Annotated in this window: 196 protein-coding genes, 3 tRNA genes, 1 other RNA gene and 2 pseudogenes; 70 read left to right on the plus strand and 132 right to left on the minus strand. The window is 65.0% G+C overall.

Annotated features, from left to right (window positions below):
- Positions 1–200: pseudogene (locus tag D9V29_RS01290) on the plus strand (3,4-dihydroxyphenylacetate 2,3-dioxygenase); the annotation flags it as partial.
- A gap of 199 nt (positions 201–399) precedes the next feature.
- Here D9V29_RS01290 and D9V29_RS01295 read toward each other — a convergent pair.
- From D9V29_RS01295 to D9V29_RS01305, 3 genes are all read right to left on the minus strand, one after another.
- Positions 400–1,002, minus strand: a complete 603-nt coding sequence (locus D9V29_RS01295) for an isochorismatase family protein (protein WP_121671527.1) — start codon at positions 1,000–1,002, stop codon at positions 400–402.
- Positions 1,003–1,134: 132 nt separating this feature from the next.
- Positions 1,135–2,643, minus strand: coding sequence for a D-alanyl-D-alanine carboxypeptidase/D-alanyl-D-alanine endopeptidase (gene dacB / locus D9V29_RS01300; RefSeq protein ID WP_229790388.1), 1,509 nt, complete (start codon positions 2,641–2,643; stop codon positions 1,135–1,137).
- Positions 2,644–2,686: 43 nt separating this feature from the next.
- Positions 2,687–3,673, minus strand: coding sequence for a Gfo/Idh/MocA family protein (locus tag D9V29_RS01305; RefSeq protein WP_121671528.1), 987 nt, complete (start codon positions 3,671–3,673; stop codon positions 2,687–2,689).
- Positions 3,674–3,712: 39 nt separating this feature from the next.
- On the opposite strand from D9V29_RS01305, the gene D9V29_RS01310 reads away from it, so the two are divergent.
- Entirely contained in the window at positions 3,713–4,243 is a 531-nt protein-coding gene (locus D9V29_RS01310; protein ID WP_121671529.1) for a GNAT family N-acetyltransferase, read from the plus strand.
- Here the strand turns inward: D9V29_RS01310 and D9V29_RS01315 are convergent.
- The 7 genes from D9V29_RS01315 to topA form a co-directional block, all read right to left on the minus strand.
- Positions 4,240–4,683, minus strand: coding sequence for a hypothetical protein (locus D9V29_RS01315; RefSeq protein WP_121671530.1), 444 nt, complete (start codon positions 4,681–4,683; stop codon positions 4,240–4,242). The genes D9V29_RS01310 and D9V29_RS01315 overlap by 4 nt on opposite strands.
- Positions 4,684–4,726: 43 nt before the next feature.
- Complete coding sequence (locus D9V29_RS01320) at positions 4,727–5,434, minus strand: SGNH/GDSL hydrolase family protein (RefSeq protein WP_121671531.1); 708 nt, start codon at positions 5,432–5,434, stop codon at positions 4,727–4,729.
- A 143-nt stretch (positions 5,435–5,577) separates the two neighbouring features.
- Positions 5,578–5,653 (minus strand) — tRNA-Thr (locus tag D9V29_RS01325).
- Positions 5,654–5,722: 69 nt separating this feature from the next.
- Positions 5,723–7,279, minus strand: coding sequence for an alpha/beta hydrolase (locus tag D9V29_RS01330; RefSeq protein ID WP_229790387.1), 1,557 nt, complete (start codon positions 7,277–7,279; stop codon positions 5,723–5,725).
- A 42-nt stretch (positions 7,280–7,321) separates the two neighbouring features.
- A complete protein-coding gene (locus tag D9V29_RS01335) occupies positions 7,322–8,464 on the minus strand; it encodes a DNA polymerase III subunit delta' (RefSeq protein WP_121671533.1) in 1,143 nt (380 codons plus the stop codon).
- A gap of 40 nt (positions 8,465–8,504) precedes the next feature.
- Positions 8,505–9,134: a dTMP kinase gene (gene tmk / locus D9V29_RS01340; RefSeq protein ID WP_121671534.1), complete on the minus strand. Its 630-nt coding sequence runs from the start codon at positions 9,132–9,134 to the stop codon at positions 8,505–8,507.
- The gene (gene topA, locus D9V29_RS01345; RefSeq protein WP_121671535.1) at positions 9,134–11,998 is read right to left on the minus strand and encodes a type I DNA topoisomerase; all 2,865 of its coding nucleotides are present in this window, start codon (positions 11,996–11,998) and stop codon (positions 9,134–9,136) included. Before topA ends, tmk begins: the two co-directional genes overlap by 1 nt.
- A gap of 121 nt (positions 11,999–12,119) precedes the next feature.
- On the opposite strand from topA, the gene D9V29_RS01350 reads away from it, so the two are divergent.
- Entirely contained in the window at positions 12,120–12,353 is a 234-nt protein-coding gene (locus D9V29_RS01350) for a hypothetical protein (RefSeq protein ID WP_121671536.1), read from the plus strand.
- A gap of 130 nt (positions 12,354–12,483) precedes the next feature.
- Here the strand turns inward: D9V29_RS01350 and D9V29_RS01355 are convergent, their stop codons facing one another.
- The 5 genes from D9V29_RS01355 to D9V29_RS01375 form a co-directional block, all read right to left on the minus strand.
- Positions 12,484–12,870, minus strand: coding sequence for an Rv3654c family TadE-like protein (locus D9V29_RS01355; protein ID WP_121671537.1), 387 nt, complete (start codon positions 12,868–12,870; stop codon positions 12,484–12,486).
- Positions 12,871–12,879: 9 nt separating this feature from the next.
- Positions 12,880–13,284, minus strand: coding sequence for a TadE family type IV pilus minor pilin (locus tag D9V29_RS01360; RefSeq protein ID WP_121671538.1), 405 nt, complete (start codon positions 13,282–13,284; stop codon positions 12,880–12,882).
- A 2-nt stretch (positions 13,285–13,286) separates the two neighbouring features.
- Positions 13,287–13,484, minus strand: a complete 198-nt coding sequence (locus D9V29_RS01365) for a DUF4244 domain-containing protein (RefSeq protein WP_121671539.1) — start codon at positions 13,482–13,484, stop codon at positions 13,287–13,289.
- Positions 13,485–13,610: 126 nt separating this feature from the next.
- Positions 13,611–14,762 carry a type II secretion system F family protein gene (locus D9V29_RS01370; protein ID WP_121671540.1) on the minus strand — a complete coding sequence of 384 codons (1,152 nt, stop codon included), beginning with the start codon at positions 14,760–14,762 and terminating at the stop codon, positions 13,611–13,613.
- Complete coding sequence (locus tag D9V29_RS01375; RefSeq protein WP_444543322.1) at positions 14,762–15,715, minus strand: TadA family conjugal transfer-associated ATPase; 954 nt, start codon at positions 15,713–15,715, stop codon at positions 14,762–14,764. Before D9V29_RS01375 ends, D9V29_RS01370 begins: the two co-directional genes overlap by 1 nt.
- Before the next feature lie 641 nt (positions 15,716–16,356).
- Here D9V29_RS01375 and acs point away from each other — a divergent pair.
- Positions 16,357–18,330 (plus strand): acetate--CoA ligase, encoded by a 1,974-nt coding sequence (acs, locus tag D9V29_RS01380; protein ID WP_121671541.1) that lies wholly within the window; start codon positions 16,357–16,359, stop codon positions 18,328–18,330.
- A gap of 104 nt (positions 18,331–18,434) precedes the next feature.
- Here acs and D9V29_RS01385 read toward each other — a convergent pair whose 3' ends face one another.
- From D9V29_RS01385 to sp36, 4 genes are all read right to left on the minus strand, one after another.
- Entirely contained in the window at positions 18,435–19,271 is an 837-nt protein-coding gene (locus tag D9V29_RS01385) for an endonuclease domain-containing protein (protein WP_183084871.1), read from the minus strand.
- Positions 19,272–19,518: 247 nt separating this feature from the next.
- Complete coding sequence (locus tag D9V29_RS01390; protein ID WP_121671543.1) at positions 19,519–20,136, minus strand: TetR/AcrR family transcriptional regulator; 618 nt, start codon at positions 20,134–20,136, stop codon at positions 19,519–19,521.
- A 377-nt stretch (positions 20,137–20,513) separates the two neighbouring features.
- The gene (locus D9V29_RS01395) at positions 20,514–20,975 is read right to left on the minus strand and encodes a RidA family protein (protein WP_121671544.1); all 462 of its coding nucleotides are present in this window, start codon (positions 20,973–20,975) and stop codon (positions 20,514–20,516) included.
- The gene (gene sp36 / locus D9V29_RS01400; RefSeq protein WP_121671545.1) at positions 20,975–21,133 is read right to left on the minus strand and encodes a Sp36 family protein; all 159 of its coding nucleotides are present in this window, start codon (positions 21,131–21,133) and stop codon (positions 20,975–20,977) included. The genes D9V29_RS01395 and sp36 overlap by 1 nt, the downstream gene beginning before the upstream one ends.
- 62 nt (positions 21,134–21,195) lie before the next feature.
- Between sp36 and D9V29_RS01405 the strand changes: the two genes are divergently transcribed.
- A complete protein-coding gene (locus D9V29_RS01405) occupies positions 21,196–23,763 on the plus strand; it encodes a transglycosylase domain-containing protein (RefSeq protein WP_121671546.1) in 2,568 nt (855 codons plus the stop codon).
- On the plus strand, positions 23,763–24,743 hold the full coding sequence (locus D9V29_RS01410) for a metallophosphoesterase (protein WP_121671694.1): 981 nt from the start codon (positions 23,763–23,765) through the stop codon (positions 24,741–24,743). Before D9V29_RS01405 ends, D9V29_RS01410 begins: the two co-directional genes overlap by 1 nt.
- A gap of 171 nt (positions 24,744–24,914) precedes the next feature.
- Here the strand turns inward: D9V29_RS01410 and D9V29_RS01415 are convergent.
- From D9V29_RS01415 to D9V29_RS01435, 5 genes are all read right to left on the minus strand, one after another.
- Positions 24,915–24,988: transfer RNA gene (locus D9V29_RS01415), tRNA-Pro, on the minus strand.
- 59 nt (positions 24,989–25,047) lie between these two features.
- Positions 25,048–26,346 carry a UDP-glucose dehydrogenase family protein gene (locus tag D9V29_RS01420; RefSeq protein WP_121671547.1) on the minus strand — a complete coding sequence of 433 codons (1,299 nt, stop codon included), beginning with the start codon at positions 26,344–26,346 and terminating at the stop codon, positions 25,048–25,050.
- A gap of 47 nt (positions 26,347–26,393) precedes the next feature.
- Positions 26,394–28,031, minus strand: a complete 1,638-nt coding sequence (locus tag D9V29_RS01425; protein ID WP_121671548.1) for a glycosyltransferase family 39 protein — start codon at positions 28,029–28,031, stop codon at positions 26,394–26,396.
- Positions 28,028–28,798, minus strand: a complete 771-nt coding sequence (locus D9V29_RS01430) for a glycosyltransferase family 2 protein (RefSeq protein WP_183084872.1) — start codon at positions 28,796–28,798, stop codon at positions 28,028–28,030. Before D9V29_RS01430 ends, D9V29_RS01425 begins: the two co-directional genes overlap by 4 nt.
- A gap of 62 nt (positions 28,799–28,860) precedes the next feature.
- On the minus strand, positions 28,861–29,574 hold the full coding sequence (locus D9V29_RS01435) for a GntR family transcriptional regulator (RefSeq protein ID WP_121671550.1): 714 nt from the start codon (positions 29,572–29,574) through the stop codon (positions 28,861–28,863).
- A gap of 141 nt (positions 29,575–29,715) precedes the next feature.
- Between D9V29_RS01435 and D9V29_RS01440 the strand changes: the two genes are divergently transcribed.
- From D9V29_RS01440 to D9V29_RS01470, 7 genes are all read left to right on the plus strand, one after another.
- Positions 29,716–31,044 carry an ABC transporter substrate-binding protein gene (locus tag D9V29_RS01440; RefSeq protein WP_183084873.1) on the plus strand — a complete coding sequence of 443 codons (1,329 nt, stop codon included), beginning with the start codon at positions 29,716–29,718 and terminating at the stop codon, positions 31,042–31,044.
- A 149-nt stretch (positions 31,045–31,193) separates the two neighbouring features.
- Positions 31,194–32,063 (plus strand): carbohydrate ABC transporter permease, encoded by an 870-nt coding sequence (locus D9V29_RS01445; RefSeq protein WP_121671551.1) that lies wholly within the window; start codon positions 31,194–31,196, stop codon positions 32,061–32,063.
- Position 32,064: 1 nt separating this feature from the next.
- Positions 32,065–32,958, plus strand: coding sequence for a carbohydrate ABC transporter permease (locus D9V29_RS01450; protein ID WP_121671552.1), 894 nt, complete (start codon positions 32,065–32,067; stop codon positions 32,956–32,958).
- Positions 32,959–33,046: 88 nt separating this feature from the next.
- Positions 33,047–34,006 carry a glycoside hydrolase family protein gene (locus D9V29_RS01455; RefSeq protein WP_121671553.1) on the plus strand — a complete coding sequence of 320 codons (960 nt, stop codon included), beginning with the start codon at positions 33,047–33,049 and terminating at the stop codon, positions 34,004–34,006.
- A 34-nt stretch (positions 34,007–34,040) separates the two neighbouring features.
- A complete protein-coding gene (locus D9V29_RS01460) occupies positions 34,041–34,946 on the plus strand; it encodes an endonuclease/exonuclease/phosphatase family protein (protein WP_121671554.1) in 906 nt (301 codons plus the stop codon).
- A gap of 133 nt (positions 34,947–35,079) precedes the next feature.
- Positions 35,080–35,544, plus strand: coding sequence for a GtrA family protein (locus D9V29_RS01465; protein WP_121671555.1), 465 nt, complete (start codon positions 35,080–35,082; stop codon positions 35,542–35,544).
- Between the two features lie 135 nt (positions 35,545–35,679).
- Positions 35,680–35,949, plus strand: a complete 270-nt coding sequence (locus D9V29_RS01470; RefSeq protein ID WP_229790386.1) for a hypothetical protein — start codon at positions 35,680–35,682, stop codon at positions 35,947–35,949.
- A gap of 60 nt (positions 35,950–36,009) precedes the next feature.
- Here D9V29_RS01470 and D9V29_RS01475 read toward each other — a convergent pair whose 3' ends face one another.
- On the minus strand, positions 36,010–36,768 hold the full coding sequence (locus D9V29_RS01475; protein WP_183084874.1) for an EAL domain-containing protein: 759 nt from the start codon (positions 36,766–36,768) through the stop codon (positions 36,010–36,012).
- Between the two features lie 373 nt (positions 36,769–37,141).
- On the opposite strand from D9V29_RS01475, the gene D9V29_RS01480 reads away from it, so the two are divergent.
- The 3 genes from D9V29_RS01480 to D9V29_RS01490 all read left to right on the plus strand — a co-directional run bounded on the left by D9V29_RS01480 (position 37,142) and on the right by D9V29_RS01490 (position 39,833).
- Positions 37,142–37,954, plus strand: coding sequence for an alpha/beta fold hydrolase (locus tag D9V29_RS01480; RefSeq protein WP_229790385.1), 813 nt, complete (start codon positions 37,142–37,144; stop codon positions 37,952–37,954).
- Positions 37,938–39,383, plus strand: coding sequence for a sensor domain-containing protein (locus tag D9V29_RS01485; RefSeq protein WP_121671557.1), 1,446 nt, complete (start codon positions 37,938–37,940; stop codon positions 39,381–39,383). Before D9V29_RS01480 ends, D9V29_RS01485 begins: the two co-directional genes overlap by 17 nt.
- Positions 39,384–39,494: 111 nt before the next feature.
- A complete protein-coding gene (locus tag D9V29_RS01490; RefSeq protein WP_121671558.1) occupies positions 39,495–39,833 on the plus strand; it encodes a DUF7882 family protein in 339 nt (112 codons plus the stop codon).
- Positions 39,834–39,902: 69 nt separating this feature from the next.
- Here the strand turns inward: D9V29_RS01490 and D9V29_RS01495 are convergent, their stop codons facing one another.
- Together D9V29_RS01495 and D9V29_RS01500 are read right to left on the minus strand one after the other, a co-directional pair.
- Positions 39,903–40,904 (minus strand): cation transporter, encoded by a 1,002-nt coding sequence (locus tag D9V29_RS01495; RefSeq protein WP_121671559.1) that lies wholly within the window; start codon positions 40,902–40,904, stop codon positions 39,903–39,905.
- Positions 40,901–41,386, minus strand: a complete 486-nt coding sequence (locus tag D9V29_RS01500) for a transporter substrate-binding domain-containing protein (RefSeq protein ID WP_308428556.1) — start codon at positions 41,384–41,386, stop codon at positions 40,901–40,903. Before D9V29_RS01500 ends, D9V29_RS01495 begins: the two co-directional genes overlap by 4 nt.
- A 140-nt stretch (positions 41,387–41,526) precedes the next feature.
- On the opposite strand from D9V29_RS01500, the gene D9V29_RS01505 reads away from it, so the two are divergent.
- The 3 genes from D9V29_RS01505 (at position 41,527) to D9V29_RS01515 (ending at position 43,874) form a co-directional block, all read left to right on the plus strand.
- Positions 41,527–42,636, plus strand: a complete 1,110-nt coding sequence (locus tag D9V29_RS01505) for an iron-containing redox enzyme family protein (protein ID WP_229790384.1) — start codon at positions 41,527–41,529, stop codon at positions 42,634–42,636.
- A gap of 14 nt (positions 42,637–42,650) precedes the next feature.
- Positions 42,651–42,860, plus strand: a complete 210-nt coding sequence (locus D9V29_RS01510) for a CDGSH iron-sulfur domain-containing protein (protein ID WP_121671698.1) — start codon at positions 42,651–42,653, stop codon at positions 42,858–42,860.
- A gap of 117 nt (positions 42,861–42,977) precedes the next feature.
- Positions 42,978–43,874 (plus strand): EamA family transporter, encoded by an 897-nt coding sequence (locus tag D9V29_RS01515; RefSeq protein ID WP_229790383.1) that lies wholly within the window; start codon positions 42,978–42,980, stop codon positions 43,872–43,874.
- A 356-nt stretch (positions 43,875–44,230) separates the two neighbouring features.
- Here D9V29_RS01515 and D9V29_RS01520 read toward each other — a convergent pair whose 3' ends face one another.
- Complete coding sequence (locus tag D9V29_RS01520; RefSeq protein WP_121671699.1) at positions 44,231–46,381, minus strand: heavy metal translocating P-type ATPase; 2,151 nt, start codon at positions 46,379–46,381, stop codon at positions 44,231–44,233.
- A gap of 94 nt (positions 46,382–46,475) precedes the next feature.
- Between D9V29_RS01520 and D9V29_RS01525 the strand changes: the two genes are divergently transcribed.
- Genes D9V29_RS01525 through D9V29_RS01535 form a run of 3 tightly spaced genes read left to right on the plus strand, consistent with a single transcriptional unit; the run spans position 46,476 to position 47,691 of the window.
- On the plus strand, positions 46,476–46,757 hold the full coding sequence (locus D9V29_RS01525; protein WP_121671562.1) for a metal-sensitive transcriptional regulator: 282 nt from the start codon (positions 46,476–46,478) through the stop codon (positions 46,755–46,757).
- A 40-nt stretch (positions 46,758–46,797) separates the two neighbouring features.
- Positions 46,798–47,193 carry a heavy-metal-associated domain-containing protein gene (locus tag D9V29_RS01530; protein WP_121671563.1) on the plus strand — a complete coding sequence of 132 codons (396 nt, stop codon included), beginning with the start codon at positions 46,798–46,800 and terminating at the stop codon, positions 47,191–47,193.
- 15 nt (positions 47,194–47,208) lie between these two features.
- The gene (locus D9V29_RS01535) at positions 47,209–47,691 is read left to right on the plus strand and encodes a heavy-metal-associated domain-containing protein (RefSeq protein ID WP_121671564.1); all 483 of its coding nucleotides are present in this window, start codon (positions 47,209–47,211) and stop codon (positions 47,689–47,691) included.
- Between the two features lie 147 nt (positions 47,692–47,838).
- Here D9V29_RS01535 and D9V29_RS01540 read toward each other — a convergent pair whose 3' ends face one another.
- The 3 genes from D9V29_RS01540 to D9V29_RS01545 all read right to left on the minus strand — a co-directional run bounded on the left by D9V29_RS01540 (position 47,839) and on the right by D9V29_RS01545 (position 49,711).
- Positions 47,839–48,048 (minus strand): YozE family protein, encoded by a 210-nt coding sequence (locus D9V29_RS01540; protein ID WP_121671565.1) that lies wholly within the window; start codon positions 48,046–48,048, stop codon positions 47,839–47,841.
- A gap of 2 nt (positions 48,049–48,050) precedes the next feature.
- Entirely contained in the window at positions 48,051–48,227 is a 177-nt protein-coding gene (locus tag D9V29_RS14840) for a hypothetical protein (RefSeq protein WP_183084875.1), read from the minus strand.
- A gap of 230 nt (positions 48,228–48,457) precedes the next feature.
- On the minus strand, positions 48,458–49,711 hold the full coding sequence (locus D9V29_RS01545; protein ID WP_121671566.1) for a four-carbon acid sugar kinase family protein: 1,254 nt from the start codon (positions 49,709–49,711) through the stop codon (positions 48,458–48,460).
- A gap of 72 nt (positions 49,712–49,783) precedes the next feature.
- On the opposite strand from D9V29_RS01545, the gene D9V29_RS01550 reads away from it, so the two are divergent.
- Positions 49,784–50,101, plus strand: a complete 318-nt coding sequence (locus D9V29_RS01550; RefSeq protein WP_121671700.1) for a putative quinol monooxygenase — start codon at positions 49,784–49,786, stop codon at positions 50,099–50,101.
- A gap of 244 nt (positions 50,102–50,345) precedes the next feature.
- Here the strand turns inward: D9V29_RS01550 and D9V29_RS01555 are convergent, their stop codons facing one another.
- Genes D9V29_RS01555 through D9V29_RS01565 form a run of 3 tightly spaced genes read right to left on the minus strand, consistent with a single transcriptional unit; the run spans position 50,346 to position 52,291 of the window.
- On the minus strand, positions 50,346–51,008 hold the full coding sequence (locus D9V29_RS01555; protein WP_147436202.1) for a hypothetical protein: 663 nt from the start codon (positions 51,006–51,008) through the stop codon (positions 50,346–50,348).
- Positions 51,009–51,032: 24 nt separating this feature from the next.
- Positions 51,033–52,049 (minus strand): NAD-dependent epimerase/dehydratase family protein, encoded by a 1,017-nt coding sequence (locus tag D9V29_RS01560; protein ID WP_121671568.1) that lies wholly within the window; start codon positions 52,047–52,049, stop codon positions 51,033–51,035.
- 8 nt (positions 52,050–52,057) lie between these two features.
- Positions 52,058–52,291, minus strand: a complete 234-nt coding sequence (locus D9V29_RS01565; RefSeq protein WP_121671569.1) for a hypothetical protein — start codon at positions 52,289–52,291, stop codon at positions 52,058–52,060.
- Positions 52,292–52,572: 281 nt separating this feature from the next.
- On the opposite strand from D9V29_RS01565, the gene D9V29_RS01570 reads away from it, so the two are divergent.
- The 5 genes from D9V29_RS01570 to D9V29_RS01590 all read left to right on the plus strand — a co-directional run bounded on the left by D9V29_RS01570 (position 52,573) and on the right by D9V29_RS01590 (position 55,815).
- Positions 52,573–53,283: a GAF and ANTAR domain-containing protein gene (locus D9V29_RS01570; RefSeq protein WP_121671570.1), complete on the plus strand. Its 711-nt coding sequence runs from the start codon at positions 52,573–52,575 to the stop codon at positions 53,281–53,283.
- Entirely contained in the window at positions 53,280–54,002 is a 723-nt protein-coding gene (locus D9V29_RS01575) for a GAF and ANTAR domain-containing protein (protein ID WP_121671571.1), read from the plus strand. Before D9V29_RS01570 ends, D9V29_RS01575 begins: the two co-directional genes overlap by 4 nt.
- A 123-nt stretch (positions 54,003–54,125) precedes the next feature.
- Positions 54,126–54,482 (plus strand): hypothetical protein, encoded by a 357-nt coding sequence (locus tag D9V29_RS01580; protein WP_121671572.1) that lies wholly within the window; start codon positions 54,126–54,128, stop codon positions 54,480–54,482.
- 182 nt (positions 54,483–54,664) lie between these two features.
- Positions 54,665–55,030 carry a hypothetical protein gene (locus D9V29_RS01585; protein ID WP_121671573.1) on the plus strand — a complete coding sequence of 122 codons (366 nt, stop codon included), beginning with the start codon at positions 54,665–54,667 and terminating at the stop codon, positions 55,028–55,030.
- Between the two features lie 14 nt (positions 55,031–55,044).
- Positions 55,045–55,815 (plus strand): HAD-IIB family hydrolase, encoded by a 771-nt coding sequence (locus D9V29_RS01590; RefSeq protein WP_121671574.1) that lies wholly within the window; start codon positions 55,045–55,047, stop codon positions 55,813–55,815.
- A gap of 3 nt (positions 55,816–55,818) precedes the next feature.
- On the opposite strand, the gene D9V29_RS01595 is transcribed toward D9V29_RS01590, so the two are convergent.
- Entirely contained in the window at positions 55,819–57,135 is a 1,317-nt protein-coding gene (locus D9V29_RS01595; protein WP_121671575.1) for an ROK family transcriptional regulator, read from the minus strand.
- Positions 57,136–57,143: 8 nt separating this feature from the next.
- Between D9V29_RS01595 and D9V29_RS01600 the strand changes: the two genes are divergently transcribed.
- From D9V29_RS01600 to D9V29_RS01635, 8 genes are all read left to right on the plus strand, one after another.
- Entirely contained in the window at positions 57,144–58,181 is a 1,038-nt protein-coding gene (locus D9V29_RS01600) for a substrate-binding domain-containing protein (protein ID WP_220699907.1), read from the plus strand.
- A gap of 106 nt (positions 58,182–58,287) precedes the next feature.
- The gene (locus tag D9V29_RS01605) at positions 58,288–59,271 is read left to right on the plus strand and encodes an ABC transporter permease (RefSeq protein WP_121671702.1); all 984 of its coding nucleotides are present in this window, start codon (positions 58,288–58,290) and stop codon (positions 59,269–59,271) included.
- The gene (locus D9V29_RS01610; protein WP_121671576.1) at positions 59,268–60,020 is read left to right on the plus strand and encodes an ATP-binding cassette domain-containing protein; all 753 of its coding nucleotides are present in this window, start codon (positions 59,268–59,270) and stop codon (positions 60,018–60,020) included. The genes D9V29_RS01605 and D9V29_RS01610 overlap by 4 nt, the downstream gene beginning before the upstream one ends.
- Positions 60,020–60,952: a sugar phosphate isomerase/epimerase family protein gene (locus D9V29_RS01615; RefSeq protein ID WP_220699908.1), complete on the plus strand. Its 933-nt coding sequence runs from the start codon at positions 60,020–60,022 to the stop codon at positions 60,950–60,952. Before D9V29_RS01610 ends, D9V29_RS01615 begins: the two co-directional genes overlap by 1 nt.
- A gap of 8 nt (positions 60,953–60,960) precedes the next feature.
- Positions 60,961–61,833 carry a sugar phosphate isomerase/epimerase family protein gene (locus tag D9V29_RS01620; protein ID WP_121671577.1) on the plus strand — a complete coding sequence of 291 codons (873 nt, stop codon included), beginning with the start codon at positions 60,961–60,963 and terminating at the stop codon, positions 61,831–61,833.
- The gene (locus D9V29_RS01625; protein WP_121671578.1) at positions 61,820–62,494 is read left to right on the plus strand and encodes a nucleoside/nucleotide kinase family protein; all 675 of its coding nucleotides are present in this window, start codon (positions 61,820–61,822) and stop codon (positions 62,492–62,494) included. The genes D9V29_RS01620 and D9V29_RS01625 overlap by 14 nt, the downstream gene beginning before the upstream one ends.
- Positions 62,495–62,644: 150 nt before the next feature.
- A complete protein-coding gene (locus D9V29_RS01630; protein ID WP_121671579.1) occupies positions 62,645–63,070 on the plus strand; it encodes a YciI family protein in 426 nt (141 codons plus the stop codon).
- Between the two features lie 44 nt (positions 63,071–63,114).
- Positions 63,115–64,347 carry an RNA polymerase sigma factor gene (locus tag D9V29_RS01635; RefSeq protein ID WP_121671704.1) on the plus strand — a complete coding sequence of 411 codons (1,233 nt, stop codon included), beginning with the start codon at positions 63,115–63,117 and terminating at the stop codon, positions 64,345–64,347.
- Positions 64,348–64,433: 86 nt separating this feature from the next.
- Here the strand turns inward: D9V29_RS01635 and D9V29_RS01640 are convergent, their stop codons facing one another.
- From D9V29_RS01640 to D9V29_RS01665, 6 genes are all read right to left on the minus strand, one after another.
- Positions 64,434–65,147 (minus strand): LrgB family protein, encoded by a 714-nt coding sequence (locus D9V29_RS01640; protein ID WP_229790418.1) that lies wholly within the window; start codon positions 65,145–65,147, stop codon positions 64,434–64,436.
- Positions 65,148–65,152: 5 nt separating this feature from the next.
- On the minus strand, positions 65,153–65,623 hold the full coding sequence (locus D9V29_RS01645) for a CidA/LrgA family protein (RefSeq protein ID WP_121671581.1): 471 nt from the start codon (positions 65,621–65,623) through the stop codon (positions 65,153–65,155).
- Positions 65,624–65,642: 19 nt separating this feature from the next.
- Positions 65,643–67,154 (minus strand): arabinosylfuranosidase ArfA, encoded by a 1,512-nt coding sequence (gene arfA, locus D9V29_RS01650; RefSeq protein ID WP_121671582.1) that lies wholly within the window; start codon positions 67,152–67,154, stop codon positions 65,643–65,645.
- A gap of 47 nt (positions 67,155–67,201) precedes the next feature.
- Positions 67,202–68,125: a carbohydrate ABC transporter permease gene (locus tag D9V29_RS01655; RefSeq protein WP_121671583.1), complete on the minus strand. Its 924-nt coding sequence runs from the start codon at positions 68,123–68,125 to the stop codon at positions 67,202–67,204.
- 2 nt (positions 68,126–68,127) lie between these two features.
- Positions 68,128–69,081, minus strand: a complete 954-nt coding sequence (locus D9V29_RS01660; protein ID WP_121671584.1) for a carbohydrate ABC transporter permease — start codon at positions 69,079–69,081, stop codon at positions 68,128–68,130.
- Between the two features lie 61 nt (positions 69,082–69,142).
- A complete protein-coding gene (locus tag D9V29_RS01665) occupies positions 69,143–70,498 on the minus strand; it encodes an ABC transporter substrate-binding protein (protein ID WP_183084876.1) in 1,356 nt (451 codons plus the stop codon).
- Positions 70,499–70,617: 119 nt separating this feature from the next.
- On the opposite strand from D9V29_RS01665, the gene D9V29_RS01670 reads away from it, so the two are divergent.
- The gene (locus tag D9V29_RS01670; protein ID WP_183084877.1) at positions 70,618–71,277 is read left to right on the plus strand and encodes a GntR family transcriptional regulator; all 660 of its coding nucleotides are present in this window, start codon (positions 70,618–70,620) and stop codon (positions 71,275–71,277) included.
- A 76-nt stretch (positions 71,278–71,353) separates the two neighbouring features.
- On the opposite strand, the gene D9V29_RS01675 is transcribed toward D9V29_RS01670, so the two are convergent.
- Both D9V29_RS01675 and D9V29_RS01680 read right to left on the minus strand, forming a co-directional pair.
- Positions 71,354–72,748 (minus strand): HNH endonuclease, encoded by a 1,395-nt coding sequence (locus tag D9V29_RS01675; protein ID WP_121671587.1) that lies wholly within the window; start codon positions 72,746–72,748, stop codon positions 71,354–71,356.
- Between the two features lie 162 nt (positions 72,749–72,910).
- On the minus strand, positions 72,911–73,654 hold the full coding sequence (locus D9V29_RS01680; protein ID WP_121671588.1) for a Crp/Fnr family transcriptional regulator: 744 nt from the start codon (positions 73,652–73,654) through the stop codon (positions 72,911–72,913).
- 122 nt (positions 73,655–73,776) lie between these two features.
- Here D9V29_RS01680 and D9V29_RS01685 point away from each other — a divergent pair, with 122 nt between their 5' ends.
- From D9V29_RS01685 to D9V29_RS01700, 4 genes are all read left to right on the plus strand, one after another.
- Positions 73,777–73,992: a heavy-metal-associated domain-containing protein gene (locus tag D9V29_RS01685; protein WP_121671589.1), complete on the plus strand. Its 216-nt coding sequence runs from the start codon at positions 73,777–73,779 to the stop codon at positions 73,990–73,992.
- 40 nt (positions 73,993–74,032) lie between these two features.
- Positions 74,033–74,434 (plus strand): cupin domain-containing protein, encoded by a 402-nt coding sequence (locus D9V29_RS01690; RefSeq protein WP_220699909.1) that lies wholly within the window; start codon positions 74,033–74,035, stop codon positions 74,432–74,434.
- A 32-nt stretch (positions 74,435–74,466) separates the two neighbouring features.
- Positions 74,467–76,398 carry a heavy metal translocating P-type ATPase gene (locus D9V29_RS01695; RefSeq protein WP_220699910.1) on the plus strand — a complete coding sequence of 644 codons (1,932 nt, stop codon included), beginning with the start codon at positions 74,467–74,469 and terminating at the stop codon, positions 76,396–76,398.
- Between the two features lie 252 nt (positions 76,399–76,650).
- Positions 76,651–78,828, plus strand: coding sequence for a metallophosphoesterase family protein (locus D9V29_RS01700; protein WP_121671590.1), 2,178 nt, complete (start codon positions 76,651–76,653; stop codon positions 78,826–78,828).
- Positions 78,829–78,931: 103 nt separating this feature from the next.
- On the opposite strand, the gene D9V29_RS01705 is transcribed toward D9V29_RS01700, so the two are convergent.
- The 7 genes and pseudogenes from D9V29_RS01705 to galE form a co-directional block, all read right to left on the minus strand.
- Positions 78,932–79,642: a spermidine synthase gene (locus D9V29_RS01705; RefSeq protein WP_121671591.1), complete on the minus strand. Its 711-nt coding sequence runs from the start codon at positions 79,640–79,642 to the stop codon at positions 78,932–78,934.
- Positions 79,643–79,747: 105 nt separating this feature from the next.
- Positions 79,748–80,740, minus strand: a complete 993-nt coding sequence (locus tag D9V29_RS01710) for an LCP family protein (RefSeq protein ID WP_121671592.1) — start codon at positions 80,738–80,740, stop codon at positions 79,748–79,750.
- A gap of 128 nt (positions 80,741–80,868) precedes the next feature.
- Positions 80,869–81,750 carry an LCP family protein gene (locus D9V29_RS01715; RefSeq protein ID WP_183084878.1) on the minus strand — a complete coding sequence of 294 codons (882 nt, stop codon included), beginning with the start codon at positions 81,748–81,750 and terminating at the stop codon, positions 80,869–80,871.
- Between the two features lie 265 nt (positions 81,751–82,015).
- The gene (locus D9V29_RS01720; protein ID WP_121671594.1) at positions 82,016–83,740 is read right to left on the minus strand and encodes a DUF4012 domain-containing protein; all 1,725 of its coding nucleotides are present in this window, start codon (positions 83,738–83,740) and stop codon (positions 82,016–82,018) included.
- A 138-nt stretch (positions 83,741–83,878) separates the two neighbouring features.
- Complete coding sequence (locus D9V29_RS01725; protein ID WP_147436206.1) at positions 83,879–85,273, minus strand: glycoside hydrolase family protein; 1,395 nt, start codon at positions 85,271–85,273, stop codon at positions 83,879–83,881.
- Positions 85,274–85,503: 230 nt separating this feature from the next.
- Positions 85,504–86,600 (minus strand): annotated as a pseudogene (locus tag D9V29_RS01730) (acyltransferase family protein).
- 120 nt (positions 86,601–86,720) lie between these two features.
- Positions 86,721–87,743 carry a UDP-glucose 4-epimerase GalE gene (gene galE / locus D9V29_RS01740; protein WP_121671598.1) on the minus strand — a complete coding sequence of 341 codons (1,023 nt, stop codon included), beginning with the start codon at positions 87,741–87,743 and terminating at the stop codon, positions 86,721–86,723.
- Positions 87,744–87,986: 243 nt separating this feature from the next.
- Between galE and D9V29_RS01745 the strand changes: the two genes are divergently transcribed.
- Entirely contained in the window at positions 87,987–89,150 is a 1,164-nt protein-coding gene (locus tag D9V29_RS01745; protein WP_147436207.1) for an MATE family efflux transporter, read from the plus strand.
- A 45-nt stretch (positions 89,151–89,195) separates the two neighbouring features.
- Positions 89,196–90,413 (plus strand): polysaccharide pyruvyl transferase family protein, encoded by a 1,218-nt coding sequence (locus D9V29_RS01750; RefSeq protein WP_183084880.1) that lies wholly within the window; start codon positions 89,196–89,198, stop codon positions 90,411–90,413.
- Here D9V29_RS01750 and D9V29_RS01755 read toward each other — a convergent pair.
- The 9 genes from D9V29_RS01755 to D9V29_RS01795 all read right to left on the minus strand — a co-directional run bounded on the left by D9V29_RS01755 (position 90,403) and on the right by D9V29_RS01795 (position 101,312).
- Positions 90,403–91,530: a glycosyltransferase family 4 protein gene (locus tag D9V29_RS01755; RefSeq protein WP_259462880.1), complete on the minus strand. Its 1,128-nt coding sequence runs from the start codon at positions 91,528–91,530 to the stop codon at positions 90,403–90,405. The two genes, D9V29_RS01750 and D9V29_RS01755, sit on opposite strands and share 11 nt — an antisense overlap.
- A gap of 8 nt (positions 91,531–91,538) precedes the next feature.
- Positions 91,539–92,885: a hypothetical protein gene (locus tag D9V29_RS14845; RefSeq protein WP_183084882.1), complete on the minus strand. Its 1,347-nt coding sequence runs from the start codon at positions 92,883–92,885 to the stop codon at positions 91,539–91,541.
- Positions 92,882–94,039, minus strand: a complete 1,158-nt coding sequence (locus D9V29_RS01760) for a glycosyltransferase family 4 protein (RefSeq protein WP_121671602.1) — start codon at positions 94,037–94,039, stop codon at positions 92,882–92,884. The genes D9V29_RS14845 and D9V29_RS01760 overlap by 4 nt, the downstream gene beginning before the upstream one ends.
- Positions 94,036–94,665, minus strand: a complete 630-nt coding sequence (locus tag D9V29_RS01765; RefSeq protein ID WP_229790381.1) for an acetyltransferase — start codon at positions 94,663–94,665, stop codon at positions 94,036–94,038. Before D9V29_RS01765 ends, D9V29_RS01760 begins: the two co-directional genes overlap by 4 nt.
- Positions 94,666–94,673: 8 nt before the next feature.
- Positions 94,674–95,315 carry a sugar transferase gene (locus tag D9V29_RS01770; protein WP_308428555.1) on the minus strand — a complete coding sequence of 214 codons (642 nt, stop codon included), beginning with the start codon at positions 95,313–95,315 and terminating at the stop codon, positions 94,674–94,676.
- Positions 95,312–96,430 (minus strand): DegT/DnrJ/EryC1/StrS family aminotransferase, encoded by a 1,119-nt coding sequence (locus tag D9V29_RS01775; RefSeq protein WP_121671604.1) that lies wholly within the window; start codon positions 96,428–96,430, stop codon positions 95,312–95,314. Before D9V29_RS01775 ends, D9V29_RS01770 begins: the two co-directional genes overlap by 4 nt.
- Positions 96,431–96,444: 14 nt before the next feature.
- Complete coding sequence (locus D9V29_RS01780; protein ID WP_121671605.1) at positions 96,445–98,295, minus strand: nucleoside-diphosphate sugar epimerase/dehydratase; 1,851 nt, start codon at positions 98,293–98,295, stop codon at positions 96,445–96,447.
- Between the two features lie 948 nt (positions 98,296–99,243).
- Positions 99,244–99,846, minus strand: a complete 603-nt coding sequence (locus tag D9V29_RS01790) for an arsenate reductase/protein-tyrosine-phosphatase family protein (protein ID WP_259462878.1) — start codon at positions 99,844–99,846, stop codon at positions 99,244–99,246.
- 2 nt (positions 99,847–99,848) lie between these two features.
- A complete protein-coding gene (locus D9V29_RS01795; protein WP_121671608.1) occupies positions 99,849–101,312 on the minus strand; it encodes a tyrosine-protein kinase domain-containing protein in 1,464 nt (487 codons plus the stop codon).
- Between the two features lie 411 nt (positions 101,313–101,723).
- Between D9V29_RS01795 and D9V29_RS01800 the strand changes: the two genes are divergently transcribed.
- Positions 101,724–102,014, plus strand: coding sequence for a cell wall-binding repeat-containing protein (locus D9V29_RS01800; RefSeq protein WP_121671609.1), 291 nt, complete (start codon positions 101,724–101,726; stop codon positions 102,012–102,014).
- Positions 102,015–102,052: 38 nt separating this feature from the next.
- Here D9V29_RS01800 and D9V29_RS01805 read toward each other — a convergent pair whose 3' ends face one another.
- Complete coding sequence (locus D9V29_RS01805) at positions 102,053–103,387, minus strand: hypothetical protein (protein ID WP_121671610.1); 1,335 nt, start codon at positions 103,385–103,387, stop codon at positions 102,053–102,055.
- 184 nt (positions 103,388–103,571) lie between these two features.
- On the opposite strand from D9V29_RS01805, the gene D9V29_RS15075 reads away from it, so the two are divergent.
- From D9V29_RS15075 to D9V29_RS01825, 5 genes are all read left to right on the plus strand, one after another.
- Entirely contained in the window at positions 103,572–103,700 is a 129-nt protein-coding gene (locus tag D9V29_RS15075) for a hypothetical protein (RefSeq protein ID WP_259462879.1), read from the plus strand.
- Positions 103,701–103,755: 55 nt separating this feature from the next.
- Positions 103,756–104,181, plus strand: coding sequence for a hypothetical protein (locus D9V29_RS14850; RefSeq protein ID WP_183084890.1), 426 nt, complete (start codon positions 103,756–103,758; stop codon positions 104,179–104,181).
- Positions 104,182–104,286: 105 nt separating this feature from the next.
- The gene (locus tag D9V29_RS01815) at positions 104,287–105,258 is read left to right on the plus strand and encodes a GGDEF domain-containing protein (RefSeq protein WP_183084883.1); all 972 of its coding nucleotides are present in this window, start codon (positions 104,287–104,289) and stop codon (positions 105,256–105,258) included.
- On the plus strand, positions 105,251–105,910 hold the full coding sequence (locus tag D9V29_RS01820) for a cyclodeaminase/cyclohydrolase family protein (RefSeq protein WP_121671612.1): 660 nt from the start codon (positions 105,251–105,253) through the stop codon (positions 105,908–105,910). The genes D9V29_RS01815 and D9V29_RS01820 overlap by 8 nt, the downstream gene beginning before the upstream one ends.
- Before the next feature lie 368 nt (positions 105,911–106,278).
- Complete coding sequence (locus D9V29_RS01825; RefSeq protein WP_229790380.1) at positions 106,279–107,700, plus strand: MFS transporter; 1,422 nt, start codon at positions 106,279–106,281, stop codon at positions 107,698–107,700.
- A gap of 174 nt (positions 107,701–107,874) precedes the next feature.
- Here D9V29_RS01825 and D9V29_RS01830 read toward each other — a convergent pair whose 3' ends face one another.
- The 8 genes from D9V29_RS01830 to D9V29_RS01865 all read right to left on the minus strand — a co-directional run bounded on the left by D9V29_RS01830 (position 107,875) and on the right by D9V29_RS01865 (position 114,652).
- Positions 107,875–108,252, minus strand: a complete 378-nt coding sequence (locus D9V29_RS01830; RefSeq protein WP_121671614.1) for a hypothetical protein — start codon at positions 108,250–108,252, stop codon at positions 107,875–107,877.
- A gap of 143 nt (positions 108,253–108,395) precedes the next feature.
- The gene (locus tag D9V29_RS01835; protein WP_121671615.1) at positions 108,396–108,965 is read right to left on the minus strand and encodes a histidine phosphatase family protein; all 570 of its coding nucleotides are present in this window, start codon (positions 108,963–108,965) and stop codon (positions 108,396–108,398) included.
- A gap of 50 nt (positions 108,966–109,015) precedes the next feature.
- A complete protein-coding gene (locus tag D9V29_RS01840) occupies positions 109,016–110,002 on the minus strand; it encodes a diacylglycerol/lipid kinase family protein (protein WP_121671616.1) in 987 nt (328 codons plus the stop codon).
- 147 nt (positions 110,003–110,149) lie between these two features.
- The gene (locus D9V29_RS01845) at positions 110,150–110,704 is read right to left on the minus strand and encodes a hypothetical protein (RefSeq protein ID WP_121671617.1); all 555 of its coding nucleotides are present in this window, start codon (positions 110,702–110,704) and stop codon (positions 110,150–110,152) included.
- Positions 110,705–110,809: 105 nt separating this feature from the next.
- On the minus strand, positions 110,810–111,424 hold the full coding sequence (locus tag D9V29_RS01850) for a thymidine kinase (protein ID WP_121671618.1): 615 nt from the start codon (positions 111,422–111,424) through the stop codon (positions 110,810–110,812).
- Positions 111,425–111,443: 19 nt separating this feature from the next.
- Positions 111,444–112,697: a glycosyltransferase family 4 protein gene (locus tag D9V29_RS01855; RefSeq protein WP_121671619.1), complete on the minus strand. Its 1,254-nt coding sequence runs from the start codon at positions 112,695–112,697 to the stop codon at positions 111,444–111,446.
- A 197-nt stretch (positions 112,698–112,894) separates the two neighbouring features.
- The gene (locus D9V29_RS01860) at positions 112,895–114,373 is read right to left on the minus strand and encodes a malate:quinone oxidoreductase (protein ID WP_121671620.1); all 1,479 of its coding nucleotides are present in this window, start codon (positions 114,371–114,373) and stop codon (positions 112,895–112,897) included.
- 48 nt (positions 114,374–114,421) lie between these two features.
- Complete coding sequence (locus tag D9V29_RS01865; protein ID WP_183084884.1) at positions 114,422–114,652, minus strand: hypothetical protein; 231 nt, start codon at positions 114,650–114,652, stop codon at positions 114,422–114,424.
- Between D9V29_RS01865 and D9V29_RS01870 the strand changes: the two genes are divergently transcribed.
- A complete protein-coding gene (locus D9V29_RS01870) occupies positions 114,651–115,502 on the plus strand; it encodes an endonuclease domain-containing protein (protein WP_183084885.1) in 852 nt (283 codons plus the stop codon). The two genes, D9V29_RS01865 and D9V29_RS01870, sit on opposite strands and share 2 nt — an antisense overlap.
- Positions 115,503–115,646: 144 nt before the next feature.
- Here D9V29_RS01870 and D9V29_RS01875 read toward each other — a convergent pair whose 3' ends face one another.
- From D9V29_RS01875 to D9V29_RS01900, 6 genes are all read right to left on the minus strand, one after another.
- Positions 115,647–116,834 (minus strand): GGDEF domain-containing protein, encoded by a 1,188-nt coding sequence (locus tag D9V29_RS01875; protein ID WP_121671623.1) that lies wholly within the window; start codon positions 116,832–116,834, stop codon positions 115,647–115,649.
- On the minus strand, positions 116,831–118,480 hold the full coding sequence (locus tag D9V29_RS01880) for a sensor histidine kinase (protein WP_121671624.1): 1,650 nt from the start codon (positions 118,478–118,480) through the stop codon (positions 116,831–116,833). Before D9V29_RS01880 ends, D9V29_RS01875 begins: the two co-directional genes overlap by 4 nt.
- Positions 118,481–118,526: 46 nt before the next feature.
- On the minus strand, positions 118,527–119,585 hold the full coding sequence (locus tag D9V29_RS01885) for an aspartate-semialdehyde dehydrogenase (RefSeq protein ID WP_121671625.1): 1,059 nt from the start codon (positions 119,583–119,585) through the stop codon (positions 118,527–118,529).
- A gap of 135 nt (positions 119,586–119,720) precedes the next feature.
- Entirely contained in the window at positions 119,721–120,989 is a 1,269-nt protein-coding gene (locus D9V29_RS01890; RefSeq protein ID WP_121671626.1) for an aspartate kinase, read from the minus strand.
- Positions 120,990–121,233: 244 nt separating this feature from the next.
- Positions 121,234–121,833 carry a recombination mediator RecR gene (gene recR / locus D9V29_RS01895; RefSeq protein ID WP_121671627.1) on the minus strand — a complete coding sequence of 200 codons (600 nt, stop codon included), beginning with the start codon at positions 121,831–121,833 and terminating at the stop codon, positions 121,234–121,236.
- A gap of 6 nt (positions 121,834–121,839) precedes the next feature.
- Positions 121,840–124,560 carry a DNA polymerase III subunit gamma and tau gene (locus D9V29_RS01900; RefSeq protein ID WP_121671628.1) on the minus strand — a complete coding sequence of 907 codons (2,721 nt, stop codon included), beginning with the start codon at positions 124,558–124,560 and terminating at the stop codon, positions 121,840–121,842.
- Positions 124,561–124,791: 231 nt separating this feature from the next.
- Here D9V29_RS01900 and D9V29_RS01905 point away from each other — a divergent pair, with 231 nt between their 5' ends.
- From D9V29_RS01905 to D9V29_RS01925, 5 genes are all read left to right on the plus strand, one after another.
- The gene (locus tag D9V29_RS01905) at positions 124,792–125,664 is read left to right on the plus strand and encodes an endonuclease domain-containing protein (RefSeq protein WP_121671629.1); all 873 of its coding nucleotides are present in this window, start codon (positions 124,792–124,794) and stop codon (positions 125,662–125,664) included.
- A 142-nt stretch (positions 125,665–125,806) separates the two neighbouring features.
- Positions 125,807–126,928: an ABC transporter substrate-binding protein gene (locus D9V29_RS01910; RefSeq protein ID WP_121671630.1), complete on the plus strand. Its 1,122-nt coding sequence runs from the start codon at positions 125,807–125,809 to the stop codon at positions 126,926–126,928.
- A 79-nt stretch (positions 126,929–127,007) separates the two neighbouring features.
- Entirely contained in the window at positions 127,008–127,844 is an 837-nt protein-coding gene (locus D9V29_RS01915; RefSeq protein ID WP_121671631.1) for an ABC transporter permease, read from the plus strand.
- Complete coding sequence (locus D9V29_RS01920) at positions 127,832–128,653, plus strand: ABC transporter permease (RefSeq protein ID WP_373294782.1); 822 nt, start codon at positions 127,832–127,834, stop codon at positions 128,651–128,653. Before D9V29_RS01915 ends, D9V29_RS01920 begins: the two co-directional genes overlap by 13 nt.
- On the plus strand, positions 128,650–129,726 hold the full coding sequence (locus D9V29_RS01925; protein ID WP_121671632.1) for an ABC transporter ATP-binding protein: 1,077 nt from the start codon (positions 128,650–128,652) through the stop codon (positions 129,724–129,726). Before D9V29_RS01920 ends, D9V29_RS01925 begins: the two co-directional genes overlap by 4 nt.
- A 91-nt stretch (positions 129,727–129,817) precedes the next feature.
- On the opposite strand, the gene D9V29_RS01930 is transcribed toward D9V29_RS01925, so the two are convergent.
- The 8 genes from D9V29_RS01930 to ffs all read right to left on the minus strand — a co-directional run bounded on the left by D9V29_RS01930 (position 129,818) and on the right by ffs (position 143,439).
- Positions 129,818–131,065, minus strand: a complete 1,248-nt coding sequence (locus tag D9V29_RS01930) for an MFS transporter (RefSeq protein WP_121671633.1) — start codon at positions 131,063–131,065, stop codon at positions 129,818–129,820.
- Positions 131,062–131,706 carry a winged helix-turn-helix domain-containing protein gene (locus tag D9V29_RS01935; RefSeq protein WP_121671634.1) on the minus strand — a complete coding sequence of 215 codons (645 nt, stop codon included), beginning with the start codon at positions 131,704–131,706 and terminating at the stop codon, positions 131,062–131,064. Before D9V29_RS01935 ends, D9V29_RS01930 begins: the two co-directional genes overlap by 4 nt.
- Positions 131,707–131,776: 70 nt before the next feature.
- Positions 131,777–133,417, minus strand: coding sequence for a sensor histidine kinase (locus D9V29_RS01940; RefSeq protein ID WP_121671635.1), 1,641 nt, complete (start codon positions 133,415–133,417; stop codon positions 131,777–131,779).
- Entirely contained in the window at positions 133,414–134,634 is a 1,221-nt protein-coding gene (locus D9V29_RS01945) for an acetate/propionate family kinase (protein WP_121671636.1), read from the minus strand. Before D9V29_RS01945 ends, D9V29_RS01940 begins: the two co-directional genes overlap by 4 nt.
- Positions 134,631–136,745 carry a phosphate acetyltransferase gene (gene pta / locus D9V29_RS01950; RefSeq protein WP_121671637.1) on the minus strand — a complete coding sequence of 705 codons (2,115 nt, stop codon included), beginning with the start codon at positions 136,743–136,745 and terminating at the stop codon, positions 134,631–134,633. Before pta ends, D9V29_RS01945 begins: the two co-directional genes overlap by 4 nt.
- A 58-nt stretch (positions 136,746–136,803) precedes the next feature.
- A complete protein-coding gene (locus D9V29_RS01955; protein ID WP_121671638.1) occupies positions 136,804–139,257 on the minus strand; it encodes a phosphoketolase family protein in 2,454 nt (817 codons plus the stop codon).
- 136 nt (positions 139,258–139,393) lie between these two features.
- Positions 139,394–142,987 carry an endo-1,4-beta-xylanase gene (locus tag D9V29_RS01960; protein WP_183084886.1) on the minus strand — a complete coding sequence of 1,198 codons (3,594 nt, stop codon included), beginning with the start codon at positions 142,985–142,987 and terminating at the stop codon, positions 139,394–139,396.
- Positions 142,988–143,342: 355 nt separating this feature from the next.
- Positions 143,343–143,439, minus strand: an RNA gene (gene ffs / locus D9V29_RS01965) — signal recognition particle sRNA small type.
- Positions 143,440–143,558: 119 nt separating this feature from the next.
- On the opposite strand from ffs, the gene D9V29_RS01970 reads away from it, so the two are divergent.
- A tRNA-Ser gene (locus tag D9V29_RS01970) sits at positions 143,559–143,646 on the plus strand.
- Between the two features lie 441 nt (positions 143,647–144,087).
- Positions 144,088–144,633, plus strand: coding sequence for a hypothetical protein (locus D9V29_RS01975; RefSeq protein WP_121671640.1), 546 nt, complete (start codon positions 144,088–144,090; stop codon positions 144,631–144,633).
- Here the strand turns inward: D9V29_RS01975 and D9V29_RS01980 are convergent.
- Complete coding sequence (locus D9V29_RS01980) at positions 144,630–145,214, minus strand: GNAT family N-acetyltransferase (protein ID WP_121671641.1); 585 nt, start codon at positions 145,212–145,214, stop codon at positions 144,630–144,632. The genes D9V29_RS01975 and D9V29_RS01980 overlap by 4 nt on opposite strands.
- A gap of 112 nt (positions 145,215–145,326) precedes the next feature.
- Between D9V29_RS01980 and D9V29_RS15195 the strand changes: the two genes are divergently transcribed.
- Both D9V29_RS15195 and D9V29_RS01985 read left to right on the plus strand, forming a co-directional pair.
- Positions 145,327–145,539 carry an aminoglycoside phosphotransferase family protein gene (locus tag D9V29_RS15195; RefSeq protein ID WP_220699912.1) on the plus strand — a complete coding sequence of 71 codons (213 nt, stop codon included), beginning with the start codon at positions 145,327–145,329 and terminating at the stop codon, positions 145,537–145,539.
- Complete coding sequence (locus D9V29_RS01985; protein WP_220699913.1) at positions 145,523–146,134, plus strand: aminoglycoside phosphotransferase family protein; 612 nt, start codon at positions 145,523–145,525, stop codon at positions 146,132–146,134. The genes D9V29_RS15195 and D9V29_RS01985 overlap by 17 nt, the downstream gene beginning before the upstream one ends.
- A gap of 125 nt (positions 146,135–146,259) precedes the next feature.
- Here D9V29_RS01985 and D9V29_RS01990 read toward each other — a convergent pair whose 3' ends face one another.
- The 8 genes from D9V29_RS01990 to D9V29_RS02025 form a co-directional block, all read right to left on the minus strand.
- On the minus strand, positions 146,260–148,152 hold the full coding sequence (locus tag D9V29_RS01990) for a helicase HerA-like domain-containing protein (RefSeq protein WP_229790414.1): 1,893 nt from the start codon (positions 148,150–148,152) through the stop codon (positions 146,260–146,262).
- A gap of 1,042 nt (positions 148,153–149,194) precedes the next feature.
- A complete protein-coding gene (locus D9V29_RS01995; RefSeq protein WP_121671642.1) occupies positions 149,195–150,457 on the minus strand; it encodes a D-arabinono-1,4-lactone oxidase in 1,263 nt (420 codons plus the stop codon).
- An 87-nt stretch (positions 150,458–150,544) separates the two neighbouring features.
- Positions 150,545–152,419, minus strand: coding sequence for a glycoside hydrolase family 127 protein (locus D9V29_RS02000; protein ID WP_121671643.1), 1,875 nt, complete (start codon positions 152,417–152,419; stop codon positions 150,545–150,547).
- Positions 152,420–152,636: 217 nt separating this feature from the next.
- Positions 152,637–153,746, minus strand: a complete 1,110-nt coding sequence (gene menC, locus D9V29_RS02005; protein WP_121671644.1) for an o-succinylbenzoate synthase — start codon at positions 153,744–153,746, stop codon at positions 152,637–152,639.
- Positions 153,747–153,756: 10 nt separating this feature from the next.
- Positions 153,757–154,572 carry a hypothetical protein gene (locus D9V29_RS02010; protein WP_121671645.1) on the minus strand — a complete coding sequence of 272 codons (816 nt, stop codon included), beginning with the start codon at positions 154,570–154,572 and terminating at the stop codon, positions 153,757–153,759.
- 42 nt (positions 154,573–154,614) lie between these two features.
- The gene (locus tag D9V29_RS02015; protein WP_121671646.1) at positions 154,615–155,646 is read right to left on the minus strand and encodes an aldo/keto reductase; all 1,032 of its coding nucleotides are present in this window, start codon (positions 155,644–155,646) and stop codon (positions 154,615–154,617) included.
- A 66-nt stretch (positions 155,647–155,712) separates the two neighbouring features.
- A complete protein-coding gene (locus D9V29_RS02020) occupies positions 155,713–156,495 on the minus strand; it encodes a GNAT family N-acetyltransferase (protein WP_121671647.1) in 783 nt (260 codons plus the stop codon).
- A complete protein-coding gene (locus D9V29_RS02025; RefSeq protein WP_121671648.1) occupies positions 156,492–157,187 on the minus strand; it encodes a phosphatase PAP2 family protein in 696 nt (231 codons plus the stop codon). Before D9V29_RS02025 ends, D9V29_RS02020 begins: the two co-directional genes overlap by 4 nt.
- Before the next feature lie 194 nt (positions 157,188–157,381).
- Between D9V29_RS02025 and D9V29_RS02030 the strand changes: the two genes are divergently transcribed.
- Positions 157,382–158,209 carry a DUF2382 domain-containing protein gene (locus tag D9V29_RS02030; protein WP_121671649.1) on the plus strand — a complete coding sequence of 276 codons (828 nt, stop codon included), beginning with the start codon at positions 157,382–157,384 and terminating at the stop codon, positions 158,207–158,209.
- A gap of 88 nt (positions 158,210–158,297) precedes the next feature.
- Here D9V29_RS02030 and D9V29_RS02035 read toward each other — a convergent pair whose 3' ends face one another.
- The 12 genes from D9V29_RS02035 to D9V29_RS02090 all read right to left on the minus strand — a co-directional run bounded on the left by D9V29_RS02035 (position 158,298) and on the right by D9V29_RS02090 (position 173,047).
- Positions 158,298–159,335, minus strand: a complete 1,038-nt coding sequence (locus D9V29_RS02035; protein ID WP_121671650.1) for an arabinan endo-1,5-alpha-L-arabinosidase — start codon at positions 159,333–159,335, stop codon at positions 158,298–158,300.
- A gap of 9 nt (positions 159,336–159,344) precedes the next feature.
- A complete protein-coding gene (gene arfA / locus D9V29_RS02040) occupies positions 159,345–160,850 on the minus strand; it encodes an arabinosylfuranosidase ArfA (protein ID WP_121671651.1) in 1,506 nt (501 codons plus the stop codon).
- Positions 160,847–161,578 carry a YesL family protein gene (locus tag D9V29_RS02045; protein ID WP_183084887.1) on the minus strand — a complete coding sequence of 244 codons (732 nt, stop codon included), beginning with the start codon at positions 161,576–161,578 and terminating at the stop codon, positions 160,847–160,849. The genes arfA (D9V29_RS02040) and D9V29_RS02045 overlap by 4 nt, the downstream gene beginning before the upstream one ends.
- Positions 161,571–162,911: an arabinan endo-1,5-alpha-L-arabinosidase gene (locus tag D9V29_RS02050; RefSeq protein WP_121671653.1), complete on the minus strand. Its 1,341-nt coding sequence runs from the start codon at positions 162,909–162,911 to the stop codon at positions 161,571–161,573. Before D9V29_RS02050 ends, D9V29_RS02045 begins: the two co-directional genes overlap by 8 nt.
- 2 nt (positions 162,912–162,913) lie before the next feature.
- A complete protein-coding gene (locus tag D9V29_RS02055; RefSeq protein ID WP_308428554.1) occupies positions 162,914–163,882 on the minus strand; it encodes a carbohydrate ABC transporter permease in 969 nt (322 codons plus the stop codon).
- Between the two features lie 11 nt (positions 163,883–163,893).
- Positions 163,894–164,802, minus strand: coding sequence for a carbohydrate ABC transporter permease (locus D9V29_RS02060; RefSeq protein WP_121671654.1), 909 nt, complete (start codon positions 164,800–164,802; stop codon positions 163,894–163,896).
- 91 nt (positions 164,803–164,893) lie between these two features.
- A complete protein-coding gene (locus tag D9V29_RS02065) occupies positions 164,894–166,210 on the minus strand; it encodes an ABC transporter substrate-binding protein (protein WP_308428553.1) in 1,317 nt (438 codons plus the stop codon).
- 289 nt (positions 166,211–166,499) lie between these two features.
- Positions 166,500–167,507: a LacI family DNA-binding transcriptional regulator gene (locus D9V29_RS02070; RefSeq protein ID WP_121671656.1), complete on the minus strand. Its 1,008-nt coding sequence runs from the start codon at positions 167,505–167,507 to the stop codon at positions 166,500–166,502.
- A gap of 150 nt (positions 167,508–167,657) precedes the next feature.
- The gene (locus D9V29_RS02075) at positions 167,658–167,849 is read right to left on the minus strand and encodes a YbdD/YjiX family protein (RefSeq protein WP_121671657.1); all 192 of its coding nucleotides are present in this window, start codon (positions 167,847–167,849) and stop codon (positions 167,658–167,660) included.
- On the minus strand, positions 167,846–170,140 hold the full coding sequence (locus D9V29_RS02080; protein ID WP_121671658.1) for a carbon starvation CstA family protein: 2,295 nt from the start codon (positions 170,138–170,140) through the stop codon (positions 167,846–167,848). The genes D9V29_RS02075 and D9V29_RS02080 overlap by 4 nt, the downstream gene beginning before the upstream one ends.
- A gap of 180 nt (positions 170,141–170,320) precedes the next feature.
- Positions 170,321–171,550 carry a multidrug effflux MFS transporter gene (locus tag D9V29_RS02085; RefSeq protein ID WP_121671659.1) on the minus strand — a complete coding sequence of 410 codons (1,230 nt, stop codon included), beginning with the start codon at positions 171,548–171,550 and terminating at the stop codon, positions 170,321–170,323.
- Positions 171,551–171,856: 306 nt separating this feature from the next.
- The gene (locus tag D9V29_RS02090; protein ID WP_121671660.1) at positions 171,857–173,047 is read right to left on the minus strand and encodes an ROK family transcriptional regulator; all 1,191 of its coding nucleotides are present in this window, start codon (positions 173,045–173,047) and stop codon (positions 171,857–171,859) included.
- Between the two features lie 187 nt (positions 173,048–173,234).
- Here D9V29_RS02090 and D9V29_RS02095 point away from each other — a divergent pair, with 187 nt between their 5' ends.
- From D9V29_RS02095 to xylB, 4 genes are all read left to right on the plus strand, one after another.
- Complete coding sequence (locus D9V29_RS02095) at positions 173,235–174,191, plus strand: acetylxylan esterase (RefSeq protein ID WP_308428552.1); 957 nt, start codon at positions 173,235–173,237, stop codon at positions 174,189–174,191.
- A complete protein-coding gene (locus D9V29_RS02100) occupies positions 174,188–175,720 on the plus strand; it encodes a glycoside hydrolase family 43 protein (RefSeq protein ID WP_121671662.1) in 1,533 nt (510 codons plus the stop codon). Before D9V29_RS02095 ends, D9V29_RS02100 begins: the two co-directional genes overlap by 4 nt.
- 193 nt (positions 175,721–175,913) lie before the next feature.
- The gene (gene xylA / locus D9V29_RS02105; protein ID WP_121671711.1) at positions 175,914–177,104 is read left to right on the plus strand and encodes a xylose isomerase; all 1,191 of its coding nucleotides are present in this window, start codon (positions 175,914–175,916) and stop codon (positions 177,102–177,104) included.
- Between the two features lie 92 nt (positions 177,105–177,196).
- Positions 177,197–178,594 carry a xylulokinase gene (xylB, locus tag D9V29_RS02110; protein ID WP_121671663.1) on the plus strand — a complete coding sequence of 466 codons (1,398 nt, stop codon included), beginning with the start codon at positions 177,197–177,199 and terminating at the stop codon, positions 178,592–178,594.
- Between the two features lie 306 nt (positions 178,595–178,900).
- Here xylB and D9V29_RS02115 read toward each other — a convergent pair whose 3' ends face one another.
- Genes D9V29_RS02115 through D9V29_RS02135 form a run of 5 tightly spaced genes read right to left on the minus strand, consistent with a single transcriptional unit; the run spans position 178,901 to position 183,987 of the window.
- Positions 178,901–179,794: a carbohydrate ABC transporter permease gene (locus D9V29_RS02115; protein ID WP_373294793.1), complete on the minus strand. Its 894-nt coding sequence runs from the start codon at positions 179,792–179,794 to the stop codon at positions 178,901–178,903.
- A gap of 14 nt (positions 179,795–179,808) precedes the next feature.
- Complete coding sequence (locus D9V29_RS02120) at positions 179,809–180,825, minus strand: carbohydrate ABC transporter permease (protein ID WP_121671665.1); 1,017 nt, start codon at positions 180,823–180,825, stop codon at positions 179,809–179,811.
- Positions 180,822–182,228: an N-acetylglucosamine/diacetylchitobiose ABC transporter substrate-binding protein gene (gene ngcE / locus D9V29_RS02125; RefSeq protein WP_121671712.1), complete on the minus strand. Its 1,407-nt coding sequence runs from the start codon at positions 182,226–182,228 to the stop codon at positions 180,822–180,824. Before ngcE ends, D9V29_RS02120 begins: the two co-directional genes overlap by 4 nt.
- A gap of 42 nt (positions 182,229–182,270) precedes the next feature.
- The gene (locus D9V29_RS02130; RefSeq protein ID WP_121671666.1) at positions 182,271–183,026 is read right to left on the minus strand and encodes a sugar isomerase domain-containing protein; all 756 of its coding nucleotides are present in this window, start codon (positions 183,024–183,026) and stop codon (positions 182,271–182,273) included.
- A complete protein-coding gene (locus D9V29_RS02135) occupies positions 183,019–183,987 on the minus strand; it encodes a MurR/RpiR family transcriptional regulator (protein ID WP_229790379.1) in 969 nt (322 codons plus the stop codon). Before D9V29_RS02135 ends, D9V29_RS02130 begins: the two co-directional genes overlap by 8 nt.
- 123 nt (positions 183,988–184,110) lie before the next feature.
- Here D9V29_RS02135 and D9V29_RS15080 point away from each other — a divergent pair, with 123 nt between their 5' ends.
- Positions 184,111–185,094 carry an N-acetylglucosamine kinase gene (locus tag D9V29_RS15080; protein WP_121671667.1) on the plus strand — a complete coding sequence of 328 codons (984 nt, stop codon included), beginning with the start codon at positions 184,111–184,113 and terminating at the stop codon, positions 185,092–185,094.
- A gap of 13 nt (positions 185,095–185,107) precedes the next feature.
- On the plus strand, positions 185,108–185,872 hold the full coding sequence (locus tag D9V29_RS02145) for a sugar phosphate isomerase/epimerase family protein (RefSeq protein ID WP_229790378.1): 765 nt from the start codon (positions 185,108–185,110) through the stop codon (positions 185,870–185,872).
- Positions 185,873–185,977: 105 nt separating this feature from the next.
- On the opposite strand, the gene D9V29_RS02150 is transcribed toward D9V29_RS02145, so the two are convergent.
- The 17 genes from D9V29_RS02150 to D9V29_RS02230 form a co-directional block, all read right to left on the minus strand.
- Positions 185,978–187,066 (minus strand): glycerate kinase, encoded by a 1,089-nt coding sequence (locus D9V29_RS02150; protein WP_121671669.1) that lies wholly within the window; start codon positions 187,064–187,066, stop codon positions 185,978–185,980.
- A gap of 92 nt (positions 187,067–187,158) precedes the next feature.
- Complete coding sequence (locus tag D9V29_RS02155) at positions 187,159–188,184, minus strand: LacI family DNA-binding transcriptional regulator (RefSeq protein ID WP_229790377.1); 1,026 nt, start codon at positions 188,182–188,184, stop codon at positions 187,159–187,161.
- A 102-nt stretch (positions 188,185–188,286) separates the two neighbouring features.
- The gene (yjfF, locus tag D9V29_RS02160) at positions 188,287–189,306 is read right to left on the minus strand and encodes a galactofuranose ABC transporter, permease protein YjfF (protein ID WP_121671670.1); all 1,020 of its coding nucleotides are present in this window, start codon (positions 189,304–189,306) and stop codon (positions 188,287–188,289) included.
- Entirely contained in the window at positions 189,303–190,334 is a 1,032-nt protein-coding gene (locus D9V29_RS02165; RefSeq protein ID WP_220699914.1) for an ABC transporter permease, read from the minus strand. The genes yjfF and D9V29_RS02165 overlap by 4 nt, the downstream gene beginning before the upstream one ends.
- Entirely contained in the window at positions 190,331–191,866 is a 1,536-nt protein-coding gene (locus D9V29_RS02170; RefSeq protein WP_121671672.1) for a sugar ABC transporter ATP-binding protein, read from the minus strand. The genes D9V29_RS02165 and D9V29_RS02170 overlap by 4 nt, the downstream gene beginning before the upstream one ends.
- 108 nt (positions 191,867–191,974) lie before the next feature.
- A complete protein-coding gene (locus D9V29_RS02175) occupies positions 191,975–192,967 on the minus strand; it encodes an ABC transporter substrate-binding protein (protein WP_229790376.1) in 993 nt (330 codons plus the stop codon).
- Positions 192,968–193,187: 220 nt separating this feature from the next.
- Positions 193,188–194,705: an L-arabinose isomerase gene (araA, locus tag D9V29_RS02180; RefSeq protein WP_121671673.1), complete on the minus strand. Its 1,518-nt coding sequence runs from the start codon at positions 194,703–194,705 to the stop codon at positions 193,188–193,190.
- Entirely contained in the window at positions 194,698–195,432 is a 735-nt protein-coding gene (locus D9V29_RS02185; RefSeq protein WP_121671674.1) for an L-ribulose-5-phosphate 4-epimerase, read from the minus strand. The genes araA and D9V29_RS02185 overlap by 8 nt, the downstream gene beginning before the upstream one ends.
- A 36-nt stretch (positions 195,433–195,468) precedes the next feature.
- On the minus strand, positions 195,469–196,782 hold the full coding sequence (locus D9V29_RS02190; RefSeq protein ID WP_147436209.1) for a sugar ABC transporter ATP-binding protein: 1,314 nt from the start codon (positions 196,780–196,782) through the stop codon (positions 195,469–195,471).
- Between the two features lie 67 nt (positions 196,783–196,849).
- Positions 196,850–198,091 carry a multiple monosaccharide ABC transporter permease gene (mmsB, locus tag D9V29_RS02195; RefSeq protein WP_121671676.1) on the minus strand — a complete coding sequence of 414 codons (1,242 nt, stop codon included), beginning with the start codon at positions 198,089–198,091 and terminating at the stop codon, positions 196,850–196,852.
- A 31-nt stretch (positions 198,092–198,122) separates the two neighbouring features.
- Entirely contained in the window at positions 198,123–199,652 is a 1,530-nt protein-coding gene (gene mmsA, locus D9V29_RS02200; protein ID WP_121671677.1) for a multiple monosaccharide ABC transporter ATP-binding protein, read from the minus strand.
- A 103-nt stretch (positions 199,653–199,755) separates the two neighbouring features.
- The gene (gene chvE, locus D9V29_RS02205; protein WP_121671716.1) at positions 199,756–200,844 is read right to left on the minus strand and encodes a multiple monosaccharide ABC transporter substrate-binding protein; all 1,089 of its coding nucleotides are present in this window, start codon (positions 200,842–200,844) and stop codon (positions 199,756–199,758) included.
- A gap of 346 nt (positions 200,845–201,190) precedes the next feature.
- A complete protein-coding gene (locus D9V29_RS02210; RefSeq protein ID WP_121671678.1) occupies positions 201,191–202,210 on the minus strand; it encodes a LacI family DNA-binding transcriptional regulator in 1,020 nt (339 codons plus the stop codon).
- A 138-nt stretch (positions 202,211–202,348) separates the two neighbouring features.
- Positions 202,349–203,797 (minus strand): MFS transporter, encoded by a 1,449-nt coding sequence (locus D9V29_RS02215; RefSeq protein WP_121671679.1) that lies wholly within the window; start codon positions 203,795–203,797, stop codon positions 202,349–202,351.
- A gap of 119 nt (positions 203,798–203,916) precedes the next feature.
- A complete protein-coding gene (locus tag D9V29_RS02220; RefSeq protein WP_121671680.1) occupies positions 203,917–204,783 on the minus strand; it encodes an SDR family oxidoreductase in 867 nt (288 codons plus the stop codon).
- A 76-nt stretch (positions 204,784–204,859) separates the two neighbouring features.
- Positions 204,860–206,065: a cystathionine gamma-synthase gene (locus D9V29_RS02225; protein WP_121671681.1), complete on the minus strand. Its 1,206-nt coding sequence runs from the start codon at positions 206,063–206,065 to the stop codon at positions 204,860–204,862.
- A gap of 31 nt (positions 206,066–206,096) precedes the next feature.
- Entirely contained in the window at positions 206,097–207,464 is a 1,368-nt protein-coding gene (locus tag D9V29_RS02230) for a cystathionine beta-synthase (protein ID WP_121671717.1), read from the minus strand.
- A gap of 296 nt (positions 207,465–207,760) precedes the next feature.
- On the opposite strand from D9V29_RS02230, the gene D9V29_RS02235 reads away from it, so the two are divergent.
- From D9V29_RS02235 to D9V29_RS02245, 3 genes are all read left to right on the plus strand, one after another.
- On the plus strand, positions 207,761–208,456 hold the full coding sequence (locus tag D9V29_RS02235) for a thioredoxin-like domain-containing protein (protein ID WP_121671682.1): 696 nt from the start codon (positions 207,761–207,763) through the stop codon (positions 208,454–208,456).
- Position 208,457: 1 nt separating this feature from the next.
- On the plus strand, positions 208,458–209,171 hold the full coding sequence (locus tag D9V29_RS02240) for a DUF305 domain-containing protein (RefSeq protein WP_220699915.1): 714 nt from the start codon (positions 208,458–208,460) through the stop codon (positions 209,169–209,171).
- Between the two features lie 398 nt (positions 209,172–209,569).
- The gene (locus D9V29_RS02245; RefSeq protein ID WP_183084889.1) at positions 209,570–210,400 is read left to right on the plus strand and encodes an endonuclease domain-containing protein; all 831 of its coding nucleotides are present in this window, start codon (positions 209,570–209,572) and stop codon (positions 210,398–210,400) included.
- A gap of 46 nt (positions 210,401–210,446) precedes the next feature.
- Here the strand turns inward: D9V29_RS02245 and D9V29_RS02250 are convergent, their stop codons facing one another.
- The 4 genes from D9V29_RS02250 to D9V29_RS02265 form a co-directional block, all read right to left on the minus strand.
- Positions 210,447–212,324, minus strand: a complete 1,878-nt coding sequence (locus tag D9V29_RS02250; RefSeq protein WP_121671684.1) for an ABC transporter ATP-binding protein — start codon at positions 212,322–212,324, stop codon at positions 210,447–210,449.
- 73 nt (positions 212,325–212,397) lie between these two features.
- Positions 212,398–213,390, minus strand: a complete 993-nt coding sequence (locus tag D9V29_RS02255; protein ID WP_121671685.1) for a carbohydrate ABC transporter permease — start codon at positions 213,388–213,390, stop codon at positions 212,398–212,400.
- A complete protein-coding gene (locus D9V29_RS02260) occupies positions 213,387–214,358 on the minus strand; it encodes a carbohydrate ABC transporter permease (RefSeq protein WP_121671686.1) in 972 nt (323 codons plus the stop codon). The genes D9V29_RS02255 and D9V29_RS02260 overlap by 4 nt, the downstream gene beginning before the upstream one ends.
- An 81-nt stretch (positions 214,359–214,439) precedes the next feature.
- The gene (locus tag D9V29_RS02265; protein WP_121671687.1) at positions 214,440–215,789 is read right to left on the minus strand and encodes an ABC transporter substrate-binding protein; all 1,350 of its coding nucleotides are present in this window, start codon (positions 215,787–215,789) and stop codon (positions 214,440–214,442) included.
- Between the two features lie 322 nt (positions 215,790–216,111).
- Between D9V29_RS02265 and D9V29_RS02270 the strand changes: the two genes are divergently transcribed.
- Positions 216,112–217,137, plus strand: a complete 1,026-nt coding sequence (locus D9V29_RS02270; RefSeq protein ID WP_121671688.1) for a LacI family DNA-binding transcriptional regulator — start codon at positions 216,112–216,114, stop codon at positions 217,135–217,137.
- Positions 217,138–217,239: 102 nt separating this feature from the next.
- On the opposite strand, the gene rplL is transcribed toward D9V29_RS02270, so the two are convergent.
- The 3 genes from rplL to D9V29_RS02285 form a co-directional block, all read right to left on the minus strand.
- Positions 217,240–217,623, minus strand: a complete 384-nt coding sequence (rplL, locus tag D9V29_RS02275) for a 50S ribosomal protein L7/L12 (RefSeq protein ID WP_121671689.1) — start codon at positions 217,621–217,623, stop codon at positions 217,240–217,242.
- Between the two features lie 53 nt (positions 217,624–217,676).
- Positions 217,677–218,192: a 50S ribosomal protein L10 gene (gene rplJ, locus D9V29_RS02280; RefSeq protein ID WP_121671690.1), complete on the minus strand. Its 516-nt coding sequence runs from the start codon at positions 218,190–218,192 to the stop codon at positions 217,677–217,679.
- A 266-nt stretch (positions 218,193–218,458) separates the two neighbouring features.
- A complete protein-coding gene (locus D9V29_RS02285) occupies positions 218,459–219,121 on the minus strand; it encodes an HAD family hydrolase (RefSeq protein ID WP_121671691.1) in 663 nt (220 codons plus the stop codon).
- Positions 219,122–219,276 lie beyond the last annotated feature (155 nt).

Raw genomic sequence — 219,276 nt, forward strand, 5'->3', positions numbered from 1 at the left:
GCCGTGACTGGTGGGGCAATCCCGTTGTTCCGAGCTGGTACACCGAGGCGTCGCTCGTTCTCGACCTCGACGGCAACCCGCAGCCGCTCGTCGAGCGCGAGGAGCCGAGCGAGATGGCGGTCACCGTCGGCGCCGACGGATTCTCCTACACTCGCGAGGGTGACGTCGACAAGGGATTCAAGCTCGGCGACACGCTGTAGCCCGCGACGCGGCATCCCCTCTGTGCTTTCGGGCCGAGCGGATGCCGCTTCGTCGTTTGCGGGGATCGATCGGTCCCACAGGGCGACCCACAATGCCCACGAACCGCCGTTTCGGACCGATCAACTGCCAGCGACACTGAGTGGCGACTCTACGACGAGGCGGACGGTGGAAGCATCCACCGTCAGCGAGCGCGTCGGCTCAGTCCGCGTCGCTCCCGACGAGCACAGCACCCGCGTGACCCATCTCGGCGAGTGCCGCGTCACTGGTTTCGCGCGCGACACCGGCGATGAGGTCCGTGAAGACGCGGACGTGCCTGCCGTGTTCGACGGCATCCAGAACGGATGCCCGCACACAGTAGTCGGTGGCGATCCCGGCAACGTCGACCTCGGTCACGCCGTGCGACTCGAGCACATCGGTGATCGTGGCGCCATCAGACGCTCCGCCGTCGACGAGGCCGTCGAAGATCGAGTACGCCGGTTCGCCCTGCCCCTTCTTCACGTGGAGCGTGATGTGTGACTGGTCGAGGGCTGGGTGGTAGTCGGCTCCCGGTGTCCCGGCGACACAGTGCACGGGCCAGGTGTCGAGGAAGTCGGGCTCTTCGCCGATGCGGGCGAAGTGTCCGCCGTTGTCGCCGTCCGGACTGTGCCAGTCGCGCGAGGCGATCACGAGGCTGTAGCTGTCTGCTGCCCGCTCGAGGTAGGAGGTGAGGTGGGTGGCGACGGCGGTTCCTCCGTCGACGCCGAGCGCGCCCCCCTCGGTGAAGTCGTTCTGCACGTCGATGATGAACAGTGCCCTGGTCATGATGCCTCCCGGTGTCGTGATCGCCTTTCAGGCTACCGTCGCCCCGCACGCTCAACAGGCGGATTCTGCCGCGGGTCACGCCCAACAGGTGGAATCGCCGCGTTTCGCCAGCCAGCACCTGTTGAACGCGCGTCAGTTGTTCGACAGGTTGCCGCCACACCGGTAGAACGCTGTGGTCAGGGTGTCGATCGCCGTGCGGGCGCTGGCGCCGACATTCCCGGTGGCGAAGATCGCGAAGATCAGCGTGGAGCCATCGGCGGCGTCGATCATCCCGGTCAGCGTGTATGCCGACGAGATCGAACCGGACTTGGCGCGCACGTGCCCACGCGCGACGGCGTTGTCTCCGAAGAACCGGTTCGAATAGTTGAGCGTGCCGGATTCGCCGGCGACGGGCAGCCCGTCGCGAAGGATGCCGAGGTTCCCCTCCCGCGCGTGAATCTTCACGAACAACGCCGTGAGGTACGACGGGGCGACGGCGTTGTTGCGGCTCATGCCCGAACCGTCCGCGATCCGCAGGGCGGAGGTATCGATCCCGTACACCCGAAGCGCCTCCGGAATCGCTGTCGCGAGCGCGTCGATCGTGTTTCCCGCGCCGAGGGCGATCGCCACGTGCCGAGCCACCATCTCGGCCAGCGAGTTGTCCGACGGAATGAGGAACTGCGGGATCAGGGTCGACAACGGCTGCGATGAGACGGATGCCAGCTCGGCGGCTCCCGGCGGCGCGGTTCCCTGTTCGACAGAGACTCCGCCGAAGTACTGCGCGAACGCTGCTCCTGCCCGCCCGACCGGGTCGTCGCCGCGTTGGGAGAGGAACACCCGTGGGTCCGCGCGGTCAGCGTCCACCTGCAGCGCGGTGATGTGGGAGAGCCATCCGGTTCCGCGTTCTGTGGGCGGCCAGGTGTCTCCCCAGGTCTTCCCGCCGAAGTAGCTGGAGTCGAGGACGATACGGGTGATCGGCGTGCCGGGGAACCGGGACTCCCACTCGGCTTTTGCCTTGCCGGCGAGGTCGTCGAGGTGTGCTGCGCCGGTGTAGACCGGCTCCTGCCCGGAAGGCAGGCGGGTCAGGGTGAGGTCTCCCCCGCCGACGAGCACGATGGTGCCGGGCTCGGCACCGGCGACGACGCGTGTTGTCGCCCGGAAGTCGGGTCCGAGCACGTTCAGCGCGGCGGCGGCCGTGAGGACCTTCATCGAGCTGGCGGTCTGCGACGCCGTCGCCGGGTCGCGTTCGAACAGCAACTGGCCGTCGGCGGTGAGGACCTGGGCCTGGAGTTTTCCAAACCGACCGTCGTCGAGCAGCCAGGCGACGGAGCAGGTCCGGAGGGGCGACGCCGTCTGCTCGACCGTCGACACCGGGCGGGGCGGCGGTGTGGTCTCGGTCGGCGTCGGTGTCGGGGTGGCGGTCGGTGTCGCCGCAACCGGCGACGGCGCTGTCGCGGCTCCGAGGGCGACGGCGCCGCTTCCGAGCACAGCGAAGGCAGCAACGGATGCCGTGACCAGCCACGCAAAGCGGTGACGGCTCAGGGAGGCGCCGATGCCCCCGCGCCGATGAGCGGTCGAGCGACGAACGGGCGCGCTCGTCGTGGCATCCGCTCCCCCCTCGGGAGGATGACGGGCGTCGTCGCCGGGCAACACGGTGGGCACTCGAGAATCGTACCGGGAACGCCTCACAGCGTCCCCGGGGAATTCACTCACCGGGGTAGACGAGGCCGATCTGTGCGCGGATGTCGTCGAGAGTCGCGAGGATCGACACGGTCTCGGCGTGGGGCAGCAGCGCGGATTCGAGTTCGCCGGTCGCGACGAGCCGTTCGAGCTCGAGCGCCTGGAACTGCATGCCACGACCGACAACAGTCGACGTGAAGGTCTCGAGAACCTCGTCGTCGTTGTTGTACACGGTGAAGGAAGTCGGCGTGTACCAGACGGCGTCGATGTCGATGCGGCCGTCGGCACCGAGAATGCTCGCGACGTTCGGCCCGTGGGCGTTGCTCGCCGAGAACGTGGTGGCGACGCGGTCGTCACCATAGGTGAAGATCGTGGCGACGCTGGCGTCTGCCCCGGTCTCACGGAACGTGGCGGATGCCGTCACCTGCGCGGGAGTACCGAACACGGCGCTCGCGAAAGAGATGGGGTAGATGCCCAGGTCGAGGAGGGCGCCGCCGCCGAGTTCGAGCGCGTTGAGACGGTGCGACGGGTCGGACGGGAGGTGCTGGGTGTGGTCGGCCACGATCGAGCGGAGCTCGCCCAGGGTGCCTTCGGCGAGGATCTCGCGGATCCGGGCCATGTGGGGCAGGAAGCGGGTCCACATCGCTTCGAGCACGACGAGTCCGAGCTCGCGTGCGCGGGCAGTGACGGCCTCGGCCTCGCGCGCGTTGAGGGTGAACGGCTTCTCGACGAGCACGTGCTTGCCCGCCTCGAGCGCGAGCAACGCCTGCGCGGCGTGGAACGGATGCGGCGTGGCGATGTAGATCGCATCGACCTCGGGGTCGGCGACGAGGTCCTCGTAGCTGGAGTGCACGTTCGGAACGCCGAACTTCTCAGCGAAGGCGGCGGCCGTCTCCGCGCGGCGGGATCCGACCGCCTGCAGGGTGAGTCCGTTGAGGACGAGGTCGTTGGCGAATGCCTGGGCGATACCGCCCGGCCCGAGGATGCCCCAGCGGAGCCCAGTTGTAGTCACCGGTTTAGACTACTGGCGACGACAGCAGGGAGGCGACATATGACGGGACCTCAGCATGTCATCCTGACGCCCATCGGAACCGCGGGTTTGCGCGCGCTCGTCTCCGGGAACCTCGCCGAAGCATCACGGATCACCGGTTTCGATCTTCCCGAGGAGTACCTGACGGCGTCCTGGTTGTGGCAGTTGCGGTTGGAGCAACTCGAGGAGAGGCCGGCCGATGAACCGTGGGTCGCGTGGATTGCCGCCCGCGCCGACGATCGCAGGGTGATCGGGCGGTCGGGTTTCCACGGCGCCCCCAACGCCGACGGCATGGTCGAGCTCAGCTACGCGGTGTCGCCCGAGTTCCGTCGGCAGGGCTTCGCGACGGCGATCCTCGGAGAAATCGTGGAGCGGGCGAGGCGGCATCCGGACATCCGCGTCCTTCGGGCGACGATCAGCCCCGACAATCCCGCCTCGCTTGCGACCCTGATGAAATTTCCGTTCCGGCACGTGGGTGAGCAGATGGATGAGATCGACGGTCTCGAGCTGATCTACGAACTGCCTGTCGACGAGACCCGGCCGGGCGGCTAGCGTCCCGCCCCGACGAGCTGGCGGGCAGGCATCCGGCGATCGGGAACACGATGCCCAGGATTCTGCGCTGCCGGAGGGCGTGCAGCCCGCTGCGGCACCTGGTGGGTGGGCACGTTCGGTTGCGGGCGAGCGGATGCCGGCGGCGGCTTCGGTTTCGTCAGGGGCTGCGGCTGGCGGGCAGTTCCCCCGCCGGTCATGAGGAACTGCGGCGGCAACGACCGCTCGAACAGTCCGTAGACGTTCTGCACGGCTTCTTCGGCCGAGCCCCAATAGCCGACGAGTTCGCGTTTCGCCGGATCCGCATTCCACGTCACGGCACGGAAATACAGTTCCCGTTCGGCGCCGAGCCTGAGCCGCCTCACTATTGCGATGGGCTCCTTGGCGGCCGAATGCGTGACGACCCATTCCACCGGGGTGGTGACGTTCGACAGGTCGGGCATGACTCGAACGCTACGTGCAGCGGCCGACATTCCGATCGGGCGGTCAGTCGGCGAGCGCCTCTTCGATTCGGGCCGCGATGGCGGCGTGGCCCTCATCGTTGACGTGAGCGGCGTCGGGGAGGATCATCGCGGCGGTGAAGATGGGCGGGTCGATCAGGCTGATGTGGCTGCCGCCGACCGATTCGGCCGCTTCCTTCACCAGTGCGTCGAACGTGGTGGAGGTGGGACCAGCTGCTCTCGCCGCTGGAATCGAGGGCCCGACGGCGATGATTCGCGCATCGGGGAGCCCTTCGCGCAGCGAATCGTAGGTTGCTTCGATGGCCGCACGCGTGGCATCCGGGTCCTCGGTGAATGCCGTGAAGTCGTTCTGACCGCCGGCGACGACGACGACGTCCGGCCGGTTCTTGACCGCCTCGGCCACCATCTCCTGATAGTTGGGGCAATACTCCTTGCCGCAGCCGTTCAGGCCGCTCGTGGCCAGGTAACCGGTGCCGCCGCGGCCGAGATTGACGGCCTTCCAGCCCTCGCCGGACGCGACGAGGCTCGCCCACGCGAGCGTCGGTATCGAGGCGCCGTATCCCGAGGTGTAGGAGTCGCCGATGAATACCGCGATCGGCTGGGTGGCTTTGGTCGGTGCCGGCGCGGACACAGCCGGGCTGGCGCAGCCCGACAGCCCCAGGCCAGCGGTCACGGCCAAAACGACGAGCCCTCGTCGGAGTCGAGGTGCCCGGGTCGCACGGCTCGAATTCATGAGTGCCTCCAGACTGCTTGGAAGCCTAACCCGAGAATTGCTCGTGTTCTCGCCCCAGTTCGAGGGCGAGCGGCTGCCATCCAGGCCGAGCCGTGCTGAAAAATCTCGTCAACCACAAAACCCCCTCCGGGGAGGGGGTTGAATGGAGCCGCCTGTGGGAATCGAACCCACGACCTTTTCATTACGAGTGAAACGCTCTGCCGACTGAGCTAAGGCGGCGAGTGACATCACGGAACCCGAGGGTTTCTGCGACGCACAGCTATCGATCTTACCCGGTGTTTGGACCGGTTATGAACACTTCGGATCTGAGCTCGGCACGATTCCGTCGATCAGGAAGTCGTCGACGACCGAATTGATGCAGTCGCTTCCCTTGTTGTACGCCGTGTGGCCCTCGCCCTCATAGCTGACGAGAACACCACTCTCGAGCTGCGCCGCGAGCGACTCCGCCCACTCATACGGCGTCGCCGGGTCATTCGTGGTTCCGATCACGAGGATCGGAGCGGCACCCTCTGCGGTGATTTCTTTCCGCTCCGCGCCGTCTGGGTACGGCCAGTTCGCGCACCCGATGTCGCCGTAACCGAAGTACGGTCCGATCACGGGTGCCGCCTCGGCGAGCTGGGCTGCCTCCGCCGCCATCCGCGCGGGGTCGGCGTCGTAGGTGTAGTCGCGGCAGTTGTAGGCCGAGAACGCTTCGCTCGAGTTGTCGGCGTAGCTGCCGTCCTCGTTGCGGCCGTTGTAGGCATCCGCGAACGAGAACGCGTATTCAGCTGACCCGTTCATGACCGAGGCGAGCATCTCACTGAGCAGCGGCCAGCCCTGCTCGGGCGAGTAGAGCGGATAAATGATGGCGGTGAGCAACGAGTTCGAGCCGAGCATACGGCCGTCGGTGTTCCGGATCGGGGTCTGGTCGACGGATGCCATCAGCGCGCCGATCACGGAGAGCGCCTCTTCCGTCGTGCCGCTGAACGGGCAGTCGCGTGAACCGATGCAGTTGTCGAGGTAAGCGGCGAGCGCGCTCTCGAAGCCCTTCGCCTGGGTCTCGTTGACCTCGTAGATGCCCGATGAGGGGTCGATCGCACCATCGAGAACGAGCCGCCCGGCCTTGTCCGGGTAGAGCTCGGCGTAGGTCGCACCGAGGAAGGTGCCATACGAGTAACCGAGATAGTTGAGCTTCTCGTCACCGAGCAGTGCACGCAGCAGGTCGAGGTCACGAGCGGCGTTCACCGTGGTCACGAACTCCAGCGGGTCCCCGGTGTTCGCAGCGCACGCGTCGCCGAACTCCTGCGCGCTCGCGGCGACCTCGGCGAGCCAGGCGTCACTCCCCCGCTCCGCCTCCGCGATGCCGTAGAGGTACTCGTCCATCTCCTCCGGTTCCAGGCAGGACACCGGAGTCGACCTGCCCACTCCCCGCGGGTCGAATCCGACGACGTCGTAGCTGGCCTGCAGCCGTTCGTCCGTGGCGAAGTCGACGGAATCGGCGACGAAGTCGAACCCGGAGCCGCCGGGGCCGCCGGGGTTGAGGAGCAGGGAACCGATTGCGGTTCCCGTGGCGGGCTGCCGCACGAGAGCGAGTTCGATCTCACCGTCTTCCGGGTTCTCCCAGTCCATCGGTGCGGCGGCCGTGGTGCACTGCAGGTCGTCGTTGCACTTCTCCCAGACCAGCTGCTGCTCATAGAACGGCCGAAGATTCGCGGCGACGTTCTCCTTGGTCGGCACCGACGTCGCGACCGGCTGCTCGGGGAAGAACGCGGTGACGCAACCGCTCAGGGTGAGCGCGAGGGTTGCCCCCAGTGCGATGAGCGCCATCCGGGTGCGGCGGCGGGTGGCCGGGATCGGTCGAGTCACGGATGGGTCTCCAATAGGGAATCGGAACACGGGGGAACGCGTCTAGCGAATCGCGGTGACGAGCATGGCTTCGAGTGCCAGCGCGGGAGCGACGTTGCCCTCGATCCGCTGGCGTGCCTCCTGGATGGCATCCATCGTCGCCATGGTCTCGGCCGGGGTGGATGCCTCGCCGGCCGCGGTGAGGGCGTCGGAGAGTTCTCGGTTGATGATCGTCTCCGAGCGGCCGAGCTGCAGCATGATGATGTCGCGGTAGAGCGAGAGCAGATCGACGAGGATCCGGTCGATGCCGTCGCGCAGGCTCCGGGTGGCGCGGCGTTTCTGGTCGTCTTCGAGCGACCGGATCTGCGAGCGCAGGGCCGGCGGCAACGTCTGCCCTGGTTCGACGCCGAGCGAGCGCAGGGCGTGCTCGCGTTCCTCCGCATCGCGCTGTTCGGTGTATGCCTTCGCGTCGTCGCCCGCGATCGCGAGCATTCGCGCGGCGGCGAGCACGGCGTCGGACACGGAGCGGATGCCGAGTGCTGCGGTCAGCGTTTCGTCGCGCCTGGCGCGCGCGCCGGCATCCGTCGCCAGCCGGTGGGCCATGCCGACGTGAGATTGCGCCTGGCGCGCGGCTCGTTCGGCCAGTTCGGCGTCGACGCCGTCACGGCGGACGATGAGGTCGGCAACCTCGGCGACGTCCGGCACCCGCAGCCGGATCGCTCGCACCCGCGAGCGGATCGTCGGGATGAGGTCGGCATCGCTGGGCGCGCAGAGCACCCAGACGGTGCGTTCCGGCGGCTCTTCGAGCGCCTTGAGTAACACGTTCGAGGTCCGCTCGGCCATGCGGTCGGCGTCTTCGATCACCATGACGCGGTAGCGGCCGACGGCGGGCGAGAACTGTGAACTGCGCACGAGTTCACGCACCTCATCGATCTTGATGATGACGTTGGGGGTCGCGAGCACGGTGAGGTCCGGGTGGGTGCGCGCGTCGACCTGAGCGGCGGTGACGGGGTCGCCGTCCGGGTCGCGGCTGAGCAGAGCGGCCGCGAACGCATAGGCGAGGTTCGACCGACCGGAACCGGGCGGGCCCGTGATCAGCCAGGCGTGGGTCATGGCACCGTGGGCGTCTCCCCCGCGGTCGGCGGCGGCGTCGCGAAGCAGTGAGACAGCGTCTGCCTGCCCGATGACGTCATCCCAGGTGGCCATGGCCTCCAGCCTACCGGCAGCCCCCGACACGGCGACGCGCTCAGAGAAGGGTGGTGACCCGGGAACGGATGCTGTCGGCGAGCGATTCGATGGCATCCGTCGCGTCGAGCACGAGGAAGCGTTGCGGTTCACTGGCAGCGAGTTCGAGATAGACCTGCCGTACGCGGCGGTGGAATGTCGACGCTTCGTTCTCGAGCCGGTCGAACCGGGTGCGCGCCGAGTCGAGGCGCAGCCGGGCGGCGTCCTCGTCGAGGTCGAGCAGCACGGTCAGGTCGGGCATGAGTCCCCCGGTCGCCCACGTGGACAGGTCCCGCACCTCGTCCATGCCGAGGTCGCGGCCTGCGCCCTGGTAGGCGATCGAGGAGTCGATGTAGCGGTCCTGGATCACCACATCACCGCGTTCGAGCGCCGGGCGTACCTTCGTCGCGATGTGGTGGGCACGATCGGCCGCGTAGAGAAGGGCCTCAGCGCGCGGCGCGATGTCGCCGCGGTGGTGCAGGACGATTTCGCGAATCTCCACGCCGACGTCGGTTCCGCCGGGTTCACGGGTGCGCACGACCTCGCGGCCCCGGCTGCGAAGCCAGGACTCGAGCTCGGCAGCCTGGGTGGACTTGCCCGAGCCGTCACCACCCTCAAGGGTGATGAACAGCCCGGGATACGCCTCGCCCACTACTCCGCCGGCTTCGCGACCGGCTTCTTCGCCGCGGGCTTCTTGGCCGTTGCCGTCGAGACGCCGGTTTTCGCCGATGCGGCGGTCTTTTTCGCAGCAGCCGCCGTCGGCTTCTTCGCTGCGGGCTTCTTGACCGCGGCTTTCTTGGCGGGAGCTTTCTTGGCCGGTGCCTTCTTGCGCGGAGCAGCCGGTCCCTTGGCACGCTTGTCGGCGAGCAGCTGAACCGCGCGGTCGAAGTCGACCTCCTCGACCGACTCGGCCTTGGGGATCGTCGCGTTGGTCACGCCGTCGGTGACGTACGGGCCGAAGCGGCCGTCCTTCAGCTTGATCGGCTTGCCGCTGACCGGGTCTGCCTCGAATTCCTTGAGCGCACTCGACGCTCGACGGTTGCCGTACTTCGGCTGGGCGAAGATCTCGAGCGCGCCAGGCAGCTCGATCTCGAAGATCTGGTCTTCGTTCTCGAGGGAGCGGGAGTCAGTGCCCTTCTTCAGGTACGGACCGAACCGACCGTTCTGTGCGGTGATCTCCTCACCCGATTCGGGATCGGCACCGACCACGCGGGGCAGCGACAGCAGCTTGAGCGCCGTGTCGAGGTCGATCGAGTCGAGCGACATCGACTTGAAGAGGGATGCCGTCCGCGGCTTGACCGCGGCGGCTTTCTTCTTCGCCGGCGCCTTCTTCTTCGGCGCATCCGTCACTTCGCCTGTGGCGAGGTCGACCGCGGGTTCTTCGGCAACCTCCGGCTCGAGCTCGGTCACGTAGGGGCCGAACCGGCCGTCCTTCGCAACGATCTCCTTGCCGTTCTCCGGGTTCACGCCGATGACACGGTCGGTGAGCACGGGGGCGTCGATGAGTTCCTGCGCTTTCGCGAGCGTGAGCTCGTCTGGAGCGAGATCCTCGGGAATGTTGATCCGGCGGGGAACGGCAGGTTCGCCGTCCGCCTGAGCCGGCGCCGTGGCATCCGTCACTTCGAGATACGGGCCGTATTTGCCGATCCGGATCGTCACCGTGTCGCTGAGACGCAGGGAGTTGATCTCGCGCGCATCGATCTCACCGAGGTTGTCGACGACGGTGCGGAGCCCGCGGTGGTCGTCGCCGCCGTAATAGAAGGACTTGAGCCACGCGGTACGGTCCTGCTCTCCACCGGCGATGCGGTCGAGGTCGAGTTCCATCTCGGCGGTGAAGTCGTACTGGACCAGGTCGTTGAAGTGTTCCTCGAGCAACCGGACGACGCTGAAAGCGATCCAGGACGGAATGAGCGCCTGGCCGCGCGCGGTGACGTATCCGCGGTCGGTGATCGTCGCGATGGTCTGCGCGTAGGTGGACGGTCGACCGATACCCAGCTCTTCGAGCGTCTTGACGAGGCTCGCCTCCGTGTAGCGCGGGGGCGGCGAGGTCTCGTGACCCTTGGCGTCGACGTCGGTGAGGATAAGCGACTGGCCCTCGGTCAGCGGAGGAAGCTTCGCCTCACGTGCAGCGTTGTCTGCAGCGTTGCGCTCTTCGTCCTGACCTTCTTCATAGGCGTGGAGGAACCCGCGGAAGGTGATGACGGTTCCGGATGCCGTCAGCTCAGCACGCTTGCCGGCCGCGTCCGCTTCGATGGTCACCGTTGCTGTCGACCCCTTGGCGTCGGCCATCTGGCTGGCGACGGTGCGCTTCCAGATCAGCTCGTACAGCTTGAAGTCCTGGCCGCGGAGGCTTCCGGACAGCGAGGACGGAGTGCGGAACGTGTCGCCGGACGGGCGGATCGCCTCGTGGGCTTCCTGTGCGCTCTTGTTCTTGCCGGCGTACAGGCGAGGCTTGTCCGGGATCGTTTCCGCGCCGTACAGGGCGGTCGCCTGGTCGCGGGCAGCCTTGATCGCCTGGCTCGAGAGCGAAGGCGAGTCGGTACGCATATAGGTGATGTAGCCGTTTTCGTACAATGACTGGGCGACGCTCATTGTCTGCCGTGCCGAGAAGCGCAGCTTGCGTGCGGCCTCCTGCTGCAGGGTCGACGTGGTGAACGGCGCGGCCGGGCGGCGCGAGTATGGCTTCGACTCGACCTTGGACACGACGACGGATGCTCCGGGTGCGGCAAGAGCGGCGGCGATCGTCTGCGCGGACTGCTCGTCGAGCGGCACGGCCTTGCTGGTGAGCTTGCCGGTGTCGTCGAAGTCACGGCCGGTGGCGACGCGTTCGCCGTCGAGACGGACGAGGCGGGCTTCGAAGTGGGTGGAGTCGGCGTCGGGAGCAGCCTGGGCGGTGAGCCCCCAGTATTCTGCGGCGGTGAAAGCGAGTCGTTCGCGTTCGCGTTCGACGATGAGGCGGGTGGCGGCGGACTGGACGCGACCGGCCGAGAGACTTGGGCCGACTTTCCGCCACAGAACGGGCGAGATCTCGTACCCATATATACGGTCGAGGATTCGTCGGGTTTCCTGGGCGTCGACGAGGGCGACGTCGAGGTCGCGGGTGTTGTCTTTGGCAGCGAGAATTGCGTCTTTGGTGATCTCGTGGAAGACCATCCGCTTGACGGGAACCTTGGGCTGGAGAACCTGGAGCAGGTGCCACGCGATGGCTTCACCTTCGCGGTCCTCATCAGTTGCGAGGAGGAGTTCGTCGGCGTTCTTCAGCGCGCGCTTGAGTTCCGCGACGGTTTTCTTCTTGTTGTCGGAGACCACGTAGTAGGGCTCGAAGTCGTTTTCGACGTCGACGGCGAACTTACCGAACGCGCCCTTCTTGAGTTCAGCCGGGAGGTTCTTGGGTTCGGCGAGGTCACGGATGTGTCCTACGGAACTGAGTACCTCATAGCCGTCGCCGAGATACCCGGCGATCGACTTCATTTTGGTCGGCGACTCTACGATGACCAATGTTTTTGTGCCTGGCACCCGACTCCTTTCGTCGTGCACACCATACACACCATTTACGCGTGTCCACCTAATCGCCGAACCCTCGTCACATCAGCGCGGCCCTCTTGATAAGACCGGGGGAAAGAGCAGAATGGGGGCTATGAGTACATCAACGGCACGGACCTACACGGCAAAGCTCACCGATGGGCCGCTCGAGGGCAAGACCCTGTCGGCTGACTTTCTGGAGTCGGGCGACCCGCGCCCCACCGTTGACATTGCTGGCCAGGGCAAGACCTATGTCTATGCGCGGACATCCGGCCAGGAGTTCGAGTCCGAGGACTCGGACCGCCCGAGCGCCGTCAACTACCGGTACCTGACCACGAACTTCGACTGAGCGTCGGCCCGGCGACACGGGGCTGGCTCGCTCGTCCAGGACAGCGGATGCCACACCGCTGCACGCATGTGCAATTCCGCCGCCGACGGTGATCGCCCCGGTGGTCCTGCACGTGAGGCGACGCTGAGGGTCACTCCGGTGGTCCTGCGCGCGAGGCGACGCTGACGGTCACTCCGAGCACCCGTCGCGTCGCCGTGATCGTCACCTCCAGTCCGTCGACCGTGCACTCCCCCAGCTCGGCCCCGTTGAGCCGAGCCGCCTCGGCCGCGTTCGCGCAGGGATAGCCGGCAACGAGTCCGGAAGCGGTGTCGGCCGCGGCAAGAGCCGCCGCATCCGCTGCGTTCGCTGTCAACTGTCGCGTGGTGAGGGCGGCATTGAGCGGGAGCGCGAGCCCCGTGAGCAGCAGCACAGCGGTGACGAGGGCGACGGCGAGCACCGACCCGGAACCCTGATCTGAAGCGAATGGCTCGCGAGAGTCGCGTCTTCCCACTGACGACCCCGGTGGATGCCGCGGCATGCGCCGCTCCTAGATCCCGCCGGCGAGGGCGCATCCGGACGCGCTCACTCGCACGCCGGCGATCGCCGCCGGACCGAACCCGGCCGGCGCGCTCACACGGACGCATACGAACTCGCCCTTCGTTGACGTACTGATCGTCGCGGCCGAAACGATCCGGTGTACCCGCGCTGCCGCCACTCCGGGAGGATCGCCGCGCGCGAGGGTCCTGGCCGCGTCGGCAGCGGCATCCGTCAGGCGAACCTGTTGAGAGGCGACCTGGATCGCGCCGAGGCAGCAACCGAGCACGAGAACGACAACGGGGATCGCCACAGCGAATTCCGCCGCGGCGCTGCCGCGTTCCCGGTTCTTCACCCCGGAGGGTGTCCGGCGGCGACCTGCCCGAACGGAGCCGCCGCCGGACGTGTGAAGGCGCATGGTCAGCCGTTGACCGTAAGCGCCCGGCGAACGAGGTCGGTCAGGATGCCGCGGACCTCGTCGGATCGCATGATGACGACGAGCAGGCCGGCGAAACCGACCGCCGCCATGGTGGCGATCGCGTATTCGGCCGTCGCCGCACCGCTTTCGTCGGCAAGGCCGCTCCGTACTCGCTGTAGTTGTTCTCGTAATCGCGCCATGTCGGGTGTTCTCCTTATTACTGATGGGTATTGCTGATGGTTGGGTGCTGAGTGTGTGGCGCGAGGACTTCCATCGTCGCCGCGCTGTCGGGCACGATTCGAGAACCGACAGGTTCTGTGGGTTTCTCATCCGATTCCCCGGACGGTGGAGGAGAGGACGCTCAACATCAACGGGGCGACGCCGACGAGCAGGAAAGCCGGAAGGACGCAGATCCCGAGCGGGAGCATGAGCCGGGTGGCCAGCGCTGCGGCCGCGAGTTGCGCCGCCGAGCGCGCATCGCGGCGAGCCTGGTCAGCTTCGCTGCGGAGCAGATCCGCTGCAGGCACCCCGGCGGCGCGCGACAGGGCCAATACCCCTGCGACGGCTGCTGATTCATCGCGAGCATCCGGCGTTCGGGTATCTGCCGTCTCGCTCGGCCGAAACGCGGCGAGCGCTGAGTCGACCACGGCGAGCGCACGGTCGACGGATGCCCCCGACGACATCGCGATCGCGGTGAGGTCGATGGCAAGGCCGGGTGCTGTCGACCGGGGTGTCGACCGTCTCACCAGGGCGGCGGACCATCGCCAAGCGGCGAGCATGAGCAGCATTGCCCCGGTCAGGCAGACGAGGCCGGGAACGGTGCCGACGAGCGTACCGAGCGTGTCGAAGCCGAGCAGGAGGCCGAATAGCAGCCCGACGACGGGCAGGATCATCACCAGCCGGGAGGTGGAGCGCGGTCCAGCCAGCGCTGCTTCGATGTCTCGCTGGGCCTGGCCCAGCGATCGCTGCGAACGTGCGAGCTCATGCAGGCAGGCGGCCAGCGGTGCACCGGTCTCGATGGCCACAGACCACGCCGCGGCAACGGAGAGCCAGGCATCCGCTGCCGGGCCGGGATGCGTCGAACGTCCGAAGCGGGAGGATCCGCGTCCCAGCACCGTGGTCGCGATCGTGCGCGCAACATCGTCGCCGGTCTCAGCCGCCGCGGCCGCTGCGCCGAGCACCGCCCCGACGTGGGCCGGGTCGCGATCCCGCCGCTCGGTGCGAGCGCGATGGAGAACCGGGCGCGAGGGGCGAGTCCGGCGTCGCCCCCGCTTCGCTTCGTCCACACCGACGGCACCGGGCTCAGCGGAGTGAGGAGGAGAACCGTCCGGGGTCGCGCCGGCGGATCCCGCCGCCAGGTACCCCCACGCAGCCGATGGCGCAACTCCGGCAGCGAGAAGCACGGCGAGCCGCTCCGTCACCGCGGCGACGCGCTCGATCGGCGGCGAGTGATCGGGAGAGCGCGCTCGTCGGGTCATCACGCGGGGCCCTCGGCGAGAATCGTCAGCCTCCCGCTCGGGTCGAGACCGAACCGCCCCACCTGGGCCAGCCGCCGGATGCCTCCCTCGCGCTCCAGGTGCAACACGAGGCCGATGGCGCTCACCGTCTGCCGGGCGACGGCATCCGCGGTCATGCCCGCGAGCGCGCCGAGCGCCTCGACGCGCGCCGGAACGTCGCGAAGAGAGTTCGCGTGCAGGGTTCCTGCACCGCCGTCATGCCCGGTGTTCAGGGCGGCGAGCAACTCGCGCACTTCGGCTCCTCGGCACTCACCGACGACGAGCCGGTCAGGCCGCATCCGCAGGGCCTCGCGCAGCAACCGTTCGAGCCCGATGGCCCCCGCGCCCTCCAGATTCGCCTGCCGGGACTCGAGTGACACGAAATGCGGATGCCGCACACCGAGTTCGGCGACGTCCTCGATCGCGACGATCCGCTCGCCGGGTGGCGCCTCAGCGAGCAGCGCGCCGAGAAGTGTGGTCTTGCCTGAGCCTCCTGCTCCGGTCACGAGAAGGTTTGTGCGGTCCCGCACGGCTGCACGGAGGCGATCGAGCACCACAACGGGGTCTGAACCGAACATGTCCGCGACAGCCAGGTCGGCGAGCCCGAACCTCTGCACCTGCGGAACCCGGATGCTGAGCAGCGTCCCGCACACGGACACCGGCGGCAGTACCGCGTGAACCCGGATGCCACCCTGCAACCGGACGTCGACGCACGGCGTCGCCTCGTCGATATGTCGTCCGCCGAGCGCGATCAGCCGTACCGCGAAGTCACGCAGAGGGCGCTCGGCCATGGACCATGCCCCGTCGCGCTCCAGTCCGGAACCGCGGTCGACCCAGAGTCCACCGTCGCCGTTGACGAAGAGATCCGTGACATTCGCACCCATGAGGTACGGGGCCAGCGGACCGAACTCCGCTGCCGTCCGCATCCGGGCCATTCGCACGTCGGCAAGCTCAGCGGAACCGGCCCGGGCAGCCGAGTCGTGGTGCCGTGAGAGCCGCTCGACGACGTTACCCGCGGACGCCGCCTGCACTCCGTCACCTGACCGCGAGGACGCCTGACCTTGCGCGGGAGCATCGCCGCGGGTCACCGATGGCCGGCCCTCCCTCGGCGCGGTGAGCATCGCACCGAGCATCGGTTCGGCAACGAATCGATCCGTCATGCAGCAACAGTAGAAAGACGGCGCCACGCGAAGAGGGATCGGGATGGCATCCGTGGACAACACCGGACTCGCGGGGCGATGTGGAGGATTCGCGGCCAGGAAAGACCAGCGGAAAATTAGAGGGCGACACCCATTGGGGGGAATGGATGCCGCCACACGCGACGCTCGATTGGGGGGAATCTGTACGTCGCACGCACGAATTAAGAATTCGGCCGAGCCCAAGTGTACGCGCAAAAGACGCCCGTGCAAGCCCTGCGGAGCGCCATCCGGTCCCCCAAAGAGTGGACACGTGAAATCACGCCGTTTTTGCATGGTGGAGACCCCACAATTGGGGTCCCGTCGATCAGAGTACAGTCTGTATAAGTCACACAGTTGTGGCACCGTGAACCAGTCGCGAAGGAGCGAGTAGACACAAGATGAATACGCAAATCGACAATCTCCTGCACGAATACCGCAAGTTTCCCCCGAGTGAGAAGTTCTCCCGAGAAGCAGAGGTGAGCGCGGATCTCTATGACGAGGCAAAAGCCGACCGTCTGGAGTTCTGGGCCCGGCAGGCACGCGAGTTGCTGCACTGGGACACCCCATTCACCCGCACCCTCGACTGGACCAACCCTCCGTTCGCGAAATGGTTCGACGACGGCAAGCTCAACGTCGCATACAACTGCCTCGACCGGCACGTCGAAGCCGGCAACGGGAGCCGCGTCGCCTTCCACTGGGAGGGCGAGCAGGGCGACACCCGCACCGTCACGTACGCCGAACTCACCGAAGAGGTCAAGCGCGCAGCGAACGTTCTCGCCGGTCTCGGCATCGGCCAGGGCGACCGGGTCGCGATCTACCTGCCGATGATCCCCGAGGCCGTCATCTCGATGCTCGCTGTCGCCCGGCTGGGCGCCGCGCACTCCGTCATTTTCGGCGGATTCAGTGCCGACAGCATCCGTTCCCGCGTTGATGACGCGAGCGCCAAGCTCGTGATCACCGCCGACGGTGGCTGGCGCAAGGGGAAGGTCTCTGCGCTCAAGCCGGCGGTGGATGCCGCGCTCGAGGCCCGCGGCGACCTCGGCCCCCAGGAGACGGTCACCAACGTCCTCGTCGTGAAGCGCGGCGAGAACGAGGTCGACTGGACCGAGAACCGTGACCTCTGGTGGCATGACGAGATGGCGAAGGCGAGCGCAGAACACGACGCCGAGGCGTTCGAAGCGGAGAACCCGTTGTTCATCCTCTACACGTCAGGCACCACCGGAAAGCCCAAGGGCATTCTGCACACCTCGGGTGGATACCTCACCCAGTGCGCCTTCACCCACAAGGCCGTCTTCGACCTCAAGCCGGAGTCCGACGTGTTCTGGTGCACCGCTGACGTCGGCTGGATCACCGGACACAGCTATGTCGTCTACGGTCCGCTCGCGAACGGCACCACGCAGGTGCTGTACGAGGGAACCCCAGACACCCCGCACCCCGGTCGCTGGTGGGAGATCATCGAGAAGTACAAGGTGACGACCTTCTACACCGCGCCCACCGCCATCCGTTCGTTCATGAAGCTGGGTCGGAAGATCCCGAAGAAGTTCGACCTTTCATCGATCCGCCTGCTCGGTTCGGTGGGCGAACCCATCAACCCTGAGGCGTGGATGTGGTACCGCAAGGTGATCGGCGCGAAGGCTGCGCCCATTGTCGACACCTGGTGGCAGACCGAGACCGGCGCGATCATGATCTCGGCGCTTCCCGCTGTGACGGAGACCAAACCAGGCAGTGCGCAGGTGCCGATCCCCGGGATCGCGATCGATGTCGTCGACGAGGCGGGTGTGCCGGTCGGAGCCGACAGCGGTGGACTGCTCGTCGTCACCGAGCCCTGGCCGGCGATGCTGCGCGGCATCTGGGGAGACCCGGAGCGCTACAAGGAGACCTACTGGGAGAAGTTCGGCGACAAGTACTTCGCCGGTGACGGGGCGCGCCTCGACCACGAGGGCGACATCTGGCTGCTCGGCCGGGTGGACGACGTGATGAACGTCTCGGGCCACCGCCTCTCGACCGCCGAGATCGAGTCGGCGCTCGTCGCCCACCCCTTCACCGCTGAGGCCGCCGTTGTTGGCGCGAGCGATGAGACGACAGGGCAGGCCGTTGTCGCGTTCGTCATCATCAAAGAGAGCATGCTCGAGGAATCAGCCGCGGTGGAGGACATCGCGGCGGTTCTCCGGTCACACGTGGGTGAGCAGATCGGCCCGATCGCCCGCCCGCGCGACGTGTTTGTCGTCAACGAGCTGCCGAAGACCCGGTCGGGCAAGATCATGCGGCGATTGCTGCGTGACGTTGCCGAGGGTCGCGAGGTCGGCGACACGACGACGCTTGCCGACACGACGGTGATGCAGATCATCACGGGTCAGGTGACGGCGAAGTAGCCGCTACAGGAGATCGCACGATTTGCAGGATGCTTTCAAGCATTTCTCCCTGTAAATCGTGCGATCTCCTGTTTAACGAGCGACCCAAGAGAGCGGATGCCGGGTCACGCGGCCAGGTGCAGCCCTTGCGCCATGGCAGCAAGGATCGTCGACTCGACGTAGGCCCAGTTACCGACGATCTGCGCATAGTCAAACCTGAGAACCGTGTAACCCATCAGTGTGAGTCGTGCGTCTTGACGGAGATCCCGCCGGCGTTGCTCCGCGCTGGAGTGCGGGCCGTAACCGTCGATCTGAAGAATGAGACGATCGCCGATGATGCCATCGACAGGGTGGTCATCGATGACCACCTGCTGTCGCAACGCGATACCGATTCGCGCGAGCCTCAATCGCGGGATCGTCTCGATTCCGGAATCGGAGAACGCCGTGGCAGCGGCGCGTGCAGCCCGGAACCGCCGTGATCTCGTGGCTATTCGCTCCAGGTGACCGGCAGTGATCTTCTTCAACCGGAGCGCCGAATCGAGAACGACAACGGCGGATTCAAACGGCTGGCATTCAGCCACCTGCACCAGGACGTTCTCCAGCGGCTCTGTGAGCCACGGGCCACTCACGGCGACCGGACCCACCGCCCAGTGAGCCACGGCATCCGTGGGGATGTTGTGTCGGCTAGCGTGAGCTGGGAGCGAGAGGTGAGTCGCGGCATCCCCAGCGACCCACAGGCCGAGACGTTGAGCGGCGGTGAGACACGTCAGCCGAGCGCCGGAGCGAGCAGCGAGCAGCAACTCCGGATCACAGTCAGGTAAAGCTATCCAGTCTCTGCGCACTCGCATCAGCGGACCGGATGCTATCGCCGTCCGAATCCCGTACGTCGTTGCACCGGCCCGGATGAGATCGCTCGAATGGGCGATTCGCCCGTGCCGTCGAACCCAATCTTCGATGTCCATCATCCGACACTGGCGGACCTCAGCGGCCGATCGGAGATTCAGGGCGAGTTCGTTGATCGTCCGCGGCAATGTTCACCCTGTGGAGGGCAGCCGGCGTCGAACGCAAAACAGGAGATCACACGGTTCACAGGAGAAGAAACCGGAAAGGATCCTGATAATCCTGCGATCTCCGGTAGAGGTGCGGGGGGCGGGGCGCTACGCGGTACGGATGCCTGAAGCGGCGCGCTACCTGTTTGGCTGCGACCCGTCACTCAGCCGGGACGCTGATCGCAGCGATGCGGCGGTGGGCGCTGCGGAAGGTCTCGGGGTCGAAATAGACCTCACCATCGACCTCGCGAGCGTGCCGCTGCACCTCGTCCCCCAGCGCGATCGAGAGAGCGACCGTCAACCGCGCCTCGGTTTCATGCTCCGCGTCCGGCAACCGGGCCAGCTCAGGGTGAGCATCGAGCCATGTCTTGATCACGGTCACCAAACGCTCTCGGCTGTCATGACTGGACCAGGAGACAGCCGTGGTGAGTCCCGGCTCGCGCACAAACAGGGCAAGCCGGCGCTGGGTGACGGTGTCCTCAGGCTCACCGCGGACGGATTCAATCACGATCAGGCTCGCAGCAACGACAAGATCATGGGGATGCCGCGTCAGGATGCGCTCGGTCAGGACGGGGTCATAGTCGAGCGCCGAACCGAAGATGGCCTCGTCGAGGGAATCGAAGTAGTTGAAGAACGTGCTCCGGGAAACCAGAGCCGTCGCACAGACCCTGTCGACCGTGACTGCCCCAACGCCTTCGTCGTAGGCAAGGTCGACCGCAGCCTTCTCCATCGCACGCCTGGTGGCGCGCCTTTTGATCTCTCGAAGCCCTTCGGCCATGCTGCCCCCTTGTCACCATCCCCAGTTCATCATACAAACGAAAAACTTGACTTGCGTCCAAGTATGGACACCGTCCATAATTAAACCATCATGATTCCGGATACCAGGGGCACTGCATCCGGCAACCATGAATGCGTCATGGTCCGCGGGTTCCGGGGGCACGGCATCCGCTGACCATGACGCACACACACCGATTCAGGTAGCGCCCGCCGATCCCGGGAAGCACCGCGCACCTGAACCCATGACGAGTGCCCGATCCATCGATCTGGCACTCCGGTTCGTCGAGGGCGAGTCCCCCGCTTCGCCCTCGACGAACCACCCTTCGGTGCAACACGATCCGAAGGCGTGACGGCGAGACGACGTGACGGCGCGACGGGCTACGCGAACGCGACCACGAGCTCCACTTCGACGGGCGCATCGAGCGGCAGGACGGCCACGCCGACCGCGGAGCGAGCGTGAACGCCCGCGTCGCCGAAGATCTCGCCGAGAAGGGTCGACGCGCCATTGACGACGCCCGGCTGGCCGGTGAATGACGCGTCGGATGCCACGAAGCCGGTCACCTTCACGACTTGGGTGACGCGGTCGAGCGAGCCGATCACGCTCTCGATGGCCGCAAGTGCGTTGAGTGCGCACGTCGCCGCGTAGGCCTGTGCACCCTCGGCAGAAACGGAGGTGCCGACCTTTCCGGTGGCGGGAAGGGATCCGTCCACGAACGGCAACTGGCCGGATGTGTAAACGAGATTGCCCTGCACGACGGCGGGAACGTAGGCGGCAACCGGTGCCGCGACGGTGGGGAGGGTGAGTCCGAGCTCAGCGAGCCGATCCGCGATGCGCGACATCAGGCATCCGCAATGGGGCGCTTGAGGTAGGCGACGAGGCCGCCCTCGGGGCCGGTGATGACCTGGACCAGCTCCCAGCCGTCGCTCCCCCAGTTGTTGAGGATCGCGGCGGTGTTATGGATCATCAGCGGTGTGGTGATGTACTCCCAGCGGGGCATGTTTTCCTCTTGTTTGTGCGGGTGGAGGCGGTTTTACAGATTTGTCACTTAAACTCGATCCTATGCCTGAACAAAAACGCACGGGTAGAGGTGTGCTCGGGGGTCTCCTCGGGTTCATCGGCCTGAGTGCTGCCGCCGGACTTCTCGTCACCGCCGCAGTCACCCCTGCCCTCGCAGTAACCGGTATCACCGCCAACAACGCCATCAGCGTGTTCGATGGACTGCCCGATTACCTCAAGGTCGGACAGTCGATGGAGAAGACCAACATCTTCGCCCAGACGTCTGACGGCAAGCCCGTGCTCCTGGCCTCGTTCTTCGACCAGAACCGTGAAGAAGTGGAGTGGGAGCAGGTCTCCCAGTTCGCGAAGGACGCCGCCGTCTCAGCAGAAGACCCGCGTTTCTACACGCACAGCGGCATCGACGTGATGGGCACGACTCGCGCGATCCTCAAGACCTATGTCATCGGTGGATCCACCCAGGGCGGCTCCTCGATCACGCAGCAGTACGTGAAGAACGTCCTCATCCAGCAGTGCGAGATCGACTCCCAGTCAGACGAAGAGCTCCAGGCCTGCGCCGACGAAGCATCAACGGCGCAGGGTGCCGACGGCGCTGCACGCAAGCTCAAGGAGATGCGCTACGCCATCGGCGTCGAGAAGGACTACAGCAAGGACGAGATCCTTCTCGGCTACCTCAACATCGCCAACTTCGGTGCCCGTACTTACGGCATCCAGGCCGCCGCCAAGTACTACTTCGGCACGACCGCAGCCAACCTGACGATCGAGCAGGCGGCAACGCTCATCGCCATCGTCAACTCGCCGTCGGCGCTCCGGATCGACCGCCCGGACAACGAAGTGAACGGTGCAGCGGACGGCTACTCCCGGACTCTCGACCGCCGGAACTATGTGATCAACAAGATGCTCGAAGAGGGCAAGATCACCCCTGAGCAGCACGAGGCCGCCAAGGCCGTACCGATCACGCCCAACATCGTGCAGCCGAGCACCGGATGCACGACGGCCAGCAGCATGGCCTTCTTCTGCGACTACGTCACGCGTGTGATCCAGAAGGACGAAGCGTTCGGCGCAACCCCTGAAGAGCGCGCAGCCACGCTCCGACGCGGCGGACTGCAGGTGTACACGACGCTGGACTACGACCTTCAGGTGTCCGCCGCGAACGCGATCAACGAGTACATCCCGCAGTCGATGGAGAGCACAGACATCGGAACTGCCGCGGTGACTGTTCAGCCCAAGACCGGCCGGATTCTCGCGATGGCACAGAACAAGACCTACAGCAACAACGCTGCCCTGTCTGAAGCAGACAATGCGTACACCTCCGTCAACTACAACACCGACCGCGACTACGGCGGGTCGAGTGGGTTCCAGGTCGGCTCGACGTTCAAGGCATTCATTCTCGTCGACTGGCTCAAGAACGGGCACTCGCTGCGGGAGTCCGTGAGCGGATCGAAGCGCACGTTCTCGAAGTGGAACTACAACAGCTGTGACGGTGGAACCCAGACGATTCCGTACACGCCGAAGAACTACGACGGAACGAGCCCGGGATCGATCACGCCGATCGACGCGACACGACGTTCCGTGAACACCGCTTTCATCGCGATGGCACAGAAGCTCGACATCTGCGAGATCTTCAAGACGGCGGACGATCTCGGCGTCCACCGCGCCGATGGCAAGGACATGGACAAGTTCCCGGCGACACTGCTCGGGGCCAACGAAATCGCGCCTCTCTCCCTCGCCACGGCGATGGCCGGCGTTGCCGCTGAGGGCGTCAGTTGCACGCCCATCGCGATCGACAAGGTACTCGGCCCCGATGGTGAAGAAATAGCACCGCCGAAGAGCACCTGCACCCAGGCGATCACCCCCGAGGTTGCACGGACCGCGGCGTACGCCATGGAGACGGTCTTCGATGGCGGCGGAACCGCTTCTCGCGCGGCGGTCTCAGGTGCTCCCCTCATGGGCAAGACTGGTACCGCTGACGACGCGGTCCACTCCTGGATCACCGGTGGCACCTCGAACGCCATCACGTCGCTGTGGGTCGGCAACGTCAAGGGCAAGAAGAGCATGTATGACGTCTACGTCAAGAGGGGCGTCAGCGGCTTCAGCGCGAAGTTCGGCATCTTCTCGAACATCCTCCGGACCTCGATCGACAGGTACGGCGGAGAAGGATTCGGCCAGCCGGACGACGCGCTGATCCGGGCCAAGCAGGTGCGGGTCCCGGATGTCGCCGGCCAGTCGGTTGAAGCCGCTGAAGCGACGCTGCGGGCGGCAGGTTTCGGTACCCAGGTAGGTGACCCGGTCGGGTCGAGCGTCGGAGCAGGACTCGTCGCATCCACAAGCCCGGGTGCTGGCTCGTCCGTCTCCACCGGATCGACAATCACGCTGCGACCGTCGACGGGCAAGCCGTCGGCAGCCGTACCGAATGTCGTGGGCTCGGCGCCCGAGGCAGCGATCGGAGCGCTGGCCGCGGCCGGATACGCAAACGTCAAGCAAGCATGTACCCCTGACAGCGGCGCGGCGCCCGGACCGGGAGAAGTGACCGCGCAGAACCCTGCGGCAGGAACGGCGGCCGACCCGGCGACCGAAGTAACGATCACCGTCAAGAAGAAAGACTGCGGTTGATCGGCTGGTCAGGCGGCCGGCGGGTCGGGGCGCTCCTCGGCACCCTGGCCCTCGCCGGTGCCGCGACGTTCGCCTGGGGCTCCCTGGTGGAACGCCGACTGTTCACGCTGCGTCGCGAGACCGTTCCTGTGCTGCCGAAAGGCGCGGCATCCGTCACGATCCTGCACCTCAGCGACCTGCACATGGCACCGTGGCAGAAGGACAAGCAGGAGTGGGTTCAGTCCCTTGCCCTGCTGAAGCCCGACCTCATCGTCGACACGGGTGACAACCTCGGGCACGCCGACGGCATCCCGGGCATCGAGCGAGCCTTCGCAGACTTCGGCGGCATCCCGGGACTCTACGTGCACGGCTCGAACGATTATTTCGGTCCGATGCGCAAGAACTGGCTGAACTATCTCACCGGCCCGTCGAGTTCCGGCCGCGGGCCGGAGGCACCCCGCAAGCGCAACCTGGACACGGATCGCCTCGAGACGTTCTTCACGGATGCCCTCGGCTGGCAGAACCTGAACAACGCGGTCGGCAGCGTCACCATCAACGGCACTCGCTTCGATGTCTTCGGCGTGGACGACCCGCACATCGGGGCCGACCGGCTCGACCTGCTCACCGGACTGCTCGACAGCCAGCAGGACGATGAGACGCTCGAGACAGCGGATGCCGGACTGCAGCACGTCGTGAATATCGGCGTCGTCCACGCGCCGTACCAGCGGGTGCTGAACTCGTTCGTGAACCACGGCGCCGACCTCATCCTCGCCGGGCACACCCACGGCGGGCAGGTCTGCGTCCCCGGCTACGGCGCGCTCGTCACCAATTGCGACATCCCCCGCGACCAGGTCAAGGGACTGAGCCTATGGCGCCACGCCCTGCGGTCGGCTTTCCTGCACGTGAGCGCTGGTCTCGGAACCTCCATCTACGCACCGGTACGGTTCGCCTGCCGGCCGGAAGCGACCCTGCTGACGCTTGTGGCTCGCGACACGAAGTAGGTTTCTTCCCGCGGCGAGGTCGGATGCCGCCACGAACGCACAACAGGAGATCGCACGTTCCACAGGAGACAATCGCCGAAAGCATCCTGCGAATCGTGCGATCTCCTGTTTCCGCCCCGACGCGCAACAAAAAGACCGTCCGGTTCCTGATGGAACCGAACGGTCTGACTGTCGGGGTGGCGGGATTCGAACCCACGACCTCTTCGTCCCGAACGAAGCGCGCTACCAAGCTGCGCCACACCCCGATTGGCCCGGAGGCCTCAATAAGAATAGCCGATAAATGCCGGCACCGATGACAGAGGGGTCAGCGGCGTCCGAGGCCCCGATACGTCCAGCCCGCCGCTCGCCAGGCATCAGCGTCGAGGGCGTTCCTGCCGTCGACGACCAGCGGATGCGCAACGGTTGCGAGCAGCGCTGACGGGTCGAGGGCGCGGTAGTGCTTCCACTCGGTGAGCAGCACGACGGCATCGGCTGATTCAAGTGCCTCGTCGAGCGTGCCGAAGGTGAGCTGCGGGTGCAGGCGGCGCGAGTTCGGGATCGCTTCCGGGTCCGTCGCGACGACGTTGGCACCCAAGCCGTTGAGCTGCACGGCGACGTCGAGCGCCGGGGAGTCCCGCACGTCGTCGCTGTCCGGCTTGAATGCGAGCCCGAGGACAGCGACCTTCTTGCGGAAAACGCTGCCGCCCAGTTCTTCGACGACGACGTCGACAGCACGTTGCCTGCGCCGGAGGTTGATCGCGTCGACCTCCTTGAGGAACGCCACGGACTCTCCCCTGCCGAGCTCTTCGGCGCGTGCGGTGAACGCCCGGATGTCTTTCGGCAGGCATCCACCGCCGAAGCCCACGCCCGCGTTGAGGAACCGGCGGCCGATCCGTGAGTCGTAGCCGAGGGCATCCGCGAGCTGGGTGACGTCGGCGCCGGTCACCTCGGCGATCTCGGCCATCGCATTGATGAAGGAGATCTTGGTGGCGAGAAAAGCGTTCGCGGCGACCTTGACGAGCTCGGCCGTGGCGTAATCGGTGACGACGACGGGGGTGTCTGCCGCGACAGCCGTGGCGTACACCTCATTAAGAAGGCCGACGGATGTTTCGTGCCCGGCGCCGATTCCATACACGAGCCGATCGGGAGCGACCGTGTCCTTCACGGCGTATCCCTCGCGCAGGAACTCCGGGTTCCATGCCAGCATCGCACCGGTCGCCTCGACGGACGGAGCGAGCCGGGCGGCGGTCCCCACCGGCACCGTCGACTTCCCCACGAGAAGGTCGCCGGGCGCCACGTGCGGAAGCAGGGCGGCGAACGCGGCATCGACGTAGGTCAGGTCGGCGGCGCCGCTGGTTTTCAGTTGGGGCGTGCCGACCGCGATGAAGTGCACCCGGCTGCCGGCGGCATCCGCGATGTCTGTGCTGAACCGCAGGCGTCCTGCCTCGAGCCCGTCCAGAAGGAGCTGCGGCAGTTCGGGTTCGAAGAACGGCGCGCGGCCCGCGGAGAGTGCCTCGATCTTCTCGGCGTCGACGTCGACTCCGACGACATCGTGCCCGAGGGACGCCATGGACGCCGCGTGCACAGCACCGAGATAGCCGCAGCCGATCACAGAGATCTTCATGAGTCGAGCCTATCGAGCGGGAATGAACGGCCGGTGTACCCGGTGGATCAGCCGGGCACGCAGACCGCGTAGACCCCGGTGCGGAGCGGGATGTCGGCGCACGCTGACTCGAGCGCGGTTTCGAACGCAGCGAGCCCCGCCTCGGAGCGGTCGTAGTTCGCGTAGACCCGTGTGGTCACCTCGAAACCCGGAGCGTCGGTGAGGGCCGCTCGCGCACCGGACAGCACGACCACGGAGATCTCCGGACCCCAGGAACTCGCGAACTGCTCTTCGCCGAGCCCCGCGATCTCGGCGGCGGCAGCACGCTGCGCACCCAGGGTCTCCCCGTACCGCACATGGTCGGCGATGCCGATATGCCCTCGCACCTGCACGACAAGAGTCGTGGCCAGGAGCACGGATGCCGCAACGGCCACGGCGCGCAATCCCATCCGCCACGCGCGCAGGGCCGGAGTCGCGCGCCAGAGCAGCCGGATGCCGAGCACGAAGAACGCGGCGAGGACGGGCACACACGCGAACAAGCCGGGCGACGGGTGCCGGATCCACACCGGCAGGTGGCTCGACACCATCCACCAGCCCAGCCAGGTCGCGAGCCCGACGAGGGTCGCCGACAGAAGCACGAGAAGTTCCCGCGCGGATGCCTCGGTGGCGGCAGCGGAAGTCGCGTTCCGCTCCGGGGCGAGATCCGCCTGGCGGGCGATCGGCAGCATCCGCCGGCGCGCGAGCACAAGCACGAGAACCCCGACGGCGATGAACGCGGCAACGACAGAAACGGTCAGCGGGACCGGCGAGAACCAGGAGTCGAACAGCCCGATCATCTTGGACGCCGGCGCGACCTGTGCGTCACCCTGCCCGCCGGAGCGGAGGAAATACCAGAACTCCCGAGTGACGTTGACCCAGCCGCCGAACCCGAGGGCGAGAATCTTCCAGAGTTCGACGAGGAGGATCGGGACGAGCGCGAACACCCCGCAGAACAGCACGCGCCAGAACCGGCGCAGGAGCGGCGAACCTGGCACCGTGAAGAATGCTCCGACGGCGATGGCCGGCACCGCGAGAAGCCCGATCGCCTTCGACTCGAGCGCGAGGCCGACCAACAGCCCGGCGAGCCACGGCCTGGTCCGGTAGACGTACAACGCCCAGACGATGAAGGCCGCCGTCGGCACCTCACCGAGGATGTCGATCGGTGTCTGAATCGGCGATGCCGAATCCCACGTGTTGAGCCCAAGGGGAACGGTGACGGCGACGAGTCCCGCCCAGCGCCCGGCGATCCGGCGGCCGAGCAACCACAATCCGACGAGGAGTGCGGCGTAGAACAGCAGCATCACGGCTCGCCCACCGATCACCGGGTCTACTCCGAGCGCAAGCACAGCGGCGATCGGCAGGAGCACGACGGGGCCGGTCGAGATCCTCGGGTCGAACGGAGCGAGCTGGCTCCCGGAGAGAGTGCCGTCGCTGGTATAGCCGAGTCCATTGAGGAGATTGATCGGGACCGTGAGGTTGAATGCTTCGTCTTCCCACAGTCGCATCACCGTGAAGCCGGGAACGATCACCCAGAGCTGGGCGACGATCACAAGACCGAAGGCGATCCAGAACAGGACGGATGCCGTGAGCCGGCTCCGCGAAAAACGGCCGGCATCCGCCGTCGCGGTTGCCGGTGCATCCGGAGCCGTCACGGCGGTCCCGCTCATGGCCGGGCGCGACCGGGCTTGAGGCTCACCCGCCACACTTCCGCGATCGCGCGGCGGCTGAAGTCCCGCAGTCGCTTCGGCGGAAGCTTCGGGATGGCGACAGCTTCGCCCCACATCGTTCCGGCTGCGGTCGATCCGCGGCGCGGAATACTCAGCACCTTGACATAGCGCACCACGAAACCCAGCCGACGTTCGGCGAGGGAGAAGTGGACGTGAGGAACGAGCGCGTCCTCCGGAACCACGTCGAGCAACTGCGAGATCGCAGCCGGCCGGTACGCGCGCAACGGAGTGTTGACGTCGGGAATCCGGGAACCAACCACGAGGGCGGCGAGTGCGCCGACGCATCCGGTGAGGGCCGCGCGATACCAGGGGTCGGTCCGCTTCTGCCGCACTCCGTGCACGACTTCCACGCCGGGCAACTGCAACGCCTTGAGGATCCGCGGAAAGTCGGTGCCGAGGAACTGGCCGTCCCCGTCGACGTGCACGAGGGCATCCGGCGCGAGGGCGAGCCCCGCGCGATACGCGGCGAGCGCTGTCGGCCCGTGCCCGCGGTTGTCCTCGGCGGTTACGACGACGAGTTGGGGAAGCTCTTTCTCCAGCGAGGTCAGAACGGATGCCGTCTGGTCGGTCGAGCGGTCATTGACGACGATCAGGCTGACCCGCTCCGCGAGCGGAGTGATGTGCTCCAAAATCTCATCGAGGAACCCGGGCAGGCCCTCAGCCTCGTTGTACGCGGGCATGACCACGGCGAGATGTTGCAGCGACACGGAACTCCCGGACTTCGACAAAAATGGGCTGTCGCTAAGCGTAGTCCAGCGGATGCGCCGGCTCAGCGACGTGTGCGTGCGAAGAACTGGAAGCGGTCTCCCCGGAACACGGACCGTGTCCATTCGACCGGTACTCCGTCCGCGTCCAGACCGCGGCGGAAGATCAGGAGTAAGGGCGCGCCCATTTCGATGCCGAGGAGACGCGCGTCGTCCGGTCCGCCGACCATCGTTCCGACGGTGTCTTCGGCCTCGACGATCTCGATGCCGTAGCACGTACTGAGAACCGCGTAGAGGGAAGGGTTGTCTTCGAGCTGACCCGGCAGGTCCGGGAACAGTCCGGGGATGTAGGCCGCCTCATGCGCGAGGGGTTCCCCATCGATGAGGCGAACGCGAGCGACGCGGGTGAGGTCCGACTCGACGGGAACGCGGAGTTGTTCTGCCAGATGGGCGTCGGCGACGACGCGTTCTACCCCGAGCGTGAACGACGCGCTCGCGAGGTTTTGTGCACGGGCATCCTCGGAAAAGGACGTGAGCTGACGCAAATAGGTCGGACGCGGGGCAGAAACGAACGTCCCCTTTCCCTGCCTCCGGGTGAGCACCCCTTCGGCGACAAGTTCGGCGATCGCCTGCCTGACCGTGGTGCGGGAGGTACCGAACGTGACGGCGAGGGCGCGCTCGGTGGGCAGCACGGCACCGGGGCCCGCCTCGGCTGCCAGCAGACGCAGATCTTCCTTGACCGCATAGTATTTCGGTGGGCGCGGCACCAGTGGGGGCATTCCCTGATCGTATTGCTCCCCCTTTGGTTGGTCTAGTCCAATCCATTGACACCGGATTCGGTTCGATGTAAGAATGTCGAATCGATTCGAATCGAATCGATTCGACTCACATTCCCTCGGGAACCGGAAGGAACTATCGCGATGCTTGCACCACAGAGGTCACGGCCGCTGGCCGTGACGATCGGCGCGGGACTCTCCCTCGCCCTCATGTTGTCCGCATGTTCGGGAAGCCCGGAAGGCGGGGACTCCGCCGACGGCACGATCGACGTTTGGGCCCACAGCGGCCAGGCGTCGGAAGCAGCAGCGTTGGAGACTCTCGTCAAGGAGTTCAACTCCTCACAGGACGACGTGACCGCCAAGCTGACCCTCATCCCCGAAGCTGACTACACCAGCACGATCCAGGCAACGTCGCCGGATGAGCTGCCCGATGTCATGGAGATGGACGCGCCGACCATGGCCGCGTTCGCGTATGACCGCAAGCTCATCCCTCTGGAGGATGTCGTCTCGTCCGAGACGCTCGACAACCGGATCAGCGGTGTCAAGGAAAGTGGCACGTACAACGACGCCACCTATGCAGTCGGCTTGTTCGATGTCGGACTGGGCCTCTGGGGGAATAAGACTCTCCTCGCTGAAGCGGGCATCGAAGCCCCGACCACAGCGGATGAAGCGTGGACCGTCGAGGAATTCCGCACAAACCTCGCCAAGCTCGCTGAGGTCTCACCGTCTGGAAAGGCTATCGACCTCGGAGAAGCCAACGGCTTCGCTGCCGAGTGGGGAACCTTCACGACCACACCGAACATCTGGTCGGCGGGTGGCACCCTGATGAAGGACGGCAAGGCAGATGGCGTGCTCAACAGCCAGGAGAACGTCGACGCGCTCGAAGAGTGGGCTTCGTGGAAAGAGTTCGCGGACCCCAACACCAGCGGTAGCGCGTTCCCCGATGGACAGACTGCTCTGACCTGGACCGGAAACTGGATGTACCCCACGTTCAGCGAGGCACTGGGCGACGACCTCGCGCTCATGCCGCTGCCTGACTTCGGTAACGGAACGAAGGCCGGCCACGGATCGTGGCAGTGGGGCGTCACGCCCGCGGCCGAGGGAAACACCGAAGCTGCTGGCTCGTTCCTCGACTTCCTCCTCACCGATGAGAGCATCGCCGCAATGGTCGAGGCGAACGCCGCAGTACCCGGAAGCACCACCGCCCTCGAGCAGAGCGAACTCTACGGACCGGGCAAGCCGCTCGAACTGTTCGCGACCAACCTCGAGTCCGCCTGCAGCTCGGACGACGTCTCCGCTGACTGCATCGCTGTCGCACGCCCCGTGACGCCCGGCTACCCCACGGTGACGAGCTCCTTCGGCAGTGCCCTCCTTGCGATCTGGGGAGGAGCGGACGTGCAGGGTGAACTCGATTCAGCTGCCCGCGCGATCGACTCCGACTTCTCGGACAACAACGGATACCAGGACGAGTAACCAACAGGAAGCGGGGCCTCACGGGCCCCGCTTCCCTGTCAGAGGAGCATCTCATCGCTACTACAACAGGTCTCATTCCCCCGAAGGCACCGGCGGTAAACCGGCGGCCCCGAAAGAAGACCCGATCCGGGCGCTTCGCGGGACCTCTCATGGCCTCGCCCGCCCTGCTCCTTCTGGCACTGTTCGTTGCCGTACCGTTCGTGGCAGCGATCTGGTTCTCTCTCCACAACGTCCGGCTGGGAGACCCCCGAGCTCCATCGTTCATGGGGATCACGCAGTATGTCCGAATCCTCACAGACCCGGACGTCTCCCGGCAGTTCATCGACGCTCTGCTGCACAACCTGATCTTTGCCGCAGTTGTCGTGCCGGTTCAGACCGCGCTCGCGCTCTCCCTCGCCCTCCTGGTCAAGAAGAGCATCCCCGGGGTCGGGATCTTCCGCTCCCTGTACTTCCTGCCCGTGGTGTTCCCCATCGCTTTGGTGGCCATCATCTGGCGCCTCATCCTCGCCCGCGGCGACCAGGGCCTGCTCAACTCGGCACTGTCGTTCTTCTCGGGTGGCGCCTTCGGCTCTCAGGACTGGCTGGGTTCCGAACTCACCGCATTGGCCTCGGTGATCGTCCTGTCGATCTGGCAAGGCTGCGGATTCCAGATGGTCATCCTCCTCGCGGCGTTGCAGCAGGTTCCTGCCGAACTCTACGAGGCAGCCGAGCTCGATCGCGCCAGCGCATGGCAGCGCTTCGTCCACGTCACCGTCCCCGGCATCAAGCCCACCCTGGTTTTCGTTGCGCTCTACACGATGATTCTTTCGTTGCGGGTCTTCGACCAGATCTACGTGCTCGCCAAATCCGGCGGCGGACTCAACGAGGGCGCAACGCGCACGGTCATGTACGAGGCCGTCACCGCCGCCTTCGATGAGAACAACATCGGCCGCGCGAGCGCCATCTCCGTGGTCTTCTTCGTCATCGTCGTCATCCTGTCCGTAATCCAGCGCCGCGCCACCAGCGAAAAGGAGAGCTGAGATGACCCAGACTCAGGCTCAGACCCCGACCCGGGTCGCCACGAAGCCGCGGAAGATCAGCCGACGGACCCTGGCGTCCCGCGTACCGCACTACGTTGCCCTGCTCGTCACCGGAGTGCTGTTCCTCGCTCCCGTCGCGTACATGATCGCGGCGTCACTCGCGCCGGCGAGCGACACCCTGGCCGGCTTCGCGGTTTTCGACGTGACGCAGTGGGGATTCCATAACTACTCAGGCGTTGCGTCGAGCCTGTCCACGGACAGCACCGGGCATCTGTGGCGGTTCTTCGCCGTCTCGTTCACGGTGACCGTCGCCGTCGTCGGGCTGGGACTCATCGTGAACTCGATGGCAGCATACGCACTGTCGCGACTGACCTGGCGCGGGCGCGGACAGGCGCTGTTCGTCATCCTGCTGCTCCTGATCGTGCCGTTCGAGGCCGTCGCCGTGCCGATGTTCTACCTGTACAACGACGCCCGCAACACCCTCTGGATCCAGATCGTTCCGTTCATCGGCAACGCCCTGTCCATCTTCATCTTCTACTCGTTCTTCAACGGGATTCCCCGAAGCATCGATGAGGCAGCAAGGATGGACGGCGCCAATCCGTGGGGGATCTTCTGGCGAATCATCGCCCCGATGAGCAAACCGGCGTATGCCTCGGTCGCCATCCTCACCTTCCTCACCCAGTGGGGATCGTTCCTATGGCCGGTGCTGATGATCTCGGATCCGAACCTTCGACCGTTGCCACTGCAGATCAGCGTGTTCGCGGGTCAGCTTCCGCCGGCATGGGGCCAGGTGATGGCGTTCGGTGTCCTGCTGGTCCTGCCGGTCATCGTGGTGTTCCTCATCTTCCAGCGCTGGTTCATCGAGGGTGTGGCGAGCTCGGCCGTCAAGGGCTGATCGCTCTCCACTCCCTCAACAAACAAACTTTTTCAGAAGGATAAATCTTGGCTGTACTTTTCCCCTGCGGTTCCATCGGGACGGCACTGTGACGTTCCGGCTGCCAGACCACTGGGTGTGGGACAGCTGGCTGGCTGATGACGGCGAGAACTACCACCTGTTCTTTCTCCGCGCGAGCCGTGCGCTGATCGATCCGCACAAGCGCCACTTCCGCGCCTCGATCGGGCACGCCGTCTCAGCGGACCTCGAACAGTGGACGCTTCTTCCAGACGCCCTCGCCGCCGGCGATTCACCGGGCTTCGATGACCTCGCGACGTGGACGGGCTGCACCGTTCAGGGTCCGGATGGCACCTGGCACCTGTTCTACACCGGCGTCAGTCGCGCGGAGAACGGCCTGCAACAACGGATCGGGTCCGCGGTCTCCACGGACCTCATCACGTGGACGCGGTCCGACATGCCCGTGCTCGAAGCGGACCCCCGGTGGTACGAGAAGCTGGGCGAGGGCACCTGGGTCGACGAAGCCTGGCGAGACCCGTTCGTCTTCTTCGACCACGACACACAGCTGTGGCAGATGGTGATCACCGCCCGCAGCAGGTTCGGAGACCCCGACCAGCGCGCCGTCGTCGGGCACGCCGTCAGCGCCGATCTCACGACATGGAGCATCCGTCCACCGTTATCTCAACCCGCCGGGTTCGGTGAGATGGAAGTGATCCAGTCGCGTGACATCGACGGCACTCCCACCCTTCTGTTCTCCTGCCTGCCCGACCGGGCACCTGGCATCCCCTTCCACACCTCGAGCACCGGCACGTGGATCGCGCAGGGTCAGAGCCTGTTGGGGCCCTGGGACATCACCGGCAGCTCGAGTTTCTTCGTGCCAGGGGTCTATGCGGCTCAGCTCTTCCAGAAGCGTGACGGAAAGTGGGTCGTTTTCGGTTTCCAGAACAGCGTCGACGGACGCTTCGTCGGAGAGATCGCGAACCCAGCCCCGCTCACCCAGATTTTGGCCGGTGAAAGCCTTTTCCCACGAATTCCGGTTACGGCCATGTGAAACCTGATCCACCCACACACAAGGAGGAAACATCATGATGAAAAAAATGATCGCAACCGGCTCGGCTGCGGCGCTCATTCTCGGAGGCGCCGTTCTCGGAGCAGGACCCGCTGTCGCCTCACCGGGACAGGGCAAAACCAAGACCACCGACGTGACAGTAATGTCATTCAACATCCACTACGGCGCTGACAGCGACAACAGCTTCGACCTCGAACGCACCGCTTCTGTCATCGAGGACTCCGGTGCCGAGATCATCGGCCTGCAGGAAGTGGACAACCACTGGGGCGCACGCAGCGAGTTCCTCGACGAAGCAGCGTGGCTTGCAGATCGGCTCGACATGCACGTCGTCTACGGCGCGAACCTCGACGAGCCTCCGCTTCCCGGCGACACCGAGAACCGTCAGTACGGCACAGCGATTCTGAGCGAGTACCCCATCCTCTCCTCGGAGAACCACCTGCTGACGAACATCGAGTATGAGGAACAGCCCACAGAGCAGCGAGGGCTCCTCGAGGCGGTCGTGAACGTCCGTGGCAACCACATCGCGTTCTACAGCACCCACCTCGACTTCCAGCGCGAGGAACAGCGCGCACTGCAGGTCGAGGAGATTCTGGAGATCACCGGAACAAGCAAGCGTCCCGCCGTCATCGTCGGTGACCTCAACGCGGCTCCGGATGCCCCGGAGCTGCAGCCGCTCTTCTCGGCCTTCACCGACACGTTCGCCGCGCTGGGACAGAACGAGGACTACACCTTCGGTCCTGACCTTGAGGGACTTCCCGGCAGCGGATCGGTCGAGAACCCGACCCTGCGTATCGACTACATCCTGACCGCCCGAGGCGCTACCGCGACCTCGGCGGAGGTCATCCGGACGACGGCGTCAGACCACCTGCCGATCGTCGCCGAGCTGTCGATCACCAAGAGCCCCAACGGCAAGGTCAAGTAGCGAACAACCGGTCACAGAACGAGTCGTGGTCCTCGCGGGTTCAACCCCGTCGAGGACCACGTCCGTTTCGGGTGCCCGCCGCCACCGTGGCTGGCGGGCACTACCCAGAAAATCAAGTACGGTTGAGCCCAGAATGCCCTCTCAGACCCGGATCCGCCGCCTCGCCGTTCTCGGCTCGCGCTTTCTCACCGTCGGCGCGATCTCCACCGTCATCGAGATCGCGGTGTTCAATCTGCTGCATTACGCGCTCGGCACCGACCTCATCGTTGCCAAGATCGTGGCGTCCCTCGTCGCCCTCGTCAATGCGTACTTCGGCAACCGCGAGTGGACCTTCCGCCACCGGGGCCAGCACGGCCGCGTGCTCGAACTGGTCCTGTTCCTCGTGGTCAATGCGATCTGCACCCTGCTCGGAGCTGGCATCGTCGCCGTCGGCGTCGGGATGCTCGCCTCCCCCGGCCCTGTCCTCGTCAATGTCGTGAACCTGGTGAGCATCGTCATCGTCGTATTCATGCGATTCCTCTTCTATCACTTCGTCGTCTTTCGCGGCGTCCGGCCGAGCGCAACCGTTGGGACGGCTGGAGAGCGCTCCGGCCGGTGAACGCCCGCAATCTGTCGGGTTCAGCGGCCACCCGCGCAACCCCCCGGTGGTTGTCAGGAACTTTGAGTTACAGCCGGTAACGTAGATGTTCGTGCCCCGCCCAGGCAGGCTTCCGTAGAGAGACAGGATTCTTACGTGATCGTTCACAGGCTGACCGTCGATGGTCGAGACTACTTTCTTCCCGACCCCGTCACCGAACTCCGCAACAAGGTTCTCGCGGCGATCCAGGCTGGCGGCGGCTACGTGAACATTCCGCCGTTGCGAGGCGGCCCCGGTATCGACATCCTTTTCTCTCCGGGCATGCCCGTCGTCTGGAGCACGATCGACGTCGGCGGCGGCGAGAACAACGGTGAGTCGATGACCACTGAGAAGGGTGCCCTCGAGGACGACGCGTTCGGCCTCTGACCTCGATCGACTCTCAGCTCTGCTGAACGCCACGCGTTCAGCAGAGCTTTTTGTTTTCCCTCAGCTCAGCTGAGCTGCGAGCATCGTGTCGATCTCGTCCGCCGGCATGGGCCGGCCAAAGAGGTAGCCCTGGGCCCGGTCGCAACGCATCCCGCGCACCCGAGCCAAATGTTCTTCGTTCTCGACACCCTCCGCGACGACCCGAACGCCGCGCTCCTGGAGCAGAGCGACGGCCACGGCCATCAGCGCTCCTCCGGTGCTCGAGCTGTCCTGAATCAGCGAGCGGTCAATTTTCAGTTCAGTGATCGGAAGATCCTGCAGCTGGGACAGGGATGAGTGCCCGGTTCCGAAGTCGTCGAGCGAAATCCCGAGCCCAGAGGACTGAAGCCGCATGAGGCGCTCGGCGACCGCGTTGAGGTCTGCGATGAGCTGGGATTCCGTGATCTCGATCGTGAGCGTGCCTTCCGGTAAAGCGAATTCCGTCAGGAGTTCGTGAAGCAACTCGAACACTCCCGGTGTCGAGAGCTGCACCGCAGACACGTTCACGGAGACGTCGAGCTGGAAGCCGGCCTCTCGCCACATCGCCGAGTGACGGCATCCCTCTCGCAACATGAAATCACCGATGTCGTGGATGGCGCCAGACTCTTCAGCTTCGGGGATGAATCCACCGGGCATCACTAGTCCGCGCTCGGGGTGCTGCCAGCGGCACAGTGCTTCGACAGCGACGATTCGGCCGGTCGACATGTCGATTTGAGGCTGGAACCACGCCTGGATCTCGCCCCGCTCAACCGCACCCTGCAGGTCAGTTGCGACGCTCACGAAGAGCTGCCGCCTGCCGTGAAGAGTGCAGACGGGACAGAGGTCAGGAGGTGATGCCTGAAGGTGGACATACCTCATGGTCGTTCGAACGGGAATCAAAATCTACGCACCCGGCCCCCCGGCGAATGTGCGTATAATCCTCGTCGCGTTTTTTGTCTCACCCGGCGTGACTCGTCGCGAATCGTTGGCGACCAACGTCAAGAACGCCGGGATCGCGGTGGATTTTCCACCCGCTCCGGCTCGCTTACACGTTTCGAGACTCGATGTGAAGCCCCTTGCCAAAATTGCTCGGTGAAAATGGCTCGGATATTCTTTTCGAGACAGCCGCGCTTCGGCTGACCAATTGGCTTTCGCCCAGTGATCAGGAGTCGTCGTGCCCACCGAGCAACTGTCATCCGTTCGACAACGCAACAACGTCACTGTCTCCGGCAACATGACCGGCCGCCCGATGGTCTTCGCGCACGGGTTCGGGTGCAGCCAGGAGATGTGGAGCGCTGTCGCACCCTCGTTCGAAGAGGACTACCTCGTCGTCCGCTACGACCAGGTCGGCGCCGGTGAATCTGATCTTTCCGCATATGACGCGGGCAAATACGACTCGCTCCACGGGTACGCCGATGATCTGCTTGACATCCTCGATGACCTCGACCTGACCGACGCCGTGTTCGTCGGCCATTCGGTGAGCGCGATGATCGGCGTGCTGGCTGCCGCACGCCGACCCGAGCGGTTCGGAGCACTCATCCTCGTCGGACCGTCGCCTCGATACATCAATACCGAGGACTATGTCGGCGGTTTTGAACAGCAGGATATCGACTCCCTCCTCGACGCGCTCGACGCGAACTACCTCGGCTGGTCGGCAGCGATGGCACCGCTGATCATGGGAAACAGTGACCGTCCCGCGCTCGGCGACACCCTCACCGAGAGCTTTTGCAACGTCGACCCCACGATCGCCCGGCATTTCGCCCGCGTCACCTTCCTCTCGGACAACCGTCGCGACCTTCGCAATGTCGCGACTCCGGCTCTCGTGCTGCAGTGCCGGGAAGACATCATCGCCCCGACCGCCGTCGGCCGCTTCGTGGCGGACGAAATCCCCAACAGCTCATTCGTGCTGATGGACGCGACCGGTCACTGCCCCAACCTGTCCGCCCCCGCAGAATTGTGCAACAAGATCCGTGCTTACCTCGGATAGTTCACAAACGGGACCGGCACCTCTCGCCGGAGCGGAGCATCCGGTCGCCGATTTCGAAGACCTTTTTCACAACGCACCCTGCGGGTACGTCGTCACCACGAACGACGGGGTGATCACCACCACGAACACGGCCTTCGCCACGATGACCGGGTATGGCTGCCACGAACTGGTGGGGCGGCGGTTCGCAGACCTGCTCACGCCAGGCAGCCAGTTGTTTCACGAGACCCGCCATTTCCCGGTGCTGCACCTGCGAGGCCGGGCCGATGAGATCGCGCTCGTGCTGCAACGCGCAGACGGCACTCACCTGCCGACGCTGGTGAACTCGTTCGTCGTGCCAGGGAACGACGGTGCACCGGGGGAGATCCGCATCGCCGTTTTCGACTCCACGGAGCGCCGGGACTACGAACAGGACCTGCTCGAGGCGAGGCGGGCTGCTGAGTCATCGGAATCCTACGTTCGGGCACTGCAGCAGGCGTCGAGTGCATTCACGCTCGCCGATACCGAGGAAGAGCTCACCACGGCGATCGCCGAGAGCATTCGTGAAGCGTTCACTGCCACTCACGCTTCCGTCCTTTTGATCAACAGCGACGGAGACCTGGAGTTGGCGGCCGGCTCGCACCCGCTGCGGGATGCCGAAGCCACGATCGAGGCCGCAGCGCTCGCGTTCGGCAGGACTGTCGCGGTCTCCAACTCGGACATGGCCGACAGTGTGGTTCCCGGTCTCACCGAAACGCTGAGGGAGGCCCGTCTGGAAGCGGCCTGCGCCACCCCGCTGCTCGACAAGGGAAAGCCAGCCGGCGTCGTCGTCTGCTATTTCGGACGGGAACGTCACCTCGCCGACAACGCGATCGAGCTGATGGAGACACTCGCTCGGCAGTCGGCGCATGTGCTGGCGCGCCTGCGCCTGCAGGAGCAGCTCGCCGAACTCGCGCTGAACGACCAGCTCACCGGACTCGCCAACCGCAAGTTGCTCGAGGAGCGCCTGGACCAGACGCTCGCCACAGTGATCAGAACACAGCGTGCCGTCGCCGTGTTGTTCCTCGACCTTGACGGCTTCAAAGTCGTCAACGACGTGTGCGGCCACGTCGTCGGGGATTCGGTGCTGCAGCAGGTTTCCGAACGACTGCGATCCGTCGTCCGTACCGCGGACACGATCGGCCGATACGGTGGCGACGAATTCGTCATCATCTGTGACGACACCGACGCTGACGCCGCGATGGTCATCGCCGATCGCATCCGCGCCGTGGTTCGGGAACCTCTTGTCGGAGTGCCTGACTCCTGCCCGATCTCGGCGAGCGTCGGCGTCGCGCTGCTCGGTGCAGGCACGAATCCCGCTGTGTCGAGTGACAATGTGCTCCAACTGGCGGATGCCGCGATGTACACATCCAAGAACGCCGGCAAGGATCGCGTCACGATCGTGTCTGTGTAGTTGCATGGGACTGTGTCGCCGATGCCAGAATCCGGTTCTCGCCGGGGATAGAATTATTTTTCGCCGCCCATCCGATGGGCGGCATCAATTCGATGCGTGGAGGACTGCCCGGTGGGAACGCTGACATATGACTCGAAGGTCACCGCGAGCATTGATGACCGCATCCTTGCGCATCTGCAGGTCGTCATACTGGCCAAGCTGCGCAGGGGCGAGCCGTTCGCTTTCACCTGGAACGAGAATGCGAATGGTCTCGGCCGCACAACGATCTGGATCCACAACGCCATTTCGTTGACCTTCCAGTACTACGGCGGCAAGGTGCCGCCGATCAACTCCCGCTGGGTTCAGGCCCTCGTGCGTTCGTCGAACTCCGTCGGCGGGCTCGAGATCCTGCCGGAACCGCCCGCTCTTCCGCCCGCTGGTCCCGACGCGGGCACCGCAGCGCTGCTCTAGCCCGCAACGCTCCCCCAGCCGGCAGCGCCTCTCCAGACCGCGGCGCTTCTTCCGGCTCCAGCGGCGGTGCTACCGTCTCGATCGCTCTGATTTCGCCGGATGGGATTCCTCGACCACCCGCGGAAGTTCCTTCACCGGAATGATCACGATGTCGTCGACCTTCCAGTCGAGGGCTCTCGCTCCTTCGCGCGCCGCTTCCACGTCGGCGAGACTCACTTTGCGGCGCGAACGCGGCACGACGAACGATTCGATGTGGAAGACGTGACCCTGGTCGCGCGCGCGGGAGCCGGCATCCGCCACCCAGGGAAGCGCTCGCAGATACTCATCGACCTTGTGCACGATGGGGTGCGGTTTCGCGTCGTCGAACGTCATCGCCCTGGTGTCCATCAGGTCTTCCACGGCGGCACGGGCATTCTTCAGCCCGTCCTTGAGGATGCTGCCGGCGATGAACAGGGCTGCTGCCGCGTCCGCCCACCACAGGCCGAGTCCGATACCGCCGACGCCGACCATGGAGCCGAGTGCGGTCATCCAGTCGGCCTTGTTCATGTCGGCATCGGCATAGAGAACTTTGTCGTGCAGTTCCCGGGCCAGCTTCATCTTGGCCCGGCCGATGAAGACGGGTGGAAGCGCGATGAGCGCCATGACGCCCATCATGAGCCAGCCGAGCCAGAACACCTGCCCGAAGAGCTCGACCGAGCCGATGCTCGGGTGTTCACCCATGATCAACCCGGAGCCGGAGTCGACGATGAGGAACGTCCCCATGGTGACAAGCGCAACGGCGGCGACGAGGTGTCCAACGCCGACGGACCGGTGAAATCCGTACGGATGCTTCGGGTTGGGTTTCCGTCGAGCCAGCCGCACCGCGATGAGGAACACGATCGGGGGGATGAACGACAGCAGGTCCTCGATCCATGCCGCTTTCATCGCCTGTGAGTTGCCGAGCACCAGGAACACGAGGGTGACGGTGACCGCCAGGAACCCGATCGTGATCCACTCGAGGCGGATCGCCTTCGCGAGGGTCTCTTTCTGCCTCTGGGGCAGCGCGGTTTCACCGAAGCCGACGTCGCTCACGGGGCGCCCTCCGTGTTCAGCAGGAAGCGCTCGAGCTCGAGCAGGAACGCGTTCTCTCCCATGGGCGCTGCCATGACGTGCTTCTCCAGCCCCGTGCTCGTCGTCACTTCGGTGAACGGCTTCGTGATCGCCGACCGATCGCTCCACGGAGACTGGTCGGTGAGACCACCGATGACGAGATCGAGCGACCCCTCCTCCAGTTGCGTCATGAGGCGTTCCTCACTTCCCTCGACCCAGGCGATGTCCGCGTCGATCGAACCCGCGAACTCCTCGACCAGGTCGACCTCGATCCCGGATGCCTCACCGTCGTCGGTCATCTGGGTCCATTCCCCGTTCGGCGAGATCCCGACGCGGAGAGTTCCGCCGCTCACCCGGTCGAGCGTGCCCTCCGGATCAGCGGGAAACGTGGTCGCACACCCGGTCAGGCCGAGCGCCACCGCGAGCGCCGCGATGGCGATTTTCGAGCGGATCCGGGACATCATGAGGCAACCATAGCGACGAAGCGTGGGCGGCGAGAGCCACTTGCACCCGGGCCGTTTCTACGTCCAGAATCCGCTGTCCTAAGTCGGATCGATTGGCAAGGGCCTTGCGACGGCACGTCGCTGAGGGGGACTGTTGAACAATGGCACGATCCCAGACCCTGATGGGCCCCAGCACCTTTTCCGACCCCACGTTCAGCGCCCGCGGGCCGCTGAGCGCCCGACTCCTCGAGCTCCTCCGCTCGGCGCCAGGCGATGATGTCGACCTGCTTCCGCTCGCCGACGAAACGATCGACCGCGCTGCCCGGCTCGTGCACGACGACGACGTGCAACTCGCCCTGTTCATCCTCTACGGGCTCCACTACGGCTCCGTGGTCGACACGGATGACGCGTGGGAGTGGCATCCGTCGCTCATCGCACCGCGCCGACGGCTCGAGTCCGCATTCGAAGCCGAGCTGCGCGACAACGTTCCGATGCCGGAGTTGCCGGAGTCGACGTCGAGCGCCGTGGCATCCGCATTGTTCACTCTCACGGGCGCGGACTCGGGCCCGAGCCTGTCTCGCTACGTGGCCGCGAAGGCGACGCGCGAGCAACTCGCCGAGTTTCTCGTGCACCGCTCGATCTACACCCTCAAAGAGGCCGACCCGCACTCGTGGGCGATCCCCCGGCTGAGTGGCCGGGCGAAGGCCGCGATGGTCGAGATCCAATCGGACGAATACGGCGGCGGCCGCCCCGAGCGGATGCACGCCGCCATCTTCGCGGGAACCATGCGCGGTCTCGGACTGGATGACCGGTACGGCAGGTACGTCGACCACGTGCCGGCGGTGACCCTCGCGTCGCTCAACATGATGTCAATGTTCGGGCTCAACCGGCGGTTGCGCGGCGCTATTGCCGGGCACCTCGCTGCGTTCGAAATGACGTCCTCGATTCCCAACGGGCTGTATGCGCGCGGATTCCGCCGCAACGGATTCGGTGAGGATGTCACGTGGTACTTCGACGAGCACGTCGAGGCGGATGCCGTCCATGAGCAGATCGCGGGCCGCGACCTCGCCGGGTCCCTCGCCGAGGACGAACCGGCGCTCCTCGCCGACATCATGTTCGGTGCAGCCGCGTGCCTCACGGTCGACGGCTGGGCCGGGCAACACATTCTCGACGCGTGGACAGCGGGTGAGTCGGCGCTGCGGGTGCCGCTGGAGCCGGGAGCTGAATCGTCCACGCCCGGCGGTCACGTGGCATCCGGATCGGGGTCGTGAGTATGGAGGCAGACATGAGTGATCTCAACCGGGCAGCGCCGCAGATCGTCGCGTGCCCCAACGGACCGTTGCTCGTGCGCGGCGAGCTCGACCTCGTCACGCCGGAAGGTGATCCGATCGAGCGCAAGCGCCGCACGATCGCCCTGTGCCGGTGCGGAGTGTCGGCGATCAAGCCGTTCTGCGATGGAACGCACAAGGCGATCGGCTTCACGACCGACCCGTAGGTTTCGCAGGAGATCGCACGGTTTGCAGGAGACTTTCGCGAGTTTCCTCCTGCGAATCGTGCGATCTCCTGTTTTGCGTGTGACGAGCGGATGCCGCGCTGGCCCTACGCTGGACGGGTGACCTCGACCCAGCCGGCATCCCGCGTGCCGATCGGCGCGACCGGCCTGGTGCTCGGCGGTCTGCTGTGCCAGGAGGTCGGTGCGTCCTTCGCGGTGCTGCTCTTCCCGACCGTCGGCGCCCTCGGGATGGTCACCCTGCGGCTCGTGTTCTCTGCAATCGTGCTGCTGCTGATCTGCCGCCCACGGTTACGCGGCTACTCCCGCAGTGACTGGCTCACCGTTGCCGCGTTCGGGCTCGTCCTCGCCGGCATGAACGCGCTGTTCTACGAGGCACTCGCGCGGCTTCCGCTCGGACCCGCCGTCACCATCGAAGTGCTCGGGCCGCTGCTTCTCTCGGTGATCGTCAGTCGGCGGGCGTCGAGCTGGCTGTGGGCGGTCCTTGCCTTCATCGGTGTCGCGTTGCTCAGCCGGGGTGGACTCGAAGCGCTCGACCCGATCGGCGTGCTCTTCGCCGCGGGTGCCGGCGCGCTTTGGGCGGGCTACATCCTCATGTCAGCCAGGACCGGTGCCCGGTTCCCCAAGCTCGACGGGCTCGCGATCGCCATGTCGATCGGAGCCCTGGTGACGCTGCCGCTCGGCCTCGGCACAGCCGGCTCGACCCTGTTCAGCCCCACCATCCTGCTGCTCGGGCTCGCGGTTGCCGTGCTGTCGTCCGCGATCCCCTATGCCCTGGAACTGCTCGCGCTGCGGCGTTTGGCTGCATCGACGTTCTCGATCCTGATGAGCCTCGCCCCGGCAATGGCCGCCATCGTGGGCGCGCTGGTGCTGGGCCAGGGTCTCACCCTGGTCAGCGGGCTCGCGATTCTGCTCGTCGTCGTTGCCAGTGCTGGGGCGGTGCGATCGGCATCCGTTCACGCACGCAAGCAGGCGGGGCTCGCCGAGCCGGTCGCCTGAGGCGCGGATCTCGCCAAGCCCGATCACCGCCGGCTCACGGATGCCGCCGCGCACGATCGGCAGGAGATCGCACGATTCACAGGACGAAAGTCCCGACAACCTCCTGCAAACCGTGCGATCTCCTTTTCTGCGTGCGACCGTGACGGGGCATCCGCTCAACCCTCGCGCCCCAGAAGGACAACACGCCCAGAGAAGGACGAATGTGGCCCGACCATCCTTATCTCGCGTTTATTTCCTTCTCTCCGGCCGACGGATGCCTCGAACTGCGGATCTCGACAAGCTCGATCACCGCTGGGCCTCGATCACCGCTGGGCCTCGATCACCGCTCGACAGGCTCGATCACCGTCGAGACGCGGTCACCGACGCCCGCCGGGCCGCAGGTCGAGCCGGCGCAGCAGCTGCGCGTTGAGCGCAACGATGATCGTCGAGAGCGACATCAGCAGCGCGCCCACCGCCATCGGCAGCACGAATCCGACCGGAGCGAGGATGCCTGCTGCAAGCGGTACCGACAACAGGTTGTACCCGGCGGCCCACCACAGGTTCTGCTTCATCTTGCGGTAACTCGCCTCCGAGAGTTCGATCACCGAGAGCACCGAGCGCGGGTCATCGCTCGCGAGGATCACACCGGCGGACGCGATCGCCACGTCGGTTCCCGCGCCGATGGCGAGGCCCACGTCCGCCTGCGCCAGGGCCGGAGCGTCGTTCACGCCGTCGCCGACCATCGCGACCCGCCGACCCTCCGACTGCAACTGGGCCACGCGCGCGGACTTGTCCTCGGGCCGGACGCCGGCGAACACGCGGTCGATGCCGACGGCATCCGCCACCCTCTGGGCGACGGGTTCCGCATCTCCGGTGATCATCACGACCTGGATGCCACGCTCGTGCAGCGCCTGCACGGCAGCAATCGATTCAGCCCGCACCTCGTCGACGAGCTCCAGCGCCCCGACCACCTCACCATCAACGATCACGTGCAGCAGCGTGCCGCCGGAGGCATCCCAGGTTGAGGGCAACGGTTCAAGACCCCGCCGCTCGAGGAGGTACGGTCCGCCGACGGCAACGGATGCTCCGCCAACCGTCGCCGAGACCCCCTCGGCGGGCGATGACCGGAAGTCGGTCGCGGCTGACAGCTCGAGGTGTGATGCGGCGCGCACGATCGCGCGAGCGAGGGGGTGTTCGCTGTCGGACTCCGCCGCGGCGGCGAGCGCCAGCACCCGATCGGTCGTCCAGCCCTCGGCAGGGGACACGGCGGAGACGACGGGTTCACCGTGGGTGAGCGTTCCGGTCTTGTCGAACAGCACGGTGTTGACGGTGCGCATGCTCTCGAGGGCGAGCCGGTCCTTGACGAGCACGCCGGCGCGGGCGGCCCGCTCGGTCGCGATCGACACCACGAGCGGAATAGCGAGGCCCAGCGCGTGGGGGCAGGCGATGACGAGAACGGTGATCGTGCGGATGACGGCGTCGTCGGGGGTGCCGAGCAACGTCCACACGATGGCGGTGACCGCTGCGGCGCCAAGTGCGAACCAGAACAGCCAGCCGGCGGCGGTGTCGGCGAGCCGTTGCGCCCGTGACGATGAATTCTGCGCATCAGCGACGAGCTTGCGGATGCCGGCGAGCGCGGTCTCCTCCCCCACCGCGGTCACCCGGATGCGGAGGCCGCTGTCGGTGGCGACCGTCCCGGCGACGACGGGATCGCCGGTCGAGCGACGCACCGGCATCGACTCTCCGGTGACCATCGATTCGTCGACGTCTGCAGCTCCCTCGGCGATGTCACCGTCGGCCGGGATTCGGCCTCCCGGGCGCACCACGACAACGTCACCGACGACGAGCTCGGCCGGCGCCACCGGGACGACGGTGTCGCCCTCGACCCGCTCCGCCTCGTCGGGAATCAGCGCGGCAAGCGAGTCGAGCGCCGACGACGTCTGCGCGAGCGACCGCATCTCGATCCAGTGGCCAAGCAGCATGATCACGATGAGCAGCGCGAGCTCCCACCAGAAATCGAGCGCATGATCGAGGATGCCGCTACTCGCGCCCCACGACGCGACGAACGCGACCGAGATGGCGAGCCCGATGAGCAGCATCATCCCTGGTTTGCGGGCTTTGATCTCGTCGACCGCCCCGACGAGGAACGGTTTGCCGCCCCAGACGAACATCACGGTGCCGAGGATCGGCGACACCCAGCGAACCCATGGCTGATCCGGAAGGGGATAGCCGAGGATGTCCGCGAACATCATGCTGAAACCGACCACCGGGATGGCAAGGACGAGCATGATCCAGAACAGGCGGCGGAACTGGCCGGCATGGTCGCCGTGACCGGCATGACCGGCATGGTCGCCGTGACCGGCATGACCGGCATGGTCGCCGTGGCCAGCATGACCGGCGTGGTCGCCGTGGCCCGCATGACCGCCGTGACCAGCATGACCGGCGTGTTCGTGCACGTCGGAACCGGTGGAGTCGGCCCTGCCCGTGGCATCCGCGCTGAGTTCGTGTGATCCGTGGGAAGTTGTCATGACCGTCATCGCATACCCCCTAGGGGTATATTGGAAGGGGTCGCAGCAATACCCCCTAGAGGTATACTGGACGGAGTTCACTCGAGGAGGACCCATGCACGGCTACGTCGACAACAAGGCGGATCTGACCAAGCGCCTGCGCCGCGCCGAGGGCCAGGTGCGCGGAATCCAGCGCATGGTCGATGATGACGTCTACTGCATCGACATCCTCACGCAGGTGTCGGCGGTGACCAAGGCCCTCGAGACTGTTGCCCTCCAGTTGCTCGACGACCACCTCAACCACTGCGTCGCCGAGGCCACCCGTGAGGGCGGCCCGGTCGCCGATGAGAAGCTGCGCGAAGCATCCGCCGCCATTGCGCGGCTCGTGCGTTCCTGAAATCTTGCACCCCCGAAACCCCGCATCAAGGAGTAATGCCATGTCCACCGGACCCCTGAACGACCTCGGCCTGACGCAGAAGCGCGATACAGCTACAGCCCCGTCCGGCGGCGGATGCTGCGGTGGCGCCGGCGGCTGCATGTGTGGCGGGCACGGCTCCGGGGCGAGCGCCGCCGCGTCGTCTGCTTCGGCGTCGTCGACCTCGGTCGTCACCGAGCTCTCGGTCTCGGGCATGACCTGCGAGCACTGCGTGAAGAGTGTCACTGAGGAACTCGCCGAGATCTACGGCGTCAACGGTGTCGATGTGAAGCTCAACCCCGAGGGCGTGTCATCCGTCGTCGTGCTGAGTGAGGCACCACTCGACAAGGCGCACGTCGCCGCGGCGATCGAAGAGGCCGGTTACTCACTCTCGCCCGCACCGCTCTCCGCCGACTAGATCTGAGGAACTCACATGTCGACAGGTCCGAACAACGATCTCGGCCTCACCGCCAAGAGCGTCGCTGGCGCAGGTGCCGGATGCTGCGGCGGTGACGGCGGCTCCGGATGCGGCAGCACGAACGGATGCGGTGGCGCGTGTGGAAGTGAACCCAGCGGAGGCTGCGGAAGTGGCGGCGGCTGCGCCTGCCAGGCAGCACCGGCGCCGACCGTACGCACGGACTCCGTGATCGGCGCGCCGCGGGTGTCGAGCGCACCCCAGGCATCGTCGTCGGTGTTCGAGGTGACCGGTATGACGCGGGCGCGGTGCATCGTCACCGTGATGAACGCACTCGAGCGACTGCCGGGCGTCGAGTCGGTCGACGTCGACCTCAACAGCGGTGGCGTCTCGCGTGTCACCGTGGCGAGCTCGTGGGAACTCGATCGGGATGCAGTACACGCAGCGTTGGTCGATTGCGGTTACGCTCTCGCGACGAACGCTGTCCCGGTCGCTTCGTAGCACTCAGGCGCGCAGCGGCGCGGTGCGCCCGAACAGGGAAAAAGCGCCGAGATAAGGACGAATCAGTCGATCGCATCCTTATTTCGGCGCTTCTTCCTTGTGCCGGCGTGAGGCGGCGCGGGGCCAACGCGACCGGCGTGACGCCCGTCAGTTCAGGCCGCTGAACTCGTCCCACGCACGCTCGAATGACGCGCGGACCTCGTCGACCGTGTTGTCTGCACTGAAGTAGCCGTCGAAGATCGCCTTGTCGCCGTGCTCGGGGAAGAGCTCGTCATCCGCGACGGATCGCGCGAGTTCGCCCACGACGTCTTCACGGTCCCGCTGCTGCGCGAGCCAGGTAGCGAAGGTTTCAGTCATCGTCAGCTCTCAATCGTCTTGTCGTCACTCGGGTGGTCGGGGTCTTCCTCAGGTTCCATCGTCGATGGCTCGCCCGTGTACCCGACGGCGATACCGGTGTCGCTGTCCGGGATGGTCGAGTCGGGGCCGGGCTCGCCCGGTTCGCCCTGCATCGGATCGGTGTTGTCAGTGTTCGACATGTCGCTCCCCCTTCGTACGTGGTTGCTGGTTCCCCCACACTACGTTTCGCCCGTCCCTGCAGGACAGGGGGTTGCGCTCCGCCCCGGTCAACCCGGACTTGCCCCCAGCGGAGGCCGCTGGCTGCGGCCCACCTTGTCCCCGTGTTACAGGAGATCGCACCGTTTGCAGGTGATTGTGAGCGAAAGCATCCTGCAAACCGTGCGATCTCCTGTTTTGCGGATGCCGCGGGTCAGGCCGCGAAACCCACCGCTGCCAGCACGTCCACGAGGGTGCCGGGGTCGCCCACGTTGCCGGGAACCACCACGTAGAGGATGTCGCGTCCGTCGACGGCGGTCATCCGCCACACGGAGACCCCGGGCAGAACCTGCCCGACAACGACAGCCGACGTCGCGCCGATCCCGACCCGTGCGACTTCGGCCGAGGTGATCCCGCCCTTGGCGATCACGACATCGACGTCGGGCAGCAGGTCCCTCACGGCAGTGGTGAGCGCTCGCATGACACGTTCGCCGTGGTCGAGGGTGTTGTGGGCCGACGACCGTTCGCGCGATGTCGTCACGACGACGGGCTTCGAATCCGACACCGGACCAGCGGATGCCGCGGCGGCGTGCCCGGCGGCATCCGGATCGGAGAGCGCGGCCTCGGTGTCCAGAATGACCGGGTCGCCCCAACGGGAGGTGACCCGCTCGAGCTGTGCGGACGCACCACCGGTGTGGGAGCCGACGGCGAGGAGGGTACGGGTGCGGTCATCGACGAGCGGAGTCGCGAGCAGACCCACGCTTTCGACGCCGGCGAGCATCGCAGCGAGGGGTGCGGCTGAGCGGACGACGACCGCCCGACCCTGGCTGCGCGCGTTCCGGATCGCATCGGCGATGAGGCGGATGTCGTCGTTGGTGACGGCATCCGGAACCACGACCGAACGCGGTGGGGCAGAGACGAGGATCGACGCGAGCACGGAGGCGTCACCGCGGACCGTATTGAGGTCGATCGGCAGGCCTGTGCGGGTCGACTTCTCGGCGACGAATTCAGTGAGCACACCGCTTGCGAACGGGAACACCGGGTCGTCGGCGTACTCGGTCTCGTGGGCAGGAACGTCGGCGTCTCCGGTGCGGACGTAGTGGATCCCACCCCGCGTTGTGCGTCCACCGGCGGGGAAGGACGGCACGAAGATCATGAGGTCGTTCTCGTCGGCGAGGAATTGCTCGGTCTCGGCGAAGACGTGCCCGCGCAACGTGGAGTCGCCGCGGAGGACGAACTGCACGTCCTCCCCCAGCCGGCGCCCGGCCTCGATCGCATCATCGCGCACGCTGCGGACGAGGTCGACCGCTGTCTGCTCGTCGACCGCACGGGTGTTGGTCTGCACGTAAACGCTGGGCGCATCACGGAGCGCCTGCTCGAGCAGGTCGGCATCGCTCACCAGAAGCACGCGCACATTGCTCGCGGACTGGGTGCCGGTGGGATCGTCGTCGAGAACTACGGTTTTCATGAGCGGCTCTGCCTTGTTCGGGGGTGGGTGACGTCGGATCGAGTTTACGTGGGAGGTAACATCGGCAGCACCATGACTGATCCCATTGTTGTCACCGCCCACTTCGTTCCCGCCGACGGACACTTCGACGCTGTCTACGAGGCGCTCCTTCCCGCAATCGCCGCTGTGCACGAAGAGCCCGGCTGCATTCTCTATGCGATTCACCGCACGCCGGAGAACACCATTCTGATGATCGAGAAATGGGAGTCGGCCGAACTGCTCGACACCCACGGTGCCGGACCGGCGGTCGCCGGGCTCAACGCCTCGCTCGAGGGCAAGCTCGCCCGCCCCGCGGAGGTCACGCGGCTCGAGCCGCTTCCCGCCGGTACTGAGATCCAGGGTTCGCTCTAGCCCCTCGGATGCTCCGGCTCGCGTCGCCGGCGCGACGCAAGGAAGAAGGCGAGACAGAAGGATGCTGCGCCCCCGCGGCATCCTTCCCTGGCGCCTTTTTCCTTCTCCCGCGCGATGGCGGCCGTGGGCGACGAACGGTTAACAGGAGATCGCACGGTTTGCAGGAGAGAAGTCGCGAAAGTCTCCTGTAAACCCCGCGATCTCCTGTTTTGCGTGCGAGGGGGCCGACCGCGGGACGCGCCGCTCAGCGCGCCGAAGGCTCCCGCGTCGCTGGGGCCCCGATGGGCGCCCGGTTTGCGTGCGTCGCGAGCACGATCGCCAGAACTCCGAGGAAGATCGTGCCACCGATCCGAACGACGGAATCGATGCTGAGCAGGAGATAGACGGCTGGTTCTCCGTTCTGCATCACTCCCTGCAGGATGAACTGCAGCAGCCAGGACACGGTGAGGGCAGCGACGACCACTGCTGGTGCCCAGTTCCACGGTTTGGGCACGACGCCAGCGCGAGCGATCTGGACCGCAGCGACCACCGCGAGCGCGAATTGCACCGCGGTGTCGATGTAGCCGAACGTCACGAGAACGTCCAGCGCGATATCACCGGGAATCGCGCCCGCCAGGTCAAGCACGAGATCCACCAGCGACCAGACGGCGAGCGCCACGAGCGCTCCCGTCCCGAGCGGGCGCCGCGCCGTCACACTTCCCGCTGCCGAGAAGCCGAGCGCGAACACAACGAGTGCAGCCGCGAAGAGAACCGTGCCGAGGGTGTTCGAAATGCCGAGAAGGAATCCACCTGGCTCCAGGCCAGCGGTCACCACGTGGGAGACAAGAAGCAGCACACCACCGAGGAACCAGGTACGCCGTGGGTCGAGCGCAGCCGCTGCGGCCCCGCGGGTGTCGTCACTGAACATGGTGTTGAGCGTAGCGCTCAACCGCTACCCGCGGAGTTGCGGCGACGCCTCCACGTTCGCGTGGTCGCCGACTCCGTGCACGATCTCGGCGAGCGCATCCGTCGCCGGCACGGTCGGAACCCAGCCGAGCTCATCGCGCGCCCGCGCCGTCGACATCATGGGCACCATCGCACCCGCGTCGATCCACCCGGGGTCCGAGCCCTGGAGCCGCAGCTTCCAGCTCAGATCCGCAAGCGCCCGCACGACCCGGAGCCTCACCGGAACCCACCGAATTCCGAACGCAGCTGCCGCGGTCGGCGGGTCGATGATCGGTTCGGCAGCGATATTGAATGCGCCCGCGGCGCTGCGGTCGATCGCGCGCCAGAAGGCATCCGCGACGTCATCCGAGTGCACGACCTGCGCGATCATCTGCCGGGGCAGAGGGAGGATCGGCGTCCGGAGCCAGCGCAGCACACTCACCGGGATCAGGTGTCCGGCGAAGAGCCCGGTGATCTCTGTCGCCGCCGCGCGCTGGAACACGAACCCGGGGCGCAACCTGCTCACGATGATCGCGGGGTGGTCCTCCTCGAACCGGTCGAGCGCCCGCTCGTTGATCGCCTTGTGCCTGCTGTAGTGCGATGACGGGATGCCGCCGGTCGGCCAGTGCTCGTCGACTCGCGTCGTCTTCGGACCGGGGCTGTACGCGGCGATCGACGATGCATACGACAACTGGGGCACGCGCGCAGCAGCGACCGCCGCCAGCACGTTCTTCGTACCGATCACGTTCGTGCGCCACAACTGCGCCTCATCGTGATTCGGTTGGAGCTGCCAGCCGAGGTGGACGACGGCATCCGCGCCCGCGAAGATCTGGGCAAGCTTCCTCGGCGCCGACGGCGAGCCGATGTCGAGCGTGTGCCAGGCGACCCCACTGTACGGCGCAACGGCGAGGTCCGGCTCCCTCCTGCTGACACCGACGAGCTCCGCGGCCGTCGGCTCCGTGTGAAGTCGGCGGAGAAGAGCAGTCCCGAGGTTGCCGGATGCCCCGACGATGACAATGCGCATGAGGGTCCTCAGTGTCCGGGGAATTCATCCCAGTGATCTTGGAAGCGGGAACGGTCGTCGTCAGACATCAGTTGCGCCTGGGTTGTCCGCTGCCCGGTGCCTCCGCCTGACGCTTCGACCTCGTCGGCCTCGACAGGCACGACCTCTTCAGGCGACACGTCGAACGATGCATCCGGGGATCCGGCGGCGTTTGTACCTGGCTCGTCGGAGTCGGAGTCGGGGTGTTCGGTGTGATCAGTCATAAGTTTTCCTTGATTGCGATTCGTGGCGCCCCGCCAAGTCGCATGCAGCCTGTGGCAACCGGCTCGAACCGGCATTCCGCCTGTGACTGGGCCAGCGTACAACCGCAACATGGGGAATATGCACCCTTGCGCAAATCGGTTTTCGCGCTACACACAACAGAACGGATGCCCCGATGACGGACACAACGACCTGCCGGTCCGCAAGGGGTGACCGCTGGATCGCCCCGCGTTAATATAGGAACGACGCCGCGAAGGCGTCCCAATCGTCGAAGGAGGGTGCTGTGCCAGATGCCTTTGCCGAAGCCATGGACGCGTTGACCGGTCCAACTCCGCCCGACTCCGCGCTTGCCGAGCCCATCGCCAGCGCACTCCCGGTGTCCGGCGTGGCGATCTCGACGCTCGGCGCGTTTCTCGGCAATGAAACGGTCTCAGCGACCGACACCACCGCCGCCAGGCTCGACGAGGTGCAGTTCGACCTGGGCGAGGGCCCGTGCTGGGACGCGATCGGCCAGGGGAAGCCGGTTCTGGAACCGGACATCCGGCAGCATCCGCTGGGGCGCTGGCCCGCGTTCCTCGACGCGATCCGCCACGAGGACGTCGGCGCGATTTACGCTTTTCCGCTCTTCATCGGCCCTCTGCAGCTCGGGGCGATGGACCTGTACTCCACCGAAGCGAAGGTACTCACCGACAAGCACGCCCGCCAAAGCGCGGCCTTTGCTTCCGTGGTCAGCCGTCTCGTTCTGCACAAGGCGCTGGAACGGGCGGGCGAGGATCCCGAAGCGCTGGGCGAGACGCGGTATTCCCGGCGAACCATCCATCAGGCCACGGGTATGGTTCTCGCGCAGCTCGATCTTCCGCCGGACGAGGCCAGGCTCGTCATCCAGGCCCACGCTTTCGCCACGGGGCGCTCCGTGCAGGAAATCGCAGAAGACATCGTGGACAGGCGACTCAACTTCTCGGTGAGAGATAGTGGAATCGAGGACTCCCGATGACAACGGAGACCACACGGGAAGGGCAGCTTGTGGACGCGTTCGCCACTCTTGCAGACACGCTTGTCGCTGACTACGACGCGGTGGAGCTGCTCCAGACGCTCGTGGAGAACTGCCGCGACATCCTCGACATCTCAGCCGCCGGCATCCTGCTCGCGGACCTCGACGGAGAACTCGACGTTGTCGCATCGACGAGCGAGGCGTCGCGACTGGTGGAGGTGATGCAACTCGGCGCGCAGGCCGGGCCATGCATCGAGTGTTTCAGCACAGGCGATCCTGTATCCCTCCCAGACATTCGCGAGGCTCCTGATAAGTGGGCCCGGTTCCGCGACGGCGCTGCAGCTCAGGGATTCAAGTCGGTGTATGCCCTGCCTCTGAGGCTTCGAGAGACCACGATCGGCGCGCTCAACCTGTTGCGCACAGAGGCCGGAGAGTTGAACGAACGCGATGTGCGGGCAGCGCAAGCGCTGGCGGATGTCGCGACGATCGGCATCCTGCATGCCCGGTCCCTGCGCGAGAGCGATGCAGTACGCGACCAGCTGCAGCGTGCGCTCAATTCGCGAGTTGTCATCGAGCAGGCGAAGGGCGTTCTCTCCCAGACGCAGAATGTGACAACCGATGATGCGTTCGGCATGATGCGGCAGTACGCCCGCAACCACGGGATGCTGCTTTCGAACGTGGCCGAACAGCTGGTTCGCCGAACCCTGACGATTAGCAACTAGCCCTATCTTTGCCTTTCCGGCAGGTGTAGCGTGAAAAGACGGGTTGCTTGAATCCGCATTGCGTCCCCCAGACCCCGGGACTGCCTTCGCGACGCGAAGGTGTCAGACCAGAGGGGCATCGCCATGGAACGCATCCATTATGCGGGCAGTTCGTTCGTCACCGGCGACCGCATCGCACAAGCGCTGATCGACTACGCGCATTTCCTCACCGCGCACAATACGTCTGCGGCGGTCGACATTCCGATCCGGAAGCATGACGGCACGGTGGGGCACGCCAATTTCCTGCTGGGACCGATGAGCCAGCTGGTCTCCGAGTCCGAGGGCAGTCGTTTCGGCGAGATCCTCGATGACGAGTTGGTGCTCATGCTGCACGACCGTGCCACGGGCCGTCACGATTCGTATCCGCGACCCGTCACCACCACCGCGGAGATGTCGAACGACGCATTCTCCCTCTACAGCGACCTGGCAGAGTACGCCTGATCGCTCCCTGAACCGTCGCTGGCCCGAGAGTTCCTCCTCGTGGCGGCCGCCCCGCCTGCCACCGGTGCCGGGCCAGCGACACCTTTCTCCCCGGACCGCCGCAACGGTCCCGATCCGGCCGCGGCGCCCCCGACTCGGCCAACGAGGGCGCACATCCCAGCCACAGGTGAAACAATGGCACCGTGACCGATTACCACCCCGAACTCGACGGCTACGAGCCGAGCGATGGCAGGCCGCTTGCCTCACAGCGGCTGCTGAAGCCGGCCCGCATCCTCATCGTTCTGGGAATTCTGGGGCTCGTGCTCCCCGGCATCCTCGTCACGATGTCGACCGCGACCCAGACAGCCGAGCGCAGCTGCAGCATCGTCGTCGCGCGCGACGCCCCGTATGCGATGGGTTACGACGCCCGGTTCGAGCTTGTCGGGCCTGAGGGTCCGTCCTGGTATTGCTACGCGCTGGTTCAGGGCGAGGACGAGGAACGCATCGGCTCGCTCGGCCCGATTCCGGGGCCGCCACCGGCTCCGAACCCGGACTTCATCGACGCGTAGGACAGAATAGGGTCATGCCTGAAACCCGCCTGGTCGCGTTCGACCTCGACGATACCCTTGCTCCTTCGAAGTCCCCGATGAACCCGCGAATGTCGCAGCTTCTCGCAGACCTCCTCAAGGTCGTCCCGGTGTGCATCATCTCGGGTGGACAGTTCGCGCAATTCAAGATGCAGGCGATCGACAACCTGCCCGATGCGGGTTCGACCAACCTCGACCGCCTCCACTTGATGCCGACGTGTGGCACGCAGTACTTCCGCTTCGAGAATGACGAGTGGACGCAGATTTATGCCGAGAACCTCACCGACGATGAGAAGAGCCGCGCCCTCGCATCGGTCGAGGCCCGTGCCAAGGAGCTCGGCCTGTGGGAGAGCGAGACGTGGGGTGACATCCTCGAAGACCGTGGTTCACAGATCACGTTCTCGGCGCTCGGGCAGTCAGCCCCTGTTCCGGCGAAGCAGGCGTGGGACCCGACCGGCGAGAAGAAGAACCGGCTTCGTGAAGCTGTCGCGGGTGACATCCCGGATCTGGAGGTGCGCTCGGGCGGTTCGACCTCTGTCGACATCACCCGCAAGGGCATCGACAAGGCTTATGGAATGAAGAAGCTCGCCGAGCTCACCGGCATCCCGCTCGACGACATGCTCTTCATCGGTGACCGGCTCGACGAGAACGGCAACGACTACCCGGTGAAGGCACTCGGAGTGCGCTGCCTGGCGGTCGAGGACTGGGAAGACACGGCTCGCCTGGTGGCGGATCTGATTCCGAAGCTCGCGGCCGCTGCGGTGTGATCGCTAGACGGATGCGACCGCCTCCGTCAGCAGTCGGTCGATCGTCGCCGCGTGAAAGACTTGATCCGCAGTAATGAGAGCCAACCCCGCTACACCCGCGAGCTCTCCCAAAACGGACGTCGTGATGGTCAGGTTCCTCGTCGCAAGAGGCAGCGCCCGCTGATATACGCGTTCGCGAACTCCGGAAAGGAGCACCTCGTCGCACTCCGCGAGTAAGCCCGAAACGACGATGGTCCCCGGGTTCAGGATGCTCACCAGCTCCGCGACGGCCTCTCCGAGAACTCGGCCCGCCTGGCGCACAACACGCACCGCCGAGATATCGCCCCGCGCCACCAAATCGACAACGTCGGAGACGCTCGACACATCGAGCCCCTCCTCTTGAAGGTCGCGTACGAGCGCCCAGCCTGACGCGTACGCCTCCACGCACCCAAGGTTTCCGCACCGGCATTGTAGTGCGGCAACGTCGGTCGCAATGGCGGCACGAGTGTGTCCGATGTCGCCCGCGGCACCTTCATTGCCACGGATGATCTGTCCGTTGAAAACAAGACCGGAGCCGATGCCCGTACCCATCTTCAGGCTGATGAGGTTATCGCTGCGGTGCTGACGAGACTCGACGACGGCCCGCGCGTTCGCGTCGTTCTCGACGACCACCGCGACGCCGTAGCGCGAGCTGAACCAGCCGGCTATGTCGAAACGATCCCACCCCGTCATGATCGGCGGATTCACGACCCGACCGGCGGCGAACTCCACCGGCCCGGGAACTCCGATGCCAATCCCCCAGATATCTTCGTCGCCGCGCATTTCTTCGAACGCTGCGTGAACGTCTCCCAGCACACGGTCTGGACCTTCCCACACGTCCACAACCCGCTTCGCATGGCGTAGCGCCGTTCCGCTCAGATCGCAGACGGCAACCGTGAATCCCGAAGCGCCAATGTCTGCCGTGAGGAAGATCGCCCGCGAGGCGTTGAGCGCGAAACGGCTCGACGGCCGCCCACCGGTGGACTCCCCGCCCTTCACCGGCAGAATCAGCCCGCCAGAGAGCAGGGATGTCAGGCGCTGGTTCACTGTGGACCGCGACAGACCTGAAATCTCCATTACCTCTGTACGGCTGAGTTCACCGTGCGTGCGAAAGAGGTCCAGCACATCGCTGATGTGCGATCCGGTTTCGAGAAGTGACACAGATGCTCCGTTGCGCTGCGTGAGTGACGAGGACAGATTGAATATACCAGCGATCAAAACATTCTCAACTTTTGTGTTGCACGAATACAAAAGTTCGCGTAGTTTCTTTTCAACGGCACGCAGTGGTGCCCTCGATTGCAAGGACGAAGATGTTCAAGAAAACAGCACCGTGGACTCGGACCATGCGAGTCGTCATCCCACTCGGCGTGCTCTCCCTGGCCTTGACCAGTTGTGCTTCCGACGGTAGCGGTGGCGCCTCGGACGGGGAGGCACCGTCTTCCACCCGGATCGCCGCGGTCATCAAGGGACTAGACAATCCCTTCTTCCAGGCGATGGAGGACGGTATCAAGGACGCGTCAGGTGACGTCACTATTCAAGCTGCCGCCGACATCGGCGACACCACTGGGCAGGCCGACAAGCTCACCGCGCTCGCTGGGCAGGATTTCGGCTGCTACATCGTCAATCCGATCAGCGGATCCAACCTCATCCAGGCACTCACCCAGGTGTCGACGGCAGGCAAGACGATCGTCAACATCGACAGCCCCATTGATGCGGAAGCAGCCAAGACAGCGAACATTGACGTCGCTACCTACATCGGCACGGACAACAAGGCCGCTGGAGGCAAGGCCGGCGACTTCGTTGCCGAGCAGGTCGAGGCTGACGCCGAGGTCGCAATCATCGGCGGCATCGCCGGTGACGTGACGAGCGCAGCACGCGTCGACGGGTTCAAGGCGGCCGTCGACGGCAAGCTCACCGTGATCCAGGAGAGCGCCGCCGACTGGAAGCGCGAAGTCGCCTTAACGGCTGCCACGGACATAATCGCGGCGAATCCGAACGTCAAGGCGTTCTTCGCGGCCAACGACGACATGGGACTCGGCATCGTGAAGGCGATCGAAAACGCGGGCCGCACCGGTGAGATTGTCGTCGTCAGCGTTGACGGGAACAAAGACGCTCTTGAGTCGGTGGAGGCTGGCGGACTCACTGCGACGGTCGCGCAGTACCCCTTTGCTATCGGGTCACTCGGCGTTCAGGCGTGTGAAGTCGCAGCCGCCGGTGAAGAACTGCCGGAATCCGTCGAGTCACCGACCGCTCTCGTTACGGCCGACGTCGCAGCCGATGCAATCGAAGCGTTCCCGCAGCCGTTCGAAGAGTTCGAGAACCCGCTTCAGGACCTGCTCGACAACTGAGCTGACCCAGAAGAACCTGAGCCTCATCCAAGAATGAGGTGGTGTGCCGATCACCGACCGGCACACCACCTCCCCCGCGATTAGACACACAAGAACTGTGAGCATCATGACCAAAATCGAGGCAGAGCGACCCCCGACGATAGTCTCGTCCGTGGTCACCCAGGCCCGCCAAATCAGTTTCTGGGCTGAGAACGCAGCACCGATCGGGCTCGTCGCCCTGGTGATCGTGTTCTCGATCCTGAGCCCGAGTTTCCTTACCCTCGGCAACATTCGGGCAATGCTCGTTGCCGCTGCAATCCTCGTCGTCCTCGCGATAGCACAGGCTTTCGTGATCACCACCGGCGGTATCGATTTGTCGATTTCTGCAACCATGACCGTCGGCGCCATCGGTTTCGGTATGTCGTGGCAAGCCGGCTACGGTTTCGTCTTGTCGGCAGTCATCGCGATCTTGTCGGCAAGCTTGATTGGGCTGGTGAACGGCCTGCTCATCGCAAAAGGTAAAGTCACCGACTTCATCGCCACCCTCGGAACGCTATCGGTCGCCACCGGTCTGGCATTGATTGTCTCGAACGGCAAGCCGATCGCGGTCAGCTCCCCCGAATTGCTCGTACTCACCTCGGGCTCGCTCGGCATCTTCGGCTACCCGATCATCCTCGCGGCCATCATCGGAATCGCTGCCTGGTTCGTCATGTTCCGCACTCGCTTCGGTCTGCACGTGCAGGCCGTCGGTGGCAATGAAGAGAGCGCCATTGCCAACGGCATCAGCGCCACCAAGGTCCGAATGGCGGTGTACCTCATCGCAGCCACTCTCGCCGGCATCGCGGCGTTGCTGCTCGTCGCCCGGGTCGGTGCCGCTGAACCCGCTATCAACACCCAATATCTACTCAACTCGATCGCCGCCGTCGTGCTCGGCGGCGTGAGCCTCACCGGAGGAAAGGCGAAAATCGTCGGTCCGATCATCGGCGCGCTCTTGCTCACCGCACTGACCAACGGACTCACTCTCCTCGGTGTTTCGCAGTTCTACCAGCCCCTCGCCGTCGGACTCGTTGTCGTCCTGGCCGCCCTACTCACGAGGTTCCAGAAGAAATGACTAACGCAGACTTCATTCTCACCGCAGACAACATCACCAAATCGTTCGGGGGAGTCCACGCCCTCAAAGGCGCCTCGATCGGGATGCGGCGCGGTGAAATCACCGCTCTCATCGGCGACAACGGGGCTGGCAAGTCGACACTTGTGCGCTGCCTCTCCGGCATCCACCGCCCCGACACCGGAACGATCACTCTCGATGGAGAGGACGTCACCTTCGAGACCCCGAACCTGGCGCGCCAGCACGGCATCGAAACGGTGCACCAGAACCTTGCCCTCGTTGAAGAACTGGCCGTGTGGCAGAACTTCTTCCTCGGCCGGGAACTCACTAAAGGCGCTGGGCCGTTCAGGACTCTCGACCGCAAGAAAATGAAATCCACCGCGAATGATCTACTCAACAACCTCTCGGTCAACGCGCCGGCCGTTACGAGCAAGGTTCGCCGGCTGTCCGGTGGTCAACGCCAGGCGGTCGCAATCGCCCGCGCTGCCGGCTGGGGCAGCAAGATCGTCATCATGGACGAGCCGACCGCCGCGCTCGGCGTTCAGGAGACCGCACGAGTGGAGAACGTCATCAACACGCTTCGCGACTCAGGCGTGGCCGTGCTATTGATCAGCCACAACTTCGAGCAGGTCATGCGGCTCTCCGACCATATCTGGGTCATGCGTGCGGGCCTCGCAGTCGCAGAACGCCGTTCGTCGGAGACCAGCGGTGACGAGCTGGTCGCCCTGATCACTGGCGCGAAGGCGGCGTAGTGCATACCGGCATCCGCTCGTCGTCCACCGGGAACCCGATCGGCATCCACGCCGGCGTGTGGGTCAGTGACTGGGCTCCGGAGTCCGCCGAATACGCTATTCGAGAGAGTGCGAGGGCGGGGTTCGACCTGATCGAAATTCCCCTGAGCGATCCGCGAACCACCGACCTCGCGCTGACTCGAAACTTGCTGGCGGAGCACGGTCTCGGAGCAGTGGTGTCTCTCGCTCTCGGCGAACGACACGACATCAACACCGACGATCCGGAGACCTCAGCCCGCGGTGAAGCGCTGCTCAAGGATGCAGTCACCTTCGCCTGCGGGATCGGTGCGACTTACGTCGGTGGCGTCCTCTACTCGAAGATGGCTAAGTACCGTCACGCGAGCAGCACGGCTAGCCGTGAAAATTCGCTCTCGGTGTTGCGTCGGGTGGCAGAGATGGCTAACGGCGAGGGTATTCGTCTGGGCATGGAGTACGTCAACCGATACGAAAGCAACCTGCTCAATACGGCGCGACAGACGGTCGAGTTCATCCGCGAGCTCGGTGCGCTCAATGTGCTCCTGCATCTCGACACCTTCCATGCGAACCTGGAGGAGAGCGATCAGGCCTCGGCTGTCCGCGACGCTGGCGAGTTGCTCGGCTATATCCATGCAGCTGAGAGCCACCGGGGTTACCTGGGGTCCGGCAGCATCGACTGGCCGGGTTTCTTCCGGGAACTGGCGCACAGCGGTTACACGGGACCGATCACTTTCGAGTCTTTTTCAAGCGATGTCGTCGGGTCGAAGACCGCAGAAAATATCGGGCTGTGGCGCAACCTCTGGGCCGACCCCGTTGATCTTGCCCACAGTGCTCACACCTTTCTCCGCTCCGGCCTTGAGGTGGCTCATCGGGCTCACGCCGGGGCATCCGACAACTCACTTCTCTCTACTCACTAAGGAACGCCATGACTATCAACAAACTCGGTGTGCACGCCCTCGTTTTCTCGGGCGGAACAACCCCGGACGAAGTAACCTACACAGTTGACCAAGCGAAGAAGGCGGGCTACGACATACTCGAGATGTCGCTGCATGACGCCGTCAACCTCGACGTCCCCTCCGCGAAGTCGGCCCTGGACGCAGCTGGAATGGACATCGTTTGCTCGCGTGGGCTCGCTTTTGATGCTGATGTCTCGAGCAGCGACTCAGCAGTAGTCGCCCGCGGAGCGAAATTGCTGCAGGATTCACTGCAGATCACCGCAGACCTGGGCGGCACTCACTTCACCGGCGCGCTGTACAGCGCTTTAGGGAAGTACGGCCAGCCCTTGAGCGCCGCAGGCCGGGCCAATGTCGTCGCTGTGTTGCAGGATCTCGCTAAGGAGGCACAGACGAAGGGCATGACGCTCGGTTTGGAGGTCTGTAACCGGTACGAGACCAATGTGATCAATACGGCCAGCCAAGCCCTGACGCTCGCCGATGACATCGGTGAGGACAACGTCTTGATCCACTTGGACAGCTACCACATGAACATCGAGGAAGATGACTTCGTGCGACCGATCCTGCTCGCCGGATCTCGCCTCGGTTACATCCACGTCGGCGAAAATCACCGCGGCTATCTCGGTAGCGGCCACCTCGACTTCACCTCTTTCTTCCACGCCCTCGCGCAAGTCGAGTACGCGGGAGCCATTACGTTCGAGTCGTTCTCGTCCGCCGTCGTCTCGCCGACCCTGTCCAACGACCTCGCCATCTGGCGCAACCTGTGGAACGACGGTCCCGGTCTTGCAAAACACGCACACAACTACATGAGCACCATGCTCGAAGCCAACCGTGGCGACCTCTAAGCACAAAGACAGCGACGCTTTCGCCCAGCGCGCGCTCAACCTGATCGGCTCCGAGCGCCGCGTGCTGCTCGGCATCACCGGCAGCCCGGGCGCGGGTAAGACGACGATCGCCCGCACGCTCGTCGAGCGCATCAACGAGCTGAGCGGGGCGGATGCTGCGGCACCGGTCGCCTCCTATCTCCCGATGGACGGATACCACCTGGCGAACGCAACACTCGACAGACTCGGTATCCACGACCGCAAGGGGGCGATCGACACCTTCGACGGTTGGGGATTCGTCTCACTGCTTCGACGGGTGCTCACCGAAACCGATCATGACGTCTACGCGCCGAGCTTCGATCGTCGAGTGGATGAGGGAATTGCGGCGGAAATCGCTGTGCCGGCATCCGCCCGCATCGTCGTTGCTGAAGGGAACTACCTCCTGATCGACCAGCAACCGTGGTCTCAGATCGCTCCCCTGCTGGCCGAATCGTGGTTCTGTGAGACGTCCGAGGCGGAACGCCTGCGGCGGCTGGTCGACCGTCATGAACGCCACGGTCGCTCCTCGGAGGCAGCGGAGGCGTGGGCGCGCACGGTCGACGGCACCAACGCCGCGCTCATCGAGCCCTCTCGAGCCCGCGCAACGCTCACGATTTCGGGAGTGAGTTCCACCATCGTCTGACGCACTCCGCCCGTTGCCGCTGGTGCACACGAGCACTACGCTCGCGATCGCCCAAACTTTTTTTCGCCGACGATGTCGATCCGGCGCGATCCCGTTCGACGCGATAGTGAAGGGACGCATGGGGCGCCCCTCGACAACGGAGGAAACATCATGAAGTACATGCTGATCATGCGATCGACGGATGCCGCCAAGGAGGCATACGAGAACATCGATTTCGAGCAGATCATCAACGCGATGGGTGCGTACAACGAGTCGCTGATGAAGGCAGGGGTGATGCTCGCCGGCGAAGGCCTCGCCGATGACCTCAGTGACGCGTTCGTCGTCGACTTCTCGAGCGACACCCCCATCGTCACCGACGGCCCCTACGGCGAGACGCACGAGCTGTTCAACGGCTTCTGGATCCTGCAGGTGGGCAGCAAGGAAGAAGCCATCGAGTGGGCAAGCCGCTGCCCGCTCGGCCCCGGGTCGAAGCTCGAGGTTCGCCGGGTCACCGACGAGAGCGACTTCGCGGACTACGCCGACAACGAGTACATCAAGAAAGAAGAAGGCTGGCGCCAGGAGCTCGGTACGGCCTGAGACCGGACGTTCCCGCGGGAGGGCCGGAGGCATCCGTGACTGACATCGACAGCATCCGCCGCACCGTCGATGCCATCTGGCGCATCGAGGGCCCACGCATCGTTGCGACGCTCACGAGGATGACGGGCGACGTCGGGCTGGCGGAGGATCTCGCTCAGGAGGCCGTCGTCGACGCACTCAAGCAGTGGCCGGAGTCGGGCGTCCCGCGCAACGCGGGCGCCTGGCTCACTGCTGTGGCCAAACGCACCGCGATCGACGGCTGGCGGAGGCGAGCGCGGCTCGATGAGCGGTACCGGGCGATCGCCCACGACCTCGAGCAGGCGAGCGAGGAGGAGTGGCAGCCGATCGACGACGACGTGCTGCGGCTCATCTTCACCGCGTGCCACCCCGTGCTCTCCCGCGAGGCGCAAGTCGCGCTGACCCTGCGGGTGGTCGGCGGTCTCACCACGGAAGAAATCGCACGGATGCTGTTCGTCCCGGTTGCGACGGTGCAGCAGCGCATCGTGCGGGCGAAGAAGACCCTGTCTGCGGCGAAGGTTCCGTTCGAGGCACCGGAACCGAACGAGTGGCCGGCGCGGCTCGGCGCTGTGCTCGGTGTCGTGTACCTGCTCTTCACCGAGGGCTATGTGGCGACAAGCGGCGACCGGTGGCTCCGCATCGAGCTCGCCAACGAAGCACTCCGATTGGGGCGCGTCCTCGCAGGACTGCTCCCCCGCGAACCCGAAGTGCATGGGCTGGCGGCGTTGATGGAGTTCCAGGCGTCCCGGTTCGCCGCCCGCACCGCGCGGGACGGCACGCCGATCCTGCTCTCAGATCAGGACCGCTCCCGCTGGGATCGTGCCCAGATCGAGCAGGGTCGTGCTGCTCTTCGACGAGCGGATGCCCTCGGTCGCGGGAGAGGAAGCTACGGCCTGCAGGCGGCGATTGCGGAGCAGCATGCCATCGCACCGAGCGTCGGCGACACCGACTGGGACCACATCGTTCTTCTCTACGAAGCACTCGGCCGACTCAGTCCGAACCCGGTGGTGGACCTCAACCGCGCGGTGGCGGTGTCGATGGCGACGGGGCCGGCGACCGCGCTGCAGATCGTGGACCAGCTCGTCGCGGCTGGGGCGTTGAACGGCTCCCACCTGCTGCCGAGCGTGCGGGGCGAGCTGCTCGCACGGTTGGGTCGCGCCGAGGAGGCGCGGGCGGAGTTCCTTACGGCCGCGGCGCTGACCGGGAACGAGCAGCAGAGCGCGGTGCTGAGGGCCAAGGTGGAGGCCTTGGGCAGCTGAGCGAATCGAGATTCCACTCGTGGCCCCAACATCGAGATTTTGGGGCCACTACTGGCATCTCGGTGGGGATACCGCGAGCCTCAGACCTAGAGCCTCTGAACGAAGCCCACCACAGCGAACGTGATCGGCACCAGAACCGTGACGAAGAGCGCAGCCAGCACCATGCCAACGACTGCGAATGCACCGGCTACAGGCTCGGTGGCGTTGATTCGCGCCGTCCCGATGGCGTGCGCTGAGACACCCATCGCGAGCCCTCGCGAACGCGCGTCGTCGAACCGCAGGAGCCGCAGCATCCCCGGCCCGGCTGTCGCGCCGAGAATTCCCGTCAGGACGGCGAGCACAGCAGCCATCTCGCCCGATCCTCCCGACAACGTTGCAACGCCGAGTGCCACGGGAGATGTCGCCTGTTTCGGTGCGACCGAGAGGATGGTCTGCTCGCTCCCGCCCAGGGCAAACGCCAGTGCAACCGTGACAACGACACCGACGAGGGACCCGAGCCCGACGGCAAGGATGATTGCGCCGGATGTGCCCTTGAGAAGCCGCCGGTGTCGAAACGGAGGTGCTGCGAGCGCCACGACGGCGACGCCGAGCACGGGAGCGAAGAACGCTCCGCCGACCATGTACTGGCCGTAGTCGATCCGCGCGATGAGCAGCAACGTCACGATGGCAGCCGAGGCCCACAGGATCGGGTTCGCCCAGGCGGGATCACGCAGGACTCGGGAGAACAACACCGCCAGGGCGAAGCCGACGACCGTCACCGCGATGCCGAACACCGGCGATGCGAGGAACTGCTCCCACATGCCCGTCACCCCTTCCTCCGAATTCGCCCGAGCAGGTACTTCGCGGCGAGCGCTGTGACGAGGATCGTCGCCAGCCAGCCGCCGACCACCGCGGTGATCAGGGCCGGAGCATCGCGCACCACCTCGGGAATGTGCGCGACAATGCCAACGGCCGCCGGAACCAGCAGAAATGGGATGAGCGACACCAGCTTCTCGGAGATCGGCACGACGATACGGTCCGAGATCTGGGCCGGCTGGAGGCAAAGAACCACGAACATGATGACCATTCCGATCACCGACCCCGGCACAGGCAGGCGCAACCATCCGGCGAGAAACTCACCCGACGCGTAGCAAGCGATCAGGAGCAGGATGCCGGCTGCCGCACGGGCGACGGTTCGAACCCGTTCACGCGGTTGCCGGCGCTCCTGCACCCGTGCTGTCGGCGCCTCGGGTGGGGTCGGCGCAGCAACCTGCCGCCGTACCCCTCCCCCAGTCACCGTTACCCCTCGTCGTAGATCAGGAGATCGTCAGTGTCGTCCACGACACCGCCGGCAGAGTGATGGTCAACCGACCGTCTTCAACCGTCAGCTCTTCATTCGCCCGCGGAACGACGCGCTCCGGAGCCTCGAGGCTGTTTGATGCGTAGACGTCGTCATCCGTCAGTGTCGTCGCGGTCACGGACTTGCCATCCACGAGGGCACCGAGGTCGATCGTCACCGTTGCCGATTCGTCGGCGCCGCGGTTGACGAGGAACACAGCCGCAGCGCCCGTTTCGGCGTCGTGGGTGGCGATGGCATCCACGCGGTTGACCGTTCCGTACTTCTCGGTTTCGTAGGTGTCGCTGCTGAGGTTCAACCGCAGAACCTCTCCAGTGGCCAGTCGGGATGCCTCAGCGAACGGGTAGAAGATCGTCTGGCGCCAGGCTGCACCACCCGGTTCGGTCATGATCGGGGCGATCACGTTGACCAACTGGGCGAGGCTGGCGGATGTCACGCGGTCAGCGTGCTTGAGAAGCGAGATGAGGAGGCTGCCGAACACGACGGCATCCGCCACCGAGTACTGGTCCTCGAGCAGCCGGGGTGCGTAATGCCAGTCGGTTGCGTTTCTCGGCTTGTCCTCGGTGTGCCAGCGCTTGTTGTACCAGACGTTCCACTCGTCGAACGAGATGTTTATGGTCTTGTCGCTCTTCAGCGCGGCCTTGACGTGGTCGATGGTGGCGACGAGCGACTCGATGAACTCGTCCATGTTGGCGCCCGACGCGAGGAAGCTGTCGAGGTCGCCGTCGAGTTCTTCGTAGTAGGCGTGGGCGGAGATGTAGTCGACGTGCTGGTACGTGTGGTGGAGTACGACGCGTTCCCACTCGGCGAACGTCGGCATGATCGGCTTCGAACTGCCGCACGCGACAAGCTCGAGGGTGGGATCCATCTGACGCATGGCGCTCGCGGTCTTCGCCGCGATCTTTCCGTAGTCATCTGCGCTCACATGGCCGAGCTGCCACGGGCCGTCCATCTCGTTACCGAGGCACCACATCCGGATGTTGTGCGGCTCGGGGGCTCCGTTGGCCACGCGCTGGTCAGACAGAGTCGTGCCCTCCTTGATGTTGGAGTACTCGAGCACGTCCAGAGCTTCCTGCACACCGCGGGTGCCGAGGTTCACCGCGTACATCACCTCGCTGCCGGCTTTGTCGGCCCAGCGTGCGAACTCATCGAGACCGAACTCGTTGGTCTCGAGCGAGTGCCACGCCAGATCCACGCGCCGTGGCCGCTCCTCCTTCGGGCCGACCCCATCTTCCCAGCGGTAGCCCGAAACGAAGTTGCCTCCCGGGTAGCGGATGGCACTCACGCCCAGTTCCTTCACCAGCTCCAGCACATCGCCCCGGAAACCGTCTTCGTCGGCGGTGGGGTGCCCCGGCTCGTAAATCCCGGTGTAGACGCAGCGTCCCAGGTGCTCGACGAAGGAGCCGAAGAGCCGGCGTTGAACGGGACCGATCGTGAATCGAGGATCGAGGTCGATGTGGGCGTGCGCCATGGAGGAGTCCTTACGTGTGGGTGCGATCAGAGAGGAGAGAGTGGGTGCTACTTGAGGCTGCCGAGCGAGAGCCCGCCCTGCCAGTAGCGCTGGAGGAAGACGAACGCCAGGATCAGCGGGATGACAGACACGAGCGCGCCGATGACGATGAGGTTCCACAGCTGCTGGCCACCGCCGGCTGCGGCGGAGAGCTGGAGCCACTGGCCGAGGCCTACCGTCACCGGGAACAGCTTCGGGTCGGAGAGCACGGCGAGCGGGAGGAAGTAGTTGTTCCAGGTCGCGACGATCGAGAGGAGCAGAACGGTGGCGATCGCCGGTCGCAGCAGTGGCAGAGCGATGCTGAAGAAGATCTTCGCGTCGCCGGCGCCGTCGATACGAGCCGCTTCGATGAGCTCGTCCGGCACGGCATCCTGCGCGTACACCCGCATGAGGTACACACCGAACGGGCTGAGCAGCGACGGGAGAATCACCGCCCAGATCGTGTTGTTGAGACCGATTGCGCTGAACAGCACGAAGGTGGGAAGCACCAGTGCGGTGACGGGGACCATGACCGACCCCAGCAGCAGAGCGAAGCTGACATTGCGACCGCGGAAGGCGTACTTCGCGAATCCGTAGCCGGCCAGGACGGCGAGCACGGTTGCCCCGACGCCTCCGGTGAGGGCGTAGAGGAAGGAGTTGCCGAGCCACTGCAGGTAGATGCCGCCGCTCTGGTTGAAGAGCTGTGCCAGGTTGCCGAAGAGGTCGATGTTCTTGTCGAACCAGAGCGAGCCAGCCGAGCCGTTGAACAACCCGTTGACGGTCTTCGTGCTTGCAACGATGAGCCACCACAGCGGGACGAGGAAGTAGAAGCACATCCCGATGAGCACGATGCTGCGGAACAGGGGCCGGCGTTCGCCGACTTCGCGACGTGGACCGGACGCAGCAGCCGCCCGGCCGGCCTTGGGCGTCGAGGGAACCAGTGTTGTTGCCATGATTACAGTCCGCTCCTCTTACGAGTGGAAACAAGGAAGATGTACGACCCGATGAACACGATGATTCCCAGGGCGAAGGAGATCGCTGACGCGTAGTTGAACTGGGTGTACGAGAACGCCAGGTTGTAGGCGTAGATGTTCGGCGTGAATGACGCGTCGATCGCTCCGGAGGCGATGCTCTTGAGGATGTGCGGTTCGGTGAAGAACTGCAGCGTGTGGATCAGCGCGAAGACAAGGATGAGGACCAGCGAGGATGCGACCATCGGCACCTTGATTCGCAGGGCGATCTGAAGCTTGCTGGCACCGTCGAGTTTCGCGGCTTCGTAGAGTGCTGGATCGATGCCCTGCAGCGCCGAGTAGATGATGATCATGTAGTAACCGGCCCACTGCCAGCTCACGATGTTGATGAGGCCGAAGAAGATGCCGTCCGGCGAGAGCAGGTTGGGGGCGACGAGTCCGAAGAGACCGAAGATCTCAGCACCCGGGCCGAAGCTCGGGCTGTAGAGGAAGCCCCACATCAGGGCGCCGATGACGACGGGCACCGCGTAGGGAATGAAGATCAGGACACGCGAGATGCGCGCGAGGCGGGTCGTGAGGCTGTCGATGATGAGCGCAGCGATGAGCGACACCAGCATCTGGACCGGGATGACCACGATAGAGAAGAGAACGACGAAGCGCGCACCTTCGAGGAACAGAGGGTCGGAGAACGCCCGTACGTAGTTGTCGAACCACGTGAAGGTGTTTCCCTGGGCGAGCGTCTCGGTTTGAAGGCTGAGCCAGAAGGCGTAGGCGAGGGGCAGGATGAGGAGGGCGACGAACACCACACCGAAGGGTGCGACGAAGGACCATCCGATGAGGTTGCGCCGACGGGCGACCGTCGGGCGCTTGCGGTGCTGTTTCGGCTTTCCGGGCCTTGCGGCGCCCGGAGCGTTCGTTGCTTCAAGAGTGTGAGACACGATGAGCGTTCCTAGCGTGGGGGTCGGGGCGGCAGTGTGCCGCCCCGACCGGTACGGATATCTAGCGGACCGTGAAGCCCTGCTGGGTGGCGTAGTCGCTCAGCAGCGACTCGAGGGACTTCGCGGTTTCTTCCGCGCTTGACTTGCCCTGAACCATGGATGCCAGCTCTTCGTTGGTCTTGTCGTAGACGAAGTTCTGGAAGGGCGTGTTCGTGAAGCCCTTGTAGCCATCTGCCGCGTCGACGAAGACATCCTTGTAGATTGTCTGTCCGCCGAAGAACGGGTGCTCGTAGTTGGTGAAGTAGTCAGCTTCGAGGGCGGGCTTCCACAGCGGGAAGAGGGTCGCCTCTTCGATGCCGATCTTCCACGCCTCATCGGTGCCGAAGATCTCCATGGCAACCTTCGCGGCGAGCTCAGGGTTGGCCGCCTGCTTGGTCACGGCGAAGGTCGAACCTCCCCAGTTGACGTCGACCGGGTCGGAAGCATCCCACTGCGGCAGCGGTGCAGCCTGCCACTTACCCTCAGGAACGCCGCCTTCGACAAGACCCTGGAGGTAGCCGGGGCCCCATGCTGCCGCGATGTACGTCGCGTAGGTTCCGTCGAGCATGCGGGCGTTGTCTTCGGCGGTCGTACGGTCGTTACTGCTGACGAGTCCTTCGTCGACGAGCGCCTCCCAGTACTCCAGCACCTCGATGACCTCAGGCGAGTCGAGGTTGATCCCGATCGACTCCGGGTCAGTGGCGTCGTACTCATAGGGTTCGGCGCCATTCTGTGCGAAGAGCGACTGGATGTACGCCTTGCCGTTCGTCGGGAAGTTGGTGATGTATCCCTCGTAGCCGTTCGCCCGGAGCTGGCGGCCTGCTTCAGCGAATTCCTCCCACGTGGTGGGCACAGCAACGCCGTACTGCTCGAAGATGTCTGAGCGGTAGAGCATGCCCATCGGACCACCGTCGACGGGGATGGCGAAGACGCCGTTGTCGTTCGATACGTCGGACCAGGCGCCTTCGGTGTAGTTCTTCTCCACGTCGCCCGCACCGTATTCGGTGAGGTCGAGGAAGGCATCCTGGAGCGTGTAGCTCGGCACGATCGCCGCTTCGATCATGACGACGTCGGGTGCTCCGCTGCCGGCTTTGAGCGCGGTGTTGAGCTTGGTGTACTCGTCAATGTTGACGCCGGCGTTGTTCCAGCAGACCTGGACATCGTCGTGCGTGTTGTTGAACTCGTCCACGACCGATTCGAAGGCCGGGTACCAGGCCCAGAGGAGAACCTGCTCTGCCTCTTCGTTGACGATCGTGTTCGTGCACGAGAGGTTCCGGTCAGCGGTGCTTCCTCCTCCTTCTCCTGCGGTGGATGCACAGCCTCCGAGCCCGAGGGCGAGGGCGGAGATTGCGGTGAGAGCTGCGACTTTGCGTTTCACATCATGTCCTTTCAGCGACATTGCCGATGGTGCGAGGGTGAACTCATCCTGCACGAAATTGCGAAAGTATTGCAAGCAAATACTTTAGATATTGCAGTTTGGCCGATATGTTCGACGACATGGCTTCCTTTTCTGACTCGTCGACGGTCTCTGCGGTCGAGCGTGTCTACCAGCAGATCCGCAACCGCATCCTCGAGGGAACACTCGAGGAAGGCTTCCCCGTGCGGGAGCGCGATCTTGCTGCTGATCTGGGGGTGAGCGTCACTCCGGTGCACGAAGCGCTGGTGCGACTCGCCGCTCAGGGACTGGTGGTGCTGCACCCCCGGCGCGGTGCTGTCATCACACCGATCACCGTCGCCGAGGCCGATGCCGTTCTTGAGACACGCAACCTCGTGGAGGGCTACGCCGGGGAACGCATCGCCGCACTCGCCGATGTGCGACTTACGGACCTGGACGCCCGGCTACAGACGAACCTCAATGAGCAGCGGGCAACGTTCGATCCCCTGGATCCCGCACGATTCCTCGAACTGGATGCCGAATTCCACGGCATCATCGTGGGCGAAACTCACAACCCGATCCTGTCCAACCTTCTGTGGACCTCGGGTGACAGACTGCACCGTGTGCGCGTTCGTGCACTCCGTCGAAACGCCACCCTGCAGGAGCAATGGTTCGATGATCACCGCCTCATGCATGAGCACCTGGCGAAGCGTGACACCGGTGCGTACCGGGAGCAGCTCCGTCAGCACCTCGACATCACGGGACGGTGGGCGAGCGTCTGATCACGCCCCCGTGCGCTGACGGCCAGCCTCACCAAAAGTACGGCCGTCAGCCTCACCGGAAGTACGGCCATCCGCCTCACCGGAAGTACGGCATCCGCTTCACCCACGGCGGCGGGATGCTGATCGGCTTGCCGTTCACCATCTCGATCTTCCACTCCGAGGCGTGCATCTTGTGATGGTCGTACCAGCAGAGGATCACCCCGTTCGACACATCCGTCTCGCCGCCGTGTGACCAGGGAACGACATGGTGCACCTCACACCCGCTCGCCGGGACGTCACACTCAAAGCAGGTGGGACCATCTCGGGCGATGATCGCCAGTTTCTGCCGCCTGCTGAACGGACGTCGCGAGCGACCAAGACGGAGAACGTCGCCGTGGGCCCCGAGCCCCACCGGCTGGGTGCCTCCATCACACAGGATCTGTTCGATCGAGGAGTAGGGGATCCGGTCCGCTACGCCGACGACCGCTCCCGTGCCCTGCTTGTTCTCGAGCACCTCCGCCGAGACGGTGACCAGCACCGTCGGCGCCGACCCGCTGATGGTCGGCACATCGCCCGATCTCGCCAGCGAGTCGATCATCGACGCGAAGATGTCCGCTCTCTGCTGACCCGGAGTTCGGGAATCCTTTGGCCGGCCTGGAGCATCTGTGTCGTGAAGCTTTTGTTCCTCGTCTTCTGTCAGGCACTGGGGCGCAGTCCGCGGCGTGAGCATCGCGTCGAACAACGTGTGCAGCTTGGCGGCGACGTCGACGGTCAGTTTGCCCCCAAACGGCACCACACCGTTTTGCGCAACACGAGACACCCAGAGGTCACGCTTCGAGAACGCCTCGTCTGCCCGCGGTTCGATGCCGTTCGGGTCGAGGGCGTCTCGCCATAACCGGGCCTGCCCGGCAACGAGATCTGCCGGCAATGCCAGGCCTTCGGACACCGCCTCACCCGTCGCCTGCCCCACCAGCGCCTCTTCGGCTGCTGTCAGCAGATCCAGATCGGCCCGGGGAGCGGCGAGGCTGAGTTCGCGGGTGATCGCCTCGGCGGCATCCATCCCGATCAGCCCTGCGGCGAGCGCCTCGCCGACCCGCGGGAACAACGCCGGCAACGGCAACCCCGTATCGGCCACCCTCTGACCCGTCAGCGCACCCACCCGGATGTACCGCGATGCCGAACGCGCCGACACGCCCGTGACCTGTTCCAGCAGTTGCGACGCGCGGCCGAACCCGTGCCGGGCGGCAAGGCCACTCGAGCCGAGCGCACGATCCGAGCGGCTCGCGACCTCGTTACTGCACGCGATCAGAACAGCCTCGGCCCTCCGCAGTACGCCTGCTGCATCTGCCGTGAGTGCCAGGAGTTCGTCGGCACTGAGACCAGCCAAAGTGGTGAGGTCGGCATCCAACGGCGACGCACCCGGACCGCCCGCGCAGGACGCGGCACCCGGAGAGATTGTCTCCGGAAATCCACCGCTCGCCTGGCTGTTCATACCCCCAGTGAACACCCCACCACCGACATTTGCGCGTGCCAAGACCGTCGAGAAAAGGCCGATGGGGATAACTATCCGAGAAAACTTAACTGTGGAGGAATCGCCGTGACAGGCTTGTGAAGAGCAGGGTCGAAGCAGCGTACGAGCACCGTCAGAACAGAGTCAGAGCTGGGTACCTTCGGCGACAGTTCGCAACCGTTCTGAGTCGATGATCGAGGTCCAGCCCCGCCCAGTGGCGATCACTCCGTGAGATCGCAGTCGGCTGACCACCCTGCTGGCACTTTCGATGGTGGTTCCGGTCATCGCCGCTAGATCGGCCCGACTCAGAGAGACACGCACCGATCCGTCCACTGCTGTGCACCCGAGTTTGCTCACGAGCGACAACAGGGCAGCTGCCACTCGTTGTTCGACCGTGTCCGCCGACAACTGACGGATGACGCGGTGCGACTGCTCGAGTCGGGCCGCCAGATCTTCGACCACGGCAAGCGCCACTTGCGGATGCCGCGCCAAGACCCGGTGAAAGTCGGCATTCGAGAGCGTCAGGACACAGGAGCGAGTCAAACTCTGGGCTGTATCTGTATAGCGACCGGAGCCCAGGGACCGGAGGGTGCCAAAACTATCGCCTGGGCCGACGAGATCGACCACCACATCGTGACCTGACGCAGACGGCCGGAAGACCTTTGCCCGGCCCGATGCCAGAACGTGGAGCTCTGACCCATCCTGCCCGGCCTGGTAGATGGAGTCGTCTTCGTCGTGCCAGCGCACCTGCATCAGAGCGTTGACGTCGGCGACCTCATCGATTGTGAGGCCGGCGAAGTAGGGAACGTGGGTGAGCACATGCATCCGAACGTCGACGGAGCAGGTGCGGACAGCATCCGTTTCGGGGCCAGGAGCATGGGCAGACATGCCTTGAGGCTATCAACCCGTCTCCACCGGTCTTTCGCTACTTGATGTAGATCAAGGCGCGAACGGATCGAGCGCGGTTCACTGATTAGACAACGCTTCATCGAGAAGGACGAGGACATCACATGCGCACCGTCAAGTTTGAGACCGAACCGTTCACGTGCCCGTCGTGCGTGAAGAAGATCGAGTCCGTCGTCAGCAAGAAGGACGGAGTGGACTCGACCCAGGTCATGTTCAACTCGAACAAGGTCAAGGTCGCCTTCGATGACTCCAGAATCAGCGCGGACGACATCGCCAAAACCATCACCGACCTCGGTTATCCCGTACTGGCCCAGAAATAGCCAGCAACACGAATCTCACGAACCAGCGAAAGGCACTTCCATGGACCACTTTCTCCACTTCACCATGCCCGATATCGCCACAGAGAACACTGACTTCAGGCGCGTGCTGTGGACCGGCGTCCATAGCCAGCTCGTGATGATGACAATCCCACCGGGCGGCGAGATCGGCGACGAGACCCACGAACACACCGACCAGCTGCTCAGCTTCATCAGCGGCACGGGTGAAGGCACCGTCGGGGGCGAGAAGCACCGTCTTGACCCCGGCGACGTCTGCGCTGTTCCCGCGGGCACCCGACACAACTTCGTCAACACCGGCGACGAGCCCCTCGTTCTCTACACCGTCTACAGCCCACCCGAGCACGCCGTCGGGGCCGCGTACGCGACAAAGGAAGAAGCGGATGCCGCGGAGGAATCGGGGCAGGACGAACCACCCACCCGATAGCCCGCCACCACCCAACTGAACAAAGGATCGTCGTGACCGGAAAAGTGAAGGCACAGATCGCCGCCGTCAGCGGTGGGTTGCTCCTGCTCGCCGTCGTGCTCCATCTCATGGAGTGGGTCGTCGCTCGGGACACGGCGCTCTTCATCGCCAGCGTCATCGCCGGAGCACCGACAGCGATCAGCGCCTACAAGGCAGCCAAAGCCAAGGCATTCAGCATCGATTTGCTCGTGACGATCGCCGTAATCGGCGCCCTCGTCATCGGCGAATATGTCGAAGCCGCCGTCGTCTCGTTCCTCTTCGTCTTCGGGGCGTACCTCGAAGTGCGAACCCTGGAGAAGACACGGCGGTCTCTGCGGGATTTGGTCGACATGGCGCCGCAGGAGGCTCAGGTAGTCCGAGACGGGCAGACGGTCACCCTTGCCGTTGACGACATCATCGAGGGTGATCACGTGCTCGTTCAGACGGGCGGCAAGGTCGCGGTGGACGGCACCATCGTCTCTGGCCAGGGCCTCCTTAACGAAGCCACAATCACCGGCGAGCCCGTGCCTCGATCGAAGACCACCGGCGACACGGTCTACAGCGGCACCATCCTCGACAATGGCTACATCGAGGTGGTTGCAGACCGGATCGGCGACGATACAACTTTTGCCCAGATCATCGAGCTGGTCGAAGAAGCGCAGGAGACCAAGACCAAGGCGCAACGGTTCCTCGACAAGTTCGCCAACGTCTACACGCCAGCGATCATCGTTCTTTCCGTGCTGGTGGTTGTCGTCACACGTGACGTTGAGTTCGCCCTCACGTTCCTGGTCATCGCCTGCCCGGGTGCGTTGGTCATCTCAACCCCGGTCTCGATGGTGGCCGGGCTCGGGAACGGCGCCCGTCACGGTGTGCTGGTCAAGGGCGGGGATGCCCTCGAGCGGCTCTCGAAAATCGACACGCTCGTTTTCGACAAGACCGGCACCCTGACGATGGGCCGCCCGGAGATCACCGAGATCCGAACGGTCGACACCGACGAATCGACCGTGCTGGCACTCGCGGCGCAGCTGGAACGCGCGTCGGAGCATCCGCTGGGCCGCACGGTTGTCGAGGAGGCGCAGAATCGCGGGCTCCCGCTCGGGGAATCACCGACCGAGGTAGAGGTGATCGCGGGTGGAGGCATCCGCGGCATTGTCGGTTCTCGACGGGTCGCGGTCGGATCCAAGCGGATGCTGGCCTCTACTGACGTCGCCCTGCCCGACGAGCTTGCCGAGTATGCCGATGCGCGCGAGCGCGCCGGGAACACCGTGGTCTTCGCCACGATCGATGAGCGCCTGGCTGGCATCATCTCGATCGCCGATCAGATCCGCCCCGAAGCGGCCGCGGCCATCGCGACGCTGCGGGGCAGGGGTGTGAAGCAGTTCTACATGCTCACCGGCGACAACAGGCACACCGCCGAGCTCGTCGCAGCTCAGTTGGGCATCGATCACGCGGAGTCCGAACTGCTGCCACAAGACAAGGTTCGCATCGTCAGCGAATTGAAAGCGCAGGGGCACCACGTCGGCATGATCGGCGACGGCATCAACGATGCTCCCGCCATCGCTACGGCGGATGTTGGAATCGCGATGGGGGCGGGAACGGATGTGTCGATCCAGACCGCTGACGTGATTCTGATGGGCAATCGGTTCGACCAGTTGGTGCACGCGCACTCCCTGGCGAAGGCGACGGTGCACAACATGCTGCAGAACACTGTCATCGCCATCGGAACCGTCGTGCTTCTGCTCACCGGTGTTTTGACGCATCAGGTCTTCATGTCAACGGGAATGCTCGTGCATGAAGCGAGCGTGCTGATCGTCATCCTCAACGCCGTGCGTCTCGTGCGCTATCGCGATAAGGGAATCAACCGCCTGCACGCGAATCCTGTGCGCAACCCCGTCGGTGGCGATCGCACGATTGCCGGCGATCGGGCAGCGCAACGCATCGGATAAGCCCAGCGGGGGTCCAGGTGAACCTCTCTCGACGCCCGAGTGAACTCTCGTTCTCTCGCGGCACGTCGAAATCGGCGCGTCCCTAGGTTGGGGGGGACAGCCACCACCGAAGACAGGATCACGTTGACCCCGCACCCTCGCCCTGGCAACAGGACTCAGAACAGCCCTCGCAACAGAACTCGCAGCCGCCGCACACGCGCGCTCACCCTCACTCTCGCGCTCGGAACCGCACTGTCGATTGGAGCCGTACCGATGGCATCCGCAGTCGGCGAACAGCCGTCACTCGAGTCGCCGGCGCTTGCGTCGACCAACACCACGCCCATCGTCGTCGATGGCAAAACCGTTGCACCCGACCCGCGGGCGGGGTTCCGTATTCTGCCGTATCTGCAGAAGCCGGCAACGACAGAAATGACGATCAACTGGTTCACCGAACTCGGCACAGACGCCCAGATCACGGTCACCGGTCCCGGCCTCGCGAGCGGCACGGCGACGGCGACGGTCAGCGGCGTACTGAACCCGGTGAACGCATACCAGGAGTCCGAGCTCACACAGGGAGCCTTCGACAACGGCCGCGGAACCGTCGTGCCACAGGGCGAATGGATCCGCGCCGATCAACCGTTCAGGTACAGCCACACCCTCACAGGCCTCACCCCCGGGTCCGACTACGACTACCGCGTCGTTGTCGACGGATACGCGCACGACGCCACCTTCTCGACATCGCCGTCCTTCGACGAGGGATTCACTGAGCCGATCCACGTCATCGCCTACGCCGACTCCGAGACCGACCCTAAGGGGCGTGTCACGAACCGCGAGTGGGAGCAGACGGTCACCCTCGCCCCCGGGTCGGAGGAGAGGCCACAGGCAGGTTCAGCGTGGGATGCCACGTTTGGCGGCGGCATCCGTAATGGTGCTTACGCAGTGAATTACATGCTCACCGAAGACGTGGCGATGCGGCTCAACAACGAGGTCATCGCTGAGCAGCAACCGGACCTCCTCCTGCTCGCGGGCGACCTCGTCGAGCGCGGATCGAGCCAGACGCACTGGGACGAGTTCTTTCGCTACTTCGCCGGCGACAACGGCCACCTTCTCGACTCCGTTCCGCTGATCACGTCGCTGGGCAACCACGAAGTGTATGGCTACGGCACACCGGACGACCGCTCCTTGGTCGTGCGCTCACGCATGGAGTACAACCAGTACTTCGACACGTTCGGGTCGGACAATCCGCACGCCCTCGACGCGTACCATCGGGTCGACTTCGGTCCGGTCACCGTGATCTCGGTGGATGCCACGAACGGCTCGCCCGACGCGACGGCCGACACCGCACCGGACTCCGAGGCCTCGACCGGCGACGACTCCACCCTCACACCGGAGCAGTACGGTACAGACACGCAGGGGTCATTCACGCTCGCCGAGTACCAGCGCGACTTCCCCGTCGCGATCGAGAACGGCTGGATCGCCGAGGGCGCGCAGCCCGACCAGCCCGCGTTCCACCCGGGCTCTGAACAGTACGTCTGGCTCGAGAAGCAGCTGAAGGATGCCCGGTCGCAGGGTCAGACGATCGTCGTGCAATGGCACCACGTCGCGTACTCGAACGGCGTGCACGGCACCACGATGGGCAACGACCACCCGGATGACCAGCCCGGTACCCCGATGCGCATCGTCACTCCCCTGCTGGAGAAGTACGGGGTCTCGACCGTGATCTCCGGGCACGACGAGATGTTCGAGGCATCCTACGTCGACGAAGCCGGAGACGGAACGGGCGTGTGGCATTGGGATGTCGGCGTCGCATCCGACGGGCTCCGCGGCGAGAAGATGATCGAACTCGACGACGGCACCTTCGCCCCGTACCGGTTCAACACCGCCTCCGACTGGATGGCGCACCTCGACGAACCCGAGATGTGGGAGACGGATGCCACGGGCGTAAAACAGCTGGTATCCGGAGGCAAGCACTACGGTCACCTCGACATCTGGATCGAACCGTACTCCGGTGACGCGCTCGCATCCGGTCTCGTTCCGGCAGCAAGGATGACCATGACGCCCGTCGCGGTGTTCCCGGTTCTCGACGCAGACTACGAGCTGGCGAGCGTCGAGCGTCGGGAGATGACCTCGGGTGAGCGTGTCGTCTACCTCGATGCCGACGGCCAGGTTATGGACGCGAACGCTGCTCCCGCGCCGGTCCCGTCGCCCGAACCGACAGCATCCCCTCAGCCGGAACCGTCGCCCGAGCCGACGGTTCCCGCAGGGCCTGATGGGTCCGATGACTCCGACGGTTCCGACCCGACGGATGCCGCGAATCCCGCGAACTCCGCCGACGACCTCGCCAACACGGGCACGAACACAAACGTTCTCGGCATGATCGGCCTCGCACTCGCTGCTGTTGTTGCGGGCGCCGGACTCTGGTGGTGGCGACGCCCGCGAGCGAAGGCCTAGATCTTCACGATGCAGGGCCACACTCGGTGAGGCGAAGCATCCATTAAGCAGTAGCTGCTCCAAAAACCCAGGTTTGAGAGCATCTACTGCTCAACCGGTGCGGTCAACGAGCTCGAACCGCGGATGCCACGTACACCGTGTTCGCGGACGTCCCGCCGGTGAGCGGGTTCGCGAACGAGACCACGTGCGCGTCGACGGTGTCGAACACCTCGGCCAGCAGCGCCGAGTAGGCGTCGTCGGGCGGATCGTCCGACCAGAGCGCGAATGCTCCCCTGGGCTCGAGGTGCGCAGCCGCCCGCTGGATACCCTCCACCGTGTAGAAGCCCGCGGAGTTCTCGTTGAGCAGGTGGCGGGGCGAGTGATCGATGTCGACGAGAATCGCGTCGTAGCGCGAATCGGATGCCGGCTCCGATCGCATGAGAGCAAAGAAATCGTCGTGGACGAGGCGAGAGCGAGCATCCGTCACGATGGGGGTGGACACCGGCAGCAGCTCGCGCTGGTGCCAGTCGATGACGGCGTCGAGCGCGTCGACGACGGTCATGCTGGAGACGCGTTCGTGGGTGAGGACCGCTTCGGCGGTGTAGCCCAGGCCGAGTCCGCCGACGACGACGGTGAGGGCGTCACCCTCGACGGCAGCGAGGCCGAGGTGGGCGAGTTCGATCTCGGCGACGGGGAACAGGCTCGACATGAGGAACTCGTCGCCGAGCTTGACCTCGTAGATGTCGACGTCGAGGGCAGGGTCGTGGCGGCGCCGAAGGCTGACCTCGCCGAGCGGGGTCTCCTGCCAAGCGAGTTCTTCGAACCGGAGGCTCATCGGATGCCGGCGGTTCGGGAGTAAGTGCGCATGCCCCATGCTCCCACGCCAGCCACATTCGTCGGGCAGCGAGCGTATCGAGACGGGCGGCCCGGGCCCCACCCTCTAAGGCTGCGCGACCGGCCGGTACTCGTCGAGGGTGTCCTCACGGAAGTGGTCGCGAACAACAGCGACCTGGTTCCAGTCGACGTCGATCGCCACCTCTCCACCATGGTCTGCGGGGCCAATCACGGGCAGGGTGAAGAACGTGACGTCGTCCATGCGGAGGTTGCGCAGTTCGAAGCCGAGGCCGACTGCGTACCCGGAAGAGAATCCGCTGTCGACTTCGAGGTACGGAGTGGCCGCCGACATGAGTTCGGTGATCTTGCCCGGATTGGTCAGAGTCTCCGCACTGAGGAACTTGGCCATGAGCCCTTTGACGAAGGCCTGCTGGTTCCGGAGCCGCTGGATATCTCCGTCGGTGAACGAATCGGTTTCGCGGACGTACTCAAGCGCCTGCTTCCCGTTGAGCGTTATCGGCCCCTTGTCGAACGAACGGAACGGAACTTCATTATTCACTTGGACGCCCCCGAGTGCGTCGGTGATCCCGGCGAAGCCTTCAAAGTCGACGCTCGCAACGCGGTCGATGCGAGCGTCGAGCACCCCCTCAACGGTTTGCACCGCTAGTGGAACGCCGCCCAGGACGAGAGCGGTATTCAGACGGTCCTGGCCGTGCCCCGGAATCTCGACCCAGCTGTCCTTCATGAGCGACATCACATGAACGCTCTCGCGGTCTCCTGAGACATGGATCACCATCATGGTGTCCGAGCGGGTGCCTTCGACCTCGCCCGGATCAGACCCAGGGCCGCCAGCATCAGAACCGATGAGCAGGATGTTTTGGGAAGCATCATCCGTAGCCGCCGGACGATCGGCTTCCGCCGGGAACGATTTCTCGAACCTCTTCGCGCTATCGAACGAGGCGGACAACCCGTAGGCGTATGCTCCGAGCGCAGCGAGGACTACCACGAGAAAAACCCCGATGACGATCAGTACCGTGCGCAACGGGAACCTAAACCGTCGTGGCGGCGGGGTTGCGAGATAATCCTGAGGAACGCTCATCTTAGTATCCAACCAGATGAATTGATCACCGACGACCCCTTGCCCCGATGCACGCCGCTGATACAGGTCTTCACCTTCGTGATCGACTACGCAGCGATCGAGGAGAGCCGCGGTATTGAGAGCCGCGCCTAAGCAGCTGGCCTGACCGGAACCTCATATTTCGAGAGAGTGTCGTCGATGAAGTGCTCCTTGATGACCGCGACCTGATCCCAGTCAACATTGACGACCGACTGGTCTCCCTGCATCCCTGTGCCGAGGGTCGGCATCGTGAAGAACGCCATGTCAGCCATTCGGATGTCCCGAAGCTCGAACCCGAGGCTACCTGCGTACGTAGAGGAGAATCCCGAGTCGACCGTCAGGAACGGAGCCATCGACGAAACCAGGTTGTTGATGGTCACCGGGTTGGTCAGAGTCTCCGCACTGAGAATCTTGCGCAGCACGCCCTTGATGTAAATCTGCTGGTTTCGAACTCGCTGGTAGTCGCCGTCCGCGAACGATTTACGTTCCCGAACGAACTGGAGCGCTTCATCGCCGTTCAGAGTATTGAGCCCCTGTTCGAAGGATTTGAATGCGACAGGATTGTCTACCTCCACGCCGCCGAGCGCATTGGTGATGCCTTTGAACCCCTCGAAGTCGACGATCGCGATGCGGTCAATGCGGGAGCCGATGAGTCCTTCAATCGTCTGGACCGCGAGCGGCACTCCCCCGTATGCGAGAGCGGCATTCATCTTCGCCTTACCGTGACCTGGGATATCAACCCAACTGTCGCGCATGATCGACATCACGTGGACGCTGTCCCGATCCGACGAGATATGCACCACCATCATGGTGTCGGAGCGGCTGCCTTTCGCGTCATCGATATCGCCAGAAAGCTCGCCCCTTTTGTCCGACCCCATCAAGAGGATGTTCTGCGATTTGTTCTCAGCAACGGCCGGCCGCGTCGTCTCCTCGGGAAACACCTCTTCCACCGCGATTTTCTTGGCGCTGTCGAACGTGCTCGACAGGTTCACGACGTAAACGCCCACAACAGCGACGGCAATCACGAGCAATGCTGCGATCAGAGTAAGGAAGTTGCGGAGCCCGTGGCTCTTGCGCTCGGGCTGCTCTTTGAACTCGAAGGGGAACGTCACTAACTCATCAAAGCAGACCAAGCTTCGTGTTCACCGGGCTGAGCGGCATGCCCAGACCCCCAGTACCGGTGACCTAACCTAGAGGCGCCGGCGCGAGAGGGCATGAAGTCTTTCATTGAGCCCCGATGGAGCCGTCAGCGCTTTCCTATTCTTTGCAGCCGGGAGCGTCAATGGACACCGGCGTCGGCCGGACCATTGGAGTGGTCTGCACGTCGAGCGGCCCATACTCCGAATCCGCCACACCGGTCATCTTGTAACTGATCGTTAATGACTCCCCTGGAGCAATGACGCGGTTGATCCGCACGACCGGTCTCCCGAGATGAGTGCCTTCGCTCACAGCCGCGACTTGCTGCCCGTTGACGGACCAAGAATCGATGGTCGCACCTACGGGACCGTAAACCACAAAGTCTGTAGCGATGAAGCCCGGCTGATAGTACGGGCCTGTTATGTAGCGCGGTAAACCTGCGGCCTGCTCGCGCGTAATCACGTTTGCCAGCGTGACGTCAATAGAGAATGCGGGTGCATCATTGGCCGACTCGCACTGCGTCGTTGAGGACGCGACGGAGGCGTTGACGTAGTAGTCCATTTTCGAACCCGTGGTGTCGTTGAAATACACTCCGACAGCGGTCTGATTCGAGTTATCTTGGGGCAACGCGCCTTGAAGCCGGGTCCCGGCAATGAGTTCCTGTTCGGCCTCGTTGCCACTCCAGATCTTCAGTCGACCTTCATCGACGGACTTCGCCAAGGCAGCCAATAAGGCATTGGGGTCGCCCGTACCAGATTTCACGGCGTCGAAGATCGACACGGCAGCGGCGGCAAAGAAGGCATCCTGTTCGGCCGCGCGCGCGTAGCGAAAGTAGACCTCGTTCAGGAGCAGCGGAACGGCATTCGCCGCTGTCAGCGCTTCTCCTGTTACAAGAGACACCGGACCGGTTGCGCCCAGCAAGTAGCTCAGGCCTACCGGGTCAAATGAGATGACTCCGTCGATGCGCACGTCGCTCCCAAATTCTTCTGCCCAGTACGCCTTGACCAACTCGACGGTCGTTGGAAAATGAGGCGTCGCCGTAATATTCGGAATCCACTCACCGACCGTATCGGAGTAGATGGCAGAGGTCTCTGCATCGAGCGGGACGATCGGGTCGGGCCGATCATTGAAGAATTGGCTGCTTGTCGCTTGCTCCGTGATGTCGATCTTGCCGTCGGCCACAGTCAGCCTGGTCATGGCGGCTGGGTTCCCGCCCGACGCACGCGCCTCGGAATTGCCCTGGAAGATCATCAGATAGTTCCGTGGGCCGCTGGCTCCCAGCGCGTCGGGGAGGACGGAAAGTGGCTTGATCAGCCCACTGAGAAGCGGACGAACGTCGTCCAGCGTCGTCGAAAGCTTTTCGATTCCGGACGATATTTGAGGCAGAAGGGACGGGGATTCGAGCGATGTGAGCCGCTCATCGGCCACTTCTACGGCGTCAATCGTCGACTGGAGAAATGTTCCCAAATCGGTCAACGCCGTCACGTCGAATCGGCCATCCACAGGTTTCAGCGAGGCCAGACTGATGTTCGACGCCGGCACAATGGCGTCCGCCGCGAGATCGTCCGCGGTCTCAGAAACCACACGAAGTGCCGTGAGGTTTGCGCCCACAATGGGAACACTTTCGAGCGCGGACCACATTCGACCCGTCGTCTGTGCCCGGGCCGCAGCAGTGTGGGCATTCAGTTCAGCCGTCGTCACACCCGCCGCCTCGGTGTCTCCGGCGAGGATCTGCGCCTTGACCTGCGAGGCAAGCGGGAGTGCGACTTCGAGCTCCCGCTTAACTTCGAGTCCCTTAGGGACCATGTTCAGTGCGACGAGACCGCCAACCACAACGAACGCCAAGACGAGTCCCGTCGGAACCCATAAACGGGCGCTCTTGATGAGCGGTTTTCTCGTTGTTTTAGCGCGTCGGCCCACGGGTCCATCTAAGCGCACCTCGCTGTGAAGCCCAACAACGTGTCGATCACCTTAAGTCCACTTCTAAATAGCTCGACCGTTTGCATCTATCCAGAAGGATCCATTCGACCAGATTGGTTTTCCGAGAGCACGGTCAAAAAGTGTTGCGCCCGCGCCCGCCGAAGCTGCGGATGGGCGGGTGTTGCCATCGACCGTACCAATTCTCACGAAGGACTCGAAATGAGCACTTCCGAACCTGTGACCGGGAGTACCCAGGTCGATCTCACCAGATGTCCGCGGTCGAATCGGGCTCACTGTGATCCACTCATCGGTCTCCGCATGCCACGACAGCTTCGTCTCACCGTCGACCTGGAGACGTACGACTCCGCTTTCTTGAGCGTCCGCATCAAGGAACACCTGAGTCCCCTCAGCGCCGAGCACGCCGACGCGCCGCGCGAACCCGGTTTCCACGTCGATGACCTGGGCCGTCTTGACGAGAGTATTGTCCACGACTTCAGGGCGTGCGTACTGCGACGTCGTCACTCTGGCGAAAAGACTGCCTGCATCAAGGAGGATCTTCGAGCCGCTTCCTCGTCCGGATTCCGTGTACACATCCTCGTACGTATTGCTGTTTCCCGCGTCGCGAATGGCACCTGGTGATTCAAAGTACTGCTGGTCAAAGTGGGGGGAGTAGACACGGTTGGCGGACGACCCCACCATGTTGATTCCCCACCCCCGATTGGCCACAACATCGGGTCCCCAGATCCGTATTTGCTGGGCGTCGGATCCTTCGCACCTTATGCCATCGCCATGATTGCCATAGCAACGGACTCGGCGCAGATCGCTGTTGTTGACGTTCCCGCCACCCACGCCTTTGCCCGCCTGGAGGAAGATCCCATGCGAGCCAAACGAACTGACGGAAACGGCGTCGATTTGGCCGAATCCGTTTGTGCAGTGAATCCCATAACCCTCAGCGTGAGTTGTGCTCTCCGAAAGCGAAGTCAGCTCGAACGGGCCGATCCGATAGCCCGACGGTCGATGCCCTTCGGAATTCTCTCGAATGCGTAGTCCTGTTTTCCCGGCGGCCCAGAGGAGTTGCGTACCGCCCATTCCAGATTCGAAGCCACCGCGCCCGCAGTCGAAATCAATCGTCTTGTCAATGACCAGGGTGTCTGAGAGGTAATACCTGCCGGGCGACACGAAGACTCGGCCGCCCGGCTCTACGGCATCAAGAGCACGTTGAAAGGCGTCGAGGTTGTCAGTGGCTTGATTTCGGTCCTCGCCCGAATAGTCGCCGACAGCGCCAAAGTCTCTCACGTCGCATTGATAGACGCGAGAGTATCGAGCATCGAGAACCGCGCGTGCCTCAGCTTCGTCGTCGGACAGTAGCTTGGCGAGATCTCGTTCAGTATACGAACCGGACCGCATCGTTTGGTCACCGAGCGAAACGGCAGACTGCGCTCCGATACCCGCTGCCACGATTCCGACACCCAGCGCCGGGATAGAAGCTTTGAGCCAATTCCGTCTCGTTGACAACCCACCCACGTGGTCAGCCTCCACCAGTCACTCCTAGCGGTTTGATGTTTGAGGACGAGGTGAGCATTTCGACTCGCTTTCAATGGTTGTCGATCGATTGTTACAGAGCCAGCCCCTCGAATCCTGATACGTGCAATCCCCGACAGCTAGAGCCGCGGTCGCTGGCGCTTCCGTCAACCATCGCTTCGGGAACGCCGGCGACCCCGAAGCCTCTTTTCCAGGGGCGCTTCGACGAAGTAGTGCAATGCTGCGGCAGCCGCAACCGCGCAGATGAACGAGGCGGCCACCGCTGCGAACAACCACCAATCACTCAGCTCCTGGGTATTGATTCCGATTCGATCCATGGCCTCGAATGCGCCAGTCATCGCCTGTGTATGAATGAGATAAAACGAGTACGACCAAATCCCCAGTGTCACGAGGGGCTTCGCTCGCAATACCGATGGTCGCTGATTCAAGTCAGCCTGCGCCGCAGACCAGATAAGGAGGCAAAAGGGGACCAAGGTCACGATGACTCGCGAGTAGGGGTCGTCCACGACGTTTGCCGCGGCGTATCCGGCCAGCGCCACGAAAGACCCGACCCACAGGGGAACTGCAAACGAGGCCTCTCGCCGTATCAGCAGCGCAAGGATCATCCCTAGAACGAACTCACACAAGCGGGTCGGTGGGAAGAAGCCGACCACCCATATCCCGAACTCCGTCGTACCCGTCAACGAAACCGCGACCGAAACCGAGAGGACAAGGCTGACGAGCAGTGCACCGACAATCAGGAGCTTTCGAACCTTCCACTGAGACATCCATCGGTAAAGATAGGGGAACACGAGGTAGAAGAACGCCTCACACGAGAGGCTCCAGAACACTGCGTTCGCCGCGAAGTAAACGCTTTCCGTTGGAACCCATGATTGCAGGAGAGTGAGCGGGATCAGGTCGACGACGCCGACGCCCCGGCCAGAAGTCACCAGAATCGCTACGGAAACAAGCCACGCAACCACGTATGCGGGATATATTCTGGCGAACCGGCGCCGGTAAAGGAACGAACCGGGTCATGCTCTCGAGCTGTCCACGCCAACACGAACCCGCTGACAATATAGAAGAACGAGACGCCGGTCATTCCGGCAGCAAAGACACTCTCGGTCCAGGAATCCTGACCGTAGTATAAAGAGTGGATTCCAAAGACGACGAATGCGGCAATGAACCGGAGTCCTGTCAGAGAATCAAGCCTTTGGCCATGCTTTCGCCTCAGCGTTTCGGCCGTCCAAATAGTCGCCGTCATAGTTCCCCCAAGTCAGCCGGACACTCAGTTCGCATTACATCGATAGCAAACTCAATGTGCCGAGCGTACGCTGCAGCTAGCTGTACTGCCCAGAAACCAGTTTGAACCGGGACTCTGCGATCAGGAGCCCGTACTCGGAAACCCGTTGGGATTATTCGATTGCCATCGCCATGAATCGATGCAAGCATCCTTCACTGTGCGTGAAGCGGCCCACTGGAGAATTCTTCGAGCCTTGTCCACGGACGCGACGCTCTCAGCTACATCTCCAGTTCTGGGTCCGACCACACGGTATGGGATCTCTCGGCCGCACGCGTGCGCAAAGGCGTCGATGAGCTCGAGAACCGACGTTCCCGTTCCCGTTCCGAGGTTGAACGAATCGAGTCCGGGCGCGAGCTGTTCCAGCGCTGCGACGTGCCCCATCGCGAGATCGACGACATGAATGTAGTCCCGCACGCCGGTGCCATCGGGCGTCGGATACCCGGAGCCGAACACAGATACGTAGTCACGTCGACCGATCGCGACCTGGCTGACGTATGGGAGAAGATTATTCGGCATTCCTCGCGGGTCTTCGCCGAGCTCGCCGCTCTCGTGTGCACCGACCGGATTGAAATACCGCAGCACAGCGATGCGCATTTCGGTATCGGCGCGAGCAACATCCCTCAGAATCTGCTCGATCATGAACTTGCTTTGGCCATACGGATTCGTGATGCCAACGCCAGTTGGGTTCTCTTCGGTTAGAGGCGATTTGGAAGCATCACCGTACACTGTGGCCGAGGAACTGAAGACGAACTTTCTTACTCCGTGCTCTTGGAGCCCTCTCATGAGAGTGAGCGTCGAGCCTATGTTGTTGCGGTAGTACTCGATGGGATCGGCGACCGATTCGGCAACGGACTTGTGTCCCGCCATGTGCACGCAGGCGTCAAACTCTCCTTCGCCAAGAACGCGTGCAAGCTCCGACTCATCGTTGAGGTCCATCTGGTAAAAGCCGACGGTCCGGTCGGAGAGGCGTCGGATCCGGCGCACGGCCTCGGCATTTCCGTTTGAAAGATTGTCGACGATGTCGACAGAGTGGCCCCGTGCAAGAAGCTCAATAGCGGTGTGGCTTCCGATGTATCCGGCGCCCCCGGTCAACAGAACTCTCATTGCGGCACCCCCTCCGATTGCTTCAGTACCCGTTTGCGCCGAGCATAACGGTCTTCGAATAATAACGGTTCTCGAATATATGATTGGTGAGCGCCGAGCCGGTGCCACCCGTTCTTTGCGCATCTTCGGAGCCGGCTACAAACGTTTAGACGTCGACGACCGATCATTGTCGTCGCGCGAGTCCATCAGCCCGCTTGCGAGCATGTGCGCGCCACCCTAACGAACATGGAGAATCGCAGAGTCGTGTCTGAATCGAAGATTGCCGCCAGACACGCGATATACAACGCCCTCAGCACAGTGGCAATTCAGGGAATCGCAATCGTCACCCTGTCGCCGGCTGACTACGGGCAATTCTCGCTGTTTTATCTGGTTTTCGCGTTGGCTTCCTCGGTCATCTACTCAGTCGTGTCTGAGGCATGGGCTCGCAACTCTCGACTAGGACGCCCGCTAGCGCCCTGGCGCCGGTACTGCACGAGCCTCACCCTCGTTGCCCTGCTCACGCTGCCGGTATCTGCTGCCTTCTTTGTGTTCGGCATTCCTATTCTCCTGACAGCGGCCTTCGCCGGATCCGTGGCAATTTCGTCGTTCCGAGTCGGTGCCCGCTACTATTCCAGCGCGAACGCCAGGCACAGATTCGTGGGCGGCGGGGACCTAGCAGGGGCCATCGCTATGATTCTGGGATTCGCACTCTTCCAAGCGTTCTTGCCAGCGCTGGATTCAGTTGCGCTCGCATGGCTAGTTTCGTCCTTCTGCGCTGTGCTCCTCGGGGAACGGCCCCGCTTCGAGTGGTCATTCGGCCTGCGGAAGTGGGTGTCTGCGCATCGCGCGTCCATTCGAAGCCTGCTAGCCGATTCCGTGATGCTCGACGCTGGCTCGATCGGCGTCCCTCTCCTACTGGCGCCGCTGCTTGGCGTGGCCAACTTCGGAGTGTATAGAAGCATCTCAAGCGCTGCACTTCCCGTGCGATTGGCGCTCAATCCGCTTCGACCGCTACTGGCGAGAATGCCACTCGAGTTCTTTGCTGCGGCGCGAATCTTCTGGGCCGTGCTCACCGGGGCGATCGCTCTCGGTTTGGCGACATATCTCGGATTGTGGCTGATCACTGCGCAGGGTTGGTTCAGCACGAGTGTTCTGAGCGACCTCGCTGCGTATGCGCTCCCGACGAGTATTTTCGTTGGCACAAATCTTATTGGTATGTTCTACTACCTGGTGTCGAGGACGCATCTCCCGGGCCGTCGTCTCCTTCAGTATCGAGCGACTCAACTTTTGGGTGCCATCGTGCTCCCAATTGCCGGATATCTAGTTGGAGGCCTCACCGGAGCGATATGGGGCTTCACCCTGATCAGTGTTCTGCTCGGTTCCGTCATCGTCTCCTTCGTCATGAAGGAAAGCCACTCAAGCGCATAGCGCATACGATGTGTTTTAGCCATGAAGCATAAGGAGACCATCGGGATGACCAGACGCGCAATCATCGGGGCGGCGCGGCGCGCCCGAACCGAAGCGGACCGAGTTCTCTCGCAAACGACAAATAAGCGGAAACCACGACGAATTGCTCAAGGCAACGAGCCAGCTCGAACCGCAGAGACACGCACCCAGGTCATCCTGCCGGCGGCCTACGGCTCGATGGGCGACGACGCACTCCGGGCCGGCACGGAAGAAGGTGCGAACGAGCTCAACGAGAGAGTCGACCTGTGGATGCCAGGCACAGCTGAGAATTGGCCTGCCGGGCACGAATCGGTCCAGTCGCTGGAACCCCTGCGGATTGGGCAGACAGGCGTCCTCAATCGCCGTGCTCTGGAACGCTTCGGCCGATCCGACACCACAGTCATTGGCGCGGACACGCTCGGAGGAAATTACCTGCACGGATTCCTGGGCTATCGAGTGGCTGCGCTCCGACAGGCGGCATTCAATGGTAGGCGAGCAAAGCTAGCCAACTTCAGCATGGGAGCGAGCCCGACCCCGACGGCGTTGAAGCTCCTGAGGTCGCTTCCGTCCGACGTGGAGTTGTGGGCCCGCGACGAGCTTTCGCGCGAGCGAACCCAGACCTTTCTCCAGCGGGACGTGCGCGTCGCTCCCGATGTCGGTGCGTTGGCCCTTGCCACTCCAACAAGAACTGCCAAGGACATCGCTGAGCGCCATGCGACGCGGGGCTACGTCACGCTGGTCCCGAACGCCCACTTTGAGACTCTCGGCTGGTTCACACGAACCGCGTTGGTCGACTTTTGGGTGGAAGTCGGTGTAGCACTCTCCGCAGACTATGGCGTCGTCTTACTCCCGCACGACGTGAGAGGACGGCCCGGCGACGTCGCGCTGTCCGAAGAGATCAGTAAGGCTCTCGAACGCAGGGTCGGGGAAAAAGTCGACGTGTTCACACCTCAGACAGCTGCCCAGGCCAAGTACGTGCTGCAGGGGTCAAAGGGAGTGGTCTCTGCACGCATGCATGCGTGCGTTGGCGCTCTCGCAAGCGGAGTGCCCTGCGTCGGACTGGAATATCTCGGGAAGTTCGCTGGCCAGTTCGCCTGGTACGGAGAGTTGGGCTCCGTCGTACCACTTGAGAGCGCGGTCGATGCCCAAACCGTTCTTTCCGCCTTCCGATCGCTGCCTTCACGGTCGACGGGGACCTGGACAAGTCCAGTCACAGCACAATCGATTGGATGGCTTAAGAGCTAGATTTCGTACTACCGGTTAATAGCGATTCCGCTGCTCGGACGACGTCGCTAGCCACTCGATCCCAAGAGAACGTCGTGCGGGCACTTGTAATTGCTGATCTGGAGAAGTTCTCATAGAGCACTTCCTCGGTGCGCATCGTACCCAAAGCCGACGCGAAATCTTCGCTGCTCATCGACTCGGCGACGAGTCCAGCTTTGGCTTGGTCGACCTGTTCTGCCAGTCCCCCAACGGGAGTCGACACGATCGGAACGCCAGCGCTGAGCGCGTATCCGATCACGCCCGACTGGCTGGCTTCATCGTACGGGAGAGCAAGAACGTCATAGCCGGACACGACGCTCTGTATTTCACATTCGGGAATCCAACGCTGAACATGTTCGGCATGAACCAGGGCAGCAAGCTCCCGTTCGGAGGGAGAAAGCGCGCCCCGACCGTCGATGCGAACAGTCACAGCGGCTCCATCGGTCTGAAGGATTCGAACGGCCTCGAGCAGCCTGGATAGTCCCTTGTAGCGTTCGACGCGGCCGAAGAAGCCGACAACAAAGTCGTCCGCATCTGACTTCCTTGTTCTGGGAGTACCCGGAACGCCGAACGCACCGTGTACGGTCTGATGGACTTTCGCCGCCGGGATCAATGCTTGTGCGGCGACCTCCGTCGCGACGGTCGACGAATAGGTAAGAATGCCGTCACTCGAACGAATTGATGCGCGAGATAGGATGTCGAGGATACGACTCTTCTCTCCGGCGTGACGGACCGCATCGTGCACGCTTCCCAAGACTCGGACCCCTGCGAGGCGCGCAATAATCTTCGGCAAGACTTGCAAAGGGTGGTCCATCACTTCAAAAATCACGTCGATGTCATTGATACGACAGAATCGCCACAATCGATATGCGTCCCAGGGCTGAGAGAGGAGCCGCGCTGCGTGTCGCATCCGTCCCCGCGCCCGGATCCGTCCCACAATCAGAGCTGGCACGTGGAGTTGGCGAAGAGAACCAGCCGTCTCACTCGTCTCGTCGTAACTGATGGCCAGTTCTAGGCCCCGATTAGTGCGCAAAGCCTTTCCGATGTACTCCTGAAGTTGGGGGCCACCCCCGCGCGTCCCCCAGTGCAGAATGAGCATCTTCACGGTTAAGACCCGAACCCACGTAGGCCGGTTGCTGGCCTGGTAGCCAATTTTCGCGATCCTGCTTGGGAGAGGCGCAATGCACGCACCGCTGGCCAGGACGCTATCGCGATCGCAGCCAATGGCAGTATGATCACCAGCGCCATTGGCCGAAGACGCGCTAGTAGCCCGTAGTTCGCCACGCTGACTGCCAGCGTCGCAAGGAGCGCCAAGGTCGCGATTGTCAAAATCGCAACCAATGGGCCGCCCTCGGCACGCGACGAGGAATCGACGAAACGTCGTCGCACGTAGATTGCCCGCATGGCAAGGATGAGCGCCGCTACCCAGATAATCCCCTCCATGAGAGCAAGAAGCATCACCGGACTTACGGCGGTAATCTCCCATGGGAAAGGGCCCGCGAATACGCGTGGAACGTTGACCATCAGGATCGTTCCGTATCCAAGGCTGCCAGTCGCCTCTGCGGTTCCGGCGAAGCCGCTACTTGCGACACTGGCAAGCTCACGATTCCGAAGGGCGACTTCCTCGGCGCTCAAACCGAATTGGGTGTTGGCGAGCTCCCAGGCGACCGCAATGAGCGCCAGCAGAGGAATCAGGAGGAAGAAACGAATTGCGAGTCGGTATTCAGATTTGTGGGACCAGACGAGGACCGCTCCGATGGCCAGTGCCACACCCAGCGCCATTCCAACAGGTCCCCGAATCCAGGCCAGTCCGGCGACCGCGCCAAGCGCCAATACGGCGTATCGGGTCTGCCGAGTCCGCACGACTTGAAGTGTTCCGAGCACGGCGACTGAAATCAGGAAGGTACTCGGCGCTTCGCGCAGCACGCGGGGCGCCCAAATGAACAGGGAGGGAAGAAGCGCTGCAAACAACGCAGCAAGGCGCACCGCCCGGCGACAGACTTCCTCTGGCAGGAGTGGATACGTCTTCGTGATGATCTCGGTTGTGCGAGCAACGGTCACTACGGTGAGCGCGTTCAAGAGCGTGTTCAGCACGATTGCCATCATCGGGACGGGCCCGGAGATGGCGTAAAGCGCTCCGATGATCCAGAGGTACCCCTCCTTCCCTTCGACGTAGTCGACCCGCGCATTCGACTGCCCGGTGAGGAATCGGCTAGCTTCCTCGGCCAGACTGTGCCACACGATCTCGTCAGCGACGAGCTTATTTCCCGAGGCGATCAGGACAACAAGGGTTGCGCCGGTCACAACCAACGCGAGCATGCATGCCGATCGGATGTTGACCGACTTCACTGAACCACTCACAGCCATGACGATCGCGAAACCCACGATGGACATCACGAGTACCGAGGCGAGGCCCTCGAAAGTGGACAGCCCTTGGGTGATGGGAATGTTCACGATGCGACCCTCTCAGCGAGATGGCCCGAAAGGTTGGCCTCCTGAAGAGACCAGATCTTCTCTCTCTTGAAGTTGGCTTCGACGTGGGCGCGGGCCCGCGTACCAAGACGCGATCGCAAATCCTTGTCGACAGCAAGCCGAGTAATCGCTCGCGCCAACGATTCCGCGTCATCCGTGACAAAGAGCAAACCGGTCTCGCCGTCGACAACGGAGTCAATGGCCCCCGTTGCGTCCGACGCAACAGTTGCCAGCCCCATAGCGGCTGCCTCGAGCACAACGTTCGGGAACCCTTCTCGCCTCGTCGGCAAACAGTGAATGTTCATGGCGCGCAAGTAAGGTCTGGTGTCATCAACGGAACCGACAAGATGAGTTTCAATCTGGGACTGTTCGATCTGTGTCACGACGTCGGCACTCTCGAACGCACCAACCACCAGAAGTCGCACATCTAGGGCTTGCCGTGCGCAAATCTCGAGTGCCTGCAGAAGTGTGCGTATACCTTTGTCCGGATGCACCCTGCCCACGAAACCGATAACAAGGGCGCTCGGCCTCCTTGCAAGAAATTTCGCGGTCGCGGAGTCCACTGTTGGAAATTCTGCGTCCGCCGAGAAGCGCTCGAGATCGACGCCGTGCGAACTACCGGGCCCGAGCACTACGGTCTGCTTCCGGCCGAGCAAGCCCAGGTCGGCGGCGCGGCGCGCGAGGCTGTCACTGTTTGCCACGACCTGCGTCGAAAATCGGATGCTCCAGGACTCGAGGAGCTTGAGCATCGCTCGTTTGGGACCCGTCTCTGTTTCAAATCGGATTCCCCACAGTTGATAGACGCGAACTGGGACTCTCGCCAGAAGGGCGGATAACGTGCCGAGCAGCCCAGCCTTTGGCGTCGCCGTGACGACAACATCAGGCTTCAAGCGTTTGAGCTGCTTGAATAACCTGACAAGGCTCACGAGGTCGTCACCGGGGGAAGGGTCGCGCCGCATTGGAACGTTGACGACTTGTACACCTTCCGAATGCCCCAGCTCCTCGAGATTCCCGTCGGATGACGCGATCAGTGTGACATCCCATCCGGAGCGCCGTAAATATGCGAGGTAGCCACGATAGAAGGTAGTTGCGGTGACCTCAGCTGTGACGATGAGGCAGACCGACTTCGTGCTCATCGCGCGGGCACCCCCTTGACGACCGTCGACGCCTCAACATCCCGCACCACGCATGCGGCGGCTCCGACGACGCTGTCTCTCCCGATGTTCAACCCAGCAAGGATGACTGCCCCTGCTCCAACCAGTGAACCCGTCCCAATCTGGACTTCCCCGGATACGATAGCGCCTGGGTTGATCGAGACGCAGCGCTCCAGGGCAGAATCGTGGCCCACCGTGACGTTGGGGTTGAGATGAACATACTCACCCAATCGAACGTTCGTCGAGATCTGCACACCAGCGCACACGACGCTCCCCGCGCCGATCGTGGACATACCGCCGACGATCGCCGAGGGATGCACGAGAGTCACCGGCGATCGACCAGCATCAATCCAACGCGCCGCGATCGTCGACCGCATGATCGGGTCACCCACGCCCACAACGAACGATGCATCGTTCCCGTTGGACAGCCACTCGGTCTCCGTCCCGAGGTAAGAGATACCTCGATCCTCTAATCTCGAGATATTCACAAGGCTGGGCGCGGAGTCGACGACTCCGACGATCTCAAACCTGTTGCGGTGAGTTTCGTTCATCGCCGCGACAACGTCAAGCGCCTCGCGGCCGAATCCGCCCGCACCGATGATGACCAACGGGACTGTCAAGATGCCCCGCCGTCTGTAGTGGTTCCATGGAACTCGGTCATCGTAGCCTGGCCCTCGGCAGAGACACCGCTCCGGCGGAGCACGCTCGACACTGTTGCCCAGAGAATCTGCAGGTCAAGCTTGAATGAGCGGTTGTTGACGTAGTCGACGTCCATCGCGAACTTCTCTTCCCACGTGATGGCATTCCGTCCGTTGACTTGGGCGAGCCCAGTAACACCAGGCCGAACCTCGTGGCGTCTTGCCTGCTCGGGCGAATAGCGGTCGAGATACGACGTGAGAAGCGGCCGGGGGCCGACTAGACTCATGTCTCCCTTGATAACGTTGGAGAGCGTAGGCAACTCATCGAGACTGGTGGCTCGCAGAATGCGCCCGAATGAAGTCAGGCGTGCGGCATCGGAGCTCACACCTTCTCCGGCGGTGGCGGTTTTCATCGTGCGGAATTTCACCAATGTGAAAACTTTGCCGTGCAGTCCGGGTCGAGGCTGTCGGAAGAGTACTGGCCTGCCGAGCCGTACGGCCACGGCGACGGCAACCACTGCCTGAACCGGCAATGTCAACACGTATAGTGCGAGCCCCACCACGAAGTCGAAGTGGCGCTTCTTATGGTCATACCGCTCACGCTTTGCTGAAATCGTCAACGGGCGGTCTCCACGAACTCTCTAATAGCGGCCATGACGTGCTCGATTTGGTCGTCAGAGAGCGCAGAACCACTGGGCAGCGTCATTCCAGTCTCGAAGAGCTTTTCTGCCGACCCGTTCACCGTGGCTGCTGCACCATGAAACACCGGCTGCAGGTGCATTGGCTTCCACAGCGGCCTGCTCTCGATGTTCTCCGCGCCAAGAGCCGCGGTCAGGTCTCTGGGGCTCCAGCCGGTCACTGATTCGTGTACAAGAATCGACGTCAGCCATACGTTGTCTTCTGAATCGCTGTCTCCGCCGAAGATTCTCACCCCATCGACTTCTTTGAAGAGATCTCGGTATCGGTCGCGAATCGAGCGCCTCCGCGCAATCATCTCGTCCAGTCGAGACAGCTGTGCTCGACCAAGAGCCGCAAGAAGGTTGCTCAAGCGATAGTTATAGCCGATGTCAGTGTGCTCATAGTGCACAACGGGCTGGCGCGCTTGTGTGGCCAGATAGCGAGTGTGCTTTGCCAGTCCTTCGTCATCCGTGAGCAACATTCCGCCACCGGAGGTGGTCATAATCTTGTTGCCGTTGAACGAGACGATCGATGCGCTCCCGAAGGAACCGGCGGCGCGGCCGCGGTGCGACGCCCCAAGCGATTCGGCTGCATCGCAAAGCACCGGGACCGCGTACTCGTCTGCAACAGCGAGGATGGCCGTGTAGTCGACCGTCTTGCCGAGCAGGTCGACGGGGACGATCGCCGCCGGCTTGACGCCATCCCCTCGCAGCCTCTCGAGCGCACCCCGGAGAAGCTCGGGATCCATGTTGCCTGTTTCGACATCGCAGTCGATGAAATGCGGAGAGGCGCCTGTATAGACGATCGCATTGGCAGTAGCCGCGAACGTCATCGTCGACGTCAACACGACATCGCCTGGCGCAACGCCCATACCTATGAGCCCGAGGTGAAGTGCCGCTGTTCCGGAACTCAAAGCAACAGCATGGTTCACCCCGACTCGCTCAGCCAACTCCTGCTCGAATGCATCAACGTCTGGTCCCAAGGGTGCGATCCAGCCAGACCGAATGGCAGCCACGACGTACTTCTCCTCGAGCGCACCGACGTCGGGTGATGACATGTGAATTCGTTCGTTCACTTGATATCTCCCGCCGGAAGTCGTTCGATGATGGAGGTGTCATTGTTGCGCGGTGACGCGAACATTCGCTCTTCCCAGCCCCGCTTGTCGAGTCGTTGTGGTGAGATGCCGTTGACGCGTGCATGCGAAATCTTCGGGTGCAAAGGTCTTTCATCAGTTTCGTTTTGCCCGATGAGCTCCTCGTGAAGCTTCTCGCCGTGACGAAGTCCCGTGAACACGATTTCGATGTCTTTGCCCGACATTGAGATCATTCGCTGCGCCACATCCAGAATCTTCACTGGCTCACCCATGTCGAGTATGAGAACCTCGCCTGCGCTGCCGATTCCGCCGGCCTGGACAACGAGCTGACATGCTTCAGGGATCGTCATGAAGAACCGCGTGACGTCCGGATGAGTGACAGTGAGCGGCCCTCCAGATTCAATCAAAGAGGTAAAAGTAGGCAACATAGAACCGCGACTGCCGATCACATTGCCGAAACGAACCGACAGGTAAGTCCGGCCCGTCTCCTCCGCCATCCACGCCGTGAGCTTCTCCGCGACCCGCTTTGAATGGCCGAGAACGCTGGTCGGGTTAGCTGCTTTGTCGGTCGAAATATTGACGAAGGTCGATACACCAGCTGTTCGAGCCGCTTCGAGCACGTTCAGTGTCCCAAGAACGTTTGTTTTCCACGCTTCGTCCGGGTATTGCTCGAGCATGGGCAGGTGCTTGAGCGCGGCGGCGTGGAACACAACATCGGGTCGACGTTCCACGAATATCTGGTTGAGAGCAACTTGATCCCGAATGTCGGCCAGGACGACGTCTCTTGTGTCGAGGAGCCCGTGACCGGAAATGCCAATCTGGGCACCTTGGAGACCGGTCTCATCGCGATCGAGCATGATGAGCTCACCGGGACCATACTTAGCGATCTGTCGACACAATTCTGCCCCGATAGAACCACCAGCACCGGTGACGAGGACCTTCTTTCCCTTGAGGTAACCAGCAATAGTCTCAACCTCGGTGTCGACAGGGTGGCGACCGATGAGATCCTCGATTGAGATGTCCCGCATATCGGCCAAGCTTGTCTTGCGTTCGAGCAGCGTCTCGAGTGGGGGGAGTACTTTCACCCGGAGGCCCGCGGCTGTTGCTGCGTCGGAAATCCGCCTAATGAGGGAAGAATCCGCGCGCCCGATACAGATGACCAGATCGGTGGCGCGAGTCTTTTCTACAACTCGATGCAGGTCGTGGAAGGTTCCCTGGACTCGAACGCCGCGGTGCTGCGCGTTCGACTTCAGGGGGTCATCGTCGATCAGTGCGACAGGCAGGAACTTGGACGTTGGGTCTGTGAGCATTCTTCGAATGAGCGTTGCCCCAAGGTAGCCAGCACCGTAAATGATGGTCCGGTTTGCTTCGCTTCCCGGCTTGTACTTGCGCTCGACGAACAGACGTTTGGCGTAGCGGACGGCAAACATCAGTATGACGGCGATGGGGAACGCGATGACTGTCGCGCTGCGGGCTATATCGATGATCGGCCCGAAGATGAGCACCGGAATGCTGAGGATGGCGAATACGCTCAGCGCCGCGAACACTAATGCACGGACTTCTTCGAAACTTCCGTATGTGTAACGGCCCTTATAGAGGGCGTAGCCCCAACCGATGACCAACTGGAGGACGGTCGCGAGGAGGATCAACCCGAAAAGAGCTGCCCATCCAATCTCGCCGAACGAAAATTCGTAACGGAAGATAACCGCTAGGAGGAGTGCTACTGCCCATGCAATGGCGTCAAGCACGAACTGGGCGCCAAACCGTACCAGCGGGACCTCGCCATTACGCCCGCGGTCGCTTGCTCTTGGTTCCGGCTCTAACTCCATGTCGCTCCCCCATCAGTAGATCGTACAAAATTCTCTCCGGCCCACAGCCAGAGCGTTCCGTCGCTAGCAGCCCCCACGGCTGTCTCGCCCGGCAAGACCGCCCCACTGAGACAACCGCTCGCAGGGCTTGGCCCGCCTCCAGTGATCACGACGACGGATGTCCCCTCGCACTCGGCTTGGCCGGAGACCGCGACGATGTACCCGTCACCCGACCCAGCGAGTGCGACAGCACCAGGGACTGCTAACGGCCCCGACCACTCGGCAGAACCGCTCGTCAGCTCAAAGACAGTCTGATCCCCACACAAGACAGCCGTCGATTCTGTACGTGTAGCCAGAGCAATCACCGATGCACAGGGGGCCGCTTGGGGCCCGCTCGGTGACTGCACGTTCCCGGCGTCCGTCGGGTCGACGTACCAGTAGGAGCCGAGATTTCCCGAATAGTCTTCCCACGCCTCGCCAGCAACGAACGTGCCGACCAGCTGCGGATCGCAGTCTCCGTTGAGGGTGACAACGTTGGCTTCGGTCGCCGAATTCGGGACGATGCGCACCAGCGTGTTCGCGCTCGTCTCCAGGGCAGGGTCAACGGACGTCCACGAAGCTCCGCCGTCTTCTGTGTACTCGAGCGCGGACGAGCCGTCGGGGCAGACGCCGACAACCCCGCGCCACGCCACATCCGCTGATACTGCGGCGAGAAGTCGTTTCGGCGCGACGACCGGCGCGGCTGTGGTGGGCGTCGGGGTACTCGATTCGCTCGGCAGCGAAGACGCCGTTGGAGGAGCTGGAGTCTTGGCAGCGACTCCGGCCGGTGCGCGGTTGGCGTTCAGCGCGAGCGCAATCAGAGCGACGTCAAACGCGAGAAACAGAGCCAGCGCAAGGATCCACCAGCGCCGAGAGATTCCATTACCTCTCGACCGGTGGACCGGTGCTCTGTTGGATGCCACGAAACCCTCAGACCGCCGTCGCCGCGCGCCCGAACAACGCGAGCGTGGCTTGAACCGCCGGGACGAGCTGCTGGCCCGACAGCGTGTAGACCTCGTCGGCACGGCGATACGGGTCGACGACGTCGTCGTCGTCTGCATTCTGAAGCGGGGTGACCATTCCACGCAGGGAAGCCGCAGCGTCGACCGCAACCGCGAAGCGTCCAGCCACGTCGTCGCCCGGAAGGAGCGCGGCGTCCGTCAGATCAGCGTCCGTGATCTCGGCGGCGATCCGCGCGAACTCTCGGATGGTGAAGGTGTAGCGCGAAGCGCGCGGGTGAAGCTGCACCACGGCGCGACGGTGCTCGCGCGACATGGCGAACACGACGTCGGCCTCGCGGATCTGTTTCTCGTTGAGTTCGCGAGCCACGTGGGTGGCGGCATCCGTCACTCCGAAGCTGGTAGCCAGGTCGAGCGCACGCGCGTCCATGGGTTCGCCAACCAGGCCGACCGTACCGGCGCTACCGACGGAGACCCCGGGATAGGAGTTCAACCCAGCCCGCAAGAGTTGCTCGGCCATGGGAGACCGACAAATATTGCCGGAGCACACCGTCAGAATAGAGAAGTCAGCCACGACTACTCCATGCTCGCTTCGCGGAGCGACCGTCGCCCCTTCGCGGCCGCCTTCTTGCTGATCTTCTTACCGGCAACGTGATCGGCTGTCGGTTCGAGATCATCGAACTTGCCGTAGCTGTACTGACCGTAGGCGTACGAGTCCGGGCCCTTGGTAGGCAGCATCGTAACGACGATGCCAGCGAGGTTACTGCCGATGCTTTCGAGTGTGCGCACGGCAGCACCCAGCTCGTTCTTCTTGGTCCGACCGGAGGCAGCAACCATGATGACCCCACCGGTGAGCTTCGAGATGACTGCCGCGTCAGTGACGAGGAGCAGAGGCGGCGCGTCAATGAGCACGAAATCGAACTGGTCGGTCAGCGATGTCAGAACCCGCTTCATCGCTGCGGATCCGAGCAACTCGCTCGGGTTCGGAGGTACGCGCCCGCTGGGGAGCACGTACATCTTGCCCCGACCCCACTTCTGAAGTACGTCTGCCAGCTCTGCGCGACCGATGAGAACATCCGTGAGGCCAACGCCACCTTCGATACCCATGTATTCGGCGACGCGCGGAAGGCGGAGGTCGCCGTCGATGAGCGCAACCGAGGCGCCGGTCTCGGCGAGAGCGATCGCGAGGTTGGCGGTGGTCGTGCTCTTTCCCTCGCCGGGGATGGAACTGGTGACGACGAAGCTCCTCGGCCCCTTCTCGAGGTTGACGAACTGAAGGTTGGTACGAAGGCTCCGGAAAGATTCTGCGCGGGGGCTCCGTGGGTCGGCGTGAACCACGAGCGGACGCTTCTTCGCCTCTGGGTCGAGGGCAATCCCGCCAAGGATCGAGGCATCCGTCACCGTCTCGATGTCATGCGAGCTGTGGATGCGCGTGTCGAGGACGCTTCGCAGAACAGCAACGCCAAGCCCGATGGCCAATCCAACGAGGAGGCCCAAAATGATGTTCAGGCGCACGTTGGGGCTCGACGGGTTCGACGGAGTCACTGCCGGCTGGATGGTTTCGATCTTCACCGGGCTTGCGGTCTCACCCTCCGGCTTCTCAAGCTGGTTGGTGACGACGTCGGCGAAGGTTGCGCCCACGGAGTTTGCAATTGCTGCGGCCTGGACCGGGTCAGTATTTGTCACGGTGACGTCGATGAGCACCGTGTTCAAGGGGGAACTTGCGGCGATCGTCGGCGCGAGCTGCTGCGCTGTCACGTCGAGATCGAGCTCGTCAATGACCTTATCGAGCACGAGCGCGCTGTTTACAACGTCGACATAAGAGGTCACAGCTTGGCGGGCGAAGCTCGTGCCCTGCACGAGATCTCCCGTGGCAGCTCCCTCGGAGGCTCGAACGGAAACGTACAGCTGCGTGGTCGACTGGTACTTCGGAGCCAGCGTCAGCGAGTACGCCGCCGCCGCGCCCACACCGAGCAAAGTGCAGGCAACTATAAGAATCCAGCTTTTGTGCAGAATTCTTACGTAGTCCTTGAGCTCCAAAGAGTCCCCCTAATTGCAACTGTCAACACATAGACATGTCCGTTTAGTTTTGCATACACTCGCGAACTCATTCGCCGTTCGGCCGGGCGGAGCGGCATATTACGCGTTCGAGCAGCCCATCGTGCCCCTTTATGGGAGTATTCGCTGCTCGAGTCGGCCAATAGTGTGAGCGAAGGTCCGCGAGAACGCACTGCGGGCCATTTCTGTTGCAACTACAGCGGTTCTATCGTGGCGCTGACGGCACCGGCGGCGGCTGATATGCCGAAGCAAAGACCCAGACCATCATGAGCGAAATCACCGGGCGGAACCCGAGAAAGATCGTGGTCGTCGGTGGACCTCTCCCCGCCTCTGCCCCCGCCAGCGCTCCGGGTGCCGCCGGCGCTGTGAACGCGAAGGTCGAAAGCCGCCAACGTGAACCGCCTCGGTGGCTCCGACCGCTACGCAACCGCGGGCGCCATCAACCGGGCGTCATTCGCCACGAACGGAACCGTCTATCTCGCCAACGGTGCCGGCTTCGCCGACGCTCTCGCCGGCGCTGCGCTGGCAGGAAAGAACAAGGCGCCGCTCTACACCGTGCGAGCCACGTGCGTCCCGGCTCAGGTGCTCGCCGACATCAAGACTCTGCGCGCGAGTTCAGTCGTGCTGCTCGGCGGAACCGGCGCGCTCAGCGCCAACGTCGCCAAGCTCGTGGCCTGCAAGTAGGCAGGAACGCGCTTCGGTCTCTCGTCGAGTCCTGAAGGTTACTCCGGGACGGGGTCGGTTGGGGGATCAACCGGCACTGGCTCTTCCGGTACCTCCGGAATCACCGGAGGTACAACGGGGCCCGGGGCAGGCGGGGTCGGCCGCGGCGGAGTGACCGGGTCAGGGTTCGAGTCGTTCCGTGGACGGTTCGGAGTCTGCGGAGTCGTGTTTTCTTCTGAATCCACGGACTCCTGCTGCTCAAGGAGCACCCGCGCGTTCTCGTCCTGAAGAGCGAAAGCCGCTGCGGCATACGCCTGGAGTTCCGCAGCGCCGCCCCCGTTCTTTACAGCCGTCGTCAACGCGGTGACCGCGGTGCTGACCGCGTCTCGCCATTCCTGGCCGGCATCCGTGTTGGCTTCGATCAGCGCGGTCGCCGTCGCTGGGATCGTGTCCGTGAACGTCGTGAAAGCCGTCGCGAAGGCGGTGCGGGCATCCGTTATCGCTGTGAGCGCGGCATCCAGTTCGAGCTGAGCTGCTTCGATGCGTGTGGCCTCAGCGGAGATCTCGTCGAGGGCAGCACCGATCACGCTGAGGCTCGAGCCCGCACTCACGCCCGGCGCGGCGTACGGGGTTTCTGCCGGGTCGACGGCGACGACTTCTGCGATGGCGGCGGCGGTCGTGACGCGCTGGGTCTCCGCTGCAGCTCGTGCTGTCTCGTCGGAAACACCGGCGACGGCGGCGAGCGCGGCTGCTGCCGCGAGGTTGACCGATTCGGCTTCGGTCGTGGCGGTGGAGATGGCGCTGTAGGTGGAAGTAAGCGTGCGATCGGCCGTCGCCACGGTGAGCTGCCGGGCGGAGTATGCCTCGAATGCCTGCTGCTCGGGGGTCGCCGCCTGGCTCTTCACTGCGAACAGGATGCCAACACCGACGAGAGCGAGGACGGTGACGATCGAGATGATGATGGTCAGGATGCTGCGGGTCGTGCGCTGCTTGTTGCCCGGCAGGAAGACGGCCGGCGTTGGGCGGATCATCCGCTCGTGTTCGGCAACGTCTGCACTGACCTCTTTGCCGTCATCGCGCAGGAGAACCGCGATCGAGGCTGTTTCTGCTTCGGACGGGGTGTCGCGTGTATCGGCCGCAACCATCGTCTTCTTAAAAGGAAGGGAGAGCGTGAAAACCGACTCGTCGATCGAGGTCACGTCCATGGGAGCGGTGGCGTCGGGGTCGATCAGCCGGCGACCGGCATTGGCCTGGTGGGCGTCGTGGCCCGCCGGGGATTCAGCGTCGGAACCGATGAGCTGCGTGTCATCGCTTGCCCGTCGCGCCCGCTTCGGCTCGATGAGTGGCGTCTCATTGTCATTCAACGGCCCGCGGTCGGTGTCGTTGAGCTTCATATTGGTTGTCCCCCTGCGCACCAGGTCAGCATGGTGCCCGAGTCACCATACCGCGCGGCCCCTTGAGCGCCCGAGTCAGGGCCCTCGCACTGGGGGTGGGTCACTACGGGCCTATCGGGTGTTTGGGCGAATTGGGGGTACGAAATCAGGGCGGCGACGTGTGGACGGACCTTATATTCGAGAGATGTCCAAGCATCGCCCCTTCCCTCGCCGCGCCCGGAACCGCTGGGTGCCCGTCGCGGCTCTCGCCGTGTGCTCCGTTCTCGCCGGCTCGCTCGTGGTGGCGGCCATCACGTCGCAGACCGCCTTCTAGCGGGCCGCCCTTCCCGGGCATGGCCCAGGCGGGCACCCTTCGCTAGGGTGAGCGCATGGATCCCAACGCGGTGAACTCCTGGGGCTGGTTCGCCCTCGCCCTCGTCAACGCGGGTCTCGCCGAGCAGAAGAACCGGTCGCGACTCGCGTGGTTCCTTCTCTCCCTCTTACTGGGTCCGTTCGCGACCCTGTACATCGTCGCGTGGCCTGCCGTTCCCGAAGTTCCGCAGCCAGCGCAACCCCTCGACCTGCCGACGGCCTCACTCGCAGGCGGCATCGTGCTGAGTGTCGCCGGTGCCGCAGCGGGCGTTGCCGCGTACGGCTCGAACTCCTGGGTCGGGTGGCTCGCTGCCGGGATCCTCGCCGCGCTCGCGCTGGCCGCATTCGTGGTGTTCGTGACGAAGCGACCACGGAGGGATGGCCCCGTTTCGATGCGGGATCTCGACAAGCTCGATCAGCGGGAGGGGCTCGATCAGCGTTGAGGGTGCTCGATTAGCGAGAGGGGCTCGACCAGCGTTGAGGTGCTCGATCAGCGAGCGCATGGGAATATGGTCAGACCGCATCGGTTGAACCCGGAGATGAAAAGCATGAACCCGAACGCGACGTCTGCTGTCGACGGCGGCGGAGCATCCGTTCGCCAGACACAGACCGCAGGCCTGCCTGACGGTTTGTTCGCATCGGCGCTCGAAGCGGTGTCCGAGGGCTCGCTCATCACGAATGCCGAGCGGCGCATCATCTATGCCAACCGGGCGATCACGGAGATCACCGGGTACAGCGCCGACGAGATGATGGGCAAGAATTGCGCTCTCCTGCAAGGCCCGGAGACCGACGCAGTAACGATCCAGCTCATGCGCGACAGCTTCGAGTCGGGTGAGACGTTCCGCGGCGAGATCCTCAACTACCGCAAGGACGGCTCCCCGTTCTGGAACTCGCTCACCGTGACCCCGATTGCGGATGCCTCGGGCACGACCACTCACTTCGTCAGTGTGCAGAGAGACATCAGTCCCCTGATCGAGCTGCAGGAGCAGCTGCGGTTCCAGGCCACACACGATCCGGTCACCGGACTGCCAAACCGCACAGCTCTTGCCGCGCACCTGGCGGAGGCACTTGCCCGCGGCTCCCGGGCAGGCACCGCGCTCGCCGTCGGCATGATCGACCTCGACGACTTTAAGCGAATCAACGACACCTACGGGCACCCGGTCGGGGATGCCGTGCTGCGCGAATTCGCCCAGCGCACCCGCGCCTGCATTCGTTCCGTCGATGTGGTCGGGCGGATCGGCGGTGACGAGTTCCTCGCCGTGTTCGAAGGACTGGATGCCACGCAACCGCTCGACGACCTGCGTGCGGTGATCGACCGTCTGCACGAGGCTCACTCGCAGCCGATCTCGCTCGACGGCGGGGTCGAACTCTCGATGCCACTCAGCATGGGCGTCGCCCTCGCGCCCGCTCACGGCACGACCGGAGTCGAGCTGTTCCGAATCGCCGACGAGGCGCTGTACTCGGTGAAGTCGCGCAAGGGCACTCGGTCCGAGTGGTGGGAAGTCGCGGCGGATGCCTGACGACTCTGCTTCAGCCCGGGCGTCGACCGTAGACCGGTGGACTGCCGCTCTCGCCGAGTCGACCGGTTCGCCCGGTGGTGGCGCGGCATCCGGGGTCATGCTCGCGATCGCGTACAGCCTCACGTCGATGGTTGCCGGGTATACCTCGGTGTCGGATTCTCTCGCTGACGAGCTTTCTGCGCTCCGCGCGCGTGCCACTGCCGGACGGAAGACCGCCTTGCTGCTGGCCGACTCGGATGCCGCCGCCTCCGAATCATTCGGCAGCGCGTTTCGCCTGAAACCGCACGAGGGGCGCGCGGATGCCATTCGCGACGCATCCGTTGAGGCGGCGCATGCATCTGCGGACCTGGGCAAGCAGGGAGCAGCGGCCGTCGGCGACCTCGAGTGGCTCGCCGAGCACGGCAAGCCGGCGCTCATCGCCGATGTCGCGGTGGCGTGCGGGGCGCTGCGCGCTGCCGTTGCCGGGGCGCGGGCGAATGTGAACTTCGACCTGTCGGCGCTGGAGTCCGGCTCCGCCGGGTCTTCTGCGCCCGTTGCGGAAGAGCATCCGGTGCTGTGGGAGACGGTTCAGGAGCTCGACGCTGTTCTTGCCCGCATCGACCGGCTGGCCGCGGAGATCGAGGGTCGGGACCGGCTGAACCCGGGCGAGTAGCCGCCACTTTGCCGGCTCAGTGACGCCTTTTCATCCACTGCGGACGAGAACACCCGGTACGCCGGGTGTTCTCGTCCGTTCCGGGTGAAATGGTGGCCGGCGGCAGCGCGCGCACGCTCCCGCTCGGCGTCGGAGGCGTCGGCGTCCGAAGCGTCCGCAGGCTTCGGAGAAGCACCATCTGCTTAGTACTGATACATTCGGGCGGTGAATCGTGGGGTCCGTGCTCTATACATGGACGGACTCCCTGATTCACCGCCCGAATGTTCGCGCAAGGATCCCTATCGCAACTGCACGGCCGTCGGCAGCGCGGGAACGCTCCCGGCGAACAGACGGTGACGGGTGTCGGAAGCAGTCGGTACCCTGAGCACGTGAATTCGGAACCCTCCCCCTCTGTTGGCGACGACGTCCTCGCGGGCGGCGACGCGGCATCCGCTGTGCCACCCCACTGGAAGCGGAACGTCACCCTGTTCCTGAGCGGGCAGACGATCTCACTGTTCGGATCGATGATCGTGCAGTACGCGGTGATGTGGTACGTCACGTTTGCGACCCAGTCCGGGCTCGCGATCGCCCTGTATGCCGTTGCCGCGTTTCTGCCGCAGGGCATTGTGTCGATCTTCGGCGGTGTCGTTGCCGACCGGATGAATCGGCGTGTGCTCGTCATCATCGCCGATACGTCGATTGCGGCGATCACCCTCGTTCTCGCTGTCGCCATGGCGAACGGGATCACGGATTTGTGGGTGATTCTGCTTGCGGTCGGTGCGCGGTCGATCGGTGCCGGGTTCCAGACGCCGGCGGTCTCGGCGATGATTCCGCAGATCGTTCCCGCTGACCAACTCATGCGGGTCAATGGTGTGTTCGGGTCGTTCCAGTCCGCGATGGCACTGCTCGCGCCTGCCGCTGCCGGTGCGGTGTTCGGGCTGTACGGGATCGTGCCCGTGTTCTTCATCGACGTGGTCACAGCGGTGATCGGTGTCGGGTTCCTGCTGTTCGTCAGCGTTCCCACCTTGGCTTCCATAGCCTCGAAGACGACGAGCTACCGCGAGGATCTCGTTGGCGGATTCCGTTACATCTGGGCGCACAAGGTTGTGCGCTGGCTGCTCGGAGTCTTCGCGATCATCTTCCTGCTGACGGTGGCGCCGTCGTTCATCACGCCGCTGCTCATCGCGCGGACCTTCGGCACCGAGGTGTGGATGGTGACCGTGCTCGAGATCGCGTTCAGCGTCGGCATGACCCTCGGCGGTGTTCTGGTCGCGACCGTGCTGGCGAAGCGAGGGCGCATCTCGCTGATCCTGTTCTCGACATTCGGCTTCGCCGTGTTCACCATGGCGCTCGGGCTCGCACCGAACCTGTGGGTGTTCTACGGATTCATGTTCGCGTTCGGGCTTCTCGTGCCGCTGTTCTCGGCGCCGTTCATGACGCTCGTTCAAGAGACGGTGAAGCCCGAGATGCACGGCCGGGTATTCAGCTACGTCGGGATCGTGATGGCGATGGCGACGCCGATCGGGATGACGGTGTTCGGTCCGCTCGCCGATGTCATCAGTGTGCAACTTCTGCTCGTCATCGCTGGAATCGTCACCATCCTGGTGATGGTCGTGGCTGTGCTGTTGCCGTCAGGGCGGGCGGCGATGGCTGCTGCCCGGGAGCAGAAACCGCTGGATGCCGACGGCGTTGCTCCGGGTGGGGTGGCTGGTGGTCACTCTGCTGATGCCGATGCCGCTGCCGCTGGTGCTGGTGCCGGTGACTCTGCCGGTGCTAACGCGGCTCACATCCACGAGAGCGGCGCCCGCTAGCATCCGTTCGCCTCTCGCGGCCGCGGTTGCTGCGCCTGTGTGGGCCGAAGCTTCGAAGTTGCGCACGGCAAACGTGCCTGGTGCCGTGCGTTCGGGCGGAGAATCGTGGGGTCCGGCCACGTATAGCGCTCGGGCCCCACGATTTTCCGCCCGAATGTGCCGACGGAGGTGCACTCAGCTCACGGCAATGAGCAGACAGAGCCCCGCCAGCACGATACACACCGGTGTCATGAGGTTGCGCTCGGGTTTGCTCCTCGAAATGCCGTTCAGGAGAATACCCAGCGCAAAGTACGCGGTCAGGACCCAGATGCCGACCTGTGCGACCGCATCGGGGAAGACGTTTGTGACTCCAGCTCGTTCGAGGATCACCACCATGAAGACGGCGTAGAGCACGATCGAGACCATGCTGCCGATACGGAGGTTCCGGGGCAGCACATCGTGCTGACCGCCCCAGGCGAAGCGGCCGATCGGGCGTCCGCCGATCAGGAGCAACTGGAACACTGCCAGCGCGAGGAGGATCAGGCAAGCGAAGACGGCCGCAGCGAGAGTCATGAGTGCACTGTAGCGGGGCCCGGCGTCGGGAAGCGATCTCGATAGGCAGCGCTCCGCGGGCAACCACTCGATCAACGGGGGTGCAGCGTGCTCCCGGGCCGCTACGCGATCGAGTTCGTCCCGTTCCGCGGGCTGTTACTCGATCAGCGGGTTGCGGCGGAGGCGACGGCAACCGCAGCGGGCTGGATCTCCCAGCCACCGGCATCCGTACGCGACAACACGATCATTGTGGCGTTCGCGAGTCCCTGAATGTCCTTACCCGTGAGCGCGAAGACGGTGGCGCGAATGAAGGCCCCATGCGACACGAGGAGGAGGTTGCCGTCGTGCTCTGCGACGAGCTTCTCGACGACAGCAGCTCCCCGGCTACGGACGGCCTCGATCGGCTCCGCGTCGGGAAAGACCCGGTCGGCCCACTTGGCCTGAATGTCCTCGGCGGTCGCGCCGTCGGCCTGGCCGAAGCTGCGCTCGATGAGGTCGTCCTCGATGCCACCGAACGGGATCCCGGAACCCTCGCTGATCGCCTGGGCAGTCGCCGACGCACGAGAGAGCGGCGACGAGAACACGAGCGCCCAGTCGTCGGGCGAAAATGTCGTCGCGAGCGCGCGGGCCTGCTCAATTCCGGTCTCGTTCAGCGGGATGTCGGCACGACCCTGCAGGCGCTTGCCAAGATTCCAGTCGGTCTCGCCGTGGCGCACGAGGGCAATTGTCGTCATGGATCCACCGTAGCCGAGGCCTCGCTGAGGGATGCCTGTACTCGCCGCCGCTACGCGTCCTGCGGCACCCGCACCGTCAGTCCACCGGGCTTGATCCGCACCTTGACCGCAACCGCGGTCCCCATGCCGTCGCCATCGAGCTCGATCTCCTCGGCGCGGCTGAGCTTGAGCGTCAGCTCTTTGCCCTTGACGTAGTTGAGCGCGGTGACGTCCTTCATCGGCATCTTGCGCCCGAGCTTCGTACGCATGAGCACCCCGTTCTCCCAGATGATCTTGAACAGGATCTGCACCCAGTGGAACGGGTTCTCGGGCCGAAGAATCAGGATGTCGAACTCGCCGTCGTCGACAGCAGCCTCCGGCAGCAGCAGGACGTTCGCCTGCAGGGATCCACAGTTTCCGACGATGATCGTGTGCGCCCGAACGTTCTTGACCCGACCTGAATCGAGCTTGTAGCGCACGCGCAGCTCGTTCTTGTCGGTCAGCGCCTTGAAGATCGCTCCGACATACGCGAGCCAGCCGACCTTCTTCTTGAGCTCTTCGTCGGTGTTGGCAAGCATCTTGGCATCGAGACCGAGGCCGGCCATCACGAGGAACACGTGGCTCGTCGTCGCCGACTCGCCGGACCGAATGTCGATCATTCCCAGGTCGATCTCGCGATCCCGACCGGTGAAGGCGGAGTGGATCGAGTGCTCGAGATCGTCGAGCGTGAGGTCGAGGTTGCGGGCGAGGAGGTTTCCGGTGCCGGACGGGAGCAGCGCCAGCGCGGCATCCGAATCGTGGATCGCTTCAGCGGCGGCGCGAACGGTGCCATCTCCACCGGCGACGATGACCATGTCGGCGCCTGCCTCCAGGGCTCGCTTCGTCGCACCCTGACCCGGATCCTCGACCGAGGTCTCGAAGTACAGCGTCTCGCCCCATCCCGCTGCCTTCTCCTCGGCGGCGACGACAGCCTTGATGGCGTCGAGGTCCACTTTGATCGGGTTGTAGACGAGGGCAGCAACCTTGGCGGATGCCTCGGGCTGGGTGGAGTCGCTCATGGTTCTGCTTCCTGGATCGGGGGCACTGTGCGCACTGCAACGCAGCAGGAGATACGGCAGCTGCCTCTCAGCCTAGGGACCACCACCGCTGGAACGCGAAAGCGCCCGGGGCCTTGACAGGCCTCGAGCGCTTTCGCGGATGTCAGATCAGCGGCGGAACATCTTCGCCGTCGTCTCGAACAGTCCCTTGACCGGACGCTGCTGCTCGCCCTGCTGCGCACCGAGCACGATCATCACGAGGGTGAGCGCCGGTGTCACCCACTGCAGAACTTTCTGCACCTTCTGGGCCGTCTGCATGCTCTCGGGTGCCTCCGGCTTGGGCTCGGTGATCCCTTCAGCGCCCTCTTCGGAGTGCTTGTCGATGATCCGGCCGAGGATGCCCGAGATGACCGTCGTTGTTCCGGCAGCGACGGTGATTCCGAGCTTGACCGCGGTATTGCTGCGGCTCTCGGCCTGGTTCTTCAGGCGTTCCTTGTTGCTGGCGATGAGACCGACGCCGCCGATGCCGTGGGTGACGATGGCCGCGAGTTCGACGGGCAGCCAGCGCCACCAGCCGATCGACGCGAGCCGCAGCCCCTCCGACGAATCCCGGGCTTGTGCCGTCGCGCCGTTGAGTCCGACGGCACCCATGAGGGACCCTCCGAACCAGGCGGCCAGGCCGACATCATGCATGCTGCGGACAACGGTGTTACGACTGGGCATGAGAGTCCTTCCCCTTTTCACGATGAGTGTCCAAGGAACCTACGCTCGGACCCTGGTCATCGGGAGGGCCTTGACAGCGCCGTCGAACGGCACGCGGGCCAGCGGTCAGCGCACCGGTCCGAGTGCGCCGGCCGATTCCTGCAGGTAGCAGACGCCGCAGAGCGACTCGTAGGCAACCTCGACCCCGTCGATCGCGACCTGGTCCCCGTCGAAGATGAACCGGTCCCCCACCCGTCGGCCGTTGAACAGCGCCTTGCGACCGCACCGGCAGATCGTCTTCAGCTCTTCGAGGCTATGGGCGACTTCGAGCAGGCGGCGGCTGCCAGGAAAAGCCACCGTCTGGAAATCGGTACGGATGCCGTATGCCAGCACCGGAATCCCCTCGAGCAGCGCGATCCGCAGAAGCCCGTTCACCTGTTCATCGGTCAGGAACTGCGCCTCATCGATCAGCAGGCAGCTGAGGTCGGCACCGTTTCTCTGAAGTGCCGCTGCGCGGTGGTGCTGGAAGAGGGCGTACGTGTCGGCATCCGGTTCGATAACGAAGTCGACGGGGCGATCCACCCCGAGCCTGCTCTCGATGTGCGAATCCGCCTTGGTATCGATGGCCGGCTTGGCGAGGAGAACGTGGTGGCCGCGTTCCTCGTAGTTGAACGCGGCCTGCAGGAGGGCCGTGCTTTTGCCGGAGTTCATCGCGCCGTAGCGGAAGTAGAGTTTTGCCACGCGTCGAGTTTAGTGGCGGCTAGGAGACCGCCGAGCCGTTGCGCGCGGACCAGACCCGTTCAGTCGGGCGGCCGTAAGCGAGCTCGGTCGGCTGCCGGAGCGCCGACAGGTATGCGTCGACGAGAATACGTCCGGCCGCGGTCCAGGTGAGCTCCTGTGCCCGGGCGAGAGCCGCGCGACGCAACTGCTCGCGCACCCGAGGCTGATCGAACAGCAGATCGAGGTGGGCAGCCAGTTCCTCGGGGTCACCCGGCTGGTGGATGAGCCCGTTCACACCTTGGTCGACAACCGCACCGCTCGCGGTCGATACCAGCGGAACAACACCGGCACCCTGTGCCTCGTAGGTGACGAGTGCGCTGCCCTCCTCGACACTCGGCAACAGAAGCACGTCGGCCTTGGCATAGGCGGTGGCGGGTTTCTTCGTCGGCCCGCAGAGGAAGATCGACGGGTGGTCGAGCAGCTTCGCCACCTGCTCGCGGTAGTCCTCGTCGATCTCGCCGTAGATCAGCAATCGGCCGGTCTCGCTCGCCCGCGATGACAGCCACGCCCGGAGCGCGTAGTGAAGTCCCTTGCGCGGCACACCCCGGCCCATGAAGACAGCCGTGAACGGGTGCTCCTTTTCGAACACCGGCACCCGGATCTCGCTCGGGTCGAACCCGTACTGGTGGCGGACGAGGCGGGAGGAATCGTAGCCGCGCGACAAAAACGAGTCTGCGACGGCATCCGATGGGACAAGAAGTGCGGTGGCTGCGTCGTATTCGCGCTCTTCCAGCTCGAGACGGTCGACGTCACCGAAGGTGGACCAGACGGCCGGGATCTCCAGTCCGAGCCGCGCGTACTCCCGGCTCACGACGGTGCACGCGACGGCGATGTGCGATCCTGGCGCCTCCCGTACACCGGCGACACCCATCCGCTGCGCGAGTTCGAGGGTGCGCGCCCCGGCAAGCGGCCAGGTGTGCACGACATCGAATGCGCCCGCGGCCAGCACGCGGCGGGCCCGCCAGTCGTGCCACATGTACGCGCGAGCTCGCCCAATGGTGCGTTCCGGAATCATCCGGCCGACGACGTCAAGGGAGCGCACAAGAGCACGGATGCCGACCACCGGGCGGGCGACGTTGGCCACGACGAGTGTGACGTCGTGACCGAGGCGAACAAGCTGGTTGACCTGGTGCCAGGCGACGACGCCGGCCCCGGGTCCGCCGATGGCTCCGGGGAAGCTGTACAGAATGCTGAGCGATGCTGACCCCGCACCGGAATTGCCTGCTGCGCCCACCGCGAACCATCACCCTCTGACACCAACCAGAGGGTGCCTCTCGCGTCGGATGCGTTTAGGAACGCTTGGGTCCGTTGGAGTACTCCGGGTCGGACCCCCGACTGGGGCTCAAATATACTCCGTTCCCTGAGACTTGCTCAACTTTGCGGGAACGGGTTCCCCAAAGAGGGGACCACTGATAAGGGAACGGTCGCGTGTCAGCGCGAGATGGCGAGGGCGTCTGCGGTTTTTGACAGAACCGCCTGCGCCTGCGCCGGGTTCTGGTTGAGCATCGTGCCGTAGCTCGGGATCAGGCTGCTGATCTGCGGTTCCCACCGGGAGAACTCCTGCGGGAAGCACCGCTTCAGAACATCGAGCATGATCGGAACAGCGGTGGATGCCCCCGGTGACGCCCCGAGGAGACCCGCGATGGTGCCGTCCTCGGCCGCGATGACCTCGGTACCGAACTGCAGGACGCCGCCCTTTTCTGCGTCCTTCTTCATCACCTGCGCTCGCTGGCCGGCGGTGATGAGGTACCAGTCCTCCGGCTTCGCGGTCGGCATGAAGTCCTGCAGCGAGCGGAACTTCTTCGACTTGCTCGCGAGAAGCTCACCCACGAGGTAGGTGATGAGGCTCGGGTTGTCCTTCGCGACGGCAAGCATCGGGAGCAGGTTCGACGGACGAACCTGGGTGACGATGTCCAGAATGGAGCCGTTCTTGAGGAACTTGGGGCTGAAACCCGCGTAGGGGCCGAAGAGCAGGCTCGTGTCACCGTCGACGACTCGGGCGTCGAGGTGCGGGACGGACATCGGCGGTGCGCCCACCGCGGCCTGGCTGTAAACCTTGGCCTGGTGCTCGGCAACGATCTTCGGGTTGTCCGTGCGAAGGAACTGGCCCGAGATCGGGAAAACTCCATAACCCTTGATCTCAGGAATCCCGGACTTCTGCAGGAGCTTGAGCGCCCACCCGCCTGCGCCGACGAACACGAATCGAGCGTGCGTCTCGCCTGGGGTCTTGCCCACGAGTTTGCGGTGACGGATCAGCCACGTTCCGTCTTTCTGCTTCTTGAGCGCACGGACCTCGGTGTTGAGGCGGAGCGTGGCGCCGGCATCCGTCGTTGCATCGATCAGCTGGTGGGTCAGCGCGCCGAAGTCGACGTCGGTGCCGGAGGCGACACGGGTCGCGGCGAACGGCTCACCCTTGAGGCGCTTCTTCATGAGCAGCGGCGCCCACTTGTGAATGACGCGGGAGTCCTCTGAGTACTCCATGTCGCTGAAGAGGGGCTGCTGCTTGAGCACGTTGTACCGCTCGCGCAGGTACGTCACGTTCTTCTCGCCCTGCACGAAGGTCATGTGCGGGGTGGCGTTGATGAAGGTGGACGGATCGCGCAGGATGCCACGGGCAACGAGCGAGGACCAGAACTGGCGGCTGAGCTGGAACTGCTCGTTGATGCTGATCGCCTTGGCCGGGTCGAGCGAACCGTCCTTGCCCTCCGGCATGTAGTTGAGCTCGCAGAGGGCGGCGTGGCCGGTGCCGGCGTTGTTCCAGGGGTTTGAGCTCTCCTCGGCAACATCACCGAGTCGCTCGAAGATCTCGATGGTCCAGTCCGGCTGGAGCTGCTTGATCAAGGATGCGAGGGTCGCGCTCATGATGCCGCCACCGATGAGGGCGACATCCACCGGGCTGGAAGCTGTCATGCCTCTAGTTTAGGCGGCGTGACCGACCGCGGGCGCACGCTCGCGCCCTCAGCTGAGCTGCGCCACTCCCTCGCCGATCAGCCCGCCCCCGCCGCGCTGGCTCAACAGGTGCAAAACGTCTGCGGTTGCGTTCAACAGGCGCAAAACGCCGTTCTGGAAGCCAGGCACCTGTTGAGCGTCACCGACGAGCTCTCTCCACAGGCGTGGCGGCGTCGCCCACCGTCCACGGATCGTCTTCATGCCGCCGTACCCCACGTACAACCCTGAAACTGGGCGCATGACTCGCGATCTTGCAGAAGACATGCGCCGGTTCGGCTTTCTCGCACAACGGAACCAACTCGCCGAGCTTGGCCACTCCGCTCGCCACGTGCGCTCGGCCATCGCTGACCGCGAGCTCCTTCCAATCCGTCGGCCGTGGGTGGCAACGAGCACCGCGCACCCGGAGGCTGTACGGTCGGTCAGGCTGGGCGGACGGCTCGGCGGCGCGTCCGCTCTCCGCAGCTACGGCGTGTGGATGGGACGCCGATCAGGGCTCTGGGTCCACGCTTCCGCCCAGGCCAGTCGGCTGCCCGTGACCCGGCCTGGCGAGCATCGCATCACGACAGCCGAGCGGTTTCATACGGATTCCGACATTCGATGGCGGGTCTCACTCCCGGATGCCCTGGTGCAGTACTTCCTGCACGGAGAGACAACGGATGCCGTTGCCTCCCTCGAGAGCGCTCGACACCAGGGCCTCATCGATGACGTCGCCGTGCGCGACATCGCCAACGTGCTCCCCCGCGCTCAGCGCCGGATGATCGAACGCCAGCGCCGAGGGGCGATGTCCGGAATCGAGACGCACTTCCGCCTCGCAGCCGAAGCACAGGGGTGGAAGGTGGATATCCAGGTCTACGTAGCGGGCGTCGGACACGTAGACGTTCTCATCGACGGATGGCTCGTGATCGAGCTCGACGGCGGCGGCCACGCCGAGCTCGAACAGATGCACATCGACCGGCGCCGGGATGCTGAACTGATCATGCTGGGCTACCGGTATCACCGATTTGACTACCCGCAGCTGATGAACGACATGGATCGCTGCATCGACGTCACGCGTCGACTTCTCGCTGGCGGCAGACCGCCGATCTACTGATCTGCCGTTACCCCGCCCAAGCGTGGCGCACGCCCAACAGGTGCGAAATTTCCGCTGTCACACTCAACAGGCGATACACGCAGGTTTTCAGAGGCAGCACCTGTTGAGCGCTCACCGAGTCGCGCGCAGAAAGGGACAGCAACCTCAGCGCGTGGCGGCAGGATCCACCGCAATGCGATTGCCACCCGCGGCCTGCGCAGACGCCACAAGTTCGCGGACCTGCGCCGTGAGCGATGCGATATCCGGCTCACGCGGCGGCACGAGGACGACGCCCCAGCTGACACCGAGCCGCAACCCGCTCGAACTCTCGATCGGCGAATCGACGAGGGCAGCGCGGACGTCTTCGATGCGCCCATACGCCTCATCGAGCGAGTCGACCATCATGACGCAGGCGAACTGCGCACCCGCCCGTCGGCCGATGAGAGCGGTGGTCGGCAGGTGCTCCTGCAGGATCGAACTGAACGAATCAATCGCGTCGTCGCCGAACGAACGCCCGAACGCCGTGTTCATGTCGGCAAGGTTGTCGATCTCCGCTCCGACGAACGCCACTCCTTCACCCCGACGGTTGGCTCGGCGGATGCGGTCGGCCGCGGGCGTCGAAAACTGCGTGTCAGCGAGGATGCCGTTCCAGTGCGCCTGCTCGATCACGCGCGGCACAGCGGGGCCCGGCCGCTCAGCGCGGAGGATCGACATCGACGTGGATGCCACGATCACGAAGAGGATGGTGCAGAAGGTCGTGACCTCTGTTCCGTAGTACTGGCGGAAGAGGTCGCTCTCCGGGCCGACGACGACGAAGGCAACCGCGCGCGTTCCGTAGTAGGCGCCGACCAGGAGCATGACGAAGGCGAGAATCCGCGCGTTGACGCTCCGTCGCATCCGCGCGAGGAACGCTTCGACACCGGCAAGTGAGGCGAATGCGGAGACGCCGACCAGGAACACGAGTCCGCCTGCCCAGTCTCCGCCATCAGGGCCGGCGACGAGCGCCGCGAGAGCCGCAACTCCTGCCCCACCGGCCACCACCGGGAAAAGCGACCGGCGGCCGTTGAACACACGAGCGCCTGCCCAGACGAAGCCCATCGAGAGCACGAGGGAGGCGTTGCCGACCGCGACCGCCCACCAGGCGGCGGGCTCAGCTCCCCAGATGGCGAACGACACGGTGGCGAGGATGCCTGCGACGAACGCCGCGCTCCACAGCCGCCCGGGCGAGTCGTTACGACCGAAGACGGTATTGATGATGAAGGAGACCCCGCAGATGGCGACGATCATGCCGCTCGCGAGGAGGAGCGTCTGAAGATCGAGTGTGCTCGACGTTTCTTCTACTGCTGTGATCATTCGTCGATGTCCTCGTCCTTTTCGCGTGGGAGTGTGACAACCATCGTCGTCCCGCTGGGGCTGCTGGCCGACATCCGCACGTCGCCCCCGTGGGAGCGGGCGATCTCCCGGCTGATGCTGAGTCCGAGCCCTGTGCCGTGCACGGTTGAGTTACGAACCGATTCGGCCCGGTAGAAGCGCTGGAACAGGTTCTTCTGTTCTTCCTCGGTCATGCCGCGACCGGTGTCCGACACGAAGATCTCGACCTCGTCGATGTCGCCGATGACGGCGATGCTGACCCGGCCACCGGGGTTGTTGTACTTGACGGCGTTGGAGAGCAGGTTGTCGATGACCTGCCGGATACGGAACTCGTCCGCGTACACAACGGGATCGCCGATCGATGTCAGCAGCAGGGAGATCTTGCGTTCCTCTGCCACCGGCTTGAGCGCCTGGATCGATTGTTTCGCGATCACGGCCAGATCGGTGGGGGCGAAGTTGAGGAGGAACCCGATCTGCTCGTCATGGGACGCGACGAGCAGATCGGAGACGAGCGACAGCATCCGGTCTGCGTTCTTCAGCGCGATCTCGACGTGCGTGCGGCTCTCCTCACCGACATCCTCGCTGTCTGCGACGAGTTCGAGGTAGCCGAGGATCGACGTGAGCGGCGTGCGGAGTTCGTGTGACACCGACAGGACGAGGTCGTCTCTGGCGCCGATCGCCTCGAGCTCGGCGGTGATATCGCGCGAGACCCAGACGGACCCGTCCTGCCGGCCTTCGGCGTCGCGCAGTGGCCGTCCGGTGATCGCCAGTGCTTCCCGATATCCGCCTGGGTCGCCGTACCAGAGCACGACGTCGTCGAAGGATTCGCCGCGCATCAGGCGCCGGTATGGACGCTCCTCGAGGGGGAACGGAGTCGTCCGGTCGGCGCCGTACACGAACTCAGGAACGACATCGCCCTCGCTATAGCCGAAGCGCCGCATCCGGTCGCGATGCGCGCGGTTGACGATGGTCGGTCGGCCACTCTTGTCATAGGAGACGACCCCGAATGTGACGGCGTTGACGACCTCGTCGAGGGTGCGCTGCTGGCGCCTGGCACGGTCGAAGGCATCCTCGAGCAGCATGGCCTGCTGCCGGAGCAGGCGGCGCTGCGCCAGGTTCTTCTGGGTGCCGATGTAGCTCGCCGTCGACACGAACGCGAGCACGATCGGCAGGACGAGGAGCTTGGCGTTTGTTTCGACCGTTGCCGGGCTGAACAGCCAGAACCCCCAGACGAGGAGGCTCGAGAGGGTGGGCCCGACGACCGCTCCGAGCAATCCGTAGTACGTCGCCAGCCAGATCACCGGGAAGACGTAGAACAACGCGGCACCGAGGCTCGGCTCGCCGTAGTTGATCAGCGCGATACCCGCGATGTCGATGATCGGCAGGATGATCGCCGCCCGCCGCGACAGCTTGCGCCAGGTCAGCGCGGATGCCGCCATGGTCGCCACGAAGATGGCGGCAACCCCGAACAGCAGCGCGGGTTCTTTCGAAAGGTCGACTCTGAGGACCAGGAGGATGCAGACGAGGACAAGAACCCCGGAGGCCAGCAGCAGCTGCCAGAGGAAGACCGAGCGCTCAAATCGCGCCTGCCCGTGCGACTCCACGCGGGACGCGGAGGGAAAGGTCATGCCTCTGACCTTACAGCCACGGCCGTAACCGCCACGCTGCCCTGAACTAGACCGTTGCGGTCAGACGCGCAGCGACGAGCTCCGCGATCTGAACCGCGTTGAGCGCTGCGCCCTTGCGGAGGTTGTCGTTCGAGATGAAGAGCGCGAGGCCCTTGCCTTCCGGCGCGCTCTGGTCGGCGCGGATCCGCCCCACGAGGGAAGGATCCTGCCCCGCTGCTTCGAGAGGCGTCGGGATGTCGGCGAGCGCGACGCCCGGGGCATCCGCCAGCAGTTCCGTGGCCCGCTCGGGGCTGAGGGGGCGCGCGAACTCGGCGTTGATCGACAGCGAGTGCCCGGTGAAAACGGGAACGCGGACGCACGTGCCTGAGACGAGGAGGTCGGGAAGTTCGAGAATCTTGCGGCTCTCGTTGCGGAGCTTCTTCTCTTCGTCGGTCTCGTTCTGGCCGTCGTCGACGATCGAGCCGGCGAGCGGGATGACGTCGAAGGCGATCGGGCGCTTGTAGACGACTGGCTCGGGCATGGTGACAGCTGAACCGTCGTGAACGAGCTGCAGGAGGTTGCTGTCTTCAGCGGCGACGCGGACCTGCGTGGCGAGTTCGCGTGCGCCGGCGAGACCGGAGCCCGAGACCGCCTGGTAGGTGCTGACGATGAGACGCTCGAGGCCGGCCTCTTCGTGCAGAACCTTGAGCACGGGCATCGCAGCCATGGTGGTGCAGTTCGGGTTCGCGATGATGCCTTTTTTGGCCTCGTCGATGGCGTGAGGGTTCACCTCGGAGACGACGAGAGGAACCTCGGGGTCCATCCGCCAGGCGCTCGAGTTGTCGATGACCATGGCGCCTGCTGCGGCGAACCGCTCGGCCTGGGCGCGGCTGCTCGTTGCCCCGGCCGAGAAGAGCGCGATGTCGAGTCCGCTGGGGTCGGCCGTCGCGGCATCCTCGACGGTGATGTCTTCGCCGCGGAAGGAGAGTGTCGAGCCCGCTGACCGCGCCGATGCGAAGAAACGGATGCTCGCAATCGGGAACTCGCGCTGCTCGAGAAGGGTGCGCATGACGGCACCGACCTGACCTGTCGCGCCGACGATGCCGACGTGGACTCCGTTGCTCATGGTGTTTCTCTCCTGTTCGGCGCGGGGGCTCCGCGCCTCAATTCGGATAATTCTCCCAAATCGGCGGTCAACCGGCGATTCGGAGTTCTCGCTGCGGATCGCCGCAGTTGCGAGAGGTGGTCGGTGGCTTGTACCTCAGCGGCCGGTGCCGCCGTGGACGACTGCTTCTTCTTCAGCGTCGAGGTCGAACGCAGCGTGCACGACGCGCGCTGCTTCCTTGACGTTGTCAGCGCGCGTGATGACCGAGATACGGATCTCACTGGTCGAGATCATCTCGATGTTGATGCCGGCGAGGTGAAGCGCCTCGAACAACCGGGCCGAGACTCCGGTATTCGCCTTCATGCCGGCACCGACGAGGACGAGCTTGCCGATCTGGTCGTCGTGCTGCAGCGAATCGAATCCGACCTCGTCGCGCTGGTCGAGCAGCGCGGTGAGGACCTTCTGGGCTTCGTCCTGCGGGAGCGTGAACGAGATGTCGGTGAGACCGGTGGCCGCTGCCGACACGTTCTGCACGATGATGTCGACGTTGGCGTCTGTCGACGCGATGATTTTGAAGATCTGGGCGGCCTTGCCGGGAACGTCGGGAACGCCGACGACGGTGATCTTGGCCTCGGTGAGGTCGATCGCGACACCGGTGACGATGGGGTGTTCCATCTCTTCGCCCTCTTTCGGGTTGATGACGAGGGTTCCCTCGTTGTTGTTGAACGATGATCGTACGTGGAGCGTCACACCGTGGCGGCGGGCATATTCCACTGCGCGAATGTACAGGACCTTCGCGCCGTTGGCCGCGAGTTCGAGCATCTCTTCACTCGTGATGGTGTCGATCTTCTGGGCCCGGGGAACGACGCGGGGATCCGAGGTGAAGATGCCGTCGACATCCGTGAAGATCTCGCAAACGTCTGCGTTGAGAGCAGCGGCCAGAGCTACCGCCGTCGTGTCCGAACCGCCGCGGCCGAGGGTGGTGATGTCTTCGGTCTCGTCGTTGAAGCCCTGGAATCCGGCCACGATGACGATGGCGCCGGTATCGAGCGCTTTGCGCACACGGACCGGGTTGACGTCGACGATGCGTGCAGATCCGTAGTGCTTGTCTGTGCGCATGCCGGCCTGAAGGCCCGTATACGACCGCGACGGAACGCCAAGGTTCTTGATCGCCATCGCGAGCAGCGACATCGAGATGCGCTCACCGCTCGAGAGAAGGAGGTCCATCTCACGGGGCTCCGGCGGCAGCGGCGAAACGGCTGCGGCGAGGTCGAGCAGTTCGTCGGTCGTGTCACCCATGGCGGAGACGACGACAACCACTTCGTTTCCGGCCTTGTGTGATTCGACGACGCGCTTGGCAACACGCTTGATACTCTCGGCGTCCGCGACGGAGGAACCGCCGAACTTCTGCACGATAAGGCTCACGGATACTCCTGGTGGGGTCGATCGGGCGTTACCCGACTCCCCATTCTAAAGGCGCACGCATACGCGGGCTGCTATGTGACGGATGCCGCCGCACGCGGCCTGCTCCACGGCATCCGTTTCGGGAGGTGACGTGTCGACTTTCGGCACCTGTTCACTCATTGCGGACCGCTTCACCCGGCACGCCGGATGTTTTCGACCGCATCGAGTGAAAACGCGGCGCGGGCGGCGGCATTCGGCGGGGCGGTCAGCGCTTGACGACCGTGCGGCCTTCGAACGCGCGCCCGAGGGTGACCTCGTCGGCGTACTCGAGGTCGCCGCCGACCGGGAGCCCGGAAGCAAGGCGGGTGATCTTGATCTCGAGCACGGTGAGCAGGCGGCTGAGGTAGGTCGCCGTTGCTTCACCCTCGAGGTTCGGGTCTGTTGCGATGATGACCTCCTGCACGACGCCGTCGGCGAGGCGCTGCATCAACTGGCGGATGCGCAGGTCGTCGGGGCCGATGCCGTCGATCGGGCTGATCGCGCCACCGAGCACGTGGTACAGGCCCCGGAATTCGCGGGTGCGCTCGATCGCGACGACGTCCTTCGCTTCTTCGACGACACAGATGCTCGCCGGATTGCGGCGCGGGTCGCGGCAGATCGAGCAGGTGGGCTGTTCGGCGACGTTTCCGCAGATCTCGCAGAAGTGCACCTTCTCGCGCACCTCGGTGAGCAACTCGGCGAGCCGGGTGACGTCGAACGTCTCGGTCTGCAGGATGTGGAACGCGATTCGCTGCGCAGACTTCGGGCCGATGCCGGGCAGGCGACCGAACTCGTCGATCAGTTCCTGGACGATGCCTTCATACATGCGGTTCTAGTCCCTGTTGAATCGGGTCGGCGGGGTGTACTGCTGCTCCTCGATGAAGCTCGCCCCGAGAAGTTCACGCACGACGGACTCGCCGTAACGACTGTTCACCGCTGGGTGGACGGTCCTGCGTGCGGTCGGTCGGTCCTGCGCGACGGATGCTGCTGCGTCGCGTCGGTCTGCAGCGGGTGCGTCGGGTGCCACGTCGGTCCGCTGCTGCTGCTCCTGATGCTGCGCTGGCCGGGTGCCGGGCGCTGCTGCGGTCGACGCCGGCGCTGCGCCGCCGGGGGCAGCTGGCGGTGCGCCCATCGGTGCGGGCGCGGGTGCGGTGCCCGGTCGAGCTGAGGCGTGCGAGGACGGCGAGCCGGCCGGCGGAATGAAGCCGGGTGCGGCGCCGGGACGAATTCCGGCGGCTGAGCCTGCCGGCGGGAGGAACCGGCCGGGTGGGATGATCCCTGAGACGTCGCCGATGGCCACGGGTTCGCGGGCGGGATCCGACAGCGGGTCGGGGTATGGCGGTTCGTCATCGGGCGGCGGAGCGTCACGGTCGTCGGGTTCCGGAGCGTCGCTGTCGCTCGGTGCACCGCGCGTGGGTGTGCGGGTGGGCACGCTCGGGGCCACTCCGGGCGCGCCCGAAGCGGCGGGTGCTGGTGTTGCGGAGTCCTCGGCGGGGGGAGCCGACGGGTCCGAGGTCGGGATGGCGACGACGTGCCATCCGCCCGCAGGCGGTGGGGCCACCGCTGGCGCCGGCGCGGTCCGCGCGCCGTTGTTCTGTGCGCCGTTGTTCGGCGCCGCGTTGTTCGGTGCGGCGTTCACCCGGCTGGCAGCACCTGCTGGCGCCTGGGCTCCGGCGGCCGGCCGGGTCGTTGCGTCCGCGCTCGGTGGGCCGGTGACGGCCGCCTGATTCGGCGCCGAGGCGGCAGGAGCTCCTGCCGTAGACGCGGCAGGAGCCGCACCGCCGGCAGGCTGCGTTCCACCGCTCGCAGGTGCTCCTGAACCGCCTGCCCCACCCGCTGGGCCGGACGTTCCTGGTCCACCCGAGCTGCCGGGGGAACCGGGCGGGGGCGAGGCCGGGCCGCGGCCCGGAGCATCCGTGTCGCCGGGGGAATCCACGTGCGCGATGAACTTGACCGTGACGCCGAGCACGTCGAGGATTGCCTGGCGCACGATCGTGCTGACGCCGTTGCCGGCTTGGAGTTGCTTGAAGTCGTCGACATCTTTCGCGCTTGGGAAGCTCAGACGCAGCACGGCGTCATCGCTGAAGGCCCGCACGGTCGCCGTCTGGGCGACAAGCCATGCTGACCTTTTGGCGGCGGCGACGCGCTCAAGAATTTCGGGCCAGGAATCCTTGAGTTGCTGAACGGTCACCGGTCCGAGCGGCCGCACCGTGATCGGAGCGGCGGGCGCCGGGGTCGCGGGCGCCGGCACCGCTGTCGCCGTCGTTGTCGGGACAGGTTCGGGGCGAGCAGTCCGCGCCGCTGCAGGTTCGACGGGCTCATCGAAGGAGCGCTGCGCGGAGGGGGCCGGTGCCGGGGCGGGGGGCGGAGCATCCGTCGACGCGGCGTCGGACATGCCGACGCGTCGCTCCAGACGCTCGACCCGGGCGAGGGCGCCCCGGGCGGAGTCATCCATCGACGGCACGAGCACGCGCGCAACCATGAGTTCGAGGTGGAGGCGCGGAGAGGTTGCGCCCGTCATCTCGCTCAAGGCGGCGTTCACGATGTCGGCCGTGCGGCTGAGTTCGGCCTGGCCGAAGCCGGTGGCCTGGACGGCCATGTGGTCGAGTTCGTCCTGCGGGATGCCGCGAAGCACGGATGCCGCGTCTCCCCCGGTCGCGCCCACGACGATGAGGTCGCGCAGGCGTTCGAGCAAGTCGTCGACGAAGCGGCGTGGGTCCTGGCCGGTCTGGATGACGCGATCGACCGCCGAGAAGGCGGCGCCGGCATCCCGCGCGGAGAGCGCGTCGATGACCTCGTCGAGGAGCGCGGAGTGCGTGTAGCCGAGGAGGGCGACCGCGCGTTCGTAGTCGACAGTGTCGCCTTCGGATCCGGCCATGAGCTGGTCGAGGAGCGAGAGGGTGTCGCGGGCTGAACCGCCTCCCGCGCGGACGACGAGCGGGAGGACGCCGGGCTCGACCTTGACGTTCTCGGACTCGCACATGGTCTGCACGTACTCGAGCATCTGGGCAGGCGGGATCAGCCGGAACGGGTAGTGGTGCGTGCGCGACCGGATCGTGCCGATGACCTTGTCTGGCTCGGTCGTGGCGAAGATGAACTTGATGTGTTCCGGCGGTTCTTCGACGATCTTGAGCAGAGCGTTGAAGCCCTGCGGCGTGACCATGTGGGCCTCGTCGAGGATGAAGATCTTGTAGCGGTCACGGGCCGGGGCGAAGATGGCCCGCTCGCGCAGGTCGCGGGCGTCGTCGACGCCGTTGTGGCTGGCGGCGTCGATCTCGACGACGTCGAGTGACCCGCTGCCCTCACGGCTGAGTTCGACGCAGCTCGGGCAGACGCCGCAGGGAGTGTCGGTCGGACCCTCGACGCAGTTGAGGCAACGCGCCAGAATGCGGGCGGAGGTGGTCTTGCCGCAGCCGCGCGGCCCGCTGAAGAGGTAGGCGTGGTTCACACGGTTGGTGCGCAGCGCGGTGCGCAGCGGATCGGTCACCTGAGACTGACCGATCAGCTCGGCAAAGGACTCTGGCCGGTAACGGCGATACAGGGCGGTAACCACTCCCTCATCGTAGTCGCCGCCGCCGACACCCGGGCCTGGCGGTGGGGATGGGTGCGGCCGGTAGCTTCGGGAGGAAAATCGCACTGCTCACCCACGTGGAGCGCCCCACGGACCCGTTTTTCCTCCCCAAGCAGCGGCGCAGCCTGTCCACAGAGCCCAGCACCGCCGATCCTTTCCACCGAGTGGGTTCCTCGCGGTTCCAGCGGGGCGCGCGAGAGCATCCTCGAGTCCATGAACAACGAATTCCGGCTCCTCGCCGAATGTGGTGGGATCGCCCATTCGTCCACCCTGACCGGCAAAGGAGCCAAGACCGCCAACCTGCAACGGCTGGCAGCGGATGGGCTTTTGCTCCGGCCGAGGCGCGGCTGGTACTCACTCCCGGGAGCCGACGCCCTTGCCGTCCGTGCTGTGTCACTGGGCGGTTTGGTGACGTGCGTCAGCGCACTACACAAGGCCGGAGTCTGGTGTGTCACCGATTCCCGACTCCACCTCGCCGTGGGCGCCCACACCGGTCATCCACCCCCGCGAAGCGCTGGCATCGTCACTCACTACTCTCTGCCCGCGACTCGGCTGGTCGGATATCCCCTGGTGCCGGTCGTCGACGCGCTGATCGACCAGTTCGGATGCCAAACCCGCGAGAACAGCATTGTCGTACTCGACTCCGCTCTCAACCGCGGGCTCATCAGCAGGTCGGACCTCGGCGACATTCGCTCTCGCATACCCCGCAAGTATCGGCCGGCCCTGGATTGCGCAGATGGCCGCTGCGAGTCTGGGCTGGAAACCAAGGTCCGGCTGCGCCTCAAGCATCGTCGGCTGCGCCATCAAACCCAGGTACAGATTCGGGGAGTTGGGCGCGTCGACATCCTGATCGGAGATCGACTGGTCATCGAGACGGATGGGCTCGAGTTCCACACCGGTGAGGCTGCTACCCGGGACCGAGAACGTGACCTCGCACTTCACCGGCTGGGGTACATCGTTATGCGTCTCACCTACGCGATGGTGATGTTTCGCTGGGACGAGGTACAAGCAGTCATAGACGGCTACGTGTCGCGGCGTGAGCACCTGTGGACGGCACTGCACGTGCGGGCGGGTTTGGCACGATAGCGACAGAGCGCCTGAGCGAGCCACGAGTGGCGGCGAAGTATTTACCGGCGGTTCACCGTGCGGCTTCCCGTCGCTCCTAATCTCACAGACGCGCGGCCCCTTTCGTTCGCAGCAGAACGACCCGCGCTCACTGGAGGAAACTGTGTCCCGATCACGACTAATCTTCGCCGGAACCGCTCTCGCGGCCTCGGCCCTTCTTCTGAGCGGATGCGCGCCGACCCCGGCATCCGGCACCGGCACGGATGAGATCGATGCCGCCACCGCGACAAGCGTCGCTGACTTCGGTGGACTCGAAGGTCTCGTCGAAGCCGCAGAGGCGGAGGGGGAACTGAATGTCATTGCCCTTCCCGAGAACTGGGCGAACTACGGCAAGATCATCTCCGCCTTCGAGGAGAAGTACGACATCACCGTGAACTCAGCCGATCCCGACGTATCGAGCGCCGAGGAAATCACCGCTGCCAAGAACCTCAAGGGCCAGGACACCGCACCCGACGTCTTTGACCTCGGCACCGCCGTCGCCCTAGAGTCAACCGACCATTTCGCTCCGTACCAGGTCGAGACCTGGGACGACATCCCTGCTGAGAACAAGGAAGAAACCGGTCTCTGGGTCAATGACTACACCGGCCTGATGTCGATCGGTTACAACGAGGACCTCGTCGACGTCCCATCATCACTCGACGACCTGCTCAGCGCAGGATACAAAGGCAAGATCGCCGTCAACGGGGACCCCACACAGGCGGGTGCGGCATTCGCTGCCGTCGGGTTCGCCGCTATCCAGTCCGGCGGCAGCGTCGACGACTTCCAGCCAGGCATCGACTTCTTCGCCGAACTCAACGAGGCAGGCAACTTCCTGCCCCTCGATCCGACGCCAGCAACGATCGCTTCGGGGGAAACCGCGGTCGTCTTCGACTGGAGCTACAACAATCTGGCTGAGGGAAAGAACGTTCCCAGCTGGAAGACGGTCGTCCTCGACGGGCCTGCATACGGCGCGTATTACAACCAGGCCGTGAACGCAGACGCTCCAAACCCGGCTGCTGCCCGACTGTGGCAGGAGTTCATTTTCAGCGACGAGGCGCAGAACCTCTATCTCGAGGCGGGCGCCTACCCCGTGCGTCTCGCGGTGATGGAGGAGGCTGGCACCGTCGACGAGGCCGCATCGAAATCTGCCGGCAGCGCGCCGGACGAGCTTTTGTCCCCCGATACTGCACAGACGGATGCCGCAAACGCTCTCCTCGCAGAGCAGTGGGCAGCACTAGTCGGGTAGTCCCACCCACATCGAACGCGCCGGGGCGACGGTCCCGGCGCGTTCCTGTCCGCCGGGAAACCGGCCGGAGGCATTCGTCATGAAATACCTCGGCCTTGCGCCGTTCGCCCTCTACGTTCTCCTCATGCTCGTCGTTCCCGTCATTCTCGCTGTCGCGACAGGCTTCACAGACGGCGACGGCGGATTCACCCTCGACAACATCACCGCGTTGGCAGATCCGGTGATCGTCAGCACCTTCGGCAACTCGTTCGCTCTCTCGGGCATCACCGCGGTCGTCGGCGCAACCCTGGGGGCACTGGTCTGCTACGCGCTGAGTGGCCTTGCGCCAGGCAGCCGGATTCGTATCGCCGTCGACGCAGTCTGCGGGGTCCTCGCCCAGTTCGGAGGCGTGATGCTCGCATTTGCGTTCATCGCAACCATCGGCATTCAGGGTATCGTTACCCTCATCCTCCGCGATCGCCTCGGTGTCGATATCTTCGCCGACGGAGTCTGGCTGTATCAGGTGCCCGGGTTGATCCTGCCCTACCTCTACTTTCAAGTGCCGCTCATGGTGATCACGTTTCTTCCCGCCGTGGACGGCCTCAAGGTGCAGTGGTCCGAAGCGAACGCGACCCTCGGGGGCAGCCGGCTGACCTTCTGGACGCGCATTGCCGGCCCGATTCTGGCTCCGTCGTTCCTGGGCGGACTGGTCCTGCTCTTCGCCAATGCGTTCTCGTCGTACGCCACGGCTGCCGCTCTGATCAGCCAGGGCGCTCAGATCGTGCCCTTGCAGATCCGCGGAGCGCTCATCAGCGAGACCGTCCTTGGCCGCGAAAATCTGGCCGGGACGCTCGCGCTCGGCATGATCGTCGTCATGGTGGTTCTCATGGGTGCATATTCTGCCCTGGCCCGTAAAACCGAGCGGTGGCAGCGTTGACAGCGCCACGGATCGGGGGAAAACCCAGCCGTTGGACCACCACCACCATCCTCGGCATTGTTGGCGTCATCTTCGCCATCCCACTGGTTTCGATGGCCGAATTCACTCTCCGCAGCACCGGCGGCGGCTACGGTTTCGAGCATTGGCTCGCGCTCATCGATCCCGAGAATGAGCGACGATATCGGATGCTGTGGGCCGGCATCCGCAATTCACTTCTCCTCGCTCCCTCCACCGTTGCGCTCATGCTTGTGCTTCTGGTGCCGACGATGATCCTCGTACAATTGCGGTTCCCGCGGCTGCGGCGTCTTCTTGAACTGATTTGCCTGTTGCCCATCACCGTTCCCGCTATCGCCCTCGTCGTCGGGCTAGCGCCCGTGTACTCGGTGATTTCCGGGGTGTTCGGCAGCAGCGCGTGGACGCTTGCGTTCGCGTACGGCATCCTCGTATTGCCGTTCGCGTACCGTGCCGTCCAGTCGAACCTGCAGGCGATCGATCTCGTCACCCTCACTGAAGCGGCACGGACCCTCGGGGCCTCCTGGCCAACCGTGATCATCCGGGTGATTGTGCCTGCCCTTCGCACGGGATTGCTTGCGGCGTCGGTCATCAGCATTGCCGTGGTACTCGGTGAGTACACGCTCGCGTCGCTACTCAACCGGCAGAACCTGCAGACCGCGCTCGTTCAAGTGTCGAAAAGTGACCCGTACACGGCTGTCATCCTCTCCCTCCTTTCCCTCCTCTTCGCTTTCGCCCTCCTCGCCGTTATCGGCCGGGTGGGTGCCGGCCGCCCGCAGAACAGGACCACATCATGACGTCGATGAGCGCAGCATCCGCCCTCGCCCGCCCCGGCACAGCCGTCGAATTCGCTTCCGTTGTCAAGCAGTACGGCGAGCACCGTGCGTTGGACGAACTCGAGCTGAACATCGAACCCGGTGAGTTCGTCGCCCTGCTGGGCCCCAGCGGTTGTGGCAAGACGACGGCACTGCGTGCGCTGGCCGGTCTGGAGACGGTCTCATCCGGCACGGTGTCAGTCGATGGCAATGACATCTCACGCATTCCGGTCAACCGCCGCGATATGGGCATGGTGTTCCAGTCCTATTCGCTCTTTCCGCACATGACGGTCACGGACAATGTGGAGTTCGGCCTCCGGATGCGACGAATCCAGGTCACCGAGCGACGCCGCCTCGCCGCTGAATCCCTCGAGTTGGTTGGACTCGGCGCACTCGGTGGTCGCTTCGCCCACCAGTTATCGGGCGGGCAGCAACAGCGGGTGGCTCTTGCGCGTGCACTGGTCACCCGGCCGGGCGTCCTTTTGCTCGACGAACCGCTTTCTGCTCTCGACGCGAAGGTGCGCGTGCAGCTGAGGGACGAGATTCGCCGCATTCAGCAGGAACTGGGTATCACCACCCTGTTCGTCACGCACGACCAGGATGAAGCTCTCGCCGTCGCCGATCGTGTCGCCGTCATGCGGGCGGGCCGGATCGAACAGATCGGGACGCCGGAGCAGCTCTACTCGCAACCGGCAACAACGTTCGTCGCCGATTTCGTCGGGCAGAGCAACCAGCTGGAGGGAATCGCATCCGAAGGTGTCGTGCAGGTACTCGGGCAGAGACTTCCGACAAGGGACCCTGCCGAGGGGCATGTGCTCTGCTTCCTCCGCCCGGAGGACATCACGGTCCGACCGGCAAACGGATCGGGACTCGGTACTGTCGCAAGCTCCAGTTTCCACGGCAGTTTCCGCCGCACCACTGTGCTCGTTGAAGGGCGGGCGGTCGTCACGCAGCACCCGGCATCACAGTCGTACGGTGTCGGCACCGATGTTGACCTGGTGGTGTCGGCAACTGAGGTCACCGTATCGGCGTTTCCGGCACCGAACGCACGCTAGACAGACGGTTTCGGGAGGAAAATCGTGGGGTTGGTCCACAGTGAACCCTCGAACTCAACGATTTTCCTCCCGAATGCACAACGCGAGCGGTTCAGACCGGCACAGCCTGCCCGCGGGCCGCATCGAGCCCCTCCCAGCGGCTGCCGAACAACGGCGTCAGCGTCAGCACCGCGTAGAGAACCGCACATCCGAGCAGCGTCGGCCCCAACCCGATTGCTGCGACGGCCGCCCCCGCCGCGAAACTTCCCAGCGGCATCGCCGCAGCAACCCCCGCCGTCGTGACACCGAAAACCCGCGCACGCATCGGCTCAGGCGTGAGCCCGTACATCGCGGTCGAGAGCATCGGGTTGATCGCCCCTGCCGCGAGCCCGGACAGCGCGAACACCACGAGAAGAACGGGCACCGGCATCCCGAGGAACATCGCCAGGTACGGCGGCATCCCCGCGAAGAAGAACGACCAGACGAACATCGCCCGTCCGGCCAGCCGGTGCCCCCACACCGCGAACAACGCCGACCCGGCGAGCGCCCCACCCGCGAAGCAGCCGACCATGAACCCGAGCAGTGCCCCTGACTCCGAGTTCCCGGCCGCATAGATCGGCTTGAGCACCGTGAGCCCGGCGACGTCGATCGCATTGGTCAGCATCACGAGCAGCACGACGCTCCGCAACAGCGGCTGCTTCACGAGAAAACGGATGCCGTCGGCCAACTCCTTCAGGTATGGCTCGTTCTCGACCCGCAACGGCCGGGCGACATCGCGCGGAATGCACACCACCACGAGAAGAGCAGACACGGCAAACGTCACAGCGTTGACGAACAGCGAGTTTGTCGCCCCGACGAGTGCGACGAGAATGCCTGCGGTCGCCGCGCCGAGCATCGACGCGGTGCGCTGCACCGCAGACTGCGCGCCGGCCGCCCGCGCCAGAGCCACCCCACCGCGCTCGGCGAGTTCCGGAAGCAGCACGGTTTTCGCTGTGTCACCCGGGGTGTCGAGAAGCCCGCTCAGGAACACAAGCAGCAGCAGGAGCCAGAACGGCAACCCGCCGGTCAACGCGAACACGGGGATCAGCAGCACGGTGGCGCCGCTCGCAAGATCAGCGAGGATGCTCGCGCTCCGGTACCCGAAACGGTCGATCACGGCACCACCGAGAGCCCCACCGATGATCAGCGGCACCGTCGCGAACACTCCGGCGACACCGGTGGCAAGCGGTGACCCGGTCGTCGCCAGCACGTAGAGCGGCACTGCGACCATGGTGATGGCGTTGCCCGCTTTCGACACGAGCCCAGCGGCGAGCAGCCCGATCAGCGGGAGCCGCGACGTCGCGACAGTGCTGCTCGTCACCGGGATACCTCAGGGGATGCCACGTCGTCGGCCGCGCGGGAGGCACCGGCCCCGGCACCAATGGACCGCGGTCGCACGAATGCGCTGTACATCAGCCGGGACGGGCGGGCGCTCGGCTCCCCCGGCCTGCTGCGCGACTCCCAGCGCTGGGCGAGTTCCTCGAGTTCGTCCGACAGTTCCCGGAGCTCGTCCGGGGTGAGGAAGGTGACGCTGTCACCGCTCGTCGCACCGGCCACCCATTCCGGCGCCAGTGTCGGTTCGAGGTCGATGTACTCGGCCAGCTCCGAACTCTGCGCCTGCAGGAACGTGTGCCGCATCGCAACGCTCGCAATTCGCGTGGACGGGTCCTCGTTCAGTTTCGACGGCTCATATCGCGTGTGCGATTCGGCCGCCGCCCACCAGCGTTCACGGGCATCCCTGGCGTGTTCGGGCGCTCCAGCCACAAATCCGGCTCGTGCCAGAACGCCGACGTGGTAACTGATGGAGCCGGGGGCCTCGTCGAAGACCTCGGCGAGCATGCCGACCGATTGAGGCCCGGACACCCGCAGTTCGCCGAGAAGCTTCACCCGCAGCGGATGCGCGAGGGCGCGCATCGCTGTGGGATCGGTGAGCGCGTGAACGGGGCGTTTGGGAGCGGCCATACCCACAGACTAATTCCACAAGAACTCTTGTGCAATAGTCGTTGTGAAAAGACGGATGCTGCGGGGAGCGTCACCGAACGGGCAGGCTCACGGTCGCGGTCGTGCCAGCTCCGGGCTCGGTGAGGAAGTCCAGCTCTCCCCCGTGCGCGTCGACGATTCCCTTCGTCACGGTGACGGCGAGTCCAACGCCCGGAAAATGTTCGCCTGCGCCCTTCGAGCGATAGAACGGCGATGCGAGCGCCTCCATCTCCTCCGGCGGCATGCCCATGCCGGAGTCCTGCACGCTGATCCGCACCCGATTCGCCGCCATGTCTTCGGCCACACGGACGTCGACCGTCCCACCGCGCGGCGTGAAGCGGAGGGCGTTGGCGACGAGGTTGTCGACGGCCTGGCTGACCCGACGCCGATCGAGAACGGCAGAGATACCGGCCGGTGCATCGAGACCGAGCCGCACGCCCGCGGCATCCGCAGCTGGAGCGCAGCGATCGACCACCGCAGCACACAGCGCGCCGACGTCATGAAGCTCCCGTTCGAGCTTCACCGAACCGCGCTCCCTGCTCGCTTCCTCGAGAAGATCGCTGACGAGGCTCTGCAGCCGGTCGGTGTTGCGCTCGATCACGGTCAGGTTGTTGAGGATGCCGTCCGGCACGTCAGGATCATCCATGATCAGTTCCAGATAGCCCACGATCGACGCAAGCGGAGTGCGGAACTCGTGCGAGACGGAGCCAACGAGCGCGTCCTTTGCCGAGAGCGCTTCGAGGTAGACGGTGACGTCCTCCACGGCTACGACCGTGCCCGCGAAAGCGCCGTCGGCATCGATGAGTGGGCGAGCAGACGCAGACAGCGCGTGCTGCCGGGTTCCGGGTGCGGCTATCCAGACCAGCCGGTCACGGAATTCCTTGCCGTCGATCGCTTGCGTGACGAACCCCTGTTCGGCGGGCACGCGCGTGACCCGATCGGCCTCAAGCAGATATTCCTGCTGCTCCAATTCGAGCGGGGTCAGGCCGGTGCTCACAATGATCGGGTGTTCCTTCACCGTGCGATTGGAAAGCAGAGAATTCCCGTCCGCGTCGTACGCCAGAATGCCCACGTCGACCGCATCGAGGATGCTGTCGAGAAGCGCAGACGTGCGCTTCTCGCGGGCGAGCGACGCTGCTGTCGTCGCCTGCTGCTCGGTGAGAGAGCGGATGCTCGCAGCCGTGCGCCGCGATGCAACAAAGGTGCTGCCAGCGGCGACCGCCGCGACGGCCGGGATGAGGAGATTCAGGAGGGCGTGCTCGAGTTGAGCGAGGCCACCCCCGCCCATCCCCGGCGCCTCGAACATGCCGAGGGACAGCACGACCGCGAGGCTCGCGAAGATAAATTTTCCGGACCAGCCCAGCCACAACGCCGGGAGGATCGCGAGGTACCCGATGGCGTGGACGTGTTGCTCAGGAAGCTGGCGCATCACGATCAGCGCGACCATGTCGAGCATCGGCACGAGCAGCAACCATTGGGAACTGGTCCGGCCGATGATGAGGGCCAGAATCGTCGCGAGCGCCAGGATACCCATGGCGATGGCAAAGGCCGGCGTTTGGAGCGGGGTCGGATCGACGACGAGCGCGATGGCGATTGCACAGCCGACGATCGCCACAGCGCTCACCTGGATGGCAACCTCGGCTCGGTACCCGAACCATCGGGCACCCAGTTCCGCCGCCGGCAGCGGGCTCATAACACCGACATCGTCTGCCGGGCTATCTCGAGCTCTTCGTTGGTGGGAATCACCAGTACCTCGACGTCGGAATCGTCCGCGGAGATCCGGCGCGGGTCCCGCGAGGACTCTTCGTTGCGTTCAGCGGAGAGACGGATGCCGAATCCTTCCAGCCCGGCGAGCGCGCCCGCCCGCACGGCAGCGGCGTTCTCGCCGACCCCCGCGGTGAACGCGATCACGTCGACGCGCCCCAGTTGCGCCATGTAGTTACCGACGTAACCCTTGAGCCGGTGGACGTACACGTCGAAGGCGATGCTCGCGCGCTCGTCGCCCGTGGCAGCCCGCTTCAGCACGTCGCGCATGTCGCCTGCACCGGCGAGACCGAGCAACCCGCTCTTGCGGTTGAGCAGTTCGTCGATGTCATCGAAGCTCATGCCGGTCCGCCGGTGGAGGTGGATGAGAACGGCAGGGTCGATGTCGCCGGAACGGGTACCCATTACGAGACCCTCGAGTGGCGTCAGCCCCATGGATGTCTCGACCGAACGTCCGCCGGCGATCGCCGAGGCCGAGGCACCATTACCGAGATGCAGAACGATCTGGTTGAGGTCGGCGAGCGGGCGGCCCAGGAAAGCAGCCGCCTCTTCGGAGACGAACTTGTGCGACGTTCCGTGGAAACCGTACTTGCGCAGCCGGTGCTTCGCAGCGAGCGCGCTGTCGATCGCGTAGCTGTAGGCGTCAGGCGCGAGCGTCGAGTGAAACGCCGTATCGAACACGGCGACGTGGGGCACGTCCGGGAACGCGTTCTGCGCGGCTTCGATGCCCTGCAGATTCGCCGGATTGTGCAGCGGCGCGAGCTCGGAGAGCTCCTCGATGTTGATCTTCACGAGGTCGTTCACGAGTGTCGGGCCGAAGAACCGCTTTCCTCCGTGCACGACGCGATGACCGACGGCGATGAGCGGATGCCGCTCGAGCGACGGTCCGTTCGCAGCGAAAGCATCCAGCATGACGCGGAATCCGGCCGTGTGATCGGGAATCGGGAGATCGCGCGCTGTCGTCAGCGGAGCATCCGACCGGTCGACGGAGGGGACGGCATCCCATGGAATCGTGTGGACGGCGTGGCCGGTTCCTTCGCCGATTCGCTCGACGAGGCCCGTTGCCAGCATCTGCTCGGTGGCCATGTCGATCAGCTGGTACTTGAACGACGACGACCCCGAGTTGACGACGAGCACCGCGCTCATGCGGGGGTCTCGCCCTGCGCCTGGATCGCGGTGATCGCGACGGTGTTGACGATGTCCTGGACGAGCGCCCCTCGGGACAGGTCGTTGATCGGCTTGTTGAGCCCCTGCAGCACCGGCCCGATGGCGACGGCCCCTGCGGACCGCTGGACGGCCTTGTAGGTGTTGTTGCCGGTGTTGAGGTCGGGGAAGATGAACACCGTCGCCCGGCCGGCGACCTCTGAGCCGGGCATTTTGGAGGCGCCGACCGCGGCATCCGCTGCGGCGTCGTACTGGATCGGGCCCTCGACCAGCAGGTCGGGGCGGCGCGAGCGGACGAGCGCTGTCGCTTCGCGGACTTTCTCGACGTCGGCACCCGAACCTGATTCACCCGTCGAATACGACAGCATCGCGACGCGCGGGTCGATGCCGAACTGCAGCGCCGTCTCGGTGGAGGAGATGGCGATGTCCGCGAGCTGCGACGAGTCAGGGTCGGGGATGACGGCGCAGTCACCGTAGACGAGCACGCGGTCCTGGAGCGCCATGAGGAAGACGGAGGAGACGACGTTCACTCCCGGCTTGGTCTTGATGATCTCGAAACCGGGGCGGATGGTGTGTGCCGTGGTGTGGGCAGCCCCGGACACCATGCCGTCGGCGAGGCCGAGGTGCACCATCATGGTGCCGAAGTAGGAGACGTCGCTGACCTGGTCGCGAGCCTGGTCGATGGTCACACCCTTGTGTGCCCGAATTCGGGCGTACTCCTCAGCGAACTTGAAACCGAGGACCGGGTCGTGGGATGAGAGGACCTCGGCGCCGGAGATGTCGAGACCGAGCTCGATCGCCCGCGACCGCACCTCGAACGGTTCTCCGAGGATCGTGAGCTGGGCGACCCCGCGAGCGAGGAGCGTGTGGGCGGCGCGAAGGATGCGGTCGTCGTTGCCCTCGGGCAGAACGATGTGCTTCGGGTTCGCGCGGGCGCGCTCCAGCAGGCCGTACTCGAACATGAGCGGGGTGACGACGCTCGTCGCGCTGACCTCGAGCAACTGGAGCAGCTCCGCTCCCGTCACGTGCTGTTCGAACAGCGCGAGGGCAGCGTCGTACTTGCGCTGTGAGTCCGCGGCGAGACGACCGCGGGTGCGGGTGATGCGCACGATCGTGTCGTAGGTGCCGAGATCGGTGCGGATGATGGGGAGCGTCTGCGGCAGGCCGTCGAGCAACTGTTCGACCGGCTCCGGCAGGTCGAACCCGCCGTTGAGCACGATGCCGGCGATCGACGGGAACGTGCCCGAGCTTTGCGCCATCATCGCGGCGAGGAGGACTTCGGTGCGGTCACCGGCGACGACGAGCACGGCGCCTTCGATGAGCCGGGGAAGCACGTTGACCATCCCCATGCCCGCGACGACGACGCCGAGCGCCTCACGTCCGAGGAGCGCAGGGTCGCCCTTGAGCAGAACGCCGTCGGTCGCCGTCATGATCGATTCCATGCTCGGGGCGATGAGGTACGGGTCTTCGGGGATCGACCAGACCGGAACGCCCGGCCGTGCCTTCTCGATCGCGGCGGTGACCTCGGCGAGGTGGTCGGGATCGACCCGGTTGGCGATCACGGCGAGGAGGGTGGCGTGGGCGTTCCTCAGTTCGAGGAGCGCCAGTTCCGCGATGTCACCCATGTGGTCGGCGCTGCGCGGGTCGGCCTGGCCGAGGCGTTCGCCGGAGCCCTGGTTCGAACGTCCACCGAGAACGAGAAGGACTGGAGCACCGAGGTTGGTCGCGATTCGGGCGTTGTATCCGAGCTCGGTCGGGCTCCCGACGTCGGTGTAGTCAGAACCGAGGATGACGACGGCGTCGCACTTGGCCTCGACCGCCTTATAGCGGGACACGATCTCGGCGAGGGCCGCATCGGCATCCTCGTGGACCGCGTCGTAGGTGACACCGATGCACTCGTCGTAGCCGAGGTCGACGCTGTCGTGGTCGAGCAGCAGCTCGACGACGTAGTCGCGTTCAGAGGTCGAGCGGGCAATCGGACGGAAGACGCCGACCCGTTGCACCTGGTGCGAGAGGGTATCCAGAGTGCCCAACGCGATTGTCGACTTGCCGGTCTGTCCTTCAGCGGACGTGATGTAGATGCTCTTCGCCACGGGTTCAGCCTACGGCCCCCGCCCGGGTGTCGCGTTTGGGTTGTGCTTTGGGTGGCCGTCAGGCGTTGTCCCCACCGGTCTCGTCGATTGTCTCCTGGGCATCCTCCTGCGAGTGCCCCGTCCCGGCCCCACCCCAGGACCATTGGGCTACCTCGGAAATGTCCTCGCCGTGATCACGCGTGTACTGGCGGGCGCGGAGACGGGCATCCTGCATGTCCTGACGCAGGCCAGCGGAGGTCGCGGCGAGGTGCGGTACCCGGTCGATGACGTCGATCACGAGCCGGTAGCGGTCGAGGTCGTTGAGCATGACCATGTCGAACGGTGTCGTCGTCGTTCCCTCCTCTTTATACCCGCGCACGTGCAGGTTCTCGTGCCCGGTGCGTTTGTATGTCAGTCGATGGATGAGCCACGGATAGCCGTGATACGCGAAGATCACGGGCTTCCCGGTCGTGAAAATGGTGTCGTACTCGGCATCCGACAGTCCGTGCGGGTGCTCGTGTTCGCTCTGCAGTTTCATCAGGTCGACGACATTGACGACGCGCACCTTGAGCTCGGGCAGTTGCTCGCGAAGAATGGATGCCGCCGCGAGCGTCTCGAGGGTCGGTACGTCTCCTGCGCACGCGAGAACCACATCTGGTTCCGTCCCCTCTTCTTCTGTTCCCGCCCAGTCCCAGATGCCGAGGCCCCTCGTGCAGTGGGCGATGGCGTCGGGCATGCTGAGCCAGTTCGCCTGCGGCTGCTTGCCTGCGACGACGACGTTGACGTAATCGACCGACCGGAGAACGTGGTCGTAGGTCGAGAGGAGCGTGTTGGCATCCGGTGGCAGGTACACCCGGACGACGTCGGCCTTCTTGTTGACGACGTGGTCGATGAACCCGGGGTCCTGGTGACTGAACCCGTTGTGGTCCTGCCGCCAGACGTGGCTCGACAGCAGATAGTTGAGGCTCGACACCGGCAGTCGCCAGGGGATCTCGCGCGATGTTTTGAGCCACTTGGCGTGCTGGTTGAACATCGAGTCGATGATGTGGATGAATGCTTCGTAGCAGTTGAACAGGCCGTGCCTGCCGGTGAGCAGGTAACCCTCGAGCCAGCCCTGGCACTGGTGTTCGCTGAGCACTTCCATCACCCTGCCTGCGCGGGAGAGGTTCGCGTCGACCGGCAGGATGCTCGCGTTCCACTGCTTGCCCGTGTGTTCGTAGACGGCGGGGGCAAGTCGGTTGGATGCCGTTTCGTCTGGCCCGAAGATCCGAAAATTGTGCGGGTTCTCGGCGATCACGTCGGCGAGCCAGGTGCCGAGCACTTTCGTGGCCTCTGAGGTCGATGCGCCCGGCTGATCCACGTCGACGGCATAGTCGCGGAAGTCAGGAAGGTCGAGCTCGCGCCGCATCCGTCCGCCGTTGGCGTGCGGTGTGGCGCTCATCCGCAGGTCGCCGTCAGGGGCGAGGGCAGCGACGTCATCGACGAGACGCCCTTCGTCGTCGAAGAGCTCGTCCGGACGGTAGGTGCGCAACCAGTCCTCGAGAACGCGCGTGTGAGCATCCGTGTCGCGTGCGTTGGCCAGGGGAACCTGGTGTGCGCGCCACGTGTTCTCGACCGGCTGCCCGTCGATCTCGGCCGGGCAGGTCCAGCCTTTCGGGGTGCGGAGGATGATCATCGGCCAGCGCGGCCGCGTCACATCCTCGCCCGCCGCCTGCTGCTTCGCAGCGGTGCGTTTGATCGCGGCGATCTCGTCGAGAACCGCGTCGAGCGTCTCGGCCATGCGCGCGTGGACGAGCATGGGGTCTTCTCCGTCGAAACCACCCGACACGAGGTGCGGCGAGTGGCCGTAGCCGCGCATGAGGTCGAGCAGTTCCTCTTCGGGGATACGCGCGAGAACCGTCGGGTTTGCGATCTTGTAACCGTTGAGGTGCAGGATCGGCAGGACGACGCCGTCCTGCAGCGGGTCGACGAACTTGTTCGAGTGCCAGCTCGTCGCGAGCGGGCCGGTCTCTGCTTCACCGTCGCCGACGACCGCGGCGACGAGAAGGTCGGGGTTGTCGAACGCGGCACCGTAGGCATGGCTGAGGGCGTAGCCGAGTTCGCCGCCCTCGTGAATCGACCCGGGCGTCTCGGGCGCGACGTGGCTCGGGATGCCGCCGGGGAACGAGAACTGGCGGAACAACCGGCGGAGTCCCTGCTCGTCCTGGCTGACGCGCGCGTACACCTCGGAGTAGGTTCCCTCGAGGTAGGCGTTCGCGACCATGCCCGGCCCGCCGTGACCTGGCCCGGCGATGTAGAGCATCGCCTGCTCCCGCTCGCGAATCACCCGGTTGAGGTGCGCGTAGACGAAGTTGAGGCCCGGCGTTGTTCCCCAGTGCCCGAGGAGCCGGGGCTTGATGTGGTCGGCGGTGAGAGGCTCTCGCAGCAGTGGATTGTCGAGGAGGTAGATCTGCCCGATGGAGAGGTAATTCGCCGCCCGCCACCAGGCGTCGATGCGGCCAAGGGTGTCCTGATCTACCGTCGTGGGAGCCATGGCCTCATCCTAGGAAGCCCGCCGCGCTCCCGACAGCCCTTGATCGGGCTCGCCTCGAGCACGAAAACACCCGTCCCGGACGAAAACACGCGGTACGCCGAGTGTTTTCGTCCGGAACGGGTGAATCCGCCGTGAGCTAGCTTTCGATCCGTGCGGCGTTGCGCTTGCGCATCAGCACGATTCCGCCGAGCACGAGCATTAGTGCGGCGAGGAGCCAGCCGGCGATGTTGGCCCCGGTGTCGGCGAGGTCGTCAGCTCCGGTCGGGTCGGCACCGGGTTCAGCGCCCGGGTCTGACCCTGGCTCCCCCGCAGCCGCTGTCACGGTGAGGGATGCCGCTGCGACCGTCTCCCCGTCGGCGAGCGCGGCGATCTCATACGCGTCCGCTTCGGTGGAGGCAGGGATCGTGACCCGCACGGATGCCGCACCGGCGGCATCCGTCACGACCGTCGTCAGCTCGATCGGTGCGGCGACCGCGAACAGGGTGAAGCCTGCTGCGACCGGGTTGCGCAACACGAGTTCGACCTCGGTGTCCGGCTCGAAGCCGGTGAGTTGCACGCCCACGTCACCGCCGGCAACGACACTGCCCGGGGACAGCGAGATCTGCGGTTCGGTTCCGGCCACGGCGGACACCAGCTGGGCGACTCCCCAGCGGGAGGTCGACTGGTAGCCGGCTCCTGACGGGTCAGCCCAGTTGCGGATGCCGGTGCGGGCACCGTCAGCTGCATCGTTGACCTGGACGTCGAGACCGTGGAACGACCCTTCTCCGCCGTACTCGAGCAGGCTCACCGCGACCTCGACGAGGTAGCCGCCGTCTGTGCGAGTCGTGGCTGACTCGACGCGGGCCCGCTGGAACGGCTCATCACCGGTTCCGAATGACACGGCGTTGTCTGCACTGATGCGGATCTGCGTGTCGTCGTAACGGTAGGAGCCGTTCTTGACGTTGCCTGCGTCGACGTAGACCTCGACGGAGTCCTGGATCCACGGGTCGGAGCCTGAGACGTCGACCTCAGAGTCGGTGACCTCGGCGAGCAGGTAGAGCGTGTTCTCTCGCCACAGGGTCCTGAACCCAGCGGATGCTCCCGCCGTTCCCTCGACCTGTTTGCCGGTTTCGATCGTCCCGGCCTCGGCCCACACCTCGTCGACGGTGCCGTCGATCGTTGGTGCTGTTCCGGTCTCGAGAACCTCGACGTAGGAGAGCGGTTCGAGCAGGGTCAGTGTTCCGACAGCGCCCGCGGAGTTCCAGCCCGCTGCCGTCTCCCCGGTGAGGATGCGAACGTCGAACTCGACGGTGTCACCCTGCTCCGCCGCCTCGAGCGGGAGGTGAGCGACCACGGTGAAGCCGGCATCCGTCTCGGTGACGACGGCGTCGACGTCGCCGGAGCCGTCGCGGTTGACGGTCGCGGTCTCGTCGCCCCAGACGAACTCGACGGAGTCGGCCGCGTCGTCGGTCACCTCAACGAACGCGGTGAGGTGGTCGGGCTGCCAGCGCAACTGGAACTCGCCGCTCTGCTCGATCTGCTGGAGCGGGAGCTGATCCCATTGGAGTGCCGAGGTCGCGTCGTCGTCAAGAGCGACGTCACCCTGGAACACGTTGGCGGTGCGCAACCGGGCGGGCAGCTCGGCGTCGACGATGCCGTAGTACGCGGGCTTCGCGGCGAGAGCGTCGGTGAATACGAGCGGTGCACCTGAGCTGTTGCGCCAGCTGCGCCCGTCGGTCAGTCCCCACACCGTCACCGAGAAGAGTTCGTCGGCGTAGTCGCGGAAGATGCGGAACGCGTCACGGTAGAAGTAGCCCTGCTCGACGAGCTTCGCCTGGGTCACCGGGGTGCCCGTGGTGACGTCGAGTTCCGTGACAGCCTGCGTGAGCCCGAGGTCCGAGAACGTCGCGAGGGCGGTCTCGAGCGAGTCGACCGGAGTCGACAGGCTCAGGTGGAACTGGTGGCCGACGCCGTCGATCGGGACGCCGCGTTCCAGCATCCGTTCGATCAGTGCACGGTACCGGACCTGCTTTCCGCTCTGCTCGGTGTTGTAGTCGTTGATGAACAGCGTCACCGGGCGGTCGGCGCCTGCCGCGGCGTACTCGTCGTTGAAGGCTTCGTCGGCGTACTGGAACGCGAGGTCGATGAAGTCCTCTCCGAGGATGCGGAACCATTCGCTGCGACGCAGTCCGTCAGCGTTTTCGTTGCCGTCTGAGACGACCTCATTGACGACGTCGAATGCCGTGAGCGGGTTGGTGTCGCTTCCGAAGGCACCGTAGGTGTCGTACATGTGCCCGGCGACGTTGAAGATGTGCGTGCGCATGCGGTCCCGGAGGATCTGCTGGTCGGCGGCGCTCGTCGTGAGCGCGACGCCGGCGTCGTCCTGGAAGAACCACGCCGGGGTCTGGGAATGCCAGACGAGAGTGTGGCCGTAGACAGCCAGGTCGTTGTCCTCCGCGAACTGCATGAGGGTGTCGGCCTCGGGGTGAGGCGTGAATTCGCCGGCCTCGTTGTACCAGGCCTCCGGCTTCATGAAGTTTTCGGCGGTGACCTGGTTGAAGTGACGCGTGAGCAGTTCAGCGGCGTTTCCGGTGGTCTCGCGGCTGTCGATCGCTGCGCCGACCGGGAAGTCAACCGTGTCCTGGATCGGCGTGATGTCCTCGACCTCTCCCCCGGACGGAACGGTGACGGTGATGTCGTCGACGAGGAACGACGACGTGTTGCCGCCGTTGTACGCGGTTTCGAAGTAGAGCAGCGCTGAGTCGCTTTCACTCATCTGGAAGGTCTGGGTCACCTGAACCCACGCGCTGTTCGACATGCCAGGGAACTGGCCAACCGTGAGGTACGACGTCGTTTCACCCGTGGTGCTGGCGAGGCTCAGCCAGACATCGCCCGCCGTCTCACCGCCGGCGAACTTGATCCATGCCGACACTTCGTAGGTCTGACCGGGGAGCAGGATGCCGGTGACGTCGTGTCCGATTCCCTGGCCCTGCGAGGTGCGCTCGGAGACGAGTGCCGCCTGTGTGCCGCTGTGGGCGTCATCGGTCGAGATCGAGACGGATGCTTCGCCCGCCGCGTCCGCGCGGGGAACCCAGGCACCGAGACCATCCTCGAATCCGGTGTTGAGCGCCGAGAGGTCGGACTCACCAGGGTCGGTTGGATCGGTCGGGTCTGTGGGATCCGTTGGGTCGGTCGGCTCGTCCGCGCGGAGGGCGGTGATCGAGATGTCATCGACGAGGTAGCTGTACGGCGAGCTGTCGGCGGAATCGGCCGTGCCGATGTAGGCCTGCAGTGCCGAGGCATCCGCTCCGGCAGGGATCACGTACGTGCCGGTCACCGTCGTCCACGCGTCGGCCGACATCGTCGTGTTGCCGATCCAGGCGTAGTCGGGCTTCATGACGAAGCGGACATCGGCGGGCGCCGCGTCTGCATCGGCGAGCCGCGCTCGCATCGAGAAAGTGAGCGAGTCGCCGGCCGCGAGCGTGTCGAAGAACCCGGCGGGAGTCTGGATGCCGCTGAAGTCGGTCGCGCGATCGCCGACGCGAAGCACGGTGCCACCCTCGTCGTCTGCGACATAGCTGAGTGCCGGTTCACCGCTGGACTCCCACCCGCCGAGGGTGCTGTCTTCGAAGTCGGTAGTGATGAGGGTTTCCGGCTCCGCAGCTGCGGCCGGGGATGTCAGGACAGGGACCACTAGTGCTGCGGCCAACGTTCCTATGACGATTTTGCGGGACAGGGATCGTACGCTCATGACGCTCCTTTGCGTGGAAAAGCGAGACTGCATTGCGGTGCGGAACGACTGCCGTCTGCACCCGACGGATTCCCGAAACTTTCGACAACAACGTCGAAAGCGCGTGAGTTGCTCGCAGCCTATGTCGGAGTGTCTTTTGTTGTCAAGAGCCACAAACTTTCGGAAAACCCTCGAACGAGGGGTGTCCTTGCGGAGCGACGGTGGGCCGCTCGAGAGGTGTCTACTTCGCGTTTGATCGCGACGGCACCAGAGGTGATTCCTGAGCGTCGCTTGCGACCACGTCGAAGGGCGGTTCCTGAGCAGGTCGCTTGGCGACCGCGTCGAAGGGCGGTTACCCGTACAGCACGAGTTAATGGAAAAAGACTCCTCGCGCACCCGCCAGAGCCCGGTTACCCTTGCTACGTTTCCGTCCTGGGGGAGTTGGCCTGGATGGCGCCACGCGAGGAGCCAGCATCCATTCTACGACATCGTGGGGAGGTGTCGTGCGCGCGTGATCGGGTGCGGTCGGGAGCTCTCCTCAAGCGCGATAGGATAGCTGAGGTTGAAAACGTGTGAACGTTGATTCCGGCCAGGAGAATTCGCCTAGTGGCCTATGGCGCACGCTTGGAAAGCGTGTTGGGTTAACGCCCTCGGGGGTTCGAATCCCCCATTCTCCGCCACAGAAACACAGAAACGCCCACCCGAAATGGTGGGCGTTTCTGCGTCCCGGGACAGAAGCGTGTTGGGTTACCGCGCACCGTCCATTCGGAGCTCGAATCCCCCATTCTCCGCCACAGAAACAGAGAAACGCCCACCCGAAACGGTGGGCGTTTCTGCGTCCCGGGGAACATCCGCCCGCGCTTCAGTTGTCACAAACACGCCGCAAAACCCCGAATAGCGTGCGTTAGCGACAAGTGAACGCACCCCGTGGCATCCGCCCGGCCTCAGTTGTCACAAATGCGCGCAAGAGCGCCGAATAGCGGGCGTTAGCGACAATTGAGCGAGCCCCGTGGCATCCGAGATGTTTCTCACCCATGCGGGTGGTCCCCCAATAGGTGGCTATGCGCGACCCTATTCATGCACCAGAATGAAGTCCGAGGCGGGGGCGCAACGTGACGAGTATGACCGAAGACAAAGTGATGGTGTCCGTTCGCGTTCGCCAGGGGCTCCTTGCCCAGGGCATCGCGGCGGTGCTTGCGCTGAGCGTGCCGGTGTTGCTGGCGCTGTACTGGCTGACCATCCCGAGCGGAAGCTGGGTGTGGGTCGCCGTGGCGCATGCCTTCGTAATCGCCTTCCTGGTCTACTCGATCATCCGTTATCTGCGTGTACGCGTCACCGTGACGCCGACCCATCTGGTCGAACACCGGTTCTTCTGGGGAACCACGCGGGTCCCCTTCGAAGACATCGACCGCGTCGTGATGCTCGAGATGCATCGCACCATGGCGTCGCAGTCCCGGTTGCAGATGTTTGTGCTCGATGCCTCCGGCCAGCCGCTGGTGCGGATGCGCGGCGAATACTGGTCACGCAACGGCATCAACCGCATCGCTTCGCACCTCACCATGGCTCCGATCGAGCACATCGATCACCCGGTCACGCTCGATGAGCTGCAGGCGACGCGACCCGAGATGCTCTACTGGTTCGAGCGTCGACCGCGCCGGATGCCCTAGGGAAGCTTCCTGCCCAGCGTCACCCCACCGGCATCCGCTGCCAGCTCGGTGAAACCCACCCGTTTGTAGAACGCCTGAGCGTTCGTATTGGCGGTCCCGACGACGAGGTGCAGACCACGGATGCCCCGCTCGGCAAGCGACGCGGCAAGCGTCTCGATCAGCGAGCGGCCGAAACCCTGCCCCTGCGCCTCCGGCAACAGGTCGATGTGCAGGTGGGCCGGGTACTCATCGACGGCGGGGATGAGCATCCGGTTCGGGTTCGCGACGGACGCGAGCAACTCCTTGTCTGGCCCGTCGGCGTCATACCGCGTTGCCGCTCGAGGCCACCAGCCGGTGTTGAACCAGTCAGCGAACGCGCGGGTGTCAGCGGTTCCGATGATGTACCCCACCGCCCGCTCACCGTTGTCGACGACGAACGCGAGCTCGGGCTCCCTGTCCACGTACGGCAGGGCGTAGATGTCAGGGAGGAGGCCGTCAGATGAGTGCAGCCCCGTGGCATCCTGCCCGCTGTCACCGGTTCGTACGCAGATGTCAGCGATCGCAGGGCGGTCGGCGGGCGTGTACGGGCGAATGCGCATCATCCGGCCGAGTTTACGCACGTCGTCGCATTTCTGACGGAGTGCCCGTTTCGAACCGCTGAGGTTGTGGCCGCTGGGTTCAGGTTGACCTGTGTGCCCCTTCTAGGCTGGGGCCATGACCTGGCACCCCGCGACGCTCGAAGAGTACCTGCTGCGCTGGCGGTTGACACCCACCGGCAGCGCGTTCTCCACGCCGTCGTCGCACCTGCAGCCGGTCCTCCGCGGCGGGGAGCCCGCGATGCTCAAGGTCGCCCGGATCGACGAGGAAGCGAACGGATGCCGCCTGCTGGCCGGGCAACGGCGCCGCTCGCGTGCTCGAGCTCGATGAGCACGCCGCGGTCATCGAGCAGGGCGGCGCGTCGCTCGTGCCGGGTTCGGCGGAGGATGACGACCGGGCCACGCGTACCCTCTGCGGTGTCGCGGCGACGCTGCACGCGGCATCCGACCGGGCCTTTTCTGAGCGGCCGCACGGACTGATTCCCCTCGACGTCTGGTTTCGGGCGCTGTTCGCGCGTGCTGAGAGGGGCGGCCCATACGCCCGCGGTGCCGATCTCGCCCGGCGGCTGATCGCTCGCGGCGGCCACACGGTGGTGCTCCATGGCGACCTGCACCACGGCAATGTGCTCGATTTCGGCGCGCGCGGGTGGCTCGCGATCGACCCGAAGTACCTCATCGGCGACCGGGTTTTCGATTACACGAACATCCTTTGCAATCCTGACCCGGTGCTCGCTGAATCCCGGTTCGACCGACGGGTTGAGCTCATCTCCCAGCTCGCTGGGATCCCCGAGCGGGAGCTTCTGGAGTGGATCGTCGCGTGGACAGCGCTGAGCGCGAGCTGGTTCGCCGACGACGGCCGCGACGACGACGAGCGGCGGATTCTGCGGATCGGCGCGCTCGCCGAGGCGCGGCTGTCCATCGGGTGAGGGCGGTTGTGGGCCGAGGGTAGGAAAAAGTGCCGGGAAAAGGATGAGGTGAGCGACAGCATCCTTTTCCCGGCACTATGTCCTTGTCTCAGCGCGACGTCCCGGCGAGGCTCCGCCCTCCCCCGCTAACGCCGCCGACGAGTGCCGAAGATTCCCTCGACAACCCCGGTCAGGATCGTTTTGGTCGCCCGGGAGCCGAGCACCTCTTCGAGCACCGTCTTCTGCTTGCGAGTATTGGTGCGTCTCGCGGTGCCCTGCGTTTTGCGGAGCAGCCGCTCGTATTCGGCATCCGCCTTCTTTTGTGCGGCGGCCTGGGCCTTGTCCATCGCCGCTTTCTGCCTGGCGTATTCGGCTTCGGCCTTAGCCCGCTCGAGCGCCTGTTCCTCGGCGGCAGCGGCCTGGTTCGCCGCCTCCATCTTCGCCGCGAGGATCTCGCGCGCCGACTCACGATCGACCGCCGTGCCGTATTTGGGCAGCAAAGCGGATGCCGCGACCGCGTCGTCGATAGCGGCATCCGGAGACGGTGACATCAGTCCCCGGGGAGCGCGCAGACGGGTCCAGACGACGGGTGCCGGGGCGCCCTTTTCGTTCATCACCGTCACGATCGCTTCGCCGGTTCCGAGCATGGTGAGGGTGTCTTCGAGGTCGTAGCCGGAGTTGGGGTAGGTGGACACCGTCGCACGGAGAGCTTTTGCGTCGTCGGGAGTGAATGCGCGCAACTGGTGCTGCACGCGGGAGCCGAGCTGGGCGAGCACGTCGCCGGGAACGTCCTTCGGCGTCTGCGTGACGAAGAAGATGCCGACTCCCTTGGAGCGGATGAGCCGCACCGTCTGGATGATCTGCGCGAGGAAGTCCTTCGACGCATCCCTGAACAGAAGATGGGCCTCGTCGAAGAAGAACACGAGCTTGGGTTTGTCGAGGTCGCCGACCTCGGGGAGATCGTTGAACAGGTCGGCGAGCAGCCACATGAGGAACGTCGAGTAGAGGGCGGGCTTGTCCTGCACGCCGGGGACCTCGAGCAGGCTGATGATGCCGCGGCCGTCTGTCGTGGTGCGGAGGAACTCGGCGGTGTCGATCTCGGGCTCACCGAAAAACACATCAGCGCCCTGGTCGGCGAACGTGATGAGCTCGCGGAGGATGACACCGACTGTTGCGCTGGAGAGACCGCCGAGCTCCTTGAGTTCGGCCTTACCTTCGTCGCTGATCAGGAAACTGAGCACCGCGCGCAGGTCGGTGAGATCGAGAAGCGGAAGCCCGGCCCGGTCGGCGTAGTGGAAGACGAGGCCCAGGCTGGACTCCTGCGTGTCGTTGAGCCCGAGGACCTTGCTCAGGAGGATCGGCCCGAAACCCGCGATCGTGGCGCGGATCGGCACCCCCTTGCCGATGCCTCCGAGCGAGAAGTACTCGAGCGGGAACGCCTCTGGCGTCCACTCCTGCCCGATCCCCCGCGTGCGTTTCAGGAGCTTCTCGTTGCCGTCGCCTGGCACCGCCATCCCGGAGAGGTCGCCCTTGATGTCGGCGGCGAACACCGAGACACCGTGGGTGCTCAACTGCTCGGCGAGCACCTGCAGGGTGCGGGTCTTGCCGGTTCCGGTCGCGCCGGCGACGAGCCCGTGCCGGTTCGTCATCGCGAGCGGGATGCGAACCTGCACATCGGACTGCGGGTCACCGTTGACGAGTGCGCCCATCTCGAGCGCGGGTCCGTCAAAGGTGTAACCAACTCGAATCGTCTCGATTTCGGTGGCGTCGAGGGGGCCGGATGCTGCGGGTACGGCGGTCGCTGCTGGCTCCGGTACCGACGCGGCGGCCTCTGCCACTGGCGCTGCTCCTGCCGTTCCTGCCGTGGTTGGCGCTGCGGGCGCTACCACCTCCGGCACCGACGCGGCCTCTGCCGCATGGGCGACTTCTGCCGCGGTCTGCGTGGAATCCGCCGCCGCCGAGGCGCTTGCGGTCTCCGCCTGCTCGGCCGATTCGCCGGCGGCTACGGCGCTCGATTCTGCGGCTGATCGGGCGCTCAAGAGCGCGTCGGCTGCAGCCCGTGCGGCCGCGTCACCTGCATCAGCATCGTGTGCCGCAGCAGCCTCGGGCGCCGGGGTCGCGGGCGCCGCAGCATCAGGTGCCGGGTGTGCCGCAGCGTCGGGGGCCGGGGGCGCCGCAGCGTCGGGTGCCGGGGTCGCGGCAGTCACCTCGGGTGAAACAGCAGCCGCTTGAGCCGAGACAGCAGCAGCTTCATGAGCAGGAGCATCTGTCTGCCGCACGGCGGCATCTTCGAAGGACCGCATGCCTGCCGCGGTAGCGGCCGCAGCAGCGTCGGCCGCACCAGCAGGCACTTCAGGCGCAGGAACATCTGCCTGCTGCACGGCGGCAGCGTCGGAAGACCGCATGGCTGCCGCGGTCGTCGCCGCTGCAGCTTCTTCCGCCGATTCCCGCGCGGCCACAGCGGTGGAGTCTGCCGCGGCTTTCGCGGTGGCGGTCGCGTCGGCGGCGGCGGTCGCCGCGGCATCCGTTGACCGGTTCTTCGCTGCTGTCGCTGCGTTCGCGGCTGAACGGGCTGCGGTGGTCGCGGCCTCACCGTCGGCGGTCGCTTTCTCGGCCGTCGCCTGCGCTTGAGCTTCGGCATGGGCCTTGGCTGCTGCGGCGGCATCCTCGAGTCGCTGCAGGGCGGCGGCCGCTGCGGCCTGCGCTTGCTCAGCAGCTGCCGCGAGCGCGGCCGCTTCGGCCCGCGCGGCGGCAAGTGGATCGGTCGGGTCAGCAGCATCGCTCATGCGTCGAGCCTATCCACCTGCCGTTGCGGGCGGCCGGTGCTTGCGCGGGAGCTCGATTCGCGTGGTGGCCGTGACTAACGTCGGAAAAACCCGACACACGGCCCCAGATCGGGCACGTCGAGCCCTCATTGGCCCGAAACTCCGAAGTTGCACACACCCCAACCCGCGCCCCCGGACACTTCGGGAGGAAAAACGTGGGGTTCATCCACCCATAGGGCCCGGACCCCGCGATTTTCCTCCCGAAGCACAACGCACGCACGCGCACGAGCACGCACGCACGCGCACGAGCAGAGCTTCAGCGGGGCAGAGCCGTCCGCTCCAGGAACTCGTTCACGAACACACGCGACGGGTCGAGCCGGGCTGCAAGTGCACGGAAGTCGCCGAGCCGCGGGTAGACCCGCTCGAGCGACTGCGGGTCGGGCGTGAACACCTTGCCCCAGTGCGGCCGCGCGCTGAACGGGGCAAGGGCAGCCTCGAGCGTCGGCAGCAACGCCTCGACCTGGGCCTGCTCCTTGAGCCAGGTGAAGTGGAGTCCGACGGCATCCGTCTCGTATGCCCCACTCAGCCACAGCGTGTCCGCAGCAAACGTCCGGATCTCGCAAACCTGCAGCAGCGGCGCGATTTGGTCGGCGAGCGCCCGCACCGCGCGCAACGCGTCGATGGCGTGAGCTCGGGGAACGAGGAACTCGGACTGCAGCTCTTCACCGTTCGAGGGCGTGAAGTCGAGCCGGAAGTGCGGCAACCGATCCAGCCATGCACCCGCAACACCCATCTGCGGCGTGCAATTGATGGCGGAGATACCGGGAAGCGGATGCCGGTCGGCCGGCGCCGCGACCGCACCGAACAACTCCGAAGGGGCAGCGACATCCACCCCCGCACGTCGCTTCAGCCACACCTGGTCGAGAACATCCGGATTCCGCCACGTGGTGAACATCGACACGCTGTAGGCAGCACCGGTGATGGCGTCGAGGTTCTCCTCGACGGCTGCGAACGGGAGTCCCTCGAACACGGACTGCTCGATGTCGAACGTCGGCACGATGTCGAGGGTCACGCGCGTGACGATCCCGAGCGCGCCGAGGCTGACGACGGCACCGTCGAAGTCGGGGTCGCCGCGCCGCAACTCGAGCACGTCGCCAGACGCGAGCACGATCTCGAGCCCCGCAACCGACGCCGCGAGCGAGGGCACCGCATTGCCTGATCCGTGAGTACCCGTCGCGATGGCCCCACCGACAGAGATGTGCGGAAGCGACGCGAGGTTCGGCAGCGCCCACCCTGCAGCCTGCAGGTCGGTGGCGAGGTCACCGTAACGGATGCCGGCACCCACCGTCACGGTGCGATCCTCCGTCGAGAGAACGGGCGCGAAGCGCAGCAGCTCGGTCGAGATCACGAGGTCGGCCGAGTCGGCGATCGGGTTGAACGAGTGGCGGGTTCCGAGTGCCCGCACCGCCGTCGCGCCCGATAGCAACGCGCGCACGGCGTCGACGCTCGCCGGAGCTTCGATGCGCGTCGCGCCGTACGCGTAGTTGCCAGACCAGTTGGTGCCGAGAACCGATGTCACAATTGCCTTTCATGCGCCGGGGCGCGAGGAGTTCAGGGAAATCTCGCACGGGCGGCGAGGGCAGCCGGGCGGCGAACCACCCCGCACTCAGGTCGTCGGCAGCCAGACTCGCATCCCACCCGGGCCTCGATTGCCCCAGCGGTAGTACGGCACCAGTGCCACATCCATTGTGTCCACGAGTGTAGTCGCGCCTCCGGTTCGCACCGGGTACAGCCCTGCCCGCACGGGCTCGAGTTGCGCCAGCCGCACCCGCAGCTTCGGCGAACCGGATCCGGTGCCGTCGACGGTGACACCGGCATCCGCGTCGATTCGTACGTCCTCGATAACGACGCCGTCCGGCAGGTCGGGCTGCTCGAGCGCGTAGACGATCGGTCCGCGCGTGACGACGACGCACCCGCGCACGGCGTCGATGTGCGGGTGCGGTTCGCGCACGACGGCGGGCATGTCGAGCGTGAGGTCGATCGAGCGGATGCTCCCGCCCGGCACGCGCAGGTACCCATCGGTCACCGGCAGATCGGCGGCGGTTCCATCCACGGTGAGCGCGAACGACGAGGCCCATGCGGGCACGCGCAGGGCGACCTCGTGCGCGAAGGGCGCGTCGAAATCGATGCGGATCGCGCCGTCGAACGGGTAGTCCGTCGTGATGGTGGCCGTGGCATCCGGGAGGGTGATGCGACCGGACTCGTACAGGTGCAGTTGGAGTGCGCCGTCGCGGATCGTGGCGGCGTAGGAGTGCAGCGACGCGACCAGTCGGGCGAGGTTCGGTGGGCAGCAGGCACAGTCGTACCAGGGCACCCGTCTGGCGGGAGCCTGCTCGTGCTCGCCGTCACGATGGGTGCGCACCTGCAGCGGGTTGGAGTAGAAGAAGTTGCAGCCATCCGGGGTCGTCGAAGTGGCGACAGCGTTGTACAGGGCGCGTTCCATCTCGTCGGCGAAGCGTCCCTCCCCGGTGATGAGGAGCATCCGCCAGTTGAACATCACACTCGAGATCGCCGCGCAGGTTTCGGCATAGGCGCGGTCCGGTGGCAGCTCGAACGGGTCGCCGAACGCCTCGTCGCGGTGGCGCGACCCGAGCCCGCCGGTGACGTACATCTTGCTCGAGTGGATGTCGGCCCAGATCCGTTCGAGCGCTTCGAGCAGGGCGTCGTCACCGTTCTCGACGTAGGCGTCGGCAACGCCCGCAGCGAGGTACAGCTGGCGTACCGAGTGCCCGGTCGCGCCGTCCACCTCACGCACGGGGGCGTGGTCCTGGAAGTAGCCGTAGCCGAACCGGTCTGGCCCGACGAGCTGGTTCCCACGCAGGTCGATCATGCGCTGGGCGAGGTCGAGCCAGCGCTTTTCCCCCGTCAACCGGTACACCTCGACGAGCGCGGTCTCGACCTCGGGGTGACCGTCGACGGCATCCGTCCCCCCAGCGCCGAGGCGCTCGTCGACGAGGGTCGCGAACCGGAGTCCGATCTCGAGGATGTCGCGTCGACCGGTCGTGCGCACCCACGCGACGCCCGCCTGCAGCAGGTGGCCGAGGCAATAGAGTTCGTGGCCCCAGCGGAGGTCGGTCAGTTTCTCCCCCGGCCGCGCGACCTGGAAGTGCGAGTCGAGGTAGCCGTCCTCCTCCTGCGCCGCCTGCAGCAGTGCGACGGTGTCGTCGACGAATCCCGTGAGCGCATCGACGTCGCCGCGCCCGGCCTCCCAGCCGATCGCTTCGAGCACCTTGAACACGTCCGAGTCCGCGAACTGGAACCCGACGAACTCACCTTGCTTCTGCCCCGCGGCGATCCGCAGGTTGTCGAGGGTTCCGGATGCTTCCAGCTGGGCAACACAGTGCGCCAGCGTCGCCTGCGCGTTCGTCTCCTGCCAGGCAGCGAGCATCCCGTTCCCGGTGAAGGCGACGGCATCGAACGGCAACGGGTCGAGTGTCGTGCGTTCGGACGTGCGTGGTGCGACAGGGCCGGCGATCGGCATGGTGCTCCTTCGTTTACAACGTTGTATAGGTGCCAGTCTGGGCGGTCGGGTCGGCCGCTGTCAACCGGTGGGACCGGCGGGCGGGTCCACGCGCCGCGTTTTCACCCACTGAGGACGGATTCACCCGGCGTACCGCGTGCATTGGTCCGCAACGCGTGAATTGGCGGAGCATCCGCCTCGCCGGAGCCACCTCCGACAGCAACGGGACCGGAGCCCTTTACGACCGCACAAGCACCGGCGCGGCGAGCGCCCAAGCTCGCACGAGGTCCGTGCGCACCGTGACCCCGGAACCCGGGCCGTCAGGGACCCGCAACCGCCCGTCGACGAGCACGAACGGTTCGGTGAGGTCCTCGGCGTAGTAGCGATCCGACGCGCTCGTGTCTCCCGGCAGCGTGAACCCGGGCAGTGCGGCGAGCGCAACGTTCATCGCTCTGCCGATACCTGTCTCGAGCATCCCGCCACACCAAACGGGGATGCCGCGCTCCACGCACGCGTCATGGATCGCGACCGCGGGCAGGTACCCGCCGACCCGTCCGGGCTTGATGTTGACGATCGAGGTCGCACCACGCTCGATCGCGTCGATCGCGACCCCGACCGACACGATCGACTCGTCGAGGCAGACGGGCGTCTCGATGGCGGCGGCGAGGGCGACGTGGGACGCGATGTCCTCCTCGTCGAACGGTTGCTCGATCAGGAGCAGGTTCGCCGGGTCGAGTTCACCGAGGTGCGGGATGTCTCTCCGCGAATACGCGGTGTTCGCGTCGACCTGCAGCGCGGCGTCCGGCCCGATTCGCTCGCGCACCCGGCGAACGGGTTCGAGATCCCAGCCGGGTTTGATCTTGAGTTTGATGCGCCGGTACCCGGCATCCACATACCCCTGGACCTCATCGAGCAGGTCATCGATCGAGGTGCTGATGCCGACCGAGACACCGCAGTCGACCTCGGTGCGGACGGCCCCGAGATACCGGGCGAAGCTCGTTCCGGATGCTCTCAGCTCGGCGTCGAGGACGGCCGCCTCGAGCGCCGCTTTCGCCATGCGGTGTCCGACGACCGGAGTGAACAGTGCGGCGAGCGAGCCGGCGCTGACGTCCGCCGCACGAAACAGCAGCGGCGCGAGATGGTGTTCGATCACCTGGACGCAGCCGTCGACGTACTCGGAGCTGTAACTCGGTGACGACCCGGCGACGCACTCGCCCCACCCCTCCCCCGTATCACTTACGAGGTGCACGAGCAGAACGTCGCGTGCGGTCTCGCGACCGAAGCTCGTTTCGAACGGCCGCACGAGGGGCATCCCGACGCGGTGGAGGGTGATCGACTCGACCTTCATGGGCGAAACCCTAGCCGCGGTACTGCGACATCTCCAGTGCGAGGAGCCCCGGTTCTGCCTGCCGCGCGCGCTCGGCAGCGCCATCATCGATGACGTTCCTGGCCGCGAGGTCGTCGAGCGCACGCTCCAGATCCGCGCGGATCGAGCGCCGCTCGTTCTCGGGAAGTTTGTTGAACTCCCGAGTGGCCGGCTCGACAAACTCGGATGCTTTCGCCTCGGCCGCGCGGGACCGGCCCAGCGCGACGACGACCAGCGAGACCAGCCCGAGCGCCGTCGTCGCCAGCACCACCGCGAGCCACAGGTCCCCCAAGGGAACCATGCGCCGTTCCTCTTCACTCGCCAGGACTCCGACCGAACTCAGCCCGCCGAGCGCGAGAACCACGCCGCCGTAGCCGAGCAGAAAACCGCTGGAGTGACGGCCGCGAATCATCCAGCGGACGAGCAGGACCGCGAGAAAAACGAAGGCGAGCCCGAAAAAGAAGGCGGCGACCGGCAGTCGGTAGGTCCAGTCGAGGTCCGCGCTCAGCTGCACCAGCCTCTCCGAAAAGAGGATCGCGTACGCCAGGACCGGGGCGCCCACGAGCGCCACCGCCCAGATGATGGTCGGAACCAGAACGAGTCTGTTGGTCGTCTGGTGACGGCGGCCCCCGTTGTACCGCCCACTCCGATCGAGTTCCGCGCGAATTCTCGGGTAGGAACTGACCGCCGCGATCTCCATCGCCCGCCAGTCGACGGTGTCGCCGGGCTGGTATCCGGACGCCCACGTCGTGGCGTCGGTATCGTCGGCGATCGGATGCGGCAGGTCCGGGAGATCAGGAGAAGTCACGAGAGGAATCCTCCCACGCTCCCGCTGAGCGCGTCGGCCAACTTACCGCCCGCCGTCAACCGGACGGTTCCGCTGCGCAATTCCCGCGGCGCCGTACGGATAGTCGTCCAGTTCGGGCGCACTGGCATCGGTCAGCCGCTGGAGTTCCTCTGCGCTGAGGGCCAGGTCCACCGCGCCGAGGTTGTCGGTGAGCTGCTCGATCGTGCGCGCTCCAAGGATCACCGAGGTCATCGCCGGTTGCGCACCCAGCCACGCGAGCGACACCTGCGAGGCCGACGCGGAGTGGGCATCCGCGATCTCGGCTACCGCATCGAGAACCCGCCACGTGCGCTCGTTCGCGTTGCGTGCTTCCCACGCCTCCATGCCGCGCTTCGGGTTTTCGCCCAGCCGGGTCGATCCGGTCGGCGGCACGTCGCGCTCGTACTTTCCGCTGAGCCAGCCGCCGGCGAGCGGCGACCACGGCAAGAGCCCGATGCCCGCGTCGAGCGCTGCGGGCACGATCTCGTGTTCGATGTCACGCACGAGGAGGTTGTACTGCGGCTGCAGCGTCACCGGTGCTGTGAAAGAAGAAGCGGATGCCACGGCGACGGCCTTGGTCAGCTGCCAGCCGAGGTAGTTGGAGAAACCGTAATAGGAGATCTTGCCCGCGGTCACCGCGTCGTCGAGAAAACGGAGGGTCTCGTCGATCGGTGTGAGGGCATCCCACGCGTGCATCTGGTACAGGTCGATGTGGTCCACACCAAGACGGGCGAGGGAGGCATCGAGCGCTGAACGGAGGTGGCGCCGCGACAGTCCGACATCGTTCGGGCCATCACCCATCGGGAAACGGCCCTTCGTCGCGAGCACGATCGACGCAGCTTCGGTGGGGTGGTCGGCAAGCCAGCGCCCGATGATCTCCTCGGAGACGCCTGCGCTGTAGACATCGGCGGTGTCGACGAAAGTGCCGCCTGCCTCGACGAACGTGGTGAGAATTTCACCGGATGTCGCTTCGTCGGCTTCAGCGCCGAACGTCATGGTTCCGAGAGCGTGGGCAGAGACGACCGCGCCGGAGCGGCCAAGTGTGCGGTATTCCATGGGGGTCCCTTCGATGAGCGTCTGACACTACCCGCCGGCATTAACCGAGGTGAAGGGGGTTGCGGGTCAGCGGAAGACGTAGCCGCCGTCGACGAAGTCGACCGCGAGTCCCTCGTCGAAGGCCGGGCCGAAGACCGCGCGGGAAGCATCGCGGAATTCGGCTGCGGCACGGGCATCGGCCAGGCGGAGCGCCTCGAAATCGGGATGCAACTCGAAGCGGATGCCGTGCGCGCTGGCGCTCGGGCGTGGCGCGGGAGACACAGCACCCGCGCCGCGCTGAGAGACCCGCGTGAGCGCCAGGTCGATCGCCGCGGCGACGTCTGGCGAATTCAGTTGCCAGCTCACCTCGAACCGGTCGCTGTGGTCCGACCCGGTGATCTCATCATCGAGCCGGCCGTAGAAGTCAGGCAGGTACGCACGCACCGTCGCGCCGAGCTTTCCCAGATTGAGGTGGGCATTGCGGCGGATGAGCGGGTCGTACGTCCACCGCACCTCACTCACGCCGTGCTCGAGGGCGACCGCCCGCTGCTCGAGCTTGAGCGCGAACCCGACCCCGCCCCTGGCATCCGGGGTCACAGCGGCGACGTGGGAGTGCACGTGCACGCCGTCATCCCAGCCGAGGACACCCACGAGGGCACCGATGGTACTTCCGTCGCGCTCGGCGAGCAGGACGGTGTTGCCTGCGTGCGCGATCGCCTGGACGAACGACGGGTCGGCGCCGGAGCCGCGTCCCCAGGTCTCGTCGAGCAGGCGGCCGATCTCCGCGTAGTCCTCCAGCCGCGTCGCAGAACGGATGCCTGCTGCGCACGCGGCAGCAGCGGCATCCGCCTGGTCGCGTGGCGAGTTCACGCCACCGGTTCCCTGCTGTCCGGGACAACAGCGGATTTCTTCCGCACCGGTTCGCCCGAGATGCGAGACGCGAACGGAGCCCAGAGAATGAGCACGACGCCTGCGCCGAGGAGCGCCCCACCGATGGTGTCCGTGAGCCAGTGCACACCGAGGTAGGTGCGGGAGAACATCATCAGCGCAACCCAGAGGAACCCGGCGACCCACACCCAGACCCGAGGGAAGATGATGCCAAGAGCGACCGCCATGGTGGCCGCGTTCGCCGCGTGTCCGGAGGGGAACGAGCCGAAGTCGCTCATGACGAGCATGTCCTCGGGGCGCTCACGGCCCACAAGCGATTTGATCAGCTGGGCCACGCCGACGCTCACGAGGGACACGACGGCGAAGAACAGCGCCGACCACGGGCGCTTGATCAGCAGCAGGATGATGACGATGAGGATCGGAAGGATGTACGTGCCGAAGATCCCACCGCCGAGCCAGTTCATCCCGTACGACATCCATTCGAGGAACGGCAGCCGGTCGTCGTCGAAGACCTCTTCACTCCACTCGGAGTCGAGCGCGAACGGCAGCGTGTTCCCGCGCTGCACGATGAGGAAGGCGAGGAGGATGCCGAGGAGGATCGCGACTCCCCCGGAGATGTACGGCCAGCGATGAGTGACCCGTTTGGCGGCTGGGTCGGCCTGGTGTTGAGACATTTCTCCATAATGCCCCGAGGTCCGAAAAAGCAGCACTTTGATGGCGGGGGTTGCGCATGTTGCGACCGGTTCCGAAACGTGTCAAGCCCATCGTGTCGACACAGGGTTCGACGCATACTGATGCAGCGCAGTGACCCGCTGCGCGTCGCCAGCTGCCCCCCGAGCGAAAACTCTCGAGACAAGGAAGTTTTGTGATGATCGACACCAGCAGCATCGACAGCGTGATCGGCTCGACGGCCTACGACTCCAGCGGGGACAAGATCGGCAAAGTCGGTCAGGTCTATGTCGATCCCGATGATGGGCGGGCCCTCTGGGCGAGCGTCAATACCGGGTTCTTTGGGACCTCTGAATCCTTCGTTCCCCTGGAGGATGCGTCCCTCGGCACCGACGGTCTTCGGGTCGGCTACGAGAAGGATTTCGTGAAGGACGCCCCGCGCGTCGATGTGGACGGCGAGCTCAGCCCCGCCGACCAGGACGCGCTCTACGAGTACTACGGAATGACCGGAACCGGCAGCTACACCAGCGGGGGAACCGGCGGGGGCACAGACACCACCCGCACGGAGGCGAGCCACACCGACACCGACCGCTCCGGCGGCGTGGGTGGACCCGGTCAGGACACTTCCGGCCCGAACACCGATTCGGCGATGACCCGCTCGGAGGAACAACTCAACGTCGGCACACAGAAGGTGCAGACCGGCAAGGCCCGTCTGCGCAAGTACGTCGTCACCGAGCAACAGAATGTGACGGTTCCGGTGCAGCGCGAAGAGGTTCGTCTCGAGCGCGAGCCGATCACCGACGCAAACGTCGGCGACGCACTGTCAGGCCCCGATCTCAGTGACGAGGAGCACGAAGTCACCCTGACCGAGGAGCGGGTCGTGGTCGACAAGGAGACGGTCCCGGTGGAGCGGGTTCGGCTCGACAAGGAAACCGTGACCGAACAGCAGAACGTGACCGAGGACGTGCGCCACGAGGAGATCGAACTCGACGGCGACGCAACGACACGAGGCACCGACCGGCTCTGACCCGAGGAGCCCAGCGAGAGGGCAGTTCGGTGGCACCGGCTCACGGCCGGTGCCGAACTGCCCTCTCTGTGCTGTCGAAGGCACGTGTTCAGCGAACGACCGGCCACCCGTCGACCCAGCCGAGCGTCGCGAGCCCGAGCCGGAACATCCCATCCAGTTCCTCATCGTAAAAGTGATAGGCGAGGATGCCGTCACCCACCGACTGCCCGCCTGGCCCGATCCGCGACCCGTCGGTTTCAAGCACCGGGCTGCCGCCGTCTTCGGTGAGCGGGACACCGTCGGCGTCGACGTAGGGCCCTGTGAGCTCCTTCGATCTGCCGACAGCGATGTTGTAGGTGCTGTCGACGCCCTGGCAGCAGGAGTCCCGCGAGAAGAAGAGGTAGTAGTACCCGTCGTGCGGCAGGATGTACGGCGCTTCGATCGCGTTGGGCGGCGACTGCCGGTCGGCGAGCAGAATCGGTTCGTCCGTTGAGACCGGCATTCCTCCGGGCCACGCGAGTTCGACCATCCGTAGCCCGCTCCAGAACGACCCGAAGCTCATCCACGGTGTTCCGTCGGCGTCTTGGACGATGCCGGGGTCGATCGCGTTGAAGTCCGTCCCGGTCGAGGAGAGAACCGTTCCCCGGTCCACCCATTCGTAACCGGCGGCATCCGGGTCGAGCGTCGTGTTGGTCGCGAGCGCGATGATCGACGCGTTGCTTCCGAAGGTCGACGCCGAGTAGTAGAGGTACCAGGTGCCGTCGTGCTCGTACAGCTCGGGCGCCCAGAGGTTGTCGACGCCTGGCACCGCTTCTTCGAGCCAGGCCGGTTTCTCCGGCCACACCTCGCCCGCGTACTCCCAGTCGACACCATCGTCTGAGCGCCGGATCTGAATGTTGCCGTCGCCGACCTGCCCGTTGCCGGTCGAGTAGATGAACCACGGCTCACCCTCGGCCCCTCGGACAAGCGCTGGGTCGTGCGTGTCGGTGCTGCCGGTTGGTTCGGGCAACGCTGGGGATTCCTGCGCGACCGACGCGGAGCATCCGCTGAGCGCGATCGCGACGGCCACCGTCAGCGTCGCGGCGCGAAACGGCAGTTTCGCACCCGAACGGCGCCTCTTCGAGGGTTGTGGGTGCGAAACTGCCATGTCGTCGACCTAGCCCAGGCCCAGGGCGGACCAGGACACCGGCGGCAGCGTCACGGTCAGGATGCCATCGGCCAGGGTCGCGCCCGAGAGGTCGCGGAGTCCGACCCGGTTCTGGTCCTCGAGCGTGTTCTTGGCGTACACGTCGTCGTCGTGGAGGGTGACGGCTTCGGTGATGGTGGATGCCTCGAGTCCGGAGACGTCGATCGACACCTCGATCGACTCGGTCTGGCTGCGGTTCACGAGGAACACAGCGCTCGAACCGGTCTCGGCGTCAGCCGTTGCGACCGCGTCCACGAGGGGCGCATCGCCGTGGACCTTTGTCGCGTAGGTGCCGACGTCGATCCGGGGGCGCAGCACTTCGCCGCGGGCGAGGCGTGACGTGACGGAGAACGGGAAGAAGGTGGTCTGGCGCCAGACCGCTCCACCGGGCTCAGTCATGATGGGCGCGATCACGTTCACGAGCTGCGCGAGCGATGCGGAGCCGACGCGGTCGTGGTTCTTGAGGAGCGTGATGAGAAGGTTGCCGAGCACGACGGCATCCGCCACCGAGTAGACGTCTTCGAGCTGGCGGGGGGCGAACTCCCAGCCCTCGTTGACCTCGTCTGAGGCCTGGTGCTCGTCGAGGTACCAGATGTTCCACTCGTCGAACGAGAGCTGGATCTTCTTCTTGCTGCGCAGCTTGTTGCCGACGTGGTCAGCTGTCGCGACGACGGTTTCGATGAAGTACTGCATCTCGAGTGACGAGGCGAGGTACGAGTCGAGGTCGCCGCCGCGCTCCTGGTAGTAGGCGTGGCAGGAGATGTAGTCGACGTGCTCGTAGCTGTGCTCGAGAACCGTGCGCTCCCAGTCGCCGAACGTCGGCATGGCCGATCCGCTCGAACCACAGACGACGAGTTCGAGGTTCTTGTCAGCGGCCTTCATCGCCTGGGCGGTGCGCGCGGCGATCTTGCCGTAGTCGTCAGCGGTCATGTACCCGGTCTGCCACGGGCCGTCCATCTCGTTGCCGAGGCACCACATGCGGATGTCATACGGCTCGGTTGCCCCGTTGGCGATGCGCTTCTCACTCAGAGCGGTCCCCGAGGGGTGGTTGGTGTACTCGAGCAGGTCGAGCGCTGCTTCGATTCCCCGCGTGCCGAGGTTCACCGCCATCATCAGTTCGGAGCCGGTCAGCTTGCACCACCGGGCGAATTCGTCGGTGCCGACCTGGTTCGATTCGAGAGCGTGCCACGCGAGGTCGCGCCGCACCGGACGGTCCTCGCGCGGGCCGACGCCGTCTTCCCAGCGGTAGCCGGAGACGAAGTTTCCGCCGGGGTACCTGATCGTCGTCGACCCGAGTTCCTTCACGAGCTCGATGACGTCGAGGCGGAAACCATCCTCGTTCGCCGTCGGGTGCCCCGGCTCGTAGATGCCGTCGTAGACGCAGCGTCCGAGGTGCTCGACGAACGAGCCGAAGATCCGGCGGTTGATGGGAGCAACGACTGCTGTGCGGTCGATGGCGATTGTTGCGGTGGTCACGCGGGTATTCCTTCTCTCTGGTGGTGCAGCGGCGAACTCACGACGCGAGCTGCCGGGTGAACAGGGTTGTCGGCTACCGTAGCCCCGATCTCCGGGCGACCCGCAGGGGCGAGCCGCGCGAGGCGGGTGTCTATGATCCAGCCGGCCACGAACAGGGGCACGGATGCTCCGACGAGCGGAACGAGGACGCCGAACGCCATCAGCGCGTAGGCGAGCACGCCCAGGCTGACGATCAGCGACACGCTCATACCCGGTGAGACGAGGGGCAATACGATCGCGTACCGCCAGGTCGCCCGCGCGGATGCCCGGTAGCGACTGCAAATCGAGACCGCGGCGAACGCGGCGAGGGCGGTGAGCAGGGTGGAGGTGAGGAACACCGCGAAAAGCACGGCGGCGAGCGGGTCGCCGGAGGCTGCGAGGGTCTGGAAAGCCACGAGGTCGACCGCGATGAGGAGCGTCGCGAGAGTGAACGGGATCGAGACGACGGCGAGGTGCCGGAACTGGCTGCGGTAGGCGATGACGAAGTCGCGCACGATCGAGTCCGGTGGGACTCCTGCGCGCAGGCGGGCGGCGACGATGGAGGTGGCGACCGCTGCCGGAAAGAGCCCGAACACGATGAGCCCGGCGAGCGTTCCCGCGATGAAGAGGAGGTTGAGCACGACGAGGGCGAGAGCGAATCGCAGCCAGGCCATGACCCGGCCGGCCCAGCCGATTCCGGCGTCACTCATGGCGGCCGGCGGTTCCCTGCCAGGCGACACCATCGGAGTCGAGTCCGGCAAACGAGAGCCCTGGACGCCCTGCGGCCCAGTTCCACGAGGCGAACACGACGGCATCGAGTTCGGTCGCGCCGACCGAGAGCCGGACCCGCTCGGGCTCGCCCGAGACCAGGAGGTCCGGGCTCGCTGGGACCGACACCGGAAGTGGGACGGCGTCGATGATGTCCGTCGATGCCGGGTCGAGGCGCAGCACGCTCCAGACGCCGTCGACAGGGACGGGTCCGGGAAGCGACTCGAGCTCGCGCCCCGCGAACGGTTGCGGCGAGACGACCGGCCAGCCGGCATCCGTGAAGAAGACACGACGCAACTGGACGACGTGCTGGGTCGGGTCGTCGGCGAAGCGCACGTGGTGCACCATGAAGTACTCGTCACCGTTCTCGCCGGGCTCGGTCAGGATCGAATTGTGCCCGGGCGCAAGCCAGCCGGTGTCACCGTCGAAACGGTAGCTCCCGAGGATCTTGGTGCCGATCGACGTAGGGTCTGCGTCGAGGTCGGTGAGGTCGCGGCCGTTGACGTCGAGGTACGGCCCGGTGATCTCCACCGCGACCGCGACGCGAACGTGATAGGTCGAGAACAGCGAGTCGTACGAGACAAACAGCACGAACCGGTCTTCGTCGGCGCGGTACACGACATACGCGCCCTCGATCGCGGTGTCGACCGATTTCGGCCGACGTGCGATGACCGTCCCCAGGTCGCCCGGTGTCGCGGCGAACCCGGTCACGGCATCGAGCCGGAGCGTGTGGATGCCCGAGAAGAACGACCCATAGGTCAGCCACGGGGCGCCATCGCGGTCGAAGGTGACGGCAGCGTCGATCGCGTTCTGCGTCGTCTCTCCCTTCTTCGTCGCAACGACGATTCCGCGGTCTTCCCAGGGGCCGGCGAGGTCGGATGCCACGGCGAGGCCGATCGCGGACGTGTTCGACCCGAAGGTCGACGCGGAGTAATACATGTGCCAGCGTGCGTCGTCGCCCGGCCAGCGCACGACCTCCGGTGCCCAGAGCCCGGGCGCACCGGTCCAGTCGAACGCCTCGGCGGGGACGCCGTCGAGTGCGGTGCCCGCGTAGGTCCAGGTGACGAGGTCGCGGGAGGTGCGCACGTGAACACCGGAGGGGATCTCGGTGGCGTTGGCGACAGCATCCGTCGAGAACATGTACCAGGCGCCGTCGTCGCCCCTGACGACGGTGGGGTCGTGGGCGTGGCGCGCACCCCATGCGGAGGAGTCGCCGGTGGGAGCCGGAATCAGGCGTTCAGGCACGGCGGAGACACTCGAGTCGAGGATCGACATGGCTATCCCTTCGCGCCGGTGAGGGCGACGGATTCGATGATCTGGCGTTGGAAGATGACGAACACGATGAGCACGGGCAGGAGCGCGATGAACGATGCCGCCATGATGAGCGGGTAGTCGGTCTGGATCGCGTATGCGGCGTTGAAGTTCGCGATCACGAGCTGCAGCGTCTGCTTCTCGGGCGTGTTCAGGTAGATGATCGGGGCGAGGTAGTCGTTCCAGACGGCCATGAACCAGAGGATGAACTGGGCGGCGAGCGCCGGCTTGATCGCCGGGAAGATGAGCGTGAAGAAGATCTGCAGGTAGGAGGCACCGTCGAGCTTCGCCGCTTCGATGATCGAGTCGGGAACCGTGGCGAGGTACTGCCGCAGGAAGAAGATCATGACGATGTTGCCGAACATGCCAGGCACGATCAGCGGCAGCAGGGTGTCGACCCAGCCGATCTCGGCGAAGACCATGAACTGCGGAATCATGATCGTCGGGAACGGGATCATCAACCCGGCAAGCAGGCCGAGGAAGAGGACGTTCTTGAACGGCATCCGCAGTTTGGCGAAGGCGAACGCGGCCAGGGCGGAGAACAGCGAACCGATGATGGTGACCGAGCACGCGACGATGAGGCTGTTCTGGATACCGCTCGCGAGCGGGCCCGCCGTCCACACGCGGAGGTAGTTCTCCCAGATCACCGGGTCGGGGATCCACTGCGGCGGCAGTGCGAAGACGCTGTCGCGGGTCTTGAGCGAGGTCGAGAAGGTCCAGATCAGCGGCGCGAGCATGGCGACGGCGCCGATCGACAGGACGATCGTGACCAGGACGTTGCCGAGCGAGTAGCGGCCCTTGCGGCTCATCGGTGCGCGGCCGCGCTCGGGGGCCGGGGCTCCGGGGAGCCCGGCGTCCGGGGCGAGCGGTGGTGCGCCGAGGGCGGTGGCGGCTGGCCCGCCGGTGGGAGCGAGAGCTGACGTTGATGACGACATGGTGGCCTGCCTCAGTCGATCGAGAACGAGTTGCGGCGGTTGAGCCGGAATTGGATGACGGTGATGACGAAGATGATCAGTCCGAGCACGATCGACATGCTCGATGCGTAACCCATCTGCAGCTGGCTGAATGCTTTTTGCCAGATGTACCAGACGATGCTCGCCGAGCTGAACTCAGGGCCGCCGGTCGGCGTCATGATGTTGATTTCGATGAAGATCTGCGAGCCGCCGATGATGCTCGTCACCACGAGGAAGAAGGTGACGGGGCGCACCATCGGAAGCGTGATGTGGCGGAACTGGTTCCACGCGTTTGCGCCGTCGAGCGCTGCCGCTTCGTAGAGGTGGCGGGGCACGGACTGCAGTGCAGCCAGGTAGAGGAGCATCGAGTAGCCGAGGCCCTTCCAGATCGCCATGATGATGAGGGCCGGTTTGACCGTCGCGGTGTCCATCAGCCAGTTCGGGCCGTCGATGCCGACGAGTGCGAGCGTCTGGTTGATGAGACCGAAGTCCCCGTTGAACGCCCACTGCCAGAGAATGGCGACGGCGGCGATCGAGGAGATGACCGGCACGTAGTACACGGTGCGGAAGAAGGTGGTTCCGCGCATCTTGCGATTGAGCGCGAGGGCGAGCACCAACGAGATGATGAGCCCGATCGGGATGCCGATCATCATGAAGAAGGTGTTCCACATCGCCTTGGCGAAGTAGGGATCGTTCCACATCTGGATGTAGTTGGCGATGCCGTTGAAGGTCGGGTCTCCGAGGCCGTTCCAGCTGGTGAACGAGGCGTACACGCTGAACAGCAGCGGGTACAGGGTGAAGAGCAGGAACCCGATCAGCGGGATGGCCACGAAGCCAAGCGCAGCGAGGTGCTCACGGCGATGGAGCCGGGAGCGGCGAACCGGTGTCGATGTCGCGGTCATTCGAGGATCTTCCTTGATCAGGGTCGAGAGGGAGAGGGGTGGATGCCGCGGCGCGCGTACGCGACGCACGCCGCGGCATCCGATCTCGGTGTTAGCCGATACCTGCCTGCTGGTTGGCGGCATCCAGGAACGCCTGCATCTTGGGCTGGGCTTGCTTGAGATACTCGGCGGCGGTCTGCTTGCCGTCGATCACCGGCTGGATGTTGGTGAACAACTCGTCGTACCACTCACTGTTGTAGGTGTTGTTGGCGGGGAGTCCACGGCCGTAGTCGTTGACGATCTGGAGGAACTCCTCCTTGTTCGCTGGCTTGGTCGTCGAGTCCTCGACCCAGCTGTCTGCCATGTCCTTGAGGTTCGGGATCTGGATCCCGGCGTCGACGAGGCTCTGCTGGGCTTCGGCGTCTGCGGTCAGGTACTCGACGAGCTTGACGGCCTCTTCAGGGTGTTCGGTTCCGTTCGAGACGGCGATACCGAGCGAGCCGACCCAGGTGGCGCTCTTTCCGCTCTCACCGACCGGGTAGGGGATGAGGTCCCAGTCGAAGTCGAGCTTCTCATAGGTGGAGACGTCCCACGGGCCGACCGGGAAGAACCCGAGCTCGCCCTTCATCCAGCGCTGGTAGGTGTCGAGGGTCTGCGCCTCGGCGACCGACGGGGTGACGGCGTGCACGTTCTGCAGGTCGGCGAACCACTGGAGCGCCTCGGCGAACTCAGGGGTGTCGACGGTGACCTTCGTGCGGTCCTTGTTGAGCCAGTCCCCGCCGTTCGACCAGACGAACGGCTGCAGGTTCCACTGCACGTTGAGGCCGGTGCCCCACTGGTCGGTCTTCCCGTCGCCGTCGGTGTCCTTCGTCAGCTGCTTCGAGATGTCGACGAACTGGTCGAGGGTGAGCGGGGTGTCCTTGTCCGGCAGCGGAATGCCCGCCTCTTCGAACATTGTCTTGTTGTATCCGAACGAGAACGGTCCGACATCCTTCGGGAGAGCGTAGATCGCGCCGTCGCCGACGAGCTTGCCGTCGTAGCGGTAGCTGTCGACCCCGTACTCCCAGATGTTGTCGAGGTCGATCGTGTCCGAGCCTTCGACGTACTCGGTGATGTCCTTGACGACGCCGTTCTTGACGTACGACTGCACGTCGCCCTGGTTGATGTAGAAGACGTCGGGGACCTTCTTGCCTGCGATGGCTGCCTTGAGCTTGGTGATGTACTGGTCCGCGGTCGTGACGATGACGTCGACCTCGATGTCGTTCGCCTTCTCGAATTCGGCGATGGCCTTTTCGTAGGCCTTCTTCTCGTCTTCACCCCCGCGGAACATGAACGTGAGCTTCTTCTCGCCGGAGTCCTCGCCGGCTGAGGCGGAGCATCCGCTGAGCAAGAGACCGGCTGCAGCGAACATTGCTACAGATGTGGCCATCAAACGTGACGTCTTCATCACGTGTCCTTCCCGTTTGGCTGTGCTGTTGGATGGCTGGATGCTTCGCACGCTGAGCGGGATGGGCATCGTCGGCCGTGTTGTTTTTACAACGTTGTACTGAACTGTGCCACGGCGCCGTATGGGGCGTCAATAGTTTCGGGCAACATTTTTCCAACGTTGGAAAAGTTGCGTGGATCGCGAATTGCCCACTCTCGCGGGTGCGGGCGGCGCGACACCCGCGAACCTGGGCAACTCGCGGGAGTACCCGCCCTCGGGCGGGCGGATTCCGTCAGTCTGCGGTCGACTCGCGGCCGATCACCGAGAAGTCGGTGAGGTACTGCCTGGGCGGAGCATCCCGGTTCGCGATGCGCTCCACGAGCACGTCGACCGCCATGTCGGCGATCTCATCACGACCGGGATCCACGGTGGACAGCGTCGGCAGCGAATACTTCGTCTCGTCGAGACCGTCGAATCCGATCACGGCGACGTCGTCCGGGATGCGACGGCCTGACTCCTGGAGGACACGCATCGCGCCGAGGGCGAGCGTGTCATTGAGGCCGAACACCGCGTCGAACTCGACCCCGGAGTCGAGCAGTTCGTGCATCGCCTGGGCGCCGTCGAGCCGATGCCAGAGACCGACGTAGCGGATGAGCGACTCATCCGGTTCGATGCCGGCCTCCGCGAGCGCATCGAGGTATCCCCGCAACCGCAACGCAGCAGATCCGACGACCTCACCCTCGTGCGCCCCGATCACGGCGATCCGCGTGCGCCCCCTGGCGATCAGGTGCGCGGTCGCAGCCTTGGCGGCTTCGACGTTCCGCATCGTGACGTGGTCGGTCGGGCCGCCGAAGATCCGCTCACCGAGCAGCACGAGCGGGTACGACACGTTGAGATACCCGACGTCGTCCGAGCTCATGCCGAGCGGGCTGAAGATCAAACCGTCGGTGAGTTGCAGGCGCGGACTCGAGAGCATCTCGATCTCACGCTCACGGTCACCCCCTGCGGTCTGCTCGATGAGGACGACGAGGTGACGTCGTTCTGCCGCGCGGATGACGGCATCCGCCAGTTCGGCGAAGTAGCTGAGGCTGAGTTCGGGCAGTGCGAGTCCGATGACCCCCGTCTTGCCCGAGCGCAGGCTGCGGGCCGAGATGTTGGGCTGGTAACCGAGCGTGTCGATCGCGGCGAGCACTTTCTCGCGCGTCGTCGGCCGGATGTGCTTGTAGTCGTTGACGACGTTCGACACCGTCTTGATCGACACGCCTGCCAGCGTCGCGACGTCATGCAGGGTGACCGCCATCGAAATTCCCGCTCTGTGGACTGCTTCTGCACGGGCGGATCGCCGCGTGCTGTGATTATGAACCTACAACGTTGCAGGACAACAAAGCAGCCGGGGTACGCGAATTGGGGGCTTGAGTGCGAGTCGGATGCCGCGGCATCCGTCCCGCACTCAGCAACAGCGACCCTGTGGGTTGCGGTCCTGTCCGTCGTCGCGTTCGCGCCAGAACACGCGCTCGGGCAGGGCAGGAGTACCCGGGTGACTCGCGGCGTGATGGGCGAGGTACACCTCGTACGCGTTGTCACCCATCACCGCCTTGAGATATCTCCCTGCGGCGCTCAGACCGGAGACGATGGCGTTCATTCGTGCCTCGCCTTCGCCCGGCGGCGTTCGACCGGTAGCGCGTCCCACTCTTTCTGGATCCGCTTCTCGGCCTTCGTCGCCACCAGGCCGGAGCCGGCGAAGATCCTCGACGGAACGACCGGGTCCTCGGTGTTGACGCCTCCGCCGTTCTGGAACGCGCGGATCGTGCGGAAGATGGCGACCCCGATCACGATCACGGTGAGCGTCACGAAGAGGATCGAGAGCGACCCCTGCACCACGGTGTTCCGCACGACCGCTTCCATCGCGGCGCGCGTCGGTGCGGTGCCGAAGCTCTCGTCGCCCGCGGCGAGCGCCTCACGGAACGCCGCGTTCTGGGCCCAGTAGCCCACGGCAGGAACCGGCGAGAAGATCTTGTACAGCGACGCCGTCACCGTCACGACGGTCGCGAACGCGAGCGGCAGGGCGACGACCCAGAGGTACCTGAAGTAGCCGCGGTCGGCCACGATCGCGAGGCACACCGCGAGTGCGATCGCTGCGAGCAGCTGATTGGCGATACCGAACAACGGGAACAGCGTATTGATCCCGCCGAGCGGGTCGGTGACCCCCATGATGAGGATCGCTCCCCACGCCGCAACCATGATCGCCGTACAGATCCACGCTCCCAGGGTCCAGCTCGCATCCCGGAACCTGGGGACGATGTTGCCGAGGGTGTCCTGCAGCATGAACCGGGCGACCCGGGTTCCGGCGTCGACCGCGGTGAGGATGAACAACGCCTCGAACATGATCGCGAAGTGATACCAGAAGCTCATCATCGCGGTGCCACCGATGAACGACTGCATGATGTGGGCGAGCCCGAGTGCGAGGGTCGGTGCACCGCCGGTGCGCGAGACGATGCTCTCCTCGCCCACGTTCTGCGCGGTCTGGGTGAGCAGTTCCGGAGTGAGGTTCACCCCGGTGAGCCCGAGCGAGTTGACGAACGCGACGGCTCCCTCGACTGTGCCAAGGGTGTTGGCCGCTGAGACGTTCATCGCGAAGTACAGCCCGCGGTCGATCGAGATCGCGGCGACGAGCGCCATGATCGCGACGAAACTCTCCATGAGCATGCCGCCGTAGCCGATGAAGCGGGCCTGGCGTTCCTTCTCGAGAAGCTTGGGGGTGGTTCCGGATGCGATGAGCGCATGGAATCCACTCAACGCACCACACGCGATGGTGACGAACAGGAACGGGAACAGGGAACCGGCGACGACGGGACCACCGGCCGGATCGCCCGCGAACTCACTGAACGCGGGGACGGTGATCTCGGGGCGGACGAAGATGATTGCCGCGGCGAGCATGAAGATCGTGCCGATCTTCATGAAAGTGGAGAGGTAGTCGCGGGGCGCGAGCAGCAGCCACACCGGCAGGATCGCCGCGATGAAGCCGTAGATGATGATTCCCCACGCGATCGTCGTGCGGTCGAGGGTGAACGCGGCAGCGCCCCACTCGGTGGCGGCGACGGCGCCACCGCCGACGATCGCCGCCATGAGCAGCACGAAGCCGATGATCGACACCTCGGTGATCTTGCCCGGGCGGAAGTAGCGCAGGTACACACCCATGAACAGTGCGATCGGGATCGTCATCGACACACTGAAGACGCCCCACGGGCTCTCCCCGAGGGCGTTGACGACGACGAGCGCGAGGATCGCGACGATGATCACCATGATCACGAGGGTCGCGATGATGGCCGCGGTTCCGCCGACGCGGCCGAGCTGGTCGCGAGCCATCTGGCCGAGCGAACGGCCGCCGCGACGGGTGGAGAAGAACAGCACGAGGTAGTCCTGGACGGCGCCGGCGAGGATGACGCCGACGATGATCCACAGTGTGCCGGGCAGGTACCCCATCTGCGCGGCGAGCACGGGCCCGACGAGCGGGCCGGCTCCCGCGATGGCGGCGAAGTGGTGGCCGAAGAGAACGCGGCGATCGGTCGGAACGTAGTCCTTGCCATTCGCGTTGTACTCCGCCGGGGTTGCCCGTCGGTCGTCCGGGCGGGTGATCGCCCGCTCGATGAACTTCGAGTAGAACCGGTAAGCGATGAGATAGGTGCAGACGGCGGCGAAGACGAACCAGATCGCGTTGACCGTCTCCCCACGCACGACGGCGAGCATGACCCAGGCCACACCCCCGAGCAGCGCGATCGCCGCCCAGATCGCGATCTTGAGCGGAGTCCAGTGCCGCTCCTCGGCCTCGCGTTCTGCTTCGGGAACGGTGACCGGCGGCAGCGCCGGGTCCTGTTCGATGACCGCGGCCGTGTCGCCCGCCTCCGGTCGCGTGCGCTTCACATCGTCACTCATTGCGGACCCCTCTGTCGCGGTTCACCCGCGCCGTCCGGCATCCGACATCGCCGCGCTGCGAGTGAGTTCTGCGCTCGATGCTACAACCGGCATCCCCCTTTCGGGGCGCATTGGTCCGAAGGCGGACGTTCGGCGCGTCGCGGGCACCGATCAGCCCGCGCGGCGCGCCGGTCAGGGCACCTAGCCGACGAGCGCCGGTACCCGTTTCGGCTGCACGATGAACCACAGCGCCGAGATCGACACGAGCGCCGTCACGAGCATCACGGAGCCCATCGGTACGGCCGAGTCGATGCCCAGCCAACCGACGATCGGCGAGATCAGACCGGCGAGGCCGAAGTTGAGTGCACCGAGAACGGATGCCGCTGTGCCCGCTTCACGCGCGTGGTTGACGAGTGCGAGAACCTGAACCGCCGGGAACCCGAACCCGGCCGCCATGATGAAGAAGAACAGCGGGATCAGGATGCCGAGGAAGCCGGCACCCGAGGAATCGAACAGGATGATGGCGGCAGCGGCGATCGCCTGCGTCGCGGTCGTCGCGCCGAGGATCCACTGCGGGCCGAACCGGCGCATCAGCCGCGACGACACCTGCACACCGATGACGATGCCGAGCGAATTGATCGCGAACAGGTAGCCGTACTGTTGCGGGTCGAGGTTGTAGACCTCCTGGAACAGGAACGACGAGGCGGACAGGTACGCGAACAGGCCCGAAAAGCTCATCCCACCGATCACGGCGACGCCGACGAACACGCGGTCGCTGAATACCGACCGGTAACGATCGCCAACGGTGGAGTGCCCGGCGACGACCCGCCGCTCCGGCGGCAGGGTCTCGACGATGAAGAGAGCCACGGCAATGATCACCAGTACCCCGTACAGCGCGAGGAACACGAACAGTCCGCGCCAGTCGAGGAACAGCAACAGTTGAGAACCGATCACGGGAGCGAGGATCGGGGCGAGACCGTTGACGAGGGCCAGGCGCGACAGCATCCGCACGAGGGGTTTTCCTCCGAAGAGGTCGCGGACCATCGCCATCGCGACAACACCACCTGCGGCAGCGCCTGCACCCTGCAGGACCCGGAAGACGCCGAGCCAGACGATGTCGGGAGCGAGGGCGGCACCGACGCTCGCCGCGATGTGCACGCTCGTCGCGAGGATGAGCGGAAGCCGCCGACCGACCTTGTCGCTCCACGGGCCCATGAACAACTGGCCGACCGCGAACCCGATCGTCGTGCCGGTGAGGGTGAGCTGGATGAGCGTCGCCGAGACGTTGAGTTCGTCCTCGAGCACGGGAAACGCGGGCAGGTAGAGGTCGATAGTGAACGGTCCGAGCGCGGTCAGCGAACCGAGAACGAGAATGTAGACGAGTCTCTGGCGGCGCGAGAGAGCGTCTCCGGGGTGCACAACAGTAGTCACGAGTTGGGTCCTAGATACGAAGCGAGGGGCTGCGGATGCCACGGGCAGACTGCCGGCGCCCTGACCGTAACCGCGTGGAGAGCGCGATATTCCCGTCAGGCGATGCGTCATCGAACCGATTCGAGACCGACGGTCAACAGTAACAGCCGGCGATCTCGGCACAGTACCGCTTCCGCTCCGTCACGCTCGCGTCTATTGGGTGGTCGCGCGCACGCCCAACAGGCGCAATCGGTGACATGTCACGTTCAACAGGCGAAACGGCCGCATCACGGGGATGCGCGCCTGTTGGACGTGCAGGGACCGCCGTCAGACCGGAGTGGCGACGCTTCCGGCGAGTCGCGCTGGGTCGTCGATGAGCGGCTCGAATGCGAGCTCCGCCGCCCCGATCAGCAGCAGGTCAGCGCCGAGGGTCGCCCGGACGATCCGCACTCCCTCGTAGGAGGCGGCGAGCGTCTGGCCAGCAACGAGCCGATCGAGCAGTTCGGAGTTCGCTGCGTAGATCGAGCCGAGGAACCCACCGAGCACGACGAGCTCGGGGTTGAGCACATTGATCGCGTTCCGGAGGGCGATGCTGAGAATGCCGAGCTGGCGCTCGACCTCACCGCAGATCTCGGGGGCATCCGACTCGAGCAGCGCCCGCTCGAGCTGGGCGGGATCGGCGGATTTCAGCCCGAGCAGGTCGAGCAGCCTGCCACGGTTCACCTCGTCCTCGAGCGCGCCGCCCGTCGACGGCTGGTCCGGTCCGTCCGGCGCGGTGACAAGGTTGTGCCCGAACTCGCCCGCGTACCCGCCGACGCCGCCAAGCGGCGTTCCGCGGATGATCACGCCGCCACCGATACCACTCGCTCCACCATTGAGATAGATGAGGTCGGCGACATCGCGACCGGCGCCGAAATTGTGTTCGGCGAGCGCACCGAGGCTCGCATCGTTCGCCGCCCGCGCCGGGTAGCCGGTGGCGTCTGCCAGCAGCGTTGCGACCGGTTCGTCGACCCAGCCGAGGTGCGGTGCGAGGCGAACGAGACCGTCAGGCATCCGCACGAGACCGGGTACGGCGACGCCGACGCCGACAACGACAGCGGATGCCGGGAGCTCGGCACGCAGGCCGGCGATCAGTTCCGCCGTCACCCGAACCGTTTCGGCGACGCCGAGTGGTTGATCGATTTCATGGCGGACCTGGGCCACGACCTCACCGTGCATCCGGACGACTCCGACGGTGATGGCATCCTGCTCCGGGTTCACGGCGAAAGCCACGCAGTCCGGGTGCGGCCGCACGACGGGGGATGGACGGCCGACACCGCGGGCACCGTCGGGCTCGGCCTCGACGACGAGGTGCAGTGCGGCCAGTTCACTGACGAGTGCCGCGACCGTCGACCGGTTCAGCCCGGTCTCCCTGGTGAGAACGGAGCGCGACACGGCGCCCTCGCGGTGAACCAGGCCGAGGATCCGGGAGAGATTGTACCGCCGGACCGTGTCGAGGTTGGTGCCGCGATTGTTCACTGTTCACACCGCATTCTGTCGCTGGGCGGCGGGATTCCGCCTGCTGGGAACGATACCGACAGCGCGCGCCGCGTGCACCATCCCCCGCCGAGTGCGTCGAAGCACGTCACCCGACGCCCGTGAGCCACTCGCTAGTCTTGATCAGCTTCCGCCCGCGCCTTCGAGAGGTCCACCGATGTACGTCGACATGCCAGCAGCCCAACTCCCCGACTACCGCAGCAGCCAGGTCGAGCCGGACGACTTCGATTCGTTCTGGGACGAGACCATCGCGGCCGCGCGCGCCGCGGCATCCGCTGTCGTTCTCGAACCGGTGGATTCACCGTTGGCGACCATCGATGTGTTCGATGTGACGTTCTCCGGTTTCGACGGACAGCCGGTCAAGGCGTGGCTGCGTGTGCCGAAGGGAGTGACCGGCCCGCTTTCCGCCGTCGTGCACTACGTCGGTTACGGTGGCGGCCGCGGCCACCACCTCGAGAACCTGCTGTGGGCATCCGCCGGATTCGCGCACTTCCAGATGGACACGCGTGGGCAGGGCAGCGGCTGGTCGATGGGCGCCACCCCCGACCCGGTCGGAACCGGCCCCCAGTACCCCGGCGTCATGACGCGCGGCATCGACAGCAGGGAGAGTTACTACTACCGGCGCCTGTTCACCGACGCGGTGCGCGCGATCGACACCGTCCGCGAGCTGGCGTTCATCGATCCCGCGCGGGTCTCGGTCTTTGGGCAGAGCCAGGGTGGCGGCATCGCGCTCGCCGTCGCCGGTCTCGTTCCCGATCTTGCCGCGATCGCCCCGTGCGTCCCGTTCCTGTGCGACTTCCCTCGCGCGACCGTCATCACCGACGCGTATCCGTACAAGGAGATCCGGGACTTCCTCGCCGTTCACCGCGACAAGACAGAGGCGGTCGCGGCGGTTCTCCCCTACTTCGACGGAGTGAACTTCGCCCGCCGCGCCCAGGCGCCCGCCCTGTTCTCGGCGAGCCAGATGGACGCCACCTGCCCGCCGTCCACGATCTACGGTGCGTACAACCTGTACGCGGGCGAGAAGTCGATGTCTCTTTGGCAGTACAACGGGCACGAGGGCGGCGGTATCGTCGACGAACAGCGGGCGATCGCCTTCTTCCGGACGATCGACGGGAACCGATGACCGAGTACTCGAACCCCGTCCTCTCCGGGTTCCATCCCGACCCGTCCGTCTGCCGGGTCGGAGACACGTTCTACCTCGCGAGCTCGTCTTTCGAGTACTTTCCCGGCATCCCGCTGCACTCGAGCACCGACCTCGTCACCTGGAACCGCATCGGCCACGCGATCGACCGGCCGGGCCAGGTTCCGCTGCACGACGTCAATGACTCCGGCGGACTCTACGCCCCCACTCTCCGCCACCACGACGGCTTGTTCTATCTGGCCTGCACGGTCGTCGGCGGTGAACATCCCGGCTCGTTCTACCTGACAGCGACGGATGCCGCTGGGCCGTGGTCAGAGCCGGTCTGGCTCGACGACGCCCAGGGAATCGACCCCACGATCCACTTCGCCGACGGCAAGGCATGGTGGGCCGGATGCCGCCCGGCTGCGTCTCCGGAATGGGAACAGCAGACCGAGATCTGGCTGCGCGAACTCGACCTCGACGCCGGCACCCTGGTCGGAGAGGAACATGTGCTCTGGACCGGGGCACTCCGGGGTGCCGTCTGGTCCGAGGGCCCTCACCTGTTCGACCACGACGGCTGGGTCTACCTCGTGACGGCTGAGGGCGGAACCGAGCGCAACCACGCCGTGTCGATCGCCCGCTCGCGCAGCGTGACCGGACCGTTCGAGGGGTGCCCGCGCAACCCGATCCTCACGCACCGGCACCTCGGTGAGGACTTCCCGGTACAGAACGTCGGCCACGCCGACCTCGTCGAAGCAGAGGACGGCTCCTGGTGGGCGCTCGTCCTCGGCGTCCGATCGCTCGACGGGTTTCACGTCCTCGGCCGCGAAACCTTCCTCACCCCGGTGGCCTGGCAGGACGGCTGGCCTGTGCTCAACCCGGGCGTCGGCCGGCTCAGCGAGACCGGCTCGACGCCGTGGCCAGGCGGCACCCCGCGCCCGGCGACCCTGCACGACGACTTCACGGCAAGTACCGCGCTCGGTGCACACTGGCTCAGCATCCGCGGCCCGGCGGATTTCGTCGACAGTGGCGGTGACGGCCTTGTCCTGCTCTCCACCGACACCGATCTCAGCGGCGACGGAACCCCGGCCTTCCTCGGTATGCGACTGCGTGATCCCGAAATGCGGGCGTCGATGCGCGTTGCGCCGCCCAAGCACGCGACGGCCGGGCTCGCCCTCAGGCAGAGCGCCGCCTTCCACCTCCGGCTCGAGCTCAGCATGGACGAGCACGGCTGGCGTGCCGACGCGATCGCGCATGAGAACGGGGTCGACTCGGTCGTCGGCACCGTTCTCGGTGACCTCGATCCGGCGAACGGCGACATGACCCTTGCGGCCGAGTTGCACGGGCTCGAGGTCCGCTTCAGCATCACCGTTGGTGCGGACACCCACACCGTCGCCGAAGCCGACGCCCGCATCCTCAGCTCGGAACGCGCCGGCGGTTTCGTCGGCACTCTTGTCGGTCCGTTCGTCGCCGGTGGCCTCGGCGCGGCTGTCACCGTGCGGAGCTTTCACTACCGTCCGGGCCTCTCCTGACGCCAGCCAGCGCGGCTCGGTGTGCGTTCGGGCGGAAAAACAGGGGGTCCGGCCGCCTATTTTCGACGGACCCCACGATTCTCCGCCCGAACGCATACGGGACCCGCGAATCGCGGTAGCCGGAACGGCATCCGCTGTGTAATATGTTCACATATCCAACAAATCACCAACGATGCTGAAACCGGAGCATGCAATGAGCCTGACCCCCACCCGCGACGACAAATTCTCCTTCGGACTCTGGACCGTCGGCTACAACGGAGCCGACCCCTTCGGCGGTCCGACCCGTGCGCCACTCGACGCCGTGCACGCCGTCGAGAAGCTTTCCGAGCTCGGCGCATACGGACTCACCTTCCACGACGACGACCTGTTCGCGTTCGGTTCGACCGACGCTGAGCGCCAGACGCAGATCGACCGCCTCAAGCAGGCCCTCTCCGACACCGGTCTCATCGTTCCTATGGTCACCACCAACCTCTTCTCGGCTCCGGTCTTCAAGGACGGTGGATTCACCTCCAACGACCGCGACGTGCGCCGGTTCGCTCTCCGCAAGGTGATGCGCAACCTCGACCTCGCCGCTGAGCTCGGCGCCAAGACCTTCGTCATGTGGGGCGGCCGCGAGGGCGCCGAGTACGACGTCGCCAAGGACATCCGTCAGGCACTCGAGCGTTACCGCGAAGCCGTCAACCTGCTCGGCGACTATGTCACCGACAAGGGTTACGACATCCGTTTCGCGATCGAGCCGAAGCCGAACGAGCCGCGCGGCGACATCCTGCTGCCGACCCTCGGTCACGCCATCGCGTTCATCAACACGCTCGACCGCCCCGAGCTCGTCGGCGTCAACCCCGAGGTCGGCCACGAGCAGATGGCCGGGCTGAACTTCACCGCCGGAATCGCGCAGGCCCTCGATGCGGGCAAGCTGTACCACATCGACCTCAACGGCCAGCGCGGCATCAAGTACGACCAGGACCTCGTCTTCGGTCACGGTGACCTGCAGAACGCCTTCTCGCTCGTCGACCTCCTCGAAAACGGCGGCCCGAACGGCGGACCTGCCTACGACGGACCCCGTCACTTCGACTACAAGCCGAGCCGCACGGAGGACGAGAACGGCGTCTGGGACTCCGCGGCAGCGAACATGCGCACCTACCTCCTCCTCAAGGAGCGGGCAGCGGCGTTCCGTGCAGACCCCGAGGTGCAGGAAGCACTCGCCGCTTCGCGCGTCGACGAGCTGGCCAGCCCCACCCTCGGTGAGGGCGAGAGCTACGACGACTTCCTCGCCGACCGGTCCGCCTACGAGGACTTCGACGCGAACGCATACTTCAACGGCAAGGGCTTCGGTTTCGTCCGCCTGCAGCAGCTCGCTCTCGAGCACCTGTTGAACGCGCGCTAAATCTCCACACCGGGCGTGAGCCCCGTCGGATTGGCGAGCACCATCCGACGGGGCTTACGTTCTTTCTCTCCCGACACTCCCCGAAAGGCCTCATGACCCTCGTCGCCGGCGTCGACTCATCGACCCAGAGTTGCAAGATCGTGATCACGGATGCCGCTACCGGCGCCATCGTGCGGCAGGGCCGCGCGTCGCACCCGAACGGAACCGAAGTGGCGCCGTCCGCCTGGTGGGAGGCACTCACCTCCGCGATCGCCGAGGCCGGCGGTCTCGATGATGTCGCCGCAATCTCGGTCGGCGGCCAGCAGCATGGCATGGTCGTGCTCGACGAAAACGGACGCGTCATCCGTGACGCCCTGCTCTGGAACGACACCCGCAGCGCACAGGCCGCGCGTGACCTCATCGCCGAAGTGGGCGCCGAGGAATACGCCCAGCGGCTCGGCGTCGTGCCGGTCGCGTCGTTCACCGCGTCGAAGCTGCGCTGGCTGCGCGACGCTGAACCCGAGAACGCCGCTCGCGTCGCAGCGGTCGCGCTCCCCCACGACTGGCTGACCTGGCGCCTCCGCGGGTTCGGTCCCGCCGGCGAATCGGAACTCGGCCCTGTGCTCGACGAGCTCACGACTGACCGCTCTGACGCGTCGGGCACCGCATACTGGTCCGCGATCTCCGGCGAGTACGACCTCGACCTGTTCGAACGCGCGCTCGGCCACTCCGCCGTGCTGCCCCGCGTGCTCGGCCCGGGCGAGCCAGCCGGAACCATGCCGTCGGGAACGCTCGTCGGTCCCGGCGCCGGAGACAACGCGGGCGCCGCACTCGGCCTGGGCGCGGCATCCGGAGACGTTGTTCTCTCGATCGGAACCAGCGGCACCGTCTTCGCCGTCACCGAGACCCCCGCGACGGATGCCTCGGGCACTGTCGCCGGATTCGCCGACGCCTCCGGGCTGTTCCTTCCCCTGATCGCGACGCTCAACGCCGCAAGGATCCTCGATTCCATCGCCGCCCTGCTCGGCGTCAGCCACGACGAACTCGGCGCCCTCGCGCTCACCGCTGAGCCCGGCGCAGGTGGACTCGTGCTGCAGCCGTATTTCGAGGGCGAGCGCACGCCCAACTTTCCGGACGCCACAGCGACGCTCTTCGGCATGACGCTCGGCTCGACGACGCGCGAGAACCTCGCCCGCGCCGCGATCGAAGGTCTGCTCTGCGGGCTCGCCGACGGACTCGAGGCGGTTCGCGCCCAGGGCGTCGACGCCCGCCGGATCCTCATCGTCGGTGGTGCTGCCCAGAACCCGGCCGTCCAGCAGATCGCCGCCCAGGTGTTCGAGGTTCCCGTCGTCATTCCGACGCCGGGTGAGTACGTCGCGACCGGTGCCGCCGTCCAGGCGGCGTGGGTCCTCACCGGTGACCGTCCGGCCTGGCCGCTGTCGATCGTCGCCGAACCCGAGGTCGACTTCCGGCCGGTCATCCGCGAGCAGTACCGCGCGCACCGAGCCTGACCCGCCTGAGCGCGGTGCATCCCCGGCCGCGTTTTCACTCACCCCGGATCAATACACCCGTCGTAACGGGTGAACCCGACCGGAGTGCGTGAATTCGCGAGCGGATGCCGCGGCATCCGCCCCTCTCGCGTTCAGTTGCCACCAACGCACCGGTAACGGCGACTTTGCGCGCATTAGTGACAACCGAACACGGTCCCCACGACGGCCGGCGCATCCCCGACCGCGTTTTCACCCGTCCCGGACGAATACACCCGTCGTAACGAGTGAATCGAACCGGAGTGAGGGAATTCGCGAGCGAAGACCGCTCTACTTCATCGTCCCCTGGCTCACCGAACCCTGCAGCTGACGCTGGAAGATCACGTAGGCGATGAGCACCGGCACGATCGTGATGATCACAGCGGCGAACAGCGCTCCGAAGTCGACGGCGTAGCCGGCAGACGACGCGAACGACGCCATGCCCTGCGAGAGCACGTAGTTGCTCTTGTCGGTGTTCAACGCCACCGGCAGGAGGAACTGGTTCCACAGGCCGAGGAAGTTGAAGATCGCGACGGATGCCATTCCCGGCTTTGCCATGGGCAGCATGACCTGGAAGAAGGTACGCCACTCGCCGGCGCCGTCGATCGCGGCCGCTTCAGCGATCTCATCCGGAAGCCCCTTAAAGAAGGAGTAGAGGAAGAAGACCGTGAACGGCAGGGCGAACGCGACGTACGTGAGGATGAGCCCGGGAAGCGTGTTGAGCAACCCGATGTTGCGGAGGACGAAGAACAACGGAACGATCGCGAGGAACACCGGAAAAGTGAGGCCGGCGAGCATGAGGTAGTAGATCGCCCTGCTGCCGAAGAACTTGAACCGGGCGAGAACGTATGCACACATCGCCCCGAGGATCATGACGATCACGAGGGCGAATCCGACGACGATGACGGTATTGAGGAAGTAGTTGCCGATCCCTTCCTGCGTCCACGCCGAGACGTAGTTGTCGAAGTTCCAGTTGGCCGGCAGCGAGAACGGAGACGCGAAGATCTCCTTGGTCGTCTTGAAGCTCGTCATCAGCGTCCACACCAGCGGAAGGATGACGATGAGGGACCAGATGACGAGGACGGTGTGCGAGAACGCTCCGACGGCTTTGTCGCCCGGGGTGTTCTTCGGTTTGCGGGTGAACGCCGGTTTCGGCGTTCTGCGCGTCGACCCGCTCGTGGTGATGGACCGGGTGGCGGTCATGACCGACCCTCCTCTTCCTTGCCGCCGGTGATCCGGTTCACGATGAACACGATCGCGGCGAAGATCAGGGTGACGATGGCGAGCACGACACCCATCGCACTGGCCTGACCGAATTCGCCCTTGTTGAACGCCGTCCGGAACAGCTGCTGACTCATCACGAGAGTGGAGTTGTTCGGGCCACCGCCGGGGTTGAGGGCCTGCATGTAGACGAACGCGTCGAGCGCCATGATCCCGAGGTAGATGTACGCGGTCTGGATGTTGTCCCGGATGAGCGGGATGGTGATCGACAGCGCCGTGCGCAGGCGGCCCGCCCCGTCGATTCGGGCAGCCTCGTACGTTTCAGCGGGAACGCCCTTGATCGCAGCAACGAACAACACCATGTAGAAGCCGACGAAGCTCCACACGATGACGAAGATCGTTGCGCCCATCGCGGTTCGTTCGTCGCCGAGCCAGGGGAACGACTCGAACATGTCGATGCCTACGAGCCCGAGTATCCCGTTGAGCAGCCCGCCCGGCGTGTAGATCTGGCTCCACAGGATGCCGATGATGATTGCCGGGATGACGTAGGGGAAGAACGAGACGACCCGGTAGAAGCTCGAGTTGCGCAGCCCGCGGATCGGACCGTGACTGGGACCGCCAACGGTCACCATTGTCGCGAGGATCAGACTCAGCACGATCGTGATGAGCGGGACGACGACAGCCAGGAGAACGTTGTTCCAGAGCGCCGTCATGAAAATGTCGTCGTTGAACAGCCGGATGTAGTTGTCGATCCCGATGATCTCCATATTGGGGCTGAACCCCGACCAGTCGGTGAGCGAGTAGAACACGGCCTGCGCGAACGGCCAGATCACGAAGATGAGGAAAATTGCCAGCGGCAGCCCCAGGAAGACCACCATGAATGTCACGTAGTCGACAGTGAGCTTGCGCCGGCGCCCACCGGCAGCCTTTCGGCTGCCGGTGGGGCCCAGGGTCGTCGCGATCGCCGCCCCCGGGTCTGCGCCGGCGGCTGTCATTTGATTTCGATCTTGTTGACGGAGTCGTCGTTCCTCACCTTGTCGGTGATGGCCTGAAGGCCAGAGGTGAGTGCGGCGACATCCGATTTGCCCTCGAGGAACGTGTTCCAGACCACGAGCTGGTCGGCGTTGGTTCCGTAGAGGTCGACAAAGCCCCAGGTGAAGATGTTCTCTCCTGCGGCGTCGAGCATCTCGGTCTGGGAGACGAGAGCGGTCGATCCGAACCCGTCGGCGGGCACGAGGTCCTTGACGATTGTCGGGGCGAGCTTCTCCTTGGCGAAGTTCGTGGCCGCTTCCTTCGAGAGCATCGTGCGGAGCAGTTCCTTACCGCCGGCGACGTTCTTGCCCTGGGAAGGAACAATGAACGGCTCGCCCGCGGTGGAGTGAAGCGCCTCGACCGGCATGGCCGAATCGCCGGAGACGACCATGGCGGGGAAGCCCTTCATGGCGAAGCCCTCTGCGGTGTTGTCCTTCATCTCGTTCTCGATCCACGAGCCAGACGGGTACAGCAGGGCAGCCTGGTCGTTGCTCCACTGCGCCTGAGCGGCCGTGAACTGCGTTCCCGATCCACCCGGCTTCATGTAGCCGGCAGCGATGACTTCGTGCATCGCTTCGAAAACACTCTGCACGGCGGGCAGCGACCAGCAGCCCTCCTCAAGATTTTCGAGAGCGAGGCGGACTTCGTCGCCGCCTTCCTTGATCGCGGACTCGATGGCGAGGGTCTGGTAGTACGTGGCCGCTTCCTTACCGAACGCGAACAGGTACTTTCCTGCCTCCTTGGCCTTGGCGCCGAGCTCGAGCGCCTCTGCCCAGGTGGTGGGCGGCGTCCAGCCGTTCTCCTCGAACAGGCTCGAGGAGTACCAGACTCCATACACCGTGAGCACGTAGTTGATCGCGGCGAGTTTGCCGTCGAAGGTGCCTGGCTTCAGCACTCCGCCGTACAGGGTGTCGCGGATCTTCTCGCCCTCGAGGTTCTCGGCGTCGATGACGTCGGTCAGGTCCTCGAGCTGTTCAAGGATCGTGTTGAAGCCGATGGACTGCGCGCCCGAGTTGTCGATGAGGTCCGGCGGGTTGCCACCGACGAAGCGCGGCTGCAGTTCCTGCGCGATCTGGGTCGAGGAGGCGACCTTGGCGGTGACTCCGTCGTGGTTCTTCTCGAGGATCTTCGCGGCGAATTCGACGTAATCGACGCCATAACCGCCGTCGAAGATGACGGAGTCGACGGTGGAGTCAGCGGCGAGGCCGAACGGGTTCTTCGCTGAAACCGCTCCTCCCGGTGCTGGGGCCGTCGGGCCGCCGGTGGCGCAGGATGCCAGGGTGCTGCCGAGAGGAATGAGTACCGCTGCGGCGATGGCGCCGCGGAGCACATTCCTTCGGTCCATCGTGACGTTCTGGATGTTCATCATGGTGTGTACCTTCCGTGTGGTTGGGGGCTTGGGTGGGGGTCAGGCTGAACGGCGGATGCGGTCGCGATAGAGATCTTCGAGCGCCGAGTTGTGCTCGTCGCCGCCGGGAATGTTGGCGGAGATGTAGAGAGGCGGTACGGCTCCCCGTTCAAAGATCCGGCGGGATACCTCGATGGTGAGGAGCTGGGCGATGAAAGCCGAGGTGATCGAGGAGATCGCCCCGACTCCGATCTCGCCGGGCAGCGAGAGTGTCGTGTCACCGAATGGCGCACGGTTGTCGATCACAACGTCGGCGATCTCGCTCAGCCGCTTGCCGCTCGGATGTTTGGGCTCCACTGCGCTCGTATGTTCGATGCTCGTCACAGCGACGACGGGGTGGCCGAGTTCCTTTGCCCTCAGGGCAACACCCACGATGGATCCGTTCACGCCGGAATTCGACGCGATGAGGAAGACGTCGGCCGGATTGATCGGGGACACGCTGAAGAGCTCGTCGACGACGGATGGGTCGCGTTCGAGGCCGGACCCGCCCAGAACCGACACGTCGCGGCTGCCGTGCAGGACCACGTCGCGCAGCGCGAGGTTGTTGGTCGGAATGAGCCCGCCCGCCCTGCCTGCGATCTCCATTGCGAACGCCTGGGAGTGGCCGGTTCCGAACGCCTGGACGACCCCGCCGTTGTCGAGCGCGGTGATGATCAACTCGATCGCTTCGTCGTATCCGCCCGTTGAGGCGGTCTCGGCGATCGCCTCCAGTCGACCGGTCGCCTGCGAGAGGAATTCGGGGATGAGGTCAGACATTGGCAATACTCCCTGGGGTTGGTCGGGGCCCAACGGCCCGGCGGGTCCCGCGCACAGGGAGTGCGGGGCGGCGGTGCTCGGACACCGCCATGGCCGAGGCGGCGAGGCGGGTGGCGATCTCAGTGAAGTCGAGCTGGGCGACGAGCAGGTAGAGCAGGTCGAGAACGAACAGTTGCGAGTGTTTCGCGGACAGGTCGTCCGGCTGCAGGTAGCGCTCGGCCGCTGCGGTGATCACCGTGACGTCAGCGAGCTCGGCGAGCGGCGAGTCCGCGCTGGCGGTGAGCGCGATCGTGAAGGCGCCAGACGATTTCGCCTGCGACAGCATCTGAATGGTCTCTTCGGTGCGTCCCGTGTTGGAGATTCCGAGCGCCATGGCACCGTCGCTGAGGATCGCTGCGCTCGTGAGCCCGCCGTGGACCTCGCCCCAGCAGTGCGCATTGATGCCGATGCGGTAGAGGCGGCTCTGCAGCTCCGCGGCCATTCCGGCGCTGCCGCCGATGCCGTAGATGTCGAGGTGACTGCACGAACTGATGCGGCGGGCGACGCCGGCGACGAGTTCGATGTCGATCAGACCGGCGGTGGTCTGGAGCGAGTGCATGTGCGAGTTGAGCAGCGTACCGAGCACGTCGCGGGGCGAGTCGTCGGGATCGAAACCGCGACCGATGTCGGCGCGCCACGACTCGTGGGCATCTCCGCGGCCGACGTCGCTCGCCACACCGACGCGGAACTGAACGTAGCCGGAGTATCCGATCAGGCGGCAGAATCGCGTCACCGTTGCGGCGGACGTGCCGGCGCGTTCGGCGAGTTCGGTGATCGACCAATCCAGCGGGGCTGTCGGATTTTCGAGCAGAAGCTCAGCGATTTTCACCATGACACTGGACATCTGTGGCAGGTTTGCCTGAATGCGATTGGACACACGGACGCCGCCCTCGGTCGAACCCATCGTTGACGCCGTCGTCATAGCTGAAAATCCATTTCATTGATTCATCGCTTGGATGAAAACTATTCTTATAACTCCCCGCGGTCAATGATCCGATGTGAAAAATAGGTAACGAATGCATTTCTTCCGAAATCCGGCGCGAGAATGACCGCCGTACTGGGGGTCGACGCCGGCGGCACGAGCACGCGTGCCGTGCTGGTCGACACCGACGGGCGCTGCCTGGGTTACGGTCGGGCGGGCGCCGGCAACCCGATTTCCGCGGGAATGGAGCACGCGGCATCCGAAATCCTCAGCGCCGTCACTGCCGCCATCAGGATCGCCGGTCTCGCGGCAACAGACGTGGGGCCAGGCATCCTCGCGATGGCGGGATCAGGCGTCAACCCGGATGCCGGTTGGATCCGGTCCGCCCTGGTCGGCGCCGGTCTGAGCGGGGACGTCGAGTTGCGCTCCGACCTGCTCGCGACCTTTTTCTCGGGAACGTTCGAGCCGGACGGGTACGCCCTCGTCGCCGGAACCGGTGCGGCGGGCATCCGGGTGCGAAATGGAGTGGTCGACCTCGCGGCTGACGGGCTCGGCTGGCTGATCGGCGACGTGGGCTCCGGGTACTGGATCGGTGCGAGGGTCGTGCGTGACGCGGTCGCCGCGCTCGACGGCCGGGCGGCACCGACCGCCCTCACCGGTTTGCTCCTCGACGCCCTCGGCATCGAGGTGGGCGGGAAGCACGCCGACGGCAGGCCGGCGGCCCTTCTCGCGGTGACGGATGCCGTCTACCGACTGCGCCCCGTCGAGCTGTCACGGTTCGCGCCCCTCGCCTTCGCGGCGCACGGCGATGACGCCGCCACCCGCATCCTCGCCGAAGCCGCCGATGCCCTCGCCCGGTTGTTCGGAGCGGTGGCGATGCCCGGTCTTGTCGCCCCGCTCGTGCTCGGCGGCAGCATCCTCGCCCAGGACAGTGTCGTGGCCACTGCCGTGATGACGGCGGCGGATGCCTCCGGCCTGGTATCGCAGATCCGTCAGGTCGACGACGGGGTGGTCGGCGCTGCCGTTCTCGCGCTCCGTTCGGCCGGAGTACCCGTCGACGCGGCCGTGTTCGAGCGGATCACCGGTTCACTCGCCGGCCTGCGCTGAGGGTCTGGGCTTCGTGACAACGCACGCATCCATCCGGGCCGGGCTGTGCTCGGTGACCCTGCGGGGATCGAGTGCCGACGAAGTCATCGCCATCGCCGTCGCCTCGGGACTCGAATCCATCGAGTGGGGCGGCGACGTCCACGTGCCGCCGGGCGATGTGCGCACGGCACGGGATGTGGGCGAGCGCACTCGCGCTGCCGGCCTCGAGGTGGCGTCCCTCGGTTCCTACTATCGCTGCGACGGGGATTTCGGCCCCGTCCTCTCGACGGCGGAAGCGCTCGGGGCGCCGCGGGTCCGGGTCTGGGCGGGAACCACAGGATCGGCGGATGCCACGGCAGCGGACCGCGAACACGTCGCCTCGCAACTGGGCAACGCCGCGGCTCATGCCGCCGACCTCGGTCTCGAACTGGCGCTCGAGTTTCACCGTGGGACCCTGACCGACACCGTCGAATCCACGCTCGAGCTGCTGGACCGGTCGGGCGCGACGAATGTGTCCTGCTACTGGCAACCCGCCATCGGGGCGGATGACGACACGGCGTTGGCCGCACTCGCACAGCTGGCGCCGTGGCTGTCTGCGCTCCACGTGTTCTCGTGGTGGCCACACGATGAACGGTTGCCGCTGTCTGCCCGAGAGTCGCTGTGGACCCGCGCACTCGACTTCGCCAGGGCTCTTCCGTCGGTCACCGACGCCCTCCTCGAGTTCGTGCCCGGCGATGACCTCGCGCTGCTCCCCCGTGAAGCGGCCGTGCTCCGCGCCTGGCTGGACGCTTCGGAGTAGTCGCGGTGCGGCCGGCGTTCACCGGCTCGCGTTTTCATCCACTCCGGACCGATTCACCCGGCGTACCGGGTGGATTCGTCCGCGGCGGGTGAAAACGTGGGCCGGCTACACCGTGCGCGCGAGGCGCGCGCCCGCCTCCCGCAACCAGTGGACGGTGTCGGCCATTGCGGCATCCGCACTGCCGGCGAGCTCGGTGAGCGAGACGGCCTCGGTGAACCCCGCGGGCTCAGCCGTGATGGCCCCGGCGACGAGCATCGGGGTCGCACCGGATTGCTCGGCAAGCGACCGGGCATATGACGGCACCTTGCCCGCATCGGACTGTCCGTCGAAGCGGCCCTCTCCGGTGAGAATCACAGAAGCGGATGCCACGGCCTCCGGCGCGCGCACCACGTCACCGACCGCGTCCGCACCGGCCGCGATGACGGCACCCCAGGCGAGGAGCCCGAACCCGGTCCCTCCCGCCGCACCGGCTCCGGTGGTGTCGGGGTCGGTACCGAGCAGGGTCGCGAGCCGGGCGAGTCCGGCGTCGAGTTCGGCGACCTGAGCCTCATCCGCACCCTTTTGCGGACCGAAGATCCGGGCGGCGCCCGCGTTCCCGAGGAGCGGATTGGTGACATCGCTGAGGATGGTGGCGCCGCCGGCGGGGACCGGCCTGAGCTTCGAGACGTCGACGGAGGCGACGGCGCCGAGTCCGCGACCGCCCGGGACGACGGGATTGCCGTCGGCATCCGCGAACACGGCGCCGAGCGCTGTCAGCGCGCCAAGGCCGCCGTCGGTCGATGAGCTTCCGCCGATCGCGAGCACGAGCCGATCGACCCCGGAATCGAGCGCGGCGGCGATCGCCTGCCCGAAGCCGACGGTGTGCGCGTCCATCGGCTGCAGCGGATCGAGCAACGTGATGCCGCTCGTCACGGCGAGTTCGATGACGCCCGAGTTGTCCGGGAGCAGGATCCAGCTGGCGTCGACGTCCCTGCCATCCGGACCGGTGACCGTGACCGGCATCCGGCGCGCGCCCGGAACGGCGAGTTCGAACGCGTCGAGGGTTCCCTCGCCGCCGTCGGCGAGTGGCATCCGGAGAACGGTGTCGCCGGGGCGCACGGTCAGCCAGCCTTCGGCGAGCGCGTTCGTCACCTCGATGGCGGTCGCTGTGCCTTTGAACGAGTCGGGCGCGATCGCCACACGAAGGTCAGTCATGCTCTCAACACTGCCATGCTCCCGGAGCGTGTTTCGAACTGCACCTCAAGCGGCCGGGCACCGAGGACAGCACCGAGTACGGCACCGAACGATCAGTGGCGCGGCGCTGCGGTCGATTCGCGAACGACCAGTTCGGGAACGATGCGCGGGAGGTCGGCGGCGTCCTCGTCCTGCAGCACGGCGAGCAACTCCGTCATGATGTCCCGGCCAAGACCGTCGAAGTTCTGCCGCACCGTCGTGAGCGGAGGAGCGAAGTGCTCTGCCTCCGGGATGTCGTCATACCCGACGACGCTGACATCGCGCGGCACCGTGAGCCCGGCCTGGGCGAGGGCATGGACGACACCGAGGGCCATCTGGTCGTTGCCGACGAACACCGCCGTCATCTCCCGGTCGATAGCGAGCGCCCGACCGTGTCTGTGACCGCTCGCCGGGGTCCAGTCGCCGACCAGGTGTTCCCTGGCAACGAGTCCCGCTTCGGCGAGAGCGTCGCGCCAGCCGCGGATGCGTTCGACGGCATCCGTCGAATCGCGCGGACCGGAAATATGGCGGATGTCCCGGTGCCCGAGACTGATCAGATGGTCGACGGCGGCGCGCGCCCCGGCGTACTGGTCCAGAGCGACACTGTGCACACCGGGCCGGCGGCCCGCGTCCACCGCGACGAGCGGCACGCCGAGGTCGATCCCGAGAATCGCGTCCAGGGCACCCGCGTGGGCGGCGATGAGCACGATCGCCTCGACGTTCTGGCGCAGGAGGAGTTCGACGGCTGACCGCAGAGACGCGGGATCCGAGTCGAGCATGCTCGCCATACTCACGGCATACCTCGCGTCACGCGCGGCGTCGTTGAAGTGCAGCGCCGTCGACGACGGACCGAAGTCCGGCCCACCCGTCGTGATGAGGCCGATCGTGCGCGACCGCCGCGTGACGAGCGCCCGTGCAGCCTGCGACGGCGTGTAGCGCAGTTGTTTGATCGCCTTCTCGACGCGGTCCCGGGTAGCCGGCCGCACGTTCGGCAGATCGTTGAGCACCCGAGACACCGTCTGGTGGCTGACACCGGCGAGCCGGGCGACGTCGAAGATGTTGGCGACGCGATCGCGCTCGTCACCGTTCGTCGTCACCACTTCGGCCCACTCCTGCCCGACGACCCGTGCGCCTGCCTGCTCAATCGATTATCCCGTCTCGGCGGACCGGTGACGTGCACGGATGCCGTCGGCCGGCCCTCGTCACACCCGTCGCGCCGTCAGCACCTTCTGCAGAATGATGAAGACGAGCAGGAGGGCGCCGATGAAGATGCGCGTCCACCAGGATGTGAGGTTTCCGTCGAAGGTGATGAGGGTCTGGATGGTTCCCAGCACGAGAACACCGAGGACGGAACCGAGGACGAATCCGTACCCGCCCGTGAGGAGCGTGCCTCCGATGACGACGGCGGCGATGGCATCCAGCTCGGTCCCGATCGCGGTGAGCGCATAGCCCGACAGCGTGTAGAAGCTGTAGAGCACGCCGGCGAGGCCGGAGCAGAAACCGCTGATCACATAGACGAGCACCTTTGTCCGTGCGACCGGAAGCCCCATGAGCACGCCGGACTGTTCGCTTCCGCCGATCGCGTAGACCGTGCGGCCGAGCCGCGTGTAGTGCAGCACGAAGACGGCGGCGGCGACCACGAAGATCGCGATGATCACACTCGGGGTGATGCTCAACCGCGGCAGGATCGGGATGCGGGTCTGCGCCAGGGCGACGAAGACCGGGTCGACGATCGAGATGGTGGTGTTGCTGATGACGTAGCAGAGCCCGCGGGCGAGGAACATCGCGGCGAGCGTGGCTATGAAGGGCTGGATCTGGAAGTAGTGGATCATCAACCCGACGAGGAGCCCGAGGAAGGATGTCAGGACCAGGACGAGGGGGATGATGACACCGGGCGACCAGCCCGACTGCAGCAGGGATGCCGTGATCATCGTCGACATCGCCAGTACCGCGCCCACCGAGAGGTCGATGCCTCCGGTGAGGATGACGAAGGTCATGCCGACGGCGAGGACGAGGAGGTAGGCGTTGTCGATGAAGAGGTTGGCGATCACCTGCGGGTTCGTGAAGCCGCGGTAGCGGAACGCACCGGCGACCAGCATGCCGACGAGCAGCACGGCAGTCACGATCACCGGACCGTACTTGGGGTTCGTCAGCCAGTTCCGGACCTGACCGAGCCGGCTGGGCGTCTCGGCCGGACGGGGAGCTGGGGCGAGAACGGTCATGCTGAGGCCTCCAGAGTGCGGCGCAACTGAGCCCGGCGGTGCCAGGAATCGATGAGTTCTGTTGTCCGCGGTGATTGCAGCAGGCACACGGCGGTCACGACGGCGGCTTTGAACACCATCGTCGCGATCGGCGGGATGCCGACCGTGTAGACCGTCGTCACGAGGGTCTGGATCACGAGGGCACCGATGAGCGTTCCGAACAGTGAGTACCGGCCACCGGCGAGTGATGTGCCTCCGATCACGACGGCGAGGATCGCATCGAGTTCGATGAACAGCCCGGTGTTGTTGGCGTCTGCTGCCGTCTGGTTGCTGGTGAGCACGAGTCCGGCGATGGCGGCGCAGAACGCGGTGAACACGTACACGCTGATCAGGAGCCCGCGGGAGCGGACACCGGCGAGCCGGGATGCTTCGGGGTTGATTCCGACGGCCTCGATCATGAGGCCGAGCGCTGTGCGCCTGGTGAGCACGACCGCGAACAGGAACAGCGCTGCGGCGATGAGGACCGAGACGGGAAGACCCGCGAAGAACCCTGACCCGAGCACTTTGAACGGCGGGCTGTTGACCGTGAGGATCTGGCCTTCGGTGATGAGCATCGCGACCCCGCGCCCCGCGGTCATCAGGATGAGGGTGGCGATGATGGGCTGGATTCCGAGCACGGAGACGAGGAACCCGTTCCACACCCCGAGCACGAGCGAGATGGCGATCGCGGCGATCACAGCGACGGCGACGGTCCCGGGGTTACCCGGGTCGGACGAGCCGAGGATGATCGAACACGCAACGGCGCCGGAGATCGCACAAATCGCACCGACCGAGAGGTCGATGCCGCGGGTGGCGATGACGAGCGTCATGCCGATCGCGATCATCAGGGTCGGCGATCCGTTGCGAAGAATGTCGATGAGGCTGCCGAACAGGTGTCCGTCCCGGATCTGCACCGAGAAGAACCCGGGAAAGGCGATGAGGTTGATGAGCAGGAGAACGGCGAGCATCGCCACGGGCCAGAACAGCCGGTGGGCCATCAGCCGCCTCATGCGACGACCTCCGTTTCGGCACCGTCCGCGATGATCGCGAGCAGGTCGTCGGTGATGAGATCGTCGTTGTCGATGTCAGCGACCATCCGCCGGTCACGCATCACGGCGATCCGGTGGCTGAGCCGCAAGACTTCTTCGAGCTCAGCTGAAATGTAGACCACGCTCATTCCGTTCTCGGCGAGGTTGGACACGAGCTTCTGGATCTCCGCTTTCGCACCGACGTCGATGCCGCGGGTCGGCTCATCGAGGATGAGCAGCCGCGGCGCGATCGCCAGCCAGCGGGCAAGCAGCACCTTCTGCTGGTTGCCGCCTGACAGGTGCTTGAGAAGCGCATCGGGATTGGCAGGACGGATGTTGAGGGCCTGGATGTAACTTTCGGCAAGTTCGTTCTGCCGCTTCTTCGGGATCGGACGGAACCAGCCGCGGTCTGCCTGTAAGGCGAGCGCGATGTTGTCTCGAACGGTCAGTTCGTCGAGGATCCCTTCGGAGCGGCGGTTCTCACTCGAGTACACGACTCTCTCGTGGATGGCCTGCCTCGGGGTGCGGAAACGCGCCGAACTCCCCGCGACGGTGAGCGTTCCGGCATCCGCCCGGTCGACGCCGGAGAGGATGCGCGCGAGTTCGGTGCGGCCGGAGCCGAGCAGCCCGGCGAGGCCGACGACCTCGCCTTCGTACACCTCGAGGTCGATCGGCTCGATGGAGCCCTTGCGGCTGAGGCCGAGCGCGCGGATGTACGGCACGAGTTCGTCCTCATCGACGGTCTGGGCCTTCGTCTTCCGCTCGAGTGCGTCCAGCACTGTCAGTTCCTTGCCGATCATTTTCTGGACGAGCTCGATCCGCAGGATCTCGTCGGTGAGGTATTCGCCGACGAGCGCGCCGTTGCGCAGCACGGTGAGCCGGTCGGAGATCTCATAGACCTGGTCGAGAAAGTGGGAGACGAAGAGGATCGCGACGCCGTCGGCCTTGAGCTCGCGGATGATGCGGAAAAGCTCCTGCACCTCGTCGGCGTCGAGGCTCGACGTCGGTTCGTCGAGGATGAGCACGCGCGCGTTGAAGTCGGTCGCCCGGGCGATCGCGATGAGCTGCTGCACGGCCAGCGAGTGCGAACCGAGCCTGGAGTTCGGGTCGATGTCGAGGTGCAGCCGCTCGAGAAGTTCAACCGCCCGCTTGCGCGTTGCCCTCCAGTCGATCGCTCCGAACCGGCGCGGCTCACGGCCGAGCATGATGTTCTCGGCCACCGTGAGGTTCGTGAGGAGGTTGACCTCCTGGTAGACGGTGGAGATGCCCGCCTCCTGGGCGTCTGCCGTTCCCGAGAACGAGACCTGCTCGCCGCCGAGAGTGATGACGCCACTGTCGATCCGGTAGACGCCGGTCAGCGCCTTGATGAGGGTCGACTTTCCCGCGCCGTTCTCACCCATGAGCGAGTGCACTTCACCTGGGAACATCCGAAAGCTGACGGCGTCGAGTGCCTTGACCCCGGGGAAGGTGATGGTGATGTCCTCCATCGAGACGGCTGGCTGGGGTTCGGTCATGCTGAAACTTTCTCTCGTCGACCGTCGGTGGTCGAGTAGCGACACGAGGAAGGAGTGCCGCGTATCGAGACCTGACGATCTCGATACGCGGCAGGAGCGGTGTACTGCCTAGTACTGACGGTCAGGCAGAGCCTCGACGGCTTCTTCCTGGGTGAACGTCGTCTCCTCGGTGATGATGCGCTTTTCGACCTCTTCTCCTGCGACGACCTTCTTCACGATGTCGACAAGCTGCTTACCGAGCAGCGGCGAGCATTCGACGATGAAGTTGATCTTGCCGTCGGCGAGTGCCTGCATTCCGTCCTTGACGGCATCGACCGTGATGATCTTGATGTCTTCACCCGGCTTCATGCCCGCGGCTTCGATCGCTTCGATCGCGCCAAGACCCATGTCGTCGTTGTGTGCGTAGATCACGTCGACGTCAGGGTTCGACTTGAGCAGAGCTTCTGTGACCTGTTTGCCGCCCGCGCGGGTGAAATCTCCGGTCTGTGATGCGACGACCTCGAACTTCTCGTCATCGGCGATGACCTCCGCGAAACCCTCGGCGCGGTCGATCGCCGGAGCGGCTCCCGTCGTGCCTTCGAGCTGGATGATGTTCACCGGGTCGGTCGAGTCCGCGTACTCCTCGACGAGCCATTCACCGGCCTTCTTTCCTTCCTCGACGAAGTCGGAGCCGAGGAAGCTGACGTACAGCGACTCGTCCTGACTGTCGACAGCCCGGTCGGTCAGGACAACGGGGATCCCGGCGTCCTTGGCTTCCTTGAGGACGGCATCCCAGCCCGTCTCGACGACGGGCGAGAACGAGATCACGTCGACTCCCTGCTGGATGTAGGAGCGGATCGCCTTGATCTGGTTCTCCTGCTTCTGCTGGGCGTCGGAGAACTTGAGCTCGATGCCCGCCTCCTCGAACGCGGCCTGAATGTCCTTCGTGTTGGCGGTACGCCATCCACTCTCAGCGCCGACCTGAGCGAAGCCGACGACGATCTCGCTCGGGTCCTTCGGCCCTTCTTCTGTTCCTCCCCCGCCGCCGCCGCCCTGGGCGCAACCGGTGAGTGCGAGCATCATGGCGCCGATGGCGACTGCCGCTCCGAATGTCTTTTTCACAACCAAACCTCCTTGTTCGGCCGGCGACGAGACGCATGCTGTGTCGTGGTGCCGGGCGGCCAGTCCGTTCTGGCCGTTGTCGAATGTTAGCGCTCACAATTCGGCCCCCACAAGTGCCTCTTTCGGGAAAGTTACCGATTTGTGAGCGTTAACACCGCCGGGAACGACAAAACCCGCCCACCGGCCGATTGGCCTGTGGGCGGGTTCGATCGTTCTCGGCTTAGAAGCCCTGCGCGAGCCGGTAGTACGCGTTGTTCCAGCGGACCTCGCGGCTGAAACCGCCCAGCGTCGTCTCGTTGTCGATGACGAGCAGCTCCGTTCCGGCGATCTCGGCGAAGTCGCGGAAGACCTCGACATCGACGGCCGTCGTCATCACCGTGTGGTGAGCGGCACCGGCGGTGAGCCACGCAGCAGCCGACGTCGCGAACGACGGCTGCGGCTTCCACACGGCACGGCCGACCGGAAGGTTCGGCAGCGCTTCGGCGGGTTCGATGACGTCGACGACGTTCGCGACAAGGCGGAAGCGGTCGCGCATATCACTCATCGCGACGACGACGGCGGGACCGGGGTCGGCGTTGAAGACGAGACGGACAGGGTCGTCCTTGCCACCGATGCCCAGCGGGTGGATCTCGAGCGTCGGCTTCTGCGATGTGAGCCCGGGGCTGACCTCGAGCATGTGTGCGCCGAGGATCTGCTCCTCACCCGGAACGAGGTGGTAGGTGTAGTCCTCCATGAGCGATGCCCCGCCGGGGAGGCCTGCCCCCATGACGGATGCTGCTCGCACGAGGATGGCGGTCTTCCAGTCACCCTCCGCACCGAAACCGTAGCCTTCGGCCATGAGTCGCTGCACGGCGAGGCCGGGAAGCTGCTTGAGCGCGCCGAGGTCTTCGAACGAGGTCGTGAACGCACCGAAGCCACCCTCCTCGAGGAAGGTCCGCAGTCCGATCTCGATGGCAGCACCGTCGCGGAGGGACTCGTGGCGGTCGCCACCCTTCCGCAGCTCGGGCACGACGTCGTACAGCTCTTCGTATTCGGCGACGAGAGCGTCGATATCGCTCTCGGAGACCGCCGCGACGGCATCCGCCAGTTCGTTGACGCCCCACGTGTTGACCTGCACGCCGAACCGCAGCTCGGCCTCGGTCTTGTCACCCTCGGTGACGGCGACGTAGCGCATGTTGTCGCCGAAGCGGGCGAGCTTGAGTTCGTGGGTTGCTGCCCAGCCGGCGGCTGCACGCATCCAGGTCCCGACCTGCGCGGTCACGGCGGCGTTCGAGACGTGGCCGACGACGGTCTTGCGCGAGACGCCGAGGCGGGTCTGGATGTACCCGAACTCACGGTCTCCGTGTGCTGCCTGGTTGAGGTTCATGAAGTCGAAGTCGATCTCGCCCCACGGCAATTCAACGTTCGCCTGCGTGTGCAGGTGAAGCAGCGGCTTCTTGAGGGCATCGAGGCCGGCGATCCACATCTTCGCGGGAGAGAACGTGTGCATCCACGCGATCAACCCGATGACCCTGTCGTCGGAGTTCGCGTCGAGCGCCGCGCGCCGGATGGACTCGGAATCCTTGAGCACGGGCTTCCAGACCACCTTGACGGGGACGTCGGATGCCGCGCCGAGCGTTTTCGCGATCTCCTGCGACTGGTCGGCAACCTGCTTCAGGGTCTCTTCGCCGTAGAGGTTCTGGCTCCCGGTGAGGAACCAGACTTCGTAGGAATCGAGTGACGTTGAGAGTTTAGGCATTGGGATCTCCTTGTGTGTCGGCGATGGCGCCCTGCGGCGCCTGGCCGTAGACGTTCTGGTAGCGGTCGAAGAGGGAATCGATGGCGGGCTGCGGGATGGGAACCGGGGCGCCGAGCTGACGGGAGATGTGCACGGTGCGCGCGACGTCCTCCACCATGACGGCCGCCTTGACGGCATCCTTCGCATCCTTGCCGATCGTGAACGGACCGTGATTGGCCATGAGCACGGCACGGCTGCGGTGGCCGGCGAGCGTTTCGACGATGCCGCGGCCGATCGAGTCGTCACCGATGATGGCGAACGGTCCGACCGGGATCTCGTCTCCGAACTCGTCGGCCATGGCGGTGATGACGCACGGGATCGCCTCGTTGCGGGCAGCCCAGGCCACGGCGTAGGTGGAGTGCGTGTGCACGACCCCACCAACCTCGGGCATATGCCGGTACACGTATGCGTGCGCCGCGGTGTCGCTCGAGGGCGAACGGTCTGATCCGGGAGTGCCCGCGATCACCATCCCGTCCAGGTCGCACAGGATCATGTTCTCGGGGGCGAGGTCGTCGTAGCTCACGCCGGACGGCTTGATCACGAACAGATCGGCACCAGGCACTCGCCCGGAGACGTTGCCGCCGGTCCAGACGACGAGTCCGTAGCGCACGAGTTCCCCATGCAGGCGGGCGACGTCCGCTCGGACGCGGGCGATGGCGACTTCGATTTCAGGGCTGTAAGTGCTCACGCGAGAGCCTCTCTGTTTCTCATTCGATTCTCGATTCTAACGTTGTAAATCAGGGTGGATGCGAAAAGTTGCGAGCCCGCGGAGGCTCGCGTCCTTTCCACGCAATTCAGTGGTCAGCCGCGTACCGCTCTGCAGAATGATCCGGTCACACGTCCCGACGAGCTGCGCCGGATCCCTGGCGCCGAGGATGACGGTTGCGCCGGAGAGTGCGATGTCGACCAGCAGCCGGCGGCGGACCGTGGTCTCGGCCGCGGTGAGACCGGAGAACGGTTCGGTGATCAGGGCGACTCGGGGCGGAGCCGCCACCCAGCCGGCGAGCACCTCGTTCATCGCTTCCGTCGACGGTCGTGAGCGGGCGCCGGGGAGGGCGTCGAGAAGAGACGGAACCGCGCGAGGTGCATACTCTCGGCGCGGGTCGATCAGGCCCATTTTGGCCAGCCGGGCGAGGGATTCACCCGAAACACTCGTGGGGATGCCGCCGATCAGGCCGACGTCGTAGGTCGGCGGATGCTCGGAGATGAAGAGCACGCGAGCGGCGATGGCCCGTTCAACGGTCGACAGGTCGACCGGTTCGCCGTCGAGGAGAATCGTCCCCGTGACGCGTCCTCCGGTTGAGGCGCCGAAGATCCCGAAAACGAGATCTTCTGCTCCGCCCAGGCCGACGATCTCCCCGGCACGGATCGACAGCGACGCATCCTCGACGACCAGCCGGTCGCGCTGTACCGGATGGGAGACGGAGATGCCTGAGAGTTCGAGAACGACCGGACCGAGCACCTTCTCCGGTCGAGTCGCTGCGGCTTCGGTACCCCCGAGGAGATCCGTCAGACGACTCGCGTCTTCGGGTGTCGCCGTACCGACGATGGCGCCGTTCCGCACGACCACGACGAGGTCCACGGGGCGCGGGCTCAGCCGCACCTGGGCGAGAGTTTCGACAACGACGAGAATCCGCACTCGTTCTGCCGCCAAGGCGAGAGCTGCGAACCACCGCGTCGATTCATCGTCCTGAAAGCGATCGAACCGCTCGTCGACGATCAGCAGTTCCGGTTCCCGCGCGAGTGCGCGGGCGAGTTCGACGGTGCGCTTGTCTACGGCGTCGAGCTCGAGCACGGGAGTGGCCGGGTGGACGCTCAGCCCGACCGCGTCGAGCAGAGCCATCGCCCGGCGTTCGCGCGGTGCAGCGCGGAGGAAAAAGCGTGAGCCCTCGGCCCCGAGGAGCACGTTGTCGGCGACGCTCTGAAACGGAATCAGCTGGGACTCCGCCCCGATCACGGATGCTCCGTCAGCGACGGGCAGACCGCCGACGACGGCGATCAGCCGCGCGCGGTCCGGCAGTTCGCCGTCGAGTGGCATCCGCATCTTCTTTCTTGCAGCGATCCCGGCCGCCGCACTTTTCGTGAGGCGGCCGGGATCACAGGTGTTACTTGCCGCCCGAGCGACGCTTGTTGTAGACGTCGAAGGCGACGGCGAGCAGGAGCACGAGGCCCTTGACGGCCTGCTGCCACTCGATACCGAGGCCGAGGATCGACATACCGTTGTTGAGCACACCGATGATGAGACCACCGATGATGGCGCCGCCGATGGTTCCGACACCACCCTGAACCGCAGCTCCACCGATGAATGCCGCAGAGATGGCCTCGAGCTCGAAACCGTCACCGGCCTTCGGGCCGGCCAGGTTGAGGCGAGCGGTGAAGATCAGGCCGGCGAGGGCAGCGAGTACGCCCATGTTGACGAACAGCAGGAAGTCGGTCTTGCGCGTCTTGATACCGGACAGTTCGGCGGCGTGACGGTTGCCACCGATCGCGTAGACGTGGCGGCCGAAGACGCTGCGGTTCATGATGATGCCGTAGATGAGTACGAGGACGGCGAGCACGATCAGGGTGACCGGGATGCCCTTGTACGACGCGAGGGCGTAGGCGAAGAATCCGATGGCGATCGTGATGAGCACGAGCTTGGCGACGAACCAGACGATCGGCTCGACCTCCTGGCCGTACTTGGCGCGGGCGTTGCGGGTGCGGACCTGGCCGACGATGAGTGCGACGACCGCGACGGCAGCGACGATGAGCGTCAGCGGGTCAAGGTCGAGATCACCGAAGACGTTGCTGAGGAAGCCGTTGCCGAGTGCACGGTACTCGGCCGGGAACGAGCCGATGTTGGCGTTACCGAGAACGACGAGCGCGAGGCCGCGGAAGATGAGCATGCCTGCGAGCGTCACGATGAACGCCGGTATGCCGACGTAGGCGATCCAGAAGCCCTGCCACATTCCGACGAGCGCACCGATACCGAGCGACATGATGATGGCGAGCCACCAGGGCAGTCCCCACGACACGGCGAAGACGCCGGAGCAGGCACCGACGAACGCGGCGACGGATCCGACCGAGAGGTCGATGTGCCCGGCGATGATGATCATCACCATGCCGATCGCCAGGACGAGAATGTACCCGTTCTGGACGATGAGGTTCGAGATGTTCTGCGGGCGAAGCAGGATGCCGTCGGTCACGACGGAGAAGAACAGCACGACCGCGAGAAGGGCGAGGAAGATGCCGTTCTTGCCGAGGTCGGAGAGCAGATGGCTGAGCCAGCTCGTGAACTTGTTCTCTACGGGGTGGATTCCGCCGCCGGCAGCGGTTTCCTCGGTCACCGGGGACTGGGTGTTTGACATGTCAGGGTTCTCCTTGGTGGTGCCGAGCGCGCTAGCGCGGCTTTTCCATGGTCATGAGTTTGAGAAGGGATTCCGGGTTGGCTTCTTCGATCGGAAGCTGGCCGGTGATGCGTCCCTCGCTGAGGGCGTAGATGCGGTCGCAGATGCCGAGCAGTTCCGGCAGTTCGCTCGAGATGACGATGACACCCTTGCCCTGCGCTGCGAGGGCGTTGATGATCGCGTAGATCTCGTACTTGGCGCCGACGTCGATGCCGCGGGTCGGTTCATCGAGGATGAGCACCTCGGGGTCGGAGTAGATCCATTTCGACAGAACGACCTTCTGCTGGTTTCCACCCGAGAGCTTGCCGGTCTTGGCGAGAACGTTCGGAGCCTTGATGTTCATGCTCGTCCGGTAACCGTTGGCGATCTTGTACTCTTCGTTGTCGTTCACGAGGCCGTTCGACGACAGCTTGTCGAGCGATGCGAGCCCGATGTTCCGCTTGATGTCCTCGAGCAGATTGAGGCCGTAGTGCTTGCGGTCTTCGGTGGCGTACGCGATGCCGTTCTTGATGGCCTCTGAGACGGTGCGGGTCTTGATCTCCTTGCCGTGCATGAAGACCTTGCCGGAGATGCGGCTGCCGTAGCTGTGGCCGAACAGGCTCATCGCGAATTCAGTGCGCCCGGCACCCATGAGGCCGGCGATGCCGACGATCTCGCCGGCGCGCACGTTGATGCTGACGTCGTCGACCATGACCCGGGTAGGGTCCTGGGGGTGGTGAGCGGTCCAGTCCTCGACCCGCAGGAGCTCATCGCCGATGTTCGGCGTGTGGTCCGGGTAGCGGTGTTCGAGGTCGCGACCGACCATGTCCTTGATGATGCGCTCTTCCGTGACATCCGTTTTCTGGATCGTCTCGATCGTCTTGCCGTCGCGGATCACGGTGACCGTGTCTGCGACCTTCTTGATCTCGTTGAGCTTGTGGCTGATGATGATCGACGTGATGCCCTGCTCCTTGAGGTGCAGGATCAGGTCGAGAAGGTGGTCGGAGTCCTCGTCGTTGAGGGCTGCGGTCGGCTCGTCGAGGATGAGGAGCTTCACGCGCTTCGACAGCGCCTTCGCGATTTCGACGAGCTGCTGCTTGCCGACACCGATCTGGAGGATCTTGGTGGTCGGGTTCTCCTTGAGGCCGACGCGGGCGAGGAGCGCTGCTGCCTCGTGGTTGGTCTTGTTCCAGTCGATCAGCCCGAACGCACCCTTTTGCTCGTTGTTCAGGAAGATGTTCTCGGCGATCGACAGGTGCGGGCTCAGCGCGAGCTCCTGGTGGATGATCACGATGCCTTTGGCCTCGGAGTCGCGAATGTCCTTGAATTCGACGACCTCGTCTTCGAAGACGATGTCGCCGGTGTATGTCCCGTGCGGGTAGACACCCGAGAGGACCTTCATGAGCGTCGACTTGCCCGCGCCGTTTTCGCCGCAGATCGCGTGCACAGTGCCACGCTCAACGTCGAGTGTGACGTCCGACAGTGCCTTGACACCGGGGAACGTCTTGGTGATGCTGCGCATCTCGAGGATGTTTGTGGTCACTTCCGCACCTTCTTCATACCGATAACCTGCTTCGTTGCACCCGACTGCCGGTGGGAGAGAAAGCTCCTCTCCCACCGGCGGTGGGCGTTACTGAAGAAGGGTGTTATCCGATTTCTTCTTCGGTCCAGTAGCCGGACTCGACCAGGACCTCGTTGACGTTGTCCTTGACAACGATCTGCGAGTCGAGGAGGTAGGACGGAACGACGAACTTGCCGTTGTCGTAGTCCTCGGTGTTGTTGACCTCAGGCTCGTCGTCGTTCAGAACGGCGATCGTCATTTCAACCGCGGCCGTTGCGAGCTTGCGGGTGTCCTTGAAGATGGTCGCGAACTGCTCGCCCGAGTTGGCGATTGCCTTGACCGAGTCGATCTCAGCGTCCTGACCCGAGATGATGGGCCATTCGTCACCGGTCGTGTAACCGGCGTCGGTCAGTGCCGAGATGATTCCACGGGAGATGCCGTCGTACGGCGACAGAACGCCGTTGACCTTCGAGCCGTCGGAGTAGGTCGACGTCAGGATGTTCTCCATGCGCTTCTGAGCGGTTTCGCCGTCCCAGCGGAGCGTTGCTGCCTGCTCGAAGCTCGTCTGGCCGCTCTTGACGACGAGAGTGCCTGCATCAATGAACGGCTTCAGGGTGTCCTGCGCGCCGTCCCAGAAGAAGGTTGCGTTGTTGTCGTCGGGGGAACCGGCGAACATCTCGATGTTGAACGGGCCCGCGGGTGCGCCGTCGACCGGCTCGCCCTCGAGGTCCGTCAGGCCGAGGCCGTTGAGGACGGAGGTGGCCTGCTGCACGCCGACCTTGTAGTTGTCGAACGAGGCGTAGTAGCTGACGTTCTCGGTGTCGCGGATGAGGCGGTCGTATGCGATGACCGGGATCTCGGCGTCAGCGGCGTCCTGCAGGACCTGCGTCAGCGTGGTGCCATCGATGGAGGCGATGATCAGGGCTTCTGCGCCCTTGGTGATCATGTTCTCGATCTGCGAGACCTGGGTGGGGATGTCGTCTTCTGCGTACTGCAGGTCGACCTTGTAACCCTCGGCCTCGAGCTGCTCCTTGACGGCGTCGCCATCCTGGATCCAGCGCTCGCTCGACTTGGTGGGCATTGCGACGCCGACGAGCTGGCCTGAGCCTGCTGCTTCGCCGTCTCCGCCGCCGGTTGAACCGCCCTGCGAGCACGCTGCGAGCGACACGACCATTGCGCCGGCCGCGAGTGTCGCGATGACAATCTTCTTCACTGTGTTTACCTCTCTGTAATCGTTGCCATGGACGTCTTTGTCGCCTGGGATTCCAGACAGGTGTGGTTTCCGTACGAGCGGGCTGCGTCCATGAATGCCGCGCTCGATCCCTCTGCCGAGACGAAGGGAGGTGGGGAACCGTGAAAAAAGGTGTGGGGGTTTCTTCGTCGATCTCGCACACCAGCGATTTCGACCGTTGCAATGTGACCGTTCACATTGTCGTCACATGTTACGCAGAAAACCGCTGCCTGTGTCAAATTGCAAGATCTCGGTTTGGTAACCGCGGCCGGATGCCGTATCGCGCGAGTCAAAACGACGGCCGCGCCGTCGACGCGCGGACGATCAATTCCGGCTGGATCCTGCCCGTGTAGCCTGCGGCCTGGTCGTCCATGGTCCCGAGGAGCTGGGCGACGCAGCGCCGCCCCAGTTCGGGGAAATCCTGTTTGACCGTGGTGAGGGGCGGCCAGAAGTGGGCGGCCTCCGGGATGTCGTCGAAACCGACGATGGAGACGTCGTGCGGAACGTCCTGGCCCGCGTCGCGGATCGCGTGCATGAGCCCGAGCGCCATCTGGTCGTTGGAGGAGAAGATCGCGGTGAAGTCGCGGACGCGCATGAGTTCACGCCCGGCGTAGTAGCCGAACTCTGCCGACCAGTCACCGAGGATCGGTGCCGTCGTCGGCACATCCTGGGCGTTCATCTCCTCGAGGAACCCGCGCATTCGCGCTTCCGCCTCGATCCAGTCCTGCGGGCCAGCAAGGTGGTAGATGTTCCGGTGGCCGAGCTCGATGAGGTGCCTGGTTGCCAGCCGCGCCCCCGCGACCTGGTCGACGGCGATGGCGTGGTCGTCGGTGCCCTCGCTCGTGTTCATCGTCACGAACGGCACGCGGAGATCGAGATTGGAGATCGCCCGGAACACGCGGACCTGGGGCGCGATGATCACGAGCCCCTCGATGGCCTGGGCGTTGAGGTGGTTGAGCGCGGTGAGGATCGACGACTCGTCGGTCTTCGTGATGTTGGCGGTCGAGACGAGGTAGCCGGCATCCTGCGCCGCGCTCTCGATGCTCTGGATGATGCTCGACGGCCCGTATTGCGAACGTTGCGAGGCCAACACGCCGATCGTGCGCGAGCGACTGGTGACGAGGGCCCTGGCCGCGCGATTGGGGCGGTATTGCAGGTCGTTCATCACGTCGAGGACGCGCTGCCTGGTCGAATCGCGGATGCTCGGGTGGTCGTTGAGCACCCGGGAGACGGTCTGATGGCTCACGCCAGCGAGGCGTGCGACGTCGCGGATGTTCGGCGCTTTGCCTCTGTCGACGCTGTCTGTCACCGGAACACCCTTGAATCCATGTGCACGGTCACATCCGCGCCAGTACGTCAATTATGCACGGCTCGGGCAGGAGCGCGAACGCGCCTCTACGGCACTTGGTGGCGATGTGACACGGGATGTGACGGCAAAGACCCGTTGTCACACGCCTGTCACATCGGCGCGTTCACTCTGAGGTTCTGGTGCACGGACACCCGTTCCGACGCGTGAACCGAGGCCCAGCGAGAGAACCGAGAGCACTGCGGCGAGCGCGAAGCATCCGGCGAACGGCCACGCACCACCGAGACCGAGAAGTGCGGCGAAGACGATACCGGTCGACGCGAGGGCGAGCGCGCCTCCCAGCGAGTCGGCGATCGACAGGGCCGAGCTGTTGAAGCCCTGGTCCCGCTCCGACGAGTACGACAGCGTCATGACGCTGAGCCGCGGATACATGAGCCCCATCCCCGCTCCCCCGAACAGCCAGCCTCCGATGATGACGGCCGGGTGAAGCTCTGCTGCTGCGGTCGCGACGGCGAGCAGGATGGCGAGAAGCACGAGGGCCGTGCCGATGCGCATCGCGTTCACCGAGCTGAGTGAGCTCTCGAGCTTGCCCTGCAGCCATGATGCACCGGCCCAGGTCAGGGCGGCGCCGGTGAGTGCGAGGCCGGAGAGGGCGGCCGAGAAGTCGTAGCGTTCTGCGAGGAGATACGGGATGTAGACCTCAGCCCCGAAGAACGCCGCGGCGACGAGGCCGCGCAACAGGATGACGGTGGGAAGTCCGCGTGCGGCGCGAAGCGACCCAGGGGGCAGGAGCGGACGCACCGCGACGAGCGCGACGAGAATGGCGGCGACGGCGACGACACCGACGTAGGCGCCGTCGAGTCGCGCGGAGAGGTTGAGGCCGAGCACGGCGACGGCGGCGAGCACGGCCCACGCGATCTTGCCGTGGGCCCAGGCGGGCTTGCCTGCCACGTCGCCGTGGGAGCCGCCGCGGAGCATCCGCAGTGCCGGGACGACCATGAGCATCGCGATGAGTACGAGGCCGACGACCCCGAGGAACACCCAGTGCCAGCTCGTGAGTTCGGCGACGACACCGGCGGCGAACGGGCCGACGAGCGACGGCACGACCCACGCAGCGGCGAACCCGGCGAAGATGCGGGCGTGCAGCGCTGGAGGGTAGATGCGCGCCACGACGACGTAAAGCGCGACGTTCATCGCGCCTGACCCGAGCCCCTGCACCAGCCGGCCGATGAGGAACACCGTCATGTCGGTCGCGAGACCGCAGATGAACAGGCCGAGGATGAACACGGCGACCGAGGTCAGCAGTGGCGCAACGGGGCCGTTGCGGTCGGACCAGTTGCCGGCGAACACCATGCCGATCACCCCGGTGGCGAGCGGTCCGGCGAAGGCGAGCGCGTAGAGCGCAGCACCGTCGAGGTCTGCGCTCACGAGCGGCATGATCGTCGTCACCGCAAGCGATTCGAACGCGGCAAGGAACACGAGAGCGCACGCCCCGATCGTCACCCACAGGTAGCGGGAGGAGAAGATCCCTGGCAGCGCGTCCGGTTCCCGGTTCACGGATGCCGCACCGGGAGGGGCGTCGGAAGTCACCCGTCGAGCTTATTCGCTTCTTCCTTCACCGCGCGCGGGCATTCTCGGCCTTCGAGGGACGCAAACCGCTGCCACACCGGCAGAACGGAGCAGTTTGCGTCCCTCGAACGGTACTGGCGTCAGTTCGGAGAACCGCCGGAGACCACGAGCGTCGCGCCGCTCGTGTAGCTGGCGTCGGCGCTCGCGAAGTAGACGTATGCGCCGGCGATCTCGGCGGGCTGGCCAGGCCGACCATATGGGGTGTCGGATCCGAACCCGCTCAGGTCGTCGGCGCCGCTCGCCGAGTCCGGCTGGAGGTTGGTCCAGAACGGGCCAGGGAGAACCGCATTGACGCGGATGCCACGGGGCGCGAGCTGCTGCGCGAGCGCTTTCGTGAAGGTGACGATCGCACCCTTCGTCGCCGCGTAGTCGAGTTTGTCTGCCGATGGCTGATTGGCCTGGACACTGCTCGTCGTGATGATGCTGCCGCCCTCCGGAAGGTGCTCGAGGGCTGCTTTGGTGAGCCAGTAGAGCGAATACACGTTGGTGCGGAAGGTGAGGTCGAGCTGGTCGGTCTCGAGGTCGAGGATGTCCGGCACGTTGTTCTGGTAGCCGGCGACCATGACGAGAGTGTCGAGTCCGCCGAGTTTCTCCGCAGCGGTCGCGATGGCATCCGTGCATTCCTTCTCGTCGGAGATGTCGACCTTGAGCGACGCCGCGGTGACCCCGGACTTCTCGATCTCTGCGAGCGCTTCGGCGGCGCCCTCCTCGTCGCTGTGGAACGTGAAGACCACGTCCGCGCCTTCACGGGCGAACGCGAGCGCCGTCGCGCGGCCGAGGCCGGAGTTACCGCCGGTGACGAACGCCTTCCTGCCCTTCAGCCGGCCGTTGCCGCGGTAGGTTTCCTCGCCGTGATCCGGCTTCGGCGACATGACCGGCTCATCGCCGGAGTCGTCGGCTTCGAAGGGTGGACGCGGGTACTGGTCGAGTGGGTTCTGGAGGCTCATCGCCCCAGTAGACACTCCAGATCGAGCCGGGTCCACCCCATGCGAAAACGCCGGGGCTGCTCTACGATTCGGTGCTTCAGCGCTTCTTGAGTGCCTTACCGATGGCGCGGTCGACATCACTGAGCAGGTCGTCGACGGATTCGAGCCCCACCGACAGCCTGATGACGTTCGCCGGAACGGCAAGCTCGGTCCCCGCGACCGACGCGTGGGTCATCTCGGCCGGGTAGTTCACGAGGGACTCGATGCCGCCGAGCGATTCCGCGAGCTGGAACACTCGCGTCGACTCCGCGAACGCGCGCGCGACCTTTTCGCCGCCCGCGAAGGCGAGCGACAGCATCCCGCCGAATCGCGACATCTGCGTCGCCGCGAGCGAGTGCCCCGGGTGGGAATCGAGCCCGGGGTAGTACACGGTCTCGATCGCGGAGTGCTCGGAGAAATACTCGGCGATCGCCTGGGCGTTGTCGCTGTGACGCTGCATCCGCACGTCGAGGGTCTTGATGCCACGGCTGGTGAGGAACGCGTCCATCGGCGCCGAGACCGCCCCGGCGGCGAACTGCATGAAGCGGACCTTCTCGTGCATCTCGTCGTCGTTGAGCACGAGGGCGCCACCGATGACGTCGGAGTGTCCGCCGAGGTATTTGGTGGTCGAGTGCACAACGACGTCGGCGCCGAGCGCGAGCGGGTTCTGCAATGCGGGAGACGCGAAGGTGTTGTCCACGACGACGGTGAGCCCTGCGGCGTGACCGACCTCGGCGAGCTCGGCGATATCGGTGATCTTCATCAGCGGGTTCGACGGGGTCTCGACCCAGAGCACGCGCGTGTTCTCGGTGATCGCCGACTGCACGGTGCGAAGGTTCGACATGTCGACCACACTGTGCGTGACGCCCCATGCTCCGAAGATGCGGGCGATGAGGCGGTAGGTTCCGCCGTACGCGTCGTTGCCGAGCACGATGTGGTCTCCCGGCTTGAGGATGCCTCGGAGCAGCGCGTCTTCAGCGGCGAGGCCTGACGCGAACGAGATTCCGTGCCTGCCGCCCTCGAGCGCCGCGAGCTGCTCCTCGAGCCCGTTACGGGTGGGGTTTCCGCCGCGGCCGTACTCGAAACCGTTCCGCAGGCCGCCGATGTGGGTCTGCACGAAGGTCGACGACTGGTAGATCGGCGGGATGACCGCCCCGGTCGTCGGATCGAAGTCCTGACCCGCGTGGATCGCGCGGGTCGCGAATCCGGAGGTCCTGCTCTTCTTGTTCTTCTTGTTCTTCTTGTCGTTCTGTGCGGAGCTCATGGCGTATTCCTCGTCGTCGTCGTTCGCGGGTTCAGTCGCTGAGCGAGGTCAGCAGGTCCTGGCGGGTGAGCACGGCATCCGGCTTGCCGTCGCGAGTCACCATGAGGGCATCGGATGCCGTCAGCGCGAGTCGCGCAGCGGCCAGTGAATCGCCGGATCCGATGATCGGCAACGGGGCCTGGGTGACGGTCGCGATGGCATCCGTCAGCTTCGCATCCCCGGTGAAGACGCTGTCGAGGAGGGAACTCTCCGAGACAGAACCGACGACCTCGCCCATGACGACGGGAGGTTCGGCGCTGAGGACGGGGAGTTGTGACACCCCGTGCTCTGCCATGATGCCGATCGCGTCGTGCAGGGTGTCGGAGGGGTGCACGTGCAGGAACGCGGGAAGGTCCCCGCCCTTGGCTCTGATGACGTCTCCGACGGTCCGCTCACCGGCGGCGTGGTCGATGAACCCGTGCGAGCGCATCCACGAGTCGTTGAAGATCTTGGCGAGGTAACCGCGGCCCCCGTCCGGGAGCAGCACAACGACGACGTCGTCCTCACCGAGGCTCTCCGCCGCTTTGAGTGCTGCGACGACGGCCATGCCGCTCGATCCGCCGACGAGGAGGCCCTCTTCGAGCGCGAGCCGGCGGGTCATGGCGAAGGATTCGGCATCCGACACCGCGATGACCTCGTGAACGACACCCGGGTCGTATGCGCCTGGCCACATGTCTTCGCCGACGCCCTCGACGAGGTACGGGCGGCCGGTGCCGCCGGAGTAGACGGAGCCCTCCGGGTCTGCACCGATGATGCGCACGGTTCCGTTCGATGCTTCGCGGAGGAAGCGACCGGTTCCCGTGATGGTTCCCCCCGTTCCGACTCCGGCGACGAAGTGCGTGAGCTTGCCCTCGGTGTCGTTCCAGATCTCGGGGCCGGTTGTCTCGTAGTGGCTCAGCGGACCGTTCTGGTTGAAGTACTGGTTGGGCTTGAACGCGCCGGGAATCTCGGCGGCAAGCCGGTCGGAGACGCTGTAGTACGACTCGGGGGACTCGGGCGCGACAGACGTCGGCGTGACCACGACCTCGGCACCGTACGCGGTGAGCACGTTGCGCTTTTCCTCGCCGACCTTGTCCGGCACGACGAAGATGCAGCGGTATCCACGCTGCTGCGCGATGAGGGCGAGGCCGACGCCGGTGTTTCCGCTCGTCGGCTCGACGATGGTGCCGCCGGGCTTGAGCTCTCCGGACGCCTCGGCCGCGTCGAGAATGCGCGCCGCGATGCGGTCCTTCACGCTGCCGCCGGGGTTGAGGTACTCGACCTTCGCCAGCACGGTGGCACGGATGCCGTCGGTCACTCGGTTGAGCCGGACCAGCGGGGTGTTTCCCACGAGGTCGACGATGCTCTCTGCGTACTTCACGTTCGTCCGTTCGGTGATGGGTTTTCGTTGCGGGTTCGCTTCCACGCGCAACCCGGTGCGGCTTGTGGCCGCCGATTCGAGCCTAGCCGCTGCCCCCGTTCTGTTACAGGGTGGGGCGTCTTGCGAGGTGAACATCCCGCGCCGGCCGGCCGACGGCATCCGCTTTAACATTGCCGTGCATCCGCTTCACCGCGTGCTCCCAGCAAACCCCATTCCGGGCCCATAAACTGGAGACGCCCGGCCCCCATGCGCGCGCATGGACGAGAACCCGGGTTCCCACACCACGAGAGGCCACTGTGACCCCGCGAAGCGATTCCCCCGGCAGCAAAAGCGGCAACCCTGCGAGGCAGCTGACCATCAAGGAGCAGCGGGCCGAACAGCGCGCCCAGAAGGTCGAAGCGTACAAGCGTGAGCAGGCGAAGAAGCGTCGCGCGAAGAAGATCGGCATCATCTCTGCCGTCGTCGCCGGTGTTGCGGTCGTTGCGCTGCTGGTCACGTCGCTGATCCTCACCCAGCCGAAGAACGCGTCGTACACCGCCGGTGGTTCTGGCGCCGAGATCGAGGGCGTCGAGACGTTCGAGAACACCAACAACCACGTCGAGACCGCTGTGGACTACCCGCAGACTCCCCCCGCCGGTGGCGACCACAACCCGGCCTGGCTGAACTGTGGCGTCTACACCGAGGTGCAGCCGAACGAGAACGCTGTCCACTCCCTCGAGCACGGAGCGATCTGGGTCACCTACGACCCGTCGATCTCCGACGAGGAGCTCGACCTTCTGAAGACGAAGCTCCCCTCTACCTACGTGATCCTCTCTCCATTCGACGACCTTCCGGCTCCGATCGTGCTCTCCGGCTGGGACGTCCAGCTCCAGGTCGACGAGGCCTCTGACGAGCGTATCGGCGAGTTCTTCGAGGAGTACTGGAAGAGCGAGAACGTCCCAGAACCCGGCGCACTCTGCACCGGCGCCGTCGACGGCCCGGGCAAGGCGTAGATTGGCCGGCGTCGAGATCGAGACGGATGCCACGGCATCCGTCCCCGAGTCGGCTCGCGTTTCGAGGCGGCGGTCCCCGCTCGCACTCCTCGTGCTCGCCCTCGTCGCGATCGTTGTCGTCGGCATCGTCGCCTTCTCGGTCGGGCGGTTGTCGACGCTCGGTGATCCGACGCCCACGACCGGCAGCGCCGAGGCCGGTTTCGCGCGCGACATGCAGACGCACCACAATCAGGGCGTCGAACTGTCGATGATCATTCGTGATCTCACCGACGACCCCGACGTGCGTCTGCTCGCCTACGACATCGCGACCACGCAGGGTGCGCAGTCCGGCATGATGCAGGGCTGGCTCAGCGTCTGGGGTCTGCCCGCGCATTCCACCGAGCCGGAGATGACGTGGATGATGCGCCCGACGCTCGAGGGCGACGGGCACAACCACGGATCCGGTGAGAGCGCCCATGAGCCGGGCGAGCCGATGCCGGGGCTCGCGACGCAGGAACAGATCACGGAGCTGAAGAGCCTCACCGGTGTTGCAGCCGAGCGGATGTTCCTCGAACTCATGATCGCGCACCACCAGGGTGCGATCGACATGGCGGAGGCGTTGCTCGACCGCAGCACGAACTCCACCGTCCGCACCTTTTCGATCGGCGTGGTGAAGAGCCAGGATTCCGAGATCGACCTGATGGAGTCGATGCTCGACGAGCGTCCGGCGCCCTAGTCGCGTACCCGCCGTTCGTCGGTCCCCAATGTCGGGTTTCTCACAAGAAACTGAACATTCGGGACCGATGAAGCTCCCCCTACGCATCTGATCCGCGTTCGTCGGTCCCGTATGTCCGATTCCCCGAAGCAAAGCGAGCATTCGGGACCGATGAACCCCGGCCCTCCGCGCTCAACGCTTTCTCCACATGACCGGTTTCTCTCCACAGTTCTTGCCGGTGTCGCGGAGGTGGGAACGCACGGTGGAACGGTTGACGGATGCTGTCTCCTCGCCCACTTCCATCGAACCTTCCGACTTCATTCACCTATCACGAAGCACGTCGGCACGGTGTGGGGCGATCACGCCTCCACAGCCCAGACCTCGAGCATCTGTTCCGAGGCGTATGGGCACGGGCCGCCGTGGATTCATCCGCTGCCGATTCAGATCCCGCGGAATTGATTCGCACCGAGGTGCGCCATCTGGCGCAGGCCTACTCGAACCGGATGCTACCCACGGAGTTCTTCAGTCACACCACAGCGGCTACTCTCTGGGGTGTGCCGTTGCCGCGCCTCGAAGATCGCCTTATCGATGTATCCGTGTTTCGGCCGAGACGCGCACCGAAAGGGGCGGGGGTCCGGGGGCACACGCTCGATCCGAACCTCGTCCACGTCACCACGCACCGCGGGCTCCGCCTCGCCACCCCCGCATCCACCTGGGCGAACCTCGGCCCGCTCCTCCACCCGTACGACCTCGTGGCCGCGGGCGACGCGATCGTCTGCCAGCGCACCTCGGCGGGCGGCAGCGGCGTCACCCAGCCGCCCATCGCCACGCTGGACCAGCTCCGCGCAGCAATCGACGCAGGGCGCCGCCCCGGGGTGGGCGCCCTCCGCGACGCGCTCGGTCGCATCCGCACCGGGTCGTGGTCTCGCCTCGAGACGTGGGTGCGCCTCATTCTCGTCGACGCGGGGCTACCCGAACCGGTGCTCAACTTCGACGCTTTCGCCGACGCGGGCAGCTTCCTCGGCTGTGTCGACCTCGCCTACCCGGACCTCAAGATCGCGATCGAATACGAGGGCGCGCACCACTGGCAGACGCCTGAGCAGATCCAGCGAGACATCGACCGGCTCGAGCGACTTGTCGAGAACGGATGGCGCATCGTGCGCCTCACCAAACGTCACGTCTTCTCCGACCCGGCCGAGGTGGTGCGCCGCGTGTCCGTCGCGCGGACCCAGCGGGCGGCGCAGCGCTGACCACCGGCATCCGAAAACGATCGCTGAGACGGGTGCCACGCGGCCCTCAGTCGACGAGCGGCCGACTCCCCAGTTGTTCCTCGAACATGCGGGCGTACGTTCCGTCGAGGGCGAGAAGCTCCGCGTGCGTTCCGGTCTCGGCAATCCGACCGGCCTCCACGACGAAGATCACATCGGCCTTCACGATCGTCGACAGCCGGTGCGCGATCGCGATGGTGGTGCGCCCAGCGGATGCCGCCTCCAGCGCCCTCTGGACGACCCGCTCCGAGATCGTATCCAGCGCACTCGTTGCTTCGTCGAGCACGAGCACCGCCGGGTCCTTGAGCATCACCCTGGCGATCGCGATGCGCTGCTTTTCACCTCCGGAGAGGCGATAGCCGCGCTCACCGACGACAGTGTCGTAGCCGTCCTCGAACGAGGCGATCGTGTCGTGGATGTTCGCTGCCCGCGCCGCGCTCTCGAGCTCCGCGTCCGTAGCATCCGGTTTCGCGTAGCGAAGGTTCTCGGCGATGGTCGCGTGGAACAGGTAAGTCTCCTGGCTCACGATCCCGATGTTCGACACCAGCGATTCGGCCTGCAGTTCTCGCACATCGGTGCCGGCGAACAACACCCGCCCGCCCGTCGCATCGTAGAACCGCGGAACGAGGTACGACACGGTCGTCTTGCCGGCCCCGCTGGGTCCGACGAAGGCCGCGAACTCCCCCGGTGCGATCGAGAAGGAGACCTCGTCGAGCGTCGGACGTGAGTCCGGCGTGGCATCCGGGTAACGGAAGGTGACGCGCTCGAACTCGACGCGTCCGAGTGAGCCGCTTGCGGCGTCGACCGGGACGGCATCCGGACCGTCCGAGATGGTGGGTGTGAGGTCGAGGTACTCGAAGATGCGGGCGAACAGGGCTCCGGATGTCTGCAGGTCCAGTCCCACGCGCATCAGCGCCATGAGCGGGAAGAGCAGCCGGGACTGCACGGTCGTGAACGCGACGATCGCACCGGCCGTGATGTCGGTGGCCCCGCCTGTCACGAGGAAGCCGGCGACGAGGTAGACGATGGCCGGGATCGACGACAGGAAGATGTTGACCATGGCGAAGAACCACTGCCCGCTCATCGTCTGCTTGACCTGCAGGTCGACCTGCTCGTCGTTGGACCGCTCGTAGCGGCGGATCTCCGTCGGCTGCTGGTTGAAGCTCTTGGACAGCAGCACGCCGGACACGCTCAGTGTCTCCTGCGTGATCGCCGTCATGTCCGACAGTGACTCCTGCGTCTTCGTGGCGATCCGGGCCCGCACCTGCCCGACCCGGCGCTGGGCGATCACGAGGATCGGCATGAGGATGAGGGCGACGATGGTGAGCTGCCAGTTGATCAGCACCATGGCGACGAAGGCTGCGAGCACGGTCACGGTGTTGCCGAGCACACTGGAGATGGTGTTGCTGAGCGCACCGGCGACCCCGCCGACGTCGTTCTGCAGGCGGGACTGGATGACGCCGGTCTTGGTCCGGGTGAAGAAGCTCAGTTCCATCGATTGCAGCCGGCGGAACAGCGCGACCCGGAGCTCGCCCATGACGGTGTTCCCGACCGTCGCGGTGAGCCAGGTCTGCCAGACCCCGAGGCCGGTGGCGAGCACGAAGATGCCGATCATGATCGCAACGATCCGGGTCAAAGCGGGCAGGTCGGGCCCGCCATCGGGCGGGAAGAGCCCCACGTCGAAGGCCTGTTCCACCAGGAGCGGCGGGATCACGCTCAGTGCGGCGCCGACGAGGACGAGCACGACCGTGAGAGCGATCTTCGCCTTGTGCGGCGAGAACAGGGCGGCGACCCGCGGTAACAGGTTGGGAATCTTCGGCGCCTCGGCGTTCACCGCGCGCTGGGCTTCTTCGTCGCCACCGCCGCGCATCCGGCCGCCGCCACCACGGCCGCCGCCGCCATGCATACTCATGGACTCACCCTAACCCCGGCATTCGACGTCGAATGCCGGGGTTCAGGTAGTGAGAGAATGCGGCGGGTTACCCCTTCGTCGCACCGGCGAGGAGGCCTCGCACGAAGTACCGCTGCAGGCTGAAGAACACGATCAACGGCACGATGAGCGACACGAACGCCGCGGCTGTCAGTCGCTGCCAGTCCTGGCCTCGCGTTCCGGTGAGCTCCGCCAGCCTCTGGGTGAGCGGCGCGACATCCGCTGTTCCGCCCGAGAAGATCAGCGCAACGAGCAGGTCGTTCCAGACCCAGAGGAACTGGAAGATGGCAACGGATGCGATCGCCGGGAGAGCGAGCGGCAAAACGATCCTGAAGAAGATCTGCCCGGGGTTCGCACCGTCGACTCGTGCGGCCTCGATGACTTCTCCCGGAACCTCCGAGATGAAGTTGTGCAGAAGGAAGATGATGAGCGGCAAGCCGAACATCGTGTGCGCGATCCACACGGGCAGGTAGTTCTGCTCGGGGATCATCGGGATCACCTCGTGGAGACCGTTCTGCAACGGACGCAGGAACTGCGTGAACATCTGAAGCAGCGGCAGGAGCGCCATCTGCAGCGGAACGATCTGCAACGCGAAGACGAGGATGAACAGCCAGTTCGATCCCTTGAACTTCATCCACGCGAACGCGTATGCGGCCATGGCGCCGAGAATCAGCGGGAAGATGGTTCCTGGGATCGCGATCGCGAGTGAGTTGACGAAGTACGAGCCGAGCTGCGGTGACGATTGCGACGACGAGAAGAGCACTTCTGCGTAGTTGTCGAACGTGAAGCCCGGGTTCTGGAAGATCGTCCACCAGCCCGTCGACTGGATGAGTTCAGCCGGCCGGAACGACGAGACGAACAGGCCGAAGGTCGGGATCGTCCACACCACCGCGATGACCAGCGCGACGATCGTCGCGGTGCGAGAGGTCAGGCGGCGCTTGACCCGACGGGACTTGGTACCGACTTCGATGTCGGCGCCCTTGTCGAGCTTCTTCCCGGTGTCGGTGTCGGTCGTGGTGGGCACAATCGGTGTCGTGCTCATCGGATCTCCCTCTGCTTCCGCATGACTCGGATGTTGTAGATGACGATCGGCAGCACCAGCACGAAGAGCACGAGTGCGAGAGCCGAACCACGACCCGGTTCAGCTGCACGGAACGCCTGGGTGTACATCTCGTTCGCGATGACGCTGGTGTTGAAGTTTCCGGCGGTCATCGTGCGCACGATGTCGAAGACCTTGAGCGTTGCGATGGAGATGGTCGTGATGACGACGACGAGAGAACCGCGGATGCCGGGGAGCGTCACGTTCCGGAATCGCTGCCACGGGTTCGTTCCGTCGATTTCTGCTGCTTCGAGCTGCTCGACCGGAACGGCCTTGATGGCGGCCGAGAGGACGACCATGGCGAAACCGGTCTGGATCCAGATCATCACGACGATGAGGAGGAAGGTGTTGATCGGACTGGTTTGCAGCCACTGAACCGGCTCTCCACCGAGCCAGACAACGATCTGGTTGAGGAGACCGATCTGTTCGCTTCCGGCCTGGCGGTAGTCGTAGACGAACTTCCAGATGATTCCCGCGCCGACCATGGAGATGGCCATCGGCATGAACACGAGAACCTTGTAGATCTTCTCGCCGCGGGACTTGTCGATGAACACCGCGTAGGCGAGCCCGACGATTGTCGAGACGGTGGGAACGAGCAGAACCCAGACCACCGTGTTGATGAGGGTGTTGACGATCGCCGGCTGCGTGAACATCCAGACGAAGTTGTCGAGTCCGTTGAACTCGCCCGTGTTGTTGGTGAAGGCGAGAAGGCTCGTCCGGATGGCCGGGTAGATGAGCCCGAGGAAAACCAGGATCATCGCCGGTGCGAGGAAGACGGCCAGTTGCCCGTAGTCCTTGCCGCGCTTGGGAGCTTTGTCGAGGAAGAAGAAGAGGAGGCCGATGATGGCGGCGAAGATGGCGAGACCACCCACCACCTGGATGATCTTGCCGATGAGATCAGCGGTCGTCATGAAACTGCGCCTTTCCGAGAAGGGAGATCACGGGCGGAGCCGCCGGATGGCGACCCCGCCCGTGTTCGGGGGATGAAACAGTTAGCTCTTCGGCCAGCTGCTCTCAATCGCGTCGACCGTCTCCTGGGTGCTGTCGCCGGAGATCCAGGCCACGATGCCCTTGAAGAACGAGTCCGCGCCGACGGCGGCCGGCATGAGGTCGGAACCGTCGAAACGGAACACAGCATTCTCGTCCTGAAGGATCTCGATGCTCTGCTTCAGCACGTCACTCGAAGCGTTCTCGGGGTCGAGACCCTTGTTGGCGCTGATGACACCGCCGAGCTTGACCCGGTTGTTCGCCCAGGTGTCACTTGACATGTATGCACGTACGGCGTCGATCTCCTCGCCCTCGCTGAACGCGACGGGGAACTCTCCACCACCGGTCACTGCCTGCTCTCCGTCGGCCTCAACCGAAGGCATGAGGAATGCGAAGACGTCACCGTCTGGGCTGACTTCGGTACCCTCGGGCCAGAAGCCTTCGTAGAAGGATGCCTGGTGGTGCAGTGAGCAGGTGCCGTCGAGGATCGGAAGGCCGGCTCCGTTGAACTCGGTCGAGATCACGCTGGAGACGTCACCGAGTCCACCGTTGACCATGTCCGGGTTTTTGAGGACCTCGCCCGCGGCGTCGAACGCTTCGACGATCTGCGGGTCGTTGAACGGGATCTCGTGGGTGATCCACTGGTCGTAGACCTCAGGGCCTGACTGGCGGAGGACGAAGTCCTCGATCCAGTCGGTACCGGGCCAGCCGGTGGCGTCACCTGAACCGAGACCAACGCACCACGGCTTGTGGTCGCCCTCTGCGGCGATCGTCTCGCTCAGCTCAGTGAGTTCGTCGAGTGTGGTGGGGACCTCGTACCCCTTCTCCTCGAACTCGGCCGGCGAGTACCAGATGTACCCCTTGATGCTCGCCATGAGCGGAGCGGCGTAGAAGGTGCCGTCGTGGCTGCCGTAGCCCTTCCAGTCCTCGCCCCAGAACTCGTCGACGTTCGACTCGACGGCCTCGGGTGCTTCGATCAGCCAGCCGCCTGCAGCGAGTCGCTGGAGCAGACCGGGCTGCGGGACGATTCCGATGTCCGGGGCGTTGCCTGCCTCGGCGAGCACCGCGATCTGTGCCTCGAATTCCTTGGTGCCCTGATACGCCACGTCGATACCGGTGCAGGTGGCGAAGTCGGCCCAGGACTCGACGAGACGGTCAGCCTCGGCGTCGAGAATCGTTCCACCGATGGTGACCTCGGGGTTGTCATCGAAAGTACCGTACGCCTCGTAGTCGGCGCAGTCCGTGTCGGCCTTGTCGCCGGCCGCAACGTCGCCGGTACAGCCGGTGAGTGCGAGACCGACGATTCCGGCTGCCGCGAGCGGCGCCAGGATGCGGCGATGGGTCTTGAAGCTCATCTCTGTTCTCCTCGTTGAGTGTGATTGTTCTCGGGCCTGAAGCTGTGGACCTCGCCCCGCTGGTGCACGCCGATCCCCATAGGGAACCGGTTCCATGCAAAAGTTACGGCACCCCACCCGGATATACAAGCACGACAGGGTAACGAATTCGGCCGATGATCGCGCTCTCTCGCGGGAACTCGCCGGGAGAGGTGGATGCCGCGGCCCGGCCCGCTCGCTCGATTTCTGAAACCGGTTCCATACCGGGAGTCGTTTCGCTATCCTCGATCCAACAACGCCTTCCCTCTCCTCTGGGAACGCGTCCCAGCGTCGGGAGGCCACCGTGGGTAGTGCAATCGCGGATGTCGCGGCACGCGCAGGTGTTTCCAAGGCCACCGCGTCCCGCGCACTGTCGGGCAAGGGCTACGTCGCTGAAGCCACGCGGAAGCGGGTCGTGCAGGCTGCAGAGGAGATCGGCTTCGTCGCCTCGCCCAATGCCGCCAGCCTCGTGACCGGGAAGACGAAAAACATCGGCGTCGTCATTCCCTTCATCAACCGGTGGTTCTTCGGCGAGATTCTCGAAGCTATCGAAGAGGCGCTGCTCAACAGCGGCTTCGACATGACCCTGTACAACCTGCACCCGGGGTCCGCAGAACGCGACCGCGTGTTCAACTTCTTCCTCGCTCGCAAGCGATTCGACGGGGTGATCGCCGTCGGGGTGGAGCCGACCGCTGAAGAGGCGGGGAGGCTCCTTCGGCTCGGGATACCGATGGTCAGCGTCGGGGCGCCGGTTCCCGGCATCCGTTCGCTGACGATCGATGACGTCGCGGCCGCGCGCGTCGCAACGGAGCACCTGCTCGGGCTCGGTCACCGCAGGGTCCTGCACATCGGGGGCCACGTCGCGGATCCGGCCGAGAACACTGTTCACAACTTGCGGCTGGCCGGCTATCGGCAGGCGATGTTCGCGGCCGGCCTCGCGTCTGAGGCGCGGGCGACCCAGACCACGATGAGCGTGCCCGGCGGATATGACGCCGGCACGCACGCCCTGAGCGATGCCACCTCCCGGCCGAGCGCCATCTTCGCCGCGTGCGACGAGATCGCCATCGGGGTGATCATCGCGGCCCGCCGAATCGGAATCCGGGTGCCGGGCGATCTGTCGGTCATCGGCATCGACGGCCACGAGTACGCGGAGATGTTCTCGCTCACGACGATCGAACAGCGCCCGCGGGAGCAGGGCCTGGCTGCCGTCACCGACCTGCTTTCGGCCGTGGGAGGAGAGCCGTGCGCTCCCGAGGTGGTCGATATGCCGGCACGGCTGGTCGTGCGGGCGAGCACGGCCCATGTCGGCGTCGTCGCCGACGCCGTCTGAGCACGAAAAAGAGCGCCGCTCCCCGGAGGGAGCGACGCTCTCGTGAACTACCTCGAGCGGTAGCGCAGTCAAACCACAAGCATGAGCCCCGAAGGGCGCAGATTACTTGAGGGTAACGGTTGCGCCAGCCTCTTCGAGAACAGTCTTTGCCTTCTCGGCGGTTTCCTTGTTTGCACCCTCGAGGACGTTGCCCGGAGCGCCATCGACGACGGCCTTGGCCTCGCCGAGACCCAGCGAGGTGAGCTCGCGAACGGCCTTGATGACCTGGATCTTCTTGTCGCCGACCGACTCGAGAACGACGTCGAAGGAGTCCTTCTCTTCGACCTCTTCTGCAGCAGCACCGGCAGCAGCCGGTCCAGCAACAGCAACGGGTGCAGCCGCGGTGACCTCGAAGGTCTCCTCGAATGCCTTGACGAACTCGCTGAGTTCGATGAGCGTGAGGCCCTTGAACTGCTCAAGCAGCTCTTCAGTTGACAGCTTTGCCATGATTTTCTCCCTTAGATTTCTTTGGTCTACTCACCGCTGTCCCAGGTCTGAACCTAGGAAGCGGACTCCTGCTTCTCACGCAGCGCGTCGACCGTGCGAACGGCCTTCGACAGCGGTGCGTTGAACAGATATGCGGCTCCGAACAGCGAGGCCTTGAAGGCGCCGGCAAGCTTGCCGAGCAGAACTTCGCGGGACTCGAGGTCGGCGAGCTTGCCTACCTCTGCGGCGGTCAGGGCGTTACCGTCAAAGTAACCGCCCTTGATCACCAGGAGAGGGTTTGCCTTGGAAAAGTCGCGCAGGCTCTTTGCAACGGTGACAGGGTCTCCGTGCACGAATGCGACGGCCGACGGACCGACGAGCTCTTCGTCAAACGACGAAATGCCCGCGTTGTTCGCGGCAATCTTGGTCAGCGTGTTCTTCACCACGGCGTAGGTTGCGTCCGCACTGATGTTGGTGCGCAGCGTCTTGAGCTGTGCAACAGTGAGGCCGCGGTACTCGGTCAGCAGTACGGCAGTCGAGCTCTGGAATTTCTCCGTGAGTTCGGCAACCGAGGCTTCCTTGTTCGCCATAGCCACTCCTTGATTAGTCTTCCTCGCACCGCGGAAGCGAATGCGAGCCAAAAAGGCAGTTGGTTTTCGGCAGAAAAAAAGCTCCGGCGCAAGCGCACGGAGCAAAAGGAGAGAGAATCTCGATGTTGTTTCGTCCACCTGCGCGGGTCGTCTCAGCTGAGAACCTTCGATCGGATGCCTGCTTACGCACGCACGCCGAAAACCTGCGGTCTTTGGTTTTGTCTCACCCTACGGCATCCGTCGTCGTTCCGCCAAATCGGGAGCGATCAGGCCAGCGGGCTGAGGTGGAGTTCGCGAAGCAGCGCTGCGGGGTCGTCGTAGATGGCGATCGCTCCCGCGGAGAGAAGCTCGGCTGAGGAGAATCCGCCGGAGAGCAACCCGATGGTCGGAACGCCCGCTCTGGATGCGGCGAAGCAGTCCCAGACCGAGTCGCCGACGAAGATCGCTTCGCCTGCGGGAACCCCGGCTTTGCCGAGTGCGACTTCGACGATCGACGGGTCGGGTTTCGCCGTCTCGACGTCGTCGGCGTTCGTGGTCGCGTGGAGAGACCCGTCGACGTCGAGCGTCCCGGTGAGCAGTTCGAGTTCGTCCTCCGGGGCCGAGGTGGCGAGAACTACGATGGTGCCTCGCGCGGACAGCGCGCGGATCAGGTCGCGCGAGCCAGCGAGGGGCTCGAGCCTCGGCGCGAGTTCCTTGTAGTAACGGGAGTGCAGTTCCTTCGCCCGATCACGGAGTTCATCTGCCCGGTCGCCGAGAAGAGCGCCGAGGAGCCTCGCCGAATCCTGGCCGATCGCGCGGTGCACCCGCCAGGCCGGTACGAACACCTCGAGGTCGGCGAAGGCGTGGGTCCAGGCCTCAACGTGAAGGTAATTGGAGTCGACGAGAGTTCCGTCGACGTCGAACAGAACGGCCTTGATCTTCTCGGTCATGACACCCTTTCAGTTGACCCGTAACTCTAGCGATGCGGGATCGGTATCGCAGCGCTGGCGCGAAAGGTCGACGCGTGGGGGGCGAATTCTAGGTAGTCACGCAACACCGGTGTTTGTGTGTGGGTTTAAGAGTAGTTTGTCGAGTCGTTCGGCGG

It is taken from the genome of Mycetocola manganoxydans, from assembly GCF_003667545.1.
Taxonomy (GTDB): Bacteria; Actinomycetota; Actinomycetes; order Actinomycetales; family Microbacteriaceae; genus Mycetocola_A; species Mycetocola_A manganoxydans.

Bases quoted from the DNA above. Each gene is read 5' to 3' on its own strand.
- arfA (WP_121671582.1), bottom strand. From the start codon at position 67,154: ATGGCGCACGCCCACATCGACCTCGATCCTCGATTCACGATCGGTCCC.
- D9V29_RS01320 (WP_121671531.1), bottom strand. From the start codon at position 5,434: ATGAATTCGAGCCGTGCGACCCGGGCACCTCGACTCCGACGAGGGCTC.
- D9V29_RS02080 (WP_121671658.1), bottom strand. From the start codon at position 170,140: ATGAGTGACGATGTGAAGCGCACGCGACCGGAGGCGGGCGACACGGCC.
- D9V29_RS02220 (WP_121671680.1), bottom strand. From the start codon at position 204,783: ATGAGCCTCCAGAACCCACTCGACCAGTACCCGCGTCCACCCTTCGAA.
- D9V29_RS01780 (WP_121671605.1), bottom strand. From the start codon at position 98,295: ATGGAGTTAGAGCCGGAACCAAGAGCAAGCGACCGCGGGCGTAATGGC.
- D9V29_RS01365 (WP_121671539.1), bottom strand. From the start codon at position 13,484: ATGGCGCGATTACGAGAACAACTACAGCGAGTACGGAGCGGCCTTGCC.
- D9V29_RS01840 (WP_121671616.1), bottom strand. From the start codon at position 110,002: ATGAGCGACTCCACCCAGCCCGAGGCATCCGCCAAGGTTGCTGCCCTC.
- D9V29_RS01760 (WP_121671602.1), bottom strand. From the start codon at position 94,039: ATGAGCACGAAGTCGGTCTGCCTCATCGTCACAGCTGAGGTCACCGCA.
- D9V29_RS02170 (WP_121671672.1), bottom strand. From the start codon at position 191,866: ATGACCGAACCCCAGCCAGCCGTCTCGATGGAGGACATCACCATCACC.
- D9V29_RS01935 (WP_121671634.1), bottom strand. From the start codon at position 131,706: ATGGCCGCTCCCAAACGCCCCGTTCACGCGCTCACCGATCCCACAGCG.
- D9V29_RS01915 (WP_121671631.1), top strand. From the start codon at position 127,008: ATGAAATACCTCGGCCTTGCGCCGTTCGCCCTCTACGTTCTCCTCATG.
- D9V29_RS01420 (WP_121671547.1), bottom strand. From the start codon at position 26,346: ATGAAGATCTCTGTGATCGGCTGCGGCTATCTCGGTGCTGTGCACGCG.
- D9V29_RS01975 (WP_121671640.1), top strand. From the start codon at position 144,088: ATGACCGAAGACAAAGTGATGGTGTCCGTTCGCGTTCGCCAGGGGCTC.
- D9V29_RS02250 (WP_121671684.1), bottom strand. From the start codon at position 212,324: ATGCATGGCGGCGGCGGCCGTGGTGGCGGCGGCCGGATGCGCGGCGGT.
- D9V29_RS01295 (WP_121671527.1), bottom strand. From the start codon at position 1,002: ATGACCAGGGCACTGTTCATCATCGACGTGCAGAACGACTTCACCGAG.
- D9V29_RS01560 (WP_121671568.1), bottom strand. From the start codon at position 52,049: ATGCGCATTGTCATCGTCGGGGCATCCGGCAACCTCGGGACTGCTCTT.
- D9V29_RS01835 (WP_121671615.1), bottom strand. From the start codon at position 108,965: ATGACGACAATTGCCCTCGTGCGCCACGGCGAGACCGACTGGAATCTT.
- D9V29_RS01830 (WP_121671614.1), bottom strand. From the start codon at position 108,252: ATGACTCTCGCTGCGGCCGTCTTCGCTTGCCTGATCCTCCTCGCGCTG.
- D9V29_RS01385 (WP_183084871.1), bottom strand. From the start codon at position 19,271: ATGGACATCGAAGATTGGGTTCGACGGCACGGGCGAATCGCCCATTCG.
- D9V29_RS01505 (WP_229790384.1), top strand. From the start codon at position 41,527: ATGGCACGATCCCAGACCCTGATGGGCCCCAGCACCTTTTCCGACCCC.
- D9V29_RS01445 (WP_121671551.1), top strand. From the start codon at position 31,194: ATGGCCTCGCCCGCCCTGCTCCTTCTGGCACTGTTCGTTGCCGTACCG.
- D9V29_RS01905 (WP_121671629.1), top strand. From the start codon at position 124,792: ATGAACAACGAATTCCGGCTCCTCGCCGAATGTGGTGGGATCGCCCAT.
- D9V29_RS02265 (WP_121671687.1), bottom strand. From the start codon at position 215,789: ATGAGCTTCAAGACCCATCGCCGCATCCTGGCGCCGCTCGCGGCAGCC.
- D9V29_RS02055 (WP_308428554.1), bottom strand. From the start codon at position 163,882: ATGTCGTCATCAACGTCAGCTCTCGCTCCCACCGGCGGGCCAGCCGCC.
- D9V29_RS02285 (WP_121671691.1), bottom strand. From the start codon at position 219,121: ATGACCGAGAAGATCAAGGCCGTTCTGTTCGACGTCGACGGAACTCTC.
- D9V29_RS01425 (WP_121671548.1), bottom strand. From the start codon at position 28,031: ATGAGCGGGACCGCCGTGACGGCTCCGGATGCACCGGCAACCGCGACG.
- D9V29_RS01845 (WP_121671617.1), bottom strand. From the start codon at position 110,704: ATGCCCAGTCGTAACACCGTTGTCCGCAGCATGCATGATGTCGGCCTG.
- D9V29_RS01775 (WP_121671604.1), bottom strand. From the start codon at position 96,430: ATGTCATCACCCGACGTCGGTGCGCTCGAGGAGAAGTACGTCGTGGCT.
- D9V29_RS01755 (WP_259462880.1), bottom strand. From the start codon at position 91,530: ATGCTCATTCTGCACTGGGGGACGCGCGGGGGTGGCCCCCAACTTCAG.
- D9V29_RS01565 (WP_121671569.1), bottom strand. From the start codon at position 52,291: ATGACTGATCACACCGAACACCCCGACTCCGACTCCGACGAGCCAGGT.
- D9V29_RS01940 (WP_121671635.1), bottom strand. From the start codon at position 133,417: ATGAGCCCGCTGCCGGCGGCGGAACTGGGTGCCCGATGGTTCGGGTAC.
- D9V29_RS01395 (WP_121671544.1), bottom strand. From the start codon at position 20,975: ATGTCGCGCATCGCGGATCGGCTCGCTGAGCTCGGACTCACCCTCCCC.
- D9V29_RS01880 (WP_121671624.1), bottom strand. From the start codon at position 118,480: ATGACCTTTCCCTCCGCGTCCCGCGTGGAGTCGCACGGGCAGGCGCGA.
- xylB (WP_121671663.1), top strand. From the start codon at position 177,197: ATGACCCTCGTCGCCGGCGTCGACTCATCGACCCAGAGTTGCAAGATC.
- D9V29_RS02015 (WP_121671646.1), bottom strand. From the start codon at position 155,646: ATGGAATACCGCACACTTGGCCGCTCCGGCGCGGTCGTCTCTGCCCAC.
- recR (WP_121671627.1), bottom strand. From the start codon at position 121,833: ATGTATGAAGGCATCGTCCAGGAACTGATCGACGAGTTCGGTCGCCTG.
- D9V29_RS02225 (WP_121671681.1), bottom strand. From the start codon at position 206,065: ATGAGCTCCGCACAGAACGACAAGAAGAACAAGAAGAACAAGAAGAGC.
- D9V29_RS01440 (WP_183084873.1), top strand. From the start codon at position 29,716: ATGCTTGCACCACAGAGGTCACGGCCGCTGGCCGTGACGATCGGCGCG.
- D9V29_RS01675 (WP_121671587.1), bottom strand. From the start codon at position 72,748: ATGAACAGCCAGGCGAGCGGTGGATTTCCGGAGACAATCTCTCCGGGT.
- D9V29_RS02045 (WP_183084887.1), bottom strand. From the start codon at position 161,578: ATGAGTGACGCCGGAATCGGCTGGGCCGGCCGGGTCATGGCCTGGCTG.
- D9V29_RS02095 (WP_308428552.1), top strand. From the start codon at position 173,235: ATGCCAGCAGCCCAACTCCCCGACTACCGCAGCAGCCAGGTCGAGCCG.
- D9V29_RS01375 (WP_444543322.1), bottom strand. From the start codon at position 15,715: ATGGCCCGGATGCGGACGGCAGCGGAGTTCGGTCCGCTGGCCCCGTAC.
- D9V29_RS01640 (WP_229790418.1), bottom strand. From the start codon at position 65,147: ATGTGGGAGCAGTTCCTCGCATCGCCGGTGTTCGGCATCGCGGTGACG.
- D9V29_RS14850 (WP_183084890.1), top strand. From the start codon at position 103,756: ATGGATCCCAACGCGGTGAACTCCTGGGGCTGGTTCGCCCTCGCCCTC.
- D9V29_RS15075 (WP_259462879.1), top strand. From the start codon at position 103,572: ATGTCCAAGCATCGCCCCTTCCCTCGCCGCGCCCGGAACCGCTGGGTG.
- D9V29_RS15195 (WP_220699912.1), top strand. From the start codon at position 145,327: ATGACCTGGCACCCCGCGACGCTCGAAGAGTACCTGCTGCGCTGGCGG.
- galE (WP_121671598.1), bottom strand. From the start codon at position 87,743: ATGAGAGTTCTGTTGACCGGGGGCGCCGGATACATCGGAAGCCACACC.
- D9V29_RS02120 (WP_121671665.1), bottom strand. From the start codon at position 180,825: ATGACAGCCGCCGGCGCAGACCCGGGGGCGGCGATCGCGACGACCCTG.
- D9V29_RS01520 (WP_121671699.1), bottom strand. From the start codon at position 46,381: ATGACAACTTCCCACGGATCACACGAACTCAGCGCGGATGCCACGGGC.
- D9V29_RS01465 (WP_121671555.1), top strand. From the start codon at position 35,080: ATGCCCTCTCAGACCCGGATCCGCCGCCTCGCCGTTCTCGGCTCGCGC.
- D9V29_RS01700 (WP_121671590.1), top strand. From the start codon at position 76,651: ATGGCATCCGCAGTCGGCGAACAGCCGTCACTCGAGTCGCCGGCGCTT.
- D9V29_RS01360 (WP_121671538.1), bottom strand. From the start codon at position 13,284: ATGCGCCTTCACACGTCCGGCGGCGGCTCCGTTCGGGCAGGTCGCCGC.
- D9V29_RS02165 (WP_220699914.1), bottom strand. From the start codon at position 190,334: ATGAGGCGGCTGATGGCCCACCGGCTGTTCTGGCCCGTGGCGATGCTC.
- D9V29_RS01680 (WP_121671588.1), bottom strand. From the start codon at position 73,654: ATGTCTGCCCATGCTCCTGGCCCCGAAACGGATGCTGTCCGCACCTGC.
- D9V29_RS01690 (WP_220699909.1), top strand. From the start codon at position 74,033: ATGGACCACTTTCTCCACTTCACCATGCCCGATATCGCCACAGAGAAC.
- D9V29_RS15080 (WP_121671667.1), top strand. From the start codon at position 184,111: ATGACCGCCGTACTGGGGGTCGACGCCGGCGGCACGAGCACGCGTGCC.
- D9V29_RS01500 (WP_308428556.1), bottom strand. From the start codon at position 41,386: ATGATGTCCCGGATCCGCTCGAAAATCGCCATCGCGGCGCTCGCGGTG.
- D9V29_RS01350 (WP_121671536.1), top strand. From the start codon at position 12,120: ATGAGTACATCAACGGCACGGACCTACACGGCAAAGCTCACCGATGGG.
- D9V29_RS02050 (WP_121671653.1), bottom strand. From the start codon at position 162,911: ATGTCGATCCTCGACTCGAGTGTCTCCGCCGTGCCTGAACGCCTGATT.
- D9V29_RS01510 (WP_121671698.1), top strand. From the start codon at position 42,651: ATGAGTGATCTCAACCGGGCAGCGCCGCAGATCGTCGCGTGCCCCAAC.
- D9V29_RS01580 (WP_121671572.1), top strand. From the start codon at position 54,126: ATGGAACGCATCCATTATGCGGGCAGTTCGTTCGTCACCGGCGACCGC.
- D9V29_RS01945 (WP_121671636.1), bottom strand. From the start codon at position 134,634: ATGAGCGCGGTGCTCGTCGTCAACTCGGGGTCGTCGTCGTTCAAGTAC.
- D9V29_RS14840 (WP_183084875.1), bottom strand. From the start codon at position 48,227: ATGTCGAACACTGACAACACCGATCCGATGCAGGGCGAACCGGGCGAG.
- xylA (WP_121671711.1), top strand. From the start codon at position 175,914: ATGAGCCTGACCCCCACCCGCGACGACAAATTCTCCTTCGGACTCTGG.
- D9V29_RS01600 (WP_220699907.1), top strand. From the start codon at position 57,144: ATGTTCAAGAAAACAGCACCGTGGACTCGGACCATGCGAGTCGTCATC.
- D9V29_RS01555 (WP_147436202.1), bottom strand. From the start codon at position 51,008: ATGTTCAGTGACGACACCCGCGGGGCCGCAGCGGCTGCGCTCGACCCA.
- D9V29_RS01435 (WP_121671550.1), bottom strand. From the start codon at position 29,574: ATGCCCCCACTGGTGCCGCGCCCACCGAAATACTATGCGGTCAAGGAA.
- D9V29_RS01620 (WP_121671577.1), top strand. From the start codon at position 60,961: ATGACTATCAACAAACTCGGTGTGCACGCCCTCGTTTTCTCGGGCGGA.
- menC (WP_121671644.1), bottom strand. From the start codon at position 153,746: ATGAAGGTCGAGTCGATCACCCTCCACCGCGTCGGGATGCCCCTCGTG.
- rplL (WP_121671689.1), bottom strand. From the start codon at position 217,623: ATGGCAAAGCTGTCAACTGAAGAGCTGCTTGAGCAGTTCAAGGGCCTC.
- D9V29_RS01610 (WP_121671576.1), top strand. From the start codon at position 59,268: ATGACTAACGCAGACTTCATTCTCACCGCAGACAACATCACCAAATCG.
- D9V29_RS01960 (WP_183084886.1), bottom strand. From the start codon at position 142,987: ATGAGCGTACGATCCCTGTCCCGCAAAATCGTCATAGGAACGTTGGCC.
- D9V29_RS01390 (WP_121671543.1), bottom strand. From the start codon at position 20,136: ATGGCCGAAGGGCTTCGAGAGATCAAAAGGCGCGCCACCAGGCGTGCG.
- D9V29_RS01875 (WP_121671623.1), bottom strand. From the start codon at position 116,834: ATGATCACAGCAGTAGAAGAAACGTCGAGCACACTCGATCTTCAGACG.
- D9V29_RS01335 (WP_121671533.1), bottom strand. From the start codon at position 8,464: ATGGCCACCTGGGATGACGTCATCGGGCAGGCAGACGCTGTCTCACTG.
- D9V29_RS01870 (WP_183084885.1), top strand. From the start codon at position 114,651: ATGACTCGCGATCTTGCAGAAGACATGCGCCGGTTCGGCTTTCTCGCA.
- D9V29_RS01405 (WP_121671546.1), top strand. From the start codon at position 21,196: ATGCCTGAACAAAAACGCACGGGTAGAGGTGTGCTCGGGGGTCTCCTC.
- D9V29_RS02075 (WP_121671657.1), bottom strand. From the start codon at position 167,849: ATGAACGCCATCGTCTCCGGTCTGAGCGCCGCAGGGAGATATCTCAAG.
- D9V29_RS01310 (WP_121671529.1), top strand. From the start codon at position 3,713: ATGACGGGACCTCAGCATGTCATCCTGACGCCCATCGGAACCGCGGGT.
- D9V29_RS02260 (WP_121671686.1), bottom strand. From the start codon at position 214,358: ATGACGACCGCTGATCTCATCGGCAAGATCATCCAGGTGGTGGGTGGT.
- D9V29_RS01630 (WP_121671579.1), top strand. From the start codon at position 62,645: ATGAAGTACATGCTGATCATGCGATCGACGGATGCCGCCAAGGAGGCA.
- D9V29_RS02130 (WP_121671666.1), bottom strand. From the start codon at position 183,026: ATGTCTGACCTCATCCCCGAATTCCTCTCGCAGGCGACCGGTCGACTG.
- D9V29_RS02100 (WP_121671662.1), top strand. From the start codon at position 174,188: ATGACCGAGTACTCGAACCCCGTCCTCTCCGGGTTCCATCCCGACCCG.
- D9V29_RS01315 (WP_121671530.1), bottom strand. From the start codon at position 4,683: ATGCCCGACCTGTCGAACGTCACCACCCCGGTGGAATGGGTCGTCACG.
- D9V29_RS02135 (WP_229790379.1), bottom strand. From the start codon at position 183,987: ATGACGACGGCGTCAACGATGGGTTCGACCGAGGGCGGCGTCCGTGTG.
- D9V29_RS01750 (WP_183084880.1), top strand. From the start codon at position 89,196: ATGACCAGACGCGCAATCATCGGGGCGGCGCGGCGCGCCCGAACCGAA.
- D9V29_RS01355 (WP_121671537.1), bottom strand. From the start codon at position 12,870: ATGCCGCGGCATCCACCGGGGTCGTCAGTGGGAAGACGCGACTCTCGC.
- D9V29_RS01980 (WP_121671641.1), bottom strand. From the start codon at position 145,214: ATGATGCGCATTCGCCCGTACACGCCCGCCGACCGCCCTGCGATCGCT.
- D9V29_RS01545 (WP_121671566.1), bottom strand. From the start codon at position 49,711: ATGAAAACCGTAGTTCTCGACGACGATCCCACCGGCACCCAGTCCGCG.
- D9V29_RS02025 (WP_121671648.1), bottom strand. From the start codon at position 157,187: ATGTCTCAACACCAGGCCGACCCAGCCGCCAAACGGGTCACTCATCGC.
- D9V29_RS02070 (WP_121671656.1), bottom strand. From the start codon at position 167,507: ATGGCGGTCACCCTGCATGACGTCGCGACGCTGGCAGGCGTGTCGATC.
- D9V29_RS01460 (WP_121671554.1), top strand. From the start codon at position 34,041: ATGATGAAAAAAATGATCGCAACCGGCTCGGCTGCGGCGCTCATTCTC.
- sp36 (WP_121671545.1), bottom strand. From the start codon at position 21,133: ATGCCCCGCTGGGAGTACATCACCACACCGCTGATGATCCATAACACC.
- D9V29_RS01525 (WP_121671562.1), top strand. From the start codon at position 46,476: ATGCACGGCTACGTCGACAACAAGGCGGATCTGACCAAGCGCCTGCGC.
- D9V29_RS02030 (WP_121671649.1), top strand. From the start codon at position 157,382: ATGATCGACACCAGCAGCATCGACAGCGTGATCGGCTCGACGGCCTAC.
- D9V29_RS02255 (WP_121671685.1), bottom strand. From the start codon at position 213,390: ATGAGCACGACACCGATTGTGCCCACCACGACCGACACCGACACCGGG.
- D9V29_RS01865 (WP_183084884.1), bottom strand. From the start codon at position 114,652: ATGCGCCCAGTTTCAGGGTTGTACGTGGGGTACGGCGGCATGAAGACG.
- D9V29_RS01685 (WP_121671589.1), top strand. From the start codon at position 73,777: ATGCGCACCGTCAAGTTTGAGACCGAACCGTTCACGTGCCCGTCGTGC.
- D9V29_RS02190 (WP_147436209.1), bottom strand. From the start codon at position 196,782: ATGCCACTCGACGGCGAACTGCCGGACCGCGCGCGGCTGATCGCCGTC.
- D9V29_RS01370 (WP_121671540.1), bottom strand. From the start codon at position 14,762: ATGACCCGACGAGCGCGCTCTCCCGATCACTCGCCGCCGATCGAGCGC.
- D9V29_RS01530 (WP_121671563.1), top strand. From the start codon at position 46,798: ATGTCCACCGGACCCCTGAACGACCTCGGCCTGACGCAGAAGCGCGAT.
- D9V29_RS01540 (WP_121671565.1), bottom strand. From the start codon at position 48,048: ATGACTGAAACCTTCGCTACCTGGCTCGCGCAGCAGCGGGACCGTGAA.
- araA (WP_121671673.1), bottom strand. From the start codon at position 194,705: ATGCCTAAACTCTCAACGTCACTCGATTCCTACGAAGTCTGGTTCCTC.
- D9V29_RS02060 (WP_121671654.1), bottom strand. From the start codon at position 164,802: ATGACCGCGACATCGACACCGGTTCGCCGCTCCCGGCTCCATCGCCGT.
- D9V29_RS01605 (WP_121671702.1), top strand. From the start codon at position 58,288: ATGACCAAAATCGAGGCAGAGCGACCCCCGACGATAGTCTCGTCCGTG.
- D9V29_RS01815 (WP_183084883.1), top strand. From the start codon at position 104,287: ATGAACCCGAACGCGACGTCTGCTGTCGACGGCGGCGGAGCATCCGTT.
- D9V29_RS01885 (WP_121671625.1), bottom strand. From the start codon at position 119,585: ATGAGCAACGGAGTCCACGTCGGCATCGTCGGCGCGACAGGTCAGGTC.
- D9V29_RS01820 (WP_121671612.1), top strand. From the start codon at position 105,251: ATGCCTGACGACTCTGCTTCAGCCCGGGCGTCGACCGTAGACCGGTGG.
- D9V29_RS02150 (WP_121671669.1), bottom strand. From the start codon at position 187,066: ATGACTGACCTTCGTGTGGCGATCGCGCCCGACTCGTTCAAAGGCACA.
- chvE (WP_121671716.1), bottom strand. From the start codon at position 200,844: ATGGTCGTGTCGCTCGCAGCGTGCTCGCAGGGCGGTTCAACCGGCGGC.
- D9V29_RS02000 (WP_121671643.1), bottom strand. From the start codon at position 152,419: ATGCCGATCGCCGGCCCTGTCGCACCACGCACGTCCGAACGCACGACA.
- mmsB (WP_121671676.1), bottom strand. From the start codon at position 198,091: ATGTCAAACACCCAGTCCCCGGTGACCGAGGAAACCGCTGCCGGCGGC.
- D9V29_RS01670 (WP_183084877.1), top strand. From the start codon at position 70,618: ATGGCTTCCTTTTCTGACTCGTCGACGGTCTCTGCGGTCGAGCGTGTC.
- D9V29_RS01450 (WP_121671552.1), top strand. From the start codon at position 32,065: ATGACCCAGACTCAGGCTCAGACCCCGACCCGGGTCGCCACGAAGCCG.
- yjfF (WP_121671670.1), bottom strand. From the start codon at position 189,306: ATGACCGTTCTCGCCCCAGCTCCCCGTCCGGCCGAGACGCCCAGCCGG.
- D9V29_RS01955 (WP_121671638.1), bottom strand. From the start codon at position 139,257: ATGGCTCCCACGACGGTAGATCAGGACACCCTTGGCCGCATCGACGCC.
- D9V29_RS01805 (WP_121671610.1), bottom strand. From the start codon at position 103,387: ATGAAGCTCAACGACACCGACCGCGGGCCGTTGAATGACAATGAGACG.
- rplJ (WP_121671690.1), bottom strand. From the start codon at position 218,192: ATGGCGAACAAGGAAGCCTCGGTTGCCGAACTCACGGAGAAATTCCAG.
- D9V29_RS01705 (WP_121671591.1), bottom strand. From the start codon at position 79,642: ATGAGCCTCCGGTTCGAAGAACTCGCTTGGCAGGAGACCCCGCTCGGC.
- D9V29_RS01590 (WP_121671574.1), top strand. From the start codon at position 55,045: ATGCCTGAAACCCGCCTGGTCGCGTTCGACCTCGACGATACCCTTGCT.
- D9V29_RS01925 (WP_121671632.1), top strand. From the start codon at position 128,650: ATGACGTCGATGAGCGCAGCATCCGCCCTCGCCCGCCCCGGCACAGCC.
- D9V29_RS01575 (WP_121671571.1), top strand. From the start codon at position 53,280: ATGACAACGGAGACCACACGGGAAGGGCAGCTTGTGGACGCGTTCGCC.
- D9V29_RS02065 (WP_308428553.1), bottom strand. From the start codon at position 166,210: ATGGCCACATCTGTAGCAATGTTCGCTGCAGCCGGTCTCTTGCTCAGC.
- acs (WP_121671541.1), top strand. From the start codon at position 16,357: ATGAATACGCAAATCGACAATCTCCTGCACGAATACCGCAAGTTTCCC.
- D9V29_RS01860 (WP_121671620.1), bottom strand. From the start codon at position 114,373: ATGACAGCTTCCAGCCCGGTGGATGTCGCCCTCATCGGTGGCGGCATC.
- D9V29_RS01655 (WP_121671583.1), bottom strand. From the start codon at position 68,125: ATGGCAACAACACTGGTTCCCTCGACGCCCAAGGCCGGCCGGGCGGCT.
- D9V29_RS01550 (WP_121671700.1), top strand. From the start codon at position 49,784: ATGACTGATCCCATTGTTGTCACCGCCCACTTCGTTCCCGCCGACGGA.
- D9V29_RS01535 (WP_121671564.1), top strand. From the start codon at position 47,209: ATGTCGACAGGTCCGAACAACGATCTCGGCCTCACCGCCAAGAGCGTC.
- D9V29_RS01710 (WP_121671592.1), bottom strand. From the start codon at position 80,740: ATGAGCGTTCCTCAGGATTATCTCGCAACCCCGCCGCCACGACGGTTT.
- D9V29_RS02035 (WP_121671650.1), bottom strand. From the start codon at position 159,335: ATGGCAGTTTCGCACCCACAACCCTCGAAGAGGCGCCGTTCGGGTGCG.
- ngcE (WP_121671712.1), bottom strand. From the start codon at position 182,228: ATGAACATCCAGAACGTCACGATGGACCGAAGGAATGTGCTCCGCGGC.